General features: G+C 74.4%; 147 protein-coding genes and 2 pseudogenes. 87 read left to right on the forward strand and 62 right to left on the reverse strand.

What is annotated here, in order from left to right:
• Positions 1 to 411: 411 nt before the first annotated feature.
• Together AB0P03_RS18120 and AB0P03_RS18125 are read left to right on the forward strand one after the other, a co-directional pair.
• Positions 412 to 1,599, forward strand: a complete 1,188-nt coding sequence (locus AB0P03_RS18120; protein ID WP_363629621.1) for a helix-turn-helix transcriptional regulator — start codon at positions 412 to 414, stop codon at positions 1,597 to 1,599.
• Positions 1,600 to 2,166: 567 nt separating this feature from the next.
• On the forward strand, positions 2,167 to 2,739 hold the full coding sequence (locus tag AB0P03_RS18125) for a GNAT family protein (RefSeq protein ID WP_363629623.1): 573 nt from the start codon (positions 2,167 to 2,169) through the stop codon (positions 2,737 to 2,739).
• A 271-nt stretch (positions 2,740 to 3,010) separates the two neighbouring features.
• Here AB0P03_RS18125 and AB0P03_RS18130 read toward each other — a convergent pair whose 3' ends face one another.
• The 3 genes from AB0P03_RS18130 to gcl form a co-directional block, all read right to left on the reverse strand.
• The gene (locus AB0P03_RS18130; protein WP_363629624.1) at positions 3,011 to 3,499 is read right to left on the reverse strand and encodes a glutathione peroxidase; all 489 of its coding nucleotides are present in this window, start codon (positions 3,497 to 3,499) and stop codon (positions 3,011 to 3,013) included.
• Between the two features lie 83 nt (positions 3,500 to 3,582).
• Entirely contained in the window at positions 3,583 to 4,047 is a 465-nt protein-coding gene (locus tag AB0P03_RS18135; protein WP_363587295.1) for a pyridoxamine 5'-phosphate oxidase family protein, read from the reverse strand.
• A 148-nt stretch (positions 4,048 to 4,195) separates the two neighbouring features.
• Positions 4,196 to 5,977 carry a glyoxylate carboligase gene (gene gcl / locus AB0P03_RS18140; RefSeq protein WP_363587296.1) on the reverse strand — a complete coding sequence of 594 codons (1,782 nt, stop codon included), beginning with the start codon at positions 5,975 to 5,977 and terminating at the stop codon, positions 4,196 to 4,198.
• Positions 5,978 to 6,767: 790 nt separating this feature from the next.
• Between gcl and AB0P03_RS18145 the strand changes: the two genes are divergently transcribed.
• Positions 6,768 to 8,252: a SulP family inorganic anion transporter gene (locus AB0P03_RS18145; RefSeq protein WP_363629748.1), complete on the forward strand. Its 1,485-nt coding sequence runs from the start codon at positions 6,768 to 6,770 to the stop codon at positions 8,250 to 8,252.
• 104 nt (positions 8,253 to 8,356) lie between these two features.
• Complete coding sequence (locus tag AB0P03_RS18150; protein WP_363587297.1) at positions 8,357 to 8,653, forward strand: MTH1187 family thiamine-binding protein; 297 nt, start codon at positions 8,357 to 8,359, stop codon at positions 8,651 to 8,653.
• A gap of 55 nt (positions 8,654 to 8,708) precedes the next feature.
• Here the strand turns inward: AB0P03_RS18150 and AB0P03_RS18155 are convergent, their stop codons facing one another.
• Positions 8,709 to 9,194 (reverse strand): DoxX family protein, encoded by a 486-nt coding sequence (locus tag AB0P03_RS18155; RefSeq protein WP_363587298.1) that lies wholly within the window; start codon positions 9,192 to 9,194, stop codon positions 8,709 to 8,711.
• A 151-nt stretch (positions 9,195 to 9,345) separates the two neighbouring features.
• Here AB0P03_RS18155 and AB0P03_RS18160 point away from each other — a divergent pair, with 151 nt between their 5' ends.
• The 3 genes from AB0P03_RS18160 to AB0P03_RS18170 all read left to right on the forward strand — a co-directional run bounded on the left by AB0P03_RS18160 (position 9,346) and on the right by AB0P03_RS18170 (position 12,223).
• Positions 9,346 to 9,927 carry a TetR family transcriptional regulator gene (locus AB0P03_RS18160; protein ID WP_363629626.1) on the forward strand — a complete coding sequence of 194 codons (582 nt, stop codon included), beginning with the start codon at positions 9,346 to 9,348 and terminating at the stop codon, positions 9,925 to 9,927.
• 104 nt (positions 9,928 to 10,031) lie between these two features.
• The gene (locus AB0P03_RS18165; protein ID WP_363629628.1) at positions 10,032 to 11,465 is read left to right on the forward strand and encodes an MFS transporter; all 1,434 of its coding nucleotides are present in this window, start codon (positions 10,032 to 10,034) and stop codon (positions 11,463 to 11,465) included.
• Positions 11,462 to 12,223: a glucose 1-dehydrogenase gene (locus AB0P03_RS18170; protein WP_363629630.1), complete on the forward strand. Its 762-nt coding sequence runs from the start codon at positions 11,462 to 11,464 to the stop codon at positions 12,221 to 12,223. Before AB0P03_RS18165 ends, AB0P03_RS18170 begins: the two co-directional genes overlap by 4 nt.
• 103 nt (positions 12,224 to 12,326) lie before the next feature.
• Here AB0P03_RS18170 and AB0P03_RS18175 read toward each other — a convergent pair whose 3' ends face one another.
• Positions 12,327 to 12,989 carry an SMI1/KNR4 family protein gene (locus AB0P03_RS18175; RefSeq protein WP_363629632.1) on the reverse strand — a complete coding sequence of 221 codons (663 nt, stop codon included), beginning with the start codon at positions 12,987 to 12,989 and terminating at the stop codon, positions 12,327 to 12,329.
• Positions 12,990 to 13,282: 293 nt separating this feature from the next.
• Between AB0P03_RS18175 and AB0P03_RS18180 the strand changes: the two genes are divergently transcribed.
• From AB0P03_RS18180 to AB0P03_RS18190, 3 genes are all read left to right on the forward strand, one after another.
• On the forward strand, positions 13,283 to 14,203 hold the full coding sequence (locus AB0P03_RS18180) for a sugar ABC transporter permease (RefSeq protein ID WP_363629634.1): 921 nt from the start codon (positions 13,283 to 13,285) through the stop codon (positions 14,201 to 14,203).
• A complete protein-coding gene (locus AB0P03_RS18185) occupies positions 14,200 to 15,108 on the forward strand; it encodes a carbohydrate ABC transporter permease (RefSeq protein ID WP_363629635.1) in 909 nt (302 codons plus the stop codon). The genes AB0P03_RS18180 and AB0P03_RS18185 overlap by 4 nt, the downstream gene beginning before the upstream one ends.
• Positions 15,109 to 15,172: 64 nt before the next feature.
• Complete coding sequence (locus tag AB0P03_RS18190; protein ID WP_363587305.1) at positions 15,173 to 16,564, forward strand: ABC transporter substrate-binding protein; 1,392 nt, start codon at positions 15,173 to 15,175, stop codon at positions 16,562 to 16,564.
• Between the two features lie 132 nt (positions 16,565 to 16,696).
• Here AB0P03_RS18190 and AB0P03_RS18195 read toward each other — a convergent pair whose 3' ends face one another.
• The 3 genes from AB0P03_RS18195 to AB0P03_RS18205 all read right to left on the reverse strand — a co-directional run bounded on the left by AB0P03_RS18195 (position 16,697) and on the right by AB0P03_RS18205 (position 19,379).
• Positions 16,697 to 17,674 (reverse strand): DMT family transporter, encoded by a 978-nt coding sequence (locus AB0P03_RS18195; RefSeq protein ID WP_363629636.1) that lies wholly within the window; start codon positions 17,672 to 17,674, stop codon positions 16,697 to 16,699.
• Positions 17,675 to 17,703: 29 nt separating this feature from the next.
• The gene (locus AB0P03_RS18200) at positions 17,704 to 18,741 is read right to left on the reverse strand and encodes a lysine-2,3-aminomutase-like protein (RefSeq protein ID WP_363629638.1); all 1,038 of its coding nucleotides are present in this window, start codon (positions 18,739 to 18,741) and stop codon (positions 17,704 to 17,706) included.
• 368 nt (positions 18,742 to 19,109) lie between these two features.
• Positions 19,110 to 19,379: a helix-turn-helix transcriptional regulator gene (locus tag AB0P03_RS18205; protein WP_063346085.1), complete on the reverse strand. Its 270-nt coding sequence runs from the start codon at positions 19,377 to 19,379 to the stop codon at positions 19,110 to 19,112.
• Between the two features lie 160 nt (positions 19,380 to 19,539).
• Between AB0P03_RS18205 and map the strand changes: the two genes are divergently transcribed.
• From map to AB0P03_RS18230, 5 genes and pseudogenes are all read left to right on the forward strand, one after another.
• Complete coding sequence (map, locus tag AB0P03_RS18210) at positions 19,540 to 20,307, forward strand: type I methionyl aminopeptidase (RefSeq protein WP_363629640.1); 768 nt, start codon at positions 19,540 to 19,542, stop codon at positions 20,305 to 20,307.
• Between the two features lie 15 nt (positions 20,308 to 20,322).
• Positions 20,323 to 20,454 (forward strand): annotated as a pseudogene (locus AB0P03_RS18215) (hydrolase); the annotation flags it as partial.
• Positions 20,455 to 20,635: 181 nt separating this feature from the next.
• Positions 20,636 to 22,117 carry an alpha/beta hydrolase gene (locus AB0P03_RS18220; protein WP_363587309.1) on the forward strand — a complete coding sequence of 494 codons (1,482 nt, stop codon included), beginning with the start codon at positions 20,636 to 20,638 and terminating at the stop codon, positions 22,115 to 22,117.
• 180 nt (positions 22,118 to 22,297) lie between these two features.
• Positions 22,298 to 24,688 carry a transglycosylase domain-containing protein gene (locus AB0P03_RS18225; RefSeq protein ID WP_363629641.1) on the forward strand — a complete coding sequence of 797 codons (2,391 nt, stop codon included), beginning with the start codon at positions 22,298 to 22,300 and terminating at the stop codon, positions 24,686 to 24,688.
• Between the two features lie 68 nt (positions 24,689 to 24,756).
• Positions 24,757 to 25,053 (forward strand): hypothetical protein, encoded by a 297-nt coding sequence (locus tag AB0P03_RS18230; RefSeq protein ID WP_363629643.1) that lies wholly within the window; start codon positions 24,757 to 24,759, stop codon positions 25,051 to 25,053.
• Positions 25,054 to 25,061: 8 nt separating this feature from the next.
• Here the strand turns inward: AB0P03_RS18230 and AB0P03_RS18235 are convergent, their stop codons facing one another.
• Together AB0P03_RS18235 and AB0P03_RS18240 are read right to left on the reverse strand one after the other, a co-directional pair.
• Entirely contained in the window at positions 25,062 to 25,646 is a 585-nt protein-coding gene (locus AB0P03_RS18235) for a hypothetical protein (protein ID WP_350886005.1), read from the reverse strand.
• Positions 25,647 to 25,677: 31 nt separating this feature from the next.
• On the reverse strand, positions 25,678 to 26,226 hold the full coding sequence (locus AB0P03_RS18240) for an alpha/beta fold hydrolase (protein ID WP_363629645.1): 549 nt from the start codon (positions 26,224 to 26,226) through the stop codon (positions 25,678 to 25,680).
• A 256-nt stretch (positions 26,227 to 26,482) separates the two neighbouring features.
• Between AB0P03_RS18240 and AB0P03_RS18245 the strand changes: the two genes are divergently transcribed.
• From AB0P03_RS18245 to AB0P03_RS18255, 3 genes are all read left to right on the forward strand, one after another.
• Entirely contained in the window at positions 26,483 to 27,049 is a 567-nt protein-coding gene (locus AB0P03_RS18245) for a DJ-1/PfpI family protein (RefSeq protein WP_363587313.1), read from the forward strand.
• 201 nt (positions 27,050 to 27,250) lie between these two features.
• Positions 27,251 to 28,453 carry a serine hydrolase domain-containing protein gene (locus AB0P03_RS18250; RefSeq protein ID WP_363629647.1) on the forward strand — a complete coding sequence of 401 codons (1,203 nt, stop codon included), beginning with the start codon at positions 27,251 to 27,253 and terminating at the stop codon, positions 28,451 to 28,453.
• A gap of 73 nt (positions 28,454 to 28,526) precedes the next feature.
• On the forward strand, positions 28,527 to 29,087 hold the full coding sequence (locus tag AB0P03_RS18255; protein ID WP_363587315.1) for a gamma carbonic anhydrase family protein: 561 nt from the start codon (positions 28,527 to 28,529) through the stop codon (positions 29,085 to 29,087).
• Here AB0P03_RS18255 and AB0P03_RS18260 read toward each other — a convergent pair.
• Positions 29,084 to 30,298, reverse strand: a complete 1,215-nt coding sequence (locus AB0P03_RS18260) for an MFS transporter (RefSeq protein ID WP_363587316.1) — start codon at positions 30,296 to 30,298, stop codon at positions 29,084 to 29,086. The two genes, AB0P03_RS18255 and AB0P03_RS18260, sit on opposite strands and share 4 nt — an antisense overlap.
• A 156-nt stretch (positions 30,299 to 30,454) precedes the next feature.
• Between AB0P03_RS18260 and AB0P03_RS18265 the strand changes: the two genes are divergently transcribed.
• The 4 genes from AB0P03_RS18265 to AB0P03_RS18280 all read left to right on the forward strand — a co-directional run bounded on the left by AB0P03_RS18265 (position 30,455) and on the right by AB0P03_RS18280 (position 32,314).
• A complete protein-coding gene (locus AB0P03_RS18265) occupies positions 30,455 to 30,691 on the forward strand; it encodes a DUF2277 domain-containing protein (RefSeq protein WP_350886016.1) in 237 nt (78 codons plus the stop codon).
• Positions 30,692 to 30,773: 82 nt separating this feature from the next.
• Complete coding sequence (locus AB0P03_RS18270; RefSeq protein WP_350886018.1) at positions 30,774 to 31,010, forward strand: DUF6296 family protein; 237 nt, start codon at positions 30,774 to 30,776, stop codon at positions 31,008 to 31,010.
• 95 nt (positions 31,011 to 31,105) lie between these two features.
• The gene (locus tag AB0P03_RS18275) at positions 31,106 to 31,390 is read left to right on the forward strand and encodes a DUF427 domain-containing protein (protein WP_063346074.1); all 285 of its coding nucleotides are present in this window, start codon (positions 31,106 to 31,108) and stop codon (positions 31,388 to 31,390) included.
• A gap of 102 nt (positions 31,391 to 31,492) precedes the next feature.
• The gene (locus AB0P03_RS18280) at positions 31,493 to 32,314 is read left to right on the forward strand and encodes a hypothetical protein (protein WP_363587317.1); all 822 of its coding nucleotides are present in this window, start codon (positions 31,493 to 31,495) and stop codon (positions 32,312 to 32,314) included.
• Positions 32,315 to 32,318: 4 nt separating this feature from the next.
• Here AB0P03_RS18280 and AB0P03_RS18285 read toward each other — a convergent pair whose 3' ends face one another.
• The 5 genes from AB0P03_RS18285 to AB0P03_RS18305 all read right to left on the reverse strand — a co-directional run bounded on the left by AB0P03_RS18285 (position 32,319) and on the right by AB0P03_RS18305 (position 36,457).
• Positions 32,319 to 32,660, reverse strand: a complete 342-nt coding sequence (locus AB0P03_RS18285; RefSeq protein WP_363587318.1) for a hypothetical protein — start codon at positions 32,658 to 32,660, stop codon at positions 32,319 to 32,321.
• A 100-nt stretch (positions 32,661 to 32,760) separates the two neighbouring features.
• The gene (locus AB0P03_RS18290; RefSeq protein ID WP_159398310.1) at positions 32,761 to 32,925 is read right to left on the reverse strand and encodes a hypothetical protein; all 165 of its coding nucleotides are present in this window, start codon (positions 32,923 to 32,925) and stop codon (positions 32,761 to 32,763) included.
• A 216-nt stretch (positions 32,926 to 33,141) separates the two neighbouring features.
• Complete coding sequence (locus tag AB0P03_RS18295) at positions 33,142 to 34,323, reverse strand: cytochrome P450 (RefSeq protein ID WP_363587323.1); 1,182 nt, start codon at positions 34,321 to 34,323, stop codon at positions 33,142 to 33,144.
• A gap of 178 nt (positions 34,324 to 34,501) precedes the next feature.
• On the reverse strand, positions 34,502 to 34,720 hold the full coding sequence (locus AB0P03_RS18300; protein WP_363587319.1) for a ferredoxin: 219 nt from the start codon (positions 34,718 to 34,720) through the stop codon (positions 34,502 to 34,504).
• A 195-nt stretch (positions 34,721 to 34,915) separates the two neighbouring features.
• On the reverse strand, positions 34,916 to 36,457 hold the full coding sequence (locus AB0P03_RS18305; RefSeq protein ID WP_363629649.1) for an ATP-dependent DNA ligase: 1,542 nt from the start codon (positions 36,455 to 36,457) through the stop codon (positions 34,916 to 34,918).
• 218 nt (positions 36,458 to 36,675) lie between these two features.
• Between AB0P03_RS18305 and AB0P03_RS18310 the strand changes: the two genes are divergently transcribed.
• The 3 genes from AB0P03_RS18310 (at position 36,676) to AB0P03_RS18320 (ending at position 39,987) form a co-directional block, all read left to right on the forward strand.
• Entirely contained in the window at positions 36,676 to 37,143 is a 468-nt protein-coding gene (locus AB0P03_RS18310) for a GNAT family N-acetyltransferase (protein ID WP_363587321.1), read from the forward strand.
• Positions 37,144 to 37,319: 176 nt separating this feature from the next.
• Entirely contained in the window at positions 37,320 to 38,348 is a 1,029-nt protein-coding gene (locus tag AB0P03_RS18315) for a CAP domain-containing protein (RefSeq protein ID WP_363629651.1), read from the forward strand.
• A gap of 118 nt (positions 38,349 to 38,466) precedes the next feature.
• Positions 38,467 to 39,987 (forward strand): sigma-70 family RNA polymerase sigma factor, encoded by a 1,521-nt coding sequence (locus AB0P03_RS18320; RefSeq protein WP_363629652.1) that lies wholly within the window; start codon positions 38,467 to 38,469, stop codon positions 39,985 to 39,987.
• Between the two features lie 49 nt (positions 39,988 to 40,036).
• On the opposite strand, the gene AB0P03_RS18325 is transcribed toward AB0P03_RS18320, so the two are convergent.
• Positions 40,037 to 40,273, reverse strand: coding sequence for a hypothetical protein (locus tag AB0P03_RS18325; protein WP_363629653.1), 237 nt, complete (start codon positions 40,271 to 40,273; stop codon positions 40,037 to 40,039).
• Positions 40,274 to 40,583: 310 nt separating this feature from the next.
• Between AB0P03_RS18325 and AB0P03_RS18330 the strand changes: the two genes are divergently transcribed.
• Positions 40,584 to 41,684 (forward strand): chemotaxis protein, encoded by a 1,101-nt coding sequence (locus AB0P03_RS18330; RefSeq protein WP_363585616.1) that lies wholly within the window; start codon positions 40,584 to 40,586, stop codon positions 41,682 to 41,684.
• A 354-nt stretch (positions 41,685 to 42,038) separates the two neighbouring features.
• Here the strand turns inward: AB0P03_RS18330 and AB0P03_RS18335 are convergent, their stop codons facing one another.
• The 3 genes from AB0P03_RS18335 to AB0P03_RS18345 form a co-directional block, all read right to left on the reverse strand.
• The gene (locus AB0P03_RS18335) at positions 42,039 to 42,902 is read right to left on the reverse strand and encodes a hypothetical protein (protein WP_363629655.1); all 864 of its coding nucleotides are present in this window, start codon (positions 42,900 to 42,902) and stop codon (positions 42,039 to 42,041) included.
• Entirely contained in the window at positions 42,889 to 43,413 is a 525-nt protein-coding gene (locus AB0P03_RS18340) for a SigE family RNA polymerase sigma factor (RefSeq protein ID WP_363585614.1), read from the reverse strand. The genes AB0P03_RS18335 and AB0P03_RS18340 overlap by 14 nt, the downstream gene beginning before the upstream one ends.
• 351 nt (positions 43,414 to 43,764) lie before the next feature.
• Positions 43,765 to 45,240, reverse strand: coding sequence for a M1 family metallopeptidase (locus tag AB0P03_RS18345; RefSeq protein ID WP_363629657.1), 1,476 nt, complete (start codon positions 45,238 to 45,240; stop codon positions 43,765 to 43,767).
• Between the two features lie 411 nt (positions 45,241 to 45,651).
• Between AB0P03_RS18345 and AB0P03_RS18350 the strand changes: the two genes are divergently transcribed.
• Positions 45,652 to 46,542, forward strand: coding sequence for a carbohydrate kinase (locus AB0P03_RS18350; RefSeq protein ID WP_363629659.1), 891 nt, complete (start codon positions 45,652 to 45,654; stop codon positions 46,540 to 46,542).
• Positions 46,543 to 46,550: 8 nt separating this feature from the next.
• Here AB0P03_RS18350 and AB0P03_RS18355 read toward each other — a convergent pair whose 3' ends face one another.
• Entirely contained in the window at positions 46,551 to 47,072 is a 522-nt protein-coding gene (locus AB0P03_RS18355; RefSeq protein WP_363585611.1) for a GNAT family N-acetyltransferase, read from the reverse strand.
• Between the two features lie 265 nt (positions 47,073 to 47,337).
• Here AB0P03_RS18355 and AB0P03_RS18360 point away from each other — a divergent pair, with 265 nt between their 5' ends.
• A complete protein-coding gene (locus AB0P03_RS18360; protein WP_363629661.1) occupies positions 47,338 to 48,261 on the forward strand; it encodes a polysaccharide deacetylase family protein in 924 nt (307 codons plus the stop codon).
• A gap of 27 nt (positions 48,262 to 48,288) precedes the next feature.
• Here the strand turns inward: AB0P03_RS18360 and AB0P03_RS18365 are convergent, their stop codons facing one another.
• The 3 genes from AB0P03_RS18365 to AB0P03_RS18375 all read right to left on the reverse strand — a co-directional run bounded on the left by AB0P03_RS18365 (position 48,289) and on the right by AB0P03_RS18375 (position 50,985).
• On the reverse strand, positions 48,289 to 48,726 hold the full coding sequence (locus AB0P03_RS18365) for a YchJ family metal-binding protein (protein WP_363585609.1): 438 nt from the start codon (positions 48,724 to 48,726) through the stop codon (positions 48,289 to 48,291).
• A 69-nt stretch (positions 48,727 to 48,795) separates the two neighbouring features.
• Positions 48,796 to 50,346 (reverse strand): FAD-dependent monooxygenase, encoded by a 1,551-nt coding sequence (locus tag AB0P03_RS18370; protein ID WP_363585608.1) that lies wholly within the window; start codon positions 50,344 to 50,346, stop codon positions 48,796 to 48,798.
• Positions 50,347 to 50,373: 27 nt separating this feature from the next.
• Positions 50,374 to 50,985 carry a TetR family transcriptional regulator gene (locus AB0P03_RS18375; RefSeq protein WP_363629662.1) on the reverse strand — a complete coding sequence of 204 codons (612 nt, stop codon included), beginning with the start codon at positions 50,983 to 50,985 and terminating at the stop codon, positions 50,374 to 50,376.
• Between the two features lie 256 nt (positions 50,986 to 51,241).
• On the opposite strand from AB0P03_RS18375, the gene AB0P03_RS18380 reads away from it, so the two are divergent.
• Positions 51,242 to 51,640 carry a cytochrome C oxidase subunit I gene (locus tag AB0P03_RS18380; RefSeq protein ID WP_350881931.1) on the forward strand — a complete coding sequence of 133 codons (399 nt, stop codon included), beginning with the start codon at positions 51,242 to 51,244 and terminating at the stop codon, positions 51,638 to 51,640.
• A 78-nt stretch (positions 51,641 to 51,718) separates the two neighbouring features.
• On the opposite strand, the gene AB0P03_RS18385 is transcribed toward AB0P03_RS18380, so the two are convergent.
• Positions 51,719 to 53,341: a ubiquinol-cytochrome c reductase cytochrome b subunit gene (locus AB0P03_RS18385; RefSeq protein WP_363629749.1), complete on the reverse strand. Its 1,623-nt coding sequence runs from the start codon at positions 53,339 to 53,341 to the stop codon at positions 51,719 to 51,721.
• Positions 53,342 to 53,736: 395 nt separating this feature from the next.
• Between AB0P03_RS18385 and AB0P03_RS18390 the strand changes: the two genes are divergently transcribed.
• From AB0P03_RS18390 to efeB, 3 genes are all read left to right on the forward strand, one after another.
• Positions 53,737 to 54,060, forward strand: coding sequence for a hypothetical protein (locus AB0P03_RS18390; protein WP_363629664.1), 324 nt, complete (start codon positions 53,737 to 53,739; stop codon positions 54,058 to 54,060).
• Between the two features lie 207 nt (positions 54,061 to 54,267).
• Positions 54,268 to 56,337 (forward strand): iron uptake transporter permease EfeU, encoded by a 2,070-nt coding sequence (gene efeU / locus AB0P03_RS18395; RefSeq protein ID WP_363629666.1) that lies wholly within the window; start codon positions 54,268 to 54,270, stop codon positions 56,335 to 56,337.
• A complete protein-coding gene (gene efeB / locus AB0P03_RS18400) occupies positions 56,337 to 57,665 on the forward strand; it encodes an iron uptake transporter deferrochelatase/peroxidase subunit (RefSeq protein ID WP_363585604.1) in 1,329 nt (442 codons plus the stop codon). The genes efeU and efeB overlap by 1 nt, the downstream gene beginning before the upstream one ends.
• A gap of 130 nt (positions 57,666 to 57,795) precedes the next feature.
• On the opposite strand, the gene AB0P03_RS18405 is transcribed toward efeB, so the two are convergent.
• Positions 57,796 to 59,181 (reverse strand): HAMP domain-containing sensor histidine kinase, encoded by a 1,386-nt coding sequence (locus AB0P03_RS18405; RefSeq protein WP_363629668.1) that lies wholly within the window; start codon positions 59,179 to 59,181, stop codon positions 57,796 to 57,798.
• A complete protein-coding gene (locus tag AB0P03_RS18410; RefSeq protein WP_363629670.1) occupies positions 59,178 to 59,858 on the reverse strand; it encodes a response regulator transcription factor in 681 nt (226 codons plus the stop codon). The genes AB0P03_RS18405 and AB0P03_RS18410 overlap by 4 nt, the downstream gene beginning before the upstream one ends.
• Before the next feature lie 237 nt (positions 59,859 to 60,095).
• On the opposite strand from AB0P03_RS18410, the gene AB0P03_RS18415 reads away from it, so the two are divergent.
• Complete coding sequence (locus AB0P03_RS18415; RefSeq protein WP_363585601.1) at positions 60,096 to 61,565, forward strand: glutamate synthase subunit beta; 1,470 nt, start codon at positions 60,096 to 60,098, stop codon at positions 61,563 to 61,565.
• Positions 61,566 to 61,728: 163 nt separating this feature from the next.
• Here AB0P03_RS18415 and AB0P03_RS18420 read toward each other — a convergent pair whose 3' ends face one another.
• Positions 61,729 to 63,168: a hypothetical protein gene (locus tag AB0P03_RS18420; protein WP_363629672.1), complete on the reverse strand. Its 1,440-nt coding sequence runs from the start codon at positions 63,166 to 63,168 to the stop codon at positions 61,729 to 61,731.
• Between the two features lie 207 nt (positions 63,169 to 63,375).
• Here AB0P03_RS18420 and AB0P03_RS18425 point away from each other — a divergent pair, with 207 nt between their 5' ends.
• Complete coding sequence (locus AB0P03_RS18425) at positions 63,376 to 63,903, forward strand: YcxB family protein (protein ID WP_363585599.1); 528 nt, start codon at positions 63,376 to 63,378, stop codon at positions 63,901 to 63,903.
• Between the two features lie 38 nt (positions 63,904 to 63,941).
• Here the strand turns inward: AB0P03_RS18425 and AB0P03_RS18430 are convergent, their stop codons facing one another.
• Positions 63,942 to 65,252 (reverse strand): MFS transporter, encoded by a 1,311-nt coding sequence (locus AB0P03_RS18430; protein WP_363629674.1) that lies wholly within the window; start codon positions 65,250 to 65,252, stop codon positions 63,942 to 63,944.
• A 122-nt stretch (positions 65,253 to 65,374) separates the two neighbouring features.
• On the opposite strand from AB0P03_RS18430, the gene AB0P03_RS18435 reads away from it, so the two are divergent.
• On the forward strand, positions 65,375 to 66,022 hold the full coding sequence (locus tag AB0P03_RS18435) for a TetR/AcrR family transcriptional regulator C-terminal domain-containing protein (protein ID WP_363585597.1): 648 nt from the start codon (positions 65,375 to 65,377) through the stop codon (positions 66,020 to 66,022).
• Positions 66,023 to 66,047: 25 nt separating this feature from the next.
• Here AB0P03_RS18435 and murQ read toward each other — a convergent pair whose 3' ends face one another.
• The 4 genes from murQ to AB0P03_RS18455 all read right to left on the reverse strand — a co-directional run bounded on the left by murQ (position 66,048) and on the right by AB0P03_RS18455 (position 69,416).
• Positions 66,048 to 66,950 carry an N-acetylmuramic acid 6-phosphate etherase gene (gene murQ / locus AB0P03_RS18440; protein ID WP_363629676.1) on the reverse strand — a complete coding sequence of 301 codons (903 nt, stop codon included), beginning with the start codon at positions 66,948 to 66,950 and terminating at the stop codon, positions 66,048 to 66,050.
• Positions 66,951 to 67,120: 170 nt separating this feature from the next.
• Positions 67,121 to 67,738 (reverse strand): HAD family phosphatase, encoded by a 618-nt coding sequence (locus AB0P03_RS18445; protein WP_363621849.1) that lies wholly within the window; start codon positions 67,736 to 67,738, stop codon positions 67,121 to 67,123.
• Positions 67,739 to 67,895: 157 nt separating this feature from the next.
• Positions 67,896 to 68,576: a DUF6445 family protein gene (locus AB0P03_RS18450; protein WP_363629678.1), complete on the reverse strand. Its 681-nt coding sequence runs from the start codon at positions 68,574 to 68,576 to the stop codon at positions 67,896 to 67,898.
• A 96-nt stretch (positions 68,577 to 68,672) separates the two neighbouring features.
• Positions 68,673 to 69,416, reverse strand: a complete 744-nt coding sequence (locus AB0P03_RS18455; protein WP_363629680.1) for a helix-turn-helix domain-containing protein — start codon at positions 69,414 to 69,416, stop codon at positions 68,673 to 68,675.
• Positions 69,417 to 69,566: 150 nt separating this feature from the next.
• Here AB0P03_RS18455 and mca point away from each other — a divergent pair, with 150 nt between their 5' ends.
• Complete coding sequence (gene mca / locus AB0P03_RS18460) at positions 69,567 to 70,526, forward strand: mycothiol conjugate amidase Mca (protein ID WP_363629682.1); 960 nt, start codon at positions 69,567 to 69,569, stop codon at positions 70,524 to 70,526.
• A gap of 23 nt (positions 70,527 to 70,549) precedes the next feature.
• On the opposite strand, the gene AB0P03_RS18465 is transcribed toward mca, so the two are convergent.
• Complete coding sequence (locus AB0P03_RS18465; protein ID WP_363629684.1) at positions 70,550 to 71,992, reverse strand: PHB depolymerase family esterase; 1,443 nt, start codon at positions 71,990 to 71,992, stop codon at positions 70,550 to 70,552.
• Between the two features lie 201 nt (positions 71,993 to 72,193).
• On the opposite strand from AB0P03_RS18465, the gene AB0P03_RS18470 reads away from it, so the two are divergent.
• Complete coding sequence (locus AB0P03_RS18470) at positions 72,194 to 72,778, forward strand: PaaI family thioesterase (RefSeq protein WP_363585590.1); 585 nt, start codon at positions 72,194 to 72,196, stop codon at positions 72,776 to 72,778.
• Between the two features lie 120 nt (positions 72,779 to 72,898).
• On the opposite strand, the gene AB0P03_RS18475 is transcribed toward AB0P03_RS18470, so the two are convergent.
• The 3 genes from AB0P03_RS18475 to AB0P03_RS18485 form a co-directional block, all read right to left on the reverse strand.
• Complete coding sequence (locus tag AB0P03_RS18475) at positions 72,899 to 73,897, reverse strand: YdcF family protein (RefSeq protein ID WP_363585589.1); 999 nt, start codon at positions 73,895 to 73,897, stop codon at positions 72,899 to 72,901.
• An 81-nt stretch (positions 73,898 to 73,978) separates the two neighbouring features.
• A complete protein-coding gene (pip, locus tag AB0P03_RS18480) occupies positions 73,979 to 74,932 on the reverse strand; it encodes a prolyl aminopeptidase (protein WP_363629686.1) in 954 nt (317 codons plus the stop codon).
• 119 nt (positions 74,933 to 75,051) lie between these two features.
• Positions 75,052 to 75,729, reverse strand: coding sequence for a TetR/AcrR family transcriptional regulator C-terminal domain-containing protein (locus AB0P03_RS18485; protein WP_363585587.1), 678 nt, complete (start codon positions 75,727 to 75,729; stop codon positions 75,052 to 75,054).
• A 170-nt stretch (positions 75,730 to 75,899) separates the two neighbouring features.
• Here AB0P03_RS18485 and AB0P03_RS18490 point away from each other — a divergent pair, with 170 nt between their 5' ends.
• A complete protein-coding gene (locus AB0P03_RS18490) occupies positions 75,900 to 77,570 on the forward strand; it encodes an MFS transporter (protein WP_363629688.1) in 1,671 nt (556 codons plus the stop codon).
• A gap of 50 nt (positions 77,571 to 77,620) precedes the next feature.
• On the opposite strand, the gene AB0P03_RS18495 is transcribed toward AB0P03_RS18490, so the two are convergent.
• The 8 genes from AB0P03_RS18495 to AB0P03_RS18530 form a co-directional block, all read right to left on the reverse strand.
• A complete protein-coding gene (locus AB0P03_RS18495) occupies positions 77,621 to 78,433 on the reverse strand; it encodes a lysophospholipid acyltransferase family protein (protein ID WP_363629690.1) in 813 nt (270 codons plus the stop codon).
• Positions 78,430 to 79,266, reverse strand: a complete 837-nt coding sequence (locus tag AB0P03_RS18500) for a GNAT family N-acyltransferase (protein WP_363585584.1) — start codon at positions 79,264 to 79,266, stop codon at positions 78,430 to 78,432. The genes AB0P03_RS18495 and AB0P03_RS18500 overlap by 4 nt, the downstream gene beginning before the upstream one ends.
• 350 nt (positions 79,267 to 79,616) lie before the next feature.
• The gene (locus AB0P03_RS18505) at positions 79,617 to 80,996 is read right to left on the reverse strand and encodes a serine hydrolase domain-containing protein (protein WP_363629691.1); all 1,380 of its coding nucleotides are present in this window, start codon (positions 80,994 to 80,996) and stop codon (positions 79,617 to 79,619) included.
• Between the two features lie 233 nt (positions 80,997 to 81,229).
• On the reverse strand, positions 81,230 to 82,609 hold the full coding sequence (locus AB0P03_RS18510; RefSeq protein ID WP_363629693.1) for a M1 family metallopeptidase: 1,380 nt from the start codon (positions 82,607 to 82,609) through the stop codon (positions 81,230 to 81,232).
• The gene (locus tag AB0P03_RS18515; protein ID WP_363629695.1) at positions 82,591 to 86,517 is read right to left on the reverse strand and encodes a Pls/PosA family non-ribosomal peptide synthetase; all 3,927 of its coding nucleotides are present in this window, start codon (positions 86,515 to 86,517) and stop codon (positions 82,591 to 82,593) included. Before AB0P03_RS18515 ends, AB0P03_RS18510 begins: the two co-directional genes overlap by 19 nt.
• Positions 86,518 to 86,955: 438 nt before the next feature.
• Positions 86,956 to 87,822 (reverse strand): NmrA family NAD(P)-binding protein, encoded by an 867-nt coding sequence (locus AB0P03_RS18520; protein WP_363585580.1) that lies wholly within the window; start codon positions 87,820 to 87,822, stop codon positions 86,956 to 86,958.
• Positions 87,819 to 88,301 (reverse strand): hypothetical protein, encoded by a 483-nt coding sequence (locus AB0P03_RS18525; protein WP_363585579.1) that lies wholly within the window; start codon positions 88,299 to 88,301, stop codon positions 87,819 to 87,821. Before AB0P03_RS18525 ends, AB0P03_RS18520 begins: the two co-directional genes overlap by 4 nt.
• Positions 88,302 to 88,425: 124 nt before the next feature.
• Entirely contained in the window at positions 88,426 to 88,947 is a 522-nt protein-coding gene (locus AB0P03_RS18530; protein WP_363373080.1) for a MarR family transcriptional regulator, read from the reverse strand.
• 194 nt (positions 88,948 to 89,141) lie between these two features.
• Here AB0P03_RS18530 and AB0P03_RS18535 point away from each other — a divergent pair.
• The 4 genes and pseudogenes from AB0P03_RS18535 to AB0P03_RS18550 form a co-directional block, all read left to right on the forward strand.
• Positions 89,142 to 89,327, forward strand: a pseudogene (locus AB0P03_RS18535) (TetR family transcriptional regulator); the annotation flags it as partial.
• 302 nt (positions 89,328 to 89,629) lie between these two features.
• On the forward strand, positions 89,630 to 91,249 hold the full coding sequence (locus tag AB0P03_RS18540; RefSeq protein WP_363585578.1) for an alpha/beta hydrolase: 1,620 nt from the start codon (positions 89,630 to 89,632) through the stop codon (positions 91,247 to 91,249).
• 471 nt (positions 91,250 to 91,720) lie between these two features.
• The gene (locus tag AB0P03_RS18545; RefSeq protein ID WP_363585577.1) at positions 91,721 to 93,340 is read left to right on the forward strand and encodes an FAD-binding protein; all 1,620 of its coding nucleotides are present in this window, start codon (positions 91,721 to 91,723) and stop codon (positions 93,338 to 93,340) included.
• A gap of 57 nt (positions 93,341 to 93,397) precedes the next feature.
• A complete protein-coding gene (locus AB0P03_RS18550; RefSeq protein WP_363585576.1) occupies positions 93,398 to 93,673 on the forward strand; it encodes a hypothetical protein in 276 nt (91 codons plus the stop codon).
• 139 nt (positions 93,674 to 93,812) lie between these two features.
• On the opposite strand, the gene AB0P03_RS18555 is transcribed toward AB0P03_RS18550, so the two are convergent.
• Positions 93,813 to 94,538 carry an ABC transporter ATP-binding protein gene (locus tag AB0P03_RS18555; RefSeq protein WP_363585575.1) on the reverse strand — a complete coding sequence of 242 codons (726 nt, stop codon included), beginning with the start codon at positions 94,536 to 94,538 and terminating at the stop codon, positions 93,813 to 93,815.
• A gap of 394 nt (positions 94,539 to 94,932) precedes the next feature.
• Between AB0P03_RS18555 and AB0P03_RS18560 the strand changes: the two genes are divergently transcribed.
• The 3 genes from AB0P03_RS18560 (at position 94,933) to AB0P03_RS18570 (ending at position 102,213) form a co-directional block, all read left to right on the forward strand.
• The gene (locus AB0P03_RS18560; protein ID WP_363585574.1) at positions 94,933 to 98,280 is read left to right on the forward strand and encodes an ABC transporter permease; all 3,348 of its coding nucleotides are present in this window, start codon (positions 94,933 to 94,935) and stop codon (positions 98,278 to 98,280) included.
• Complete coding sequence (locus tag AB0P03_RS18565) at positions 98,277 to 101,081, forward strand: hypothetical protein (RefSeq protein ID WP_363629697.1); 2,805 nt, start codon at positions 98,277 to 98,279, stop codon at positions 101,079 to 101,081. The genes AB0P03_RS18560 and AB0P03_RS18565 overlap by 4 nt, the downstream gene beginning before the upstream one ends.
• A 142-nt stretch (positions 101,082 to 101,223) precedes the next feature.
• Entirely contained in the window at positions 101,224 to 102,213 is a 990-nt protein-coding gene (locus AB0P03_RS18570; protein WP_363629698.1) for an ABC transporter ATP-binding protein, read from the forward strand.
• A gap of 46 nt (positions 102,214 to 102,259) precedes the next feature.
• On the opposite strand, the gene AB0P03_RS18575 is transcribed toward AB0P03_RS18570, so the two are convergent.
• Positions 102,260 to 102,439 (reverse strand): hypothetical protein, encoded by a 180-nt coding sequence (locus AB0P03_RS18575; protein WP_363621809.1) that lies wholly within the window; start codon positions 102,437 to 102,439, stop codon positions 102,260 to 102,262.
• A 151-nt stretch (positions 102,440 to 102,590) separates the two neighbouring features.
• The gene (locus tag AB0P03_RS18580; RefSeq protein ID WP_363629700.1) at positions 102,591 to 104,132 is read right to left on the reverse strand and encodes an AMP-binding protein; all 1,542 of its coding nucleotides are present in this window, start codon (positions 104,130 to 104,132) and stop codon (positions 102,591 to 102,593) included.
• 175 nt (positions 104,133 to 104,307) lie between these two features.
• On the opposite strand from AB0P03_RS18580, the gene AB0P03_RS18585 reads away from it, so the two are divergent.
• Positions 104,308 to 104,970: an AAA family ATPase gene (locus AB0P03_RS18585; RefSeq protein ID WP_363585569.1), complete on the forward strand. Its 663-nt coding sequence runs from the start codon at positions 104,308 to 104,310 to the stop codon at positions 104,968 to 104,970.
• A 190-nt stretch (positions 104,971 to 105,160) separates the two neighbouring features.
• Positions 105,161 to 106,345 (forward strand): hypothetical protein, encoded by a 1,185-nt coding sequence (locus AB0P03_RS18590; protein WP_363629702.1) that lies wholly within the window; start codon positions 105,161 to 105,163, stop codon positions 106,343 to 106,345.
• A 45-nt stretch (positions 106,346 to 106,390) separates the two neighbouring features.
• On the opposite strand, the gene AB0P03_RS18595 is transcribed toward AB0P03_RS18590, so the two are convergent.
• Positions 106,391 to 107,341, reverse strand: coding sequence for an SDR family NAD(P)-dependent oxidoreductase (locus AB0P03_RS18595; RefSeq protein WP_363629703.1), 951 nt, complete (start codon positions 107,339 to 107,341; stop codon positions 106,391 to 106,393).
• A 229-nt stretch (positions 107,342 to 107,570) separates the two neighbouring features.
• On the opposite strand from AB0P03_RS18595, the gene AB0P03_RS18600 reads away from it, so the two are divergent.
• The 3 genes from AB0P03_RS18600 (at position 107,571) to AB0P03_RS18610 (ending at position 110,289) form a co-directional block, all read left to right on the forward strand.
• On the forward strand, positions 107,571 to 108,323 hold the full coding sequence (locus AB0P03_RS18600; RefSeq protein ID WP_350881847.1) for an alpha/beta fold hydrolase: 753 nt from the start codon (positions 107,571 to 107,573) through the stop codon (positions 108,321 to 108,323).
• 105 nt (positions 108,324 to 108,428) lie between these two features.
• A complete protein-coding gene (locus AB0P03_RS18605; RefSeq protein WP_363629705.1) occupies positions 108,429 to 109,733 on the forward strand; it encodes a styrene monooxygenase/indole monooxygenase family protein in 1,305 nt (434 codons plus the stop codon).
• Between the two features lie 100 nt (positions 109,734 to 109,833).
• Positions 109,834 to 110,289, forward strand: coding sequence for an archease (locus AB0P03_RS18610; protein ID WP_363621797.1), 456 nt, complete (start codon positions 109,834 to 109,836; stop codon positions 110,287 to 110,289).
• A gap of 109 nt (positions 110,290 to 110,398) precedes the next feature.
• Here the strand turns inward: AB0P03_RS18610 and AB0P03_RS18615 are convergent, their stop codons facing one another.
• A complete protein-coding gene (locus AB0P03_RS18615; protein WP_363629707.1) occupies positions 110,399 to 111,898 on the reverse strand; it encodes a carboxylesterase family protein in 1,500 nt (499 codons plus the stop codon).
• Positions 111,899 to 112,285: 387 nt separating this feature from the next.
• The gene (locus AB0P03_RS18620; RefSeq protein WP_363585564.1) at positions 112,286 to 113,602 is read right to left on the reverse strand and encodes a hydrolytic protein; all 1,317 of its coding nucleotides are present in this window, start codon (positions 113,600 to 113,602) and stop codon (positions 112,286 to 112,288) included.
• 233 nt (positions 113,603 to 113,835) lie between these two features.
• Here AB0P03_RS18620 and AB0P03_RS18625 point away from each other — a divergent pair, with 233 nt between their 5' ends.
• From AB0P03_RS18625 to AB0P03_RS18730, 22 genes are all read left to right on the forward strand, one after another.
• Positions 113,836 to 114,567, forward strand: a complete 732-nt coding sequence (locus AB0P03_RS18625) for a LuxR C-terminal-related transcriptional regulator (RefSeq protein WP_363585563.1) — start codon at positions 113,836 to 113,838, stop codon at positions 114,565 to 114,567.
• Between the two features lie 129 nt (positions 114,568 to 114,696).
• A complete protein-coding gene (locus AB0P03_RS18630; RefSeq protein WP_363629709.1) occupies positions 114,697 to 117,957 on the forward strand; it encodes a hypothetical protein in 3,261 nt (1,086 codons plus the stop codon).
• Positions 117,954 to 118,697: a DUF4255 domain-containing protein gene (locus AB0P03_RS18635; RefSeq protein ID WP_363585561.1), complete on the forward strand. Its 744-nt coding sequence runs from the start codon at positions 117,954 to 117,956 to the stop codon at positions 118,695 to 118,697. The genes AB0P03_RS18630 and AB0P03_RS18635 overlap by 4 nt, the downstream gene beginning before the upstream one ends.
• Positions 118,694 to 120,844, forward strand: coding sequence for an AAA family ATPase (locus AB0P03_RS18640; protein WP_363629711.1), 2,151 nt, complete (start codon positions 118,694 to 118,696; stop codon positions 120,842 to 120,844). The genes AB0P03_RS18635 and AB0P03_RS18640 overlap by 4 nt, the downstream gene beginning before the upstream one ends.
• Positions 120,845 to 121,039: 195 nt before the next feature.
• On the forward strand, positions 121,040 to 122,587 hold the full coding sequence (locus AB0P03_RS18645) for a phage tail sheath family protein (RefSeq protein ID WP_363585559.1): 1,548 nt from the start codon (positions 121,040 to 121,042) through the stop codon (positions 122,585 to 122,587).
• Positions 122,588 to 122,625: 38 nt separating this feature from the next.
• A complete protein-coding gene (locus AB0P03_RS18650; RefSeq protein ID WP_063346012.1) occupies positions 122,626 to 123,066 on the forward strand; it encodes a phage tail protein in 441 nt (146 codons plus the stop codon).
• On the forward strand, positions 123,063 to 123,551 hold the full coding sequence (locus tag AB0P03_RS18655) for a hypothetical protein (protein ID WP_363585558.1): 489 nt from the start codon (positions 123,063 to 123,065) through the stop codon (positions 123,549 to 123,551). The genes AB0P03_RS18650 and AB0P03_RS18655 overlap by 4 nt, the downstream gene beginning before the upstream one ends.
• A complete protein-coding gene (locus AB0P03_RS18660) occupies positions 123,548 to 123,706 on the forward strand; it encodes a DUF6760 family protein (RefSeq protein WP_347878560.1) in 159 nt (52 codons plus the stop codon). Before AB0P03_RS18655 ends, AB0P03_RS18660 begins: the two co-directional genes overlap by 4 nt.
• A gap of 3,190 nt (positions 123,707 to 126,896) precedes the next feature.
• Positions 126,897 to 127,475: a hypothetical protein gene (locus AB0P03_RS18665; protein WP_363629712.1), complete on the forward strand. Its 579-nt coding sequence runs from the start codon at positions 126,897 to 126,899 to the stop codon at positions 127,473 to 127,475.
• An 80-nt stretch (positions 127,476 to 127,555) separates the two neighbouring features.
• Positions 127,556 to 127,984, forward strand: a complete 429-nt coding sequence (locus AB0P03_RS18670; RefSeq protein WP_363373130.1) for a phage tail protein — start codon at positions 127,556 to 127,558, stop codon at positions 127,982 to 127,984.
• Between the two features lie 58 nt (positions 127,985 to 128,042).
• Positions 128,043 to 128,762: a peptidase M23 gene (locus AB0P03_RS18675; RefSeq protein ID WP_363585555.1), complete on the forward strand. Its 720-nt coding sequence runs from the start codon at positions 128,043 to 128,045 to the stop codon at positions 128,760 to 128,762.
• On the forward strand, positions 128,759 to 130,540 hold the full coding sequence (locus tag AB0P03_RS18680) for a VgrG-related protein (protein WP_363585554.1): 1,782 nt from the start codon (positions 128,759 to 128,761) through the stop codon (positions 130,538 to 130,540). The genes AB0P03_RS18675 and AB0P03_RS18680 overlap by 4 nt, the downstream gene beginning before the upstream one ends.
• Positions 130,541 to 130,600: 60 nt before the next feature.
• A complete protein-coding gene (locus tag AB0P03_RS18685; RefSeq protein ID WP_363585553.1) occupies positions 130,601 to 130,912 on the forward strand; it encodes a PAAR domain-containing protein in 312 nt (103 codons plus the stop codon).
• Complete coding sequence (locus tag AB0P03_RS18690) at positions 130,909 to 131,364, forward strand: GPW/gp25 family protein (RefSeq protein ID WP_350881814.1); 456 nt, start codon at positions 130,909 to 130,911, stop codon at positions 131,362 to 131,364. The genes AB0P03_RS18685 and AB0P03_RS18690 overlap by 4 nt, the downstream gene beginning before the upstream one ends.
• Positions 131,364 to 133,325: a putative baseplate assembly protein gene (locus tag AB0P03_RS18695; RefSeq protein WP_363629713.1), complete on the forward strand. Its 1,962-nt coding sequence runs from the start codon at positions 131,364 to 131,366 to the stop codon at positions 133,323 to 133,325. The genes AB0P03_RS18690 and AB0P03_RS18695 overlap by 1 nt, the downstream gene beginning before the upstream one ends.
• On the forward strand, positions 133,322 to 133,930 hold the full coding sequence (locus AB0P03_RS18700) for a phage tail protein (RefSeq protein WP_363629714.1): 609 nt from the start codon (positions 133,322 to 133,324) through the stop codon (positions 133,928 to 133,930). Before AB0P03_RS18695 ends, AB0P03_RS18700 begins: the two co-directional genes overlap by 4 nt.
• A 3-nt stretch (positions 133,931 to 133,933) precedes the next feature.
• The gene (locus AB0P03_RS18705) at positions 133,934 to 135,091 is read left to right on the forward strand and encodes a zinc-ribbon domain-containing protein (RefSeq protein WP_363629716.1); all 1,158 of its coding nucleotides are present in this window, start codon (positions 133,934 to 133,936) and stop codon (positions 135,089 to 135,091) included.
• Between the two features lie 83 nt (positions 135,092 to 135,174).
• Complete coding sequence (locus tag AB0P03_RS18710; RefSeq protein WP_363629718.1) at positions 135,175 to 136,221, forward strand: TIGR03617 family F420-dependent LLM class oxidoreductase; 1,047 nt, start codon at positions 135,175 to 135,177, stop codon at positions 136,219 to 136,221.
• A 289-nt stretch (positions 136,222 to 136,510) separates the two neighbouring features.
• Positions 136,511 to 136,876 (forward strand): hypothetical protein, encoded by a 366-nt coding sequence (locus AB0P03_RS18715; RefSeq protein ID WP_363629719.1) that lies wholly within the window; start codon positions 136,511 to 136,513, stop codon positions 136,874 to 136,876.
• Positions 136,873 to 138,783 (forward strand): GMC family oxidoreductase, encoded by a 1,911-nt coding sequence (locus tag AB0P03_RS18720; RefSeq protein WP_363629720.1) that lies wholly within the window; start codon positions 136,873 to 136,875, stop codon positions 138,781 to 138,783. The genes AB0P03_RS18715 and AB0P03_RS18720 overlap by 4 nt, the downstream gene beginning before the upstream one ends.
• On the forward strand, positions 138,780 to 139,622 hold the full coding sequence (locus AB0P03_RS18725) for a hypothetical protein (RefSeq protein WP_363629721.1): 843 nt from the start codon (positions 138,780 to 138,782) through the stop codon (positions 139,620 to 139,622). Before AB0P03_RS18720 ends, AB0P03_RS18725 begins: the two co-directional genes overlap by 4 nt.
• A gap of 216 nt (positions 139,623 to 139,838) precedes the next feature.
• Positions 139,839 to 142,595 (forward strand): BTAD domain-containing putative transcriptional regulator, encoded by a 2,757-nt coding sequence (locus AB0P03_RS18730; protein ID WP_363629751.1) that lies wholly within the window; start codon positions 139,839 to 139,841, stop codon positions 142,593 to 142,595.
• 107 nt (positions 142,596 to 142,702) lie between these two features.
• On the opposite strand, the gene AB0P03_RS18735 is transcribed toward AB0P03_RS18730, so the two are convergent.
• From AB0P03_RS18735 to AB0P03_RS18755, 5 genes are all read right to left on the reverse strand, one after another.
• Positions 142,703 to 143,773 (reverse strand): bile acid:sodium symporter family protein, encoded by a 1,071-nt coding sequence (locus AB0P03_RS18735; protein ID WP_363629723.1) that lies wholly within the window; start codon positions 143,771 to 143,773, stop codon positions 142,703 to 142,705.
• Positions 143,770 to 144,072, reverse strand: coding sequence for a hypothetical protein (locus AB0P03_RS18740; RefSeq protein ID WP_363586230.1), 303 nt, complete (start codon positions 144,070 to 144,072; stop codon positions 143,770 to 143,772). The genes AB0P03_RS18735 and AB0P03_RS18740 overlap by 4 nt, the downstream gene beginning before the upstream one ends.
• The gene (locus AB0P03_RS18745) at positions 144,069 to 144,953 is read right to left on the reverse strand and encodes an isocitrate lyase/PEP mutase family protein (RefSeq protein WP_363586231.1); all 885 of its coding nucleotides are present in this window, start codon (positions 144,951 to 144,953) and stop codon (positions 144,069 to 144,071) included. Before AB0P03_RS18745 ends, AB0P03_RS18740 begins: the two co-directional genes overlap by 4 nt.
• A gap of 226 nt (positions 144,954 to 145,179) precedes the next feature.
• The gene (locus AB0P03_RS18750; protein ID WP_363586232.1) at positions 145,180 to 146,049 is read right to left on the reverse strand and encodes a class I SAM-dependent methyltransferase; all 870 of its coding nucleotides are present in this window, start codon (positions 146,047 to 146,049) and stop codon (positions 145,180 to 145,182) included.
• A 187-nt stretch (positions 146,050 to 146,236) separates the two neighbouring features.
• Positions 146,237 to 146,773: a PadR family transcriptional regulator gene (locus AB0P03_RS18755; protein ID WP_363586233.1), complete on the reverse strand. Its 537-nt coding sequence runs from the start codon at positions 146,771 to 146,773 to the stop codon at positions 146,237 to 146,239.
• A gap of 127 nt (positions 146,774 to 146,900) precedes the next feature.
• Between AB0P03_RS18755 and AB0P03_RS18760 the strand changes: the two genes are divergently transcribed.
• Complete coding sequence (locus tag AB0P03_RS18760; RefSeq protein WP_363629724.1) at positions 146,901 to 147,791, forward strand: hypothetical protein; 891 nt, start codon at positions 146,901 to 146,903, stop codon at positions 147,789 to 147,791.
• A gap of 37 nt (positions 147,792 to 147,828) precedes the next feature.
• On the forward strand, positions 147,829 to 148,356 hold the full coding sequence (locus AB0P03_RS18765; protein ID WP_363586285.1) for a DinB family protein: 528 nt from the start codon (positions 147,829 to 147,831) through the stop codon (positions 148,354 to 148,356).
• Here the strand turns inward: AB0P03_RS18765 and AB0P03_RS18770 are convergent.
• Positions 148,343 to 148,963, reverse strand: coding sequence for a TetR/AcrR family transcriptional regulator (locus AB0P03_RS18770; protein WP_363586234.1), 621 nt, complete (start codon positions 148,961 to 148,963; stop codon positions 148,343 to 148,345). The genes AB0P03_RS18765 and AB0P03_RS18770 overlap by 14 nt on opposite strands.
• Positions 148,964 to 149,038: 75 nt before the next feature.
• Between AB0P03_RS18770 and AB0P03_RS18775 the strand changes: the two genes are divergently transcribed.
• The gene (locus tag AB0P03_RS18775; protein WP_363629726.1) at positions 149,039 to 149,230 is read left to right on the forward strand and encodes a hypothetical protein; all 192 of its coding nucleotides are present in this window, start codon (positions 149,039 to 149,041) and stop codon (positions 149,228 to 149,230) included.
• A gap of 246 nt (positions 149,231 to 149,476) precedes the next feature.
• On the opposite strand, the gene AB0P03_RS18780 is transcribed toward AB0P03_RS18775, so the two are convergent.
• Complete coding sequence (locus AB0P03_RS18780) at positions 149,477 to 149,656, reverse strand: antitoxin (RefSeq protein WP_363586236.1); 180 nt, start codon at positions 149,654 to 149,656, stop codon at positions 149,477 to 149,479.
• Between the two features lie 285 nt (positions 149,657 to 149,941).
• Here AB0P03_RS18780 and AB0P03_RS18785 point away from each other — a divergent pair, with 285 nt between their 5' ends.
• Together AB0P03_RS18785 and lpdA are read left to right on the forward strand one after the other, a co-directional pair.
• Entirely contained in the window at positions 149,942 to 151,438 is a 1,497-nt protein-coding gene (locus AB0P03_RS18785) for a M28 family peptidase (RefSeq protein WP_363629752.1), read from the forward strand.
• 326 nt (positions 151,439 to 151,764) lie between these two features.
• On the forward strand, positions 151,765 to 153,171 hold the full coding sequence (gene lpdA, locus AB0P03_RS18790; protein WP_363586237.1) for a dihydrolipoyl dehydrogenase: 1,407 nt from the start codon (positions 151,765 to 151,767) through the stop codon (positions 153,169 to 153,171).
• A 94-nt stretch (positions 153,172 to 153,265) separates the two neighbouring features.
• On the opposite strand, the gene AB0P03_RS18795 is transcribed toward lpdA, so the two are convergent.
• Positions 153,266 to 154,852, reverse strand: a complete 1,587-nt coding sequence (locus AB0P03_RS18795) for an MFS transporter (RefSeq protein ID WP_363629728.1) — start codon at positions 154,850 to 154,852, stop codon at positions 153,266 to 153,268.
• Positions 154,853 to 154,966: 114 nt separating this feature from the next.
• On the opposite strand from AB0P03_RS18795, the gene AB0P03_RS18800 reads away from it, so the two are divergent.
• The 4 genes from AB0P03_RS18800 (at position 154,967) to AB0P03_RS18815 (ending at position 168,367) form a co-directional block, all read left to right on the forward strand.
• Positions 154,967 to 155,836, forward strand: a complete 870-nt coding sequence (locus AB0P03_RS18800) for a helix-turn-helix transcriptional regulator (RefSeq protein WP_363629730.1) — start codon at positions 154,967 to 154,969, stop codon at positions 155,834 to 155,836.
• Between the two features lie 495 nt (positions 155,837 to 156,331).
• Positions 156,332 to 159,481 carry an amino acid adenylation domain-containing protein gene (locus tag AB0P03_RS18805; protein ID WP_363629731.1) on the forward strand — a complete coding sequence of 1,050 codons (3,150 nt, stop codon included), beginning with the start codon at positions 156,332 to 156,334 and terminating at the stop codon, positions 159,479 to 159,481.
• Positions 159,482 to 159,536: 55 nt separating this feature from the next.
• Positions 159,537 to 165,104 (forward strand): amino acid adenylation domain-containing protein, encoded by a 5,568-nt coding sequence (locus AB0P03_RS18810; protein ID WP_363629733.1) that lies wholly within the window; start codon positions 159,537 to 159,539, stop codon positions 165,102 to 165,104.
• Positions 165,101 to 168,367 (forward strand): amino acid adenylation domain-containing protein, encoded by a 3,267-nt coding sequence (locus AB0P03_RS18815; protein WP_363629735.1) that lies wholly within the window; start codon positions 165,101 to 165,103, stop codon positions 168,365 to 168,367. Before AB0P03_RS18810 ends, AB0P03_RS18815 begins: the two co-directional genes overlap by 4 nt.
• 50 nt (positions 168,368 to 168,417) lie before the next feature.
• Here the strand turns inward: AB0P03_RS18815 and AB0P03_RS18820 are convergent, their stop codons facing one another.
• The gene (locus tag AB0P03_RS18820) at positions 168,418 to 171,504 is read right to left on the reverse strand and encodes an AMP-binding protein (protein WP_363629737.1); all 3,087 of its coding nucleotides are present in this window, start codon (positions 171,502 to 171,504) and stop codon (positions 168,418 to 168,420) included.
• 153 nt (positions 171,505 to 171,657) lie between these two features.
• Between AB0P03_RS18820 and AB0P03_RS18825 the strand changes: the two genes are divergently transcribed.
• Positions 171,658 to 172,389: a leucine-rich repeat domain-containing protein gene (locus tag AB0P03_RS18825; RefSeq protein WP_363629739.1), complete on the forward strand. Its 732-nt coding sequence runs from the start codon at positions 171,658 to 171,660 to the stop codon at positions 172,387 to 172,389.
• Between the two features lie 199 nt (positions 172,390 to 172,588).
• Complete coding sequence (gene thrS, locus AB0P03_RS18830) at positions 172,589 to 173,884, forward strand: threonine--tRNA ligase (RefSeq protein WP_363629740.1); 1,296 nt, start codon at positions 172,589 to 172,591, stop codon at positions 173,882 to 173,884.
• Here thrS and AB0P03_RS18835 read toward each other — a convergent pair.
• On the reverse strand, positions 173,878 to 174,288 hold the full coding sequence (locus AB0P03_RS18835) for a VOC family protein (protein ID WP_363586246.1): 411 nt from the start codon (positions 174,286 to 174,288) through the stop codon (positions 173,878 to 173,880). The genes thrS and AB0P03_RS18835 overlap by 7 nt on opposite strands.
• 95 nt (positions 174,289 to 174,383) lie before the next feature.
• Here AB0P03_RS18835 and AB0P03_RS18840 point away from each other — a divergent pair, with 95 nt between their 5' ends.
• Positions 174,384 to 174,911: a MarR family winged helix-turn-helix transcriptional regulator gene (locus AB0P03_RS18840; protein WP_363629741.1), complete on the forward strand. Its 528-nt coding sequence runs from the start codon at positions 174,384 to 174,386 to the stop codon at positions 174,909 to 174,911.
• 7 nt (positions 174,912 to 174,918) lie between these two features.
• Here the strand turns inward: AB0P03_RS18840 and AB0P03_RS18845 are convergent, their stop codons facing one another.
• Positions 174,919 to 175,539, reverse strand: a complete 621-nt coding sequence (locus AB0P03_RS18845; protein ID WP_363629743.1) for an NlpC/P60 family protein — start codon at positions 175,537 to 175,539, stop codon at positions 174,919 to 174,921.
• 215 nt (positions 175,540 to 175,754) lie between these two features.
• Between AB0P03_RS18845 and AB0P03_RS18850 the strand changes: the two genes are divergently transcribed.
• The 3 genes from AB0P03_RS18850 to AB0P03_RS18860 form a co-directional block, all read left to right on the forward strand.
• Positions 175,755 to 176,159: a RidA family protein gene (locus tag AB0P03_RS18850; protein WP_363586249.1), complete on the forward strand. Its 405-nt coding sequence runs from the start codon at positions 175,755 to 175,757 to the stop codon at positions 176,157 to 176,159.
• Positions 176,160 to 176,420: 261 nt separating this feature from the next.
• Positions 176,421 to 177,146: a ScbR family autoregulator-binding transcription factor gene (locus AB0P03_RS18855; protein WP_363629745.1), complete on the forward strand. Its 726-nt coding sequence runs from the start codon at positions 176,421 to 176,423 to the stop codon at positions 177,144 to 177,146.
• A 424-nt stretch (positions 177,147 to 177,570) separates the two neighbouring features.
• Positions 177,571 to 178,133: AfsR/SARP family transcriptional regulator (locus tag AB0P03_RS18860; RefSeq protein ID WP_363629747.1), on the forward strand; the 563-nt coding region annotated here is incomplete at its 3' end.

Below are 178,133 nucleotides of genomic sequence, written 5' to 3' on the forward strand. Positions count from 1 at the left end.
CAACGGCTCCAACGCGGGACCACGACGACGCACCGACGCATCCGAAGAATCACTCACGCAAGATCTAACGACAGATCTCCGGCGCAGGACACTAGCCTTCGGCTCCCCGCCGGGGCGTTCGATGTGCTCGAACGCCCCAGCGCGGAGCACCCGTTCAACCCGGCCGACGGCTTCCGGTACAGCCGGGAGGGAATCCCGGCCCGTGTGCACGGAGACCGTATCGGGCTGCCTCCCCGCCGGTACGCGAGTGCTGGTGAGGCGGTGCCCGAGGGCTAGAAGGTGATGGCTTGCTTACTGGCTGCAATCATTCAACGGCGGATGACCAAGATCAGTTAACACGAAACTTGCACAACAACCTTTGCCACGCCTGATGTTCAGTCATCTAGTCGTCGAGCTGGGATGATTGATTGCATGGGGAACACGGCGCCGTCAGCTGGCGAGAACATCGCGGTACTCCGGAAAGCGCGCGGCCTGAGTCAGGCCAAACTTGCCCGGGAGGCCGGCATCACGCTCTCTTACCTTTCCAAGGTCGAAACTGGGCTCAGGCCTGCGACCCCTGCGGTGGTGGCTGCCCTCGCTCGGGTTCTCCACGTCACCACCGCCCGCGTCTACGGGAATCCCTTCGTCGGCCCGACCGAGCAGACGGACCTGCTCAACGAGCTTCGGAACACTGTTCGTCGCCACACTCTTCCACGAGAGAGCCCGCTCTCCCCGGCCGAGACCACTGTGGCCGTTCAGACCGCTGCTGACCTGAGGGCCAGCACGCAGTACCTGGAATTGCTGCGGATGCTGCCCGCACTCCTCGGCCAAACGACCGCCTCCGCTCTCGATTCCCGAGGCGAGGCGACGGCGTGGGGCTACGTCGCGGATGTGTACAGCTGCGCGTACACGGTTGCACACCGACTCGCACAGCCCGATCTTGCCGACATGATCGTCTCTCGCCAGATGTGGGCCGCGCAGCAGACCTGGAACCCGTCTGCCGAGGCAGCAGCAGCGTGGAATGAGGCGGGTACGTACCAGTCTGCTGGCCAGTATGAGGACGGGTTGGCCATCATCGAGAGGGCTATCAGCCGCTACGAGGCCGTACCCGGGAGTGGCCCCTTTCGGACCATCCACCTCGGCTCTCTCCATCTGCGCGGCGTCGTGCTGGCGTCGAGAGCCAAGGACGCCAACGCCACCCGTGATCATCTGCGGCACGCGTGGACCCTGGCCGAGATGCTTCCGGACGGCAGGGACCTAGTTCAGCACCATCTGACGTTCGGCCGGGGAAACACCGCACTGTACGAGCTGGCGTCCCACGTCGAACTCGACGCCCCCGACCTCGCTGTCCAGATGTCCGGTTCACTGATCGCATCCCCACCAGCGGGGTTGAAGCCAAACCGCCTAGGCCGGTTGTACATCGACGTCGCCCGCGCCCGGTTGGCCGTGCGCGACTACGCCGGTGCCGAGGAAGCTCTCAACGCCGCCCATGCCGTCGCTCCGCAGATGGCACAGATACACCCGATGGGTCGCGAGGTGCTGCGGGTGCTGATCGTCATGCACCAACGCTCTAAGCCCGGTCTGCTCGCTATGGCGAAGCGGGCAGGGCTGGCACCTTAAGGTCTGCGCGGCGAGGGCCGCGCTCAGGAGGGGGTGAGGCCTGGGGTCACCCGGTACTTCTCCTCTTCCTCCGGCGGGAGCGGGACGGTGATCGACAGCTCGATGGCAGCGCCCTGGCGGGCCTCCGTGGCACCAGGTGAACCCGGCCATGACCTTCCCCGCGGCCCGCCAGCTCTACTACGTCGCTGAGGCCACCGTGCAACTCGGCGAGGACGCCGTCCTCGGCTAGAGCCGGTCCGAGGCGGCCGTCGCCGCCTATCGAGATGCCTCCGAGAACGACTGGGCCTTCGGCGACGAGGCCGGCACTCAGACCGACCTTGCGCTCGCCCGCATCGCCCGAGGAGAGACCGAGGGCGCCGCCGAGGCCGTCCGCCCGCTGCTCGACCTCCCCGTCGAGCAGCGGAACTTCGGCATCGTCAGCAGCGCCCAGCGCGTCCACGCCGCGCTGAGTGCCGACAACCGTCGTAACGGCGTCGTGGGCGTGAACCTGCGCCAGGAGATCGAGGCCTTCACCGCCGCCCCGACCTCGGTCCTCGTCCGGTGACCCCGCGGATAGGCTCCGCTGCCATGACCACAGTTCACCCGGCCGGCCCCCGCCTGGCACTGCGCGAAGTCGAACCCGAGGACACCGATGGCCTCCTGGCCATCTACGGCGACCCCGAGGCCACCCGGTACCTCAGCTTCGAGCCCCGCACCCATGAGCAGGTCCAGGCGATCGTCGACCGCTCGATGAACTCGGCGAAGGACGGCCCGAGGACCGAGTACGGCCTTGCTGTCACCCACCTCGGTGAGCATCGGCTGATCGGGTACGCGCGATTGGCCACCGAGCCGCAGCAGGCCGCCACCATCGGTTTCGCCCTCCACCCGGCCGAGTGGGGCAAGGGCCTCGGCACGGAGACCGTCCACCTGCTGTGCGCCCTCGGCTTCGACGTCCTGGGCCTGCACCGCATCTGGGCCGCCCGCTCTCCGCTCAACGAAGCATCCGCGCGAACACTTCTCCGTGCCGGGATGACCGAGGACGGGCGGATCCGTGATCACGTCTTCGTCCACGGCGCCTGGCGCGACTCGATCACCTACTCGATCCTGGAGCACGAGTGGACACCGATCGACGGCTGGGATCCGCAGCGCCGTCCAGTCTGAGGGTGGGAGCAGCGCGAGTTGGTGAGGCACGGGCACTGGGCGGCCGAGCCTGCGAAGTGGCTGCTGCCGCACCGGCATCAGCAGCTCGGTCTTCTCCACGGTCCGCTCGACGAACCCCCACACGAACGGACATGGGTAGTGCGCAGTTCTACTGGCTCAGTTCAGTCGAGGCCGACTCGGCAATCGAGAGGGGCTGCTCGACGGCTCGGGGGAACGACGGACCGGCCCCGGGCGGGTGCCCTGGGCCGGTCCGTCGGGGGGTGGGTGGGGGTCAGGCCGGGAGGACGGCCTCGATCGCCGCGATCAGCTCGGCCGACTCCGGCTCGACCCGCGGCCGCAGCCGGGCGGCCACGGTGCCGTCGGGGGAGACCAGGAACTTCTCGAAGTTCCAGCTGACGTCCCCGGTCTCGCCCTCGGCGTCGGTGACCTGGGTCAGCTGCCGGTACAGCGGGTGCCGGTCGTCGCCGTTGACGTCGATCTTCTCGAACAGCGGGAAGGTGACGCCGTAGGTGGTGGAGCAGAAGGTTTGGATCTCCTCGGCGCTGCCCGGCTCCTGCCCGGCGAACTGGTTGCAGGGGAAGCCCAGCACGGTGAACCCGCGTGCGGCGTACCGCTGCTGGAGGTTCTCCAGGCCGGTGTACTGCGGGGTCAGGCCGCACTTGGAGGCGACGTTGACGATCAGCAGCGCCTTGCCCTTGTACTCGGCCAGCGAGGTGGGCTCGCCGGTGAGGGTGCGGAGCGGGATGTCGTACAGGCTCACGGTGGTGGTCCTTTCGAAAGGAGTGCGGAACAGGTGGTCGCCTGGCCACCGTAGTGGCCGCGACCACCTGGACCGACCCCGACCTACCGGTCTTGCGACAGGTCGGCCCCGAAGGATGAGAAGTCGGCGCTCGACCAGCGCTCGGGCCGCATCCGGAAGGTGATGTCGGCGGCCAACTGTTCCCGGGCGGAGGCCAGGTAGTCGCGCGCGGCCTCGGGTGACAGGTAGCGGTTCGCGAGGGCGGCCCACTCGTCGCGGTCGAGCCGGTCCTCGACCGCCACCACGGGGCCCTCGACGCTCACGTACGCGGCCGGGCCCTGCTCGCGCTGGGCGCAGAGGGTGAACCGCCCGGCGGCGCGGATCCGCCGGGCCTTGACGGAGTCGCGGCCGGTGACGACGGTGAGCAGGCCGCCGGGGACGTAGGTGTACCAGACCGGTACGGCCAGCGGGCCCCGGTCCGCTCCGGCGCCGGAGTCGACGGCCAGCACACCGACGTGCGGTGCGGCGAGGAACCGCTCGCGCTCGGCCTTGCTCATGCTGAAGGGCATGGTGTCCGCTCCAGGGGGCTCCGGGCCCGCGCACGGAGGTCGGGCGCGAGCGTCTTCCGGTTTGTACCCGGTGCGCGTCCGGGCCACTCGGGGCGGGGCGCAGTGGTGGATCCGGTCCGGATCCCGCCCCGAGCGGCCCGCGGCGGGCTCAGGGCGCCAGCGGCTTGACGGCGGTCGGCGCGTGCTCGGGGAGGGTGGCGATCTCCTCCCACTCGTTGACCTTGTCGATGTCGGCGGCGGCCATCGAGATGTTGGTGACCCGCTCCAGGATCGCCTCGACGACGACCGGGACGCGGAACTCGGCGGCCAGCTTCTTGGCCTCCTCGAAGGCCGGCAGCAGGCCCTCGGGCTCGGTGACCCGGATCGCCTTGCAGCCCAGGCCCTCGGCGACCCGGACGTGGTCCACGCCGTAGACGCCCAGCTCCGGCGCGTTGATGTTCTCGAACTCCAGCTTGACCTGGAAGTCGATGTCGAAGTTGCGCTGCGCCTGGCGGATCAGGCCCAGGTACGCGTTGTTCACCAGCACGTGGACGTACGGGATGCGGTGCTGGGCGCCGACGGCCAGCTCCTCGACCATGAACTGGAAGTCGTAGTCGCCGGAGAGCGCGACGACCTGGCCCTCGGGGTCGGCGGTGGCGACGCCGAGCGCGGCCGGGATGGTCCAGCCGAGCGGGCCGGCCTGGCCGCAGTTGATCCAGTGCCGCGGCCGGTAGACGTGCAGCAACTGCGCGCCGGCGATCTGGGAGAGGCCGATGGTGGTGACGTAGCGGGTGTCCGGGCCGAACGCCTTGTTCATCTCCTCGTAGACGCGCTGCGGCTTGATCGGCACGTCGTCGAAGTGGGTGCGGCGCTGGAGCCGGGCCTTGCGGTCCTGGGTGGCGGCGGCCCACTCGCTGCGGTCCTTGAGCCGCCCGGCGGCCTTGAGCTCCTGGGCGACCTGGAGGAAGAGCTCCAGCGCGGCCTTGGCGTCGGAGGCGATGCCGAGGTCGGGGGCGAAGATCCTGCCGATCTGGGTGGGCTCGACGTCGACGTGGACGAACGTGCGGCCCGCGGTGTAGACGTCCAGGCCGCCGGTGTGGCGGTTGGCCCAGCGGTTGCCGATGCCCAGGACGAAGTCGGAGGCGAGGAAGTTCTCGTTCCCGTAGCGGTGCGAGGTCTGGAGGCCGACCATGCCGGCGTTCAGCTCGTGGTCGTCGGGGACGATGCCCCAGCCCATCAGGGTCGGGACCACCGGGACGCCGGTCAGCTCGGCGAACTCCCGCAGCAGTTCGGCGGCGTCGGCGTTGATGACGCCGCCGCCGGCGACGATCAGCGGGCGCTCGGACGCCTGGAGCAGCGCGAGCGCCTTCTCGATCTGGATCCGGTTGGCGGCGGGCTTGTAGACGGGGAGCGGCTGGTAGGCCTCGGGGTCGAAGTCGATCTCGGTCAGCTGGACGTCGATCGGCAGGTCGATCAGGACCGGGCCCGGACGGCCGGAGCGCATCAGGTGGAAGGCCTGCTGGAACACACCGGGGACCTGTGCGGCCTCCAGCACGGTGGTGGCGGCCTTGGTGACGGGCTTGGCGATCGAGGCGATGTCGACGGCCTGGAAGTCCTCCTTGTGCAGGCGGGCGACGGGGGCCTGGCCGGTGATGCACAGGATCGGGACGGAGTCGGCGATCGCCGAGTACAGACCGGTGATCATGTCGGTGCCGGCCGGGCCCGAGGTGCCGATGCAGACGCCGATGTTGCCGGCCTTGGCGCGGGTGTAGCCCTCGGCCATGTGGGAGGCGCCCTCGACGTGCCGGGCCAGCGTGTGCCTGATCCCGCCGGAGGCCTTGAGCGCGGCGTAGAACGGGTTGATGGCCGCGCCCGGCACGCCGAACGCGACCTCAACGCCTTCGAGCTTGAGGATCTCCACGGCCGCGCGGGCGGCTGTCATACGAGGCATCGGGTATCTCCTGCGTCGGCCCGCAGTGGGTCGGAGGGCTCATCTCCAGAATTCCACCATACGGAAGAACGGTTTCTGTATGTGGAAATACGGTACGGCTGGCCTCGGCGGGGCGTCAAGGGGAGGTCCAACAGAATGTGGAAGCCGGCCCCGGGGGGTGAAACCGCAGGTCGCCGCGGGCGTCCGAGGGGCGGGGAGACGGGGCCGGGCTCGTACAGGTGGGCGCCGATCGCGCTGGTGTGCCCGGGGAGCCGGTCGTTCCGCGCCGGAAAGCGCGGCCGGTGTGCAGTGCGGGTGAAGGGACGGTGCCCGAGGTCGGCCCACCCCGCACCCCTGGGTACCGTCGGTGGCACGCCGGGCCCGTGATGTCCAACTGAGGCCGTGGCAGGGGGATTCGGGACGGTCCGGGAGTGGGGGAGCTCCGGCGGCCGATCCCGTCCAGGACCAGCGTGCCCGGTCCGCCGCACCCGAGCGAGGGACGCACCCCCTGGCCGCACCGACCCGACACCCGCCGCCGCCGTCCGGTCCGCCCGGACCTGCGGCCGTACCGCTGTCGCCCCCTCCGCGCGGTCCACCTCCCTTCCCTCTCCTCACCCCCCTGCGACCCCCATCACCTCCCTGTGACGGCGTGCCCGCAGCGGCGGGCGCGCGAAAGGAACGCCGCCATGCGCTGTCTCCCTGCCCGCCCCCCGGTGGTGACCGGGTGAGCCGAACGCCCCGCCGCCGCAAGGCCCCGCCGGGCCACCCCGGCAAGGCCGCCCCGCCGGGCCGCCGCCGGCCCCCGCTCGCCGTGCTGCGCGCCGTCCCCTGGCGCTACGACCTGCCCGCCTCGCTGGTGGTGTTCCTGGTCGCCCTGCCGCTGTGCGTCGGGGTGGCGGTCGCCTCCGGCGTCCCCGCCGAACTGGGTCTGGTCACCGGCATCGTCGGCGGCCTGGTCGTCGGCCTCCTGCCCGGCAGCAGCCTCCAGGTCAGCGGCCCGGCCGCCGGGCTGACCGTCCTGGTCTACGACGCCGTCCAGCGCTTCGGCGTCACCGCCCTCGGCCTGCTCGTCCTCGGCACCGGGCTGCTCCAGATCGCGATGGGAGCGCTCCGGCTCGGCCGCTGGTTCCGGGCGATGTCCGCCTCGGTGGTGCACGGCATGCTGGCCGGCATCGGACTGACCCTGCTGTTCGGCCAGCTGTACGCGCTCGCCGACCGCCGCGCCCCGGCCACCGGGCCGGAGAAGATCGCCGGACTGCCCGACCTGCTGGCGGACGTGGTCACCGGCGTGGCCGACCCGAGCGCGGTCGCCCTGGGCCTGGCCACCCTGCTCGTGCTGGTCGGCTGGAAGTACCTGCCCGGGCGCGTCGCCCGCGGCGTCCCCGCGCCGTTGGCCGCGGTCGGGCTGGCCGCCGCCGTCGCGGCCGCCGCCGACCTGCCGGTGGCGAGGGTCCGGGTGTCCGGCCTGCTCGACGTCGTCCACCTGCCCGACCGTGCCGCGCTCGGCGCGGTGGCGGGCACCGCCGGCCTCGGCACGGTCGTCGCCTTCACCCTGATCGCCTCCGCCGAGACGCTGTTCAGCGCCGCCGCCGTCGACCGGATGCACCACGGCCGGCGTACCGACTACGACCGCGAGCTGACCTCCCAGGGCATCGGCAACACCGTCTGCGGGCTGCTCGGCGCCCTTCCGATGACCGCGGTGATCGTCCGCAGCGCGGCCAACGTCCAGGCGGGGGCGCGGACCAAGGCCTCGCGCACCCTGCACGGGCTCTGGCTGCTGCTGTTCACCGCGCTGCTGCCCGGCGTGCTCGGGCTCGTCCCGCTCACCGCGCTGGCCGCCGTCCTGGTCCACGCCGGCGCCAAGCTCGTCCCGCTGCGGCGGATCGCCGCACTCTGCCGCGGCCACCGGGGCGAGGCGCTGGTGCTCGCGGTGACCGCGAGCGCCATCATCGCCACCGACCTGTTCGAGGGGGTGCTGATCGGCATCGGCCTGGCCGTGGCCAAGTCCGCCTGGCAGACCTCACACCTCCAGATCGGCCTGGAGGAACTGGTCCTGCCGTCCGGCGAGGCCCTGCAGCGCGTCCGGCTCACCGGCAACGCGACCTTCCTGCGGCTGCCCCGGCTGCTGGACGCCCTGGAACGGCTGCCGGCCGACCGGCCGGTGGAACTCGACTGGTCCGGGCTGCGCCACCTGGACCACGCCTGCACGGTGGCCCTCACCGCTTGGGCCGCCCAGCACCGGGCCCGCGCCACTGCTCCGCTCGCGGTCGAACCGCCGCTGCCGACCGTGGTGTGAGCGCCGGCAAGGCTGGTTAGCCTGGTCGCGGCCCGGACCGGAACCTGGTCCCGGCCACGACCAGTGCCGCCGGTGAGTGCCGTCGGCGGAAGGAGCGCAGAGCCGTGATCGCAGCCTTTTCGGTGACCCCGCTGGGGATCGGCGAGGACGTGGGAGAGGCGGTGGCAGCAGCCGTCCGGGTGGTCCGGGCGAGCGGACTGCCCAACCGGACCGACGCGATGTTCACCAGCATCGAGGGGGAGTGGGACGAGGTGATGCCGGTGATCCGGGCGGCGATCGAGGCGGTGAAGGACTACAGCGGCCGGGTGAGCACGGTCATCAAGATCGACGACCGGGCCGGGGTCACCGACGGGCTCACCGCCAAGGTCGCCTCGGTGGAACGGCACTTGGCCGAGGACTGACCCCGCACAGTCAGTCCGTCGAGCCGCTCGTCGGGCCCTGGGCAGGGCCGGGTGCTCAGCCGGTCTGGCCCTGGTGTGCCCCGGCCGGGGCGGGCTGGGCGGCCGGCTCGGCCGTGGTGCGCCGGGCCAGCAGCCGGTCCAGGGCGTAGGGGCCGGAGCCGAGCACCGCGATGGCGAGGAAGGCCCAGCAGAACATGACGGAGGGTTCGCCACCGTTCTGCAGCGGCAGCAGGGAGTGCTCCTGGTGCACGGTGAAGTAGGCGTACGCCATCGAGCCGGAGCAGAGCAGGGCGGCGGTCCGGGTACCGACGCCGAGCAGCACCAGGGCGCCGCCGACCAGTTGGATCAGCGCGGCCCACCAGCCGGGCCACTGACCGAGCGGGACGGTGCCGCCGCCCTTGGTGCCACCGAGGACGCCGAAGAGCGAGGCGGCGCCGTGGCAGGCGAAGAGCAGCCCGACGACGACCCGGAAGGCCGTCAGGACGAGCGGGCGGGCGGCCTCGGCCGCCTGCTGGGGAGAGGTGGGAAGGTTCGCGGGCATGGGGAAACGCCTCCTGTGGGGGGAGGAGGAGGTACGGGGCGGTAAGGGTAGCCTTGGTCTAGTCCACTTGGCAATGCTCCGTCAGATCCCACGTGTGCGACCTTCGGGGAGGATCTTGACCGACCGTTCTGGAAAGGGTTAGCGTTCACCCATGGCGCGAACGAAGGAATTCGACCCGGACGCCGTGCTCCAGTCGGCCCTTGAGCTGTTCTGGCGGCGCGGTTACGAGGCCACCTCGATGGCCGACCTGGTCGAGGAGCTCGGGATCGCCCGGGCGAGCATCTACGCCACCTTCGGCAGCAAGCACGAACTGTTCCTGCGGGCGCTGGAGCGGTACGGCGAGCAGGCCGACCCGGTGCTCCTGGCCGAGCTCTCCCAGCCCGGCCCGGTGCTGCCGGCCGTCCGCGCGCTGGTCCGCCGGTTCGCGGCGGAGTCCGCCGAGGACGGGCTGAAGCGCGGGTGCTTCATCACCAACACCGCCGTCGAGCTCGCCGCGCACGACCCCTCGGCGGCCCGCCGGGTGGAGGCCGGGCTCGGCCACCTGGAGACGGTGCTGACCGCCGCCCTGGTCCGGGCCGAGGCGCAGGGCGAACTGCCCGCCGGGCGGGACCCGAGGGCGCTGGCCCGGATGCTGCTGGTGCTGTTGCAGGGCGTGCGGGTGCTGGGCCGGACCGCCGATGGCGCGTCCCGGGTGCGGGACGCCGCCGAGCAGGCGCTGGTGCTGCTCGACTGACGGGTCGACTGACGGATCGTGGGGCGATGGCGGGGCGACGGTGGAGGTCGCCTCTTGCTGTCCCAATACTGGACCGAACGGTCATTATGGAGAGGGGGGTTTCCATGAGTGTCGCCACGGCCGACCGGCCCGGCTTCGCCCTGCTCGGCGGCGTGCAGGCCACGCTGATCTTCACGATCATGATCCTGTCCGTGCCACTGCCCCTGGTGGCCCGGGAGTTCGGGCTCGGCCTGCCCGGTGTGCTGCTGCTGAGCGCCGCCTACGGACTCTCCTTCAGCGCCCTGCTGCTCCTCGGCGGGCGGCTGACCGACCGCCACGGCGGCCGCCGGCTGCTGCGGGTGGGCCTGGCCCTGCTCGGCACCGCCTCGATCGCCTGCGCCCTCGCGCCCGGCTACCCCGTCCTGCTGGCGAGCCGCTTCGCCCAGGGCGTCGGCGCGGCCCTGGCAGCCCCGGCGGCGGTCGCCGTGGTCCGGGTGCTGCGGCCCGAACCCGCCGAATACCGGCGGGCGATGGCCGCCTGGGGCGGCCTCTCGGTGCTCGGCGCCACGGCGGGCAACCTGCTCTCCGGCGCCGTCGCCGCCTGGGTCTCCTGGCGCTGGCTGTTCGCGGTGCCCGTGCTGGTCGCCCTCGTCGGCCTGGTCCGCTCCGGCTCGCTGCCGCCCGCCGAACCCGCCGGCCGACCGTCGGCCGTCGGCCGGCCGGGGCTGGACCTGCCCGGCGCCGCCCTGGCCGCCGCCGGTGTCTGCGCGGCCAGTTACGGGCTGGTGGCGTCCACCGACCACGGCTGGCGAAGCCCGGGGACGCTGCTGCCGCTGGCCGCCGGGCTCGCCCTGCTGTGCGCCTTCGCCGCCGTCGAACGGCACACCGCCGACCCGCTGCTGCCGCCCGGCTTCCTCGCCGACCGCCGCCGGGCCACCGCCCTCGCCGCCGTCATGGCGACCGCCGCCGGCACCGCGCTGACCTTCCTGCTGCTCGCGCTCTACCTCCAACAGGTCCGCGGCTGGGGCGTGCTGGCCACCTCCGCCGCCTTCCTGCCGTACGCGGCGGCACTGCTGACGGCCGGTCGCCTGGCCGGGCCGCTGACGGCCCGCTACGGCGCCGTCGCGGTCACCGCCGGAGGACTCGCCCTCGCGGCGGCCGGGCTCGGCCTGCTGGCGGGCCTCGCGCCCGGCAGCGACTACGCCACCGGGCTGCTGCCCGGGCTGCTCCTGCTGCCCACCGGGGCCGCTACCGCCTTCGCCGGCGCGGCCGTGCTCGCCACCGCGGGCGTGCCGCCCGAACGGACCGGCCTCGCCGCGGGCGTGCTCAACACCGCGATGGAACTCGGCCCCACCGCCGGGGTGGCCGCCCTGATGGCGCTCGCCGCCACCCGCCCGAGCGTGGTCGGCGGCTACGCCGCGGCCTTCGCGGCGGCGGGCACCGCCCTGGCGCTCACCGCCCTCGCCGTCGCCATGCCGGCGCGGGTGACTCCCGAGACCACCACAGAGACCGACACCGCACCAGAACGCACCATCCAGATCAAGGAGCACCTCTCATGACCACGCGTTTCATCGGCAAGTCCGTCCTGGTCACCGGCGGCGGCAGCGGTATCGGACGGGCCGTGGCGCTCGCCTTCGCCCGGGAGGGCGCCCGGGTCGCGGTCGCGGGCCGCAGCGCGGGCCCGCTCGCCGAGACGGTCGAGCTGATCGAGCAGGCGGGCGGCAAGGCCGTCGCGCTGACCGGCGACGTGGCGGACGGTCAGGACGCCGCCCGGCTGGTCCGGGAGACCGTCGAACTCCTCGGCGGCCTGGACGTCGCCGTCAACAACGCCGGGGTGTTCGGCGCCGTCGGCCCGGTCGCCGACATCGACGAGGACGAGTGGCACCGGGTGTTCGCGGTCAACCTGACCGGCACCTGGCTCGCCATGAAGCACCAGATCCGCCACATGCGGGCCCACGGCGGCGGCGCGATCGTCAACATCTCCTCCAACCTCGGCGTCCACATGCGTGTGCCCGGCCTCGGCGCCTACGCCGCCAGCAAGGCCGCCGTCACCGCGCTGACCCGCAGCGCCGCCCTCGACCACATCGCGGACGGAGTCCGGATCACCATGGTGAGCCCCGGCCCGGTGGACACCAGCATGTCCACCCGGCCCGGCGAGAACGCCGACGACAAGGCCGCGCGGATGAAGGACAGCCTCCCCGTCGGCCGGGCGGGTGCGGTCGAGGAGGTCGCCGCCGCGGTGCTGTACCTGGCCTCGTCCGAGGCGGGCTTCACCGTCGGCGCCGACCTGGTCCTGGACGGCGGCGCCACCGCCTGATCCACCCGTGGCCCAACGGCCGGGCAGCGACCCGTCGTTGGGCCATCGCCTGATCCACCCGTGGCCCAACGAGCGGGCGGGGTACCGTCGTTGGGCCATCAGATCACTGCTCGGCCAGTGCGTCCCGGGCCTCCTCGGTCCGGGCCCGGGCCACCACGAGGTCCTCGTCGAGCTCGACGACCAGCACGTCCGGCCCAGTGAACCAGCGGCAGCCACGGCCGAGCCGGGGCAGCTCCGTCAGCCCCTCCGGCACCTCCACTCCGGACTCGGCGAACACGCTCAACTCGTCGTCCTGCAACAGCTTCTCCACCATCACCATCGCCGTCGCGGCCGTCGAGAAGCGCTCCTCCCAGGGCTCCCAGCGCTCTTCCGACTTGTCCGCGAGGTCGAGTCGGCCCACCGTCGGCGGATCGTCCTGGTCGAGGTCGGCCAGCAGGACGCCCCAGTGCGCGCACGCCTGGTTCTCCTCCTGGTACACCAGGGCGCCGTCCAGGACGAACAGTTCCTCCGGCGACAGCAGCCGGTTGTGGTTGCCGGTGAGGTCCTCCCGGCGGCCGAACAGCCGGTACGCCTCGCGCAGCGCGGCCGGCAGCCGCAGGCCCAGGCGCCCTTCGGCGGCGTCGAGTTCGGCGTCCGTGAAGTCGTCGTCGGGCCGCAGCGGCTCGCCCCAGTAGGCGGCGAAGCCCTCGACCAGCGCCCGGGCGCCCGCGCGGCCCCGCAGGGATTCGGCCATCGCGGCCCGGATGTCGAATTCGGTGTCGTCCATCCGGGAACCGTACGACGCCCCACCGACAGTCCGGGAACCGTACGACGCCCCACCGACAGTCCGGTGCCACCGGAGGGCGTACCGGAACGGGCGGGGGCGCGCCGCACATCCCGCCCGCCCACGACCGGCCGGGGACGCGCCCCAACGCCCGTCCGCCCACGACCGGCCGAATCTGACGCGAACGCGTAATCCCACCGACACCCGTTGCTCACCGTGGGGTTTCCGACCCGTCGTGTGGGCAGGACACGGTTTCGGCCGGAACCGACGCAACGAAAGGCGGGACGCGCAAACCCATGCCGACCGCACCGCACACCAAGCCCCACCCGGGCCGCCGAAGCCGCTGGGGTGAGCACGGCCTCGCCTGGGCCTTCCTGCTGCCCTCCCTGGTGGTCTTCGTCCTCTTCATCGGCTACCCGCTGGGACGGACCATCTACCTGAGCGGACACGCCAACGACCTGTTCGGCGCGCCCTCGCGCTACGTCGGGCTGAAGCACTACACCGAGCTGCTGACCTCGGCGGACTTCCGGCGCACGCTCGTCACCACCGCCCTGTTCACGCTGCTCACCGTGGTGCCCGGCGTGCTGGGCGCGCTGGTGCTGGTGCTGCTCCTGGAGAACCGGATCCGGGGCGTACGGCTGCTGCGCTCCGCGTTCGCGCTGCCCTTCGCCTTCTCGGTGGCCAGCGCGTCCGTGGTCTTCGCGGTGTTCTTCAACCCCGCCAGCGGGGTGCTCAACGGCCTGCTCTCGCACGTCGGGCTGGGCCCGATCGGCTGGCTGACCGACTCCCGGTACGCGCTGGTCTCGGTGGCCGTCACCACGGTGTGGATGAGCCTCGGCTACAACGTGCTGGTGCTGTCCGCGGGCATCGGCTCGATCCCCGGCGAGATCCTGGAGGCCGCGCGGATCGACGGCGCCTCGGGGCTGCGGCTGGCCCGTTCGATCACCGTGCCGATGCTCGGTCCGAACCTGTTCTTCCTGACCGTGGTCTCCACCGTCCACTCGCTGCAGAGTTTCGGCCAGATCCACATCCTCACCAAGGGCGGCCCCGACGGCGCCACCCGGACCCTCGTCTACTCCGTCTACGAGAAGGCCTTCGCCTACGGCTCCAGCGACTTCGGCACCGCGAGTGCCCAGGCCGTGGTGCTGCTCGTGGTCGTCCTCGCCTGCACGGCCGTCCAGTTCGGCGTCCTGGAGCGGAAGGTGCACTACGCATGACCGTGACCGCCACCGAGGCCGGGCCCGGGGTCCAGGACGGGGCCGCCGCGCCGCGCCCGCGCCCCCGCGTGCTGGCCGGTCGTTCGCCGCGCGACCTGCTCGGCCGTGCCGCCGTCTACCTGCTGCTCGCCGTCGCCGTCGTCACCGTGGCCTTCCCGGTGTACTACGCGATCGCCGGCGCCTTCATGAGCCCGTCCGAACTCTCCTCCTACCCGCCGGCGCTGGTGCCCCACTCGGTCACCGGGCGGAACTTCGCCGGCGCCGTCGACACCGTCCCGCTGGCGAGGCAGTACGCCAACTCGGCGATCGTGGCGACCGTCATCACGCTCGCCCAGCTGTTCACCTCGGTCCTCGCCGCGTACGCCTTCGTGTTCCTGCCGCTCAAGGCGCGGGCCGTGGTGTTCGGGGTGTTCCTGGCGACGCTGATGGTCCCGTGGGAGGCCGTCATCATCCCCAACTACCTGACACTGTCCGGCTGGGGGCTCGGGAACACCTACTTCGGCCTGGTGCTGCCCTTCCTCGCCTCCGGCTTCGGCACCTTCATGCTGCGGCAGGCCTTCCGGCAGCTGCCCGGCGAACTGCGCGACGCCGCGCGGATCGACGGCGCGGGCCACTGGCGGTTCCTGTGGCGGATCGTCGTCCCGCTCAACAAGCCGGCCCTGGCGGCGCTGTCGATCTACGTCTTCCTGTCCGCCTGGAACCAGTACTTCTGGCCGCTCATCATCACCCGCACGGCGAACATGCAGACCCTGCAGATCGGCCTCACCTCGCTGCGCGACTCCGAGATGTCCGATCCGGGCCTGATCCTGGCCGGCGTCGTGCTCTCCCTGCTGCCCACGCTCGCCCTGGTGGTCTTCGGCCAGCGCTTCATCGTCCGCGGTCTCACCGCGGGCGCCGTCCGCTGACCCGCTCCGCCGCTTCCTCCCGCTCCTTCGAGCACGTCCCTCCCGACAGAGAGAGAACCCTCCCGTGAAGAAGAGTGCCCGCGCGCTCGCGGCCCTGCTGGTGGCCGGCCTGTCCCTGACCGCCTGTAGCTCCGGCGACTCCACCTCCGGCTCCGGCGGCTCCTCCGACGCCGTCCCCGGTGCCCAGGCGCTCGACCAGGCCTCGGGCGTCACCGGCGTCGAGTTCTGGCACTCGATGACGGGGAAGAACGCCGAGGTCCTCACCGGGCTGGTCAGCCAGTTCAACGCCGCCCACCAGGGCAAGATCGAGGTCAAGGCGCAGTTCCAGGGCAAGTACGACGACCTGGTCGCCAAGTACAAGGCCGCGGTGCAGCAGAAGGGCACCCCCGCCCTGGTGCAGGTCTACGACATCGGCACCCGGTTCATGATCGACTCCAAGCAGACCGTCCCGGCCCAGGCCTTCGCCGACAAGGACGGCTTCGCCCTCGACGACCTCGACCCGAACATCCGCAACTACTACTCCGTCGGCGGCAAGCTCGTCTCGATGCCGTTCAACTCCTCCATGCCGCTGCTCTACCTCAACGCCGACGCCTTCAAGGAGGCCGGTCTCGACCCGGCCCAGCCGCCCAAGGACCTCGCCGACCTCGGCGAGCTGGCGAAGAAGCTGACCAAGAAGGACGCCGACGGCAAGACCGTCCGCTACGGCTTCGGCGCCGCCATCTACGGCTGGTTCGTCGAGCAGCTGCTCGCCGAGTCCGGCACCATGTACTGCGACCAGGACAACGGCCGCACCAACAAGGCCGGCAAGGCCGTCTTCGACTCCGCCCAGGGCGCGCAGATCGTCCAGTGGTGGGCCGACCTCGTCAAGGGCGGCTACGCGGCCAACACCGGCCGCAACACCGACGACGCCCAGGCCGCGTTCAAGGCCGGCACCGTCGCCATGCACCTGGAGTCCACCGGCGTGCTGCGCGGCTACACCGAGGCCGCCAAGTTCGCCGTCGGCACCGCGGCCTTCCCCAAGGTCGCCGCCGCCGACCAGGGCGGCCCGGTCATCGGCGGCGCCTCGCTGTGGATCAGCGGCCCCGGCCACTCCGACGCCGAGAAGCGCGCCGCCTGGGAGTTCGAGAAGTTCGTCACCGCCCCCGAGCAGCAGGCCGCCTGGCACACCGGCACCGGCTACTTCCCGGTCAACCGCAAGTCCCTGGACGACCCCAAGGACAAGGAGTGGGTGGCCAAGTACCCGCAGTTCCAGACGGCCATCGAGCAGCTCAAGGCCACCAAGCCCTCCCCGGCCACCGCCGGCTGCCTGCTCGGCGTGATGCCGCAGGCCCGCAAGGGCGTCGAGACGGCCATCGAGCAGACCATCGCCGGCTCCAAGACCGCCCAGCAGGCCCTGGCCGACGCGGCCAAGGAGCTCCAGCCCGCCATCGACAGCTACAACAGCTCCGTGAGCTGACCACCTCCCTGCCCCACGGTCACCGGCCCGACTCACGGCCACCGGCCCGCCCCACGACGGCCCGCCCGGCGCAGCACGCGCCCGGCGGGCCGCCGCCGTTCGGGACCATCGTCGGGGACGGCCGGTCGGGGCTCAGCCGTCGGAGTCCGCCCCGGGGATCTCCGAGAAGAGGAAGATCCCGGCCAGGATGAGCGCGGCCCCCACGTACTGCCAGACGTCGATGCGCTCGCCCAGGAGCGCCACGGCGAAGGCGAGTCCGAACACCGGGATGATGTTGAGCAGGACGCCCGCCGTGGTGACCGGGGTCCGCGTCACGGCGTAGTTGTACATCAGGAACGCCCCGGCCAGCCCGCCGCCGCAGACGCCCGCCGCGACGATCCAGTGCAGCGGGCGGGCGCCGCCGGTGACCAGACTGCCGCTGATGACCCACTGGCCCACGAACAGCGGCAGGGAGAACAGCAGGCCGAAGCCGAACTGGTAGGCCGTGGCGACCAGCGGATCGGTCTCCCTGACGACGCGTCCGGTGATGATGGTGGCCGCCGCGGCGGCGAACGTCCCGGCCAGCACCAGGAGATCCCCCACGCCGAGCCCCAGCAGGGCGTGGCTCCCGCCCAGCGCGGCGACGCCGACCGCGCCCAGCACGACGCCGCCGACACCGCGCGGCGTGGGTGCCCGGCGGCTGATCACCGCGGCCAGCGCCACGACGAAACAGGCCTCGGAGCCGCGGAGGATCGACGCCTGGGTGGCGTCGATCCGCGCCATCCCCAGTCCGATGGCCCCGTACCCCACCATCGGCTCGAACAGCCCGAGGAGGGCGAGGCGCTTCAACTGGTCGCGCGACGGGCGCCGGTGGCCGCCCCGGTACAGCAGGACGGCCCACGGCAGGGCGGCGGCGGTGAACAGGGAGACGGCGAGCACCGTCATGACGGGAAGTCCCCGGATGGAGTACTTCTCCGCGGTGGTCCACAGGCCCCAGATCGCCGAGGCCCCGATCAGCGTCAGCGTCCCTCCCGGGTGGCGGACGGCGTTGCCGAGCACGCCGGCGCCGGAGCCCCGGGGCGGGGGCGGCAGGGTGGGGTTCGGCCGGCGCGGGGTGGGCTCGGAGACCATGGGCCGGTGGTTCCCTTCGGCGGGGGCGGTCAGTCCTCGGTGGTCTTGGGCGGGTAGGTGTGCGCGATGCCCCACGGGTCGGTCACGGTCCCGTTCCCGTTCAGGTAGGTCGGGCCGATGGGCACCTTGCCGTGGCCGCCGGGGATGTCGAGCACGTAGGTGGGCTGGCACAGGCCCGAGACGCGGCCGCGCAGGCTGCGGGCGAGCGCCTGCCCCTCCTTGATGGTGGTGCGGAAGTGGCTGGTGCCCACGGCGAGGTCGCCGTGGTGGAGGTAGTAGGGCTTGACCCGGTTGACGATCAGGGTGCGGAAAAGGTCCTCCAGCGCCTCGGGGGTGTCGTTGACCCCCTTGAGCAGCACCGTCTGGCTGACCAGCGGGATCCCGGAGCCGGCCAGCAGCCGCAGCGCGCGCCGCGCGCCGTCGCCGATCTCCTGGCTGTGGTTGGTGTGCACGACGACCCAGACCGGAGTGTCCATGGTGAGGGCTTCGACCAGGTCCTCGGTCACCCGGTCCGGGTCCACCACGGGCACGCGGGTGTGGAAGCGGATCACCTTGACGTGTTCGATCCCGTCGAGCGCCCTGAGGATCGGCCGCAGGCGGTCGGGCGACATGATGAACGGGTCGCCACCGGTGAAGATCACCTCCCAGATCTCCGGGTGGGAGCGGATGTAGTCCAGCGCGGCGGCGAGTTGGGACTCCTTCAGCATCGAGTCGCCGGGGCCGACCACCTCCCGGCGGAAGCAGAACCGGCAGTACACCGGGCATACCAGGACGGGCTTGAGCAGCACGCGGTCCGGGTAGCGGTGGGTGACGCCCTTCACCGGGGTGAAGGGATCGTCGCCGATGGGGTCCTCCCGCTCCTCCGGCAGGGAGGTCAACTCGTCTTCGGTGGGCACGAACTGACGGGCCACCGGGTCGTCCAGCTCGACGATGCGGCTGCGCATCGCCGGTGTGATGCTCAATGCGTACCGTTTGGCGACATCGGTGATCGCCGCGACCTGATCCTCCTGGATCAGGTGCTGTGCGAGCAGTTCCTTGGGAGTGCGGATCGGGCGCGAACCAGCCATGGGTTCAACTCCTGGAGAGAAACCGAATGGGGATCGTTCAGCGACCGGGCACGGAGGTGCCCGGGGAGAATCCGGGAACGCACGTCGGCGGACAGTGGAATTCCGGGGGCGATAGCGCCGCGAGGCTGCGAGGGTGCGGATCCGGAGGGCGATCCGGCGGCGAAACCCAGTCGGGACAGGTCCGTTTGTCCCTCGGCTGAAGGCCGACAATCAAGGACGCTACCCTCGGTGGTCTGAACGCGTCAAGGATCGTCTGTGGCGGTGTCCGGAGCCTCGGGTCATCGAATGGTGATGATCGATTCCGGCCCGGCAAAAGGCCGTTAAGCCGGTAAGGCGTTAAAGCGGTAAGGCGTTAAAGCGTTAAGGCGTCACGCCGAGAGGGCTTCGCCGTCCTCCGGGAGCGCGCACACGGCCGCCAGCTCGTCCAGCGACAGATCCAGCGCGAACGCCAGCGCGGCGATGGTGAAGAACGACGGCGTCGGCGCCCGTCCGGTCTCGATCTTGCGCAACGTCTCCGCCGAGACGCCGGCCACCGCCGCCACCTCGACCATGCTGCGCGCGCCGCGCGCCTCGCGCAGCAGCGCCCCGAAGCGCTCCCCGCGCTCGCGCTCCCACGGGGTCAGTGGAGTCCTCACCATGCCGTCGATACTAGGCCCTCCCTCCGGGGTCGCGTCGTGCTCCCGCGAGGTCGCGCCGTGCGCCCCGCTCCGGTGCTCCCGTCCTGCCGCGCGGCCGCCCCGCCTTCGACCGTGATACAAATACCGGTATAAGAATTGGATTGAGGGGAGACGACCCACCATGGTCGAAATCAAGTCGGACGCCGCCCTGGACGCGATGCGCGAAGCCGGGCGGGTGGTGGCGGACGCGCTGGCCGCCGTGCAGGACGCGGCGGCCGTGGGCGTCAGCCTGCTGGAGCTGGACGAGGTGGCGCACGGCGTGCTGAGGGCGGCCGGGGCCACCTCGCCGTTCCTCGGCTACCGGCCGTCCTTCGCGCCCGTGCCGTTCCCGGCCGTCATCTGCGCCTCGGTGAACGACGCCGTCGTGCACGGCATCCCGGGCGGCTACCGGCTGCGCGACGGCGACCTGGTGAGCATCGACTGCGGCGCCCTCCTGGACGGCTGGGCCGGGGACTCCGCCGTCAGCTTCACCGTCGGCGCCGCCCGGCCCGAGGACGCGGTACTGATCGACACCACCCGGCGCGCCCTGGAGGCCGGGATCGCCGCCGCCGTGGTCGGCAACCGGATCGGCGACATCGCGCACGCCATCGGCAAGGTCGCCCGCGCCGGACGCTACGGCCTGCTCGAAGGCTTCGGCGGGCACGGCATCGGGCGGAGCATGCACGAGGACCCGCACGTACCCAACGAGGGCCGCCCGGGCCGGGGTTACCCGCTGCGCCCCGGCCTGGTGCTGGCGCTGGAGCCGATGCTGACGGCGGGCGGCCGGGGCGACTACCACACCGATTCGGACGGCTGGACGCTGCGCACCACGGACGGCAGCCGTGCCGCGCACATCGAGCACACCGTCGCCATCACCGAGGACGGCCCGCGCGTCCTGACCCTCCGGTAGCCGGAGCGCGGTGGGCTGATGGTCGGCGACGACCGGACCTGTGACGGCGGGGCGGCCGCCCTCGGCTGCGCCTTCCACCCGGTGGACCATCTGCCGGTCGAGCAGCGCCCGGCCGCCCTGACGCCGCTGCTCGACCTGCCGCCCTGACCGCCGCCGGCGGCTTCGCTTCCGGCCGCGTGAGCCGCCGTGTGCGCCGGCCTCCGAGCCGGATCCGCTGGAGGATTTGACGCACTGTCAAGTGCGGTCGGGCTTGCGGGGGTTTACCCCACCACCGGTCGGCCCGCTGCCCGGATGGGCCCAAGTCCCCGTGCCCGGAAGACTTCCGGGCATGCCGAACCTCAACCGCACCCTCGCCGTGGTCACCGCGGCCGCCGCGCTCTCCGTCACCGCCCTCGCCGCCCACCCCGCCGCCGCGGCCGGCTCGGACCGCCTCACCTGGACGGCCTGCCCGGGCCAGGCCGATCCCCGCCAGCAGTGCGCCACCGTCACCGTGCCGCTCGACTACGCGCACCCGGACGGCGAGCGCATCACCATCGCCGTCTCCCGGATCACGGCCGCCAAGCCCGGTCTGCGCCGTGGTGTGCTGCTGACCGTCCCGGGCGGGCCGGGCGGCTCCGGTGTGGACGTCCCGAGCGGCGCGGTGAAGCGCCTGCCGCAGTCCGTCCTCGACCGCTACGACCTGGTCGGCTTCGATCCGCGCGGCGTGGGCCGCTCCACGCCGGTCAGCTGCGGTCTGGAGCACGCCGATCTCGCGATGGTGAAGCTGCGCCCGTGGCCGGCCGCGGACGGCTCGATCGACGACAACCTGGCCACCGCCCGCCGGATCGCCGAGACCTGCGCCCGCAACGGCGGCCCGGTGCTGCGCAGCATCTCCACCCGGAACGAGGCCCGGGACATCGACCGGATCCGCGAGGCCCTCGGCGAGCGCCGGCTCTCCGCCTGGGGCACCTCGTACGGCACGTACGCGGGGGCGGTGTACGCCACCATGTTCCCCGGGCGCACCGACCGGATCGTGCTGGACAGCAACGACGACCCGGACCCGTCGCGGGTGGGGCGCGGCTGGCTCGCCGCCTTCGGCCGGGGCGCCGAGGACCGCTTCCCGGACTTCGCCGCGTGGGCTTCGGCGCCGGGCAACCCGGACCGGGTCGCGGACACCCCGGACGAGGTCCGCCCGCTGTTCCTGGACCTCGCCGCCCGCCTCGACGCCGCGCCGCTGCCCTGGCCCGGCGCCAACCCTGCGGAACTGAGCGGCAACGTGCTGCGCGAGACGATGCTGGAGAGCCTGTACGCGGACGCCAAGTTCCCCGACCTGGCCCGGCTGATGTTGGTCGGCCTCGGCCGTCGGCCGCTGCCCGCCCCGGTGCTGCCGCCGGACGAGGCGGTGCAGAACACCATCGCCGTGTCGGTCGGCACCCTCTGCAACGACGTCGGCTGGCCCGCCGATCCGGCCGGTTACGTCCGGGACGTGGCCGCCGAGCGCGCCGCCCGTCCGCTCACCGCGGGCATGCCGGTGAACGTGATGCCGTGCGCCTTCGGGCCGTTCGCGCCGGGCGAGCCGCCGGTGCGGGTGACCGGCCGGGGCCCGGCGAACATCCTGCTGGCGCAGAACCTGCGGGATCCGGCCACCCCGTACGCGGGTGCGCTCAAGCTCCGTGCGGCGCTGGGTGATCGGGCCCGGATGGTGACGGTGGACTCCGGCGGCCACGACGTCTACCGGGCCAACGGGAACGCCTGCGGCGACGCGGCGGTGACGGACTTCCTGGTCACCGGTCGTCGCCCGGCCGGGGACGTGTCCTGCCCGGCAGGCTGAGCAGGGGCGGGCCGGCCGACCGGCGGACGGCGGGATCAACAGGCCGTAGACGAACGGTCCTTGTCCGAACCCGGGCGTCCGTCCGACCGGCTGGAATGAGCCGAATCTGTGGCGGATTTGTGACAAAGCTTCGCCAACACCCTGCCCTGGCACGGTATTCGCGGCCGTAGTGTTCCAGTTATGTCACCGAAGAGCCGCATACCTGCCCCGGACGCGGGCGACACCTGGGTGCCGCGCCCGCGGCGTCGTGAGACCCCGATCGGATTCCTGGGTCACACGGTCACGTTCCTCGGCTGCTGCACTCTCGGCGGTGTCCTGCTGGCCGGCCTCATCCTTCCCGCGGCGGGCGCCGTCGGGCTCGGGGCCAAGAGCAGCGCCGAGGGCTTCGAGAGCATCCCCGACGACTTCAAGGCGCCGGCGCTGACGCAGGCCACCCAGGTCTTCGACGCCAAGGGAGGCCTGATCGCCAAGGTCTACGAGCGGGACCGCACGGTGATACCCGCCGAGCAGATGTCACCGCTGATGCGCCAGGCGCAGGTGGACATCGAGGACGCCCGCTTCTACGAGCACGGCGCCGTCGACCTCAAGGGCATCCTGCGGGCGATCACCAAGAACGCGGAGAGTGGCGCCGCCGTCCAGGGCGCGTCGACGCTGACCCAGCAGTACGTGAAGAACGTCAACGTGGAGAAGGCCGGCGACGACCCGGTGGCCGTCCTGGAGGCGCAGCGCAAGACGCTCGGCCGCAAGATCCAGGAACTCCGGTACGCCATCAAGCTGGAGGAGGATCTGACGAAGGATCAGATCCTCACCAACTACCTGAACATCACCTTCTACGGCCATCAGGCGTACGGCATACAGGCGGCCTCCCAGCGCTACTTCAGCAAGGACGCGAAGGACCTCGCCCTCCCCGAGGCGGCCATGCTCGCCGGGCTGGTGCAGAACCCGTCCCAGTACGACCCGAAGCTGCACCCGGTGGCCGCGCAGAAGCGTCGGGACACCGTCATCGACAAGATGGTCGAGAACAAGCACATCACCGCGGACCAGGCCAAGGAGGCCAAGGCCGCGCCGCTGGGCCTGAAGTACCGGGACCCGCAGAACGGCTGCATCACCGCCCAGGCCGGCATGGGCTTCTTCTGCGACTACGTGCGCCACGTGGTCAAGCAGGACCCGGTGTTCGGCAAGAGCGCCGCCGAGCGCAAGAAGCTGTGGGACACCGGCGGCCTCAACATCTACACCACGCTGGACCCGGACAAGCAGGCCGCCGCCCAGAACGCCGTCTCCGAGCAGGTGTACGTCACCGACCCGGTCTCGGCGGCGATGACGATGGTCGAGCCCGGCACCGGCAAGATCCTGGCGATGGCGCAGACCCGCCCCTACGGTCTGGCGAAGGAGAAGAACCAGACCGTCGTCAACTACAACGTGGACGCGGCGATGGGCGGCGGCATCGGCTTCCAGCCCGGCTCCAACTTCAAGCCGATCGTGGCCGCCGCCGCCCTGGAGGCCGGCCTGCCGCCCACCCAGCGGTACGACTCGCCCAACCGGATGGACTGGCCGACGACGAGGACCTGCGACGGCACCTGGAAGAACCCGAACAAGGGCAAGAAGGAGGGCAGCATCCCGAACGAGAGCCCGCGCGAGGTCGGCCCGTACGAGCTCAAGGAGGCGATGGCCCTCTCGGTGAACACCTACTTCGTGCAGATGGAGCAGGAGATCGGCCTCTGCGCGGTCAAGCAGATGGCCAACAAGCTGGGCGTCACCGGCAAGGCCGACGGCAAGCCGCTGGAAGAGGTCCCCGCCCTCGGCCTCGGCACCCAGGAGGTGAGCCCGTTGACGATGGCCAACGTGTACGCGAGCTTCGCCGCCCGCGGCACCTACTGCGTGCCGCTGGCGATCAACAAGATCTCCACGGTGGACGGCAAGGACGTCCCGGTGAGCCCGGCCAAGTGCACCGAGGCGATGTCCACGGACACCGCCGACGTGATCAACAGCGTGCTGCTCGGGGTGACGGAGAAGGGCACCGCCAAGGAGCTCAGGCTGGACGACCGCCGGCAGATCGCGGCCAAGACCGGGACGACGGACGAGAAGAAGTCGGCCTGGTTCACCGGCTACACCGGCAACCTGGCCGGCTCGGTCTGGCTGGGCAGCCCGGGCACCAAGGTGCCGATGAAGAACATCCGGATCGGCGGCCACTACCAGCAGGAGGTCTTCGGCGCGACCGGCCCGGGCCCGATCTGGGAGCAGGCGATGAGCGACGCCGTCCGGAACATGCCGGAGAAGGACTTCCCGACGGTCTACATCCCGGACCCGCCCAAGCGCGACCCGAGCTGCGCCACCCCCAGCGGCTCGCCGACCGGCACCTGCGGGAGCGGCTCGGGCAAGCAGCGCCCGAGCAGCCCCGGCAACCCGAGCAGCCCCGGCACCCTGAGCACCCCGGGCAGCACGGGCGGTCCGCTCAACCCGAACAGTCCGGTCGGCCGCTCCGCGCCGTCCACGCCGTCGGGGCAGCCCGGGCAGTCCACCCCGTTGGCTCCCCCCGCGCCGGCCGACCCCGGCGACAACCAGGACCAGTGAGCCGCCCGGTCCCGCCTGAGTACCCGTACTCAGGCGGGGCCGCGGACCGGCGGCGGACGATGGGTGCCATGCCGCACAGCATCCTCGGTGTCCCCGCCGTGTTCTGGCCCTCGATCGGCTACCTGGCCGGGTACCTGGTGATCGGGCTCGCCGCCGCCCGCGAACTGCGCGCGGGCACCAGCGCGGCCAACGCGGTCCGGCAGCGGACCGCCGCCGTCTGGACGATGCCCGGCTTCCTGCCGGCGATGCTCGTCAACCCGTTCCCGGACGGCAGTGCGGCCCGCTTCCTGTCCGCCACCGCCGTGGGCGCGGCGGGCAACGCGGCGCTGCTCGCCCTGCTCGCCCACGCGGTGGGGCTGCCGTAGCGCGGACGCTACCGTGCCTCGACCGGCTCGCCGGTGTCCTGGTCCAGGTTGAAGACCCGCCGGTAGGAGTCGGTGACCACGGTGATCTGGTCCCGGCCGGTCCAACTCGCCTCCACCAGCCGGGCGTCGTCCGGTGCCCTGCCGATCTGGGCCAGTGACCAGCGCCGCCCGGACCAGCCCGCGCCGACCTCCAGCAGCACCTGCCAGTCGTCGTTGTCCTTCGGCGCGGTGGCGTACGAGCGGTGCACCACGACCAGGGCCAGCTCCGGGCGGGCCGGGGCGGTCTCCCGGCTGCGCGTCTCGGCCGCCGAGACCTTGTGCGCGGCCAGCACGCCGAGCAGGAATACCACCCCGGCCGTCACCGTGACCGCCCGGGTGGCCGTCCGTACGGCGGTGCGCCGGTCGCCCAGCCAGGCGGCGGCGATCAGCGCGGCCAGCGCCGCGCCGAGCAGCAGCTCGGGCCGGTTGAGCAGGTCGGCGACCAGCATCAGCCCGCCCGAGCGGCTCTCCCACTGCCCCTCGGTGTAGAGCAGCACGGCGGCCGCCCCGCCCGCCAGCAGCAGCCGGACCAGGACGCGCCTGGCCTTCGGCATCCGGTTCCTCATCGTCCCCCCGTCCGATGCGTCACAGCTCTGCGAGCAGCTTGCGGCCCTCCGGCCAGTCGCCCAGCCCGGAGTCCGAGTTGAGGTGTCCGTACGCGCCCGGCTCGACGTACCGGGCGCCCCACGCGCCGGCGAACAGCCGGGCCCGCTCGGGGCTGACCCACGGGTCGTCGGTGCTGGCGACGACCACGGCCGGGAACGGGAACGGCGCCAGGGCCACCGGCCGGAAGCCGGTCAGCTGCGGGACTTCGGCGGTGTCGATGTCCGCGGGGGCGACCAGCAGCGCGCCGCGCACCGCGGCGGTCCGCCCGGCGGGCGCGGCGGCCACCCAGCGGGCCACCGTGACGCAGCCGAGGCTGTGGGCGACCAGCACCACCGGCCCTTCGGCGGCGGCCTCGGCCACCGCCGCGTCCACCCGGGCGATCCAGTCGCTCTGGTCGGGGTGGTCCCAGTCCGCCTGCTGGACCCGGCGGAAGGCGTCCGGTTCGGCGGCCTCCCAGCGGGTCTGCCAGTGCTCCGGGCCCGAGTTCTGGTAGCCGGGCAGGACGAGGTGGGTGGTGCGGTCCGGCATGGGCTCCTCCGGTGTGCGGTCGTGGCGGGCAGCAGGAGTCTAGGACGCGGGCAGCCGCGGCCCGCAGCCGGGCGGTGACCCGGCGCGCACGACCCTCGGCAGGCGCGCACACCCGGTGACGCGCCGCAGTACGCCCGGTGCGCCCTGTTGCCAACGGCACGGCCGGTGCGGGAGGTTGGTCCGGGCCCGCGGCCGGTGGCCACCGGCCGGGGCCCACGCCGTGTCGGACGCTCGACCATGTGGAGGGATGTCGGCGATGACATCGAAGATCCTGCTCGTCACCGGGGACGCCGCCGAGTCGCTGGAGGTGTTCTACCCGTACCAGCGGCTGCGCGAGGAGGGCTACCAGGTCGACATCGCCGCCCCGACCAGGAAGCGACTCCAGTTCGTCGTCCACGACTTCGTCGACGGCTACGACACCTACACCGAGAAGCCCGGCTACACCTGGCCCGCCGACCTCGCCTTCGCCGACGTCGACCCGGCCGACTACGTCGCGCTGGTCATCCCCGGCGGCCGCGCCCCCGAGTACCTGCGCAACGACCCGGACGTGCAGCGGATCGTCCAGCACTTCTTCGCCGGCGACAAGCCGGTCGCACAGATCTGCCACGGCCCGCTGATCACCGCCGCCGCCGGGGTGCTGTCCGGCCGCCGCAGCGCCGCCTACCCGGCGCTGGCGCCGGACGTGAAGGCGGCGGGCGCCGAATTCGTCGACGGCGAGGCGGTGGTGGACGGCGTGGTCGTCTCGGCCCGCGCCTGGCCCGACCACCCGGCGTGGCTGCGCGCGTTCATCGAGATCCTGCGCACCAAGGCGCCGGCCTCCTGACCCGCCCGCCCAGGCCCGTCGCGCCCCCGACCCGTCTCGGGGGCGCGACTCCGGGAACCCGTCAGGGTCACGCCCCTCCCCAGGTAGCAGACTCGCCGCCCCGGAGGCTGACGACCGCCCCGCAGTCGCCCTGCCATGGTGTCAAAGACCATGGCAGCGGCGGAGGTTGACAGCCCTGCCGGCCGGAACAGGGAGGACGTCATGACCACCGACCCAGCCGCCACCACCCGGCGCCGCCGACGCGGGCCGGCCCTGCGCGCCGCCGTCGCGGCCCTCGCGGGCGCGGGCCTGATCGCCGCGCTCGCCCCGGCCGCCGCCGCCCAGGACACGGCCCGCCCGGCGAGTGCCACCGACCGCAGCGCCGACTGGACGGCCCTCGACACCGCCCTCGCCGACCTGACCGCGAAGAACGTCGCCACCTCCTCCCTCGCCGCCGTGCGCGAGAACGGCCGGCTCGTCCACCGCGCCGCCGGCGGCGTCGCCCGGCTCGGCGCGGACACCCCCGCCGACCCCGCGGGCCGCTTCCGGATCGGCAGCACCACCAAGACCTTCGTGGCCACCGTGCTGCTCCAACTCGTCGGCGAGGGACGACTGGGACTGGACGACCGCCTGGAGAGCCTGCTGCCCGGCGCGGTGCCGAACAGCGCGGACATCACCGTCCGCGAACTCCTCAACCACACCAGCGGCGTCGCCGACTACACCCAGGACCCGGCCTTCAACTCCTACGACCAGAACTGGCTCGACACCGGCCGCTACACGTCCTACAGCCCGCAGGACCAGGTGGACATCGCCGACAAGTACCCGCCCGCCTTCCGCCCCGGCCAGGACTGGCAGTACTCCAACACCAACTACGCCCTGGTCGCGCTGATCATCGAACGCCTCACCGGCCACGGCTGGAACGAGGAGGTGGAACGCCGGATCATCCGCCCGCTCGGCCTGACGGGCACCTCGATGCCGCTCTACTCCCCGGTCATCCCCGGCTCGCACGCCCACGCCTACCTCAAGCTCGACAGCGGCCCGGCCGACGTCACCTCGCTCAACCCCTCCATGGCCGGCCCCTCCGGCGCGGGCATCTCCACCACCGCGGACCTGACGACGTTCATCCGCGCCCTGCTCGGCGGCCGGCTGCTGCGCCCCGCCGAACTCGCCGAGATGCAGAAGACCACCGCCCACGGCGGGGGCCAGGCCTACGGGCTCGGCCTCCAGCGGGTGGACACCCCGTGCGGTGCGTTCTGGGGCCACGCCGGCGGGATCCCCGGCTACAGCACGATGATGCTCGGCTCGCTCGACGGGAAGCGCCAGTTCGCCAACAGCACGACCTTCTACGACGCGCCGGATCCGGCCGCGGCCCTCGCCGCCTGGCAGCGGGCGGTGAACGCCGGCGTCTGCGGCGGGCAGGGGTAGGACGGGTGCTGCGGATCCGCCCCCTACGCTGTCCGGCGACAGGAACGGCCGACCGTCACCAGGAGGACGAGACATGGCAGAGCCGCTGATCGCCGCAGTCGGGGGCAAGGTGCCCACCGTCGACCCGGGCGCCTTCCTCGCACCGAACGCCGTCGTGGTCGGGGACGTGACGATCGGCCCCGGCGCGGGCGTCTGGTACGGGGCGGTGCTGCGCGGCGACGCCGAGTCCATCACCGTGGGCCGGGACAGCAACATCCAGGACAACTGCACCCTGCACGCCGACCCCGGCTTCCCGCTGGTGGTCGGCGAGCGGATCTCGGTCGGGCACAACGCGGTGCTGCACGGCTGCGTGGTCGAGGACGACGCCCTGGTCGGGATGAACGCCACCGTGCTCAACGGCGCCCGGATCGGCGCCGGTTCGCTGGTCGCGGCGGGCGCGGTGGTGCCGCAGGGCATGCGGGTGCCGCCCGGCTCGCTGGTCGCCGGGGTCCCGGCCAAGGTCCGCCGCGAGCTGACCGAGGACGAGAAGGCCGGCATCAAGGCCAACGGCGAGGGCTACCTGCTGCTGGCCGCCGCCCACCGCGAGCTCGAACCCCTGGCGCAGCCCCGGGCCCAGATCCAGCCCCAGCCCTAACGCTGGACGCCGGCCGGAGCCGCCGCGGCCGGAGCCGTCGCGGCAGGCTCCGGTGCGGCGGGCACGGGCCGGCGCCGGTCGGCCGCCCAGGCGAGCACCGCGATCAGCGCGCCCGAAGCGGCCAGGCCTGCGCCCACCAGGGTCGGCGCCGTCCAGCCGAACCCGGCGTCCAGGGCCAGCCCGCCGAAGTAGGCGCCCTGCGCGTTGGCCAGGTTGAACGCGCCCTGCACCGTCGCCGAGGCCAGCGTCGGCGCGCTGCGCGCCTTCTGCAGGACCAGCGTCTGCACCGCCGGCACGATCGCGAAGCCGAACAGCCCGATCAGCACCACCGTGACGGCGGCCGACCAGCGGGCGTGCGCGGTCACCGCGAACAGCGCCAGGGTGGCGGCCAGCAGCACGAAGGCGGCGCAGACCGTCGGGCGCAGCGCCCGGTCGGCCGCGAACCCGCCGATCACGTTGCCGATCGTCATCCCCACCCCGAACAGCGCCAGCACCAGTGTCACCGAGCCGGTGGCGTACCCGGACACCTCGGTGAGCAGCGGCGCGATGTAGCTGTAGCAGGCGAAGAAGCCGCCGCAGCCGAACACCACGGTGGCCAGCGCCAGCCACAGCTGCCCGTCGCGGAAGGCCCGCAGCTCGTGCCGCAGCCCGGCCTGCCCGGGGGAGGGCAGCGACGGCACCAGCCGGGCGATGGCGAGCGTCCCGGCGGCGGCGATCAGGACGACCACCAGCATGGTCGCCCGCCAGCCCAGGTGCTGCCCCAGCAGTGTGGCGGCCGGCACGCCGACGATGTTGGCGATGGTCAGGCCGGAGAACATCACGGCCACCGCCCGGGCCCGGCGGTCCGGGGCCACCAGTTCGGCCGCGGCCACCGCGCCGGCCCCGAAGAACGCGCCGTGCGGCAGTCCGGTGATCAGCCGGGCGGCGGCCAGCGTCCAGAAGTCCGGTGCCAGCGCGCACAGCAGGTTGCCGGTGGCGAACAGCCCGGCGAGCGCCACCAGCACGGCCTTGCGCGGCCGGCCGGAGGCGAGCGCGGTGAGCAGCGGGGCGCCGATGACCACGCCCAGCGCGTACGCGGAGATCAGCCAGCCGGCCTGCGGGATGGAGACGTGCAGATCGTCGGCGACCTGGGGGAGCAGCCCCATGGCGGCGAATTCGGTGGTGCCGATGGCGAACGCGGTGACGGCCAGCGCGAGCAGCGCGAGAGGCAAGGGGGTGACTCCGGGGTGACGCCCGCGGACGGGGAGGCGCGGCGGGACGGGGGGATTCGTTCGTCCGGCATCCTAATCCGGCCGGATGACGCCGCCGTGAGGTGCGTGTGACGGGAGGGGGTCGCCAGTACGGCGTCCACGCGCGAGACTGGGTGCATGTGCCGCAACATCAAGACGTTGCGCCCGCCGGTGACGCTCGACGCCGACGAGGACGACTTCCGCGCCGCCGCGCTGCAGTACGTCCGCAAGGTGTCCGGGTTCCGCGCCCCGGCGGCGCACAACCGCGAGGCCTTCGACCGGGCCGTGGACGCGGTCGCCGAGGCCACCGCCCGGCTGCTCACCGAGCTGGAGGTCCGCGGCGCGCCCGCCCGGGCCGCCGAGGCCACCGCGTAGGCCGACCGCCGTCCGGCGGGTCCGCCGACCGCGGCCACGCATCGGGACCAGGAGATCGGGACAATCGGGACAGGAGATGGAGATGACCCCCGCGAACCGTTACGTGCTCACCTTCCCCGGCACCCCCGGCACCCAGGCCCCGCAGGACGTCGTCGTGGTCGTCCGCACCAGCGCGACGGGCCCGGGCGGACACCCGGTGTACGAGGACGCCAGCGGCATCGTCCGCGCCGAGATCAGCGACGCCGGCGAGGTCCGGATGCTCGCCAGCGGCGGCCACCAGTCCCCGCACCTGCCGGTCCACGCCGAGCCGCTGCCCTGACCGTTGCCCCGGCTGTTGCCCTGACCGTCCGGCATCCGCCGACGATTTCCGCGAACCCCCCGGGTGCCGTCCGTCCCTGGGGCAGAATCGGCCGCATGACCACAGCGCGCTGGCAGGGCACCGTCGTCGCCGAGAGCGACGAGACCGTCGTCGTCGAGGGCAACCACTACTTTCCGGTCGAATCCGTCCGGACCGAATTCCTGCGTCCGTCCGACACCACCACCGTCTGCGGCTGGAAGGGCACCGCCGGTTACTACACGTTGGAAGTGGACGGGCGGACCAACCCCGACGCGGCCTGGTACTACGCCGACCCGAAGCCGGAGGCCGAGGAGATCCGCGGCCGGGTGGCGTTCTGGCGCGGGGTCGAGATCACCGGGTAGGGCGTACCCCGGGAGCGGAGGGGGTACCGGACATCTATGGCAGTCTTCCGTAAACCCGGACGTTCCAGGCCTGTCCCCGAGCCCGCTCCCACCCCCGCCGCCGTGCCCGACGCCGCCTTGGCCGGCGAACTCGCCGAACTGGTCGAGCAGGCCGAGCAGCCCGAGGGCGAGTGGCGGATCGCCGAGTACCGGGCCGGCCGTGGCCGCGGCCGGGCCCTGGTGGCGAACGCGGCCCACCTGCTCGGCCGGGGCGGCCGGGTCGCCGCCAAGGGTGCCGCGTTCGGCGGCCGCGCCCTCACCGAGCAACTGGTGCGGGCCGCGCCGCGGATCCCGGTGCGCGACCTCGCCACGCTGCGCGCCCAGCACCCCGGCGCGGCCGACCCGGAGGCGCTGGCCGACCTGCTGGTCACCGGCGCGGCCCGGGCCTCCGGCGCGCTCGGCGCCGGCGTGGGCGCGGCGGCGATGCTGCCGGTGCCGCCCGCGATGCCGGTGGAGATCGCGGCGGAGACGCTCGCCGTCGCGGCCTTGGAGATCAAGCTGATCGCCGAACTGCACGAGGTCTACGGCGCCCGGGCGCCGGGCGGTGTCACCCAGCGGGCCGGGGCCTACCTGGGCGCCTGGGCCAACCGCCGGGGGATCGACGCGAGGTTGCTGTCCCGGCCGGCCGGGTTCGCCGCCCTGGCGCTCGGGGCGGAGGTGCGCCAGCAGGTCAGCCGCCGGCTCACCCGCAGCTCGCTGCGCCGCCTGCCGTCGCTCACCCCGCTGCTGGTCGGCGCCGGCATCGGCGCCACCGTCAACCGGCGCGACACCCGCCGGCTGGCCGTCGAGGTCCGCGCGGACCTGCGTGCGCGTCCCCCGGTCGACCGCGCCTACTGGGCCGCCGCGGCGCCGGCGGTGCGGGGCGAGGTCGTCCCGGGAGACTGAACAGCTAGGGCCTGTCCGGCGGGGCCGGGGCGGCCGCGCCCCGGCCGGCCTTGACGCCGTTCACCATCGCCTGGTGTATCGCCCGCGCGGTGGTCTCGTCCGCCGCCGGGACGGGGCTGCCGGTCACCGTGTACCAGTCCAATGCGCCGGTGTACTGGACGGTGAGCCGGGCCTCGCCGTCCACCCAGGTGGTGTGCACGGTGAGGTCGCCGGAGATGGGGCCGATCTCGGTGGTGGTGACCCCGCCGGGTCCGCTGATGATCGACTGCGTGGTCCAGGTCGCCCACGACGTGCGCGGGTCGACGGGCGGTCGGGCCTGCCTGCCGTTTTGATCGTGTTCGGTCATGCGCTTATCCTCCCCCGCCGGTGAGTCGCTGCCCGGGCAGCGACACCTGCGGTCGCGAAGACCGCCCGGTCCCACCGGGCGGTCGGGTGCTCACAGCTGTTCAGCGGTCCGGACCGGACTCCTCCAGGGTGGGCTCGCCCTCCGCCTGGGAGGTGTCCTGCGCGTGCAGGTTCTGCATCGAGGTGATGCCCTCTTCGGGATCCGCGGCGCGGACGTCCTCGTCACGGTCCGTGCTCATCTCGGCCCGTTCGCTCATGTCGGTCATGGCGGGCTCCGTCTCCTCGGCCGGTCCGGGCGCGCTCCGAGCCGGGGTGCGGCAGGGCCGGGTCTGTCTCTCACCCCCCAGCCTGCCCCCGCCCCGGCCCCGGGGCCAGCCGAACGGGCTAGGGCGGGTCTGACAATTCCCGCCGCGTGCTGATCCGACGCGAATTGTCGGACACGCCCTAGTCGACGGCCGGCCCCGCCCTCCGTCCGACGGCCGTCACCAGGTGACGGGCAGCGACCGCATTCCGTAGATGAACGCCTCCGAGCGGAACTTCCGGCCCTCCCCGGTGGCCGCCGGCCGCAGGCCGGGCAGCCGCCGAAACAGGGTGGCCAGGGCGATCTGGAGCTCGGCGCGGGCGAGCGGCTGCCCGAGGCACTGGTGCACGCCGAAGCCGAAGGCCATGTGCCGCCGGGCGTCCCGGTCGAGGTCGAGCTGGTCGGCCGGCCGCAGGTCGGCGCCGCCGAACATCTCCTCGTCCTGGTTGGCGGTGGAGATCAGCGCGATCACGCCCTCGCCGGCCCTGATCACGGTGCCGCCCAGCTCGACGTCCTCCAGCGCGACCCGGGGCAGGCCGTGGTCCACGATGGTCAGGTGGCGCAGCAGTTCCTCGACGGCGCCGGGCAGCGCGGCCGGGTCGGCCAGCCTGGCGATCTGCTCGGGCTGGTCGAGGAGCAGGGCGGTGGAGAGCGAGATCATGTTCGCGGTCGTCTCGTGCCCGGCTATCAGCAGCAGGATGCCGGTCGTGGCGACCTCGCCCGGTGTGAGGTCGTCCCGGACGGCGAGCCGGCTGAGGATGTCGTCGCCCGGCTCCTCCCGCTTGCGGGCGGCCAGGCCGCCGAGGTACTCGCGCAGTTCGTCCGAGGCGGCCTGGACCTCCTCGGCCGAGCTGTGCTTGTTGAGCAGGGTCCGGCTGAGGCCCTGGAAGCGGTCCCGGTCCTCGTACGGGACGCCGAGCAGCAGGCAGATCACCAGCGAGGGGACGGGCAGCGCGAAGTCGGCGACCAGGTCGGCCTCGGTCCGGCCGTCGGTCATCCGGTCGAGCGCCTCGTCGACGATCTGCTGGATGCCGGGGCGCATCGCCTCGACCCGCTTGACCAGGAAGTCGCCGGTGACCATCCGGCGCTGCCGGGCGTGCTCGGGGTCGTCGAGCCGCAGGAAGCTCGGGTTGGCGAGGAGGGCTTCCCGGCGGCCGGGCACCAGCAGCGGGAACCCCTGGTGGCGGGCGTCCGCGCTGAACCGGCGGTCGGACAGGATGGTGCGGACCTCGGCGTAGCCGGTGGCCAGCCAGCAGGACTCGCCGTCGGGCAGGGCAGCGCGGGTGATGGGTGCCGTCGCGGCGGCCTCGGTGTAGGCGGGCGGCGGGCTGAACGGACAGCCGGCGTCGCGCGGGGCGGGCATCGGAAAGGTCCGGGCGGTGGGTGTGCTCGTCAAGGTGGGGTCTCCTTGCGTCGCAATGTCCTCGGGTGGGTGGGGTGGCGCCGGGGCCGACGGTTCGCGCGACGACGGCCGGGAGCGGCGGTCGTCACGGTGGCCGGGGTCGGCGCGGGCGGGGGACCGTCGGGAGCCGGCGGGGGCGTCAGCCGGCGTCCTCGGCGGAGTCCTCCTCGGTGACGGTGATCGCGCCGCCCGGGCAGAGCTCGGCGGCGAGCCTCAGCACGGCGAACTGCGGGGGCTTGAACTCGGTCTGACGGAGGACCACCAGACTGTCCTGCTCGTCCTGGTCGAAGATCTCCGGAGCGTTCAGGACGCACATCCCGGAGCTGCAGCAGCGGTCCCGGTCGACGCTCACCTTCATGGTCGAGCACCTCTCGCCAGTGCGGCGCCGGGCGTCCGGCGGCCGCCTCTCGTTGTCATTGCCAACCTAACCGCCACCCTTGCGTCCACGGAGGGGCGATGCGGGGATCGTCCAGAATGGCCGATTCGGGTCGGAGCCGGTCCAGCGTCGCCGCAAAGGGGGTTTGAAATTGACGTTACTCCGCCAAAGGACGGCTCACAGCCCCTCGGCGGCGGCAATCTCCCGGACGGTGGCGACGGTGTCGGCCTCGGCGGCGCTCTTGTCCGGCCGGTAGCGCACCACCCGGGCGAACCGCAGGGCCAGCCCCGCCGGGTAGCGGGGGCTGCGCTGGAGACCGTCGAAGGCGATCTCGACGACCAGTTCCGGCCGGACCCGCACCGTCCAGTCGTCCCGCCCGCTCTCGCGGGCGAGGAGTTCGGCGGTCTGCCAGGCGAGCGTCTCGTCGGTGAGGCCCTTGAAGGTCTTGCCGAGCATCACCCACGGGCCCAGCCCGGGCTCGCCCGCCGCCCGGGCGCCCAGGTGCAGATTGCTGAGGAGGCCGCGCCGCCGGCCGCTGCCCCACTCGGCGGCCAGCACCACCAGGTCCAGGGTGTGCCGGGGCTTCACCTTGATCCAGCCGGCGCCGCGCCGCCCGGCCGCGTACCCGGCCGCCGGGTCCTTGACCAGGACGCCCTCGTGTCCGCGGGCCAGGGCCTCGCGGAAGAACGCCAGTGCCCGCTCACCGTCCCCGGTCTCGGTGCGGGGCACCCGCAGGCCCTCCGGCACCGCCTCGTCCAGCGCCGCCCACCGCTCCCGGCCGGGGCGGTCCACCAGGTCCTCGCCGTCCCGGTGCAGCAGGTCGAAGAAGAAGGCGCTGAGCGGGACTTCGGCGCGCAGCCGCTCCGGATCCCGCCGGGAGGCGGTGCGCGCGGCGGTCTCCTGGAACGGGCGCGGTCGCCCGTCGGGCCCGAGCGCGATCGCCTCGCCGTCCAGCACCGCCGAGCGCAGCGGCAGCGCGAGCGCCGCCTCGGCCACCTCGGGGACGCGCGCGGTGATGTCGTCCAGGCCGCGGGTGAACACCGCGACCTCCGCGCCGTCCCGGTGCACCTGCACCCGGACGCCGTCCAGCTTCCACTCCAGGGCGGCCGGGCCGGTGCGCTCCAGCGCCGACGCCACGTCGGGCGCGGAGGCGGCCAGCATCGGCCGCACCGCCCGGCCCACCTCCAGCCGGAACGCGGCCAGCGCGGGCGCCCCGCCGGTCAGCGCCGCCTCCGCGACCGCCCGGGCGGAGCCGCGGAACATCAGCGCCCGGCGCACCGCCGCCGCGGGCACCCCGGCCGCCTGGGCGACGGCGTCGCCGACCAGCGCGTCCAGCGCGCCCTGGCGCAGCTCGCCGACCAGCACCGCCCGCAGGAACGCCTGCTCGACCTCGGTCGCCCGGGCGAACAGCCCGGCCAGCAGCCGCCGCCGCTCGGCCTGCGCGCCGGGCCCGTGCACCCCGGCGATCCGCTCCAGCTCCCGTTCGGTCTCCCGGACGTCGAGCGAGGCCTCGGCGGCGGGCGGTGGCAGGTCGCGCAGGCCCGCCGGGCCGACGCCGGTGCGCAGCCGCTGCGACTCGCCCGACAGCAGGCCCACGGCCGCCGGGGCCTCGGCCGGGCCCAGTGCGCGCAGGCAGTCCGCGAGCAGCGCCGTCTTGGCCCGCCGTCCGGGCTCGGCGGCGACGGCGCGGGACGTCTGGGCCAGGTGCCGCAGCCGCATGGCGCTCCTCGGGTGGTGCGTGGCCGGGCGTCCAGGATCGGCCACCCGACCGGCCACCGCACGGCGGGCGGTGCGCCCGTACCGCGCCGGAGTGGAGTGCGCGGGCGGCCGGTCTTGGCCGTGGTGGAGCTCGGCGCGGAGCCGACGGCCCGTCATGCTGGCGCCACACCGCGGCCCGGCGACCCCGGGGCCCGCCCGCCCGATCGAGGGAGACCGAGTTGACCACCACGACCCGCTGGAGCGTCGGCGCGCCGGAGCGCGCCGACTACCCCGTCTGGCGCGAACTCTTCCGCGGCTACTGCGCGTTCTACCGGCTGCCGATGCCGGAGGAGAAGGCCGAACTGGTCTGGTCCTGGCTCCACGACCCGGACCACGAACTGGAGGGCCTGCTGGTCCGCGACGGCGACGGCACGCCGGTCGGACTCGCCCACTACCGCCCGTTCGCCCGCCCCCTGCACGGCGCGGTCGGAGGCTTCCTCGACGACCTGTTCGTCGCGTCCGAGGTGCGCGGCGGCGGCGCGGTGGACCAGCTGCTGGCCCGGCTGCGGGCGATCGCCGCCGAGCGCGGCTGGAACACCGTCCGCTGGATCACCGCCGACGACAACCACCGCGCCCGCAGCAAGTACGACCAGGTCGCCACCCGGACCATGTTCGTCACCTACGACATGGCCCCGGACGCCCCGTGACCCGCGTCCGGGCGGCCTGAGGGCGTGCCTCGGGAGCGGGCCCCGGGCCCGGCCGCGGCCGGGCCCGCGACCCTGCCACCGGACATTCGTTCGGACTTTCTGTTATCGGCGCGTCGCCGGGTGGTCTCCCAGGTGTCGGCACCCGACCCGCCGACCCGGACAGAAAGCGTGGGCACGTGAACAGCGACGACAGGACGACCATCCTCCCGGCGAACGGTGCCGAGAGCGGTGCACGGAGCGGAGCCTCCGGCCGACCCGGCGGCCGCGCCGCGCGCCGGGCCGCCCAGCGGCACACGGAACGCCCCGGAGGCCGGGGCCGCCGGGCCCGACGGCGCGGTCCGGTCGGCCCGGTCGCCGCCGTCGCCGCCGCCGTGGCCGGCACCGGACTGCTCGCCGCCCTGGTCGGCGCCGGCTACGCGGCCTACGGCGGCAAGCAGGCCGACCGGGACGCCACCGGTCAGGCGTTGGCGGCGGACGCCGCCCTGATAGCAGCCGAGGCCGGCACCCACGACGGCATCCAGGTCCCCGGCGCCGGGGGAGCGGGCCCCGACGTCGCCGCGCCGCCGGTCACCCCGGCCGCCACCGACGCGGTACCGGCCCCGACCAGTGCCGCCGCGACCACCCCCGCCGCTCCGGCGTCCCCGACGGCCCCGGCGACCGCGACGCCGACCCGGACGGCCACCGGGAGGCCGAGCCCGAGCACGCCCGTGACCGCTCCTGCTCCCGCCAAGTCCGCCGGCACCCCGGCCGCCGCGCAGCGCACCGGTGCCCCCGCCCCCACGAGCGCCTCGGCGCCCACCCCGGTCGGCGGCGGCGCCGCTCCCTCCTCCGCCCAGCAGGTCGTCGACCTGGTCAACGTCGAACGCGCCAAGGCCGGCTGCGGCCCGGTCAGCGCCGAGCCCCGGCTGGCCGGCGCCGCCCAGTCGCACAGCGACGACATGGCGGACCGCAACTACTTCGACCACGCCAGCCCCGACGGCGAGCACGCCGACCACCGCATCGAGGTGACCGGCTACCGCTGGAGCACCTGGGGCGAGAACATCGCCCGCGGCCAGAAGGACCCGGCCGCGGTGATGGATTCCTGGATGAACAGCCCCGGTCACCGTGCGAACATCCTGAACTGCGCGTTCAAGCAGCTCGGGGTCGGTGTGCGGACCGGTTCCGGCGGCCCCTGGTGGACCCAGGTCTTCGCCGCCCCGGCCTGACCGGCCCTCCGGCAGGGTCCGTTTTCCGATTCCGTGCAAATTGTTGTTATCTGATCACTCACCACAGGTCTCCGAGGAGGCAGCGGCGAACGGAACACGGCAAGACGGAGTGCGGACCATGAACGCTGACGTGCAGAACAGGACCGGGACCACCCTGGTACGCGCGGCCCAGGCGGGCGACCGGCAGGCCCAGGAGGCGCTGGTCGCCGCCTGGCTGCCGCTCGTCTACAACGTCGCCGGGCGCGCCCTGGACGGTCACGCCGACGTCGACGACGTCGCCCAGGAGACCATGATCCGCGCCCTGGACGGCCTGGACGGGCTGCGCGAGCCGGAGTCCTTCCGCTCCTGGCTGGTCGCCATCACGATGAACCAGATCCGTCGTCGCCACGCCGCCGGCCAGCAGCAGCCCACCGTCGGGGGCCTCGACGAGACCTGGGAACTCGCCGACCCCAGGGCCGACTTCACCGACCTCACCGTCCTGCGCCTCGGCCTCTCCGGCCAGCGCCGGGAAGTCGCCGAGGCCACCCGCTGGCTCGACCCCGACGATCGCGAACTCCTCGCCCTCTGGTGGCTGGAGGCCAGCGGCGAACTCACCCGCACCGAACTGGCCGAAGCCCTCGACCTGACCCCGCAGCACACCGCCGTCCGCGTGCAGCGGATGAAGAAGCAGCTCGAAGCCGGCCGGATCGTCGTCCGCGCCCTCGGCGCCTACCCCCGCTGCCCCGAACTCGCCGACGTCACCACCGGTTTCGACGGCACTCCCAACTCCGTGTGGCGCAAGCGCATCGCCCGCCACATCCGCGGCTGCGCCACCTGCGACCGCCTCGGCCGCGACCTCTTCCCCGCCGAAGGACTGCTGGCCGGCCTCGCCCTGGTGCCGATTCCGCTCGGCTCGCCCGCGCTGCTGCACTTCCAGCACACCGCAGCCACCGTCGCCACCACCGCCCCGACCGCCGCGAGCACCCACGCGGGCTGGGCCGGGACCGCCGCGCGCAAGGCCGTCCTGGCGAGCGGTGCGGTGGCGGTGGTGACCGTCACCACCCTCGCCCTGGTCTGGTCGCACCCCGCCGACACCCCGAGGGAGGCGACCCCCGAACCCGCCACCCCGGTCACCGCTCCCGCCGCCCCGGCACCCCCCGCGACCCCGGCCGCCGCCCCGGTCACCCTGTCGGCCACACCCACGCCGACCCCCAGCGAGACACCGACGGCCACGCCGTCACCCACCGCCACCCGGTCGGTGGCCCCGCCGCCGCCCAGCCCGGAGCGCCAACTCGTCGACCTCGTCAACGCCGAACGCGGCAAGGTGGGCTGCGCCCCCCTGCGGATCGACCCCCGGCTGCACGCGGCCGCCCAGAAGCACGCCGACGACATGGTCGCCCGTGGCTTCTTCGACCACGTCAACCCGGACGGCGTCCGCACCGACGCCCGGCTGACGGCCGTCGGCTACCGCTGGTCCCAGTGGGGCGAGAACCTCGACCGGGGTCCGACGTCCCCCGCCACGGTGGTCGCCCACTGGATGGACGGCGGCATCCACCAGACCAACATGCTGGACTGCGGCTTCAAGGACGTCGGCGTCGGTCTGGCCACCGGCCCCGCCGGCGCCTACTGGACCCAGGACCTCGGCGCCCCGCTGTCCTGACGCGGCACCGCAGCACCGTCGTACCGCCGCGTTGTCGCGCTGCCGCGAGCTAGGCGGGGGTGACACCGACCAGTCCGTCGGCCGAGCCCGTCACGTACCCGGTCGCCTCCCCGACCACGCCGCCCGCGTCCCCGACCTCCCCCGGCAACGCGTCCGGCGCACTGGTCAGCGACCCGGACAGTCCGTCCTGCCCCCCGACGGCACTGGCGTGCGCACTCGGTGCGGTGAGCGAGGCCACGAAACCCACGGCGAGCGAGGCGACGGCGAGCATGCTGCGCTTCTTCATGGCGGGTCCAACGACGATCCGCCGGGCGGGTTACGAGGACGGCGGCGGATTCCCTCGTCCGTGGCCGTGCGGCCGGGGCCGCAGCACAGCCGCAGCCCGGTGACGGCCGGTCGGCCGAACGGTGGTGCCGCGGGCCCCGGACGGGCTGTCGGGCCCCGGGCCTTTTCCGGTGGCGGGAGGCGTGGGAGGGCGGTGGGATGGGGAGGGGTCGGGAATGATTCCGGCAAATCGGTTGAATCACCACACTTTCGGTCTCATCGACGTCGGTCTCATCGACCAGGACCCCCCACCGCGACACGAAGGGCACCCGATGCACGCAGCCGAGCTCACGCCAGCCGTCCTCGCCGAGCTGCGCCGCCCCCGGCGCTACCCGGCCGTCTCCGTTCTGCTGCCCACCCACCGCAGCGAGCCCGACAACACCCAGGACCCGGTCCGCCTGCGCAACCTCGTCGCCGAGGCGAAGAACCGGCTGCACGCCGACGAGGCGGTCAGCCGGGCCGACCGGCTGGACGTCGTCGAGCAGCTGGACCGCGCGCTCACCGAGGTCGACCTCGTGCACGCCGAGGACGGCCTGGTGATCTACGCCGCCCCCGGTGAGCACCAGGTGTGGTCCCTGCCGCGCCCGGTGCCCTCCCGGGTCGTGCTGTCCGAAACCTTCCTGACCCGCAACCTGGTCTCCGCCTACACCGCCGGTGCGCCCTACTGGGTGCTGACCGTCGCCGCCGACCGGGTCGCCCTGTTCAGCGGCAGCGGGGCGCACCTGGCCGAGCACACGGGTGCCGCCTTCCCGCTCGACCAGGTCCGGCCGGACTGGGACGTCGAGCGCCAGGAGCGGATCGGGGACGTACCGAGCACCTTCCGCGACGAGGAGACCCGCCGCTTCCTGCGTTCGGCCGACACCGCGCTGGCCGCCGTGCTGGAGGCCGACAACCGCCCGCTGTACGTGCTCGGCGAGGCCGCCGCGATCTCCCTGCTCGACGAGATCGGCACCGCTGCCAAGCGGGCCACCGCCCAGGTCTCGCACGGCGGCCTCGGCCACGCCGCCGCCGCCGCGGTGGCCGAGGCCGTCCGGTCCACGGTCGCCGAGCAGGGCAGCAAGGCCGTCACCGAGTTGCACGAGCGCCTCGACCAGGCCCAGGGCGTGAAGGGCCTGGCCGCCGGCATCGACGAGGTCTGGCAGACCGTCGCCGAGGGCCGCGCCGCGCTGGTCGCGGTGGAGGAGGACTACTGGCAGCCCGTCCGGGTGACCGACAACCACCTCGTCCCGGCGGCGGCCGGTGAGCCCGACGTCCGCGAGGACATGGTCGACGAGATCGTGGAGCGCGCCCTCGACACCGGCGCCAAGGTGCAGTTCGTCCCCACCGGCGAACTCGACGCCCGCGGCCACATCGCGGCCGTCCTGCGGTACTGACCCGCCCGGTACTGACCCGCTCGGTGCGGGCCCGGCACGGCACCGGGCCCGCACCGCCGTGTCACGGCCGCGTCAGGACCGGTGGAACGCCCGCCCGGCGGCACCCGAGGAGACCGACCCGACCCCGGGTATCAGCCCGCCGGTGATCGGCCGGGTGTCCGCACCGCGCAGGGCCGCCCCGCCGCCCGCGCCGTACCACGGCGCCGTCCACCGGTCGCAGCCCCCGGCACCTACCCGTCGCCGCTCGCCACCCATGAGAGGACCCCCGTTCTCTGATCGTGCTCGGGACGCTAGCAGGAGCCACTGACACTGAACCCAGGTCGGCCAGGTCGGCCAGGTCGGCCCGGACGGTCCTCAGCGGGTCGTGGTCGAGGAGGGAGTGCTCCCCTCGGAGGTCCGGATCGAGTCCAGCACCTGCTGCACCTGCTGGATCGTCACGTGCGACGGCTCCCGCAGGCAGGCCGTCAGCTGGATCAGCACCAGCGTGCCGGTCCGGGCGACGGCCCGATGGCCGATGAGCTCGCGGGTGCCGCCGAGCGTGAGGCATTCCTTGTCGAGCGTGACGTCGGAGGTGACGGCCAATGAGGTGGTGAACTTCCCGACCAGGTCCGGTTGGTCCACCAGCCGGAGGGTGAGGAGGGCGCCGCCGACGGGCAGCAGCGTGTCGGACGGGCAGGCGATGCCCGCCGTCCGGCAGGGGGACGCGGGGCTGATCGGCCCGGTGGCCAGGTAGCCGATGCCGTTCCGGGGGTCGCCGTTGAAGGTGCTCTGGCTGTACCAGCCGCTCGGCAGGTCGAGCGCCAGGTTCGGGTACGACGAGAAGCGGACCTGCGATCCGGGCGTCGGCACCATGGTCGGTGTCGCGCTGGGGCCGATCGTCGGAGTGGGCGGTACCCCGCCCGGCACCGTTTCGGCCGGTCCGGTCACCCCCGGTCCCGCAGCCGTCCCCAGTCCTGCCGCCACCCCGTGCTCCGGCGTGGGCGCGATCGCGGGCGCGGCGGCCAGCGCCGCGGCGACCAGCCCGGCGGTCAGTCCGGCCCCGAGCCCGGCGGCCCGCCGTCGGCGCCGGGTGCCGATGGCGCGGGCGCGTACCCGTTCCATCCGGTCCTCGGGCGTGGCGAGCTCCGGTACGGCCTGGTGGAGCAGGATCCGCAGCTCCTCGCCCTCACCGCCGTCCGGCCTCGGGTCGTCCGGGTCCAGCAGGTCAGTACCGATCACGGGGTCCCCCCGCCAGCAGCAGTTCCCGGGCCGGCAGCCGGCCGCGCAGCGCGGCGAGCGCGCGGTGCGTCTGGCTCTTGACCGTGCCGGTGCTGCAGCCCAGGACCTCGGCGGTCTCCTCGACGCTGAGGTCCTCGAAGAAGCGCAGCACCACCACGGCCCGTTGGCGCGGCGGCAGGGCACGGACGGCCTGGGCGACCACCTCTCCGAGCACCACCCCTTCGTACGGGTCCGCGCTCGCCGGCGGCGGCTCCGGCAGTTCGCCGTGCGGCAGTTCGCCGGTCCAGCGGCGGCGCCACCAGGAGACGTTGCAGTTGACCAGCACCTTCCGCAGGTAGGCCTCGGGCCGGTCGATGGAGATCCGGTCCCATTTGGGCCAGATCTTGGCGAGCGCGGTCTGCAGCAGATCCTCCGCCTGGTGCGGGTCGCCGGTCAACAGCCAGGCCACCCGCAGCATCTTCGGGCCGCAGGCGGAGACGAACTCCTCGAAGTCCGGTGTGCCATCCCTCATCCCGCCGTCCCCGCCATGGTGTCCGTGCCGTCCCTGTCAGCCGTGGCGGCCTGCTGGGCCGCGATCGTGGTGTCCTACTCACAGCTGATGAACGTGCTGGACGGTGTTTCGGGTTGTCTTCCGGGCACGGGGATTTTCGGCTGGCCGGCGCGGGGAGGTTGGACGGCCCGCGAGCCGGCCGGGACTCGGCCGGGCGGCGGGCGGGCCGTGGGCACCACGATGGCCGCGTCGGTCCCGTCCGGCCAGAGGCGCTCACGGGGCGTCCGGGCGCACGATGCGGCGCGCCAGGGGCGTACGGGTGGGACGCAGGGGGCGGCGGACCACGGACCGGGCCAACCGGGTGACGGCGGGTCAGAGCGTCCCGGAGCCGTGCGGCGCCTCGGTGGGGACACCGCGGGCGGCGGCCGCCGGGTCCGAGGTCACCGGGGTGACCGTCCAGTCGGGGTGGCCGGGCATCGGCGGGGTGCGCAGCCCGTACAGCCAGTCGGTGAGGAAGCCGGAGAGGTCCTGGCCGGAGACCTCGGAGGCGGTGCGCAGGTAGTCCCGGGTGGTGGCGGTGCCGTACCGGTGCCCGCGCAGGAAGGTGCGCTCGATCCGGTCGAAGGTCCCGGCGCCGACCCGCTCGCGCAGTGCGAACAGCACCAGCGCGCCGCCGGTGTAGCGCTGGCTGTCGAAGAGCTTGGCGGCGCTGGGAGCGGCGACCGGTCCGGAGTCGTGCCGCCACTGGTCGCCGAGGCCGTAGAGGGCCCGCATCCGGTCGACCAGGGTGGTGTGGCCCCAGGCGTCCGGCCAGCCGCGCTCGTAGCGGTAGACCAGGGCGTAGTAGTCGGCGTGCCCCTCGTTGAGCCACAGGTCCGCCCAACTGGCGGGGGAGACGCTGTCGCCGAACCAGGAGTGCACCAGCTCGTGCATCTGGTGCGAGCCGATCGCGGACTCGGGCTGGCGCAGGAAGTCAGGCTTGTAGAGGGTGAGGGTCTGGGTCTCCAGGCCGGTGAAGCCGAACGCGGCGGGGTCGTCGGTGTCGGCCGGCAGGAGGCCGTAGGTCTCGAAGGGGAACGGCCCGAGGTGCTGCTCGGCCCAGGTCAGCTGGTCGGCGGTGAGCGCCAGGGCGGGTTCGAGGTCGGCGGCCCGGGCGGTCGGGACGACGTCGCGCAGCGGCAGGCCGTGCGGGCCGGTGCGCTCGCGGACGGTGTAGTTCCCGACGGAGACCTGCACCAGCTCGGTGGCCATCGGCTCGCGGGAGGCGTAGCGCCGGGTGGTCCGGCCGTCGCCGAGCCGTTCGGTCTGCGTCAACTCCCCGTTGGCGACGCCCAGCAGGCCGTCGGGCGCGGTGACGGCGATGGTGAACCGGGCCTTGTCGCTGGGGTGGTCGTTGCACGGGAAGACGGTGTGCGCGCTGTCCGGCTGGCCGGCCACCGCGAAGCCGTCCGGGGTCGGGACCCAGCCGGTGTGCGGGAGCCTGGCGCGCGGGTCGGCGGTGTACTCGACGGTCAGCCGCGCGGTGGTGCCGCGGTGCAGGGGCCGGGGCGGGGTGATGGTCAGCTTCTCGTCGTGGGCGGCGAACCCCGCCGGGCGCCCGTCGACCCGGACGGCGCGCACGGTCAGGCCCAGCGCGTCCAGCTCCAGGTGTGCCAGGGTGCGGGACGGCCGGGCGGTGATCACCGCGGTCGCGTCGACCGTGCGGGTATCGGCGCGGTAGTCGAACGACAGGTCGTAGGCGAGCGCGTCGTACCCGCTGTTGCCGAGTGAGGGGAAGACCGGGTCGCCGAGGCCGTCCGCGGCGGTGGCGGCCGGGGTGCCGGCGGACAGCAGCACCGCACTGAGCACGAGTGGGAGGACGAGGCCGACACGGGGCCTGGACAGGGTGATCACCGCACTTCGGGAGTCGTGGCCTCGGGGGGCCTGGCTGCGGGATTCGTGGCTTCGGGAGCCCCGGTGAGGAGCGGGGCCGGGCGGCGGTACGTGCGCGACGCACCGGGCACGGACCCTAGCGGACCGGGGCGCCCGCCAGGCGCCGCCGCCCGGACGGTTGTCAACACGAGTCCATCCCCCGGACGGCCTACAGCGATGGCGGGGCCGCCGCGCGCTGGCTAACGTTCGAAGTGCTTCGCCCCCTGACGGACGAGGCCACGGCCGTCGGAGAACCTGGCCAGGTCCGGCGGCCGTCCTTCATGCCCGGGTGCACCCCGTAGGCTGGCGGCCGAGACGACGCCCGCGTACCGGATGCCAGGAGCCGCCGTGACCAGCCCCGATTCGCACGTTCTGGTGATCGGCGAGTGCGTCGCCGACATCGTCCGCACGGATGGCGCCCCGGACACCGTCCACCCCGGCGGCAGCCCCGCGAACGTCGCCTACGGCCTGGCCCGGTTGGGGCGGCCCGCCACCCTGCTCACCCAGCTCGGGGAGGACGCCAACGGCCGGCTGATCCGGGCGCACCTGGAGTCGGCGGGGGTGGTGGTCCGGGCCGCCGGGGTGGCGCGGACCCCCTCGGCCGTGGTGCGTCTCGACGGGCAGGGGCGGGCGCGCTACACCTTCGACATCGGCTGGACGTTGCCGCCGACCGAACTCGCCGAAGCGCCGGGCGCGATCCACCTCGGCTCGATCGGGGCGGTCACCGACCCGGGCGCGGCGGCGGTGCTGGCGCTGGTCGAGCGGTGGCGCGGCCGGGCGCAGATCAGTTACGACCCGAACGTGCGCCCCGCGCTGATGGGCGAGCGGGCGCGGGCCGTGCGGCGGGTCGAGCGCTGCGTGGCGCTGAGCGACGTGGTCAAGGCGAGTGATGAGGACCTGGTCTGGCTCTACCCCGGTGAGGATGCGGAGGCGGTCGCGCGCCGCTGGCTCGCCCTCGGCCCGGCCGTGGTCGCGGTGACCCTGGGTGCCGACGGCGCGTTCGCGCTCACCGCCGGGGGCGGGCACGCGCGGGCCGCAGCCGTTCCGGTGCCGGTCGCCGACACCGTCGGCGCCGGGGACTCCTTCACGGCGGCTTTCCTGCACGCCCGCGCGGCCGGCGCCGACCTCGCCGGCTGCCTCACCCAGGCGGTGACGGCCGCCGCGCTGACCGTCTCCCGCCCCGGCGCCAACCCGCCCTCGACGGCGGAGCTGACGGCCGCCCTGGCGCAGGCGAGTTAGGGCGTGCTCTAGCCGGCCAGCTCCTTGCCGTACCAGATCTGGGCGTACGGGCCGCTGCTGTAGGCGGGGATCTCGCGGTAGCCGTGGCGGGTGTAGAGCGCGCGGGCCTCGACCAGGTCGAGGCGGGTGTCGAGGACGATCCGCCGGGCGCCGAGCGAGCGGGCGGCCTCGTCGACGGCGGCGAGCAGCCGGGCGCCGCCGCCGGTGCCGCGCAGGCCGGGGCGGACGAACACCCGGGTCAGCTCGACGGTGTCGGCGTCGCGCCGGCGCAGCCCGGCGCAGGACTGGGCCGCGCCGTCGTAGTGGCCTAGCAGGAAGAGGCCGTCCGGTGCGGCGAGGTCGTCGCTGGGGGAGCCGGCCAGCCCCGACTCCAGTTCCTCGGGGGTGCCTTCGCGGCCGAGGTGCAGGCGGTAGTAGCGGTTGGCCACGTCGTAGTAGTACTCGCGCAGCAGGGCCAGGGCCTCGGGTGCGGTGACGTCCGCCGTGGCGACGGACCAGAGGCGGGCGGTGCGGGGCGCGGTGTCGGTCATGGGCGCATGATCGGTGGTCGCGGGCCCGGTCCGCAATCGGGTTTCGCACGGCCGCCCGGTCGGCTCGGGTGCCCGGCCGGTTCGGCAAAGGAAGGGCAAGGAGCCCGGCGCGTCGTTGCCCCGCACGGGTGATGAGGGGGTTGGCGGGGGTGCGCTGCGGGGGAGCAGTGCGTCTATGAACAGATCATCAAATCATCGCATTAATGCGGGTTTGAGAGGGATTCAGGGACGCGGCGCCGGTGCTCGGGCGGGTGTGCGGACCGGTTTGCTGGCCACCGTCTGCCTCTCCGCCGTCGCCGCCGGCTGTGCGGGGCCGGCCGACCCCGCGCGGCCGGCCGTCGTCCCGCCCGCGCCGGGTGCCGTGCCCGTCGTCGAACACGGGGTCGGCCGCCCGCCCGAGGCGCTGCCGGTGCTGCCGGGCCTGGCCCGCAAGGAGGAGGAGGCCGGCACCGAGGCGGTCGCGCGCCGGGATTCGGAAACCCGGGCGGCCCTGGAGACCGCGCACCGCTGGGGCCTGGAGGCCCCGCCGCTGAAGGCGCCGCCACGCCCGGCGACCAGGCCGGTGCTGGCCCAGTCGCAGGGCGTGAAGCTCAAGGAGGGGCGGCCGCCGGTGGTCTACCGGGTGCCGACCGACGAGAAGGTGGTCTTCCTCACCGTCGACGACGGCTCCGAGAAGGACCCGGAGTTCTCCCGGATGGCCGACGAACTCGGCATCCCGCTCAGCACCTACGTTTCCGACTACCTGGCCCGCGAGAACTACGGCTACTTCCGCGACCTGCACGCCCAGGGGGTGGAGATCAACAACCACACCATCAACCACCGCAACCTGAAGGTCCTCGGCTACGAGGCCCAACGCGACGAGATCTGCCGTCAGCAGGACCAGCTGGAGAAGCAGATCGGCGTCCGCCCCCGGCTGTTCCGGCCCCCGTACGGCGAGTACAACGACGACACGCTGCGCGCGGCGGCGTCCTGCGGGGTCCAGGCGGTGCCGCTGTGGAACGAGGAGGCCTTCCCGGACCACATGGAGTGGCGCTACGACGACCGCAAGCTCCACTCGGGCGACATCATCCTCACCCACTTCCGGGGCACCGACCTCTGGAAGGCCTCGATGCCGGACCTGCTCCGCAAGGTCGTCAACGACGTCACCGCGCAGGGCTTCGCCCTCGGCCGGCTGGACGACTACCTGTAGGAGTTCGCCCGTCGAGGGCTCCGAGGATCAGCCGAGCGAGAGGGCGTCGAGGTACACCCAGGCGCCCTCGTGCCGGACGAACCGGCTGTGCTCGGTGAGCACGCCCTGCTCGCGGCCCTCGGTCCAGTGCGCCCGGAAGGCGACCGTGCCCTCCGCGTGGAAGGCGCCGCCCTCGGTGGTGGCCACCACCTCCAGGCCGGTCCAGCGCAGCGCCGGGTCGAAGTCCACCTCGGCGGGCCGGGTGTCCGGGTGCCAGGTGCGCAGCAGGTAGGCCTCGTCCTGGGCGGCGAAGGCGCTGTACCGCGAGCGCATCAGGGACTCGGCGGTGGTGGCCGCCGTCTGGCCGCGGTGCAGCCGCCCGCAGCAGTCGCCGTAGGCGGCGGGCAGGCCGCAGGGGCAGGGGGAGGAGGGCAGCAGCCGGGGCGCGGAGGCGGCGGCGCGGGGCGCGGGGTGACGTCGGGACATGCGGTCCATTCTCTCCCTCCGGCCCCGGCCGCCCCGACCGGGGCCGGTGGGGCGTCCGGGTGCGGGTGCTCAGCAGTGGGCGGAGTCCGGTTCGCCGAACCAGGCGTGCAGCGCGCGCAGCAGCCCGTCCGGATCCTCCTCCCCGGGAGCGGCGGCCCAGGCGACGTAGCCGTCCGGGCGTACCAGCAGCGCGCCGGCGGGTGGTTGCGGGCAGTCGGCCGTGAGCACGTCCACCCGGCCCTTCCAACCGGCCGCGAGGTCGGCGAGCCGTGGCGGGCCGTCCGCGAGGTCGAGCAGCAGGGCCCGGCCGCCGCGGGCCAGTTCGGCGAGCCGGGTGGGGCCGGTGGCGGTGGTCAGCGGGAGGTCCGGCGCGAAGCCGCCGGCGAGCGGGTGCGGGCAGTCGGTGTCGTACCGGACGTCGCTGCCCGCCATGAGCGCGGCGATCCGCCCGAGGTTGTCCTGGTACGCGAGCAGCTCGCCGAACAGGGCGCGCAGGGCGGTGACGGCCGGGCCCGGGGACATCAGGGCCATCTGGGCCTGCGAGTGCATGAAGACCCGTTCGCCGATGGGGTACCGCTCGCGGTGGTAGCTGTCCAGCAGGCCGGGCGGGGCCCAGCCCTGGAGGTCGGCGGCCAGCTTCCAGCCGAGGTTCGCGGCGTCCTGGAGCCCGAGGTTGAGGCCCGGACCGCCGGTGGCGGCGTGCACGTGCGCGGCGTCGCCGACCAGCAGCACCCGGCCCTCGCGGTAGCGCTCGGCGAGCCGGGTGTTGTGCCCGACCTGGCGGCGCGGGGTGTGCGCGCCGGGCGTGTCGGCCGGGGCGAGCGGCAGGTCGGCGCCGGTCACCCGGCGGACGCTGGCGCGCAGTTCGTCCAGCGTGGCCGGCACGGTCTCGTCGACGGGCGGGCCGGCCCACTCCATGGTGGCCATCATGGCGAGTTCCGGGCCCATCGGGGCGAGCACGAACACGCCGTGCGCGGTGCGGGTGTGGGTGAACGGGCGGAACGGCGTCGGGCAGCCGGGCAGCAGCACCTCGCCGGTGTCGAGCACCCGCAGTCCCTCGGGCGGGCGCACGTGGGCGATGCGCGCGACGGGGTCGGGCGAGGTGACCCCGGGGAAGCCGATCCCGGCCAGCTTGCGGACGGTGCTGCGGCCGCCGTCGGCGCCGACCAGGTAGCGGGCGCGTAGCCGCTCCGGCCCGTCCGGTCCGAGGACCTCGACGGTCACCCCCGCCGCGTCCTGGCTCAGGCCGGTGACCTCGCGGCCGTGGTGCACGGTCACGCCGAGTTCGCGGGCCCGCTCCGCCAGGGCCTGCTCGATCCGGTGCTGCGGCACCGGCAGGGCGTACAGCGGGTTGCCGTCGAGCTCCCGGAGGTCCAGCGGGAACGCGCCGAACACGAAGCGGGGCACCGGGGCCGGGGCGCCCGGGCCGCCGAGCCGCTCGTACAGGCCGCGGTGGTCCAGCAGCCGGATCACCTGGCCGACCAGCCCGTTCGCCTTCTGCTCCGACGAACGTTCGGCCAGCCGGTCCAGCACCACCGGCCGGACTCCGGCCAGCGCCAGTTCGCAGGCCAGCATCAGCCCGTTCGGGCCGGCGCCGGCGATGATGACATCGTGGGTCATGGTAAATCCCCCTGTGCGACGGTGAGTTCACGAAGACGACGGTTCGGGGAGGCCGGCCGCCAGCTGCCGCAGTGCCTCCGCCAGGAGCGTTTGCAGCGGTACCGGCGGGTCGGCGCGCAGCCATACGTCGCTGGCCGCCTTGAGTGCGGCCAGGACGCCGGCGGCGACCAGTCTGGGGTGGAGGCCGCCGGGGTCGGCCCCGGTCCGGGCGGCCACCGCCGCGGTGAGCCCGGCCTCGGCGTCCGCGCCGGCACGGGCCAGCTCGGCCTGGAGGGCCGGTTCGCGCAGCAGTAGCCGCACCGCGGCGGTCCACCGCGGGTCCGGCTGCTCCGCCGCGCCGTCGAAGGGCGCGAGGGTGGCCCGGGTGAGCGCCTCCCAGAGCGGTTCGGCCGCGGGCCGCTCGCTCAGCGCCTCGCCGACGAGCCGGATGCGGTCGCAGTGCCGGGAGACGATGGCCTCGGCCTTGCTGGAGAAGTAGTTGTTGTAGGTGCGCGGCGACACCCCGGCCGCGGCCGCGATGTCCTCGACCCGGACGTTCTCCAGGCCCCGTTCCACCGCCAGGCGCAGTGCGGCCCAGCTCAGCGCCTCCCGGGTCGCGGCCTTCTTCCGTTCCCGCAGACCGATCTGACTCTTCGTCATGACCACCACTCTCCCCAGAAGCCTGCGCGCCGCGCAAGACTGCGCGGCACGCAACTTTTTCGGAGCCGACACCCCGGGCGGATCCGCCCCGGCGGGGTTGCGAGGAGTCGCGCGGCGGCTCGGCGAGTCGCCCTGCCCACCCGGTTGGTCACTGATAGTAGTGGCCTGGTTGCGGAGCGGTCTCCCGCGCCGGTTCGGCGGGACGGTTCGACAGGACGTCCCGACAGCACACCTCGACAGGACATGAGGAGCGGTCATGGGTGGCAGACAGCGTCCGCCGGGAGCGCGGACCCCTCGGCAGGGCAGGCCCGTCGCGGGCGGCCGGGTGAACGCCCGGGCGGAGATCGCCCGGCTGGAGGGTTATCTCGCCTGGGAGGCCGAGGTCGCGGCGGCCGAGCGGGACGCCCGGGCCTTCGCCGGGCAGTTCCCGTGGCTGCCCGCCGCGGAGCGGGAGAGCCTGGAGCAGGCCTACGCCGCCGACCGGCTGCGCTACGCCGAGGAGGTCGTCGACCGCGCCGTCGAGCGCTGCCGCCGGCTGGCCGCCCGCTACCGCAGCGAGTGCCGCCGGATCTGCGCCCGCTGGGCCGCGCTCTGCCTCTCCGTCACCCTGGCGGCGGCGCTGTTCGCCGTCGTCCCGGCGGCCCTGCGGGCCTGAGCCGGGCCGATCCGCCGGCACGCCCGAGGGCCCGCCGCGCCGATGACGGCGCAGCGGGCCCTCGGGCGTGCGCGGGGATCAGTGGTGGCCGTGGCCGCTGCTGATCTCCTGGTGCTCCTCGGCGGTGGGCTTGGCGATCTGGCTGTCCTCGCCGTAGAAGCCGCGGGACAGCTTGGCCCTCGTCCGGGCGAACAGCCCGGCCTTGCGGACCACCCCGTTCTCGTCCACCTCCGGCGGCAGGTCCTCCGGCTGCGGCTGCTCGTGCGCGGTGAGGGTGTACATCCGGCCCGGCGGGAGCGGGGCGTGCACCTCGACGAACTCGCCGTGCTGGAGCCGGTTGATGACGCCGGTCTCCCGGCCGTGCAGCACCTTCTCCTTGTCGCGCCGCTGCAGGCCCAGGCACCACCGCTTGGTGACCACGAAGACGACCACCGGCACGACGAAGAAGCCGGTGCGCACCGCGTAGGTGATCGCGTTGATCGACAGGTGGAAGTGGGTGGCGAGCAGGTCGTTGCCGCCGCCGGCCAGCAGGATCAGGTAGAGGCCGATCCAGGCCGCGCCGAAGGCCGTGCGCACCGGTGCGTTGCGCGGCCGGTCGGCGAGGTGGTGCTCGCCGCGGTCCCCGGTGACCCAGGCCTCCAGGAACGGGTAGCACCAGATGATCAGCAGCACGGTCGGGAAGACCATCAGCGGGACGAACACCCCGAGGTTCAGGGTGTGGCCGCCCCAGACGCTGATCTCCCAGCCGGGCATCACGCGCACCAGACCCTCGGAGAAGCCCATGTACCAGTCCGGCTGGGCGTCGGTGGACACCTGGTCGGGCCGGTAGGGGCCGTAGGCCCAGATCGGGTTGACGGTGGCGATCGCCGACATGAACGCGACCACGCCGAAGACCAGGAAGAAGAAGCCGCCGGCCTTGGCCATGTAGACCGGCATCAGCGGCATGCCGACCACGTTGTCGTTGGTCCGGCCGGGCCCGGCGAATTGGGTGTGCTTGTGGTAGAAGACCAGGATCAGGTGCGCCGCGAGCAGGCCGACCATGACCCCCGGGATCAGCAGGACGTGCACGGTGAACAGCCGCGGCACGATGTCCTGGCCGGGGAACTCGCCGCCGAACATGAAGAACTGCAGGTACGAGCCGACGATCGGCACGGCCAGGACGGCACCCTCCATGAACCGGATGCCGGTGCCGGAGAGCAGGTCGTCCGGCAGCGAGTAGCCCATGAAGCCGTCGAACATGCCGAGGAACAGCAGCAGCGCGCCGAAGACCCAGTTGATCTCGCGGGGCTTGCGGAACGCGCCGGTGAAGAAGACGCGCATCATGTGCGTCAGCATCGAGGCGACGAACACGATCGCCGCCCAGTGGTGGACCTGGCGCATCAGCAGGCCGCCGCGGACCTCGAAGCTGATGTCGATGGTCGAGGCGTAGGCCTCCGACATCTGGATGCCCTTGAGCGGGACGTACGAGCCGTCGTAGATGACCTCGCCCATGCTCGGCTTGAAGAAGAGGGTCAGCCAGACGCCGGTGATGATGATGATGACGAAGGTGTAGAGCGCGATCTCGCCCAGCATGAAGGACCAGTGGTCCGGGAAGATCTTGCGCAGATTGGCCTTGGCCAGGGAGTAGATGCCGACCCGGCCGTCGGTCCAGTCGGCCAGGGCCTCGGCCTTGTTCGCGGGGTTGGCGCGCGTGCTGGTCACCGGTCCCGGCTGCGACTGCTGGTCGGTTCTCACGACGGACTCCCCGGCGTCCTCGGCGTGCCGGGCTGGAGGCCCGCCGGCAAAGACGCCGGCCGGCGAAGTGTTGTGATCATGGGACCTCTCGATACGGGCCCGCCGGCTGAACCGGCACGCGGAGCGGGTGACCCACTGGCCCGTTGCTCAGGGTGATGGAGCGCTTACTCTGTCATGCTGTCGGCAGGGGGCCGACTGTGCACGTCCATCGGTCCGTACGGCCGCTCGTGTCGGGCCGGACGGGGGGTCCTGGCGTCCGATCGGCCGCCGGACGGGTGGCGGTGCTGCGCCCGGGTGCCGCTGAACCGTTTCGGCGCGCGCCGCGTCCGGAGGTCGCGCGATCCCGGGCCTACGCTGCGCCAATGGTGGATCACCCTGAACTCTTCGAGGACGTCACCGCGGCCCTCGCCCGCGCCGGGATCGACGCCGGGCCGGGCCCGTCCCTGCTGCGGATCGGCCATCGGCCGCCGGGGGTGGCGGTCGGCTGGTCGCCGGGGGAGGGGCCGGACGGGCCGCCCTCCCGGGGGGCGCGCGAGGCGGTCAGCGGTGCGGTCGCCGTCGTGCTGCGCGAGTGCGGCTACCTGGTCGCCGAGACGGCCGGCGGCGAGCTGTTGGTGACGCCCGCCGCCACACCGGTGGCGGTGCCGGCGGAGCCGGAGACGGTGCCGGAGCAGTGGTGGGGCTGAGCCGGGCCGGCTCGGCAGCCCTCATACCGAACCCTTACCTGAACGGGGGGTCCTGTTGACCACGGCGGCTCTAAGGTTTGCCTAAGCTAAGTCGAAGCGCCCTGGACCCCCGTGTCCGGGGCGTTCGGCTGTGCCGCGCCGCCGCCACCCGCGGCGGGCCGCCGAGTTCAGGTACGACCCGGGGTGACCGGGGGAGGAGCCCGCTGCATGTGGGATGAGGCGTTTCCCAGCTTTCTGATCGGGCTGCGCGAGGGTCTGGAAGCCGGACTGATCGTGTCGATCCTGGTCGCCACGCTCGTCCGCTTCGGGCACAAGGCCCGGTTGCCGCAGGTGTGGACCGGCGTCGCGGCGGCGATCGCGCTCAGCCTCAGCTTCGGCGCGGTGCTCACCTTCACCGCCGCCAACCTCTCCGGCCACGCCCAGGAGGCGTTCGGCGGGGTGCTGAGCCTGATCGCGGTCGGCTTCGTCACCGCGATGGTGTTCTGGATGCGCCGCTCGGCGCGCACCCTCTCCGCCGAGCTGAAGGAGAAGGTCCAGGCCTCGCTGGCGATGGGCGCCGGCGCGCTGGTGCTCACCAGCTTCCTGGCCGTCGGCCGCGAAGGCCTGGAGACCTCGCTCTTCCTGTGGACCAACGTGCGCACCGCCGGGGAGTCCACCGGGCCGCTGCTCGGCGCGGCCGTCGGCCTGGTGCTCTCGGCCGGCCTCTGCTGGGGCCTGTACCGGCGGGCGCTGAAGATGAACCTCACCCGGTTCTTCACCATCACCGGCGTCGGCCTGATCGTGGTCGCGGCGGGCGTGCTCGGTTACGGCCTGCGCGACTTGCAGGAGTCCGGGCTGGTCGGCGGCGGCAGCTCGTACGCCTTCGACCTGAGCGGCCACCTGGACGCCTCCTCCTGGTACGCCACGTTGGTGCAGGGCACCCTCAACCTGACCGTCACCATGACGGTCCTCCAGGTCGTCGGCTACCTCGCCTACCTGTGCATCGTGATGACGCTGTTCGTCGAGGGCGTCCGCGGCGGCAAGACCGCTCCGGCCGCCGGGAAGGCGGCGCAGGGCGAGGCGACGCAGGGCGAGAAGGCCGGGGCGGCCGCGCCCGAGGCCGCCGGGCCGGTGCGGTCCGGACGGCCGCGCTGGGCCGTGCCGACCGCGCTGGTCGCGGTGCCGGTGGTGGTCGCCGGGGCCGTGATCGCGGTCAGCGACGGCAAGCAGGGCAGCTCCGCCACCGTGTCCGTCTCCGAGCAGGAGTGCGGCAAGGGCTTCAGCACCCCGCTGCCCGGCCAGCAGGTCTTCCAGATGCACAACACCGGGGACAAGGTCTCCGAGGTCTACCTGGTCAACCCGGCCAGCGGCGCCGTCTACGGCGAGATCGAGGGTCTGGCCCCCGGCACCACCCGCGCGCTGACCGCGACCATCGGCTCCGGCGACTACGCGTGGCGCTGTGTGCCCACCGGCGGCACGTCCGTCACCTCGGCCGCCGTGCACGTCACCGGCGGCGGCCAGGTCAAGGCCGTCAAGCCGGTCGCCGAGGACGACCTCAAGGGCCCGCTCGACGCCTACAAGGACTACGTCGACAAGGGCCTCGCGACCCTGCTGACGCAGACCCAGAAGCTCCAGGCCGACGTCCACGGCGGCGACCTCGCCACCGCCAAGGCCGACTGGCTCACCGCCCACCTCCAGTACGCCTCGCTCGGCGCCGCCTACGGCACCTTCGCCGACCTCGACGGCAAGATCGACGGCCGGCCCGACGGGCTCGCCGACAAGGCCCAGGACAAGGACTTCACCGGTTTCCTGCGCCTGGAGTACGGCCTGTGGCACGGCCAGTCCGCCGCCGACCTGACGCCCGTCGCCGACCAGCTGGCCGCCGACGTCGCCAAGCTCGGGCAGGACTTCCCCGGCCAGGACTTCGACCCCGGAGACCTCCCGCTGCGCGCCCACGAGATCCTGGAGAACACCCTCCAGTTCGAGCTCACCGGCGACACCGACCAGGGCAGCGGCACCAACCTGGCCACCACCCAGGCCAACCTGGCCGGCACCCGGGAACTGCTGACCGTCCTGCAGCCGCTGCTCGACGAGCGCGACCCGCAGTTGCTCCCCCGCGTCGACGCCGGGATGAAGCGGGTCGGCGACCTGGTCGCCTCCGCCCACAAGCCCGAGGGCTGGACCGCACTGGAGCAGCTCCCCGCCGACGCCCGCCGCCAGCTCAACGGCGCCACCGGCCAACTGCTCGAAGACCTCGCCCCCATCCCCGCCCTGCTCGAGATCCGGAAGGCCGCCTGATGACCGACCACACCGCTGCCACCGGAGGCTCCTGCCCGTTCCCGCACGCCGCCGCGCCCGCCCCGGCCGTCGCCGAGGGCGGCTGCCCGGCCGGCCCGGCCCGCCGCAGCTTCGTCCGGACCGCCCTCGGCGCCGGCGCCGGAGCGGCCGTCATGGCGGGCGGGGCGTTCACCCTGGCCGCCGGTCCGGCCTCCGCCGGGGACAGCCGCCAGGCGAAGAGCGGAGTCGTCCCGTTCCACGGCGACCACCAGGCCGGCGTCACCACCCCGGCCCCCGGCTACGCCGCCTTCGTGTCCTGCCAGGTGATAGCCCAGGACCGCAACGGCCTGGAGGACCTCCTCAAGACCCTGACCGAGCGGATCCGCTTCCTCACCGCCGGCGGCACCCCGCCCGACCTCGGCGTCGGCGCGCCGCCCGCCGACAGCGGCATCCTCGGCCCCACCGTGCCCACCGACAACCTGACCGTCACGGTCGGCGTCGGCGCCTCGCTGTTCGACGACCGGTACGGGCTGGCCAAGGCCAAGCCGACCAAGCTGGCCCCGATGAAGACCTTCCCCAACGACAATCTTCAGGCCGCCGAACTCCACGGCGACCTCTCGCTGCAGATCTGCGCCGACCGCCAGGACACCGTGCTGCACGCGCTGCGCGACATCACCCGGCACACGCGCGGCGCGATGCAGATCCTCTGGCGGATCGACGGCTTCCAGAGCGAGTCCCGCCCGGACGGCGCCCAGCGCAACCTGCTCGGCTTCAAGGACGGCATCGTCAACCCCGACACCACCTCCGCCCGCGAGATGGACCGGCTGATCTGGGTCACCGACGGGCTGGGCGAGCCCGCCTGGGCGACCGGCGGCAGCTACCAGGTGATCCGGATCATCCGGATGCTGATCGAGTTCTGGGACCGCGTCACCCTCGCCGAGCAGGAGAAGATGTTCGGCCGCCGCCGCGACACCGGCGCGCCGCTGGACGGCCGCCAGGAGACCGACGCGCCGGACTACGGCAAGGACCCGGAGGGCAAGGCGATCCCGCTCAAGGCGCACATCCGGCTCGCCAACCCGCGCACCGCCGACACCGACACCTCGCGCATCCTGCGCCGCGGCTTCAACTACGACCGGGGCGTCGACCAGGCCGGCAACCTGGACATGGGCCTGGTGTTCTGCTGCTACCAGCAGGACGTGGTGCGGCAGTTCGAGGCCACCCAGACCCGGCTCGTCGACGAGCCGCTGGTCGACTACATCTCGCCGACCGGCGGCGGGTACTTCTTCGTCCTGCCGGGCGTGAAGGACAACGCCGACTGGCTCGGGCGCGGGCTGCTCGCTGCGGTCTGACGGCGGTCTGACGGGCGGTCTCACGGCGGCCGACGTGACGCCGGGCCCCGGGCGCTGCCGCGTGCCCGGGGCCCGGCGGCGTTGCGCGTGCCCCGGAGCCGCCACGCGGACGGGAGGTCGAGGACACGCCCTACGGGCCGAGGGTGAAGCCGATCACCGCGCCGCCGCCGTCCCGGTTGGCGGCGAAGGCCTCGCCGCCGTGCGAGCCGGCCACCTCGTGCACGATGGCCAGGCCCAGCCCCGAACCGGGCAGGCTGCGCGCGGCGGTGGCCCGGTAGAAGCGGTCGAAGACCCGGGAGAGGTCGGCCTCGTCGATCCCCGGCCCGCCGTCGCGCACCTCGACCCGGCGGCCGCGCACCACCACCTCGATCGGGGCCTTCCCGGCCGGGTCGAACTTGGCGGCGTTGTCCAGCAGGTTGCCCACCGCCCGGGCCAGCGCGTCCGGGCGGGCCGTGACCACCGTGTCGTCGGCGTCCACGGTGATCTCCCGGCCGCTGCGCCGCCGGGCCTGTGCGGCGGCCTCGCGCACCAGCTCGGCCAGCACCAGCTCGGTCGGCTCCTCGTCGGCCTTCCGGTCCGCGGCGAGTGCCACCAGCTCCTCCACCAGAAGCGTCAACTCCCTTGCCTCCTCGGCCAGATCGGCCATCAGTGCGGCCTGTTCGGCGGGCGGCAGGCGGTCCAGGCTGGGCAGGACCGAGAGGTTGGTGCGCAGGCTGGTCAGCGGGGTGCGCAGCTCGTGCCCGGCGTCCTGGACGAGCCGGCGCTGGTTCTCCTTGGCCGTGGCGAGCCGGCCCAGCATCCGGTCGAAGGCCCGGCCGAGCCGGCCGACCTCGTCCGTTCCGGCGGCCGGCACCGGAACGTCCAACCGTCCGCTGGCGGCGACCAGTTCGGCCGCGTCGGTGAGCCGGACCAGCCGGCCGGTGATCCGCCGGGCGAGCAGCCAGCCAGCCCCGCCCGCGAGCACCGCGACCACCGCCACCGACACCCCGGTACGGATCCGCAGCGTCGCCAGCAGGTGCTCGGTGGGGCCCAGTTGCTGGGCGATCTGGACCGCGCCGCGGCCGCCGCCGAGCGAGACCACGGCCACCCGGTAGGTGTCGCCGTGCACGTGCCGAAGCCCGGACGAGGTCTGGCCGGGGTCGTCGGAGCGGGCGAGGGAGCGGTCCTCCGGGGTCGGCCGGAGGTCGATCCGGGCGGTGCCGGGCAGCACCTCCCCGTCGGGGCCGAGGGACTGCGAGGTGACCCGGATCGGGCGCAGCAGATCCTCGCTCAGGCCGCCCGTGCCGTTGAAGTCGCCGGGGAACAGCATCTCCCGGCCGACCTGCTGGTGCACCGCCTGGACGGCCGCGGTGAAGTCGGCGCCCTCGTCGTCCCGGATCAGCCGGGCGGCGGAGTGGTAGCCGAGCGCGCCGATCAGCACCGCGACCAGGGCGGCCATCGCGGCGAAGGCGAGCGAGACGGTGGTGCGCAGCCCCGGGCGCGGCCACAGCGGCCGCGACCGGCCCCGGCCGGTCACGACTCGCGCAGCGTGTAGCCGACGCCGCGGACGGTGTGGATCAGCGGTGTCAGGCCGGGCCGGTCCAGCTTGCGGCGCAGGTAGCCGATGAACACCGCGAGGTTCTTCGAGCCGGGGCCGAAGTCGTAGCCCCAGATCCGCTCGTACACCGTGGCCTGGTCGAGCACCGAGCCCGCGTGCCGGGTCAGCAGCTCCAGCAGGTCGAACTCGGTCCGGGAGAGCTCCAGTTCCTGCCCGGCCCGCCAGGCCCGCCGGGCGTGCGGCTCGACCCGCAGGTCGGCCACCGCGAGGACGCCCCCGGCGGGTTCGGGCGCGTTGCGGCGCAGCAGGGCGCGCAGGCGGGCGAACAGCTCGTCCACGTCGAAGGGCTTGACCAGGTAGTCGTCGGCCCCGGCGTCGAGCCCGGCGATCCGGTCCGGGACCTCGACCCGGGCGGTGAGCATCAGGACCGGGGTGCGGTCGCCGTCGGCGCGCAGGCGGCGGCAGACCTCCAGGCCGTCCGGGCCGGGCATCATCACGTCCAGCACCAGCAGGTCCGGGCGCTGCTCCGTGAGGGCGGCCAGGGTCTGCGCGCCGTCCGCGGCGGTGCTCACCCGGTAGCCCTCCAGCTGGAGGGCGCGGGTGAGGGAGTCGCGGATGGCCCGGTCGTCCTCGGCGATCAGCACGGTGTGGGTCATGGCCCCGATTCTCCCCGGCGCGCCCACGGCGGCGTCCGGCGGGTCCGGGCGGCGGCGCGTGACGGGTCTGGGGGAAGGGTCTGGGCGAGGGCGGTGTCCGGCGGGTCCGGGCCCGGCCGGTGGCCGTGCCGGCCGCGGCTTTCGCAGCGCCGGGGAGGGGCGTACGGTGGCCACACGGTGGCGTGTCCGCCGGGGGCGCCGCCGGGTCCTTGTCGGCACACCCCGCCGGAGGCCGCGATGGCAGACCGGATGGCCTTCCTCACCACCCCGCGCGCCGAGCGCGAGCGGCGGGACGCACAGCAGCGACTGGGGGACTCCCGGGAGGTGTACCGGCCGCGGACGCCGCTGCCGGTGGTGGGCGGGCAGGCGGGCCGGTGCATGGACTGCGGGCTGCCGTTCTGCCACCACGCCTGCCCGCTGGGAAACCTGGTGCCGGAGTGGAACCGGCTGGTGGCGGACGCGGACTGGCGGGCCGCCGCCGCCCGGCTGCTGGCGACCAACAACTTCCCCGAGTTCACCGGACGGCTCTGCCCGGCACCCTGCGAGAGCGCGTGCGTGCTGGCGATCGACGGCGCGGCGGTGGCGATCAAGAACGTCGAGCTGGCGATCACCGACCGGGCCTGGGAAGAGGGCTGGGACCTGCCGCAGCCGCCCGAGCGGGGCGCCGGGTGGCGGGTGGCCGTGGTCGGCTCGGGCCCGGCGGGCCTGGCCGCCGCGCAACAGCTGACCCGGGCCGGGTACGCCACCACGGTGTACGAGCGGGCCGACCGCCCCGGCGGGCTGCTGCGCTACGGGATCCCGCCGTTCCGGCTGGAGAAGCACCGGCTGGACCGGCGGCTCGACCAGATGCGGGCCGAGGGCACGGACTTCCGCACCGGGGTGTTCGTCGGCCGGGACCTCGCGGCCGGGGAACTACGGGCCGGGTGCGACGCGCTGGTGGTGGCGGTCGGTGCGACCGCCTGCCGGGAGCTGGCGGTGCCGGGGTGCGCCCTGCCCGGCGTGCACCAGGCGATCGACTACCTGACCTGGGCGAACCGGGTCGACGAGGGCGACCGCGCGGCCCCGCCGGTGTCCGCCGAGGGTCGGCACGTGGTGATCGTCGGCGGCGGGGACACCGCGGCCGACTGCCTGGGGACGGCGCTGCGCCAGGGCGCGGCCTCCGTCACCCAGCTCGACATCAACCCGTGTCCGCCGGTGTGCCGGGCGCCGGAGCAGCCCTGGCCCGTCCACCCGAAGGTGTACCGGGAGACCACCTCGCACGAGGAGTCGGGGGCCGCGGCGGCCGGTCCCCGGGTGTTCGCGGCGACCACGGTCGGCTTCGAGGCCGGACCGGACGGCCGGCTGGCCGCCGTCCGCTTCGCCGAGGCCGAACCGGCCGACCGCAGCCCCCGGACCGGCACCGAGCGGAGCATCCCGGCGGAGCTGGTGCTGCTCGCGCTGGGCTTCAGCGGCCCGGAGCCGGACCAGGGGCTGATCGCCCAACTCGGCCTCACCACCGGCCCGGACGGCGCCCTGGCCCGGGACGACGACTTCGCCACCGGCGCGCCGGGCGTCTTCGTCGCCGGGGACGCCGGGCGCGGGCAGTCACTGATCGTGTGGGCGATCGCCGAGGGGCGGGCGGCGGCCGCGGCGGTGGACCGCCATCTGCGCGGCGGCACCGAACTCCCGGCGCCGATCCGGGCGTCGGCGCGGGCGCTCACGCTCTGAGGGGCGTGCGGGCGCTCACGCGCTGAGGGGCGCGCGGGCGTTCATTGCTCTGAGGGGCGTGCGGGCGGGCCCGGCGGCCCGGCCGCACCTCCGCGCAACCCATTGCGGTGTGGGGTATCTGCTGCCGGTGCGGTGAGCGGGGCCGGGCCCGGTCGATTTCGGGTCAGAGCAGCGGCAGCCGGCGGAGGAAGACGTCAGGGGCCTGGTTGGTGTCGCCCGGGACGAGCGTGCCGTCCTCGGAGGTGAACAGCACCGTGGTGCCGAGGGCGTCGACGAACGGCCGCTCCGAGGCGCCGGCGGTCTGCGAGCCGTCCGTCGCCACGCTGACCCGCTCGGTGCGGCCGGTCCGCAGGTCGCGCCGGAAGACGTCCCCGGCGTTGTTGGTGTCCCCTGGCACCAGGTTCGCCGCGTCGGAGTCGAAGTAGACCCAGCGGGCGTCGGCGGTGATCTGCGCGTGGTAAGAGTCGCCGGAGGTCTTCGTCCCCGGGAGCCCGGCGCTGACCAGGGTCTCGGTGTCCTCCTCCAGGTCGCGGACGTACACCTCGAAGTGGTGCCCCCGGGGGCCGTTGCCGTCCTGGAGCAGCGCCGAGTAGACGGCGTAGCGGCCGTCCCGGCTGAGCGCCGGGGAGGCCGCCCCGCGGTAGCCGCCCGCCCCGTCGGTGCTCACCAGGACGCTCTGCTCGTCGCGGAGGTCGCGGACGTAGAGCGGGTAGAAGCGGGGCTTGAGGATCGTCGGCTGGTCGTCGTGCCGGAAGGAGTCGCGGACGAACTCCTCGTCGGAGACGCCGTCGAGCTCGGCGGCGGCCTTCGCGGCGAGGGCGCCGGGCTTGTCCTGGCCGATGATGTTGGTGGCCTTCGAGATGAAGCCGACCGAGCCGCCGTCCCCGCTGATCACCGGCTCGGTGGAGGAGGCGTTCGCCTCGGTTCCGTCCGCGCCGACGCTGACCAGGCGGGTCCCGCCCGTCGAGCGGTCGGTGACGTAGATGTTGCCGCCCGTCCAGGTGACCGTGCCGGGGGCCAGGTCGGAGCGGTTGGACTGGTAGGCGACGTACCGGCCGTCCCAGCTGATCGACGGGTGGCTGGACTGCCGGCCGGCCTGCGGCTTGGCCGGGTCGTGTCCGGTGGACACCAGCTCGGTGGTCCCCGTCCAGCGGTCGTGGACGTAGACGTCCTCGAAGCCGAGGTTCCCGCCGGGGGCGAGGTTGGTGGCGTAGGAGCTGAACGCCACGTAGCGGCCGTCGCCGCTGATCGTGGCGTTGAAGGAGTCGTCGGCCGCCTGGGCGCCGTTCGCGCCGGTGCTGACCCGTTCGGTCCGGCCGGTCCACAGATCCCGGACGAAGACGTCCGACGTGCCGTTGGTGTCGCCGGGAACCAGATTGGCGGCCTTCGAGGTGAAGACGGCGAAGCGGCCGTCGGCGCTCAGACCGGCGGCGTCCGAGGCGCCGTCGGTCTGCCTCTGGCCGAGCCCGACGGATACCCGTTCGGTGCGGCCGCGCGGCGCGTCCGCCTGGGCGGGCGTCGCCACCGTGACGGCGGCCAGCGCGGCCGCCGCCAGCGCGCCGGCCGCGCGCAGCAGGTGTGGTGCGGAACGTGCGCGAGTCATCCGGTTCCTCCCCTGGGTGCGGCCGGCCGCGTCGAACTCCCCGGCGGCCGGCTCGTGGTGAGCCAACCGCCGGGTGCGGCGGGAGGTCAACGATGCCCGCCCGGGAGCGGCGGAATCGCGTCACCGGGAGGAGACGGAGAGGGTGATGGATCGGGTGCACACGGCTTTTGCTAGCATCCGGCGGCAGATGCGTCGGAGGGGGTTCGGGTGGACGGTGGCAAGCGGGTGGAGGAGTCGGTCGAGGTCCGCTACACGCCGACGACCGCGGACTTCCGGGCGGCCTTCGCGGCCCGGGCCCGGGGTACGGCGGCGGGTCGACGGTCCCGGCGGTCGAGGTACCTGACCGCCTCCTGCGCCGGGGCCGGTGCGGTGGTGCTCTCGGTCGCCGACCGGACGGTGGGCCCACCGGCGCTGGTGATGCTCGCGGCCGCGCTGCTGCTGGTGGTCGGACTGCCCTGGCTGCAACTGCGTCAGGTGCGGCGGATGGCGGCGGACAAGGGTGAGTTCCGGATCGTCCTCGGCGAGGCCGGGGTGACCGTCACCAACGCGGTGTCCAGCACCGAACTCGCCTGGCGGGAGCTTCCGCACTACCTGGAGACGCCCGGACTCTTCGTCCTGCTGGGCGGGGACGAGCAGACGCACGTGCTGACCCTGCTGCCCAAGCGCGGCACCGGCGACCCGGGCCGGCTCGGCGCGTTGATCGCCCGGCACGCCACGGTGCCCGCCCGGGGCTGAGGGGCGGCGCCCCGGTCCGCCGCTGTCGAGGTGGGCGGTCATGGCGTGGACTGCTGGTCGGGCCGGACGGGCTGGTGGTGTCGGTCGGGTTGGTCGCGGGTGTTCAGCTGGTCGCGCTGGTCGTAGCGCCAGAGCGCGGGCAGCGCGGCCGACAGGGCGGCGGTGCCGGCCAGGCAGAGCAGACCGCCGGTGCGCAGCGCGACGCGGATGCCCTGCCGGGCGGCGAGGCCGCCAGCCCGCAGGTCCCCGAGGGCGGGGCCGGCGGAGCCGATCAGCATCTCCAGGCCGGCGGCGCGGCCCCGCAGTTCGTCCGGAATGGACTGGTTCCAGATCGCGCTGCGGAAGGTGTCGCCGATCTGGTTGGCGCCGCCCGCGACGAGCAGGCAGAGCAGGACGGCCCACAGGCCGGGGGCGATCGAGGCCGCGGCCGTCGCCGCGCCGACGAAGGCGGCGCAGAGCAGCACCAGCCGGCCGTGCCGGTGGACCCGCTCGGTCCAGCCGCCGGTGGCGGCCGCGAGCAGGGCGCCCGCCGCAGCGGCCGAGTAGAGCAGGCCGAGCGCCCACACCGCGTCCAACTCCTGGGCGAGGAAGGGGAACAGCGCGGTCGGCAGGGCGCAGACGGTGGCCGCGAGATCCGCGAGGTAGGTGCCCAGCAGGTCGGGGCGGCGGGCCGCGTACCGGGCGCCGTCGACGAATTCCCGCAGCCGCGGTGCCTCGGCGTCCCGCTGCGAGGGGACGGGCCGGACCCGGGTGAGCAGGGCGATCGAAACCAGGAAGGTGCCGAGGTCGACCAGGTAGGCGGCCGGGACGCCGGCCGTGGCGATCAGCACCCCGGCGGCGGCCGGGCCGGCCAGTCCGGCGATGCTCCAGCGCAGCGAGAGCAGGTTGCCCGCCGCCACCAGTTGGTCGGGCGGCACCAGCCGGGGGATCATCGCCTCCGCCGAGGGCTGCTGAAGGCCCTGCAGTGCCGCTGCCAGTCCGGCGGCCGCGTACAGCGGCCAGAGCGCGGGGGTGCCGAGCAGCGCGTTGGCGAGCAGCAGGGCGCTCAGTGCGGCGAGTGCGAGTTCGGTGACCAGGGCGACGGTGCGGCGGTCGGCACGGTCGGCGAGGACGCCGCCGTAGAGGCCGAACACGATGGTCGGCAGGAGTTCGACGGCGCCGACCGCGCCCACGGCCAGCGGTGAACCGGTGAGGTCGGCGATCTGGAGCGGGATCGCCGTCATGGTGAGGACGGAGCCGAGCAGGGTGACGGTACCGGCCGTCCAGGTGAGGCGGAAGTCGCGGGAGGACCGCCAGGGCGCGGTGTTCGGCAGCAGTCGGGACCTGGGGCGGTCCGTTCCTGGGGTCATGGGGTTGTGGTCCCTTCGGGCCGTCGATCACGACGGCTCTCCTTATCACTGATAAATTCCAGCTCGGAACTTAGCGGCGATAAGGTGGAGTGGGCAAGCGGATAACGGAGAGGTGGCCGGCGGTGGCGCTGCAACGCGACGAGGTGGTGCGCACCGCGCTGCGCGTACTCGACGAGGAAGGCATCGACGGCCTGACCACCCGGCGGCTGGCCCGCGAACTCGGCGTCCAGTCACCCGCGCTGTACTGGCACTTCAAGAACAAGCGGGAACTGCTCGACCTGATGGCCGAGGCGATGCTCGCCGAGGCCCTCCCGGCCGACCGCAGCCCGGATCCGGAGCACTGGCCGGACTGGCTGGCCGCCGACGCCCGCGCCAAGCGCCACGCCCTGCTCGCCTACCGCGACGGCGCCCGGGTGCACGCCGGAACGCTGCCCACCGAAGACGAACTGCCCGCCGTCGAAGCCCAGTTGGACGCCCTCCGGCAGGCCGGCCTGCGGCCCCGCACCGCGCTGCGGCTGCTGCTCACCATCGACCGCTACATCATGGGCTGGGTCACCGAGGAGCAGGCCTGGCGACAGGACGCCGCCGACCGCGCCCGGCCGCCCTTCCCGGACGAGGTCCTGCGCGACCTCCCGTTGCTGCGGGAGGCGGCCGACGTGCTGCGCATGACCGACCACGACGCCGACTTCGAGTACGGGCTGCGCGTCCTGATCGAGGGCTTCCGGGCCGAGATCGCGCGCGAGGCGCTCGGGACGGACGGGCCCGCGTGACCGGCCGTGATCGGCCGGACAGCGCCTAACGGTGGGCGTGCAGCGCCTCGCGCAGCCGCCCGCCGGAGGCGGCGAGCTGCCGGGCGGCGGTCGGCGCGTCCACGTCCGCGAGCAGGACCAGGATCGCGTCCTTGGCCCGGCCTCCGGTGGCGGCGAGCGCGCGGCGGACCGCAGCCTCGTCGGCGCCGGTGGCCTCCGTGACGATCCGGTGGGCCCGTGCGCGGAGCTTGGCGTTGGTGGCCCGGACGTCGACCATCAGATTGCCGTACGTCCGGCCGAGCCGGACCATGACGGCCGTCGACAGCATGTTGAGCACCAGCTTCTGTGCCGTGCCCGCCTTCAGCCTGGTCGAGCCAGCCAGCACCTCCGGGCCGACCTCCACCTCGATCCCCAGCTCGGCCGCCGCCACCAGTGCCGAGCCCCGGTTGCACGCCAGTGCGACCGTCAGCGCCCCGGCCGCCCGTGCGGTCCGGACGGCCGCCACCGTGTACGGCGTGCGGCCGGAGGCGGAGACGCCCACCACGGTGTCGGCCGGGGTGAGCCGGAGCGCGGCCAGCTCGGCCGCCGCCAGCTCCGGGCGGTCCTCGGCGCCCTCGACGGCCCCGGTCACGGCGGTCCCGCCCCCCGCGATCAGGCCCACCACCAGGCCCGGATCGGTGCCGAAGGTCGGCGGGCACTCGGCGGCGTCCAGCACTCCGAGCCGCCCGGCGGACCCCGCCCCGGCGTAGACCAGCCGCCCACCAGCCGCCATCCGTGCCGCCGTGGCGTCCACCGCGGCGGCGATCCGGACCAACTCCCCGGCCACCGCGGCGGGGACGGTGCGGTCCTCGGCGTTCATCAGGCGGAGCAGGTCGGTGGTCGGCAGCTGGTCGATCCCGGCCCAGTCGGGGCGGATCGTCTCGGTCGGCGGCAGGGCGTCCTGGTCCATGCGGCCAGCGTCCCCGGACATGGCGGTCGCCAATCGGCGCGGGGCCGCGCGTGGTGGTGGTCTCCGGGTCCTCGGTCGTGGCGGCGCCATGGCGGACGCCGGGAAAGGCGCGGTGGGAGCGACCGGTGTGCCCGTGATGCCCTCCACGTGCGGAGTGAGTGCTCAGCCCGTCAACGGGCGTCGCCGTCGCCGAGGTGACGGGCGATGCGGGCGATGGCGGGTGCGTTGTCCTCGAACAGATGGGCCTGCATGCCCACCGCCCGGGCGGCTTCGACGTTGGGCGCGTGGTCGTCGACGAAGAGGCAGTCGACCGGGCTGACGCCCAGGGCGGCGCAGGTGATCTCGTAGGCACGCGGGTCGGGCTTGCCGGTCCCGATCTCGTGCGAGTAGACGATGTGCTCCACCAGCTCGTCGAACCGGTAGAGCGGGACCTCGCGTTCGCGGGCGCCGACGAAACTGTTGCTGAGGATGCCGAGCCGGGCCCGCCCGCGCAGTCCGCGCACGTGGGCGATGAGCTCCTCGTTCGGCGTGCCCAGGTACTCCTCCCAGAGGTCGGCCATGAAGGCCTCGACCTGGGCCGGGCCCAGGTGCAACCGGGCGGCCACCTGCTCGCGCACCTCCGGCTCGGTGATGCCGCCGATCGCGCCGGCCCGCCAGACGTCCCGCAGTCGCTCGTCGATCGCGTGCGGCGGCAGCTCCAACCGGCGCTCCCAGCGCTCCGGCCAGCCCGTCCTCGGCGTGTACTCCAGGACGCCGCCGATGTCGAGGATGAGGCAGGGTGCGTTCACGGGTGGTCCCCTCTCCGTTGCGGCCGCCGTGGCGCGGCCCGCACCTGCCACTCTCAGGGGTGCGGGCGGGGCCGGGTCAAGGGGGCGGTGAGTCCTCGGAGGTTCCGGCGAGCGCGTTCGGTGGCCGCGTCGGGCGGCAGGGCGTGCTGTGGGCCCGTCAGGCCATCCAGAAGAAGACGGCCGTCATCCGACGCTCCGGCAGCTCGGTGCCGTAGTAGGAGGTCGCGCTGTGCATGAGGTTGGCGTGGTAGAGGAGCAGTTGGTTGTAGCGGTTGGGGACGCGGACGTCCTCGGTGAAGTGGTCGGCGGGCACGTGGCGGGTGCCGAGCGCCTCGACCAGATTGTTGTGCGGCGCGTTGACGAGGTTCCCGCCGAGGCGTCCGCCGGGGAACTGCTGGCGGAAGAAGCTGGTGCCGGCGTCCTTCGGCGCGCCCGGGCTGAGGTAGAGCACGGCGGCGTAGCGGCAGAGCGCGCGGGAGTCGGTGTGCGGGCGGGACTCCGACTCCCCGGCGCCGACGACCTGGACGCAGTTGTGGTTGAGCGTGCCGCCGCCCGGGGCGCTCTGCACCCAGAGCCGGGAGGCGCCGGTGGCCTTGCGGACCAGGGCCTCCACCCGGGCCAGCTCGTCGGGCTCCAGGCCGGGCATGGTGCGCAGGCCGGGCCAGGTCTCGGGGCGGTACGGGTAGCCTTCGGTCCAGTCGCCGCGGGCCAGACAGCGTTCGCGGACGGCGTCCGGGTCGGTGAGGACGTTGTCCAGGACCCAGTAGTCCCGGCCTCGGGTGGGCTTGCGGTAGGGCAGGACCGGCAGGGTGGTGGGCCTGATGGGCTGTGAGGGCATGGGCCGACGATAGGGGCGGCGGTCGTCAACCTTCTGCCGTGAGCAGGTCAACCTTTCGTCAAGGGCTGTCCATGGGCGGGCGCCTCGCGCCGCAGGTCAGGAGCCTGGCCGGACGGCGAAGGTGCCCAGGGCGCCCTCCAATCGGTCGAAGGCCCGGACGGCCGAGGGGCGCACCGCCGCCGCGATGGCGGCGGCCTCGTCGCCGGCCAGCAGCCGGCGGAACACTTCGGTGAACACCGTGCGGTCGACGGCGGCGAGGAGCCCGGCGGCCACCCGGCTCTCGAAGTCGACCGGTGGGCCGGCCGGTGTGCTGACCGGTGTGTCGGGTGATGTGTCGGGCGGAGTGCCGGTTGTCGTGGGGCGGGTGGCCCCGGCCAGGGCCTCGGCCAGGGCGGCCTCGCTCTGCTCGTGCAGCTCGCGCAGCCGGGCGACCAGGGCGGGGCTGTCGGCGACTGTGCGGGCGAACGCCGGGCCGGAGAAGCCGAGCCGCGGGTCGTGCCGGTCGAGGCCGGCCAGGCAGTCGCGGCGCAGCGCGGCGAGGGCGGACTCGCCGGGCGCACGCTCGGCGACCGCCCGGGCGAGCCGGCCGACGATCTCCTCGTGCAGGTCGAGGAGGAGGTCCTCCTTGCGCGGGAAGTGGTTGGTGACGGTCATCTTGGCGACGCCGGCGGCCGTCGCGACCTCGGCGATGGTGGTGCGGTCGAAGCCCTGGTCGATGAAGAGCCTGGTCGCGGCGTGCGAGATCGCCTCGCGGGTGCGGCGCTTGTTGAGCTCGCGCAGGGTCGGGGTGGCCCCGGGCCCCGTCGTGGGCCCCGTCGTGCCCATCGTGGGTTCCGTCACGGTTTTCGTCGTGGGTTCCGCCATGGGGGCAGCGTAGCGCAGTTCGCTGGGTCGGACCCATAAATTAGGCTTGACCTAATCGCTGGGTTCGGCCTAAGTTCCTTTCGGGCGGTCGGAGCGGCCTCCGGACGGACGACCCGGGGAGGGCGCATGACCACATCAGCCACGTACGGAGGCGCCATGTTCACCCAGCACACCGGGCGGCTCCGCCTGCTCAGCGTCCACGCCCACCCCGACGACGAGTCCAGCAAGGGCGCTGCCACCCTCGCGCGGTACGCGGCCGAGGGGGTGGACGTCCTGGTCGCGACCTGTACCGGCGGCGAGCGCGGCTCGGTGCTCAACCCGGCCATGGACCGCCCCGAGGTCCGGGCGGACCTCGCCCGGATCCGGAGCGAGGAGATGGCGGTCGCCCGGGGCGTCCTCGGCGTGCGCCAGCAGTTCCTCGGCTTCGTGGACTCGGGCATGCCGGGCCCGGGCGAACCGCTGCCGGCGGGCTGCTTCGCCGACCAGCCCGTGGCGGCCGCCGCGGCGCCGCTGGTCGCCCTGATCCGGGAGTTCCGTCCGCACGTGGTGGTCACCTACGACGAGACCGGGGGGTATCCGCACCCCGACCACGTGATGACCCACCAGGTCACGGTCGAGGCCTTCGAGGCCGCCGCCGACCCGGGCCGCCACCCCGAGGCGGGGGAGCCCTGGCAGGCGGCGAAGCTCTACTACCACCTGGCGCTCTCCAGAGCCTGGTTCCAGACCCTGCACGACGCGATGACGGAGCGGGGTGTTCCCTCGGGCATGGGCGCACTGCTCGCGGACTGGCCGGACACCCCGCCCGCCCTCGCCACCACCACCCGGATCGCGTGCGCCGAGCAGTTCGCCGTACGGGACGCGGCACTGCTGGCGCACGCCACCCAGATCGAGCCCGGGGTCGCGTTCATGGCCCACCCGCGGGACATCGAGCGCGAGGTCTGGCCGACGGAGGACTACCACCTCGCCCGGAGCCTGGTGCCGGGCGAGGGCGAGAGCGAGAGCGAGGACGAGGGGCCCGAGACCGACCTGTTCGCCGGGCTGCGCTCAGGAGGGGCGGGGCTGCGCCAAGGAGAGGGGGACGGATGAGCCGGAGGTCGGGTTTCGCCCGCTCAGCACTGGCCGTCGGCGAGCACGAAGTAGCCCGGGCCGGTCTGCTTCAGGGTGTGCGTCACGAAGGTGTTCCAGAGGCCCATGCTCTGGCCCGAGCCGAGTGCGTAGGTCAAGCCGCCGCTCTGGGTGGCCCGCCCGGCCCGGACCTGGTTGTAGTTGCTGTCGGTGAAGCACTGCTCGGCGCCGCCGCCGGTGGTCGCCGTCACCGCCGCCGATCGGGTGCCCACGGCCCCCGACGGGTCGACCGCCGCCACGGTGTAGCCGTACGACGTGCCGGGGGCGAGCCCGGTGTCGGTGAAGGACGGGCCGGTGGCACTGCCCGCCATCGTGCCGTCCCGGTAGACCTGGTAGGAGGCGGCCCCGCTGACGGCCTGCCAGGCGAGGGCGATCGAGCCCTGGCCCGCCGGGGTCGCGGTCAGCCCGGTCGGGGCGGGCAGGCCTGGGTTGGTGGGCCCCGTGCCGCCGTCGAGGCCCCAGAACTGCGCGGTGTAGTAGCTGGAGCAGATCGTGTTGAGGAAGTAGCTGCCGGTGGCCCCGCACCGGTCGGCTGCGGAGCCGGGGTTGACGGCCAGCCCGTGGCCCATCCCGGCGATGGTGAACAGCGCCACGGCGGGCCGCCCGCCCGCGTCGGCGTAGACCTCCTCGGTGGTGCCGCCCGGCAGGCTCCGGGTGCCGGTCGGGCTCTGGCCGATACCCTGGACGTTGGTCCACTGGTCGCGCAGTTCCGTCGCGTTCACCGGCCTGACCACGGTGTCCGCGCCGCCCTGCCAGATCGCCACCCGGGGCCAAGGACCGGCGTAGCCCGGGTACGCGGCCCGGACCTTGTCGCCCCACTGGGCCGGGGTGAGCCCCTGGTCGGAGTTCTGGCAGCCGGAGGCGGCGCCCTGGGTGGTCGCGCACTGGGCCGGGAGGCCGGAGTCGATCGCCCCGCCGGCGAACACGTCCGGGTAGTCGGCCAGCAGGTCGGAGGCCATCCCGCCGCCGGCCGACAGCCCGGTGACGAACACCCGCCGGTCGTCCGAGCCGTACAGGGCCTTGGCCTTGGTGACCATCTCGATCACCGACTCGGCCTCGCCGGCGCCCCGGGCGTCCTTGGTCGCGTCGAACCAGCTGAAGCAGGAGAGGCTGTTGTTGGCACTGCTGGTCTGCGGGAAGACGACCGCGAAGCCGTACCGGTCGGCGAAGGTCGTCCAACCGGAGTTGCGGTAGTAGTCGTTGGCGGTCTGCAGACAGCCGTGCAGCGCGACCACCAGCGGCGCGCCACTCGGCAGTCCGGTGGGGGTGTAGGAGTACATCGCCAGGTTTCCCGGATTGGCGCCGAATCCGGTGACCTGCTGGAAGGTCCCGCTCACGGTGTCGGCCGCAGCCGGGGCGGGTGCGGTGGTGCCGATCGCGAGTGCGGCGGCCGTCAGCAACGCGGCGGCGGCAGGACGGAGAGGCATGGGGGCTCCTGGGTGGGGGAGGAGTGGGGGCGGATGCCGTGCAGCGTGGCGCGCCCCGCGCCCCGGTGCCATGTGACGGCCACCCGAGGTCCACCGCGCCGCCATGGCGTGGACCGCCATGGTCCGATGCCAGGGGGACGCGCGCCGGCCGTACCCCGGAAGGCACTTGAGGGGCGTGCGCGAACAGGGCAGGTTGATCCCATGACGACGAACGAGGCAGACCCCGGCGGCGCGACGTCCCCGGAGGGCCAGGAGCTCCTTGAAGGCCAGCAGTTCCTGGAGGGCCAGGCGCCCCGGACCCGGACGCACACCTGGACGGCGGGCCCGCCGATCTCCGCCTTCCCACACCTGAGCGGAGAGGAGATTCTGCACGAGATCCTCGCGGGCCGGATTCAGGAGCCCGCGATCTGCAGCACCCTGGGGTTCCACCTGACCGAGGTGAAGCCGGGTACGGCAGTGTTCGAGGGCGAACTCGGCGACCACCTCTACAACCCGATGAACACCGTGCACGGCGGTTACCTCGCCACCCTGCTCGACTCGGCGCTCGGTTGCGCCGTGTTGAGCCGGCTGCCCGCCGGGATCGGTTACACCACCACGCAGTTGAACGTCCACATGCTGCGCCCGCTGTTCGCCGACTCGGGGCTGCTGCGCTGCGAGGGGCTGGTGCTGCATCTGGGCCGGACGATGGCGACGGCCGAGGCCAGGGTGGTCGGGGTGGAGAACGGCAAGCTCTACGCGCACGCCACCACCACCTGCGCGATCCTGGCGCCCCGCCCGGTGGCCTGACTTGATGGCCTGACCGGTGGATTGATCGGAGGCCTGGTCGGAGGTCTGGGCTGAGGTTCGGCTGAAGGTGCGGCCGGGCCCCGGTCGTTGCGGCGGCCGGGGCCCGGGGTCGGCTGCGGTTCAGAGGGCCGCGAGCAGCCCGCAGAGCGCGAGGAGGCCGCAGATCCCGAAGTTGACCAGCTTGTGGGAGAGGAACACGGCGGCGAACTCGCGGATCGTCGCGCTCGGCCAGTAGTACGCGGCGGTCGGCGAGCCGAACACCTGCCCGTTGACGCCGGTCTTGCGGGCGGTGAGCGCCGCCCGGAAGGCGTGGAAGTTGTTGGTGACCACGACACAGCGGTAGTCGGGCTTGGCCTGTTCCATGATGGCCTTGCTGAAGAGCAGGTTCTCCTCGGTGGTGCGGGAGCGGTCCTCGCGCTCGATGTGTTCGGCCGGGAAGCCGCGCCCGGTCAGGTAGTCGGCCATCGCGTGGGACTCCGGCAGCTTCTCGTCCGGGCCCTGGCCACCGGAGGTGATCAGCACCGGCGGGTTGCCGCGCGCGGCCTGCTTGTCGTACACCTCCCGGCCCCGGTCGAGCCGGCTGGCCAGCAGCGGCGGGACGCGCTCGCCGCCGATCAGGCCGGAGCCGAGGACGACCACGAAGTCCACGTTCCGGCGCGGCCGGTGGCGGCCGTAGAGGAACGCGTAGCCGACGAAGCAGACGAACAGGAAGGAGATGTAGCCGACCACCAGGACGGCGGTGCCCGCCAGGACGCCCAGCTGGTGCGAGCGGGTGGCCAGGGCCGCGAGCAGCAGCGCGATGACGGCGAGGATGCCCAGCCCGGCGAGGAGGGACAGCAGGTTGGCGGGCCGTCTGCCCTCCTTGCGGATCATGGTCAGGCCGTTGGCGATCAGGAACCAGACCAGGGCCGCCGTGCCGAGGGCCGGCAGCAGGATGATCGCCACCGCTGCCAGTCCCATCACCAGCGTGGGCGCCTTGCGCAGCTCGGCGAGCAGGGCGAGGGCGAGCAGGGAGACGGCGATGCCGAGCAGGACGGCATTGCTGAACTGGCGGCGGTCGCGTAGTACCCCGACTCCGAACAACAGGAAGAACAGGGCGGCTGGGACATAGGCGATCATGCTTCGTATCGTAGGCGGAGGCCGTTAGCGCGAACCGGCCGTCCGCCCGAACCGGCCGGGCGGACTGGCCGAGCGGACCGGTCAGGCGAACCGCTCGATCGCGGTGAGGACCGCCTCGGTCATCGCCGGACTCCCGGTGTGCCCGGACTCGTCGATGACGGTCAGTCGGGCCTCCGGCCAGGCCTGGACCAGCCGCCACGCGGTGTCGAGTGGCGAGCCGAGGTCGAGGCGGCCGTGGATCAGTTCGCCTGGGATGCCGGTCAGCCGTCCGGCGTCGCGCAGCAGTTGGCCGTCGGCCAGGAACGCGTGGTGCGCGAAGTAGTGCGCGGTGATCCGGGTGAACGCCATCAGCGCGTCGGTGGGGCGGTCGCTGTAGGCGTTCGGCTTGCCCAGCGCCTCGTGCGCGATGACGGCGTCCTCCCAGGTGGCCCAGGCGTTCGCGGCGGCCCGCCGGACGGTCTCGTCCTGGTTGTTGAGCAGCCGGCTGTAGGCGGCCACCAGGTCACCGTCGCGGTCGGCGGCCGGCAGGAAGTTCCGGAACTCCTCCCACGGGCCGGGCAGGAAGCGGGCGACGCCCCGGTAGAGCCAGTCGGTCTCCTCGGGGCGGGTCGTGGTGACGCCGCAGAGCACGATCTCGGAGACCCGCTCGGGGTGGGCCTGGGCATAGGCGAGGATCAGCGTCGAGCCCCAGGAGCCGCCGTACAGCAGCCACTTCTCGATGCCGAGGTGTTCGCGCAGCCGCTCCATGTCCGCGATCAGCCGCTCGGTGGTGTTGTGCTCCAGCCCGGTCGTCGGGTCGGCGGCGTGCGGCAGGCTCTGTCCGCAGCCGCGCTGGTCGAACTGGACCACGTGGTACCGCTCGGGGTCGAAGTACCGCCGGGTGCCCGGCCGGTGGCCGGATCCGGGTCCGCCGTGCACGATCGCGGCGGGTTTGCCAGCCGGGTTGCCGGAGGCGTTCCAGTGCATCCGCTGACCGTCTCCGACGTCCAGCAGGCCTTGCGCGTAGGGCTCGTAGTGGGGGTGCAGCTCGGGCATCGCGGAACTCCTCCGTGGACGTGCGGCCGGACAGACCCTAGCGGGCGCTCGCAGGCCGGGCCGCGGATTTTCGGCGGGCCCGGGGCGGGGTCCGGTCGGCCGGGCCCGCCGTGGTGGGGTCAGCGCCGTTCGGCGGGCAGCAGGGTCGCGAGCCCGTCGAGGACGCGTTGCACGCAGAACTCGAAGCGGGTGTCCATGTCGGGTTCGGTGAGGTCGTCGGCCAGGGCGACGAGGTTGGGGAAGGTGTCGGCGGGCAGGGCGCGGAAGCGGTCTCCGGTGGCGTCGGCGATGTCCCGGCGACTGGTGCCGAGGACTTCGGCGGCCGAGATCGGGGACTGTTCCTGGAGGACGAACCCCTGGACGAAGGCGCCCAGCAGGTAGGTGGCCATGGCGGCGTCGGCGTCGGAGAAGCCGGCCGCGCGGAGCCGGTCGAGCTGGTCCTCCATCAGGCCGAGCAGGTGGGGGCCGGGGGAGAGGCGGCCCGAGACGACCTTGGCGGCGTCGCGCTTGTCGAGCAGCAGTCGGCGGTAGCGCCAGCAGTAGGCGTGGAACTGCTCGCGCCACCCGCCCTCGCGCGGCGGGGGTTCGGCCGAGGCCATCACCGCGTCGGTGAGCAGGTCGAGCAGTTCCTGCTTGTTGCGGACGTGCCAGTACAGCGAGGCCGCCTTGACGCCGACCTCGGCGGCGACCTTGCGCATCGACAGCCCGTCGAGGCCGTCCCGTTCCAGTACCCGCAGCGCGGCCTGGGTCAGCGCGTCCCTGGTCAGCGGCGGTGTCGTGTCGTCGTTCTCCGGCATGGCTGTGCGGACGCCTCCAGCGGTCTCATCCGGTCGCGAGTCTCGTGGCGACTGCCCGTGGCGAGTGCCCGTCGCGAGATCCCGCTTGCAATCTAACACCGTTAGGGGCACTCTGTGCGTGCCGCACCACTCCCTAACGCTGTTAGGGGCCAGGAATCGGGAGGGTTCCCATGCAGGAGTCGAGCGCCCGGCGCAAACGGCTCGCGCTACTGACGCTCTGCGTCACCATGTTCATGTCCATGCTGGACAACGTCATCGTCAACAACGCCCTGCCCCGCATCGGCCAGGACCTGGACGCCGGGATCAGCGGCCTGCAATGGGTCGTCGAGGGATACAGCCTCGTCTACGCCGGGTTCGTGCTGACCGGCGGCGCGCTCGGCGACCGGCACGGCCGCACCCGGATGTTCCGGTTCGGCCTCGCGCTGTTCACGGTCGGCTCCGCGCTCGCCGCGCTCGCCGGAACGATCGGCCTGCTGGTCGGCGCCCGGATGCTGCAAGGCGTCGGGGCCGCGCTGCTCACCCCGGGCAGCCTCGCCCTGCTGCGCCACGTCTTCACCGACGAGCGCGAGCGCGCCAGGGCGATCGGCCTCTGGTCCGGGGTCTCCGCGTTGGGTCTGTCGATCGGCCCGGTGGTCGGCGGGCCGATGGTCGAGCACCTCGGGTGGGCCAGCGTGTTCTGGATCAACGTGCCGATCGGCGTGGCCGGACTGGTGCTCGCCGCCCGCGTGCTCCCGGACATCCCCCCGCGTGCCCGGCGGATCGACCTCGGCGGCCTCGTCCTCTCCGCCGCAGGCCTCGGCCTGCTGGTCTACGCGCTGATCGAGGGGCCGACCCGTGGCTGGACGGACACCCGGGTGCTCCTCTGCGGCGCTGCGGCGCTCGTGCTGCTGGCCGCCTTCCTGGTGCTCGAACTGCGCCTCGCCGAACCGATGCTGGAGCTGCGGCTGTTCCGCGACGGCGCCCTCGGCGGCGCGCTGCTCAGCGGCTTCATGGTCAGCTTCGGGATCTTCGGCGCGCTCTTCTTCCTGCCGCTGCTGATGCAGGGCCCGCTCGGCTGGTCCCCGTCCGACGCCGGCTACGCCGGGCTGCCGATGACCGGGATGATCGTCGTCGCCGCCCCGCTCTCCGGCCGGCTGACCTCGCGGTACGGGCCCCGGCTGCCGTTGGTGCTCGGTCTCGTGCTGTGCGCGACGGGCCTCGGCGGGCTGTCCCTCTACGGCGAGCACGCCCACTACGTCGAGTACCTGTGGACCCTGTTCGCGATGGGCCTCGGGATGGGGATGACCTTCACCCCGGTGTCGATCGCGGTGCTCCAACGGGTCGCCCCGGCGCAGACCGGGATGGCCTCGGCGAGCATCAACACCCTGCGCGAGCTGGGCGGCGTCCTCGGGATCGCGGTGCTCGGCGCCGTGCTGACCAACCGGATGACCGGCAGCCTGACCGCCGCCCTGCACCGGCTCGGCGTGCCGCCGGACGCCGTCGGCCCGATCGCGGACGCGCCCGCCGGGGCGGGGCACGGCGGTGGCGGCGCGGCCGCCGTGCTGCCCGGCCCGGTCCAGGACGCGGTGGACGGCGCCTTCATCGAGGGCCTCCACCTCGCGGCGCGCTGCGGTGCGGCCGCGCTCGTCGTCACCGCCGTCCTGGTCGCCGTCCTGCTGGGCCGGGCCCGCCCGCTCGCCCAAAGCGGCACCGGCCTCCCGGAATCGGCCCCCGACTCGGCGTCGGCCCCCGGCCCCGGCCTGGACTCCGACCTCGGCCCGGACTCCGACCCTGGCCCCGACCTCGACCCGAACTCCGGTCCGGAGCCGCTGGCCGAGGCCCGGACGGTCCGACCGACCTGACGGGTCCGACCGACCTGATCGGTCTGACCGATCCGCGTGCCGACGCCGCGTCAGCGGATGCCCTCGACCGCCGCCTGCGCCGTGCGGGCCAGTTCCCGGCGCGCCCCCGCCCGGGTGGCCTGCGGCGCGGGCGGCGGAATCGGTGGCAGGAACGTCACGTCGGCGACCAGTCCGCGCACCGCGACCACCCGGGCGAGCGAGGTGAGCAGTCCGTCGTCGCCGATGAAGGCGGGCACGCTGGTCGGCCGTCCGTCCGCCAGCCGGTAGCGGATCGTCACCGGCTGGACGAAGGCGCCCGCCTCCACCGCCGCCTGGAACAGCGCGGGCCGGAAGCGGCCGCTCTCCCGTCCGCACCAGGTGGACCCCTCCGGGAAGACGATCACCGGCTGGCCGGCGCGCAGCACCTCGGCCACCGTCGCCACGGTGTCGGGCAGCGCGCGGAGCCGGTCGCGGTCCAGGAACACGGTGCCGCCCCAGGCGATCAGCGGCCCGAGCACCGGCCACCGGCGGACCTCGGTCTTGGCCAGTGAGCGGCCCGGGCGGCCCGCCGCGATCAGCGGGATGTCCAGCCAGGACACGTGGTTGGCCACCACGAGCGTCCCGCCGCCGAGCGCGCCGCCCGGCGTCCCGAGGTGGACGGTGACGCCGAGGGTGTGCAACAGGACGCGCGCCCAGAGCCGGATCAGCCGCTCCCGGGTGCCGTGCGGGAGGAGGCGCAGCGGCAGGCTGAGCAACACGCCCGCCAGCACCACCGCCAGGCAGGCCGCCAGCCGCAGCGCCCGCCGGGGGTGCGAGACGGCGGGCGCCGTCTCGGCCAGGCAGGTCTCGGGCCGGCAGGGGGCCGTCGGCAGCCAGACGCTCATGATGAGGCGCCGAGGGGCCGGGCGGGCAGTCCGGACAGGAAGTGCCGCAGGTAGCGCGGGTCGGTGCGCTCCAGCGACAGCAGCACGTACAGGTCGACGCAGTCGAAGTCCGGGTCGTACGCGGGCTCGCCGCAGACCCAGGCGCCGAGCCGCAGGTAGCCGCGGAGCAGGGCGGGCAGCGCGCCGCGCTCGGCGCGCGGCACGCCGGTGGCGTCCCAGCGGCGGCGCGGGGTGACCCGGTACTGCTCGGGCGCCAGGTACTTGGCGCTGACGGTGTCCCAGACCCGGGCCGCGGTGGCGCCGCCGTCGTCCAGCGGGATCGAGCAGCAGCCGCCGACCCAGGTGTTGCCGGTGTCGGCGAGGTAGCGGGCGATGCCGCCCCACATCAGGTTGATGACGGCGCCGTTGCCCCGGTGGTCGGGGTGGATGCAGGAGCGGCCGAGTTCCACCAGGCCCGGGCGGACCGGGGCCAGGGCGGAGAGCTCGAACTCGCCGTCGGAGTAGAGCCGTCCGGCCCGCCGGGCGGCCTCGGGGCGCAGCAGCCGGTAGGTGCCGACGACGGCGCCGTGCTCGCCCTCGCGGACCAGGAGGTGGTCGCAGAACTCGTCGAAGGGGTCGACGTCGAGGCCGGCGACCGGGCTGTGCAGGACGGCACCGAGCTCGGCGGCGAACACCTGGTGGCGCAGCCGCTGGGCGGCGCGCACGTCGTCGGCGTCGCGGGCGAGGGAGACGGTGTAGGCGGCCGGGGCCTGCGGCCGGCGGGGGGCGGGGACGGCGGGGGCGTCCTGGGTGGGGGCTACTGCGGTCGGAGCGTACGTGGGGACGGTGGTCATGGCGGACCCTCCAGGGCAGCACGATCGGCGGCGCCCTGGATCGCCAGGGCACCGGCCCGGCCCGCAGGCGTTGGGCCTGCACGCGAACCGGTCCCCGTATATCTCTCCGAGCCGGTTGGCATCCATGTTGCGGCGCGGCGGAGCGCAGATGTGCAACTGCTGAATGGGACCACCCGTCGCCTCCCGGTCATCTGCCGGGCACCGGGCGCTCGCCCGCCGGGGGTGGACAGCCCGGGCGCCTGTGCGCCCGGGCCTGCCACCCTCCCCCGGGATTCCCCCGGAACTCCCGTGGACGGGTGTGGTGTTGCGCGCGACCGGCGTGCTCCGAGAAGCGCGCGCCCCGGCGGGGCCTAGAGGGCCTGCCAGCCCTGCGGGTCGACGTCGCCCGGGATGACGGGCGCGGGGCCGTAGGGTTCGCGGGTGAGGACGAAGGAGCCGAGGTCCAGGTGGCTGACGGTGCCGTCGGCGGCCCGGACCACCCGCAGGGTCTCGCCCGTGTAGTAGTTGTCCAGCCCCGTCCAGGTGCCGTCCGGCTCGGCGCGGAAGCGGGAGCTGCGGGCTCCGCCGACGAGCGAGGTCAGTTCGAGGCCGCGGTCGGCCCGCAGCCGCAGGGCCTGCGCCGAAGTGCCCCAGTACCAGGGGCCGGTGAGGGCCAGCAGCTCCTCGTCGACCTCGGGCAGCGGACGCCAGGGTTCGGGCAGCCGGGGCTCGTGCTCGGCGGTCAGCGTGATCAACTGGGCGGCCACCAGGGTGGTGCCGGCGCCGGTGGTGGCGTTGGACAGGGCGATCGCGGCCAGGCCGTCCTCATCGCTGACCCACAGTGCGGCGGTGAAGCCGGGCATCGAGCCGGTGTGGCCGTACAGCACCCGGCCTTCGTGGCGGCGCAGTTGCAGGCCGAGGCCGTATCCGGAGGTCCAGGCCGTGTCGTCGGGGCCGGTGGCGGGCCGGCGCATCTCGGCGAGCGAGTCGGCGGCCAGCACCTTGTCGTCCCCGGCGGAGAGGAAGGCCGCCCAGCGGGCCAGGTCGGCGACGGTGGACCAGAGTTGGCCGGCCGGGCCCATCAGCCCGGTGTCGGTGAGCGGCTCCGGCAGCATGACGTCGGCCCACGGGTGGACGGCGAAGCCTCCGGCGTGCGGGTGCTCGGGCAGCAGGGTGGTGCGGTCCATGCCGAGCGGTGCCAGCACCTCGCGCCGCAGCACCTCGCCCCAGGGCTCGCCGCGCAGCCGCTCGACCAGCGCGCCGAGCAGCGCGTAGCCGGGGTTGGAGTAGTGGTGGAGGCGCCCGGCCGGGTGCTTGATCGCGGTGCCGGGCTCCAGCAGGTCGTCCAGTCCGGGCCGCAGGGAGCCGTCGGTCCGTTCCCACCAGGGCCCGGGTGTCTCGGCGGCGAGTCCGGCGGTGTGGGCGAGCAGTTGCGCGACGGTCGCGCCGTCGGCCGGGGTGCCGGGCAGGTGTCGGGCGAGCGGGTCGGCGAGGTCGAGCAGGCCCTCGTCGCGCAGCCGCAGCACGAGCACGGCGACGAAGGTCTTGGTGAGCGAGCCGATCCGGTACTGGACGTCGGGGGTCGGCGCGTGTCCGTCGATCATGCTGCGGGCGCCGCTCCAGACCAGTCGGCCGTCCCGGACCACTCCGGCGGCCAGGGAGGGCGTGCGGCCTTCGGCCTGGGCGACGGCGATCCGGTGCAGCAGGGCGCGGCGGGTGGTCGGCAGCAGTTCGTCGGACTGATCGGTCATCTGATCCTCTGAATCCTTCGGCGTGGTCCGGCGGGGAGGCCCGTCGGCGTGGTCTGCCACGAGATCCGCCGACGAGACCGTCGGCGAGGTCCGCAGGCGAGGGCCGCCGGCCAACACGGACGGGCAGCAGACGAACCCAACCTAGCCAGGCCGCTCCGAAGGATCCACCCGTTATCTCCGCAAACGCCCCGCGATCGCCCCGTGAACGCCTCGCGATGTCGCCGCCGGGCCGGTCAGCCCGGCAGCGGCGGGAGTTCGGGCCGCTGCAGCCAGGCCTCGAAGACCGGGGCCAGCGGGGCGGCCGCGTACCGGGAGGCGTGCGCGAGCAGGTCGGCGGTGCCGACGACGCCGTGCCGGTGGATGCTCGTCCAGTCCCGCAGCATCGCGAAGAAGGCGTCCTCGCCCAGCGCCCGCCGCAGCGCGTGCACGGCGAGGCCGCCGCGCTGGTACAGCCGGTCGTCGAACATCAGCCTGCGGCCCGGGTCGGCGAGCCTGAGGTCCTGCGGGAGCCCGGCCAGCAGGCCGTGCGCGGCGGCGGCGTGGGTGGCCGCGGCCGGGCCGCCGGCGTGCTCGGACCACAGCCACTCGGCGTACTTGGCGAAGCCCTCGTTCAGCCAGATGTGCCGCCAGTCGGCGATCGTCACGCTGTTGCCGAACCACTGGTGCGCCAGCTCGTGGGCGATCAGCCGCTCGCGCTCCCAGCCGCCGCCGAGGTGGTTCGTCCCGAAGGTGGCGACGCCCTGCGCCTCCACGGGGACGTCCAGTTCCTCGTCCGCGACGACCACCGCGTACTCGCCGAACGGGTACGGCCCGAACACCTCGCCGAAGTACGCCATCATCTCCGGCTGCCGCCCGAAGTCCCGGGTGAACGCGGGGACCAGCCGCTCCGGCACGTAGCCGGTCTGCGGCACGGCCGGGCGGGCCGCCAGCGGCACCGGCCGGTAGTGGCCGATCGACACCGTCACCAGGTACGGCGAGGTCGGCGCGCTCTGCTCGTACACCCAGGTGGTGCTGGACGCCCGGGTGGTGCGGGTCAGCAGCCGGCCGCTCGCCAGCACGGTGAACGGGGACGGCGTGGTGACCGCGATCTGGTACGTCGCCTTGTCGGCGGGCCGGTCGTTGCACGGGAACCATGACGGCGCGCCGATCGGCTGGCTGGCGACCAGCGAGCCGTCGGTCAGCTCCTCCCAGCCCAGGCCGCCCCACGGGCTGCGCACCGGACGGGGGTTGCCGGTGTAGTGCACCTCGACGGTGAACGCCGCCCCCGCCGCCAGTGCCCTGGCCGGACGGATCCGCAGCTTGCCGGCGCGGTGGGTGTAACGGGCGGCCTTGCCGTCGACCAGCACCCGCCCGATCCGGAACTCGGCCAGGTCCAGCGCGAACTCGGCCAGCGCCGCGTCCGCCACGGCGCTCAGCCGGGCCGAGGCCGCCAGCCGGTTCGGCCCGGGCCGGTAGTCCAGCACGAGCTCGTAGCGGTGGACCCGGTAGCGGTGGTCGCCGTTGGCCGGGAAGTACGGGTCGGGGGCGCCGGCGGTCGCCGGGACGTGCTTGGGCTTCACGGGGGCGGGCACTTCCTGCGGGCCGGGACGGGTGGTCATGACGTGGGCTGCCACGCCTCGATGGGGTTGCCCAGCCACCGCGTGTCGGCGGGGACGGACTCGGCGCGCATCACCAGCGAGGCCGGGCCCAGCGTGCTGCGCGCGCCCACCGTGCTGCCGGGCAGCACGATGCCGCCCGGGCCCAGGGTGGCGCCCTCGCGGAGGACCACAGTATCCATCCGCATGATCCGGTCGTGGAAGAGGTGCGTCTGCACCACGCAGCCCCGGTTGACGGTGACGCCGTCCCCGAGGGTGACCAGGTCCGCCTCCGGCAGCCAGTAGCTCTCGCACCAGACGCCGCGGCCGATCCGCGCGCCGAGCGCCCGCAGCCAGAGGTTCAGCACCGGCGTGCCCGGCACCGCGCCGACCAGCCACGGCACCGCCAGCACCTCGACGAAGGTGTCCGCGAGCTCGTTGCGCCACACGAAGCTGCTCCACAGCGGGTGCTCCACCGCCCGGAACCGGCCGACCAGCAGCCACTTCGCCGCCACCGCGACCAGGCAGGCCACCGCGCCGGCGCCCAGCAGCACCAGGCCCGAGAGCAGCGCGGCCACGCCCGCCGACCAGGAGACGGACAGCCGGGACAGCACCGCGACGGTCAGCACGCCGAGCGCCCCCGAGGCGAGCACCGGCAGCAGCCGGGCCAGCTCGACCAGTCCGCGCGCCCAGAGCAGCCGGGCTGGCGGCTCGTAGGTCAGGCTCTGGTCGGCCTCGTCCGCCGCGCGCGGCAGCCGCATCGGCGGCATGCCCAGGTACGAGCCGCCCTTCTTGGCCTTCTCCGGCGTCGCCGACAGCACGCCCACCAGGCCCCGCTTGGGCACCGCCCGCCCCGGCGCGGTCATTCCCGAGTTCCCGAGGAACGCCCGCTCGCCGACCTTCGCCTCGCCGAGCCGCACCCAGCCACCGCCCAGCTCGTACGGCGCGATCAGGGTGTCGTCGGCCAGGAACGCGCCGTCGCCGACGGTGGTCAGGCTGGGCAGCGCCAGCACTGTGGACACCTCCGCGCCCCGGCCGACCCTCATCCCGAGCGCCCGCAGCCACAGCGGCGTGACCAGCCCCGCGTACAGCGGGAAGAGCACCTCCCGGGCCCGGTCCATCAGCTGGGTGACGGTCCACGCCTGCCAGCCGACCCGGCCGTGCAGCGGGTGCACCCCGGGGACCAGACCGCGGCTCAGCAACCGGACGGCGGCCACCAGCTGCGCCGCGTACACCGCGCCGTACGCCAGGGTGGCGGGCAGCAGGCCGAGCAGCGCGCCGCCGAGCGCCGCGCCGAGGCCGTCGCCCTGGTGGACGAAACCGGCGAGGACCGCGAGCGCGGCCAGCGCGGGCGCCACCGGGAGCAGGCCGAGCGCCGTGCCGCTGGCACCGTAGAGCGCGGCCCAGAAGACCCGGTGCGGCGGGCGCTCCTTGGGCCACGCCCGCTCGACGCGGCCCAGCTTGACGGCGGGCGCGCCGCCCCAGCGCTGGCCGGTCGGCACGTGCCCGGTGACGCTGGAGCCGGGCAGTACCTGGGCGCGCTTGCCGACCCGGGCGCCGGGCAGCAGGGTCGAGCGGGTGCCGACCACGGCGCCGGAGCCGACCTTGACCTGGCCGACCTCCAGCCGGTCGCCGTCCAGCCAGTAGCCGCACAGGTCCACCTCGGCCTCGACGGCGCAGCCCCGGCCCAGCTTCAGCATCCCGGTGACCGGCGGCAGCGAGTGCAGGTCGACCTCGGGCCCGACCTTGGCACCCAGCGCCCGGGCGTAGCGGACCAGCCAGGCGCCGGACAGCGCGGTGGCGCCGCTGAGCTCGGAGAGCCGCTCGGCGGTCCAGAGCCGCAGGTGGACGGCGCCGCCGCGTGGATGGCTGCCCGGGCGCAGGCCGCGCAGCAGCAGCCGGGCGCCGCCGGCCGCGATCGCTAGCCGGCCCGCCGGGCTGTACAGCGCCAGGGCGCCCGCGCCGACCGCCCACCAGGAGGCGGTGGGCGCCCACGGGTAGTCGCCGAGGTGGGAGAGCAGGTTGCCGGCCGCCAGCAGGGCGACCGTCCAGCGCAGGCCGACCACGGTGAACAGCGGGATCAGCAGGAGCAGCTGGAGCAGCTTGGCCCGGGTCGGCACCAGGGCGATGGTGCGGGCCTGGCCGCTCTGGGCGGCGGTGCGCTCCAGGTGCCGGGCGAGCTTGCGCAGCGTCGGGTGCTGGTAGACGTCCAGCACGGCGGCGTTCGGGTAGCGGGTGCGCAGCAGCGTGGTGAGCCGGGCGGCGGCCAGGCTGCCGCCGCCGATGCCGAAGAAGTCGTCGCGCGGGCCGCTCACCGTCACACCGAGGATCTCGGTCCACTGCTCGGCCAGCCAGGCCTCGGTGCCGTACAGCTGCTCGCTCGGCCCGGCGTTCTCCAGCTCGGGCAGCGGCCAGGGCAGGGCGGCCCGGTCGACCTTGCCGGAGGTGCGGGTGGGCAGGGTGTCGACCGGCGCGAGCAGCGGCACCAGGGCGGCCGGCAACTCGGCGCGCAGCTTCTCGACGGCCTGCTCGCGGTCGAAGCCGTCCTGGACGACCAGGTAGCCGACCAGCAGCTGGTTGCCGCCGCGCGCGGTGCGGACGGCGGCGGCCGCGCCCGCCACGCCGGGCAGGGCCTGGAGCGCCGCGTCGACCTCGCCGAGTTCGATCCGGCGGCCGCCGAGCTTGATCTGCTCGTCGGTGCGGCCGAGGAACAGCAGGCCGGCCGGGTCGGCCTGGACCAGGTCGCCGCTGCGGTACGCCCGCTCCCAGCCGAGCGAGGCCAGCGGCGCGTACTTCTCGGCGTCCTTCTCCGGGTCGAGGTAGCGGGCCAGGCCGACCCCGCCGATCACCAGCTGGCCGGTACCGCCGGCCGCGACCGGCTCGCCGGTCTCGTCGACCACGGCGAGGTCCCAGCCGTCCAGCGGCAGGCCGATCCGGACCGGGCCGTCGCCGGTCAGCAGCGCGGCGCAGGCGACCACGGTGGCCTCGGTGGGGCCGTAGGTGTTCCAGACCTCGCGGCCCTCGGTGACCAGCCGCTGCACCAGCTCCGGCGGGCAGGCCTCGCCGCCGAAGATCAGCAGCCGCACCTCGTTGAGCGCCTCGGCCGGCCAGAGCGCGGCCAGCGTCGGGACGGTGGAGACCACGGTGATCTCCTGCTCCGCCAGCCAGGGGCCGAGGTCGGCGCCGCTGCGTACCTGGGAGCGGGGGACGGGCACCAGGCAGGCGCCGTGGCGCCAGGCCAGCCACATCTCCTCGCAGGAGGCGTCGAAGGCCACCGACAGGCCGGCCATCACCCGGTCGCCGGGGCCGATCGGCTCGTCCTGGAGGAAGAGCGCCGCCTCGGCGTCGACGAAGGCGGCGGCGTTGCGGTGGGTGACGGCCACGCCCTTGGGGCGGCCGGTGGAGCCGGAGGTGAAGATGATCCAGGCGTCGTCGGCCGGCGTCGGGCGGGGGCGGGGTTCCGCGGCCGCCTCGCCGGGGTCGGGGACCGGGCGTTCGCGGTGGACGGTCAGCGCGCGGTCGGTGCCGAGCACCGCGGCGACGCCGGCCTCCCCGAAGACCAGCTGGGCGCGCTCGTCCGGGTCCTCTGCGTCGACCGGCACGTAGGCGGCGCCGGCGGCGAGCACGGCGAGGATCGAGACGTACAGGTCGTTGGTGCCCGAGGGGACCCGCACGCCCACCCGGTCGTCCGGGCCGATCCCGGCGGCGGCCAGCCGGCGGCGCAGCTGCTCGACCTCGGCGGCCAGGGCGCGGTAGCCGAGCACGGTGCGCCCGTCGTCCAGGGCCGGTTCGTCGGGGTGGGCGCGGACGGTGGCGTCCAGGACGTCGACCAGGGTGCGCGGTGCGGCGGCCGGACGGCCCGGGAAGAGGGCCTGTGGCGGTGGGGCCTGTGGTGGTGTGGCGTGGGGCGGCGTGGCGGACTGCTCCGTGCTCGGTTCAGCTGTCATGGCAGCCCGTACGCTCCTCGTCCTCGCCCCGTTCCGACTGATGCCCGGCCCTTCGGGGCGGTGGGAGCACTCGCCTGACCGGGTGACCCCACTCCGGGGCCGGAGCGGACAACCCGACTGATGGTAGCCCCGGGTGCGAGGCGCCGTACGGCCCGACACTTGGCTCAACTAGGCCGGAAATGGCCTGAGCTGACGTTGTGTCAGTCAACAACTGGGTGGGCCTGGCAGTCATGTGACTGGATGTCAGTCAAATTGACGGATCGTCAGGCCTAATTCTCGATCGTGATCCACGCCACAGCGAATGCTGCTCCCTTCGGGTGGCGGGCCCGGCTTCCCGGCCCGGTTCCGGCCCGGCCGCCGGGCCCGCCAAGGCGTCGGAGCGGTGTCCGAGAGGCGCCGGAGAGAGACCCGAATGGCGCCCGAATGGTGTCAGGGCGGTCAGCGGAAGCGGTGCAGGTACTCCTGGAGGAACGCCTCCAGGGTGCGCGGGGCGCGCCTGGTGAGGTGGGCGAGGGTGCCGTCGGGTGCCTCCCGGCGGACCGCCGCGAGCTGCTGGATCTCCACCACGTGGGAGGCCAGCCAGGGCGGCATCCCGGCCCGCTCGACCAAGTGGGTGTGCAGCCCGGCCGGGGGCAGGTCGAGGTAGCGGACCGGGCGGCCGAGCAGCTCGCCGAGCAGCCCGGTGAGCTCCGGGTAGCTGTACGCCCGGCCGCCGGTGAGCGGATACGTTCCGCCGGCGAGCTCCGGGCGGGTGAGCACCTCGGCCGCGGCGTCGCCGATGTCCCGGGCGTCGACGTAGTTGCAGCGGGCCTGGCCCATGGCGCCGTGCACCACCCCGGCGGCGGCGATGCCGGGGGCCAGCAGCAGCAGCTTCTGCATGAACGCGTACGGCCGCAGCACCGTCGCGGTGACGCCGGACGTGCGCAGGCGCTCCTCGACCAGGTGGTGGCCGCGCGAGACGGCCACGGGGGAGTCCGGTTCGGCTGCGGGTGCGGAGATCTTGACGATGTGCTCCACGCCGCTCTCGACCGCAGCGTCGATCGCGGCCAGCTCGTGCTGGACCTGGTGCGGGCCGTTGGCCATGGTGAGGAAGAGCTGGTGCGCGCCACGGAAGGCTTCGCGCAGGGAGTTCGGGTCGGCGGCGTCGGCCGGGAGCGTCTCGGTCAGTGCGAGGGTCCGGTCGTCGAGGCCGGCCGCGAGGCGGGCGGGGTCGCGGCTGAGTGCGCGGCTCGGTGCACCGAGGGCGGCGAGGCTGCGCAGGGTGGCACCGCCGGTGGCGCCTCCGGCGCCCATGACGACGATCATGAGGTCTGTCCTTCCGGTCGGGTGGAGAGTCGGTGCTGCGGGGATCGGGTCCGGCGGCTGCCGCGCCAGCGCCAGGTGATCACGGTGGCCGCGATCGCCGACGAGACCGGCAGGTCGATCGGAAGGCGGCCGGGCCAGGGGCTGGTGGCGAGCCCGTGGATCTGCGGCAGCCAGTGCGCGGCCGCGAGGCCGACGGTGAGTGCGACGGCCGCGGCGGCCAGGCCGAGTGCGGGGGCCAGCAGGGCGCGCGGTGCCCGGCCGCCCGGGGAGCGGTCGGGCCGGCGTCGCAGGGCGGAGCCGACCAGGGTGGCGACGACGGCCGAGGTGCCGCCGATCGTGGTGGCCGCGGCGATCAACAGCTGCGGCTGGTGCGTGACGGCCCCGCCGATGCCGGCCATCACGGCGGGCATCGCGTAGGCGACGAGGACCTCCCGCCACAGGGTGAAGGGGGGCGGTGCGCCGGGTGCTTTCTTGCTCATGGGCTTCTCCTGCGGAGGTGTTGGGGTGAAGTGATTAGGTGGCTAACTATTAGTGCTTAGGTGCCTAACTATTGGGTCGTGAAGCCGGCGGGCCGCCTTGCGCGGCCCGCCGTTCTCGACCGGGTCAGTCCGCGGTCAGCGCGTCGGCACCCTCGACCACCCTGGCCAGGAGGTCGAGGAAGGTGGCGCGCTCCTCGACCGAGAGCCCGCCGACCAGTGCCTGCATCCGGGCGAAGTGCTCGGGCGCCAGATCGCGCAGCCGCTGCGCGCCGCGTGCGGTGAGGACCACCACGTTGGCGCGGCCGTCCTCGGCGGACGGACGGCGGACCACCAGGCCCTCCCGCTCCAGGCCGTCCACCAGGCCGGTCACGGTCGCCCGCGAGACGCCGAGGCCGGCCGCGAGCTGGGAGGGCGACTTCTCGCCGCCGTGGTCCTCCAGGTCGGCCAGCAGTCGGTAGCGGCCGGTGGAGAGCCCGAACCGGGCGAAGTGCACCTCCCCGGCCTGGCCGATCCGGGCGCCCGCCGCCATCAGCCGGGCCGCGACCAGGATCGCCTGCGGGTCGGCCGTGAGGCCGTAGCGGGCGATCTGGCGGCGCGCCTGGTCGAGAGTGGGGGCGCCGCTGCCGGCGTCGGGGCGTTGTGTCATGAAAGTAATATGGCGCCTCATCAGTTTCCCGGTCAAGTCGACGGCCGCACCGACCGGTTCCCGGACGGTGCGGGCCGCGGTGACGCCGGTCCCTCCGGGGTCGAGGGTGGCCGGGCGGTGCGCCCAGGGCGAGTCTCGTCATTCCCGGCGTCGCGCGCCCGGCGGGAACGGCGGGACACGTCCTACGCGGCGCGGCGCGCGCCGCCGTCCGCACCTTCCTGGCCGACCAGGGTGTGCCCGACCCCGACGGGCGGACCGCCACCCTGCTGGCCTGCGTCGACGGACTGGTCTTCGACCGGCTGGTGGGCGGCGGGGAAGTCCGCGTGGACGAGGTCCAGGGGCTGGTGGCGGCTGCGCTGCGCGGGACGGCCGGACGGTAGGGCGTTTCTTCGAACTCCCGTCGCTTGGAGGCAGTTTGAAAAGGCGCCCCCGGCGGGGTGTGGCGGCCTCGCCGCACGAAGTGCCGTAGGGCGGCGCTCCGGCGGCCCGGATGCGGCGGTGGCCGGGGTGGTGGCTCGGTGGTGACGAGCAATCAGGTCAATCAACCGTCAAGTTGGTTCATTCACAGAATAATCCGGTCGCAAAGTGGACGGCATCGAAACATTTACGCTGCTTCCAGGTCTTCACATGGAGATCTCAGACTGACAGGCTGGGGCCGCCCTTTCAGTACTGAGGAGGTTCCTTGTCCCGTATATCCACGCTGGCCGGAGCGGTCACCTGCGCCCTCGCCCTCGTCACCGGTAGTGCTGTCGCGGCATCGGCAGCGCCGATAGACCTGGCGCCGGGTGCGGCGGCCGAGGCGAAGGTCGCCGCTGTCAACTGGACCCCGTGTAACCCCGACCCGAGCAAGCCGGACCCAGGTATCTACGACTGTGCCGTGTACCCGGTTCCGCTGGACTATGACAACCCGTCGGGTGAGAAGATCGGCATCGCCATGATGCGCCGGCGGGCGAGCGACCCGTCCAAGCGGATCGGCTCGCTGTTCCTCAACCCGGGCGGCCCGGGTGGTAGCGGCTACCTGTGGGCGACCACCACCCGGTTCGGTACCGAGGTGCAGTCGCGCTTCGACCTGGTCGGTTTCGACCCCCGTGGCGTGGCCCGGAGCAACCCGCTCAAGTGCTTCAAGACCCAGGAGGACGCCGACGCGGTCAACGGCCGCATGGTCGGCGTGCCGGTCACCAAGGCCGAGATCAACGAGACGCTGGACGCGGACCAGGACTACACCGACGCGTGCAGCAAGAACGCCGGCCCTCTGATCGAGCACATGTCGACCATCAACGTGGTCCGCGACCTCGACCGGATGCGCCGCGCCGTCGGCGACTCCCAGCTCAACTTCGCCGGGTTCTCCTACGGCACCCTGATCGGCGCGACCTACGCCGGGATGTACCCGAACAAGGTGCGCACGATCATCGTCGACGGCAACGTCGACCCGAACCTGCGCCTGCACGACGGCCTGGAGTACGACCGTCAGCGGGCGGGCGGCTTCGAGCTGGCCCTGGACGAGTTCCTGAAGCGCTGCCAGGCCGCCGGCGCCCCGCGCTGCGCCTTCGGCGAGGGCGACACCCGGGCCAAGTTCGACCAGCTCCGCGACCACCTGCGGACCAGCCCGGTCACCCTGCCGAACGGCTCCCAGGTGACGCTGAGCACCTTCACCAGCGAGGTGGCCAGCGCGCTGTACTCGCAGGCCAAGCTGGCGCCGCTGGCCAAGTCGCTGCAGGCGACGTACCAGCTGGTCCAGAAGCCGGCCGCGAACACGCTGATGGCGCCGAAGGCGACCGTCTCGGACGACGACGCCAACATCCTCGCGGTGAACGCCCCGCGGGCGCTGCGTGAGGCCCCGGCCGACTCCGAGTACACCGCCGACGACTCCTACATGGGCGTCAACTGCCAGGACAAGCCGTACCCGTCGAACGACCGGGTCTTCCCGAACGTCGCCAAGGCCTGGGAGAAGGAGTCGCCGACCTTCGGCCGCTACCAGGCCTTCGACGCGCCCGCCTGCGCGAGCTGGCCGGCCCCGGCCCGGGACGCCGAGCGCTTCAGCGGCCCGTGGAACAAGAAGACCTCGAACACCGTCATGGTGATCGGCAACCTCTACGACCCGGCCACCCAGTACAAGTTCGCCCAGCGGATGCAGCAGCAGCTGGGCAACGCCGTGCTGGTCAGCGTGGACTCGATCGAGCACTGCGCCGTCGGCCGCAGCCAGGCGCTGAACGCGCTGGTCACCCGCTACCTGGTCGACGGCACCGCGCCGAAGCCGGGCCAGCTGCTGAAGCCGGACGCGGCGATCTTCCCGGCGGCCTGACGGGGCCGAGCGGCTGGCCGGTGCCGGCCCGCGCGGCCCGCAAGGCCCGCCCGGCAGGACTGGCCGCGCGGCCCCCGGAGGCCTGAGGTACGTGTGAACGGATGTGGTGGTCGGCGGCGCCGGCCACCACATCCGCGTTTTCCGGCCGAGCCCCCGGAGGACGGCGTGAACGCGGATGGCCGTGCGAAAGCGGATGACGGCGCGAACCGGGTATGCGGCGTGAATGCGGCGGTGGATCGCCATCCGGCCCTCCTCGGAAACGAGTTCATCTCGGATTCTTCTCGGATGTCGGGGACCGTAGCCGATACCACTGACAATCGGCCGCCGGGCCCGCAGCGGCCTGGGACCTGCGCTGATTCGCCGAAAATGACGTACTGTCACACTAGTTCGTTAAAGGATTCCCACCCTCGAATACCTGTGTTAGCGTGCCGCCGCCAGCTTCTCTCATCGCCGAGAAAGTGAGGTCGGGCCATGGAGGGCGCATTCTCCCGACGGGGATTCCTGGGCACCGCCGGTGCGGCGGCCGGGGTGTCCGCCGGCTCGACGGGCACGGCGCCCGCGGCCGGGGCGCGCCGGGAGCCGCCGGAGGGGCGGTCGGTCCGGCCGGGCGATCCCCGCTACCGGACGCTCGGCCAGGGCTTCAACCAGCGCTGGCGCAGCAGCCCCGCCCACATCCGCCTGGTGGCCGACGAGGCCGACGCCGTGGGCGAGTTGAACCGGGCGCTGGACCACGGGATGCGGCCGACCGTCCGCGGCGGCGGCCACTGCTACGAGGGCTTCGTCGACAACGACGGGGGCGTCATCCTCGACCTCAGCATGATGCGGGGTGTCGCCGCCGCCACGGACAAGTTCGGCCGTCCGACGTACTGCGTGGAGGGCGGGGCCACCAACTGGGACGTCTACACCACGCTCTTCCGCGCGTACGCGGTGACGCTGCCGGCCGGGTCCTGCTACTCGGTCGGCGCGGGCGGGCACATCTGCGGCGGCGGGTTCGGCCTGCTCTCGCGGCGGCACGGGCTCACCGTGGACCACCTGGTCCAGGTCGACGTGGTCACCGTGCGGGGCGGCACCGCTGTGGTGACCAGGGCGCACCGCGACGACGGCGAGGGCTCCCCGGAGGCGGACCTCTTCTGGGCCCACACCGGGGGCGGCGGCGGGAACTTCGGGGTGGTGCTGCGCTACCACTTCGCGGTTGGCGTGCCGAAGCCGCCGCCCCGGGTCTGGCTCAGCAGCGTCGCCTGGCCCTGGGGCGAACTGGTGGAGCGGCCCGGCGACTTCGAGACCCTGGTGCGCAACTTCGGCGCCTTCATGGCCGAGCACAGCGGCCCGCGGGAGCCGACCTACCAGGGCCTGTTCGCGATCCTCAAGCTCACCCACCGCTCCAACGGGAACGTAGTCCTGGTGAGCCAGTGGGACGGTGACGACCCGGGGCCGCTCGACGCGTTCCTGGCGGCCGTCGAGCGCGGGATGGCGACGCGGTCGGTGGTCCAGACCCACAGCGCCGGCGGGCTGTTCCTGCCCTACCCGGAGAAGCGTCGCCAACTGCCCTGGTTCCAGGCCACCATGACGCTCAACCCGTCGGGCGACAACCAGCGCGGCAAGTACAAGTCGGCCTACCACCGCGAGCCGTTCAGCCGGGCCCAGATCGCCACCTTCTGGGACTGGCTGGTGCGGGAGGTCGAGGGCGTGGACCTCACGAAGACGCTGGTGCAGATCGACTCCTACGGCTGCCGGATCAACACCCGCGGGCCCGAGGAGACCGCTGTCCCCCAGCGCGACTCGATCATGAAGCTCCAGTACCAGACGTACTGGACCGACGAGGCCCAGGACGCCGACCACCTGGCGTACCTCGGCGGGCTCTACCGGGACGTCTACCGGGAGACCGGCGGTGTCCCGGAGATCGACACCGCGACGGACGGCGCCTACGTCAACTACCCGGACGTCGACCTGGGCACGGCCGACCAGCCGGACCCGGCCTACCAGCGGCTCTACTACAAGGGGAACTACCCGCGGCTGCAGCGCACCAAGGCGTACTGGGACGGCGCGGAGGTGTTCCACCACGCTCAGTCGATCACCCTCCCCGGGGCCTGACCGGGAGGGGGCCCGCCACCGGATGCGCGAGCCGCCGTAGGGGCGCAGGGTCGAGGTATGAGCGGAGTGGTCGTGCTGGTCGAGCTGGAGCCGTCCACCGAGGTGCTGGACGCGGGCGAGGTCGACGTGGGCGCGCGGATTCGCTGGGTGCACGCGGCGCCGCCGGATCCGGACGTGCCGGAGGATCCGGGGCCGGTGACCTTCTGCGGCCTCGACACGGCGGACCTCGAACGGGAGTCCTACCGCCCGGCCGGGCCCGGCGAGCCGTGGTACCCGCCGTCCCAGCGCACCCGGCGGTGCCGAGCCTGCGAGGCGGTGCTCAAGGCACCCTGAACGGGCTCGCGGAGCGCGGCCGGTTCCACCACCGGCCGCGCCCGGGAGCGCGGGCCCGCCCGACCGGACAGGCCCGCCCGACCGAACGGCCCGGACAGGCCGGACAGGCCGGACAGGCCGGCGTACCCCCGGGCCACCCCTACGCGGCCGGCTTCGCCGCCTCCTCGACGATCCGCCCGTCACGCAGCTCGATCACCCGGTCGGCGAGTTCCATCAGCGTCGGGTCGTGGGTGGCGACCACCACGGTGACGCCCTCGCTGCGGACGACGGCGCGCAGCAGCTGCATGATCGAGCGGCCGGTCTCCGAGTCCAGCTGGCCGGTCGGCTCGTCGGCGATGATCAGGCCGGGCTCGTTGGCCAGCGCGCGGGCGATGGCGACGCGCTGCTGCTGGCCGCCGGAGAGTTCGCCGGGCCGCTGGTTGGCCTGGTCGGCGAGGCCGACGAGGGCCAGCAGGGTGTGCGCGCGCTCCTCGCGTTCGGCGGCCGAGACCTTGCGCAGCCGCATCGGCACGCCGACGTTCTCGGCGGCGGTGAGCATCGGGATCAGCCCGAAGGACTGGAAGACGAAGCCGATCCGCTCCCGCCGCAGGGCGAGCCGGCCGTCCTCGTCCAGTTCGGCGAGGTCGGTGCCGTCCAGGGCGATGCTGCCGGCGGTCGGGGCGTCCAGGCCGCCGACCAGGTTGAGCAGGGTGGTCTTGCCGGAGCCGGACCGGCCCTTGAGCGCGGCGAGTTCGCCGCGGCCGACGGTGAAGGAGACGCCGCGCAGCGCGTGCACGGTCCGCTCGCCGGTGCCGAAGCTGCGCCGGAGGTCGGTCACGGCCACCATCGGGGCGTTGGTGGTGGCGGTGGCCTGAGGCTGCGTCATTGAGGCTTCCCCCTGTGTGTGTCTACCCAGTGTCTACGGACGGGTGGCGCCACGGGTTCACGGTTTCGGGCGGCGATTTCCGGGGTGCCGGTCGGCGTTCCCAAAGGCGTGCTGTGGAGCCTGAGTTATGAAATGTTCATGGCATTCTGGCGGGCGCCCGAAGTGCAGGTGCTGCCAATGCAAGGAATTTGCTCATTACTTACTTGTTAGCGCAAGTCCCTTCCGTTCCTGGATCGAATCTGACAGAGTCGTCCGCTATCCGGTGATCAAATGCCGGTGATCATTGCGTTGATGTGCCCTAAGTGTGTCCATTCGTGGCCGAGTTGTGACCGAATCGGATCGATGAACGGGGCTGGGACGCGACCTGGGGACGTAAAGACCGGGGAGGAACTTGATGCTCGGCTTCGTCGTGCGCCGACTGCGCGGGCGACTGCCGCTGGCTGCCGCCGTGCTGCTCGCTGTACTGATCACCACGGCCGTGCTGACCGCGCTGGTGGCGTTCAACCGCAGTGTCGGCGAGGCCGGTCTGCGGCAGGCGCTCCAGGGGCCAGGACATGCTCGGACCACGGTCGTGGTGACCGCCGAACACGGGCTCGACCAGCGTGCGAAGGACGAGGCGGAGCTCGCCGCCTACCGCGGCAGGCTCTTCGGGGACCTGCCCGTGCGCACCGACAGCCTGCTGCGCAGCCGCTCCTACGGCCTGCCGGACGGTGCCGGCACCACCGGTACCAACGGGACCAGCGGCGCCACCAGCACCAGCGGCGCCCCCGGGTCCGCGGTCCCCGGACCCGGGACCCAGCCCGACCTGACGGTCCTCGCCGACCTCGACCGCGACCGGGCCCGCCTGCTCGCCGGCGCGTGGCCCGCCGCGGCCTCCGGCCCGGTTCAGACCACCGCCCCGCAGGTCGCCGTCCCGCAGACCATGCTGGCGCGGCTCGGCCTCACCGACCAGGCCCTGCCCGCCGATGTGCAGGTGGCGGACCGCCTCGGCGGCAAGTCGCTGACCGTCCGCGTCACCGGCGTCTACCGGGCCGTCGACCCGACCGACGCGTACTGGCGCATCGACCCGGTCGGCGGCCACGAGGTCGAGGTCAGCGGCTTCACCACCTACGGCCCGATGCTGGTCGACCAGAGCGCCTTCACCACCGGCGGGTTGGTGCAGAGCAGCCGCAGCTGGCTGCTCGACGCCGACTTCGCGGGCATCGGTCGCTCCGCGGCGGAGGCCATGGGCGACCGCGCCCAGGGCCTCGCCGACGACCTGCAGACCCGCGCCAGCATCAGCTCGCGGACCGAACTGCCAGACATCCTGCGCGAGTTGTCCTCCAGCATGATGGTCGCCCGGACCACCCTGCTGATCGGCGCCCTCCAGCTGGCCGTGCTCGCCGTCGCGGCGCTGCTGCTGGTCGTCAACCTGATCGCGACCCGGCAGACGGCCGAGAACGAGCTGCTCGCCGCCCGCGGCGCCTCCGGCGCCCGGCTCGGCGCCTTCACCGCGACGGAGTCGCTGCTGCTCGCCCTGCCCGCCGCGCTGCTGGCCCCCCTGCTGACTCCGTTCCTGGTCCGCGCCCTGGCCGGCTTCGGGAGCGACCACCAGGTGCCCCTGGACACCGGCATCAGCTGGTCGCTCTGGCCGATCGCCGTGCTCTGCGCCTTCGCCTGCGTCCTGCTGGCCAGCCTGCCCAGCCTCCTGCGCGGCGCCGGAGCCGCCCTGCGCAGCCGCTCCGGCCGCCGCCAGGCCCTGGTCTCCGGCATCGCGCGCAACGGCGGCGACCTCGCCGTGCTCGCCCTGGCCGTGCTCGCCTACCAGCAGCTCAGCCAGTACGGCGGCGGGCTGTCCACCGACTCCTCCGGCCGGCTCGGCGTGGACCTGCTGCTGGTCGCCACCCCGACCCTGGCGCTCTGCGCCGGCACCCTGGTGGTGCTGCGCCTGCTGCCGCTCGCCGCCAGGCTCGGTGCCCGGGTGGCCGCGCGCGGCCGTGGCCTCGGCCCGGCCCTGGTCGGCTGGCAGCTGGCCCGTCGGCCCGCCCGTGCCACCGGCCCCGTGCTGCTGCTGGTGATGGCCGTGGCCACCGGCGTGCTGGCGCTCGGCCAGCACGCCACCTGGACCGCCTCCCAGCGCGACCAGGCCGCCTTCAACACGCTCGGCGGCCTGCGGATCTCCGCCTCGCACAACGCCCTGATGGGCCAGGGCGGCCGCTACGGCGCGCTGCCCGGCGGCGACCGGCTGGTCCCGTTGGTGCGCGAGGAGCAGTCCCTGCCCAACGGCAAGGGGCAACTGCTCGCCGTGGACACCGCCGCCTTCGCCGAGCGCGTCCCGGTCCGCTCCGACCTGCTCGGCGGGCGCACCCGCGAGGACCTGTTCGGGTCGCTCGCCCAGCCCGCCCCCACCGGGCCGCAGGCCGGCCTGGAACTGCCCGGCCACCCGCTGCGGATCGACGCGGAGGTCACCGTCCAGCAGCCGGAGCAGCAGGCCGGGACGCCCGGCGGCAGGACTGGTCCGTCGCTTCACCCGGAGGCCAGGTTGCTGCTGCGCGACCGCTTCGGCATGATCCACAAGGTCTCGCTGGGCACGCTCCCGCTGACCGGCGACGCCAAGGTCTCGGCCTCGCTGACCACGCTGGTCGACGCCCCGCTCGGCTCGGCCGCCGCGCCGTTGACCGTGGTCGGCGTGATCGTCGCCTTCGGCGACCGGTCCAACGGGGAGCTGACCGTCCACCGGCTGTCCGTCTCCGACAGCGCCGACGGCCCCGCGACCGCCGTCCAGGTGCCGGCCGGCTTCGGCTGGACGGCGACGGCGCCCCCCGTCCGGGCCATCGGCGACGTGGTGCCCGGGCCGGCCGCCGTCCTCGGATCCGAACCGACCGGCGCCGACCGCTTGTTCACCATCCGCTACCGCTTCGCCAACGGCCTCGGGGACATGGTCCGCGCCGTCCTCCAGCCGACCGGGACGAGCGTGCCGGCCACCGTGTCCGGCATCGTCACCCGCGACTACCTGAAGGTCGTCGGCGGCTCCGTCGGCGACACCGTCCAGGTGCCGTTCTCCGGGATCGTCCTGCCGGTCAAGATCACCGCCGTGGTCGACGCCCTGCCGGCGGCCGGCCTCAACGCGCTCATGGTCGACCTCTCCACCACGGCCCGGCTGCTGGCCGCACAGGGCGGCGAACTGCCCAACCGCGCCGAGTGGTGGCTGCCCGCCACCGGCCCCGGCGACCGGACCCCCGCCGAGGCCGCCGCCGCACTGCGCGCCGCCCCCGGCGCCCAGGACGTCCAGCTTTACGAGGAGGCCGTCGAGGACCTGCTCAGCGACCCGGTCGGCGCCGCTCCGCAGAGCGCGCTCATGGTCATCGCGGTCGTCACCGGGGTGCTCGCCGCGATCGGCTTCGGCGCCGCCGTGGCCGCCTCCGCCCGCGAACGCTCCCGGGACTCCGCCCTGCTGCTCGCGCTGGGCGCCCGCCGCAAGCAGGTGACCCGCACCATGGCCGCCGAACAGGCCCTCCTGGTCGCCCTCGGCGGGGCCGTCGGACTGGCCCTCGGCACGCTGCTCGTCCACCTGATCGTGCCGTTCGTCGTGCTGACGCCGGCCGCCCGCCGCCCGACGCCCGGGGCGCTGATCGAGCTGCCGCTCGGCCAGGCGCTACTGCTCACGGCCGCGATCGCCGTCGTTCCCCTGTTGTCGGCCTTCCTGATCGGACGCCGCCGTCGAGACGTGGCCGCCCGGCTGCGCCACGTGGAGGAGATGTGACCACCAAGGCCGGCACCACCGTGCCCACCCCTTCGCCCGCGCCCGCCCACGGCCCCGCGCCCTGGGTCCGCACCCGGCTGCGCGCGACGCCGCTGGCCACCCTGCTCATGGCGGCGCTCGCCTTCGTCACGGTGTTCATGGCGGCGGCCTTCCCCCGCGTCGTCGACCGGGGCGCGGACAGCGCCCTGCGGGACTTCGTGCACCAGAAAGGCGTCAACGCGACCAGCCTGCAAGCCACCTCCGAGCCGAACCTGAGCGACCCGGCCTCCGCCCTCGACGACGTGCAGCAGAAGCTGACCGCGGAGATCGGCCGGAACCTGCCGCTCACCGAGACCAGCCAGCTCTACGGCAGCCGGGCCAAGTCCCCGCGCAAGATGTTCAACGAGGGCTACGCCCGTCTCTCCGACCATCCGCCGGTGCTCGGCCTGCTGTACCTGCACGGGCTCAAGGAGCTCGTGACCCTCACCGACGGCGTCTGGCCGGGCCCCGCGGCCGAGGGCGCACCCCTGCCGATGATCGTCAGCCAGAAGGCCGCCGAGACCATCGGCGTCAAGCTCGGTGACGTCGTCGACAACGGCAGCGACCTGACCGGCCGGACCCGGTCCACCGTGGTCGGCTTCTACCGCGTCAACAACCCCACCGACCCGACCTGGGACGACATCGGCTGTCCCGCCCGCGCCTGCCTGGAGGGCCAGGGCACGGAGCTCCACTGGGCGACCACCGGTTTCGTCGGCGACAGCGGCCTGCACCAGCTGATCCTCTGGGGCAACGGCGGCGTGAACTTCTGGCGGCTGCCCGTCGACTCCGGCGCCCTGCGCGCCGACCAGCTGGCCGAGACCCGCGCCACCGTCGGCTCCTACCTGGTCGGGCGCGGCGCCACCACCCTCGCCGACGTGACCAAGCGCCCGGACCTGCACGTCACCTCGCTCCTGCCCGACGTCTTCACCCGGGCCACCGCCCGCTACGACGCCGCGGCCCCGCTGGCCGCGATCGGACCGGCCGGAGTGGCGGGGGTGGCCGTCGTGGTGCTGTGTCTCGCGGCGGCCCTCACCGCCGACCGGCGCACCGCCGAACTCCGGCTGCTCCAGGCCCGCGGCGGCTCGCGCGGCGGCATCCTGCTGCGCCTGCTCGGCGAGGGCGCGGCGACCGTGCTGCCCTCCGCCCTGCTCGGAACGGCCCTCGCCCTGGTGCTGCTGCCCACCCCCCGGTGGGGCAACGCCCTGCTCACCGCCCTGGCGGTCACCCTGATCGCCGTGCTGGCCTTCCCGGCGCGCGCCGCCGTACTGCTGTCCCCGCCGAAGGCCGTGGCCGGCTGGCGCCGACTCGTCGGCGAACTCGCCGTCCTGGCCGTCACCGCCGCGGCCGTGGCCGAGGTCCGCCGCCGCGGCGTCGCCCCCGGCAACGGCCTGGACCCGCTGCTGGTGGCCGCCCCGCTGATGCTCGCCCTCACCGGCGGCCTGCTGCTGGCCCGGATCCAGCCGCTGGTGGTCGGCTGGCTGGCCGCCCTCGCCGGGCGTGGCCGCGGCCTGATCGGCTTCCTCGGCCTGGCCCGCGCCGCCCGCGACAGCTCGGGCCGCCGCCGGCCCTCCGCGCTGCCGCTGCTCGCCCTGGTGATCGCCGTCACCACGACCGGCTTCGGCGCCACCGTGCTCGACACCGTGGACAGCGTCCGGCTGCGCGCCGGCCGGATTGCCACCGGCGGTGACGTCTCCGTCACCCTGCCGGTCTACGCGACCCTGCCGGAGGCGTTCACCACGGCCGCCGCCGAACTGCCCGGCGTACGGGCCGCGACCGGCGTGTGGGTCGAGCCCGGGGCCTTCTTCACCGGCGCCGACGGCGACTCCACCTCGGCCATCCTCGTGGTGGCCGAGCCGAAGGCCTACGCCGAGATCGCCCGGACCTTCGGGGTGGGCGAGTTCGACCCGGCGGTGCTCGCCGGCACCCCCGGCGGCCCGGACACCCCGGTGCCGGCACTGTTCAGCAGCGGCCTGTCCAAGCAACTGGCCGGCGGCCCGCCCCGGCTGCGCACGCCCAACGGGGGCCAACTGCGCACCACCGTCGCCGGGATCGTCACCGGCACCCCCGCCCTGCCGGACCCCGGCAAGCCGTTCATGGTGGTGCCTGTCGGGCCCGCCTCCGAGCGCCTTCCGGAGCTCAAGCGGACGAACAAGTGGCTCTCCGCCGGCAACGTCGACGCCGGCCAGGTCAGGAACCTGCTCCTGGACCGGGGCCTGACCACCGCCACGGGCCTCGCCAAGCTGATCCGGGACGAGGCCGTGGCCGCCGGCAAGGGCAGCTACGGGCTGCCCCCCGGGTACACGGTCCGCAGCAGCCACGAGGTGGCCGCCACGCTCGCCGCCGACCCGCTGCAGCGCTCCGCGGAACGCCTGTTCTGGTACTCGGGTGCCGCCGGCGCCGGGTTCGCCCTGCTGGCCGTCCTGCTGACACTGGTCCGGGCCGCCCCCGAGCGCACGGCCCTGCTGGCCCGACTGCGCACCATGGGCCTGCGGCCCCGGCAGGGGCTGGCGCTGATCATCACCGAGACGCTGCCGCAGGCCCTGGTGGCGGCCGTCGGCGGCGGGCTGGTCGCGCTGGCGGCGGTCGGACTGCTCGGGTCGGCCTTCGACCTGTCGGCGCTGGTCGGCGCCAACGTCGGCGACGTGCTGACCCCCGTCCTGCTGCCGGTGCTGCTGCCCACGGCGGGCCTGGCGCTGGTGGTCTGCCTCGGGGTGGTCCTGGAGACGGCCGTCTCCGGCCGGCGCCAGATCGCCACCGAACTGCGGGCGGGGGACCAGCGGTGAGGGCGGGAGGAGCGGTACGGGCCGTGACACCGGCGCCGGCCGCCGGGACCGTGGGGACCGTCAAGGTCGTCGAGATTTTCAGGACCGTCAGGACCTTCAGGACCGCCAGGACCTCTAGGACAGTCAAGACAGGAGACGAGCGGTGAAGAGCACTCCCCAGGAGCAGCCGGTCGCCGAGGCCCCCAGCTTGCAGGAGCTCCGGCAGCGGGCCCTCGCCGCCGCCTCGCCCAAGGCGTACGGCGAGGGCGCGGCCATCGTCTGCGACCGGCTGGTGCGGATCTTCAGCGCCGAGGGCGTCGAGGTCCAGGCGTTGCAGGGCTTGGAGCTGACCATCCAGCAGGGCGACCTGGTCGCTCTGGTCGGTGCCTCCGGCAGCGGCAAGTCGACCCTGCTGACCATCCTGGCCGGGCTCGACGTGCCGACCGCCGGAAGCGCCACCGTCGCCGGCTGCGACCTGCTGGAGATGTCCGCCCGGGAGCGGCTGCGCTACCGGCGCGAGGTGGTCGGCTTCATCTGGCAGCAGACCGCCCGCAACCTGCTGCCCTTCCTCACCGCCGCCGAGAACATCGTCCTGCCGATGCAGCTGCGCGGGCGCCGGGCCGGGGCCGGGCGGGCCAAGCAGCAGGCCGACCGGGTGGCCGAGCTGATGGAGGCGCTGGAGATCGGCGACCTCGCCCACCGCCGCCCCAACGAGCTCTCCGGCGGCCAGCAGCAGCGGGTCGCGATCGCGGTGGCGATGGCCAACAACCCGCCGGTGCTGCTCGCCGACGAGCCCACCGGCGAACTGGACTCCGAGACCGCGGGGGTGATCTTCGAGTCCTTCCGCACCGTCAACCGCGAACTCGGCGCCACCGTCGTCATCGTCACCCACGACCCGATGGTCGCGGGCGAGGTGCGCCGCACGGTCGCCATCCGGGACGGCCGGACCAGCAGCGAGGTGCTGCGCCGCACCGTCACGGACGAACACGGCGAGGAGTCGGTCAACGAGCGCGAGTACGTGATGCTGGACCGCACCGGCCGGGTGCAGCTGCCGGTCAAGTTCCTGGAGGCGCTCGGGATGGAGCACCGGGTGGCGGTCGACCTCGCGGCCGACCACATCGAGGTCCGTCCGGACGACATCGCCGGGCACTGAGGCGGCGGGCACCGAGGAAGCGGGTGGGCGGCGGCCGTCGGGTCCGTCAGCTGTCGCCGCCCATCCGCTGGAAGAGCCCGCTGCCTTCGGCGTCCGCGCGCAGGTCGGGTGCGTCCTCACCGGCGCGCTCGCCCCGGGCGGTGGCGGTGCAGAGGGCGAAGACGAGCACTGCACTGGCCGCGACGGCGAGGATTCCGAGTGCGGTCAGGACGCGTAGCCAGGTCAAGGAAGTGCCTCCTGGGGACGGTGCGGAGGAACGCCGCCGGGGTTGTATCGGCAGTTCGGTCCGCACGGTCGAGTGTCCACAGGCGGTTCTTCCCGTCGTCCGCCGCGCGAGAGGTCGCCCGCGCGGGCGCTCGAAGCATCAGTAGGGCGCGTCACACTCCCTCGCGCGCCCCTGTAGGGGTGACGGTCCGGCCCTCCGAGGACGTGGCCAACGCCCGCAGCGCGTCGAGGTCCGGCTTCCCCGCCCCGGTCAGCGGGATCCCCGGCAGCACCAGGACGGAGTCCGGCGCGCACCGCGGCCCGACCCGCTCCCGGGCCCAGCGGCGCAGTTCCTCCGCCGTCGCCCGCGATCCCGGCCCGGTGACCACGGCCGCGTGCACCCGTTCCAGCCGGTCCGGGCCGGCCGTCGCGAACATCACCGCCTCCCGCACCTCCGGGTGCGCGCGCAGCGGCTCCTCGACGTCCCGGGGGAAGACGTTGTGCCCGTCCACGATCGCCATCGGGCGGCGCCCGGCCACCGTCAGATAGCCGGCCGCGTCCAGGCTGCCCAGATCGCCGGTGTGCAGCCAGCCGTCCCGCAGCACCCGGGCGGTCAGTTCGGGGTCGCGCCAGTAGCCGACCATCGCCGTCGGGGTGCGGACGCAGATCTCCCCGGTCCGGCCCGTCGGCAGCACCGTCCCCTCCTCGTCCACGATCCGTACCTCGGTGTCCGGGAACGGGCGCCCGGCCGTCGCCAGCAGCCGCGGGTCCAGGTGCTCGTCCGGGCCCAGCCTCGTCACCGGCCCGCACTCCGTCAGGCTGTACGTCTGGTGCAGCACCCGGCCCAGCCGCCGCGTCGCCTCCGCCAACCGGCGCGGCGACGGCGGACAGCCGGTGTACGTGACGCGGCGCAGGCTGCCGGTGTCGGTCGCGCGCAGCAGCGGATGGTCCAGCACGCGGTAGAGCAGGTGCGGCGGCAGATACACCCGGGAGACCCGGAACCGCTCGATCGCCGCCAGCACCGCCTCGGCGGCGAAGGCCTCCTGCAACACCACCGTGCCGCCCGCCGCCAGCGCCAGATCCGCCGTCGTACCGCCGCCGTGGCACAGCTCCGTACAGAGCAGGAACGTAGAACCGGACAGGAGCGCCGGTCGCGGCGGCCGGGCGAACCGGCGCAGCACACCCTTCGGCCGGCCCGTCGTCCCGCCGGTGAACCGCACCGCCATCACGTCCTGCGGGCGGAACCGCGGGGCCAGCGGCTCCGGCGAGCAGGACGCGGCCGACGCCGACAGGTCCACCCCGAGCGCCGACGGCCCCAGCGCGAACAGGCCCGCCGAGGGCAGCGCCCGCGCGATCCCCGCGGCGGCGGCCCGGCAGCGGGCCGGATCGAAGACCAGCGCCGACGTCCCGGCGAACCCGGCCAGCGCCACCGACTCCCCGACCGGGCCGTCCGGATGCGGCATCGCGACCCGGCACCCCAGCAGGTTCGCGGCCAACCGCACCAGCACCGCCTCCGGCCGGTTCCCGGCCAGCACCGTCACCCCGTCCCCGCGCCCGAGCCCGGCACCCGCCAGCGCCCGCGCCGTCCGGTACACCCCGTCCAGGCACTCCCGGGCGGTCAGCGCCTCCTCCCCCCAGCGGATCGCCACCCGCCCCGGATCCCGCTCCAGCCCCGCCAACACCAGCCCGGTGTACGTCGGCCCCGACTCCGCCATGCTGCGGCCTCCTGTCTGATGGGACGTCAGCTTAGGGCGGGCGCGGTGGTGGAGTGGTGCCGGGGATCCCGGGTGCAGGGGCCGCTGCCGGGGCGTCCTGCCGTGACCGGACCGGAGTGCCGTACCCGCGGCCGGGAGTTGTTAGGGTTCCCCGTCGGACAGGGACGGGGGACACGTGGGCACCAGCACGGGCACGGCCGAGGCGCCGGGCGGGCAGGGGGCCGAGGAGCGCCCGCACGGCGTCCTCGACCTGCGGGGCGTCGCGGGGGCGGCGTTCACCGTGGGCTACCCGCCCGATGCCGTCGTGGTCGTGTCGGGCCTGCCGGGCGCGGGCAAGAGCACGCTGCTGCGGCGCTGGTCCGGGGCGGGGGCGGTGCCGACCGTCGACCCGCGCGCCGTCCACGAGGCCTGCGAGGCGGTCATGCCCGCGCGCCTGCCGTACGCGGTCTACCGGCCCTGGGCCCGACTGGAGCACGTCCGGTTGCTGCGCGCCTCCGTGCGGCGCGGCGGGCCACTGCTGGTGCACGACTGCGGCAGCCGCGCCTGGATGCGCCGCTGGCTCGCCCGCGAGGCCGCCCGGCAGGGCCGGCAACTGCACCTGGTGCTGCTCGACGTCGGTGCCGCCACCGCGCTGGACGGCCAGCGCGCCCGGGGCCGCCACGCCTCCGCCCGGGTCTTCGCCCGCCACCGCCGGGGCCTGGACCAACTGCTCGCCGCCTTCACCCGCCACACGCGCTCCGGCGCGCCGACGCCGGCCCCGGAAGCGGCGTCCGTCCTGCTCCTCGACACCGCCTCCCGCTCCCGCGCCACAGCCGTCCACTTCGGCCCGGCCCGGTGAGGCCCCCGGCATCGTTCCTGCCGTGGTGGCGGCAGGAGCGCGGCGTGGCGCCGACGCCCGCGTCGTCCGCGTCCACGAGCCCGCCCCCGACGAGAGCCTGACCCTGCGCCGGGCGCGGTGAAATCCCCTCGCACCCCGCCCCGCCCAGGCCTTACGCTCGGCGCGCAAAACGCCGATCGAGGGGGGGCGGATGGGCCGGGCCGAGGCGGTACGGGCGGTCAACGGGCTGGGTGCGCGGTGGGTCGAGCAGGCGCGAGCGGCCCACGGGACGGTGCTGATGCCGGCCGGGGTATGGCCGCTGCTCGGGGTGCTGGCTCCGGCGGGGAGCCCCGCCGTCCGAGGGGAGTTGGAGGAGGCCCTTGGGATGCGGGCCGAGGCCGCCGCCGTGTGTGCGGGTGAACTCCTCGGCCTGTTGCGGGGGTTGCCGGGAGTCGGTGCGGCGCTCGGGTTCTGGTCGGCGGATCGGCTCCGGCCGGAGTGGTCGGCGGCACTGCCGGCGGACGTCCACGGGCGGCTGAGCGGGGACACGGCGGAGGACCTGCGGGCGCTCGACGCCTGGGCCGCGCGGTGCACGGACGGTCTGATCGACGCAATGCCGGTGAGCCTGGACCCGGACACCCGCCTGGTGCTGGCCGCCGCGCTCACCGTCCGGACCGACTGGATCCGGCCGTTCGAGGAGGGAGCGGGCCCGGAACTCGAGGACGAGTGGGGTGGACCGGTCGCGTACCTGTCGCGGTGGACCTCCCTGCTGGACCGGGCCGCCGTCCTGGAGACGCCGACCGGACCGGTCACCGAGCTGCGTGTCCTCGGGCACGGCGACATCGACGTTCGGTTGCTGCTCGGCGAGCCGGACGCCCCGGCGGGCCGGGTGCTGGCTGCCGGGATCGCGGCGCTGTCCCACCGGCACCGTCGGATCACCGCGGACCGCCTGCCCACCGGATCCCCGGGGCCCGGAATCACCCTGGGCTGGCGACGCAGCCGCCAGCCGCAGCCGGAACTGTGTGTGCACGTCCCCCGGTTCACGGTCAAGGCCGAGCACGACCTGCTGGCGCGCCCCGAACTGTTCGGCCTGGCGTCGGCGAGCACATCCTCGCGGGTCGAGCACCGACTGCCCGGGCTCTCGGACGGCGAGCCGCTGTTCGTCCAGGGCGCCGCCCAGACCGCCACCGCGACTTTCGGCCCGCGCGGCTTCCGGGCGGCCTCGGTGACCGCCATCTCGGCCGCAGCGGTAGGCTGCCCGCCACCGCCCCCGTACCGGATCCGGCACGTCGAGGTCTGCTTCGCCCGGCCTTTCGGCTTCCTCGCGGTCCATCGCGTCACCGGGCTGGTCCTCGCCGCCGGCTGGGTGACCGAACCGGACCCCTGGGTGGACTGACCCCCCGACGGATGAGGCCGGAGCGGCAGCTTGCCGGAGCGGTGGTCAGAGGAGGCCGAGGTGGGGGTCCACGGCGGCGAGTCGGCAGGTGGCGTCCCAGAGGCGGTCGGCGACGGCGCGGTCGGTCAGGTGGGGCTGGGCGGGTTCGAGGCGGGGGGCGCCGCGCAGGCCGAAGACGCGGGGGCCCCAGAGCTGGCCGCCCTGCGCCTGCGGGTCGAGGACGGCCCGGACGATCGGCCACGCGCCGTGGTCCTTGCCCTGGAGGAGGAGCCCGGCCGGCAGGCCGCGCAGCCCTTCGCCGACGGTCCGGGTGTGGACCGGCGGGCGGGGCGGGGTGAGCGAGTCGAGTGCGCCGCCGGGGTGCGCCAGCAGGCTGAGCACGGTGCTGCCGGCGGCGCGGAGGCGTCGGTCGAGTTCGAGGCCGAAGGTCATCTGCGCCAGTTTCGAGCGGCCGTAGGCGCGTTTGGGCCGGTAGTCCACGGCCGACTGGAGGTCGTCGAGGTCCAGTCGCTCCGAGCGGGCCGCGAAGCTGCCGACCGTCACGATGCGGCCCGCCGGTGCGGCCGCGAGCAGGGGGGCCAGCCAGCGGGTGAGCGCGACGTGCCCGAGGTGGTTGGTCGCGAACATCAGCTCGTGCCCGGCCCCGGTCTCCCGGCGCGGCGGATCGTCCAGCGCGACCCCGGCGTTGTGGACGACCGCGTCGAGGCGGTCGAGGGCGAGCCCGTCCACGGCGGCCCGCAGGGAGGGCAGGTCGGCGAGGTCCAGCGGGAGGTGGCGCACCACGGCGCCGGGGACGCGGGAGCGGATCGACGCCATGGCGGCCCCGGCCCGACCGGCGTCCCGGCTGCCGAGCACGACCGTGGCGCCGGTCCCGGCGAGCTGCTCGGCGACGAAGTAGCCGATACCGGCGTTGCCCCCGGTGACCAGGACGCTCCTCCCGGCGGCGGCCGGCGGCCGGTGAACGTCCCACGGCCGGCTGCGGGTTGTGGACGACATGCTGATGACCTCCTGGCGAATTCGGGGCCGCCGGGACACCCGCGATTCGAGACCGCGGCCCCGCCGGCAGCCCCACGATCACAGGCCTGACCGGCAGATCGCTGACAGATCGCCGTCACCGCCGTCGGGCCTCAAGATCGTCGAACCGCCGGGTTTCGGGCCCGCGTCGGGTGGGGCCCTGCGAGACTGGGGTCAGCAGAGTTCGTCACGGAGAGAGGTCCGCATCCGCATGTCCAGCAGTGCCGCCGTCGACAACCCGTGGTTCCGCCGCTTCAGTCCGTCCGACTCCGCCCCCGCCCGGATCGTGATCTTCCCCCACGCGGGCGGCTCCGCCAGCTACTACATGGAGTACGCCAACGCGCTCGCGCCCTACGCCGACGTGCTCACCGTCCAGTACCCGGGCCGTCAGAACCGCTTCGCCGAACCGGCGATCGACTCGGTGCTGGAGCTCGCCGAGCAGCTCTACCGGGAGCTGCGCGAGTGGACGGACCGGCCGCTGACCTTCTTCGGGCACAGCATGGGCGCGGCCGTCGCCTTCGAGACCGCCCGCTGCTTCGCCCGCGACGGCCTTCCGGGGCCCGAGCGGCTGTTCGTCTCGGCGGGCCGCGCGCCCTCGCTGCCCCGGGAGACCGCCGTCTACCGGCTGCCGGACGACGGGCTGCTCGACACGATCGTGCGCCTCGGCGGGACGGACGAGCGGATCCTCACCATCCCGGCGCTGCGCGAGCTGATCCTGCCGGCGCTGCGGGCCGACTACACCGCCATCGAGACGTACCGCTGCGCGCCGGAGGCGACCGTGCCGCAGCCGATCACCGCGCTGGTGGGGGAGACCGACCAGAACGCCACCGTCGACCAGGCCGCCCAGTGGGACCGGCACACCACCGGCGGTTTCGACCTGCGGGTCTTCCCCGGCGGGCACTTCTACGTGGCGGACCAGACCGCGGCCGTGGTCGAGGTGCTCACCGCGCACCTGCGCGGCTGAGCCGGCCGCGCCGGGGCGTAGTCGGCGCTGGTGGAGCCCCGGACCGAGCGGCCGGGCCCGCCCGGCCCCGGTGACGCGCCCCGGCGGCTCGGCTACTGTGCCTGCGTGACGGGCCGTCAGCCGGGCCGCCGGCGGCGCCGTCAGCCGAGACCACCCACCCTGGAGGCCGCCATGCGCCGGATCGCCGTCGTCGGAGCGGGCCAGGCCGGCCTGCAACTCGCGCTGGGGCTGGTGGCGGCCGGCTACCAGGTGACGCTGGTCGCCGAGCGCACCCCCGAGCAGGTGTGCGGCGGGCGGGTGCTGTCCACCCAGGCGATGTTCGGACCGGCGCTGCGGACCGAGGCGGCGGCCGGGCTCGACCTGTGGGCGGGGGAGGCGCCGGCGGTCCGCGCCGTCCGGTCGGTGCTCGCCGTGCCGCCCGGGGTGCGGGCGCTGGAGTTCACCATGACGCTCGACGAGCCCGCCCAGTCGGTGGACCAGCGGCTGAAACTGGCGCGCTGGCTGGAACTGCTGGAAGAGCGCGGCGGCCGGGTCGAGTACCGCTCGCTGGACCGGGACGGCCTGTGCGAGCTCGCCCGCCGGCACGAGCTGACGGTGGTCGCGGCCGGGCGCGGCGAACTGGCCGGGGTCTTCGAACGCGACGCCGCCCGCTCGCCGTTCGACCGGCCGCAGCGGGCGCTGTCCTGCCTGTACGTCCACGGGGTGGGCTCGCCGGATCCGGCCACCGAGCCGCGGGCGCGGATGCACGCGCTGCCCGGCCTGGGCGAGCTGTACCTGCAACCGGCCCTGACCCTCTCCGGCCCGTGCGCGATCCTGTTGTGGGAGGCGCTGCCCGGCGGGCCGCTGGACGCGTTCCGCGACGCCCCGGCGCCCGACGCCCAACTCGCCCGGATCCGAGCCCTGTTGCGCGAGTACCTGCCGTGGGAGGCGGAGCTGTGGGCGGACGCCGAGCCGACCGATGCCGGGGCCGGACTGTCCGGCGCCGTCACCCCGGTGGTGCGGCGGCCGGTGGCGGAGCTGGGCACCGGCGTCGACGCCGTCCACGTGCTCGGCCTCGGCGACGCGGTGGTGGTGAACGACCCGATCGCCGGCCAGGGCGCCAACAGTGCCGCGCGGGCGGCGCAGGCGTACCTGCGGGCGATCGTCGAGCACGGCGAGGCCCCCTACACCGCGGACTGGATGTGCCGCACCGCAGAGCGCTTCTGGCGGCAACACGCCCGGCACGCGGTCGAGTTCACCGCCGCGATGCTCACCGTGCCGGACCACGTGCGGGGTGTGTTCGCGGCCGCCGCCGAGCACGAGCCGGTCGCCCGCCGGCTCGCCAACACCTACGCGGAGCCGAGCGACCACGCCGCCTGGCTGGCCACCCCCGACCTGACCGCCGCCTACCTCGCCTCGGTCCGCGACTAGGTCGTGTCCGACCCGCCCCGGGAGCCTCCGCGGTTGCCTCCGGGTGCCCCACGGGACGAGGCTGGAGGGGGAACGTCAACGGGGGCGGGAGGCGTCACTCGTGGACGGTCGCGGACCCGCGGGGCGTGCCGGCAGCGGCCACCGGACCGTGCCGCACACGGCGGACCTGCGGGTGGAGGCCTGGGCGCCGACGGCCGAGGGCTGCATCGGCGAGCTGGTGCACGCCGTCGTGGGCGGCTTCGCGGACCTCTCCGGCGCGCGGATCGTCGGCGAGCGCGGCTGCACCGTCCTCGCGGCGAGCGACGCGGACCTGCTCGCGGGCGTCCTGGAGGAGGTCGTCTACCGGATGGACGCCGACGGCGAACTCCCCGCCGGGCTGGCGCTCGGCCCGATCCGCGGTCTGGACGGCGCCCGGACGGTCGAGGTCCGCTTCCGGATGGCGGACGCCGCCACCGCGGCCCTGGTCGGCGCCGTGCCGAAGGCGGTCTCGCTGCACGACCTGGACCTGCGCGCCGGCCCGGACGGCTGGACCTGCCGGGTGACGGTGGACGTCTGAGCGGGCCGGGGGCGGCACCGAGCGGGACGGGCCGGGCACGGAACGCGCAACGGGCACGGAACGGGGTGAGCGAAGTGGAGATCGCACTGGTCGGCGGCGTCCCGGGCGGTCAGCGCAGGTCGAAGGCGGCGGGGTGGTGTCCGGTCCAGATCCGGCGGGCGGTCTGCTCGGGGTAGCGGACGGTGCGGGGGCGGGCGTCCAGGACGCGGGTGAGCTGTTCGTCGGGGTGGAAGGCGGGCCAGCCGGGATCGCCGGTGGTGGCGAAGGAGACCCAGGCCCGGTGGAGCTCGTGGGAGACCGCGACGGCCTCCGGCGAGGGGGTGTCGCCGAGGAGCTGCCGCCCGATCGGGCTGTCCAGCGTTCCGAAGGCCAGGGGGACGTCGAGGCTGTGGCAGGCGCCCAGGACCCCGCCGAGCGCGGGCAGGGCCAGCTCGAACAGGTAGGAGGTGCCGCCGGCGGCGGTGTTGGCCTCGGCGAGCTGGAGCGAGGGCATTCGGAACAGGGCGTCGGAGCGGACGGACTCCAGCAGTTCGTCCGGGGTGGCCCGCGGGTACGCGGCGCGGTAGGCGTCGGGGCCGTGCGGCTGCGGGGCGAAGAGGTCGAGCGCGGTGCGGGCGTCCTGTTCGGTGAAGGTGCCGAGGAGGCCGGCCATGACGGTGAACAGCCGGAACTCGTCGCGGGTGTGGCCGACGAGCAGGTCGATCCCGGCGGCCCGGCCGGCGGCCAGGGCGGGCCAGGGTGCTTCGGGCAGGACGTCGCCGTCGACGACCGGGCAGACCGCGAGGCCGGACTGGGCGAAGGCCCCCCAGCGCTCGCCGTGTCCGGGCAGATCGGCGCTGAGGGCGGTGAGCTCCCCGGCGAGGCGCCAGGGGTCGACCGCGGACAGGGCGGCGGCGGTGGGCGCGGTGCCGAGCCGGCCGGCCAGTGCGGCGGTGACGTCGGCGGCCAGGGCGGGGGTGCAGTGGCTGCCCGGCACCGAGTGGGTGACGGCGCGTCGGAACAGGCCGCGCACCGGCTTCATGGTGAGCAGTGCGGCGATCGAGCCGGCCCCGGCGGACTGGCCGGCGACGGTGACCTGGTCGGGGTCGCCGCCGAACGCGGCGATGTTGCGCCGGACCCACCGCAGTGCGGCGGCCTGGTCGAGCAGGCCGCGGTTGGCCGGGGCGCCGTCGAGCCGGCCGAAACCCTCGACGCCCACCCGGTAGTTGAGGCTGACCACGACGAGTCCGGCGGCGGCCAGGGCCGCGGCGTCGTACATGGGGTCGTCCGAGGCCGCCGCGACGTAGCCGCCGCCGGGGATCCAGACCAGGACGGGCAGTCCGGCCGCGCCCGGGTCGGGGGTGTGGACGTTGAGCGTCAGCCAGTCGGTGTCCCCGGCCGGGCTCGCGGCTGTCGGCCCGGACTGCGGCGGGGTCGGGCCGAACCGTGCCGCCTCGCGGACGCCGTCCCAGGGTTCGGCCGGGGCGGGGGCGGCGAAGCGCAGCGCTCCCACCGGGGGCCGGGCGTACGGGACGCCCCGGAAGACGGCGTGCCGGCCGAGGAGGCGGCCGCGCAGCAGGCCCTCGGCGGTGCGCACGGTCGGGTGGGTGGGCAGGTCGTGCTCCGGCACGGGTCTCTCCTCGGTCCGGCTGCTCCGACCGCCTCCAGGGTAATCGACGGCCCTCGACCGGCACCCGGACGGGCCGTTCGCCCGTTTCCGACCGACCGACCGGTCGGTGATCCTGTTTCCGGGCGCGGTGGTTGACGAGGTGTCAGGCATGGGCGAAAGGGCAGGATCCACTGTACGAACGGGCCGCTCCGCTTGCCCGTTCGGGCGGATGACCGGTCCTGGCGGGCCCTATGGCGTCCGCCGGGCTTCCGGGCGGGTGTCACTCACGTCACTCTCTGTCCCATCAAGGCCGGGTTGGTGTTAGAAACGACTACTGAACCCGCCAGTAATGTCGCACTCCATTGACAGGTGCATGGTGTGAACGAGAAGTGAGGGAGAGGTGCGGTTTCAGCGCTTGATATCGCTCAACTGCCCACTGACGTTCAGCAGTTCGTGGCACTGGGTGGCCTGCTTCCCCGAGGCGGGCGTACCCGGCTGCTGGCAGACAACGCTCGCCGTCACCGTCTGGTCCTCGGGGACCTCGATGGGAGTCACCCAGTGATAGTCCTGGTTACGGAAGGTCTCCAAGGCGATGGTCGTGATCGTCTGCTCGCCGAACTTGATGGTCAACAGCCCTTGGTCGCCCTGGAAGTTGGCGGCGACGATGTCGGTGATGCGGAAGACCTTGCCGTGGTCCACCCGGTAGGCGCCCACCGCGGAGCCGCCGGTGTTGGTGGTCACGTCTACCGTCGTGGAGAACTGCTGCTCCGTCCCCGGGACCGAGCGGCCGGAGCCCCCGCCCGAACCACCGCCGGAGCCGCCGCCCGCAGCGCCGCCCTGCTGCCCCTGACCGCTCGGAGTCGCTCCGGGGGCCGGGGCCGGCGGAGCCGCGACGGGGGCCGGGGTGAACGAGGCGACCTTCTGCTCGACGGCCTTGTCGGCGGCCTGCTTCGCGGAACTGCGCACCGCCGGCCGGACCAGCGTGAGCCAGGCCAGCAGCAGCGCGATCAGCGCCGCGATGAGCGCGAGCAGCCACTTGGGCAGCAGCGCGTGCTGGACGAACTCGCCCTCCAGGACGTGCGGCCGCTCGGCCGGCTGCGGGCCGTCCGTCTTGGCGGCCTCGCCCTCCTGGCCGACGGTGACCTCGAAGGGCCAGGTGGCCGGCTTGCCGAACCAGATCAACTTGCGCGCGCGCACCCGAAGCCGGGTCTCGGCGGACTCGCCCGGTGCGAGTCGCAGCCGCTCCGGGGCGAACCCGAAGCGCAGCTCCTCGCCGGGCTGCGCCGGGGCGAACGTCACGACGGCCGCGGTGTTCCCGAGGTTGCGCACCGACGTCCGGTAGCGGGCGCGGAGCCAGCCCCGGCGGCGCCGGGGAGCGAGCGCGGCGCGCAGCTCCCGGAACGGCGTCACGGTGACGGTCGTCTCCGGCACGGTCACCAGTTCGGGGCGCTCGGCGGGCAACACCCGGATGCCGAGCGGGAACTCACCCGCCCGCACCTCGTGCGAGCGGGCCGGGGCGAGCCGTATCGTCACCGTCTCGGACGTCCCCGGGAAGAGCGAGAGACGGGCCGGCTCGACCGTCGTCCACGGAGCGCAGGCCCCGACCACCTCCAGCGAGTACGCCTCAACGATATCGGTGTCGTTGCGTACCGTCAGGGTCGTCGTGGCCACGTCTCCGGGCGACACCGTCAGCGCGGGAAGGCCGAGTTCGGCGGATGCGGTCATGCCGTGACGGTAGGACCGGAGGACACCCCCAGGAGAGAGCCCCGCGGGCAAGCCGCGGGCACACCCCTTGCCCGCGGGAACAACCGGGCCCTGCCCGGGGCCGATGCCCCGCCCCCAGCCAACGCTCCCCACCCCGTCCCCCCGGCAACACCCGCGGCCGGCTCCATGACATGGCGCCCGGCCGTCCTCACCATGCGTCCGGTGACGCAGACGAAGCAGAACGGAACAGTTGGATGACGATGATCGAAACCACCACCCATGAGGCCGTCGGGGCGACCAGGTCCGTGCAGGCCCGACCGCGTGGATCGGCCGAGCCCGCCACGGTGCGCGTGAACGTGAAGCCGGGCCGGGTCCAGGTGGCGGTGTACGCGGAGGACATCATCCTGCACACGGGCGTCGTCCAGCAGCTGAGGCACCGGCCGGAGGTGGAACTGCTCGCCGAGGGCGACGTCGCGCGCGCACAGGTCTCCCTGATGGTGGTCGACGGGCTGAACGACGCCGTGACCGACCGGCTGCGCCGGCTCCGCCTCAACACGCAGAGCCGGACCGGGCTGGTCGTGGGCCACTTCGAGGCCGGCGGCCTGCAGACCATCATCGAGTGCGGCGTCGGCGCCGTGCTGCGCCGCTCGGACGCCGACCAGGACCGGCTCGTCCACCTGATCACCGCCCTGGCCAACGGCGAGGGCGTCATGCCGGGGGACCTCCTCGGCAAGCTGCTCGACCGGGTCGGCAGCCTCCAGCGCACCATGCTCGACCCGCGCGGGCTGACCCTGTCGACCCTGACCGCGCGCGAGGCGGAGATGCTCCGGCTGGTCGCCGACGGCCTCGACACCAGTGAGATAGCGGCCGAGACCTCGTACTCCGAACGCACGGTCAAGAACGTGCTGCACGAGATCACCACCCGGCTGGGACTGCGCAACCGCGCCCACGCCGTCGGGTACGCGATGCGCCACGGCCTCATCTGAGGACGCCGCCGGAGCGTCGGCGCCGGATTGCCCTCAGGGGCACCGGTCGCTACCCCCGGCTCGGGTGCCCGGGGCCTGTCGCCCCGGCGCCCGGGCCGGGGAGACTGCCGGACGTACCCTTCTCGGTCTGTGAGGTTGAGCGTGATCGGCGCCACCGGCACTCCCCGCCCCCTGCGGCGCTCGGCGCGAGCCGCCGTCGCGACGTTGCTGTCCCTGGCCGTGGCCGTGGTGACGCTGGGCACCGCGAACTCCGACGGCGACGGACGAGGCACCGCCCCGGTGGCCGCCGGGGCCACGGCGGAGAGCGGACGGATCGTCTACGCCGGCACCGGCCACCGCAGCCTGGCGCGGCTGACCGGGCCGACGTCGAGCGCGTCGCTGTTCGGGCCCGGCCCCGTCCACTTCGACACCGAACCCTCCGCGCGCGGCGACCAGTTGGTGTTCACCAGCCTGCGGGACGGCCCGCTGCCCCAGGTCTACCTGCGCGAGGCGTCGGGCGCGGTGCGCAGGCTCACCACCGACATGGACACCGCGGAGCCGACGCTCGCCCCGGACGGCAGGACCGTCGTGTTCGACGCGGTGGAGCCCGGCGGGCGCAACGGGCAGACCCAGCGGGACCTCTGGGTGGTCAACACCGACGGCACCGGCCTGCGCAGGCTGACCGACACCGCGGACTCCGAGGCGCACCCGACGGTCTCGCCCGACGGCAAGTGGGTCGCGTACACCTGCGACGTGGACCCGGCGCACACCCAGGTCTACGTCATGCCGCTGGCCGGCGGCGCGGCGCGGCGGATCACCGCGGTGACCGCCGGCAACGCCGTCGAACCGGCCTGGAACCCGGTGGACGCGCCCGACCTGCGCGACCAGATCGTCTACACCTGGGACCAGGCCGGCCAGACCGGGCCGCAGCTGCGGGTGATCTCGCCCGAGGGCACCAACGACCGGGCGTTCTTCCCCGGCGTCGGCGGCGACTGGCGGACCAGGTCCGCCGGTTGGCTGCCCGACGGCAGCGGCGTGCTCTTCCTCAGCCCCAACCGGCAGAACGCCGACCCGACGCCGTACGAGAACGTGTACCGCGCCCTGACCTGCTTCTGCGGCGGGGCCGAACTGGTGGCGAGCGAGGACCGTGCCGTCCGCACACCGGTCTGGCTCGGCCCCCAGAAGGGCGGCGGGCCCGTCGTGGACCGCAACAGCGCCGACACCCCCAACGTGGCCGACCTGTCGGACATCCGCCCCGACGGAGCGGACCCGCGCGACCTGGGCGTCAGCGTGCTCCGGGAGGACCCGGCCGCCGACACCGACACCGACCCCGCGGCCGACCCCCTGTTCAACCCCCGCCCCGGCTACGACCCGTGGTTCGAACGGCAGACCTACACGCCGGACGGCCGGCGGATCGTGCTGACCCGCTTCGAGGACTCGCCCGCCGGCCGGATCGAACGGATCTGGCAGACCGGCGCCGACGGCTCCGACCCGAAGCCGATGAACCTCGCCGGGCGCGGGCCGAAGGACTGGGACACCGACCCGGAACTCTCGCCCGACGGCCGCCTGATGGCCTTCACCAGGACCTCGCCCGGCGGCGTCGGGGCGGCCTCCGGTCCCGGGCGGGTGCTGATCGCGGACGTGTCGACCGGCGCGATCGTCGGCACCGTCGAACCGACCGACGGCCAGCCGGCCGCGTCCATGGCCCAGCCCTCGTGGTCCCCGGACGGCAAGCTGATCGCCTACACCAGGACCGAGGTCGTCAACGGCAACGGCGGCAACAAGCACGTGTGGACCGTGCCCGCCAACGCCCTCGACCGGCCCACCGACCTCAGCCGAAGGGCCTGCCCGGGTGCCTGCGACGTCATCGACGACAGCCCCGCGTTCTCGCCCGACGGCCGGCGCGTCGCCTTCAACCGCAAGACCGGCGACGGCGGGCTCAACCAGCAGAACGGAGTCCTCGTCAGCTCGGCCACCGGCGACGGCTGCACGGTGGTCCTGCCCGCCGGACTGAGCCAGGACCGGAACGCCTGCCGCCGCCCGCTGCCGGACACCTCCGCCACCGGCCCGTTCCAGCCCCGCGACGTCGCCTGGACGGCGGACGGCGGGCAGCTGGTGCTGACGTCCCGCCGGGCCCTGCCGGCGAACTCGCCGGAGGCGCTGCAGAGCTACGACTTCGCGACCGGCCGGCTCACCTCCATCAACTCCAGGCTGCCGGGGCGGCAGAAGGAACCGAGCGTCCAGCAGTCCGTCGACCTGTCGCTGAGCGCGCCGGCCGCCACCATCCCGATGCAGATCGGGGGCTCCACCACCGTGGCCATCACCGTCACCAACCACGGCCCGGCGCCCTCACCCGGCACCGCGTTCACCGCGTCGGTGCCGACGGGCGCCCGGCTCACCGGGCTCAAGGCCACGGCCGGCACCTGCGCCGCCGACGCCCTCCGGTGCGAACTCGGCACCCTGGCCCCGGGCGCGGTCGTCCAGGTGACCGCCACCGTCGTCGGGACCGTGGCCGGCGACCAGCGGTTCGGCTGGTGGGTGACCGGGGCGGTGGTCGACCCGAAGCCCGAGGACAACATCGCGCAGACGGTCGTACCCGTCCAGGCCGCGTCGCCGTCCCCGAGCCCGTCTCCGACCCCGACCCCGACTGCCTCGCCGATCCCGACCCAGACCCCGACCCCGACACCGCCCGTCTCCTCACCCCCGGCCCCGCCGCCACCGCCGCCCGCCCCGGCCCCCGCACCGCAGCCGGCGCCGCCCGCGCCGAAGGCCGGACCGGCCGTGACGGTCGGCGCCCAGCCGAACCCCGGATACGTCGGCGGCCGGGTCACCGTCACCTACACCGTGCGCAACGGCGGCCAGGCCCTCGCCACCGGACTGCGGGTCTCGCTCGGCCTGCCCGCCGGCGTCCCCACCGGGCCGATGCCACCCGGCTGCACCGGCGGCGTCTGCGACGTGGCCGACCTGCCCCCGGGCGGCAGCGCCGTCGTGCAGGTGGTGCTCGCCCCCGAGGCGACCCTGGACACCACCATCACCTCCGTCCTGACCACCACCGGCACGGACGCCGACCCGGGCGACCACGTCGCGCGGACTCCGCTGCGCATCCTGCAGCCCCGCATCGTCGCGGTGCCGCCGATCGGCAAGCCCGGCTTCGTGACCTCCGTCCGCGGCGTGGACTTCCCGCCCGGCACACCGGTGACCCTCACCTGGACGCCCGGCATCACCGCCGCCGCGGCGCCCACCGTCCCCAAGACCGACGGCACCTTCGCGGGCCAGCTGCTCATCCTCGCCAAGGACGAGACCGGCCCCCGGACCATCACCGCGAGCGGCCCCGGCTTCTCCCCGGTGACCACCCCCTTCCTCGTGGTGGCCGGCAGCGTCGGCCCGCCGGGGGAGGTGCAGCGGCGGTGATCCACGAAGTCGACGAGGCGCTGCGGCTCCTGCTCGTCGAGAGCGGCCTCCAGGAACGCGGGATCGAGCTGGTCTTCGAATCGCCGACCCGGGACTGGGCCGCCCGGCGCAACGCCCCCACCGTCAGCGTCTTCCTCTACGGCATCCGCGAGGACGTGTCCCGCCGCCAGGCCGGCGCCGCCGAGCAGCACGACGCCGACGGCGTGGTCGTGGCCTGGCGCAGCGCGCCCCGCTGGTTCGAACTGGCCTACCTGGTGACGGCGTGGACCAACCGGGCCCAGGACGAGCACCGGCTGCTGTCGGAGGTGCTCCGCTGCCTGACGGCCGCCGACGCGCTGCCCGCCCGGCTGCTCACCGGCACGCTCGCCGAACTCGGGCTCACCGTCGGGCTGGAGACCGCCGGGCGCGGCGAGGGCATGCCGTCGGTGTCCGACGTGTGGTCGGCCCTCGGCGGCGAGCTGAAACCCTCGATCGACCTCAGGGTGCTCGCCCCGCTGTCCGGCCGGCGGGCCCAGGCGGGGCCCCCGGTCACCGACGGGCTCGTGCTGCGCGCCGTCGACAAGGGCGGCGAGAGCGGCGAGAGCCACGAGAGCGACGCCGACGCCCCGGAGGCCACGGGTGACCCGGGCCGCCGGCTGCGTTACGAGGGCGGCACGGACCCCGGCGCGGACGGCTTCGCCGCGCCCCGGGAACGCCAGCTGCCGCCGGGCCGCAGACGGCGCGGCGGTGCGCCGCGATGACCCTCGACCTGGAAGCGGCGGCCACCAGCGGGCCCGCCGCCGACCTGGACGACCTGTGGGTGCGGCTGAGCCGCCTCGAACAGCGGATCCGGGCCGCCGTCCGCGAGCGCAGGGCCGACGACCCGGACCCGGACGACCCGTACCGGGGCCAGTACCTCACCCCGGAGGCGGCGGAACGGATCCTCGCGGCGCCCGCCGCGACGGGCCGGGCCGGCGCCGACCTCGGGGAACCGCCGCCGCCACCGCCCGGATCGAGGACCGAACGGCTCGTCGACGGCTTCGGACTGCTCCCGCTGGACCTCGAACTCCTGCTGGTGGCACTCGCCCCCGACCTCGACACCCGCTTCGAACGGCTCTACGGGTACCTCAACGACGACCTGACCCTGCGCCGGCCGACCATCGGGCTCGCGCTCGAACTGTGCGGGCTGTCCGGGGCGGGCGCCGGCCGGTTCCGCTTCTCCGCCCAGGCCCCGCTGGTCGCCGGCGGCCTGCTGGAGATCACCGAACCGGAACGCCCGCTGCTCTCCCGGGGCCTGCGCCTGCCCGACCGGGTGACGGCCCATCTGCTCGGCTCGGACGAACCCGACGGCGCGCTGCGCGGGCTGGTCCGCGTCGGCCGGTCCGGCGTCGGCACCCCGCCGCAGGCCGCGCGCCGACTGCGCGCCACCGTGGCCAACGGAGGCGGACTGGTGCACCTGCTGGACCGGGGCGGCAACGCCGGGCGGCTCGCGGTCGACGCCCTCGCGGGCCTCGGCCGCCGGGCCCTGGTCGTCGACGTCACCGCGCTCGCCGCCCGCCCCCCGGAGGCCGTGGTCCGGGCGCTCGCCCGGGAGGCGCGGCTGAGTGGCAGCGGTGTGGTGCTGGGCCCGCTGGAGCGGCTCGAACCCGAACGCCCCGAGCGGGCCGGGCTGTTGCGCGAGCTGTGCGCGGAACTCGCCGAGGTGCCGCTGCTCGTGCACGGGTCGCGCCCGTGGGATCCGACCTGGGCGCAGGAGAGCCCGGTGGTGCTCGTGGCCCCTCCGCTGGACCCGGCGCAGCGTGCAGAACGCTGGGCGCACGCGCTGGGCGGGGCTTCGCACGAGCCTTCGGGTGAGCCTTCGGGCGAACCCGGGGAAGGCCCTGCGGAAGGGCCGTACGAGGGCGTGCTGAGACCCGAGTTGGCCGAGGCCGTCGCCCCGTACCAGTTGGACGAGGACCAGGTGGCCAGGGCCGCCGGGGTCGCGACCAGGACGGCCGCCGCCGAACACCGCCCGGTGACCGCCGACGACCTGCGGGCCGCCGTACGGGCGCAGAACGGGGCGGGGCTCGCCCGCCTCGCCCGCCGGATCGAGCCCGCCGTCGGGTGGGACGACCTGGTGCTGCCCGAGCCCACCGCGCGCCAACTGCACGAGCTCGCGCTGCGTGCCAGGCACCGCGACCAGGTGCTCGGCCAGTGGCGGATGCGGCCGGGCGGAGGGCGCGGGCGCGGGGTGATCGCGCTGTTCGCGGGGGAGTCCGGCACCGGGAAGACCATGTCGGCCGAGGTGGTCGCCGCCGAACTCGGCATGGAGCTGTACGTCGTGGACCTGTCCACCGTCGTGGACAAGTACATCGGCGAGACGGAGAAGAACCTGGAGCGGATCTTCACCGAGGCCTCGCACGTGAACGCCGTCCTGCTGTTCGACGAGGCCGACGCGATCTTCGGCAAGCGGTCGCAGGTCAAGGACGCCCACGACCGCCACGCCAACGTGGAGTCGGCGTACCTGTTGCAGCGGATGGAGTCCTTCGACGGGATCGCCGTGCTGACGACCAACCTGCGCGCCAACCTCGACGAGGCGTTCACCCGGCGGCTGGACGTCATCGCGGAGTTCCCGGTGCCGGACGAGGAACAGCGGCACGCCCTGTGGGAGCGCTGCCTGGGCCCGCGGATCCCCCGCGGCGACGACCTCGACCTGGCGTTCTGCGCACGGCACTTCGAACTCGCCGGTGGCTCCATCCGGGCCTGCGCGGTGACCGCGGCCTACCTGGCCGCCGAGACGGGCCGCCCGCTGGGCATGGCGGAGCTGGTGTTCGCGGTCGAGCGGGAGTACCGCAAGCTGGGCCGGCTCGTCCTGGAGAGCGAGTTCGGGCCGTGGTCGCGTGCCTCCGGGGGCGCCGGGCGGGCCTGAGCGCGCGGCCGGGCGACCACCGGCCGACGGTCGGCCGGTGACCGGCTGACGACCGGCTGACGACCGGTGAGGCCCTGCCGGGGTGCCCGCCGGGGCAGCGGCTCTGCCCCTGGTCCGGGACCTGCGGACATGTCGCGGGTGGCGGCCCGGCAGCAGACTCGGTGGCGAATGATCGGCCACCCCGAAGGAGCGAGCATGCCGTCGTACCTCACCCCGGGCGTGTACGTGGAGGAGGTCCAGTCCGGTGCCCGGCCGATCGAGGGTGTCGGCACGGCCGTCGCCGCCCTCGTCGGCTTCGCCCAGACCGGCCCCTTCCACGAGCCCACCCTGGTGACCAACTGGGACCAGTACGTCCAGCAGTTCGGCGGCTTCTCCGAAGGCACCTACCTGCCCCACGCCGTCTACGGCTTCTTCGCCAACGGCGGCGGCGCCGTCTACGTCGTGCGGATCGGCGAGCCCGGCGGCGAGACGGACGGCGGCTGGCCGCCGGTCGCCCGATCGGCGCCCGCGCCCACCGCCCACGCCGGCTTCCTGTTCACGGCCCTGCCCGCTGGGGGCGCCGACCTGACCGTCGAGATCGCCGACGTCGAGGGCGACAACGTCCCCGACGACCGGTTCCGGCTGGTGCTCCGCAAGGGCGCCGAGGTCGCCGAGACGTACGACGTCTCGACCCGCAAGAACACCAAGGGCTACGTCGTCACCCAGCTGCGCGAGTCCAAGCTCGTCGCGGTCAGCGAGCAGCCGGGCACCGCGCCGAGCCGCCCGGAGCGCCAGACGCTCGCCCTCGCCGCAGCCCCCGCGCCCGGGCCTGTCGCCCCCGCCGCCACGACCCGGATCAGCCCCGCCGAGTACGTCGGCGACGCCTCGGCCCGCACCGGGTTCTCCGGCCTGGAGGCGATCGACGAGATCACCATGGTCGCGGTGCCCGACCTGATGAGCGCCTACCAGCGCGGGGACATCGACGCCGAGGGCGTGCGGACCGTCCAGCTCGCGGTGATGTCGCACTGCGAGCAGATGGGCGACCGGATCGCCGTCCTGGACGCCCCGCCCGGGCTGAGCGCCCAGCAGGTGCGCAACTGGCGCAACAACGAGGCGGGCTTCGACTCCCGCTACGCGGCCCTGTACTACCCGTGGATCAAGGTGTTCGACCCGGCGACCGGCCGCAACACCATGGTCCCGCCGAGCGGGCACGCCGCCGGGGTGTGGGCGCGCAGCGACGCCGAGCGCGGCGTGCACAAGGCGCCGGCCAACGAGGTCATCCGCGGCGCGGTGGACCTGGAGATCCGCCTCAGCAAGGGCGAGCAGGACCTGCTGAACCCGATCGGCGTCAACTGCGTGCGGGCCTTCCCCGGGCGCGGCATCCGGATCTGGGGCGCCCGGACCCTCTCCTCGGACCCGGCGTGGCGCTACCTCAACGTGCGGCGGCTCTTCAACTACCTGGAGGAGTCCATCCTCCTGGGGACCCAGTGGGTGGTGTTCGAGCCCAACGACGACCGGCTGTGGTCCAGCATCCGCCGCAACATCACGGCGTTCCTGACCGAGGAGTGGCGGCGCGGGGCACTGTTCGGCGCCACGGCCGCGGAGGCCTTCTACGTCAAGTGCGACCGTGAGAACAACCCGCAGGAGTCCATCGACCTCGGGCAGGTGGTGTGCGAGATCGGGGTCGCTCCGGTGAAGCCCGCCGAGTTCGTGGTGTTCCGGCTGTCCCAGTTCTCCGACAGCACGAGCCTCGTCAACGAGTGACCAGCAGGCCAGCACAGACCGGAAGGTGACAGGAAGTCATGGCTGAAGGCGATCCGCTCTCCACACACATATTCGGCGTCCAACTCGGCGGCTACAACGTCGAGTCCGTCAAGGAGATCAGCAACCTGACCGTCGACCAGGACGTCGTCGAGTACAAGCAGGTGACCCAGCAGGGCAAGCTGATCGTCCGCAAACAGCCCGGCGCGCGGCTGCCGGGCGAGGTGACGATCACCCGCGGGCTCGACAAGAGCGGGGCGTTCACCAAGTGGATCAACGAGACCCTCAACAACGGCGCGATCAACACCGCGCGGCAGAACCTCACCATCGAGGTCAAGGACACCACCGGTGCCACCCTCCGGCGGATCCAGCTGATGAACGCCTGGGCCAGCCGGTGGGAGGGCCCCACCCTCACCGCCGGTGAGTCCAGCGCCGCGACCGAGACGGTGACCATCGTGTTCGAGGAGATCACCGTCGAATGAGACGACGGATCAGCCTCGACGAACTCCTGGAGCAGGCTCCGGCAGCCGCCCCCGCTCCCGCCGCGGCCCCGCAGGCCGCCGCGCCGCAGCGGGGGCGGGGCCCCCAGGGGCACGGACTGCACACGGAGTTCGAGTTCGAGCTCCCGCGCGGGTACCTGGACGACGAGGGCGTCCTGCACCGGCACGGCGCCATGCGCCTGGCCACCGCGCGGGACGAACTCATGCCCCAGATCGACCTGCGGGTCAAGGAGAACCCGGCGTACCTGAGCGTGGTGCTGCTCAGCCACGTGATCACCCGGCTCGGCACCGTCACCGACGTGCACGCCGGCGTCGTCGAGCAGATGTACGCCACCGACGTCGCGTTCCTCCAGGACTTCTACCAGCGGATCAACAGCGAGGGCCACACCCGCGCCGCGGTGACCTGCCCGCACTGCGACGGCTCCTTCGAAGTCGACCTCGCTGGTGGGCGCCTGGGGGAATGGTGACGTACGCGACCACCCGGCTGTACGAGGAGGTCGCGTACATCGCCTACCACTTCCACTGGCAGCGGGAGGACATCCTCGACCTGTCCCACCAGGAACGCCGCGCGTGGGTGCGGGAGATCGCGCGGATCAACACCCGCGTCAACGAAGGCGGGTGAGCGCGGGATGGGGATTCGGGACCGGCTCGGGCGCCGGAAGGCCGGCGGTCCGGGCGAGGCGGGCGCTTCGGGTGCCCCGGGCACCTCGGGTGCTGCCGGCGGCACGGGTGACGCGGCTCCCGCGCCCCGGGCCGACGCGCCCGCCCCGGACGGTGGTTGGCGCGCGGTCGCGCCTCTGACCCCGACCCTCGCGGGAGCGGCGGGCGGGGTCAGCGACGGCCTGCGGTTCCGGTCCCGGCTCGCCTCCTGGCAGAACCCCTCGCTGACCGGCGCACTCGGGCACGCGGTCCTGCCGTCCGCCCCGGCGGGCATCCTGCGGGCGGTGGCACGGCCCCTCGGCCCGGCGGTCTCCGCCGGGGCGGACGGGCCCGTGCTGCCGTACGCCGCACCGGCGGTGGCGCCGTCGGAGGCTGCGGATCCGGTACCGGCCTCGGCTTCGGATTCGGCTTTGGATTCGGTGGGGCGCGGGCCGGGCGCGACGGGCGGGCTCGGTCAGGTGCGGCAGGTGCAGAGGTCCGGCGCCGTGGTGCGACGGCTGCCCGTACGGGCGGTGGCTGCCGAGGGCGGCGACGCGCAGGCTGCCGCCGCGCCCGCTGCCGCCGCGCCCGCTCACGGTTCCGAGGTGCCGTCTGCCGGGCAGGCCAGGACTGCCAGGCCGGTCCCGTCGCGTCGCGTCGGGAAGCCGCTGACCACCGCACCCCGCCCCCGGTCGCTGCCGACGCGCTCGGTGGCCGTGATCCCGCCCCGGCCGGTGCAGCGTGCCGCGAGCGCGACGACGGTGGAGCGTGCCGCTGCCGTCGCGTCGGTGGAGCCTGTTGAGGGCGCGAAGCCGGTGGAGCATTCCGCCGCCGTCGCTCCGCCCGTCGTGGAGCCGGGTGCCACTACGCGGCCGTCCGAGACCTCCGAGCCGGCTCCGGTGCGGCCGACCGATGCCCCGACCCCGCGCACCGGCAACGCCGTGCAGCGCGCCGCGAGGGGAGGCGGCGCGAGGGGAGGCGCCGCACCGGGCCGACCCGTGCTCGGTGCCCCGCTGACCTCGCTGCCCGCCAGCGCCTCGCCACGGCTCAACGCCGACGGCGCGTCAGGCATCGTCCCTGGTCAAGGCCCCGAGGCCGGGCACGGACCGATGCCGATCGTCTCCCCGCCCGCGCAGCAGGAAGCTCCGGCGGGGAGCGGGCCGGACGGTGTGGAGCCGTCGGCACCGGGCAGCCCGGCGCGCTCGGCTCGCCCTGCCCGTCCCGAGCCCGGACGGCGCGGGGACGCCCCTGTGCAGCGCGCCGTCCAGACCGGCGGCGGTCCGACCGCCGTGCGGCGCGCCACACAGCCGCGCACCGAGCAGGCGCGCCCCGAATCGTCCAACGCCCGCACGCACGGCGGCCTGGGTGCGCCGCTGACCGCGCTGCCGCCGACGGCGGGCGCGGCACCCGGAGCACGGGCCGCCGGTACGGCCGACGGCCGGCGCGGCCCCGTCCGGCGGACCACGGCCCCGGGCCACGGAGCCCCCGCGACTCCCGACACCCCACGGACTCCCGCCACCCCCGTCACTTCCGCACGACCACAGCCGACCGGCCGAAGCGCGGCGGCCCCGAGCCCGGAAAGCGCTCCTCGCGCCACGGGCACGGCCCCCGCCGAGCCGGGCGCCACGGCAGTCCAGCGTGCGGCTGCGCCCGGCGCGCGAAGCGCTGACACGAGCGGGCAGGGCGGCTCCACCGAGCCCGGCCCCGCCGTCGGGCCGCAGTCGCCCCCCGGGACGGCACCGCAGGACGCGGGCCGCCGGGCCCGGCGCAGCGGTGGTACCGGTGGTACGGGGGGTACCGATGGCGCCCGGGACGTGCGGCCCATCGCTTCGCCGGGCGAGCCCGGCCCGCTGGTCGTGGCCCGCTCGCCGATCGGCGGCACCGCCGCACGTCCGGTGGCTGGCCCGGGCCACCGCACGCTGGGCCTGCTCGGCGAGCGCCGCATGGCGTCCACACTCGCCGCACCGGCGACGGCGCCCGCACCGGTGTCCGGCCGAGCGCCGGCGCCGACGCCCGCCCCACCCGTCGTCAGGGCCGCCTGGCCACCGGAGCCGCCCGCGCGCACCCAAGTGCCGCAGGCCCCGGAACCGGTGGCACCCGCGAGCTGGCGGCACCGGGCCGCCGCCGTCCTGCGCCTGCCCCGACGGGCACAGGCGAGCCGACCCGACGCTGCGCGCCCGGCGTCCCCAGCGGCACCGGCGTCCCCGGCGGACCCGGAAGGCACCGGCCCGGCGGCGCGGGGTGCGCGGGGTGGCGTGGTGGCGCGTGCGGGTGCGCGGGGACCGGCGTCCGGCGGCTCCGCCGACCCTGCCGGCTCGGGCGCGGTAGGGCGTTCTGCTGCCGTGAGGCGTCCGAGCGTGCAGCGTTCGGCGGCCGGCGGCGGCGGCCCGGTGAAGGCGGATGCGCGCTCATCGGCGTCGGCAGGCTCGGCGGCGCGGGGGCCGCGGACGTCGGAGCGCGGTGGGGCCTCCTCGGGGCGTGCGGGTGTGCGGGGTCCGGCGACTGATGGCACCGGTCCGGTGGCCGTCGGCCCCGGTACCGGCCCGATGGAGGCGGATACGCGCCGGTCGGAGCACGGCGGTCCTCCTGCGGGGCGGGTCGGTGTGCAGCGTTCGACGACCGTCGGGGGACCTCGCCCGGAGGCGTCGGACGGGCAGCCCGTAGCGCCGGACACCGCCCCGGCCGGGCGGGCGCGACGCGGGGAGACTCCCGTGCCGCCGCCGGCTGTGGAGCGTGGCGGCCGTGGTCCGGCGGTGCAGCGGTCGGTCTCCGGCGGCCCGAGGCCCGTCGAGCCGGGTGTCCGGTCGGCGGAGCCGCGAGGTGCTGTGGTGCCTGTCGTGGTTCCCGCCGGGCGGGTGCGGCGCGGGGAGCGTCCAGCACCCCCGGTCGTCGTGGCCGATGCCGGCCCGGCGGCCGTGGGCGCCTCTCGTGTCGGGCGCGCTGCGAGCGTGCAGCGCTCGGTGTCCGCCGGCCCTGTTGTCGCGGGCCCTGCCGTTGCCGTTGCCGCTGCTGCCGCTGGCCCTGCCCTCGCCCCCGGCCCGGTCGAGGCGGCCGTGCGACCGGCGTTCTCCGACGACGCGTCGGCGCCTGCCACCGTCCCCGCCGTCCCCGCCGGTCGCGGGGGGCGTCCTGCGTCCGCGCCCGCTGCCTCCTCCGGCGGCCGTGCTCCCAGCGTGCCGTTGGTACGACTCACCCCGCCGAGCGCCCCGGCGTCCCCGGTGGCTCCGGCGATGGTCCAGCGGCTGCCGGTCGCCGGGCCCGCCGGCCCCGCCGTGCCCGCGTCCGCGACGCCGCCGCTGCCGAGCGGTGGCGCCTGGGCGCCGGGCGTCGCGGGGGGCGGCTTCGGCGGACCGGGGGCAGGCGGGGAGTCGCCGTTGCGCACCGGGTCGTGGTCGTGGACCGCGCCGTCCCGGGCCGGCGCGGGCCCGTCTTCAGGGCCGTCCGGGCCGGCGCGGCCTTCGACGGAGACGGCCCGGGTGCTGCAACGGGTGGCGGAGCAGGCGGGGTTGTCCGGGGTGCCGTTGACCGCCGTACCGGCCCGCACCCCGGTGACCGTCCAGACCGCCTCGTCCCCGCCGCCGACCGCGGCCCGGCCCCCGCAGCCGGGCGGCGGATCGTCGACCGGGTCCCCGTCGGGGGCCGACCTCGACGAACTGGCCCGGCGCCTGATCGAGCCCGTCGGACGGCTGCTGCGCGCGGAGTTGCGCAGGGGGAGGGAGCGCGCCGGGCGGCCGTACGACGGCCGTCGCTGAGCGCTCGGGGCGCGGCGGGCAGACGGGCAGTGGCAGGTGGCAGGTGGTAGTGGTAGGTGGGCAGGGCGACGGAGGCAGGAATGACCGACAACATCTTCGCGACGAGCGTGTTCTTCAAGCTCACGATCGGCGGCAACGACCTGGGCGAGTTCACGACGTGCTCGGGGCTGGGTGCCGAGGTCGAGATCCACCAGTACGCCGAGGGCGGCAACAACGGCTTCTCCTGGCAGTTGCCGGGCCGGATCACCTGGTCGAACATCACGCTCACCCGCGCGGTCACCGCGGACACCGTCAAGATCGCCCGCTGGCTGGACGAGACCGTGCGGCGGGTCCAGCCCAAGAACGGTGAAATCGTGGCCCTGCGGCCCGACTTGAGTCCCATCGTCAGCTGGCAGGTGCTCGGCATCGTGCCCGTCCGCTGGCAGGGCCCGTCGTTCGACCCGGCGAACTCGCAGGCGGCGACGGAGTCCCTGGAGATCGCCCACGCCGGGCTGCGCCCGTCATCGTGACGGCGCGTCGCACCCGGCGCAGGCCACCCATCGGACGACGAACGGAAGGAGGTGCGGGATGTCAGAGGTCCCCGCGAGTGTCACCCGGGCCCAACTGGCCATCATGGAGCCGCCGGCGACGGTCGGCGCCCAGCCCGGCGGGGTGATCGCGCGGCTCCCGCTCCAGTTCAACCCGTCGAGCCTGGTGCTGCGGAAGTCCTCGGAGTGGCGCCGTACCCCGTCCCGGATGGCCGCCGAGTCCGCGCTGCCCGAGTTCGTCGGCAGCGGGCCCCGCTCGCTGTCCATGGAGGTGTTCCTCGATGCGACGGCGACCCATGACGACTCGGTGGAAAAGGCGGTGGAGCAGCTGATGACGGCTTGTGTGCCGACTCCGGCGAGCCTGGCGCGCAAGAAGCCGGCGAGCCCGTGGATCCGGCTGGACTGGGGCACGTCGTCGACGACGTCGTTCAACGGGGTGCTGACCGGCCTTCAGGTCACTTACTCGCTCTTCGACGTCGACGGCAAGCCGCTGCGGGCCACCTGCTCGTTCACCATCGACGAGGCCAGTGTCGACACGCCGGGCCAGAACCCGACCTCCGGCTCGATGGAGGCGCGCAGCACCCACCGGGTGATCGCGGGCGACAGCCTGCCGCTGCTCGCCTGGCGCGAGTACGGCGACGCGACGGCGTGGCGCACCATCGCCGAGGCCAACGACATCGACGACCCGATGGTGCTCGTCCCCGGGGTGGAACTGATCGTGCCGGGGATCGACGAGCCCACCCGAGGAGGGCGGTCATGACCACTCCCGAGGCACGCGGCGGCCGCTCCTTCGCCGCGGATCCGATCGTCGAGGCGCCCGGCCCGCTGCCGCCGGTCTGGGCGGCCCAGCTGGTCTCCTGCGACATCGAGGAGAGCACGGGCCTGCCCGACACGGCCGTGCTGATGTTCCGCGACGCGGACCACACCTTCCTCTCCGCGACCGGGGTCACCATCGGCACCCGGCTGCGGGTCTCCGTGATGACGGTGCAGGGCAACGCGCAGGTGCGGCTGTTCACCGGCGAGGTGACGGCGCTGGAGCTGGACGTGGACACCACCGGCTCGTTCACCGTGGTGCGGGCGTCCGCCATCACCCACCGGCTGATGCGCGGGCGCCGGGTGAAGGCGTTCCGCAACATGTCGACGGCGGACATCGTCCGTCAGGTCGCCGCGGGCGCCGGGCTCGGCTGCGGCCGGGTCGACGCGTTCCCCGTTGTCCACGAGCAGCTGTCGCAGGCCAACGTCTCGGACTGGGAGTTCCTCCAGTACCTGGCGCAGGAGAGCGGCGCGCAGGTGCGGGCGGACGACGAGGGGCTGCTGGAGTTCGTCAAGCCCGAGCAGGCCTCCTCGGCCCCGGCCCCCTCGACGCCCGCTCCGCAGAACCCGATGGTCCTGGAGTACGGCCGCAACCTGCTGGAGCTGCGCGGTGTGCTGACGGGCGGCGGCGGGGCGGACACCGTCGAGGTGCGCGGCTGGAACGTCCTCACCAAGAAGGCCCTGGTCGCCACGGAGCCGTCGGTGGCCAGCGAGACGGTGCGGCCCGGGATGAGCCCGTCGACGGCGGCCGCCGCCTTCGCCGGGAAGGCGCGGATGACCGTCACCGACACCCCGTACCGCACGCAGGCGGAGACGGCGGCCGCGGCCGGGTCGGTCGCCGCCTCGGTGGCCGCCGGGTTCGGCGAGCTGGAGGCGGTCGTCGAGGGCAACCCGAAACTGCGGGCGGGTGTTCCGGTCGCCCTGGGCAACGTCGGCGCCGCCTTCTCGGGCCGCTACACGGCCACCGCGGTGCGCCACCTGCTGGAGCCCTACCGCGGCTACCGGACGACCGTCGTGGTCAGCGCGGCGCCGGACCGCTCCCTCGCGGGGCTCGTCGCCGGGGGCGGCGCGGTGCCGCGCGGGCCGCGGATGCCCGGTCTGGCCATCGCCGTGGTCACCGACGTCCGGGAGCCGGGGGGCGCGCAACGCGGCTGGGTGCGGCTGAAGTTCCCGTGGCTGGACGACACCTACGTCTCCGACTGGGTGCGCACCGTCCAGTGGGGCGGGCAGGGCGGCGGCGGCGTGTTCAGCCCCGAGGTGAACGACGAGGTGCTGGTCGGCTTCGAGCAGGGCAGCCTGGACAGCCCGTACGTGCTGGGCGGCCTCTACAACGGCGTCGACAAGCCCTCGCCGCACGAGGTGCCGCTGGTCGACCCGGCCGGCGGGAAGGTCAACCGCCGCTCGCTGGTCTCCCGTTCGGGCCACCGCCTGGAACTGCTGGACGTGCCGGGCGGCCAGTCCGGCGTCCGGCTGGCCAGCGGGGACCGGAAGCTGGAGGTGCGGCTGGACGAGCAGCACGGCGAGATCGTCCTGACCGTCTTCGGCGCGGCCGGTGCGGCGGCGGCGAGTTCGGTGCGGCTGTCCTCCACCGGCATCACCATCGACGCCGGCGCCGGGGCGGTGAACCTGCGCGGGGGATCGGTGAACGTCACCGGCCGCACCGAGGTCACCGTGGAGGGCGGAGCGCTGGCGGTGCTCAAGGCGGCCCTCGTGCGCATCAACTGAACCACCGTCGGCACGGCCCGGCCCTCCGGCCCCCTCGAACCACCCGATTGGAGAACGCAGATGCCCCCCGCAGCCCGGATGGGTGACACCACCAGCGACGGCGGTGCCATCACCACCCCGCCGCCAGGCGCCCTCGCGGCGGCGACCGTACTGATCGGCGGCCGCCCGGCCGCCGTCACCGGCAGCCTGCACGTGTGCGTGCCGCACGTGGAACTCGGGCCCGGCAACGTCGTCATGCCCAGCCCCAAGGCGGCGGCCGGGGGCCTGGTCCTGATCGGGGGGCTGCCCGCGGCGCGGGTGGGCGACCAGACGGCCTGCGGCGCGAAGATCGTCACCGGCGCGTTCAACGTGCTGATCGGGGGCGTCGCGTGAGCGGCTTCATCGGGCGAGGCTGGGCCTTCCCGCTGCGGGTGAACGCCACCGGCGGCATCGGCATGGTGGACCGGGACCGGGAGATCGAGGAGGCCATCCGGCTGATCCTCGGCACCGCCCCCGGGGAGCGGCCGATGCGCCCGGAGTTCGGCTGCGGCATCCACGAGTACGTGTTCGCGCCGAGCGACGGCGGTACGGCGGGCCGGATCGCGCGCGAGGTGCGCACCGCGCTGGAACGCTGGGAGCCGCGGATCGAGGTGGACGACGTCGTGATCGCCTTCGACACCGTCGACGACGGCACGCTCTACATCGACGTCCACTACACCGTGCGGTCCACCAACGACCGCCGCAACCTGGTCTTCCCCTTCTACACCATCCCGAGCTCGCCGGACGCCCCGGATGTCCAGGACGTCCCGGGTGCCCTGGGCGCCGTGACCGGGGGAGTGAGCTGATGGCGCTGCCCTCCCCGAACCTGGACGACCGCCGGTTCCAGCAACTCGTCGACGAGGCCAAGAGGTTCGTCCAGCAGCGGGCCCCGGAGTGGACCGACCACAACGTGTCCGACCCCGGGGTCACCCTGATCGAGACCTTCGCGTACATGGTGGACCAGCTGCTCTACCGGCTGAACCGGGTGCCGGAGAAGAACTACTCCGCCTTCCTCGACCTGCTGGGCGTCCGGCTCTTCCCGCCGGCCGCGGCGACCGCGGAGGTCGACTTCTGGCTGTCGGCCCCGCAGCCCGAGACGGTGCTGCTGCGGGCGGGCACCGAGGTGTCCACGCTGCGGACCGAGACCGAGGAGGCGGTGGTGTTCTCCACCGCCGAGGACCTGCCCGTCGTCCCCAGCTCCCTCGACCGGCTGGTCACCGTCTCCGCCGCGGGGGAGCAGACCGACGCCACGGCGCGGCTGGCCGACGGCGTGGACGTGCCGTGCTTCCAGCCGCGCCCCCAGGTCGGGGACGCCATGCTGTTCGCGCTGCCGGCCGTCGTGCCGCGCTGCATCCTCGTCGTCCGGCTGGACAGCCGGGTCGAGGGCGTCGGCGTCGACCCGCGCCAGCCCCCGCTGGCGTGGGAGGTGTGGGACGGCGCGCGGTGGATCGCCTGCGAGACCGGCTCCGACACCACCGGCGGCCTCAACCGGCCCGGCGAGGTGGTGGTGTTCGTGCCCGCCGGGCAGGTCGCCTCGGTGGTCGCCGGGCGCCGGGCGGGCTGGCTGCGCTGCCGGGTGTCCGCGCCGGAGCCGGGCCAGCCGTTCTACGCGGAGTCCCCGACGATCCGCCGGGCAGAGGTGTTCACCGTCGGCGGCACCGCGGCCGTCGTGCACGCCCAGACCGTGACCGACGCGCCGCTCGGCACCTCGGAGGGCGTCGCGGGCCAGCGCTTCCGGCTCGCCAGGCCGCCCGTCCTGCTCGACGGCGGGCCCCCGGTGGTCGAGGTCGCGGCCGGCGACGGCTGGGAGCGGTGGACGGCCGTCGAGCACTTCGGTGACTCGGCGCCGACCGACCGGCACGTGGTGATCGACGCGACCACGGGCGAGTTCGCGTTCCCGCCCGCCGTCCGGGAACCCGACGGCGGCCTGCACGCCTTCGGTGCGGTGCCGCCCAAGGGCGCGCACCTGCGGGTACCGCGCTACCGCACGGGCGGCGGCACCGCCGGGAACGTCGCCCGGGCGACGATCACGGTGCTGCGCAGCTCCGTCCCGTACGTGGCCAGGGTCGACAACCGGGAAGCGGCCAGGGGCGGGGTCGACGGCGAGACGGTGGAGAACGCCAAGGTGCGCGCCCCCCACCTGCTGCGGCTCCAGGAACGGGCCGTCACGGCCGGGGACTTCGAGCTGATCGCCCGGCAGGCCGCCCCCTCGGCGGCCCGGGTGCGCTGCGCGCCGGCCGTCGCCGGGGAGGCGGGAGCGGTGCGGGTGCTGGTGGTCCCCGACGCGGTCGCGGACGAGGGCGACCGCCTGCGGTTCGAGCAGCTGATCCCCGGCGAGCAGGTGCTGTCGGCCATCGCGACGGCCCTGGACGAGCGGCGGCTCGTCGGCACCCGGCTCGTCGTCCAACCGCCCGACTACCAGGGGGTGACGGTGGTCGCCCGGCTCGCGACCCGCTCCCCGGACGGCGACCGGGTCCGGGAGGCGGCGCTCGCGGCCCTGTTCCGGCACCTCAACCCGCTGCGCGGCGGCGCCGACGGAAGGGGCTGGCCGTTCGGCCGGGCCGTGCAGTACGGGGAGGTGTTCGCGGTGCTCCAGCAGGTGGCCGGGGTCACGGCGGTCGAGGAACTGCGGCTCTTCCCGGCGGATCCGATCACCGGGCGCCGGGGCGCGCCCGCCGAACGGGTCGACGTCGCCCCGGACGCGCTGGTCTTCTCGCACCAGCACCAGGTCGTGGTCGCCGCGCTCCCGGCGGACGGTCCGCGATGAGCAGAGCGGCCGTCCCCGGGCTGCCCAGCCCGCATCCGATCGGCGAACTCCTGCCCGCGCTCTACGCCGAGGACGACTTCGCCCAACGGTTCACCGCGGGCCTGGACACCGTCCTCGCCCCGGTCTTCGCCACCCTGGACAACCTGCCCGCCTACTTCCAACCGCGCCTGGCCCCGGCCGACTTCGTCGAGTGGCTGGCGGACTGGGTCGCCGTCGAGACCGACCCGGCCTGGCCGGAGGAGGTCCGCCGGGCCGTGGTCGGCCGCGCGGTCGAACTGCACCGGTGGCGGGGCACCCGGCGCGGGCTCCGGGAACGGCTGCGGCTGATCCTCGGCGTCGGCGCGCAGATCGTGGACGGCGGCGGCGTGGCCTGGTCCACCACCGCGGGCGCGGAGTTGCCGCCCGCGCCCTCCGGGGAACTGCTGGTGCGGGTCTGGCCCGAGCGCACCCCGGCGGTGGACGAGGAGCAGGTGCTGGCGGTCGTCCGGGCGTCCTGCCCGGTCCACCTCACCTGCCGGGTGGAGGTCCTGCCCGGACCGCCTGGTCCATCCGGTTCACCTGGTCCATCCGGTCCACTCGGTCCACTCGGTGCGGAAGAGAGCTGAGCAATGCGTACGTGTCCCGAGTGCGGAGTGGCCAACGAGGACGGGGACGACTTCTGCGGCAACTGCGGTGCCTACCTCGGCTGGTCGGGGACGGCTGCCGCCACCTCGGCGGCTCCCGCCTCCGCGGCACCCGGCCCTGCCGCCGCTCCGCCCGCTGCGTCGCCCGCTGCTCCGCCCGCCGGGGCGGCCCGCGAGGAACCGCCCGTGCGGCCGTCCGCGGCGCCCGCCGAACCGCCTGCCGCGCGGCCCGCCGAGCCGGCGAGGCCGTCCGCCGCCGCGCCCGCTGCTGCGCCCGCGCCCAAGCCCGCACCCGCCTCCGAGGTGCCGCCGGTCCGCCCCGGCGCGGTGCCGCCGCAGCCCACGGCCGCCCGGCAGCCGGCGGCGGACCCGGTGGCGGTGCAGCCCGCCAAGCCCGTCGCGCCCCGCCCGACCGTCCGCCCGGCCGCGGCCGACGAGGCCCAGGTCGGCCCACCCTGCCCCCGGTGCGGCACGCCCAACCGGCCCGACCGGAAGTTCTGCCGGCGGTGCGCGGAGCCGCTGACCCCCACCGAACTCGTGGCGGCCCTGCCGTGGTGGCGCACCCGCTGGCCGTTCCGCCGCCGCGTGCGCATCGGCGGCTCCGGCAGCACCCTGCGCCGGATGATCGCGCTGCTCGTGCTGGCGGCGCTGGTGGTCGCGGGCGTGCTGTTCTACCCGGCAGGGCGGAACATCTACGAGGACGTGCTGGACAAGCTCCGCGACGCCTCGGCGATCTCCCCCACCGGGGCGGCGGCGAGCGCGGAGGTCGAGGGCCATCCCGCGAAACTGACCGTCGACGGGCTGAGCAACACCTACTGGGGGGCGCCGAACGTCGGGGACTCGATCAGCTTCCCCTTCGCCCGACCGTTCCGGCTGGTGGACGTGATCATCCACACCGGCTCCTCCACCGAGCCGCAGCAGTTCCAGCAGCAGGCACGGCCCACCGCCCTGGACCTCCGGATGACGACCTCGGACGGCAAGGTGCACGAGCAGAAGGTGACGCTGAACGACAAGCCGGGCCCGCAGACGGTGCTGACCGGCGTCAGCGACGTCGTGAAGGTGACGCTGGTCGTCCGCGCCGCCGCCGGGACGGGGCCCGGAATCCCCATCGCGCTGGCCGAGGTGGAGTTCTTCAAGCGCTGAGGGGCAGGCTGCGGGGGTGGGCCCGGGCGCCGGCGTGGGAGGCTACCCGGGTACCGCCGCAGCCCGCGCCCAGGAGCACCGCCATGCACCGACCCCCCGCCTTCCGTCTCGACGCCACCGCCTCCGGGCACCCGGCGGGGATCCTCGACGCCGCCGAGCGGGCCGAAAGCCGGGGCATGGACCGCCTGGTGGTCGCCGAGACCGCGTACGACCCGTTCCTCCAGCTGGCCCGCGCCGCCGACCGGACCGAGCGGATCGAGCTGGCCACCGGCATCGCGGTGGCCTTCGCCCGCACCCCGATGACGCTGGCCTACCAGGCCTGGGGGCTGCACGCGGCCTCCGGCGGACGGGCCGTCATCGGGCTGGGCTCGCAGGTCAAGCCGCACATCGAGAAGCGCTTCGGGATGCCCTGGGACCGGCCGGCCGCGCGGATGCGCGAGTACGTGCACGCGGTGCGGGCGATCTGGCACAGCTGGCAGACCGGCGAACGGCTGCGCTTCCGGGGCGAGTTCTACACCCACACGATGATGACGCCGGTCTTCTCGCCAGACCCCGTCCCCGCCGGGGTGCCGAGGATCCTGCTGGCCGGCGTGGGGCCGCTGATGACCCGTACGGCCGGGGCGGTGGCCGACGGGTTCCTCAGCCACCCGTTCTCGTCGCCCGCCTACCTGGCCGAGCAGGTGCTGCCCGGTCTGACCGGGGCCCGGGCGCAGGCCGAGGCCGAGGGCGCCCCGTGGACGGCACGTCCGTTCGAGGTCGCCGGCAGCGTGCTGACCGCCACCGGCCGGACGGAGGAGGAACTGGCGGCCAACCGGGCGGGGGTACGGGAGCGGCTGGCGTTCTACGCCTCCACCCCGGCCTACCGCCCGGTGCTGGCCCAGCACGGGTGGGAGGGGCTCCAGGAGGAACTGCACACCCACTCGGTGCGCGGCCGCTGGGCGGAGATGGCCGCGCTGATCGACGACGAGGTGTTCGACACGTTCGCGGTGTCCGGTCCGGTCGACGACGTCGCCCGCGAGCTGACCCGGCGGTACGTGGGCCTGGTCGACCGGCTGTCCGTCAGCCTGCCGGAGGAGGCGGACCCGGAGCTGGGCCTCGACGTCCTGGCGGCCGTCCGCGCCCTCGGCTGAGCTCCGTCGGACCCTCATCGACCCTCGCCGGACCTCCGCCCGGTCCCGCCGGACCCCTCGCCGTACCCGCGCCAGCCCCCGTAGCCCGACCGGAAACAGCCGCCGACCGAACGCGGTGGGCGGCTGATCGGGCAGGAGACGGCCAAGACCGGGCACATTCGGGCAACGGGTTCCCGGTGACGACGGCGGGCGGCAGGATCGCGCTGGCAGACCGTGACGGGCCGCCGACTTCACCCACCCCACGGTCTGTCATGTCTTGGCCACCGTCGACGACCGTGGGGGTGCCCGCTTGTCCGTGCCAGACGACCATCCTGCCATTGACTGCCTCGCCGAGTTCGGGGCGCCCGACGACCTCGCCGACTTCGACGAGTTCCTGCGCGTGTGCGCCGAACTGACCGGCTTCGACGAGCCCGAGCTGCGCGCCACCGGCATGGCGCACGAACACCACCGCACCACCCTGGCCCACCGGGTCCGCGACGACCACGCCCTGGTCCACCTCTGGTACGTCGGCGCCTGGCCGGGCGAGACCCCCAGCTCCGCCCGCGCCTACGACCAGGGCCTGGCCTGGCGGACCTTCCGCGCCGACCCGCCCGGCGCCGCCGCCCCCGGCCACGGCAGCTGGGCCGAGGCCCCCCGAGGGGTTGAGGAACGGTGACCGCCCGCTGGGACGTCGTCGTGGTCGGCGCAGGCTTCGCCGGAACGCTGGTCGCCCACCGCCTCGGCGCGCAGGGCCGGCGGGTCCTCGTCCTCGAAGCCGGCCGGGCCGCGCCCTCCGGGCCCGAGACCGCCGCCGCCTTCCGCGCGGCCGGCGGCGGCCCGCCCACCTCGCCCTACCCGCACGACCCCGACGCCCCGTCCCTCGACGTCACCGACCTCACCGGGCTCCCCGGCGGTGGCTTCACCGCCACCGGACACCTCCGGCAGGACGGCCCGCTGCCCTACGCCAGCGGCTACCTGCGTGCCAACGGCGGCACCGGACTGCTCTGGACCGGCCTCACCCCGCGCATGCACCCGGAGGACTTCCGCACCGGCGACCTCGGCCGCGGCCGCAACTGGCCGATCGGCTACCACGACCTGGAGCCGTACTACCGCGCAGCCGAACACGAACTCGGCGTCGCCGCCGACGCCGGGGAGCAGCGCCGCGCCGTCGGACTGCCGATCCCGGACGACTACGCCTTCCCCATGCGGGCCATCCCGGCCAGCCACCTCGACCGCCGGCTCGCCCACGCCCTCGACGGCCGGACCGTCCGCGACCCCGCCATGCCCGGCCCCGCCCGGCTCGCCGTCACCGGCACCCCGCACGCCCGCAACGGCCTGCCCACCCGGCCCGGCGACAGCTTCGGCCAGCCCTGCGCGGGCAGCGCCAGCTGCGTCCCGGTCTGCCCGACCGGTGCCAAGTACACGCCGCTGCGCACCCAGGCCCGCTGGGCGCCCTGCGTCGAACTGCGCACCGGGGCCGTGGTGGCCAGGGTGCTCGCCGACCCGGTGACCGGGCGCGCCACCGGGGTGGAGTACCTGGCCGGCGGCGCGGCCCACCGGGTGGACGCGGACCTGGTCGTCCTCGCCGCGCACGCCGTCGAGAACGCCAGGCTGCTGCTCCTGTCCGGCCTGGCCAACCGCAGCGACCAGGTGGGCCGCAACCTGATGGACCACCCGGCGCTGCTCACCTGGGGGCTCATGCCCGGCCAGGTCGGCCCCTACCGGGGGCCCGGCTCCACCAGCGGCCTGGAGGCCTTCCGCTTCGGCCCGGCCCGTGCCCGCCGGGCCCCGTTCCGGATCGAGATCGGAAACTGGGGCTGGTCCTGGGCCGGTGGCTCCCCCGAGGCGGAGACGGCCGCACTGCTGGCCGCCGGGTTGCGCGGCAAGGAGCTGCGGGCACGCCTCGGCGACCGGCTCGGCCGTCAGTTCTCGCTCCAGTTCGAACTGGAGCAGCCCGCCGACCCGGCCAACCGGGTCACCCTCGACCCGGACCGGCGCGATCCGCTCGGCCTCCCCGGCCCGGCCGTCCGCTACGACCTCGACGAGTACGTCCGCGCGGGCATGGTCTCGGCCCGGGCCGTCTCCGACCAGCTGTTCGCCCTGCTCGGCGCCGAGGACCACACCGCCTACCCGGCCGGTCCGCAGTGGCCGGGCCGCCTCGAACACCTGGGAACCGCCTACGGCTACCGGGGCGCGGGCCACGCCGGCGGCACCCACGTCATGGGCGACTCGCCCGCCACCTCCGTCGTCGACCACTGGCAGCGCTGCTGGGACCACCCCAACCTGTACGCCGTCGGGTGCGGCTCGATGCCCTCGCTCGGCACCTCCAACCCCTCGCTCACCATGGCCGCCCTGGCCCTGCGCAGCGCCGACCGGATCCACCAGGACCTGCTGGACCTGCACCGCCCGGTGTCCGTCGGCACCAGGCTGCCGACCCCCGACCCGCCTCGCTCGCCCGTGCTCCCTTCGCCCGGCACCCCTTCGCCCGGCACCCCTTCGCCCGGCACCCCTTCGCCCGGCACCCCTTCGTGCGTCGCTCCTTCGCTTGCCACCCGTTCGCCCGCCTTTCCGGAGACACCATGACCGGCCTGCCGCTCCCGCCCGTACCGGAGCCGTACCACCTGCCCTTCCACTACGGCGCGCTGCACAACATCGGCGTCGACTACCTGGTCCAGCCCGAGCGGGCGCGCGAGCTGCTCGGCAAGCGCCACCCCGGCCTGACCGCCGCCGTGTTCGACGGCGGGGCCTGCGTGTCCCTCAACTACCAGCTGTACTTCGCCCAGTACCCGAACGGCGGTGGCATCACCGAGGAGCTGGAGATCAACCTGGTCGCCCACCCGATGTTCGCCGGGGACCGCCTGCCGGTCCTCAACTACGGCCAGTACGCCCGGGGTTACGACCAGACCAAGCTGCTTGGCATCGCCCGCCTGCACGTCCTGTGCGACAACCCGCTCGCCATCGACGCCGGGCGCCGCCTGTACGCCGAGCCCAAGCACCCCGGCTGGTTCGAGACCGCGCTACCCTCGCTCAACGCCCCCGCCGTGCGTGAGCGCTGGTCCGTCTCCTGTCGCCGGGCCACCCTCGGGGCGGACGGGCTGCGCCGCCACGACGAGCAACTCCTCGCCCTCGACGTGAACCTGATCGGCCTCACCGCCGAATCCGTCAACAACACCCCGATCACCGGCTACGGCACCGACGACGAGGGCAAGCTGCTCGCCGGCCCGCTCAACGTCTACCACCCCTACCGCTACTACGCCCTGGACGACCGCACCGCCGACCGCGTCCGGCTCGACCTCGGCAACCCCGCGGAGGAGTCCGCCCGCGACCTCGCCCACCTGATCGCCGACGCCCCGGCCGCCGGGGTCTGGACCTACCAATCCCCGCCGGTCGCCGCCCACAACCGCGCCTACTACGTCCGGTGATGTGCCCGCCCGCCGAGGGCGGGTTACGGTCAGGGTCGACACCACCTGAGTGGGCGGGCAGCGGACCGTTGGCGCCGTTCTCGCGTGCACCCCTGACCGCTCCTCCGCAGCTGGGGGTGTGCTCGTGAGTGTCCACTGACAAGGGTAGCCTTACCCATTGCGCAGGTGATCGGCAGTGGGGAGGGACCCTTGTTGGAATTCCGGCTGCTCGGACCAGTGGAAGTCCGGTGCAACGGGCAGTTCGTCGAGATCGGGCCACCGAAACGCCGGACCTTGCTGGCGATGCTGCTCCTCGCCAACGACGCGCTGGTCACCAACGACCGCCTCACCGACGCCCTGTGGGGCGAGCAGCCGCCCAGACACGCCAAGACCGTGATCCAGGGGCACGTCTCCCAACTCCGCCGGCTGCTGCACCCCGTGGGCCCGGTCACCATCGCCACCGCCTGTGACGGCTACCTCCTCCAGACGCCGTCCGACCACATCGACGGCGAGCGGTTCCGCGCCGCCGTCGCCGAAGCGCGCACCGGCGACGGCGCACCGGCCGGGATCCCGGCGCTGCGCAAGGCCCTCGCGCTCTGGCGCGGCCCGGCGCTCGCCGGACTCTGCGGCACACCCCCGGTCGTCGCCGCGGCAGCGGAACTGGAGGAGGCGAGGCTCGGCGCGGTGGAGGAGCTCGGCCAGGCGCTGACCGCCGGCCGGCGCGCCGAAGAGGCCGTCGCGGTGCTGCGCGGCCCGGCGGACCGGCATCCGCTGCGCGAGTCCCTGGTGGCGCTCCTGCTCGACGCCCTGCTGGCGACGAACCGGCAGGCCGAGGCCATCGAGCTCTACCACCGGACGGCCCGACTGCTCGGTGACGAACTGGGCGTCGACCCGGGCCCCGCGATGGTCGAGGCCTACGACCGGATCCTCAGCCCGCCACGCGCCGCACGCCGACGGGAGGACACGCACCGGCCCGGGAACCCCCACGGACAGGAGGCCGCGGACCGGCAGGAGGCCGCCCGCCGCCAGGCGGACGCGCACCGCCGAGCTGACGCGCACCGTCAGGCCGACGCATACCGCGGCGCGGGCCAGCCGGGCGCGAACGACCTGCGGCGACCGCTCCTGCTGCCCCGCCGACCGGCCGGCTTCACCGGGCGCAAGCGCGAACTCGCCGCCCTCGACGCGGCCGTGCGGCACACCGCACACGACTCGCCCATCTGTCTGGTCACCGGGCCGGCCGGGATCGGAAAGAGCGCGCTGGTGGCCCACTGGGCCCAACAGGCCGCGGCGGACTTCCCGGACGGCGTGCTCTTCGCCCGGCTCGGCGGCTTCGTCGACACCGCCCCGATCGCCGACCCCGCCTTCGTCATCCGGGACTTCCTCGGCGCGCTCGGCATCCAGCCCGACGACATCCCGCAGAACACCGCCGCAGCCGAGGCGCTCTACCGCTCGCTGCTCCGGAACCGCCGCCTCCTGGTCATCCTCGACGACGCGCTGAGTTACGACCAGGTCCGCCCGCTGCTCCCCGGCGCCCACGGCTGCGCCACCGTCGTCACCAGCCGCAACCGGCTGGAGAGCCTGGTCGCCGGCGACTGCGCCCGCCCGCTGCTGCTGGACCGGCTCGGGCCGGGGGAGGGCGAGGCACTGTTCGCCCGCATCCTCGGCCCGGACCGGGTCGGAGCGGAGCCGGACGCGGCCGGGCGCCTGGTGCGGCTGTGCGACGGGCTGCCGCTGGCCCTGCGACTGGCGGCGGCCCGGCTGGCGGTGCGGCCCGAGCGCTCGCTCGGCGACGCGGTCGAGGAACTCCGCGACGGGCAGCGGCGGATCTCGTTCCTCGCGGTGGACGGCATCGACTTCGCCTCCGTCCTGCGCGTCAGCGTGGACCACCTCCCGCCCGACGCGGTCGCCGTCCTGCGGCTGCTGGCCCACCACTTCGGCCCCGACATCGACGTGGCGGCGGTCGCCGCGCTGGCGGACGACAGCCCGGCCGGCAGCCGCGCGGTGCTGGAACGCCTCGTCGCCGCCAACCTGGTGGAGGAACGGGGGCACGACCGCTACGCCCTGCACGGACTCATCCGGCTGTTCGCCCGCTCGCTCGGCCCCGCCCCCGGGGACGACCGCCTCCTTCCGCTCCTCGATCACTACCTGTACGCCGCCCTGGCCGCCGCGAGCGCGGCGGTGGCGGGCAGCCAACCCTGCTGCCGGCTCCCGGAGGACTTCCGGACGCCGGTGTCGACGCCCGTCTTCGCCGACCGGGAGGAGGCCATGGCCTGGTACGCCAGGGAACGGCGCAACCTCGTCGCCGCCACCGCGGCGGCCGCCGCCGGCGGGCACCACCACCGGGCGTGGCGACTCGCCCTGCTGCTGTGGCCCCTGGTCGTCCAGCAGCCCGGAGCCGACTGGGAGGCTCCGCTCGGCCACGCCCTCGGCTCCGCCGTCGAACTGGCCGAGGCCGACGCGGAATCCCGCGTCAGGAGCCTGCTCGGCTGGGTCCTCGGGCAGAACGGCCGGTACGAGGAGGCCCTGCCGCACCTGCTGCGCGCACCCGACCTGGCCCGGCGCGCCGACGACACCGAGGGCGAGGCGATCGCCACCGCCAACCTGGCCCAGGCCCGGGAGGCACTCGGCGACACGAACCTGGCCGGCCTCGGCTACGAGCGGGCCGCGCAGCTCGCCCGCAGGGCCGGCAGCCCGCAGACCGAGATGCTCACGACCTACTACCTGGCCCGGTACCACCTGCTGAACGAGCGACCGGCGAAGGCGCTCACCCTCGCGCGGCACGCGCTCGACCTCGCCCCGGAGGACCAGGTCGTCGCGCGCCGCGCGATGCTCCTGGACATCTGCGGGAGGGCGCTGGCCACCCTGGACCGCAACGGCGAGGCGTGGCACCACTTCGACCGTGCGGGCCGCCTCGCGGAACAGGACGGCTTCACCGCCGACGCCGCCGACTACTACGCGCGCGCCGCCGCGGTACGGACCTGCGGGAACGGCTAGCGGCTGCCGGCCGCGGTGTCCGGCTGGACACCGCGGCCGGCAGCCGCCGTCCGGCCCCAGACGTCGAGTCCAGACGTCGGGCCCAGGCACCTGCCCCAGGCGTCGGCTCACCCGGGAACGGGCGGCCCGCCCGGCCCCGTGAGCGCGCCCGGTACCCGATCGGCGGGCGGGGCCTGCCCGGCGGGTGTGGTGTCCGGCGCGCGGGCCCAACGGCCGGCGAGCACGGTGCCGGCCACCAGCTGGAGCTGGTGATACGCCATCAGCGGCAGGACCAGCAGCCCGGCCTGGGGCCCGAAGAGCACGGTGGCCATCGGCAGGCCGTTCGCCAGGCTCTTCTGCGAGCCGCACAGCACCGCCGCGATGGTGGCCGGCCGGTCGAGCCCCAGCAGCCGTGCGCCGAGCCCGGTGACCGCGAGCGCGGCGGCCAGCAGGGCGAGCAGCACCGCGAGCAGGCCGAGCAGGGCGCCCGGGGTGGCCAGGCCCCAGCTGCCCTGGGCCGTCGCCGCGCTGAACGCGGTGTAGACGACGAGCAGGATCGAGCCCCGATCCACCGGCGTCAGCACCCGTCTGTGCCGGGCGAGGAAGGCACCGATCCACGGCCGCAGCACCTGCCCGAGCAGGAACGGCGCGAGCAACTGGGCCCCGATCCGCAGCAGCCCCTCGGCCGACAGCGCCGTGTGCACGTCCAGGAGCCAGGCCGCCAGCAGCGGGGTCAGCAGCAGCCCGGCCAGACTGGAGTACGTCCCGGCGCAGATCGCCGCCGGGACGCTGCCCCCGGCGGCGCCGGTCAGCGCCACCGAGGACTGCACCGTCGACGGGAGCAGGCAGAGGAACAGCACCCCGGTCTGCAACTGCCCACTGAGCGGGACGGGCGTGAGGAGTGCGGTGGCCGCCCCGAGCAGCGGGAAGAGGCCGAAGGTGGCGGCGAGCACCAGCCCGTGCAGCCGCAGGTGGCGCAGCCCGGCCAGCGTCTCGCGGGCGGAGAGCCGGGCGCCGTAGAGGAAGAACAGCAGCGCCACCGCCAGGTTGCAGGCCACGGCGGCCACCCGCGCCGAGCCCCCGGTGGCCGGGAACAGGGCGGCCAGGCCGACCGCCCCGGCGAGCGCGACCAGGTACGGGTCGAACCGGCGCGGCCGCGGCCCGCGCCGCCGGCCCCGGCGGGCGGTGTCGTCGGTCATCGGCCACCCCCGATCGCCGCCCCGCCCGGGCCGGACCCGAGCAGGCCGCCCACCAGGGACCCGGCGCCGTCGTGGTCGCTGCCCGCCGAGCCGCTGCCGTTCTGGACGTTGGCCGTGCGGTCGATCTCCACCCAGGAATCGGCGTTGGAGTTGTCGACGAGCGTGATCAGCCCCCCGCCCGCCGCCGCGGGCGCCGCCGCGCCGGCGAGCAGGCCGCACGCCCCGGCCAGCCCCAGCGCGGTGGCCCGCAGGACGGCGGCCGCCGGGGGCGGGGCGGGACCGCGCAGCCCGGCCGTCACACCGTCACCCCCGTGAGCGGGCGTGAGCGCGCGATGTTCCGCTCCAGCAGTTCGGTGGACTCCCGCACGCCGATCTGCCGGCTCTCCCCGGCGCCGGCCGGCAGCCGCCCGTCGGCCACCTTCAGCCCGGCCAGCGCCTCGTCCATCGCCCGGTGGGCCGCGAACAGGCAGGGCGTGCTGTAGATTGCGACGTCCACCCCCAGCTCGGTCAGCTCGGAGAGCGACAACCGGGGGGACTTGCCGCCGGCGATCTGGTTGAACAGCAGCGGCTTGTCGCCGACGACCCGCCGGATCCGCCGGATCCAGTCCTCGCTGCGCACCCCGTCGACCAGCACCACGTCGGCGTCGGTGGCGGCGAGGGCTCGGGCGCGGCGCAGGATGTCGTCCTCCTCGGTGGCGTCGGTGCGGGCGACCACCAGGAGGTCCGTCCGGTTGGCGAGGACGAGGTCCAGCTTCTCCAGGTACTCCTCCAGCGGGAGGACCTGTTTGCCGTCGGCGTGGCCGCAGCGGCGCGGCCGTTTCTGGTCCTCCAGGATGACGCCGGACGCGCCGATGCGTTCGAGCCTGCGCACGACGTGGCAGGCGACCTCGGGATCGACGTAGCCGTCGTCGATGTCGACCAGGAGATGGTGCCGGGGGAAGGCGCCGCGCAGCCGTTCGACGAAGCCGACCATGTCCGGCCAGGCGATGAATCCGATGTCGGGCAGGCCGTAGTAGGAGGCGGCGAAGCCGAATCCGGAGACGAACATGCCGTTGTAGTGCTCGGCCGCGATGGAGGCCGAGTACATGTCGTAGACGCCGATGAGGGGCGTGGCTCCCGGGCTCGTGATCTCCTCGCGGAGCCGCTGCCCGTGGCCCGACGCCGTGGTTCCGTGGAACAAGGCCTTCTCCTCACTCGCGGTGGCTTTGCCTGAACTTGGTCTTCCCTAGACCCAACTGAGGCTCCATCACTATGCGACCTTTAACGTTCCGTGGGCAAATCTTTAAGGGAGATTCACTCATTCGAGTGAGGCGTTGAATTGAAGATATGTCAGACATATGAAAAGGGCGGTGGCGTGGAAGATCCACGCCACCGCCCTGATCCGGTCGGGCCCGGCCGCCGGAGCGTCAGGAGGCCGGAACGGGGCGGACGGCGCGGCGTTCGCGCAGCGTCCGGAGCACCCGGCGGGTCGCCCGGGTGGCGACCGGCGGCAGCAGGTCCAGCGCCAGCCGGCGCGAGGTGGACTGCTGGACGGGGGCCTTGACCTGGTAGTTGAGCCGCAGCACCGGCTCCCCGGCGATGGTGTCGTCGTCCACCGTGTAGCCCTCGGCCCGCCAGTCGCGGGCGAGCAGGACCTGCCGGACGGCCGCGGCGTCGCCCCAGGTGCCGTAGAACTTCATCGGGGTGAGCAGCACCGGCCGCAGGCCGCCGGTGAAGACCGCCTCCCAGACCGCCGCCGACACGCCGGGGGTGTGCTCCGAGCGGTAGTCGTCCAGCGCCACGACGCCGTTCTCGGCGAGCGCCGCCCTGGTCACCGCGATGTCCCCGGCGACGTGTTCGTACAGGTGGGAGGCGTCGACGTGGACGAAGCGGCAGCTCCCGGCCGGGATCCGGCCGTCGGCCAGCACCGAGGTGGGCGCCTGCACGATCTCCGGCAACTCGCCGTGGAAGGCGAGGTAGTTGGCCTCGAAGGCGCTCCGGGTGAGGGTCTTGCGGTAGGACATCGCCATCTCGGCGGCGTTGTCCGCGTCGCCCGCCTCGGAGTCGAACAGGTCGCAGACGGTCAGCCGCTCGCCGGTCTGGAGGTGGTCGCCGAGCAGGACGGCGCTGCGGCCGAGGTAGCTGCCGAGTTCGAGGATGTCGCCGGTGGCGCCCGCCGTGGTCTGGGCCGCCAGCAGGTGGCCGAAGGCCGCCCGGTCGAGACGGAAGAACCAGCCGGGGATGTCGTCCCGGGTCAGTGGCGCGGGGCGGGTGGCTGCGGTCTCGGCGGTGGGCACGGCGGCCTCCAGGAGGGCGGGCGGGGCGCGGTGGCGGGTTCACGCCGCGGAGGGGACGCCGTGGACGTGAGGCCGATCATCATAGCGACGCGGAGGCCGACTGGGAGCCGGCTCGGAACGGCGCGATTTCGCGCGTTCGCGCTGCTGTGCGAAGGCGCGCGCCGGGTCGCGTCCCCGGCCTCACGGGTCAGTGCGCCGGGCCGTCCAGCTCGGCGATGGTCTCCGCCAGCCAGGCCCGCTCGGCCGCCGTGGAGGCCCGGGCGACCAGCAGCATGCCGCGCCGGAAGGGGTTCGGCTCCAGCTCGGCGGTGACCGCGCGGCCCTCACCGTCGTAGGAGAAGCTGCTCGGCTCGTCCAGGAACGCCAGCCGGCGCCGGAGCACGGCCGCCTGCGCGGGCGGGTCGGCGAGGTGGTGGAGGAAGGCGGCGTGCGCGAAGAAGCGGATCTGGTCGGTGATCTCGGCCTGCTCCGGGTCGGCCAGCCGGCGCCGCAGTTCGGTCCGGCCCTCCTCGGTGAGCTCCAGCGTCTGGCGCGGTGCGGCCCCGCTGCCCGGCTCGGTGCGGCGGCGCAGCAGTCCGGCCTTCTCCAGTCTGGCGATGGCGGGGTAGAGCGCGCCGTCGCTGACCGGCCGGACGTGGCCGGTGAGGCCGGTGATCCGGGACTTGAGCTGGTAGCCGTGCAGCGGCTGGTCGTACAGGAAGCCGAGGATCGCGAGGGTCAGCACGGTCGAAGCCCTTTCGTCGGAGTGCGCCCTGTGGCGCGCCCCATGTTACCTCTTGTCGATGTGCCTCGATAAGATATATCTCTATTCGAGGCATGCCGCCGGCGGGCGGCGGAACGGGGGAGGAAGCATGCGCGGGCGTCCGTCGCGACGACTGGCCGCGCTGGCCGGACCGGTCTACGCCGAACTGCTGTCCGGCGTGATCGTCTCGGTGATCGGCACCTTCTGGGTGGCCGGCCTCGGCGGGGCGGTCGCCGCCGTCACCCTGCGGTTGGGGCCACGGCTGCCCGCACCCGCCGGGGAACCGGCGCGGCGGCGGGCCGGATCGTCCGCGCGGGAGCGCCGTTCGGCCTGGACTTCACCGCCCGGATGGCCGTCGGCACGGCCCAACTCGCCACTCGCCCTGGTCGAGGGCTTCGGCGTCGCGGCGGTGGCCGGGTACGGCATCGGCTACCGGGCCTTGCTGGTCGTCACCATGGCGTTCTACGCACTCCGGCAGGCCGCCGCGATCGAGGCCGCCCGCCTCTGCGGCGCGGGCCGCGCCACCGCGCCACCGCGCTGGGCGTTGCACCGCGCCACCGCGCCGGGCGCGCTGCACCGCGCCACCGGACGCCTCGCCGCGCTCCTCGGCGCCGTCGCGGCGGTGCTGTCCCCGACGCTCGCCGTCCCGCTGACCGCGCTGTTTACCGACGACCCGGTGGCGGCCGTGCAGTCCGTCGGCTTCCTGCGGATGGCGGCGCTCCACCTGCTCCCGTACGCGCTGGTGGTCGCCCTCGGCGGGGTGCGCCAGGCGGCGGGCGCCGGCTGGCCGCTGGTGCTCTCCGTGCCGCTCGGCCCGGGCGCCCAACTCGCCACCTCCGCGGCCCTGTCGGGGCCGCTCGGGGTGACCGGGGTGTGGGCGGGGCCGGCCGTGGGTGCGGCCGTGCAGCTCGGCCTGCTGCTTCTCCTGGCCCGGCGCGGGCCCCTGCGGCCCGCGCCGTTGGCGGACCAGGGCGACCGGGCCCCGAAGCCGGTCGGATGATCGACTCCGGTCGCCCGGCTGTGCCACAGTGGAAGCCATGGGACCGACACTCGACGGGCGGCCGCTGCCGTCCCCGCACGCAGACGAACGCGCCATGCTGGAAGGCTGGTTGGAGTTCCATCGGGTGACTCTTGTGCAGAAGGTCGCCGGACTCGACGACCAGCAGGTCCGGCTGGCGGCCGTCCCGCCGTCGACGATGACGCTGCTGGGCCTGGTCCAGCACCTCGCCGAGGTCGAACGCACCTGGTACCAGCGGGTGCTGGCCGGCCGGGAAGCGCCGCCGCTGTACGGCGCGGACGGCGAGGGCGGCTACGCGCTCACCCCGGACCGGGGGATGCCCGAGGCGTTGGCCGACTGGCGGGCGGAGGTCGAGCAGGGCCGCGAACTGGCCGCCGCGGCGGCGCTGGAGGACACCGGACGCCTCTCCGAGCGGGCGGCGGCCGTGTTCGGCTCGGAGACGGTCTCGCTGCGCTGGATCCTGGTGCACCTGATCGAGGAGTACGCCCGCCACAACGGCCACGCGGACCTGCTCCGGGAGAGTATCGACGGCCTCACCGGCGTGTGACGGCTCCCCGGGGGAGGGCCTCGGGAGCCGGGCCGAGGTGGGCGTCCAGGGCGGCGCGCAGCAGCGGTTCGACGTCCTCGCCGCCGGTGATGAGCCGCAGGCTGCCCCAGGCGCGCAGTTGGGCCAGGCCGTGCAGGTTCGCCCACAGCGCGGCGGCCGCCGGTCCGGGATCGGTGGACTCCGGGCGGGCCTCGCCGACCAGGCGGGCGACGGTGTGGAACATCGGCAGGGTGGTGTGCCGCAGCTCGGCTCCGCTGCCCTCCAGCAGGTCGTGACGGAACATCAGCTCGAACATGCCGGGGTTGGCCGCCGCGAAGCCGAGGTAGGCGCGGGCGAGCGCGTCGAGCCGGGTGCGGGGGGCCGCGTCGGTGGTGGCGGCCATCGCGTCGGCGCCGGCCAGGGTGTCGGTGAGCCTGCCGAACCCGTGCCGCGCGATGGCGGCGAGCAGTTCGCGGTGGGTGGGGAAGTGGCGGCGGGGGGCTCCGTGCGAGACCCCCGCCTGCCGGGCGATCTCGCGCAGACCGAGGGCGTGGACGCCCTCCCTGGTCACCAGTTCGACGCCGGCGGCCACCAGGCGTGCGCGCAGGTCCTTGTCCTGATCGGTCATGGGCCTTGTCTACCAGGCTGCCGTAGACAGTGTCTACTCTCGTCGGTGCGGGCGCTCCGGGCAGAATTCGGAGGCATGGACGAAGGCGGAGAGGCGGCCTGCTGGCTGGACCGGGTGTGCCCGGAGTGCGGGCGCCTGCGCGAGCGGCCAGGGCCGCAACCGTGCGAGAACTGCGGGGCCGGGAGCGCGGACGGCACTGGCGGCACGGGCGGCGAGGCGGGGGCACGGCGGCCCGCGGCCGAGGCCGCGCCGGAGCGGGACGGCTGACCGCAGGTCCAGGACGGATCGGCCCCGGCTCGGAAGGGCTGAACGCTGACCCGCAACGCCTGAACCCCGGCTCGGAAGGGCTGAACGCTGACCCGCAACGCCTGAACCCCGGCCCGGAAGGGCTGAACGCTGACCCGCAACGCCTGAACCCCGGCTCGGAACAGCCGAACGACGGCCCGGAACAGCTGGGCCCCGGTGCGGCCGGGCGGGCCTGACCGGGGCCGCAGGCGTACGGCGGGGTTCGGTCTACTGCTGCGGCGGCTGGTCGCGGAACTGGTTCTTCGCCTGCTCCTGGGCGGAGTCCACCTGGCTGCTGTACTTGCCCTGGGTGCGCTCGTCGACGGCGTCCCCCGCCTTGTCGACGGCCCTGTCGGCCTGGTCCTCGTGGCCCTTCAGCAGGCCCTTGAGCTTATCCAACATGGACATCTGGTCACGCTCCTGGAAGAGACGGCCCCACCCCTCCAGGATCACCGCCTCCGCCGCCGTCCGCATCCCGCGGCCGCGCGGCGGCCTTGGCAACGTGATGCCGGTCATGTCAAATCGGGAGTTCACGGACCGCCGGAAGGAGTCGCCTTGAAGCCCCGAGCCCGCCGCCCGATCTCCCTGCCCCTCCGCCCGACCAGCCCGCTCGACCAGTCCACCCCGATACCGCACCAGCAGCGCCGGGACCAGCGCCCGCGCACTGCCACCGTCCGGAGCGCGGGCGCCGTACTGACCGTCGCCGCCCTGGCCGCCCCGCTGCTGCTGGCCGGGGCCGGTGGCGCGGCCGCCGACCCGGACCCGGTGCGCAGAGGCGAGAGGCTCGCCGCGCGCCTGGTCGAGGCCGCCGACGCCGAGAGCGCCCACGACACCCTGGCCGCGCTCCAGCGGATCGCCGACCGCAACGGCGGTACCCGGGTGGCCGGTTCGAAGGGGCACGACGAGTCCGCGCGCTACGTCTACGAGCAGGCCCGCCGGGCCGGGCTGAAGGTGTCCCGGCAGGAGTTCGAGTACACCTTCTTCGAGGCCCGCTCGGAGCGGCTGCAGGTGCTGTCCCCGCAGGCCGAGAGCATCCCGCTGACCGCCATGACGTACTCGCTCGGCGGTCCGGACGCGGGCCTGACCGCCGACCTGGCGGTCGCCCCGGTCAGCGCCACGACCGGCTGCGCGCCCACCGACTACCCGGCCGGCGCGTTCACCGGCCGGATCGCGCTGATCCAGCGCGGCGGCTGCGGCTTCGCCGTCAAGCAGGCCGCGGCCGCGACGGCCGGCGCGGTGGGCGCGATCATCTACAACAACACCGACGGCGACCTCAACGGCACCCTCGGGGACCCCGCGGCCGGCAGGATCCCCGTCGGCGGGATCACCCGGGCCGCCGGGGAGGCGCTGGCCGCGAAGGCCGCCGCCGGCCAGGTCCGGTTGAACCTCGACATCCGCACCGTCATGGAGCCGCGCAAGACCTGGAACGTCATCGCCGAGACCAGGGGCGGCGACCCGGCCGACACCGTGATGGTCGGGGCGCACCTGGACTCCGTCGCGGCCGGGCCCGGCATCAACGACAACGGCTCCGGTGCGGCGGGCATCCTGGAGGTCGCGCGCAACCTGACCGTCCACCCGGTGAAGAACAAGGTCAGGTTCGCCTGGTGGTCCGCCGAGGAGTTCGGCCTCAAGGGCTCGGAGGCCTACGTGAAGTCGCTCTCCGAGGCGGACCGGAAGAAGATCAGGCTCTACCTCAACTTCGACATGATCGCCTCTCCCAACTACGCGCAGTTCGTCTACGACGGCTCGGGCAGCACCGGCGGCGGCGCCGGCCCCGAGGGCTCGGCGCAGATCGAGCGGGACCTCACCGGCTACCTGGACGGCCGGGGCCTGCCGCACGAGCCGACCGCCTTCGACGGCCGCTCCGACTACGGCCCGTTCATCGACGCGGGCATCCCGGCCGGCGGCACCGACACCGGCGCCGAGGTGGTCAAGTCGTCGGCGCAGGAGGGCCGTTACGGCGGCACGGCGGGCGTGGCCTTCGACGCCTGCTACCACAAGGCCTGCGACGGCTTGAAGAACATCGACATGGACGCCTTCGACGTCAACATCGACGTGATCGCCCATGCCGTCGGCACCTACGCCTGGGACCTCTCCTCGCTGAACCGGCCCGTGCCGCCGCAGCGCCCCGCCGGCCAGGCGGGCGGCGGCGGTATGAGCGGGGGCCACGCCCACGAGGTGACGGCCTGACGCCCGGGTGGGCCCGCTGCCGTCCTCGGGCGGCGGGCCCACCCGTCCCACCCGCCGGCTCCGCCGCGCTCGTCCGCCATTCGGCCCCTCCTCCCGCTCGCACCCCCGAGCCCCGGCCCGGGCCCCGCCCCGGACCTCCCCCGGGCCCCGCCCCTGCCCGGCGAGGTTGCGAGCACCGTAGCCGAGGACACTGACAATCCGGCCCCGGGCCGGGTACGGTGCCGCGCGGAGCGCATCCGCCGAGACCCGGTGGGTGCGTCGAACCCGGTCCTGACACCATGGGACCGAGATCACGGGACCGTGACACCCTCGGAGGAGTCAGCAACATGAGCACGCACTACGACGTCGTCGTCCTCGGCGCCGGCCCCGGCGGCTACACCGCCGCCGTCCGCTCCGCTCAGCTCGGTCTGAAGACCGCGGTCATCGAGGCCAAGTACTGGGGCGGCGTCTGCCTGAACGTCGGCTGCATCCCCTCCAAGGCCCTGCTGCGCAACGCCGAGCTCGCCCACATCTTCACCAAGGAGGCCAAGACCTTCGGCATCAAGGTCGAGGGCCAGGTGACCTTCGACTTCGGCGAGGCCTTCCGCCGCAGCCGCTCGGTGGCCGACGGCCGGGTCAAGGGCGTCCACTACCTGATGAAGAAGAACGGCATCACCGAGTACGACGGCTGGGGCACCTTCGTCGACGACCACACCCTCCAGGTCGCGCTCAGCGGCGGCGGCTTCGACGTCGTCACCTTCGACCACTGCGTCATCGCCACCGGTGCCACCACCCGGCTGCTGCCCGGCACCAGCCTGAGCGACCGGGTGGTCACCTACGAGGAGCAGATCCTCACCGAGCAGCTGCCGGAGAGCATCATCATCGCGGGCGCCGGCGCGATCGGCGTCGAGTTCGCGTACGTGCTGCACAACTACGGCGTGAAGGTCACCATCGTCGAGTTCCTGGACCGCGTGGTGCCGCTGGAGGACGTCGAGGTCTCCACCGAACTGGCCAAGCAGTACCGCAAGCTCGGCATCGAGGTGCTCACCTCCACCCGGGTCGAGTCGATCGACGACAGCGACCCGAACGCCAAGGTCAAGGTCACCGTCACCAGGGACGGCCGGCAGCAGGTGCTGGAGGCCGACAAGGTGCTCCAGGCGATCGGCTTCGCGCCGCGCGTCAACGGCTACGGCCTGGAGAACGCGGGCGTCAAGCTGACCGACCGCGGCGCCATCGCGGTGGACGGCCGCGGCCGTACCAGCGCCGGGCACATCTTCGCGATCGGCGACGTGACGGCCAAGCTGATGCTCGCGCACGCCGCCGAGACGATGGCCGTGATCGCCGCCGAGACCATCGGCGGGGCGGAGACCATGGAGGTCGACTTCGCCATGATCCCGCGCGCCACCTACTGCCAGCCGCAGATCGCCTCCTTCGGCTACACCGAGGCGCAGGCCCGCGAGCTGGGCCACGACGTCAAGGTCGCCAAGTTCCCGTTCACCGCCAACGGCAAGGCGCACGGCCTCGGTCATCCGATCGGCTTCGTCAAGGTCATCAGCGACGCCAAGCACGGCGAGCTGCTCGGCGCCCACCTGATCGGCCCCGAGGTCACCGAGCTGCTGCCCGAGCTGACCCTGGCCCAGCAGTGGGACCTCACCGTCCATGAGGTGGCCCGCAACGTGCACGCCCACCCCACCCTCGGCGAGGCGGTCAAGGAGGCCATCCACGGCCTCGCCGGCCACATGATCAACATGTGACGCGCACCGCATGACGGCAGGGCCCGCCCGACCTCCCGGGCGGGCCCTGCCGTGTTCCGGCGGCCCCGGGCCCGGCACCGGCTCCGACGGCAGGTCAGGCCGACTCGTCCGGCGCCAGGGCGAGGTAGGTGAGCACCGCGCCGAGGGCGGACAGCGCGGCGAGGACCAGCCCGAGGACGTGCAGGGCGTCGGTGAACCCGGCGGCCAGAGCGGCCTGGTGCGCCGCGGCCACCCTGCCCTGGACGGCCTGCCCCGCGAGCTGCGCCGCCTCGTCGGCGGCGAGGCCGCTGCCGCCCAGGTGCGCGGCGGTCAGCGTGCTGAGCAGCGCGGCGGCCCCGGAGACGGCCACGGACTCCCCGGTGATCCGCATCGTGTTGAAGACGCCCGCGGCAGCCCCGGCGTGCTCGGCGGGGACGGTCCCGACGGCCGCGTCGTCCATCACCCCGAAGGCCAGTCCGACCCCGGCCCCGAACGGCAGCAGCGGCACCGCCAGCGCGAGCCACGACCCGTCGCCGCGCACCGTCACCAGCAGCAGGGAGCCCGCCGCGATCAGCGCGGAGGCGGCGGTCAGCACCGCCCGGACGGAGACGGCGGCGGCGAGGCGCCCGGCCACCAACGGCAGCAGGAGGACGGGCGCCGTCATCGGCAGCAGGAGCAGACCGCTGGTCAGGACGCTCCTGCCGCCCACGCCCTGGAGGTAGGCCGGGAGGTAGACCAGCAGCACGACGAACCCCAGGGTGACGGTGAACGGCTGGCACACCACGGCGAGGAACTCGGGCCTGCGGAACAGCCGGACGTCGACCATGGCGCGCCCGGCCCGGCGGACCTCCACCCCGGCGAACAGGACCAGCAGCAGCACCGCGCCCGCCAGCGGCAGCAGCGTGCCCGGCGCCGTCCAGCCGGCGGTGCCGGCCTGCACGAGCGCGTACGACAGCGCGGCGAGCCCGCCGGTGAAGCAGACCACCCCGGGCAGGTCGATCCCGGGGTGGTCCGGGTTGCGGGACTCCGGGGCCCGGGTGGCGCACAGCCACGCGGGCAGGGCCAGGACGGCGACGAGCAGGAAGACCGACCGCCAGCCGGCCGCCTCCACCAGCAGGCCGGCGGCCGGCGGCCCGATCGCCAGGCCGGTGCCGAAGGAGGTGCCGAGGATCCCGAAGGCGAGCCGTCGGCGCCGCCCGGAGGTGGACTGGGCCAGGACCGCCGCGCCCGCCGCCAGCACGGCGGCCGCCCCGCACCCCTGCACCGCCCGGGCGGCGTCGGCCACGGCCATCGACGGCGCGAGCGCCACCACCGCGGACAGCGCGCCGACCAGCGCGATCCCCGACAGCAGCACGCGCCGCCGGCCGATCCGGTCCGCGAGGCCGCCGGCCGCCAGCGGCAGGGCGGCGAAGGTGAGGTTGAAGGCGTTCAGCATCCACTGGGCGGCGCCCACCGAGGAGCCCAGCTGCGCGGTCATGCTGGGCAGCGCCACGGCGGCCCCGGTCACCGAGAACGGCAGCATCATGCTGGCGCAGCCGACGGCGGTGACGGTCGCCCAGTAGCCGCCCGGACCGCCGTCGGTACGCGGTGGGGGAGCGGCCGTGCCCGACGGGTGCTCGGTTCGGGGCGGCGCGGCGCGGCGGGCGTCTTCGGGACGGGCGCCTTCGGGACGGGCGTCGTCGAGGCGGGGAGAAACAGTCATGGCCCCGATCGTTCGCGGGCACCGCCGCCGGGTGAAGAGAGCCCCGTTCCCTGGGTGTGACAGGGCCACCCTCCGGCCCCCGCACCCCCGGCCGGGCGCCCCATACTGGAACGCATGGCCGAACCGATCACGCTCGCCGCCAGCCTCGGCGACTACCTGCGCACCCGGCGGGCGCTGGTGTCACCCGCGCAGGCGGGGCTGCCGCCGACCGGACGCCGCCGGGTGCCCGGCCTGCGGCGCGAGGAGGTCGCCGAACTGGTCGGCCTCAGCACCGACTACTACGTCCGGCTGGAACAGGGCCGCGCCGAGCGCCCGTCCGACGAGGTGCTCGACGCGCTCGGCCGCGCCCTGCGGCTCGGCCCCGCCGAGCGCGCCCACCTGTACGACCTGGCCCGCCCGCCCCGCCGCTCGGCGGCCAGGGCGGCGGGCGCCGGAGGGGACGGCGACGCCCTGCGCCCCGCCCTGCGTCGGGTCGTGGAGGCGATGCCGACCACCCCCGCGCTGATCATGAACGACCGCAACGACGTCCTGGCGTGGAACCGGCTGGCCGCCGCTCTGATCGCCGACTTCCCCCAACTCCCGCCGCGCGAACGCAACCTGGCCCGCCGGATCTTCCTCGACCCGGGCGCGCCGGACGTCCACCTCGACTGGGAGGACGCCGCGCGCACCACCGTCGGCATCCTGCGGATGGCCTCCGGCCGGCAGCCGCACGATCCCGAACTCGTGCGCCTGATCGGCGAACTGGCACTCGGCAGCGCCGCCTTCCGCCGGTTGTGGGCCGGCCACCACGTGCACGAGAAGACCCACGGCCCCAAGCGCTTCCGGCACCCCGTGGTCGGCGACGTGACGCTCGACTACGAGACCTTCCAGGCGCCGGGCGCCGCGCGCCACCTCCTGGTCGTCTACACGGCCGCCCCCGGGAGCCCGGCCGAGGAGGCGCTCGCCTTCCTCGGCGGCTTCGCGGCCGCGGCCCCGGGCAGGTGAGCCGGGGCCGCCCGGCCCGGGCCTGATCCGCTCCGGGCCTGATCCGCTCCGGCGCGGAGCCGCTCCGGGCCTGATCCGCTCTGGCGCGGAGCCGCTCCGGGCCTGATCCGCTCCGGCGTGGAGCCGCCGTCGTCGCCCCGCCGTCCATGGCGGGCTCGTGGACGGAGTCGGAACGGCGGGATTTCCGCAGGCTAGGCGCGTACATGACGCCTGGTGGGGCGGGTGGAGAACCCTTGACGAGGGGTGGGTTCTCTGCGAATCTCTCGGCAGGTTTGGACCAAGGTCTTTTTCGCGGGGGAGAAGACCGGCTCCGGCCCGGGCGTGCGCAGGGGGGATTTGGGCGGCCGGGAGGGTGGGGGCCGGTGCGGCCGGTCGGCCGGCCAGGGGTGGGCCGGGCGGTATTCGGTGGCCGCGTCACCAGCGGATCCGTGGCGGCAGCGTCGCTGCCCGGTCGCGTGCCCCTACCGTTTCGCCGACTGCCGAATCGAGCCGCAGATGCCTGAGTCGTTCCCCGTGTCCGCGTCGTCCTTCCAGCAGGGCATCTGGCTCACCGAGCAACTCGGGCCCGTGCACGGGGCGTTCCAGATGCCCGTCCGGATCTCCTTCGACCGGGTCGACGCCGGGGTGCTCGGCCGGGCGGTGTCCGCGCTGGCCGACCGTCACAGCGCGCTGTCCGTGGTGTTCGTGGAGCGCGACGGCAAGGTGCTGCTGGAGCGGGGGCCCGCCCCGGGCCTGGAGGTGGTCGACGCCTCCGGGGACCGCGTGGAGGACCTGGAGAAGCGGCTGGCCGAGGAGGTGGCGCGGCCGTTCGACCTGTCGGCCGGACCGCCGGCGCGGTTCACCCTCTACCGCCGCGGAGGTGGAGCGGCGGAGCTGCTGATCGTCGTTCACCACGCGGTGTTCGACGGGGAGTCGAAGGACGTCCTGGTCGCGGGCCTCGCCGAGGCCTACGCCGACGCCGACGCCTACGCCGAGGCCTGTGCCGACGTCGAGGCCGCCACGCCGCCCTGCCCGCCTTCTTCGCCCGCCCCGCCGGCTCCGGAGCTGGTGCGCCGGGCCGCCGACTGGTACGGCCCGCGCTGGGCCGCCGCGACGGCGCCGGTGCTCCCCGGGCTGCGGCAGGCCGTCACGGCGGCGGGGCCGGGGGAGTCGGTCGGCTGGCGACTGGACGGTCCGGCCCGGGCGCGGCTGGCCGACGCGGCCGGGCGCAGCGGCGTCACCGTCTTCGAGTTCCTGCTCGCCGCGCTGCACGGACTGCTGCTGCGCTACGGCGGCGAGGCCGTCCCGGTCTCCGTGCCGCTGTCCGTCCGGGCGCCGGAACAGGCCGGTGAGCCGGGGCTGTTCGTCAACGAGCTGCCGGTCCACGCGCCGTCCGGGACGAGCGTCCGGGACTCCTTCGCGGGCTACGCCCGGGCCGTCCGCGCCGAGGCGCGCGCCGGGTACCCGTTCCGGGCGGTGCCGTTCGGCGCGGCGGTGGGCGGGCTGACGGCCCGGGTCGGCCTGGCCCCGGTGTCGTTCGGGTACCGGCGCGCCCGGGGCGCCGACCCGGTGTTCCCGGGCAGTGCCGCGCGCGTGGACCGGGCCGTGGTCAACGGCGCCGCCCGCAATACGCTCCACCTCCAGGTGGTCGACACCGCCGACGCCCTGGACTGCTCCCTCCAGTACGCCCCGGCGGTCCTGCCGCCGGCCGCCGCCGAGCGCATCGCCGGGCACTACCGGGCGCTGCTCGACGCCGCGACGGCGCGGCCGGAGACGCCGCTGGGAGACCTCGCCCTGCTGGGCGAGGCCGAGCGGCGCCTGGTGACCACCGGGTGGAACGCCACCGCCCGCGCCTACCCGAGCGACCGCACGGTGCTGGACCTGGTGCGGGAGCGGGCCGCAGAGGCACCGGACGCCCCCGCCGTCAGCGCCGCCACCGGGCGGCTGAGCTACCGGGACCTGGTGGCGCGGGTCGACGAACTGGCGGCGGTGCTGCGCGGGGCCGGGGTCGCGGCGGGCGACCTGGTCGCCCTGCACCTGGACCGCTCCGCCGACCTGCCGGCCGTGCTGCTCGCCGTGCACGCCGCCGGGGCCGCCTACCTGCCGCTCGATCCCGGCTATCCCGGCGAGCGACTGGCGCACCTGCTCGCCGACTCCGGCGCCGTGCTGCTGGTCACCGACCGAGAACCCGCCCCGGAACTGGCGGCGGCGGCGCCGGCCGTGCTCCGGCTCGGGACGGACCACCCGGCACCGGCGGCCACCACCACCGCCCCGGCGGCGACGCGGGGCGCCCTCGCCTACGTGCTGTACACCTCCGGCTCCACCGGGCGGCCGAAGGGCGTGGAGATCGGCCACCGGGCGCTGGTGAACCTGCTGGCCTCCTTCGCCGACCTGCTCGGCTCGGGGCCCCACGACGTGTGGCTCGGGCTGACCTCGCTCTCCTTCGACATCTCCGGCCTGGAACTGCTGCTGCCGCTGACCACCGGAGGCCGCCTGGTGCTCGCACCGGACGGCGCCGCCCTGGACGCCCCGGGCCTGCGCGACCTGGTCCGTCGCGAGGGCGTGACCCACGTGCAGGCGACCCCCTCCGGCTGGCGGGTGCTGCTCAGCGCCGGGGCGCTGCCGCCGGGGCTGACCGCACTGGTCGGCGGCGAGGCGCTGCCGCTGCCGCTGGCCCGTGAACTGCGGGCCGGCGTCGCCAGGTTGTTCAACGTCTACGGGCCCACCGAGACGACGATCTGGTCCACCTGTGCGGAGGTCCCGGCCGGGCCGGAGGCCGTGCTGATCGGCCGGCCGATCGCCAACACCCGGGCGTACGTCCTGGACGCGGACCACCGGCCGCTGCCGGTCGGGGTGCCCGGCGAGCTCCACCTCGGGGGCGCCGGGGTCGCGGAGGGCTACCGGGGCCGCCCCGACCTGACCGCCGAGCGCTTCACCGCGGACCCGTTCGCCGGCACCCCGTCCGCTGAGGGCCTGTCCGCCGACGCCCCGTCCACCGGCCGCCGGATGTACCGCACCGGCGACCTCGCCGCCTGGACCGAGGACGGCGAACTGGCCTTCCACGGCCGGGCCGACGACCAGGTCAAGATCCGCGGCCACCGGATCGAACCCGGCGAGATCGAGGCGGCGCTGCTGGAGCACCCGGCGGTCGCGGAGGCGGCCGTCACGGTGTACGAGGAGAGCCCGGGGGAGCCCGGGCTGGTCGGCTACCACGTCCCGGCGCCCGGCGCAGGGCCGACGGGCGCCGCCGACCTGCGCGACCACCTGCTGCGCACCCTGCCCGCCGTCATGGTGCCCCGGCGGTTCGTGGCGCTGGACCGGCTGCCGCTCACCCCGAACGGCAAGCTCGACCGCCGCGCCCTGCCCGCCCCGCCGCCCGTGGCCCCCGCGGCCGGACCGTCGTCGGCCGCCCCTGGTGCCGCCCCGGCGGAGGTGGAAGTCCGCGACGACGTCGCCGAAGCCGTCCTGGCGATCTGGTCCGAGGTGCTGGGCCTGCCCGAGGTCGGCCCGGACGACGACCTCTTCGAGTTCGGCGGGCACTCGCTGACGATCATCCAGATCACCGCGCGGATCCGCGCCGCGCTCGGGGTGGAGCTCGACTTCGACCTGTTCTTCGACGCCTCGACCCCGGCCGGGATCGCCGCGGCCGTCCGCGAGCGCCGCTGACCACGGGCGAGTACCCCTGCGCTCCCCCTCCCGCCCCCGCCCGAATGGACCGCCGATGACCGACACCCAGGACCCGCCCGCCGACTGGTCCGCCACCAAACGCGCCCTGCTCGCCCAGCGACTGCGCGGCGCCGCCGCGCCCCGGCGCACCGTCGAGCCGCGCCCCGAGGGCAGCGCACCGCCGCTGTCCAGCGGGCAGGAACGGCTCTGGTTCATGGACCAGTTCACACCGGGCGGGACGGCCTACGCGCTGGCGCCGGCCCGCCGGCTGCGCGGGCCGCTGGACCGCCCGGCGCTGGACCGCGCCCTGGCCGACCTGGTGAACCGCCACGAGAGCCTGCGGATGTCGTTCCCGACCACGGAGCACGGCACCGCCGAGGTCGCCATCGCCGAACCGGGCCCCTTCCCGGCCGAGTTCGTGGACGCGGCCGACGATCCGGACCCCCGGCGAAGAGCCGCCGACGAGATCGGCGCGCTGGTCGGCCGCCCCTTCGACCTGGCGCGCGGCCCCCTCCTGCGGGCGCTGCTGGTCCGGCTCGCCGACGAGGACCACGTGCTCGCCCTGGTGATGCACCACATCGTCTGCGACGGCTGGTCCATCGACATCCTCAACCGCGAACTGGACGCGCTCTACGCCCAGTACGCCCACCGCACCACCGTCGAACTCCCGGAGCTGCCCGTACAGTTCGGCGACTACGCGCACTGGCAGCGGGAGCGGCTGGCCGGCGGCGCACTGGCCGCCTCCCGGGACCACTGGCGCGCCGAACTCGCCGACGTCCCGGCACTGGAACTGCCCGTCGACCGCCCGCGTCCGCCGGTGCTCACCTTCGACGGCGCCGCCCTGGAGCTGCACTGGAGCCCGGAGCTGGTGCGGGCCGTCGCCGAGTGCGCCCGCGCCCACGGGGCGTCGACGTACATGGTGCTGATGGCGGGCCTCCAGGTGCTGCTGGGGCGGCACTCCGGGCAGCGGGACTTCGCCGTCGGCTCGGCGGTGGCCGGCCGCCTCCACCGCGAACTGGAGGGCGTGGTCGGGGCGTTCGTCAACATGCTGCCGATCCGGGCCCGGCTGGAGCCGGGGCAGAGCTTCGCGGGCCTGATCGGGCGGGTGCGGGAGACGACGCTCGACGCCTACACCCACCAGGAGGTGCCGTTCGAGCAGATGGTGGCGGACCTGGACGTCGAACGGGACGTCAGCCGCTCGGCGGTGTTCCAGGTGACCTTCGCGTTCCAGAACTACGGGGACCGCGCCGCCTCCACCGCGCCCGCCGCGGCGGCGGAGGGGTTCGGCTACGAGGCCACCACGACCCACGCCGACCTCGCCTTCTACCTGCGGGAGAAGAAGGACGGCGGTCTCTACGGCCTGATCACCTACCGGACCGACCTCTTCGAGGCCGACACCGTACGGCGGCTCGCCGAGCGCTTCGAGGTGCTGATGGCGGCGGCGACGGCGGATCCGGCGCAGCCCGTCGACGGCCTGCCCATGCTGACCGGGGCCGAGCGCCGGGACGTGGTCGAGCGCTGGGCGGCGGGCCCCGAACTGCCCGCGCCCGCGCCCGGTCCCGGGACGCTGACCGGGCTGCTCGCCGAGGCGGCGCGCGGCGCGGGCGACCGCCCGGCACTGGTCTTCGACGGCCGCACCCTCTCCTACCGTGAACTCGAGGCCCGGGCCACCGGCCTGGCCCGCCGGCTGCGGGCGCTGGGCGTCGGCCCGGACGACCGGGTGGCGGTGTGCCTGGAGCAGTCCCCGGAACTGGCGGCGGCCCTGGTGGGCGTCCTGAAGGCCGGCGGCGGCTACCTGCCGCTGGACCCGGAACAGCCGCCCGCGCGGCTCTCCCACCTGGTGGCGGACGCGGGCGTGCGGGTGCTGGTCACGGACTCGCGGCTGCGGACGGCGTTCGCCGGCTACGACGGCGCCGAGCTGCTCGTCGACCGGGAGCCGGTCGGCGAGGGTCAAATCCTGCCGGACGAGACCCCGTTGGCGGAGGCGTCCGGGCCGGACGACCTCGCCTACGTGATCTACACCTCCGGCTCGACCGGGCAGCCCAAGGGCGTGGCGGTGCAGCACCGCCAGATCCTCAACTACCTGGCCGGCGTGCGGGAACGCCTGCGGATCGAGCCCGGTGCGGCCTACGGGCTGCTGCAGTCCCTGTCCTTCGACTTCAGCATCACCATGCTGTACCTGGCGCTGACCACCGGGGGCCGGGTGCACCTGCTGCCGCGCCGCATCGCCGGTGCCGAACTCGCCGAGCGCATCGAGGAGTCGGGCATCGACTACCTCAAGATGACGCCGTCGCACCTGGCCGCGCTGACCGCCGACGTGGACGCGGAGCGGCTGCTCCCGCGCCGGGCCCTGGTGCTCGGCGGCGAGGCGTCGCCCTGGGCCTGGGCGGCGGACCTCGCCGGCCGGGGCCGCTGCGCCGTGTTCAACCACTACGGGCCGACCGAGGCGACGGTCGGCGTCACCGTCCACGAGGTCCTGCCGGGCCCGGCGGGACCCGGCAGCACCCCGATCGGCACCCCGCTCGCGGGCGCCCGCTGCTACGTACTGGACGAGGCCCGCCGACCGGTGCCGCCCGGGGTGGTGGGCGAGCTCTACCTCGGCGGGGACCGGCTCGCCCGCGGTTACCTGGGCCGCCCCGACCTGACGGCGGAACGTTTCGTCGAGGACCCGTTCGCCGACGGGCGGATGTACCGCACCGGCGATCTGGCCCGCTGGCGGCCGGACGGCACGCTGGAGTACCTGGGCCGCGCCGACGACCAGATCAAGGTCCGCGGCTACCGGGTCGAGCCCGGCGAGATCGAGGCCGCGCTCACCGCGCTGCCCGGCATCACCCAGGCGCTCGTGACGCTCCGCGGCGAGGGCGTCCGCCAGAATCTCGTCGCCTACCTCGAACACCCCGGCGCCGCCCCCGCCCCGACACCCGCCGAACTACGGGAGGCGCTGGGCGCCGTCCTGCCGGACTACCTCGTCCCGGCCCGCTACGTCGTCCTCGACGCGCTGCCCCTGCTGGCCCACGGCAAGGTCGACCGCAAGGCGCTGCCCGAACCCGAGGACCCGGCGCCGACCGGCGGACACGTCGAACCCGACGGCGAGGCCGAGACGGCGATCGCCGCGATCTGGGCCCAGGTGCTGGGCGTCGAACGGGTCGGCGCGCTCGACGACTTCTTCGACCTCGGCGGCCACTCCCTGCTCGCCACCCAGGTCGTCGCCCGCCTGCGCCGGGCCTTCCCGGAGCTGCCCGCCCCCATCGGCGTGATGGACCTGTTCACCCACCCCACCGTCCGCCGGCTCGCCGCCCTGGTCGCCGACCCGACCGCCGAACGCGGCTCCGGCGGCCTGCTCCACCGGCTCACCCCGCCGAGTCCGCGCACCACCGCCAGCGTGGTCTGCGCCCCCTACGGCGGAGGCAGCGCGCTCATCTACAAGCCGCTCGCCGACGCCCTGCCCGAGGACTGGGCGCTGTACTCGATCGCCGTCCCGGGGCACGAACTCGGCGAGGAGGCGATGGACATCGACGAGGTCGCCGCGACCTGCGCCCGCGAGATCGTCGAGAACGTCCCCGGCCCGATCGTGCTGTACGGGCACTGCGGCGTCGGCGTCCGCCTGGCCGTGGAGATCGCCCGGCAGGTCGAGGCCGCCGGCCGGGAGATCGACGCCGTCCACCTCGGCGGCATCTTCCCCTTCGCCCGTCCCCGGGGGCGCGGCGCCGCCGTCGGCGAACGCTGGGCCGACCTCACCGACCGGCTGCGCAACGACCAGGGCATGATCAACGCGCTGGCCGCCGCCGGGCTGGACACCGACGAGGTCGACGCCGAGCAGCTGCGGCTGATCGTGCGCAACCGCCGCACCGGCACCAAGGACGCCGAACGCTACTTCACCCGGCTGTTCGACAGCGAGGACGGCCGGATCAGGGCCCCGATCATCGCCGTCTGCGGCGAGCGCGACCCGGCGACGGACTTCTACCAGGAGCGCTACCGGGAGTGGCACCGGCTCACCGACACCGCCGCGGTCGTCGTGCTCGACGAGGCCGGCCACTTCTACCTCAAGTACCGGGCCGCCGAACTCGCGGAGATCCTCACCCGCGTCCACCGCTCGATCGCCGCCGGCCAGGAGGAACGGCACCACCGGAGCGACGGCGCGACCTGGTGGCTGGCCGGGCTCTCCCGGGGCGACGGCGCGCCACGGGCGGAGCAGGCCCCGCTGCGACCGACCATGCGCCGCTTCCTCACCGTCGCCTCCGGGCAGCAGGTGTCGATGATCGGATCGGCGCTCACCGAGTTCGCCCTCCCGGTCTGGATCTACCTGCGCACCGGCTCCCTGGCCCAGTTCGGACTGCTGGCCGCCTGCGGACTCGTCCCCGGCATCCTCGCCGCACCGATCGCGGGCGCCGTCGTCGACCGGGGCGACCGGCGCCGGATCATGCTCTACGGCGACCTCGCCGCCGGCGCCACCCAGGCGCTGCTGCTCCTGCTCCACCTCACCGGAAGCCTCCAGGTCTGGCACGCGTACGTGCTCATCGGCGTGCTCTCCACCGCGCTCACCTTCCAACGGCTCGCCTGGAACGCCGCGGTGCCCCAGCTCGTCCCCAAGCGCTACCTCGGCCGGGCCAACGGCCTGGTGCAGATGGCCTTCGGCCTCGCCCAGTTCCTCGTCCCGCTGTTCGCCGTCGGCCTGCTCGCCGCGATCGGGCTCGGCGGCATCCTCACCCTCGACGTCGTCAGCTACGCCGCCGCCCTCGCCGTCACCCTGGCGGTCCGCTTCCCCGACCTGATGGGCGCCAGCCGGCGCGAGAGCGTCTCCGCCGAGATCCGCGAGGGCTTCCGGCGGGCCCTCGGCAGCCGGCACTTCCGGGCCATGCTGCTGTTCTTCGCGGTGCTGAACATCTTCCTATCCCCGCTGTTCCTGCTCACCACCCCGCTGGTGCTCTCCTTCGCCCCGCTCGCGGCGGCCGGCTGGGTGTCGACGGCGGCCGGCCTCGGGGCCGTACTCGGCGGGCTCACCCTGCTCGCCTGGGGCGGGCCGCGCCACCTGCGGCTGCGCGGGGTGCTGCTCGCCACCCTGGCCCTGGCCGGGGCGTGCCTGGTCACCGGGCTGCGCCCGTCGCTGGTCGTGGTCGCCCTCGGCGCGTTCGGCATGGCCTTCGGCCTGGCCCTGGTCAACGGCGTCTACGCGACCATCGTGCAGACCAAGGTGCCGCTGCGCTTCCACGGCCGGGTGATCGCCGTGAACACCATGGTCGCCTGGTCGACCCTGCCGGTCGGCTTCGCCCTGGTCGCCCCGCTCGGGCCCCGGCTGCTCCAGCCGCTGATGGACCACGACGGCGCCCTGGCCCCGACCGTGGGCCGGCTCATCGGCACCGGCGACGGCCGCGGCATCGGGCTGCTCTACCTGCTGTTCGGCCTCGCGATGGCCGCCCTGGTGCTGGTCTGCCTGGCCGTGCCCGTGCTGCGCCACTTCGACCGGGACGTCCCCGACGCCGAGCCCGACGACCTGGTCGGGCTGAAGACCCTCCAGGACCGGGCCGCGACCGCTCCTGCCACCCCTGCTGCCCCCGCTGCTCCTGTCGCTCCCGCTGCCCTTGCCGCCCCGCGCCGCTCCGAGACCGAGGTGACCGTCCGGTGACCACCGCCATCCACCCGCTGACCGGCGAACAGCGCCGGCTCTGGTTCCTCCAGCAACTCCACCCGGACGACGCCGGTTTCAACATGTACCTCAACCGGCGGTGGACCGGGCCGATCGACCCGGAGGCCCTGCGCACCGCGCTGCACCGGCTGACGGCGCGGCACGAGATCCTGCGCACCCGCTTCGCGCTCGGCGCCGCCGCGGGGCCCGCGGCCGCGGACGGCGAGGAACCCGTCCAACTCGTCCAGCCCCCGGCCGAGATCGACCTCGCCCTGGTCCGGCTGCCCGAGGGCGCGGCCGAGGCCGAGTTCACCGACGCCTGCCGCCCGTACGTCAACGCGCCCTTCGACCTCGCCGCCGGGCCGCCGCTGCGGGCGGCGCTGATCAGCGCGGGGGAGGGGGAGCACGCGCTCTGCGTCGTCGTCCACCACATCGTCTCGGACGGCTGGTCGTTCCGGACGATGTGGCGCGAACTGCTCGCCCTCTACCGTGAGGCGATCGGCGAGGCCCCCGCCGAACTGCCGGAACTCCCGCTCCAGTACGGCGACTTCGCCCGCTCCGAGCAGGCCAGGACGGCCGGCGGGGCGGCCGAGGAGGCGTTCCGCTACTGGGCGGAGAGGCTGGCCGGCACCGGCGCGCTGCGCCTCCCGCTCGACCACCCGAGGCCGGCCGACCCGACCCGGCCCGCCGGGTTCACCACCGTCCGCCTCGACCCCGAACTGACCGCCGCCCTCGACCAGTTGGCGCGACAGGAGCGGTGCACCCCGTTCATGGTGCTGCTGGCCGGGTACCAGTACGTGCTCGCGCGCTGGACCGGCTGCCGGGACTTCGTGGTCGGCACCCCGCTGGCCGGCCGCAACGAGGCCGCGCACGAGGCGCTGCTCGGCTACTTCAGCCGGACGGCGGTGATCCGGGCCGACCTCACCGGCGACCCCGACTTCCGTACCGTGCTGCGGCGAACCCGCTCGGCCACGCTCGCCGCCCTGGGCCACCAGGACGTGCCGGTCGAACGGCTCGCCGCCCACCTCGGCCTGCCCGCGGAGCTCGGCGCCGGGCCGCTGTACCGGGCCGTCTTCGTCCACCAGAGCCAGTACGACCTGGCGGGCGGCCCCGGCGCGCCCGCCCTGCCCGCGGGCGTCCGCACCGCGAGCATGGACTCCGGCTTCGAGCAGGCCAAGACCGACCTGCTGCTGGACAGTTGGCGCACCGCCGACGGCGGGATCGCGCTGTCCTTCTGCTTCGACCGCGAGGTGCTGGACCGGGAGACCGTCGAGGCCCTCGGCCGGCGGTGCCGCGCCCTGTTCGCCCGGGTGGTCGACGACCCGCAGCTCCCGTTGCACGGGGACTGGCTGGTGGGGTCCGAGGAGCGGGCGGAACTGCTCGCACTGGGAGCGGGCCCGGAGGCCCAGGAGGCCCGGACGGTGCTGGAACGGTTCGCCGAGCAGGCCGCCGCCCGCCCGGACGCCCCGGCGCTGGAGTGCGACGGCCGGAGCCTGACCTACGGCGAACTCGACCGGCGCTCCAGCGCGTTGGCGCGACGGCTCGGCCGGGTGGCGGGCCGGGTCGTCGCGGTGTCGATGCCGCCCTCCTTCGACCTGGTCGTCGCCCTGACCGCGATCTGGAAGGCCGGCGCCGCCTACCTGCCGCTCGATCCGGCCCACCCCGAGGAACGCCGCCGGCTGATGGTGCGCGAGGCCGACGCCGCCCTGGTCCTCACCGGCGTCGACCCGGCGATCGACGGCCCCGGGCACGACGGTCCCGACCACGCCGACCCCGGGCACGCCGACCCCGTCCCGTCGGACCCCTGGGGCCCGGCCTACGTGCTCTACACCTCCGGCTCCACCGGCGCGCCCAAGGCCGTCGCCGTCGACCACGCCGCGCTCGCCGCGCGGGTGGCCTGGATGGCCGGGCCCGACGGCTACGCGCTCGGACCCGCCGACCGGATCGTCCAGTTCGCCTCGCTCGGCTTCGACACCCACGTCGAGGAGCTCTGGCCCGCGCTCGCCTCCGGGGCCTGCGTCGTCCTGCTGCCCGGCGGCGGCCGCACCCTGCCCGACCTGCTGGGCGGCCCGCACGGCGACACCGTCACCGTGCTCGACCTGCCCACGGCCTACTGGGAGGAACTCGTCGGCCTCGGCGAGCAGACCCGCTGGCCGGCCGCGCTGCGCCTGCAGATCCTCGGCGGCTCCCAGGTGGGCGCCGACGCCGTCGACCGGTGGCGGCAGCGGCACGGCGACGCCGTCCGACTGGTCAACACCTACGGCCCCACCGAGGCCACCGTCATCGTCACCGCGACCGACCTGACCGCCGCGGACACCGCCCGCCGGCCTGCGCTGGGCCGCCCGCTGCCCGGGGTCCAGCTCCACGTGCTGGACGAGCGCGGTGCCCTGCTGCCGCGCGGCTCCGAGGGCGAGCTGTACCTCGGCGGCGCCGGGCTGGCGCGCGGTTACCTGGGCCGGCCCGACCTGACGGCGGCCGCCTTCGTGCCCGACCCGTTCACCGCCGACCCGTCGACCGGCGACCCGTCGACCGGCGACCCGTCGACCGGCGACCCGTCGACCGGCGACCCGCTCACCGTGGACCCGTTCACCGGCGGCCGGATGTACCGCACCGGCGACCGGGTCCGCTGGCGTACGGACGGGCAACTGGAGTACCTGGGGCGCGGCGACGGCCAGCTGAAGCTGCGCGGCTACCGGATCGAACCCGCCGAGATCGAGTCCGCCCTGGCCGCGCACCCGGCCGTCGCCCAGGCCGCGGTGCTGCTGCGCGACGGGCGGCGGCTGCTGGCGTACGCGGTGCCCCGCCTGGGCGCCCGGCCCGGCCCGGCGGAGCTGCGCGAGCACCTGGCCCGGCGGCTGCCCGCCTACCTGGTGCCGGACGCCGTGGTGCTGCTGGACCGGCTGCCGCTGACCGCGAACGGCAAGCCCGACCCGGCGGCCCTGCCCGACCCCGAACCGGCCGCGGGGGCCCGCTACCTCGCGCCGCGCACCGACGCCGAACACCTGGTCACCGAGCTGTGGCAGGAGGTGCTGGGCGTGCCCAGGGTCGGGGTGCTCGACGACTTCTTCGCGCTCGGCGGGGACTCCCTGCTGGTCACCCGGGTCGCCGCGCGGATCCGAGCCGGGCTCGGCCTCGACATGCCGATCCGGGACGTCTTCGAGAGCAGCACCCCGGCCGTCCTGGCGGCCCGGATCGAGGCGCTGCTGATCGCCGAGATCGACGGCCTCACCGAGGCGGAGGCCGCCGGCCGGCTCACCGGCTGAGGGCACGGCCGGCGGCCCCCCGCCCCCAGCGCGGGGGCGGGGGCCCCGGTTCACACCCGCGCGGCGCCGGCCAGCGCGGCGGCGAGGTCCGCGGCCAGCGCGTCCACCGCCTCGGCCGTGAAGGCGTGCTCGTTGTACCGCAGCCAGCAGCGCAGCGAGCCGTCCGGCTGCTCGGTGACGGCGAGCTCCGGCACGTGCCGGTCGCCGCCGGGCAGCGGGTACGGCACGGTGGCGTTGCGCGGCAGCTCCCACGCGGCGCACGCCACTCCGGGCAGCTGTGCCGGGGCGCTCCAGCTCTCGTACCGCAGCCAGGCGGCGAACGGGACCAGCGGGCTGAACTCGGCGAAGGGGTACAGCTGGTGGTCCAGCGCGGTGGTGGCGGCCGTGCGGACGCGGTCCAGCAGTTCGGCGAACCCGGGCTCCCCGGCGGCGTCCACCCGCAGCAGCAGCGACTGGACGAAGCAGCCGACCGCGCGTTCCGCCTCCGGCCTGGTGCGGCCGGGCACCGGGGTCATCAGGACGAAGTCCCGCTGTCCGCTGCGGGCGGCCAGCAGCCCGCTCCACACCGCCGCCATCGCGAGGAACGGGGTGGCCCCCAGCTCCGCCGCCCGGGCCCGCAGCGCGCCCGCCCGCTCGGCCGGCACCTCCAGCGTCCGGACGGCGCTCAGCACCACCTCGGTGTCCTGCCGCCCGGGGAACGGGTCGATCGCCGTGGGGGCGCCCGCGAGCGCCGTCGCGAAGTGCGCCCGGGTGGCCGGCCAGTGCGCGTTCGACCACTCCACCAGCTCCCGGTACGCCGGGCCGGGCCGGGCGGCCGGCGCCGGGCGGCCGCCGCGCAGCGCCGAGTACAGCACGCCCAGGTCGCGCAGCAGCACGCCCAGCGACCAGCCGTCGGCGACGATGTGGTGGACCGCCAGCATGACGACGTGGTCCCCGGGGCCCCGGCTCACCACGGCGAGCCTGGTCATCGCCCCCGAGGCCAGGTCGGTCAGCCGGTCGCGTTCGGCGACGAGCCGGGCCGACACCTCCGCATCGCTCGCGCCGGGGGCGTCCAGCAGCACCACGTCGGCGCGCGGCTCGTCGTCGAGCACGGCCCGCAGCACCCCCGGTTCGGCGTCCGGCACCGGGACGAACCTGGTGCGCAGCGCGGGGTGGCGGCGGATCGCCTGGTGGAGGGCGTCGGCCAGGGTGTCCGTCCGCAGCTCCTCCAGCACCCGGAACATCACCGCCACCGAGCCGACGTTGCGGCCCGCGGCCTCGGCCATCCAGCGCAGGAAGTTCTCCTGCTGCGCGGTGAGCGGGAGCTCGTGCGGCTGGGCGCGCAGCGAGCGCAGGAACGCCGTCGCCTCGGCCTCGACCGGCTCCACCGGCCCGGCGGAGCCGGTCGAGGCCGCCGCCTGCTCCAACCAGGCGGCCTGGGCCCGCAGCGAGGGCCGCTCGAACACCAGGGCCGTACCGGCCGCCACGCCGAACTCGGCGGAGATCGCGGCGGCCAGCTGGACGGCCCGGAAGGAGTCCCCGCCGAGCGCGAAGAACTCCTCCTCCACGGCCCGGACCGGCCGCCCCAGCACGCCCCGCCACAGCTCGGCCAGCGCGCGCTCCCGGGCGGTGGCCGGTGCGGTGCCGGCGGTGGGCACGGGCTCCTCGAACCTGGCCCGGAGCCGGTGCTTGACGACCTTTCCGCTGGGGTTGCGCGGCAGCGAGTCCGTCACCAGCAGGCGTACGGGCAGTTCGGCCCGGGCGAGCCGCTCGCCGAGGAAGAGCCGCAGCCCGTCGAGGTCGATCCCGCCCGGGAGCGGGACCACGGCCGCCACCGGCACCTGGCCCATCACCGGGTGCGGCAGCCCGAGCGCGGCCGCGTCGGCGACCTGCGGGTGCTCGTGCAGCACCGCCTCGATGCGCAGAGTGGAGACCTTCAGCGCACCGGACTTGACGATGTCGCTCTCCCGGTCGACCAGGTGGAGGTAGCCGTCCCTGTCCAGCCGGCCCAGGTCGCCCATCCGCACCCAGCCGTCGCGGAACACGGCGCCGGAGTCCGCGCCGACGTACCCCCGGGGCGGGCCCGGCTGGCGCAGCCAGAGCTCGCCGGTGTCGCCGGGCGCGACGGGCTGCCCGGCCTCGTCCAGGATCCGCAGGTCGGCCGGGTCGGTGGGGCGGCCGACCGAACCGGGGCGGCCGGCGTCCACGATCGCGGAGATCTGGGCGGGGGAGGCCTCGGCGGAGGTGTAGGTGTTGACGACGGTCGCCTTGGGCAGGGCGGCGCAGAGCCCGGCGGCGACGGCGGGCGGGAGCGCGGCGGCCGAGGAGCTGACCAGGAGGACACTGCTCAGGTCCCGGCGCTCGGCGATCCCGGAGTTCAGCAGCTCCACCGCCATCGACGGCACCAGGAAGACGGTGCCCGCGCCGTACTCCTCGACCACCCGGCCGAACTCCTCCGCGTCGAAGCGCGGCAGGCAGATCGTGGCCGGCTGCGCGGTCAGCGCGTTCACCAGGACGACCTGGGCGGCGTTGGTCCCGATCGGGAAGGCGTGCACCGCGTAGCGCGAGTGCGCGTACGGGCGGGGGCGGGGGTTGAGGACGAGCCCGGCGGTCAGGCTGGCGTGCGCGGCCCGGACGCCCTTCGGGGTGCCGGTGGTGCCGGAGGTGCCGATGATCTGGGCGAGGTCCCCGGGAGCGGCCCGATGCGGCGGTTCGGCGCCGCTGCCCTCGCCGTCACCGCTGCCCTCGCCGTCACCGCTGCCCTCGCCGTCACCACTGCCCTCCAGGTCGTCGAGGGTGAAGGTGGGCAGAGCGGTGTGCGGCCCGTTCCCGGCTATCGCCCAGCGCGCCCCCGCGGCGTCGACGAGCCGCGCGACGTCCGCCCCGGAGAGGTCCGCGCGGATCACCAGCCCCGCCGCGCCCGCGTAGTGCGCGGCCAGGAACGCCACGGCGTACGCGTCCCACTCCCGGTTGTCGAGCAGCAGCGCCACCCGGTCCCCGGGCCGTACCCCGGCCCGGGCCAGCCCGTGCGCGGCCCGCACCGCCCGTTCGCGCCACCGGCCGTAGGTGAGGCTGCCGCCGCCCGGCACCAGCAGCGCCTCCCGGTCGGGGTGCAGCGCCGCCCGGTGGTCCAGCAGGGCGGGGAGGGTGAGGGGCACGGGGACGGGGACGGGCTGAGCGTTGATGACGACTCCCGGAGGGGCTGCTGACCGCTGAGTGATCCAGAACGTATCGGAGCAGTGAAGGAAGGCGCCAGATCCGTTCACATGTCGTCACGACCGCCCGTCGGCGGCGGGCGTGTGGACGGGACAATGACGGGCGTGACCGACGTGACGCTGAACCTCTGGCGCCGGCCCCTCGGCGCGGTACCGGCCGAGGTGTGGGACCGGACCGACCTGACCGTGCTCATCCTCGCCGAGACCGGCCTGACCGAACTGCCGCCCGAGGTCGGCGGGTTGCGACGGCTTCGCACCCTCGACCTCGGGCACAACCGGCTCACCGGCGTGCCCGCCGAACTGGGCGAGCTGACCGGGCTCGCCGACTTCCTCTACCTGCACGACAACGCGCTGACCGCGCTGCCGGCCGCGCTCGGCCGCCTCACCGCGCTGCGCTACCTCAACGTCGGCGACAACCGGCTCACCGAACTCCCCGCCACCATCGGCGACATGACAGCCCTGGTCGAGCTGCGCGTCCAGCGCAACCGGCTCACGGCGCTGCCCGACCGCCTCGGCGAACTGACCGCCCTGCGTGAACTCTGGCTGTGCGGGAACCACTTGACCACCCTGCCGGACACCTTCGGCGGCCTCACCGCGCTGCGCGAACTCGAACTGCGGGACAACGCGCTCGCCGAGGTCCCGCCGGTGCTCGCCGGGCTGCCGCTGCTGCGCCGGCTCGACCTTCGGGGCAACCGGATCACCGAACTGCCGCACTGGCTGGCCGAACTGCCCGCACTGGAGAAGCTGGACCTGCGGTGGAACGAGGCGCGCCCCTCGCCGCGGCTGCTCGGCGCGCTCGACGCGCGCGGCTGCGCCGTCCTGTTCTGAGCGGCCGCGGATAAAGATCACCACGGCGGTCGGCGCCCTGTTATCGTGGATCGCATGAAGCGCGCTGCACTCGCCACGACGACGCCGGAGAGAGTCCCGGTGCGCTGACTGCTGACCTAGTCCGAAGCCCCGGGGCGAGTGCCCCGGGGCTTCGCCGTTTCCGGACCACTCGCCCGCAGATCCGAGTGGAGACCACCCCATGCACAACCACGCCGCGCACGACCACGCCGCACACGACCACCCCGCGCACGACCACCGCAAGCTCGGCCGCGAACTCGACCTGTTCGACACCGACCCGCTGATGGGCTCCGGCCTGCCCTACTGGCTGCCCGACGGCGCCGCGATCCGGCACACCCTGGAGGAGTTCATCCGCGAGCGCGAGCGGCGGGCCGGCTACCGCCACGTGTACTCGCCGGTGCTCGGCAAGCGCGAGCTGTACGAGATCTCCGGCCACTGGGCGCACTACCGCGACGACATGTTCCCACCCATGGAACTGGGCTCGGAGGAGATGGTGCTCCGGCCGAGCCTCTGCCCGCACCACGCCCTGATCTACCGCTCCCGACCCCACAGCTACCGGGAACTCCCGCTGCGGATGGCCGAGTTGGGTGGCATGTGCCGCTCCGAACTGTCCGGCGTGCTGGGCGGGTTGACCAGGGTCCGGGCGATCCAGCTGAACGACGCGCACGTGTTCTGCACCCCGGAGCAGGCCGCCGACGAAGCCGTCGCCGCACTGGAGCTGATCCGCGCGGCACACCGCGCGCTCGGCATCGAACCGGTCCGCTACCGGCTCTCGCTGCCCGGCGCGGGCGGCAAGTACGTGGCGGATCCGGCCCTCTGGGAGCGGGCCACCGCGCTGCTCACCGACGTGCTGGAACGCTCCGGCGTGCCGTTCGAGGCCGCGGAGGGCGAGGCCGCCTTCTACGGGCCGAAGATCGACGTGCAGATCGCCGACGGCGCCGGGCGCGAGTTCACCCTCTCCACCGTGCAGATCGACTTCCACCAGCCCGAGCGCTTCGGGCTGCACTACATCGGCCCGGACGGCGCGAAACACCGGCCGGTGATGGTCCACCGCAGCGTGATCGGCAGCGTGGAGCGGGTGGTCGCCCACCTCATCGAGCTGTACGGCGGCGCGTTCCCGGCCTGGCTCGCCCCGGCGCAGGTGGTGCTGCTGCCGGTCTCCGAGGGCGAACTGCCGCAGGCCGAGCGGCTCCGGCGGCGCTGCCTCGACCTCGGGTTGCGCGCCGAGGTCGCCGGGCCCGGGCACGGCAGCCTGGGCGCCCGGATCCGGGCGGCGCGCCTGGTGCCGTACCAGGCCGTGATCGGGGCCAAGGAGGCCGTGGACGACCGGGTCGCGCTGCGGCTGCGGGACGGCCGCCGGCTCGAACCGCTGCCCGCGGAGGAGGCGTGGGCCAGGATCGGCGCGCTGGTGGCGGCGTGCAGCGCCGACCTCTGGGCGGACGACCCCGCGCGCCGGCCGGGCGTGGCGGCTCAGTAGGACTGGAGCTCGATCAGATGGCCGTCCGGGTCCCGCAGGTGGGCGCTGCGCAGGTCCGGGCCCCACTGGGGCCGGTCGGTCGGGCCGACGACCGGGGTGCCGCCGTGGCGCAGGCAGAGGGCGAACGCGTCGTCCACGGAGGCCACCCTGAAGACCAGCATCGCGGCGTCCTGGGCGGGGGCGGCCGGGCGTTCGGGCAGGCCGGTGGTGCCCAGGGCGGCGGCCATCGCGGCGCGGTCGAAGAGCACCAGGACGGCCTGCCCGTCGACGTCCCAGTTGGCGTAGGGGCCGTCGGGGGCGCCCTTGACCAGGGCGGCGCCGGTGAGGGGCGGCAGGACCGCCCGGTAGAACCCGAAGCACTCGGCGAAACGGGTCACGAGCAGGCGGGGGTACAGGGCGTCCACGGTCGAAGCTCCCGGGCTCGAGGATTCAGCGGGTCGGATCAGTCCGATATTGGTGGGTCGGCACCCACTATAGGGACGAACCCTAGACTGACGCCATGGCCCCAGAACCCCCGCTCCCCGAATCCCCGCTGCCCGCCCCTTCCCTGCCCGCTCCTTCCCTGTCCGCTCCCTCCCTGCCGCCGACGCTGCTCGACCTCAGCACCTACCTGCTCTCCCGGATCGGCCGGACGGCACGGGGCCGTCTCGCCGAGCAGCTCGCCGAACACGGCCTCCGGCTCTGGGACATGGCCGTGCTGGCCGCGCTCGCCGACTTCGGGCCGCACGCCCAACGGGACCTGGTCCAGCGGCTGGGCATCGATCCGAGCGACCTCGCCAAGGTCGCCGACCAGCTGGCCGCCGCCGGGTACGTCGAGCGCGTCCGCGACGTGGCGGACCGGCGGCGGGTCTCGGTGTCGGTCACCGGCGCCGGGCGGGCGCTGCTCGCGGAGCTGGACGCCCGGGCGCGCGCGGTGCAGGACGAGGTGCTGGCGCCGCTGGACGCGCGGGAGCGGCAGTTGCTGCACGGCCTGCTGCTGCGCGTCCACCAGGGACACCAGGGGCCGGGGGAGCGGCGCGGCCTCTGAGGCCCGCTCAGCCGGTCGTCCCGGGGCGGCGGGCACCGGCGAACTCGCCGGCCCAGCGCGGGACGTCGAGGACGTGCTCGATCCGGGCGACCGGCGTCCCGGTGCGCTCGGCGTGGATCATCGCGCCGTCGCCGACGTGGATCCCGACGTGGTGCAGCGGCGCGTCCGGGCGGGAGAAGAACAGCAGGTCGCCTGGGGCGAGGGCGTCACGCTCCACCGGGGCACTGCGGTGGAACTGGGCGACGGTGTAGTGCCCGAGCTCGACCGTGCCGTGGCTGGCCCGGTACCAGCAGTAGAGGGACAGGCCGCTGCAGTCGAAGCCGACCGTGCTCTCGCCCATGCAGACGCCGTCCAGGTAGCCGTTCTCGTCGTCGCAGAAGCCGAGGCTCGCCCCCAGCCGGTCGCCGCCGCCCCAGGCGTACGGCACGCCGAGCTGGGCGGTGGCCACCTCGGCGACCCGGCGGCCCAGGGCGGCGGACGCGGGCGCCGGGGTGTCCGACCGGGTTGTCGCGGTCGCGGCCGCGACCGGAGCGAGGGTCGGGACGAGCCCCGCCCCGAGTGCCAGGCCGAGCATCCGGCGCCGGCGGACCCCGGAGGCCTCGTCGCGGTACGGCGGTCGGGATTCCATGGGTGACCTCCTGGTGTCGGCGTGGCGTCGGCGCGTGCGGGTGGCGGCCACCAGGATTCCGGCCGGGCGGGTCGGCCCGCCATCACCCGCAACGGTGAATCGTGGACGCAACGGGCCCGTGGCGGACGGGAAAGCGCTGGTAAATGGTTTGACGGTCGTTCAGGAGAGGCCAACGATGGGCGCGAACGTTCGGCCGCGACCCTTCGGAGTGCCCCTTGAACAGCGCAGTCAAGCTGATCCGCAGCTCCCGCCTCACCCCGGCCGTCGACTACGCCTACGCGGCCCTGGTCGACGCCCCGGCCCGTTCGCTCTGGCTCGCCGGGGCCTGCCCGCTCGACGCAGAGGGGCGGACGGTCGCCGTCGGCGACTACGCGGGCCAGGCGCACCAGGTGATGCGGAACCTGATAACCGTGCTGGAGGACGCCGGTGCCGGGCTGACCGACGTCGCCCGCACGACGGTGTACGTGGCCTCCGCCGACCAGGCCGACCTGGTCGCGGTGTGGGACGTGTACCGCGCCTACATGGGGGAGCACGACGCCCCCAGCACGCTGCTGGGGGTGTCGGTGCTCGGCTACGACGACCAGCTGGTGGAGGTGGAGGCGGTGGCCGTCCTGCCGTGACGCCTTCCGGCCTCCCGGTGTCCGGATTAGGAAACCGATCGTTCGGTTTTTCCCCGGATAGGTGAGGTGTGGCGGCGGTGCCGCTTTCGGTCGTCCGGCGAAGGAGCGGCGGCCCGTAGGCGAAATGCGGAGGATGCGGGCGGGAGGGGAGAAGCGTTTGAGGCGATTCCCCGACATCATCTTGTCGTCCGTAGGCCACCGGTAGCTAAGATACGGGGTGTTTGGTTTTGTTTTCCGGGAGCTCTGGGTGGGGTGGTTGCGGTGGTTCGGCAGGAGCGGGCGGTCCGGACGCGTCGGCTGATCCTGGAGGCGGCGGCGTCGGTCTTCGACGAGTTCGGCTACGAGGGCGCCACCATCGGCGAGGTGGTCGCGCGGGCCGGTGTGACGCGTGGTGCGGTGTATTTCCATTTCGCCTCCAAGCGGGATCTGGCCCAGGGCGTCGTCGAGGAGCAGTTCGTCCAGGACGGTGTGCCCGAACGGGTCTGCAAACTCCAGGAGTTCGTGGACACCGGGATGGTGGTGGCGTATCTGATGCCACGTGATCCGCTGCTGAGCGCGGGGGCCCGGCTCTCGCTGGGCCAGGACGTCTTCGACGACCTCGGCGGCGGCGCGATCCCCGGCTGGATCAGCCGGCTGGAGGCGCTGCTGGTCGCGGCCGGCGAGCGGGGTGAACTGCTGCCGCACGTCGTCCCGGCCGACACCGCGTGGCTGGTCACGGCGGCGTGGACGGGTGTGCAGATCCAGTCGCAGAAGCTGTCCGGGCGCGCGGACTTGGAACGGCGGGCCGCCGGGCTGTTCCAGCACCTGATGCCGAGCATCACGGTGCCGGGTGTGCTCGGCTCGCTGCAGATGGGCCCGGACCGCGGTGCCCAGGTGGTCGCCGAGGTGGCGGCCGCCCGCGCGGCGGCGGAGGGCGCCGGGGCGCAGGGCGGGGCGCGGTCGGCCGCCCGGCCGGTCGCGGTCGCGGACGAGGTCGGTGTGGGCTGACGGTCCGGCACCGGCCGGAAATCGCTTCGGCTGGTGCGGAGTTGACCAGGGCTCGGTGGCCCCCTGTGCGCGGGGGCGTCCGGGCGGTGGTCGGCCCGGTGGTCGGTCCGACGGTCGGCCGACCGGCGGTGCGCGCGGAGTGCGGGCGAATTGGTGGCGGCGCGGGATCCACGGGGGTCCGACGCCGCCTTCGGTTTGCCCGCACTCCGCTGCGCGTGGTGGCCGGTTCGTGGCGCAGGGTGGCCGCCGCGCCCGTCTGTCCGAGTCGGGTCGCCCATTCCAAGAAACAAACAGCACGTTCGGTTTTGTATTGACAAACCGCGCGTCCTGTTTTTGACTGGTGACAGTCGCCCTAGGGGTGTCGACCCGGGTGCCGGCCGCGGCGGATCGGCCTGCGGCGTTCCGTGTGATTGGGGTGGTCATCGTGGAAATTCGGGTGCTCGGGGCGTTGGACGTCCGGGTGTGCGGGGTGTCGGTGGTGCCGTCGGCGCCGAAACCGCGGCAGGTGCTGGGGCTGCTGGCCCTGCGGGCCGACCAGGTGGTGTCGGCCGGGGTGCTGGCCGAGGAGCTGTGGTCGGGCCGCCCGCCGCGCAGCGCGCGCACGACGGTGCAGACGTACGTGCTGCAACTGCGCGACATGATCGACCGGGCGCTCGGGCAGGTCGCCCCGGCGGCAGGGGTCTCCTGCGCCAAGGACGTGCTGGTGACCTCGCCGGGCGGCTACATGCTGAACAGCGGCGGCGGGTTGACGGACGTCCGGGAGTTCGAGCGCCTGGCCGGCATGGGCTACCGGGCCATGGACGGCGACGACCACCCGCTGGCCGCCCGGATGCTCGGCGAGGCGCTCGGCCTGTGGCGCGGTCCGGCCTTCGCCGACGTCCTGGCGGGTGGCCAACTCGCCGTCGAGGCCAAGCGGTTGGAGGAGACCCGGCTCTGCGCGCTGGATCAGCGGATCGAGGCCGACCTGCGGCTGGGCCGCCACCGCGT

Source organism: Kitasatospora sp. NPDC088779 (genome assembly GCF_040685395.1).
Classification (GTDB): Bacteria; Actinomycetota; Actinomycetes; order Streptomycetales; family Streptomycetaceae; genus Kitasatospora.

What these genes read in the sequence shown, in the direction of transcription:
- AB0P03_RS18525 (WP_363585579.1), bottom strand. Translation starts at nt 88,301, where the DNA reads ATGAGCAAGAAAGCACCCGGCGCACCGCCCCCCTTCACCCTGTGGCGG.
- lpdA (WP_363586237.1), top strand. Translation starts at nt 151,765, where the DNA reads ATGAGCACGCACTACGACGTCGTCGTCCTCGGCGCCGGCCCCGGCGGC.
- AB0P03_RS18320 (WP_363629652.1), top strand. Translation starts at nt 38,467, where the DNA reads ATGAACGCTGACGTGCAGAACAGGACCGGGACCACCCTGGTACGCGCG.
- AB0P03_RS18390 (WP_363629664.1), top strand. Translation starts at nt 53,737, where the DNA reads ATGGTGGATCACCCTGAACTCTTCGAGGACGTCACCGCGGCCCTCGCC.
- AB0P03_RS18235 (WP_350886005.1), bottom strand. Translation starts at nt 25,646, where the DNA reads ATGCCGAAGGCCAGGCGCGTCCTGGTCCGGCTGCTGCTGGCGGGCGGG.
- AB0P03_RS18325 (WP_363629653.1), bottom strand. Translation starts at nt 40,273, where the DNA reads ATGAAGAAGCGCAGCATGCTCGCCGTCGCCTCGCTCGCCGTGGGTTTC.
- AB0P03_RS18270 (WP_350886018.1), top strand. Translation starts at nt 30,774, where the DNA reads ATGACCCCCGCGAACCGTTACGTGCTCACCTTCCCCGGCACCCCCGGC.
- AB0P03_RS18120 (WP_363629621.1), top strand. Translation starts at nt 412, where the DNA reads ATGGGGAACACGGCGCCGTCAGCTGGCGAGAACATCGCGGTACTCCGG.
- AB0P03_RS18800 (WP_363629730.1), top strand. Translation starts at nt 154,967, where the DNA reads ATGGCCGAACCGATCACGCTCGCCGCCAGCCTCGGCGACTACCTGCGC.
- AB0P03_RS18355 (WP_363585611.1), bottom strand. Translation starts at nt 47,072, where the DNA reads ATGACCGACACCGCGCCCCGCACCGCCCGCCTCTGGTCCGTCGCCACG.
- AB0P03_RS18135 (WP_363587295.1), bottom strand. Translation starts at nt 4,047, where the DNA reads ATGCCCTTCAGCATGAGCAAGGCCGAGCGCGAGCGGTTCCTCGCCGCA.
- AB0P03_RS18620 (WP_363585564.1), bottom strand. Translation starts at nt 113,602, where the DNA reads ATGACCGCATCCGCCGAACTCGGCCTTCCCGCGCTGACGGTGTCGCCC.
- AB0P03_RS18515 (WP_363629695.1), bottom strand. Translation starts at nt 86,517, where the DNA reads ATGACAGCTGAACCGAGCACGGAGCAGTCCGCCACGCCGCCCCACGCC.
- AB0P03_RS18640 (WP_363629711.1), top strand. Translation starts at nt 118,694, where the DNA reads ATGACCCTCGACCTGGAAGCGGCGGCCACCAGCGGGCCCGCCGCCGAC.
- murQ (WP_363629676.1), bottom strand. Translation starts at nt 66,950, where the DNA reads ATGGACCAGGACGCCCTGCCGCCGACCGAGACGATCCGCCCCGACTGG.
- AB0P03_RS18505 (WP_363629691.1), bottom strand. Translation starts at nt 80,996, where the DNA reads ATGACCGATCAGTCCGACGAACTGCTGCCGACCACCCGCCGCGCCCTG.
- AB0P03_RS18370 (WP_363585608.1), bottom strand. Translation starts at nt 50,346, where the DNA reads ATGACCCACGATGTCATCATCGCCGGCGCCGGCCCGAACGGGCTGATG.
- AB0P03_RS18675 (WP_363585555.1), top strand. Translation starts at nt 128,043, where the DNA reads ATGTCAGAGGTCCCCGCGAGTGTCACCCGGGCCCAACTGGCCATCATG.
- AB0P03_RS18290 (WP_159398310.1), bottom strand. Translation starts at nt 32,925, where the DNA reads ATGACCGACATGAGCGAACGGGCCGAGATGAGCACGGACCGTGACGAG.
- mca (WP_363629682.1), top strand. Translation starts at nt 69,567, where the DNA reads ATGACCACATCAGCCACGTACGGAGGCGCCATGTTCACCCAGCACACC.
- AB0P03_RS18805 (WP_363629731.1), top strand. Translation starts at nt 156,332, where the DNA reads ATGCCTGAGTCGTTCCCCGTGTCCGCGTCGTCCTTCCAGCAGGGCATC.
- AB0P03_RS18285 (WP_363587318.1), bottom strand. Translation starts at nt 32,660, where the DNA reads ATGACCGAACACGATCAAAACGGCAGGCAGGCCCGACCGCCCGTCGAC.
- AB0P03_RS18195 (WP_363629636.1), bottom strand. Translation starts at nt 17,674, where the DNA reads ATGGTCTCCGAGCCCACCCCGCGCCGGCCGAACCCCACCCTGCCGCCC.
- AB0P03_RS18770 (WP_363586234.1), bottom strand. Translation starts at nt 148,963, where the DNA reads ATGACCGATCAGGACAAGGACCTGCGCGCACGCCTGGTGGCCGCCGGC.
- AB0P03_RS18245 (WP_363587313.1), top strand. Translation starts at nt 26,483, where the DNA reads ATGACATCGAAGATCCTGCTCGTCACCGGGGACGCCGCCGAGTCGCTG.
- AB0P03_RS18490 (WP_363629688.1), top strand. Translation starts at nt 75,900, where the DNA reads ATGCAGGAGTCGAGCGCCCGGCGCAAACGGCTCGCGCTACTGACGCTC.
- AB0P03_RS18410 (WP_363629670.1), bottom strand. Translation starts at nt 59,858, where the DNA reads ATGACCCACACCGTGCTGATCGCCGAGGACGACCGGGCCATCCGCGAC.
- AB0P03_RS18125 (WP_363629623.1), top strand. Translation starts at nt 2,167, where the DNA reads ATGACCACAGTTCACCCGGCCGGCCCCCGCCTGGCACTGCGCGAAGTC.
- AB0P03_RS18780 (WP_363586236.1), bottom strand. Translation starts at nt 149,656, where the DNA reads ATGTCCATGTTGGATAAGCTCAAGGGCCTGCTGAAGGGCCACGAGGAC.
- AB0P03_RS18165 (WP_363629628.1), top strand. Translation starts at nt 10,032, where the DNA reads ATGAGTGTCGCCACGGCCGACCGGCCCGGCTTCGCCCTGCTCGGCGGC.
- AB0P03_RS18485 (WP_363585587.1), bottom strand. Translation starts at nt 75,729, where the DNA reads ATGCCGGAGAACGACGACACGACACCGCCGCTGACCAGGGACGCGCTG.
- AB0P03_RS18600 (WP_350881847.1), top strand. Translation starts at nt 107,571, where the DNA reads ATGTCCAGCAGTGCCGCCGTCGACAACCCGTGGTTCCGCCGCTTCAGT.
- AB0P03_RS18475 (WP_363585589.1), bottom strand. Translation starts at nt 73,897, where the DNA reads ATGATCGCCTATGTCCCAGCCGCCCTGTTCTTCCTGTTGTTCGGAGTC.
- AB0P03_RS18330 (WP_363585616.1), top strand. Translation starts at nt 40,584, where the DNA reads ATGCACGCAGCCGAGCTCACGCCAGCCGTCCTCGCCGAGCTGCGCCGC.
- AB0P03_RS18160 (WP_363629626.1), top strand. Translation starts at nt 9,346, where the DNA reads ATGGCGCGAACGAAGGAATTCGACCCGGACGCCGTGCTCCAGTCGGCC.
- AB0P03_RS18185 (WP_363629635.1), top strand. Translation starts at nt 14,200, where the DNA reads ATGACCGTGACCGCCACCGAGGCCGGGCCCGGGGTCCAGGACGGGGCC.
- AB0P03_RS18230 (WP_363629643.1), top strand. Translation starts at nt 24,757, where the DNA reads ATGCCGCACAGCATCCTCGGTGTCCCCGCCGTGTTCTGGCCCTCGATC.
- AB0P03_RS18590 (WP_363629702.1), top strand. Translation starts at nt 105,161, where the DNA reads ATGGGCCGGGCCGAGGCGGTACGGGCGGTCAACGGGCTGGGTGCGCGG.
- AB0P03_RS18470 (WP_363585590.1), top strand. Translation starts at nt 72,194, where the DNA reads ATGACGACGAACGAGGCAGACCCCGGCGGCGCGACGTCCCCGGAGGGC.
- AB0P03_RS18645 (WP_363585559.1), top strand. Translation starts at nt 121,040, where the DNA reads ATGCCGTCGTACCTCACCCCGGGCGTGTACGTGGAGGAGGTCCAGTCC.
- AB0P03_RS18550 (WP_363585576.1), top strand. Translation starts at nt 93,398, where the DNA reads ATGAGCGGAGTGGTCGTGCTGGTCGAGCTGGAGCCGTCCACCGAGGTG.
- AB0P03_RS18845 (WP_363629743.1), bottom strand. Translation starts at nt 175,539, where the DNA reads ATGGAATCCCGACCGCCGTACCGCGACGAGGCCTCCGGGGTCCGCCGG.
- AB0P03_RS18265 (WP_350886016.1), top strand. Translation starts at nt 30,455, where the DNA reads ATGTGCCGCAACATCAAGACGTTGCGCCCGCCGGTGACGCTCGACGCC.
- AB0P03_RS18415 (WP_363585601.1), top strand. Translation starts at nt 60,096, where the DNA reads ATGGCAGACCGGATGGCCTTCCTCACCACCCCGCGCGCCGAGCGCGAG.
- AB0P03_RS18705 (WP_363629716.1), top strand. Translation starts at nt 133,934, where the DNA reads ATGCGTACGTGTCCCGAGTGCGGAGTGGCCAACGAGGACGGGGACGAC.
- AB0P03_RS18200 (WP_363629638.1), bottom strand. Translation starts at nt 18,741, where the DNA reads ATGGCTGGTTCGCGCCCGATCCGCACTCCCAAGGAACTGCTCGCACAG.
- AB0P03_RS18240 (WP_363629645.1), bottom strand. Translation starts at nt 26,226, where the DNA reads ATGCCGGACCGCACCACCCACCTCGTCCTGCCCGGCTACCAGAACTCG.
- AB0P03_RS18725 (WP_363629721.1), top strand. Translation starts at nt 138,780, where the DNA reads ATGACCGGCCTGCCGCTCCCGCCCGTACCGGAGCCGTACCACCTGCCC.
- AB0P03_RS18795 (WP_363629728.1), bottom strand. Translation starts at nt 154,852, where the DNA reads ATGACTGTTTCTCCCCGCCTCGACGACGCCCGTCCCGAAGGCGCCCGT.
- AB0P03_RS18670 (WP_363373130.1), top strand. Translation starts at nt 127,556, where the DNA reads ATGACCGACAACATCTTCGCGACGAGCGTGTTCTTCAAGCTCACGATC.
- AB0P03_RS18545 (WP_363585577.1), top strand. Translation starts at nt 91,721, where the DNA reads ATGGAGGGCGCATTCTCCCGACGGGGATTCCTGGGCACCGCCGGTGCG.
- AB0P03_RS18430 (WP_363629674.1), bottom strand. Translation starts at nt 65,252, where the DNA reads ATGACCCCAGGAACGGACCGCCCCAGGTCCCGACTGCTGCCGAACACC.
- AB0P03_RS18225 (WP_363629641.1), top strand. Translation starts at nt 22,298, where the DNA reads ATGTCACCGAAGAGCCGCATACCTGCCCCGGACGCGGGCGACACCTGG.
- AB0P03_RS18450 (WP_363629678.1), bottom strand. Translation starts at nt 68,576, where the DNA reads ATGCCCTCACAGCCCATCAGGCCCACCACCCTGCCGGTCCTGCCCTAC.
- AB0P03_RS18465 (WP_363629684.1), bottom strand. Translation starts at nt 71,992, where the DNA reads ATGCCTCTCCGTCCTGCCGCCGCCGCGTTGCTGACGGCCGCCGCACTC.
- AB0P03_RS18155 (WP_363587298.1), bottom strand. Translation starts at nt 9,194, where the DNA reads ATGCCCGCGAACCTTCCCACCTCTCCCCAGCAGGCGGCCGAGGCCGCC.
- AB0P03_RS18580 (WP_363629700.1), bottom strand. Translation starts at nt 104,132, where the DNA reads ATGGCGGAGTCGGGGCCGACGTACACCGGGCTGGTGTTGGCGGGGCTG.
- AB0P03_RS18555 (WP_363585575.1), bottom strand. Translation starts at nt 94,538, where the DNA reads ATGACGCAGCCTCAGGCCACCGCCACCACCAACGCCCCGATGGTGGCC.
- AB0P03_RS18760 (WP_363629724.1), top strand. Translation starts at nt 146,901, where the DNA reads ATGCGCGGGCGTCCGTCGCGACGACTGGCCGCGCTGGCCGGACCGGTC.
- AB0P03_RS18700 (WP_363629714.1), top strand. Translation starts at nt 133,322, where the DNA reads ATGAGCAGAGCGGCCGTCCCCGGGCTGCCCAGCCCGCATCCGATCGGC.
- AB0P03_RS18735 (WP_363629723.1), bottom strand. Translation starts at nt 143,773, where the DNA reads ATGACCGACGACACCGCCCGCCGGGGCCGGCGGCGCGGGCCGCGGCCG.
- AB0P03_RS18680 (WP_363585554.1), top strand. Translation starts at nt 128,759, where the DNA reads ATGACCACTCCCGAGGCACGCGGCGGCCGCTCCTTCGCCGCGGATCCG.
- AB0P03_RS18595 (WP_363629703.1), bottom strand. Translation starts at nt 107,341, where the DNA reads ATGTCGTCCACAACCCGCAGCCGGCCGTGGGACGTTCACCGGCCGCCG.
- efeB (WP_363585604.1), top strand. Translation starts at nt 56,337, where the DNA reads ATGACCGACCACACCGCTGCCACCGGAGGCTCCTGCCCGTTCCCGCAC.
- AB0P03_RS18205 (WP_063346085.1), bottom strand. Translation starts at nt 19,379, where the DNA reads ATGGTGAGGACTCCACTGACCCCGTGGGAGCGCGAGCGCGGGGAGCGC.
- AB0P03_RS18825 (WP_363629739.1), top strand. Translation starts at nt 171,658, where the DNA reads ATGACGGGCGTGACCGACGTGACGCTGAACCTCTGGCGCCGGCCCCTC.
- AB0P03_RS18685 (WP_363585553.1), top strand. Translation starts at nt 130,601, where the DNA reads ATGCCCCCCGCAGCCCGGATGGGTGACACCACCAGCGACGGCGGTGCC.
- AB0P03_RS18380 (WP_350881931.1), top strand. Translation starts at nt 51,242, where the DNA reads ATGGGTGGCAGACAGCGTCCGCCGGGAGCGCGGACCCCTCGGCAGGGC.
- AB0P03_RS18250 (WP_363629647.1), top strand. Translation starts at nt 27,251, where the DNA reads ATGACCACCGACCCAGCCGCCACCACCCGGCGCCGCCGACGCGGGCCG.
- AB0P03_RS18365 (WP_363585609.1), bottom strand. Translation starts at nt 48,726, where the DNA reads ATGTCCCGACGTCACCCCGCGCCCCGCGCCGCCGCCTCCGCGCCCCGG.
- AB0P03_RS18775 (WP_363629726.1), top strand. Translation starts at nt 149,039, where the DNA reads ATGGACGAAGGCGGAGAGGCGGCCTGCTGGCTGGACCGGGTGTGCCCG.
- AB0P03_RS18695 (WP_363629713.1), top strand. Translation starts at nt 131,364, where the DNA reads ATGGCGCTGCCCTCCCCGAACCTGGACGACCGCCGGTTCCAGCAACTC.
- efeU (WP_363629666.1), top strand. Translation starts at nt 54,268, where the DNA reads ATGTGGGATGAGGCGTTTCCCAGCTTTCTGATCGGGCTGCGCGAGGGT.
- AB0P03_RS18840 (WP_363629741.1), top strand. Translation starts at nt 174,384, where the DNA reads ATGGCCCCAGAACCCCCGCTCCCCGAATCCCCGCTGCCCGCCCCTTCC.
- AB0P03_RS18500 (WP_363585584.1), bottom strand. Translation starts at nt 79,266, where the DNA reads ATGACCACCGTCCCCACGTACGCTCCGACCGCAGTAGCCCCCACCCAG.
- AB0P03_RS18810 (WP_363629733.1), top strand. Translation starts at nt 159,537, where the DNA reads ATGACCGACACCCAGGACCCGCCCGCCGACTGGTCCGCCACCAAACGC.
- AB0P03_RS18495 (WP_363629690.1), bottom strand. Translation starts at nt 78,433, where the DNA reads ATGAGCGTCTGGCTGCCGACGGCCCCCTGCCGGCCCGAGACCTGCCTG.
- AB0P03_RS18295 (WP_363587323.1), bottom strand. Translation starts at nt 34,323, where the DNA reads ATGCCCGCCCCGCGCGACGCCGGCTGTCCGTTCAGCCCGCCGCCCGCC.
- AB0P03_RS18520 (WP_363585580.1), bottom strand. Translation starts at nt 87,822, where the DNA reads ATGATCGTCGTCATGGGCGCCGGAGGCGCCACCGGCGGTGCCACCCTG.
- AB0P03_RS18170 (WP_363629630.1), top strand. Translation starts at nt 11,462, where the DNA reads ATGACCACGCGTTTCATCGGCAAGTCCGTCCTGGTCACCGGCGGCGGC.
- AB0P03_RS18530 (WP_363373080.1), bottom strand. Translation starts at nt 88,947, where the DNA reads ATGACACAACGCCCCGACGCCGGCAGCGGCGCCCCCACTCTCGACCAG.
- AB0P03_RS18175 (WP_363629632.1), bottom strand. Translation starts at nt 12,989, where the DNA reads ATGGACGACACCGAATTCGACATCCGGGCCGCGATGGCCGAATCCCTG.
- pip (WP_363629686.1), bottom strand. Translation starts at nt 74,932, where the DNA reads ATGCCCGAGCTGCACCCCCACTACGAGCCCTACGCGCAAGGCCTGCTG.
- AB0P03_RS18655 (WP_363585558.1), top strand. Translation starts at nt 123,063, where the DNA reads ATGAGACGACGGATCAGCCTCGACGAACTCCTGGAGCAGGCTCCGGCA.
- AB0P03_RS18255 (WP_363587315.1), top strand. Translation starts at nt 28,527, where the DNA reads ATGGCAGAGCCGCTGATCGCCGCAGTCGGGGGCAAGGTGCCCACCGTC.
- AB0P03_RS18375 (WP_363629662.1), bottom strand. Translation starts at nt 50,985, where the DNA reads ATGACGAAGAGTCAGATCGGTCTGCGGGAACGGAAGAAGGCCGCGACC.
- AB0P03_RS18220 (WP_363587309.1), top strand. Translation starts at nt 20,636, where the DNA reads ATGCCGAACCTCAACCGCACCCTCGCCGTGGTCACCGCGGCCGCCGCG.
- AB0P03_RS18300 (WP_363587319.1), bottom strand. Translation starts at nt 34,720, where the DNA reads ATGAAGGTGAGCGTCGACCGGGACCGCTGCTGCAGCTCCGGGATGTGC.
- AB0P03_RS18765 (WP_363586285.1), top strand. Translation starts at nt 147,829, where the DNA reads ATGGGACCGACACTCGACGGGCGGCCGCTGCCGTCCCCGCACGCAGAC.
- AB0P03_RS18710 (WP_363629718.1), top strand. Translation starts at nt 135,175, where the DNA reads ATGCACCGACCCCCCGCCTTCCGTCTCGACGCCACCGCCTCCGGGCAC.
- AB0P03_RS18625 (WP_363585563.1), top strand. Translation starts at nt 113,836, where the DNA reads ATGACGATGATCGAAACCACCACCCATGAGGCCGTCGGGGCGACCAGG.
- AB0P03_RS18650 (WP_063346012.1), top strand. Translation starts at nt 122,626, where the DNA reads ATGGCTGAAGGCGATCCGCTCTCCACACACATATTCGGCGTCCAACTC.
- map (WP_363629640.1), top strand. Translation starts at nt 19,540, where the DNA reads ATGGTCGAAATCAAGTCGGACGCCGCCCTGGACGCGATGCGCGAAGCC.
- gcl (WP_363587296.1), bottom strand. Translation starts at nt 5,977, where the DNA reads ATGCCTCGTATGACAGCCGCCCGCGCGGCCGTGGAGATCCTCAAGCTC.
- thrS (WP_363629740.1), top strand. Translation starts at nt 172,589, where the DNA reads ATGCACAACCACGCCGCGCACGACCACGCCGCACACGACCACCCCGCG.
- AB0P03_RS18560 (WP_363585574.1), top strand. Translation starts at nt 94,933, where the DNA reads ATGCTCGGCTTCGTCGTGCGCCGACTGCGCGGGCGACTGCCGCTGGCT.
- AB0P03_RS18275 (WP_063346074.1), top strand. Translation starts at nt 31,106, where the DNA reads ATGACCACAGCGCGCTGGCAGGGCACCGTCGTCGCCGAGAGCGACGAG.
- AB0P03_RS18340 (WP_363585614.1), bottom strand. Translation starts at nt 43,413, where the DNA reads ATGAGGGATGGCACACCGGACTTCGAGGAGTTCGTCTCCGCCTGCGGC.
- AB0P03_RS18180 (WP_363629634.1), top strand. Translation starts at nt 13,283, where the DNA reads ATGCCGACCGCACCGCACACCAAGCCCCACCCGGGCCGCCGAAGCCGC.
- AB0P03_RS18420 (WP_363629672.1), bottom strand. Translation starts at nt 63,168, where the DNA reads ATGACTCGCGCACGTTCCGCACCACACCTGCTGCGCGCGGCCGGCGCG.
- AB0P03_RS18305 (WP_363629649.1), bottom strand. Translation starts at nt 36,457, where the DNA reads ATGCGGCTGCGGCACCTGGCCCAGACGTCCCGCGCCGTCGCCGCCGAG.